This window comes from Saccharopolyspora dendranthemae (assembly GCF_007829955.1).
GTDB lineage: Bacteria > Actinomycetota > Actinomycetes > Mycobacteriales > Pseudonocardiaceae > Saccharopolyspora > Saccharopolyspora dendranthemae.
On sequence record NZ_VIWX01000002.1, the window covers coordinates 1 to 230686 of the forward strand.

The following is a 230686-nucleotide window of genomic DNA, read 5'->3' on the forward strand; positions in this document are numbered from 1 at the left end:
CAGGGTTGGTCGAGGGGGCGGGATGGAGTTCACGCTCGGGGAGACGCAGCAGGCAGTGAGGGATCTGGCGGCTGAAGTTCTGGCCAAGGAGACCGAGCGAGCCGCCGCCTCAACTGGAATCGGTTTCGATGAGTCGGTGTGGAAGGCGCTGGGGGAGTCGGGCTTGCTCTCGCTGCCGGTCCCCGAGCGCCTGGGCGGGGCCGGACTCGGCCCGCTCGAGGTCGGTCTGGTGCTCGCCGAGGTGGGCAAGGCCGGGGTCGGCGTCCCGGCGCTGGCGACGCTGGCCTTCGGCGTCCTGCCGATCGCGCGGCACGCCGACGAGTCCCAGCAGGAGCGGTTGCTCGCCGAGCCCGGACGCGTGTTCAGCGCGGCGCTCAACGAGGCCTCCGCCCCGCTGCCGACGAAACCCCGCACGGTGTCGGAGAAATCACGCGTCACCGGGCGCAAGACCGGCGTGCTGCACGCCGACACCGCGCACCGCCTGCTGGTGTCCGCCAGCACCGAGCAGGGGCCCGCGATCCTGCTGGTCGACCCGCACGCCGACGGCGTGACGCTGCGCTCGGTGCGCTCCTCGGTCGGCGTGGAGTGGGTCGTGGACCTCGACGACGTCGAAGGCGAAGTCCTCGGCTCGCCGAGCGAAGCGGTCCTCGACGACGTGCACTCCTGCGCTCTCGCGGGGATGTGCGCGCTGGGAGACGGAGCAGTGGCCGCGGCGCTGGAGCTCACCGCCGAGCACCTGCGCACGCGGCACCAGTTCGGCAAGCCGCTGGCGGCCTTCCAGGCCGTCGCGCAGCAGATCGCCGACGTCTACGTCGTCAACCGGACCCTGCACCTGGCGGCGCTGTCGGCGTCCTGGCGTTTGGGCACCGGGCGCGACGCGGGTGAAGACCTCGACGTCGCCGCCTTCTGGCTCACCGACCAGGCACCTGCCGCGATGCACACCTGCCACCACCTGCACGGCGGGCTCGGCGTGGACATCACCTACCCCATGCACCGCTACTACTCGCAGGTCAAGGACCTGGCGCGGCTCTGCGGGCGGCGCCGCGCACCGCGTCGACGTCCTCGCCCGACACGCCTGAGGAGAAGCCGTGTTCATCGAACTCACCGAGGAGCAGCGGGCGCTGCAGGCCGAGCTGCGCGAGTACTTCAGCAACCTCGTCACCCCCGAAGAGCGCGAAGCGCTCGCCTGGACCGGCACGACGAGGCCCACCGCGCGGTGGTCCGCCGGATGGGCCGCGACGGCTGGATGGGCGTGGGCTGGCCCGAGGAGTACGGCGGGCGCGGTTTCGGCGACGTCGAGAACTTACATCTTCGCCAACGAGGCGTCGAGGGCCGACGTGCAGCTGCCGTCGGTGACGCTGCAGACCGTCGGGCCGACGCTGCAGACCTACGGCACGGAAGAGCAGAAGGCCTTCTTCCTGCCCAAGATCCTCGCCGGGGACGTGCACTTCGCTATCGGCTACACCGAACCGGACGCGGGCACCGACCTCGCCTCGTTGCGCACCACCGCGGTGCGCGACGGCGACGACTACGTCGTCAACGGCCAGAAGATCTTCACCACCGGGGGGCACGACGCGGACTACATCTGGCTGGCCTGCCGCACGAATCCCGATGCGCCCAAGCACAAGGGCATCTCGATCCTGATCGTCGACACCCGCGATGAGGGCTACTCGTGGACGCCGATCATCACCGCCGACGGGTCACACCACGTCAACGCGACCTACTTCAACGACGTGCGGGTTCCGGCCTCGATGCTGGTGGGGGAGCAGGACCGCGGCTGGAAGCTGATCACGACCCAGCTCAACCACGAGCGCGTCATGCTCGGCCCGTCGGGCCGCACCGGTGGGTTGCGCGAGCGGGTGCGTGATTGGGCGGCCGAGCGCGATCTGCCTCGAACTCCCCGACGTGAAGCGGGTTCTCGCGCGGGTGCGGGCCTTCGAGCGGGTCAACGAGCTGCTGAACTGGCAGGTCGCCGCGTCGGCGTCGCTCGGCCCGGTGGAGGTCGCCGACGCCTCGGCGACCAAGGTGTTTCTCCTCCGAGACCGTGCAGACGCTGGGTCGCGAGCTGGAGGAGATCGTCGGCAGGCACGGCGATCCGTCCGAAGAGGACACCGCGGAACTGCTGCACTGGCTGGACGTTTCAGGCCAAGGCGGAAACATCGTGCTGACCTTCGGCGGAGGGGTCAGCGAGGTCCAGCGCGAGCTGATCGCCACCGCCGGGCTGGGACTGCCGCGGGTGCCGCGCTGAGGAATGGAGCATCATGACCAGTACGACCACTGAGGCAGAGGAGATCCGCGCGGCGGCCAACCGGATCGCCGAGCGCGGTTCCAGCGCACCGAGGCCGGCCCGCGATCCGGTGAACCTGCCGATGATCAACAACTGGGTCGAGGCGATGGGCGACGCCAACCCGGTCTACACCTCGGCTGAGGTCGCCGAGAAGTCCGTCCACGGCGGGCTCGTCGCCCCGCCGGCGATGGCGCAGGTGTGGACCATGGGCGGGCTCAACCCCGAGCGCGATCCCGACGACCCGCTCTACTCGATGATGGGTGCGCTCGACGAAGCCGGGTACACCTCGGTGGTCGCGACCAACTGCGAGCAGACCTACCACCGCTACCTCCGGCACGGCGAGCAGCTCGCGGTCACCACCAAGCTCGACTCGGTGGTCGGGCCGAAGACCACCGGCCTCGGCGAGGGCTGGTTCGTCACCACCCGCAACACCTGGTACGTCGGCGATGAGCCGGTGGCCGAGATGATGTTCCGCGTCCTGAAGTTCAAGCCTGCGGAAGCGAAGACCGCTGAGCCCCAGTCGGAACCGGAGCCGCCGGCCGAGGTCATCCGGCCCGCGATCAACCAGGACACCGCCTACTTCTGGGAGGGCACGGCCGCAGGCGAGCTGCGCATCCAGCGCTGCGGCGGCTGCGGACTGCTGCGGCACCCGCCGGGGCCGATGTGCCCGGAGTGCGGTGCCACCCAGCGCACCCACCTGGTGTCCGAAGGGCTCGGCGAGGTCTACAGCTACGTCGTGCACCACCGTCCCGCGATCCCGGGCAAGAAGCTGCCGCTGGTGATCGCGCTGGTCGCGCTCGACGAGGGCGTCCGGATCCTCGGGGAACTGCACGACGTCGACCCGGAAGAGGTGACCATCGGGCAGCGCGTCCAGGTCGCCTACCAGCGCGTCGACGACGAACTCACGCTGCCGTACTGGAAACCGTCGGAGGACGCATGAGCGACGATTTCGGCTCGCGCGCTCATGCGTCCGACCGGGTGCGGGTGTCCCGCAGAACAGGGGAGGACGCATGACACTGGCGCGCACACGTTCGGCGGGTGAGGTCGCGATCGGCGACGCCCTGCCGGAGGAACGCATCAACGCCACTCCGACCTTCATCGTGAGCACGGCCATCGCGACCCGCGACTTCCAGGACGTGCACCACGACCGGGACCTGGCGCAGGCCAAGGGTTCCGACGACATCTTCCTCAACATCCTGACCTCGACCGGTCTGGTGCAGCGCTACGTCACCGACTGGGCGGGTCCGGAAGCGCTGGTGCGCGGGGTGTCGATCAAGCTCGGCGTGCCCTGCTACGCCTACGACACGCTGACCATGCACGGCCAGGTCCTGGAGCAGGGCGAGGGAGTGTTCGTCGTCGAGGTGCTGGGCCGCAACCAGCTCGGCACCCACGTGACCGGCCGGGTTCGGCTGGAGCTGCCGGAGGTGGCCCGATGATCTCAGGGAAGACCGCGATCGCGGGGATCGGTGCGACCGAGTTCTCCAAGGACTCCGGGCGCAGCGAACTGCAGCTGGCCGCCGAGTGCGTGCGCGGCGCGATCACCGACGCGGGGCTCGAACCGTCCGATGTGGATGGTCTGGTCACCTTCACGATGGACACCAACACCGAGGTCGCGGTGGCCCGCGAGGTCGGCATCCCGAACCTGAGCTACTTCAGCCGCATCCACTACGGGGGCGGCGCGGCCTGCGCCACGGTGCAGCAGGCGGCGATGGCGGTGGCGACCGGGATGGCCGAGGTCGTGGTCTGCTACCGCGCCTTCAACGAGCGCTCCGGGCAGCGGTTCGGTCAGTTCAACGCCGGGTTGTCGGGTCAGGCCACCTCCACCGGCGTGGACAACAGCTGGTCCTACCCGATGGGCCTGGGCACTCCGGGTGCGCAGGTGGCCATGTTCGCCCGCCGCTACATGCACGCCTACGGCGCGACGAGCGAGGATTTCGGGCGCATCGCGGTCGCCGACCGCAAGCACGCCGCGGCGAATCCGAACGCGTGGTTCTACGAGCGTCCGATCACCCTGGAGGACCACCAGAACTCCCGGTGGATCACCGAGCCGCTGCGGCTGCTGGACTGCTGCCAGGAGAGCGACGGCGGGGTGGCGCTGGTGATCACCAGCCTGGATCGCGCCCGCGACCTGCCGAACCCGCCCGCGGTGGTGGCCGGAGCCGCCCAGGGCAGCGGGCCGGACCAGTTCACCATGACCAGCTACTACCGGGACGACATCACCGGCCTGCCTGAGATGGGCCTGGTGGCGCGCCAGCTGTGGGAGCAGTCCGGGATCGGCCCGCAGGACGTGCAGGTCGGCATCCTCTACGACCACTTCACGCCGTTCGTGCTGGTCCAGCTCGAAGAGCTCGGATTCTGCGGCCGGGGTGAGGCCAAGGACTTCATCGCCGACGGAGCCATCGAGCACGGTGGTCGGCTCCCGCTCAACACCCACGGCGGCCAGCTGGGCGAGGCCTACATCCACGGGATGAACGGCATCGCCGAAGGGGTGCGGCAGATCCGCGGGACGGCGGTCAACCAGGTCGATGCTGTCGGCAACGTCCTGGTGACGGCGGGCACCGGGGTCCCCACCAGCGGACTGGTGCTCGCAGCAAACTGAAACATGTTATAGATTTTGGCGCTGTTGGCGCTATGATGTAGCCGGAACAGCACGTGAAAGGGGTTCCGCATCGTTCGGAACCTGTTCCAGTCACCAGGGGTGCCGGGGAGGACGAATGCTCAGTGCCGAGACCCGCGAAGGGCTCGCCGAGCGGTTGTGGCGGGCCGAGCGCGAACGGGAGCCGATCCCGCCGCTGATCGAATCGCACCCGGACATCGACGTGGTCGACGCCTACGAGATCCAGCTGATCAACATCCGCCGCCGGGACGTCCCGACCGCCGGGCACAAGGTCGGGCTGTCCTCGCCGGCGATGCAGCAGATGATGGGCGTCGACGAACCGGATTACGGGCACCTGCTCAGCGACATGCAGCTGTCCGAGGACGTTCCGCTCGACGCCCGTGCCTACTGCTACCCGCGCGTGGAGGTCGAGGTCGGCTTCCTGCTGTCCGAGGACATCCCGCCGGACTGCGACGAGCAGGGCGTGCTCGACCGCACCGAAGCGCTGATCCCCTCGATCGAGCTGATCGACAGCCGCATCCGCGACTGGCGGATCGGCATCGCCGACACCATCGCCGACAACGCCTCCTCGGCCGGCTACGTGCTGGGAGCGCAGCGAGTGGCACCGGGGGCGCTCGACCCGCGCGGCATCGACGCCGTGCTGCACCGCAACGGCGAGGTCGTCGCGGAGGGCCGCTCCGACGCGGTGCTGGGCAACCCCGCCACCGCCGTGGCCTGGCTGGCGAAGAAGGTCGCCGGGTTCGGGGTCCGGTTGCGGGCCGGGAACGTCGTGCTGCCCGGTTCCTGCACCCGCGCCATCGACGTGCGGCCAGGGGATGTCTTCCGGGCCGAGTTCACCGGTCTCGGCACGGTCGGCCTCACCGCGAAACCCTAGAGACCTCAACACACCTCAGGAGGGGCGCCATGACGGCCAAGGCGGCCATCGTCGGGTCGGGCAACATCGGTACCGACCTGCTCTACAAGCTCAGCCGGGCGAAGCACGTCGAGCCCGCCTGGATGATCGGCATCGACGCCGACAGCGACGGCCTCCGCCGCGCTGCGGACCTCGGCGTGGCCACCAGCGCCGGGGGCGTGGACTGGCTGCTGGAGAACGAGAGCCCGGACATCGTCTTCGAGGCGACCTCGGCCTACGTGCACCGGGCCAACGCCCCGCGCTACGCCGAGCGCGGCATCCGGGCGATCGACCTCACCCCGGCCGCCGTCGGACCCTACGTCGTCCCGCCCGTCAACATCGACGAGCACCTCGGCGCCCCGAACATCAACCTCATCACCTGCGGCGGTCAGGCCACCATCCCGATGGTGCACGCGGTGTCCCGGGTCGTTCCGGTGGCCTACGCCGAGATCGTCGCCTCGGTCGCCTCCGTGTCGGCGGGACCCGGAACGCGGTCGAACATCGACGAGTTCACCCGCACCACCTCCAAGGGGATCGAGGTCATCGGGGGAGCCGAGCGCGGCAAGGCGATCATCGTGCTCAACCCGGCCGACCCGCCGATGATCATGCGCGACACCATCTTCTGCGCCATCCCGGCCGACGCCGACACCGACGCCATCGGCGAGTCGATCACCCGCATGGCCGCCGACATCGCCGAGTACGTCCCCGGCTACCGGCTGCTGTCCGAGCCGCAGTTCGACCCGCCGTCGGCGCTCACCGGCGGGCAGGCGCGCGTCGCGGTGTTCGTCGAAGTCGAAGGCGCGGGCGACTTCCTGCCGAACTACTCCGGCAATCTCGACATCATGACCGCCGCCGCGGTGCGGGTCGGCGAAGAGCTCGCCGGCACCGGGGCGTTGCAGAAGGAGGCCGCGCGGTGACCGGACTGCCCAAGACCCATCTGCCCAAGACTTACAGCGACGAGCTGGACCTGCGCATCACCGACACCTCGCTGCGCGACGGCTCGCACCACAAGCGGCACCAGTTCACCGCCGACGAGGTGCGCGACATCGTCACCGCGCTCGACGGGTCCGGGGTGCCGGTGATCGAGGTGACCCACGGCGACGGCCTGGGCGGATCCTCGTTCAACTACGGGTTCTCGCGCACTCCCGAGCAGGAGCTCATCACGCTGGCCGCGGAGACCGCGCGCAACGCCAAGATCGCCGTGCTGATGCTGCCCGGGGTGGGCGTCACCGACGACATCCTCATCTCGCGCGACAACGGTGCCTCGGTGTGCCGGATCGCCACCCACTGCACCGAGGCCGACGTGTCGGTGCAGCACTTCGGGCTCGCGCGCGAGCAGGGCATGGAAACCGTCGGGTTCCTCATGATGGCCCACTCCCAGCCACCGGAGGTGCTGGCCAAGCAGGCCCGGATCATGGTCGACGCCGGATGCCAGTGCGTCTACGTCGTCGACTCCGCCGGTGGGTTGGTGCTGGAGCAGGTCGCCGAGCGCGTCTCGGCTCTGGACGCCGAGATCGGCGGCGACGCGCAGATCGGCTTCCACGGGCACGAGAACCTCGGTGTCGCGGTGGCGAACTCGGTCGCCGCGGCCCGTGCCGGTGCCGTCCAGATCGACGGCAGCACGCGGCGATTCGGTGCCGGCGCGGGCAACACGCCGGTCGAAGCGTTCGTCGGCGTGTGCGACAAGCTCGGATTCCGGACCGGCGTGGACTTCTTCGCCATCGCCGACGCCGCCGAGGACGTGGTGCGCCCGGCGATGCCGGAGGAATGCCTGCTGGACCGCTCCGCGCTGATGATGGGTTACGCCGGGGTGTACTCCAGCTTCCTCAAGCACGCCGCCAACCAGGCTGAGCGCTACGGCGTCAGCCAGGCGCAGCTCCTGGTTCGCGCCGGTGAGCGCAAGCTCGTCGGCGGCCAGGAGGACCAGCTGATCGACATCGCGCTGGAACTGCAGCGCGAACAGGCCAAGTGACCACACCGGAACTTTCGAACGGAGCACTGCATGAGTGACCGGGACAGCACAGAAGTTCTCGAAGCGGTGCGCAAGCTGCTTCCTTCGCTGCGGGATCGCGCCCAGCAGGCCGAGGACGGCCGCAAGATCCCGGCGGAATCCATCGGCGAGCTGCAGGACGCGGGATTCTTCAAGCTGCTGCAGCCCCAGCGCTACGGCGGCTACGAGGCCGACCCGGTGGAGTTCTACACCGCGGTGAAGCTCATCGCCAGCGCGTGCGGCTCGACCGGCTGGGTCGCCTCCATCCTCGGCGTCCACCCGTGGCACCTGGCCCTGTTCCCGCAGCAGGCCCAGGAGGACGTCTGGGGCAAGGACCAGAACACGCGGATCTCGTCCTCCTACGCGCCGATGGGCAAGGCGAAGGTCGTCGAGGGCGGCTACCGGCTGACGGGTAAGTGGAGCTTCTCCTCCGGCTGCGATCACGCGAGCTGGGTGTTCGTCGGCGGCCCCGCGCTGGACGGCGAGGGCAACATGGTCGACTTCTGCACCTACCTCCTGCCGCTCGACGACTACACGATCAACGACGTGTGGGACACCGTCGGGCTGCGCGGCACCGGCAGCAACGACATCGTCGTCGAGGACGTGTTCATCCCCGAGCACCGGGCGCTGAGCTTCATGTCCATGTCGAAGACCCAGTGCCCCGGCCACGAGGTCAACACGGCGCCGCTGTACCGGCTTCCGTGGGGCACCGTGCACCCCTCGACGATCACCGCGCCGATCATCGGCATGGCGCAGGGTGCCTACGACGCGCACGTCGAGCACCAGGCCAAGCGGGTTCGCGCCGCCTACGCCGGTGAGCAGGCCAAGGACGACCCGTTCGCCAAGGTCCGCATCGCCGAGGCCGCCAGCGAGATCGACGCCGCGTGGCTGCAGCTGTCGACCAACATCGCCGACGAGCTGGCTCTGCTGCAGGCGGGCGAGGAAGTGCCGATGTCGTTGCGGCTCAAGGCACGTCGTGACCAGGTGCGCGGTACCGCGCGGGCGATCTCCGCGGTCGACCGGCTCTTCGAGAACTCCGGTGGGCGGGCGCTGCAGGCGGGCACCCCGATCCAGCGGTTCTGGCGGGACGCGCACGCCGGCCGGGTGCACGCGGCCAATGACGCCGAGCGCGCCTACACGATGTTCGGCAGCGGAGAATTCGGTCTACCGGTGAAGGATTCGATGGTCTGATGGTGGAGATCAAGAGCCAGGACGCGACACTGCCCTCCGGGCTGACGCTGCACTACCACGAAGCCGGCGTCGGCAACGACAACACCGTGGTCATGCTGCACGGCGGCGGGCCAGGGGCGTCGGCGTGGAGCAACTTCAGCCGCAACATCGAGGCGTTCGCCGATGACTTCCACGTCATCGCCGTGGACCAGCCCGGATTCGGCAAGTCCTCGAAACCGACCGAGCACGGCCAGTACTTCACCCACAGCGCGGGCGCTCTGCACGAGCTGTTCGACGTCCTGGGCGTCGACAAGGCGCACCTGCTCGGCAACTCGCTCGGTGGCGGGACGGCGGTGCGCTTCGCGCTGAACTTCCCCGAGCGCGCGGGTCGGCTGGTGCTGATGGGGCCGGGCGGCTTGAGCCTCAACGTGTTCGCGCCGGACCCGACCGAAGGGGTCCAGAAGCTGGGCCAGTTCGGAGCGCCGCCCGGCCCGACCAAGGAGAAGCTCGAAGCCTTCCTGCGGACGATGGTCTACGACCAGTCGCTGATCACCGAGGAGCTGCTCGAGGAGCGCTTCGCGGCGGCCAGCGCGCCGGAGTCGATGGCCGCCATGAAGGCGATGGGCAAGTCCTTCTCCCAGCCCGAGAGCTTCGAAGAGGGCCTGCTGTGGCGGGAGGCCTACAAGCTGCGGCAGCGGGTGCTGCTGATCTGGGGCCGCGAGGACCGGGTCAACCCGCTGGACGGGGCGCTGGTGGCGCTGAAGCTGATCCCGCGCGCGCAGCTGCACGTCTTCGGTCGTTGCGGGCACTGGGCGCAGCTGGAGAAGTTCGAGGAGTTCAACAGCATCACCAAGGACTTCCTGGACGGCTAGTGCCGATCTGCCGGCGGCGGAACCGCTGTCGCCGGGCCCGCCGCGACACGACCACAGCACGCTCCACAAGGCGAAGGAGAGGTAGTCCCATGGGTATTCGCTCGCTCGGGTACCTGCGCATCGAGGCCACCGACATCGAGGCGTGGCGGGTGTACGGCTTGAAGGTCCTCGGCATGGTCGAGGGCAGCGGGAACGATCCGGACGCGCTGTACCTGCGCATGGACGACTTCCCGGCCCGGCTGGTCATCGTGCCCGGTTCGCAGGACCGGCTGCTGCAGGCCGGATGGGAAGCCGAGCACGCGGCGGGCCTGCAGGAGATCCGGGACTCGTTGAGCGCCAACGGGGTTCCGTTCAAGGAGGGCACGGCCGAGGAGCTCGCGGACCGGCGGGTGATGGAGCTGATCCGCTTCAGCGACCCGTCGGGCAACGAGCTGGAGGTCTTCCACGGTGCCGCGCTGCAGCACCGGCGGGTGGTGAGCCCGTACGGGCACACGTTCGTCACCGAGGAGCAAGGGCTCGGGCACGTGGTGCTGTCCACCCACGACGACGAGGCGGCGCTGCGGTTCTACCGCGACGTGCTCGGGTTCAAGCTGCGCGACTCGATGCGCATGGCGCCCGAGCTGGTCGGCAGGCCCTCCGACGGGGAACCGGCGTGGCTGCGGTTCTTCGGCTGCAACCCGCGGCACCACAGCCTGGCGTTCCTGCCGATGCCCACGCCCAGCGGCATCGTGCACCTGATGGTCGAGGTAGCCGACGTCGACGACGTCGGGCTGACCCTGGACCGCGCCTACCGGCGCAAGGTGCCGATGTCGGCGACCCTGGGGAGGCACGTCAACGACCTGATGCTGTCGTTCTACATGAAGACCCCTGGTGGCTTCGACGTCGAATTCGGCTGCGAGGGAAGGCAGGTCGACGACGACGACTGGATCGCGCGCGAGAGCACGGCGGTCAGCCTGTGGGGCCACGACTTCAGCCTCGGCAACAGGCCTCAGTGATGGGAGGGGCGATGGAAGCGGTGGTCTCGGAGATCGACGGTGCGACGTTCCGGCGCACGCTCGGGCACTTCTGCACCGGTGTGACGGTGGTGACCGGCAGCTGCGACGGTCAGCCGGTGGGTTTCGCGTGCCAGTCGTTCTCGGCGCTGTCCCTCGACCCGGCCCTGGTGCTGTTCTGCCCGGGGAAGAACTCCCGGGCGTGGCCGCTGATCGAGCGTTCCGGGCACTTCTGCGTCAACGTGCTGGCGGCCGGTCAGCGCGACGTCTCGTCGGTCTTCGGGCGCAAGGGCGAGGACAAGTTCGCCGGCCTGAGCTGGAGCCCGGCTCCGTCGGGATCTCCGCTCCTGGACGGCACGCTCACCTGGCTCGACTGCGCGGTCGAATCGGTGCTCGACGGCGGTGATCACCACATCGTCATCGGCCGGGTGCAGACGCTCGGCGAGACGACGGAGGAAGACCCGCTGCTGTTCTACAAGGGCGCCTACACGGGCATCACCCGTCCGACGACCCCCGCCCAGTACTGGCCGGAGGACTTCCTGACGGGCACGCCGGACGACTGGCTCTGACGTCCGCCTCACCACCTGGTGGGGTGCGAGTGCGAAACGTCGCGCGAACTCCGGGTCTGGAACTCCGGGCTCGAAGTTCGCGCGACGTTCGTTCGCGGGCCAGGGGGTCGGGAATGGGAAACGCGCGCCGCCCCGGAGTGCTGGGGCGGCGCGCGTCGTCTTGGGAGCGGCGGATCAGAGCCGTTCGATGATGGTGCCCGTGGACAGCGCGCCACCGGCGCACATGGTGACCAGGGCCGTGCTGCCGTCGCGGCGTTCGAGTTCGTGCAGCGCCGAGGTGAGCAGGCGGGCGCCGGTGCTGCCGACCGGGTGGCCGAGGGCGATGGCGCCGCCGTTGACGTTGACCCGGTCCAGGTCGGGGCCGTGGACGTCGGCCCAGGACAGCACGACCGAGGCGAAGGCCTCGTTGACCTCGAAGACGTCGATGTCGCCGATCTTCATCCCGCTGCGCGCGAGCACCCGCTCGGTGGCCTGCACCGGCCCGTCCAAGTGGTAGTAGGGCTCGGCGCCCACCAGGCACTGGGAGACGATCCGGGCGCGCGGACGCAGTCCCAGGGCCTGGGCGCGGTCGGAGTCCATCAGCAGGAGGGCCGCCGCGCCGTCGGAGATCTGCGAGGAGCTGCCCGCGGTGTGCAGCCCGTCGGGGAGGACCGGCTTGAGCCCGCCGAGGGTCTCCACGCTCGTCTCGCGCAGTCCCTGGTCGCGGGTGACCTCGCCGTCGGCGGTGCTGACCGGGACGATCTCGCGGTCGAAGCGGCCTTCGTCCCACGCCAGCTGCGCGCGTTCCTGCGAACGCACCCCGAAGCGGTCGAGGTCCTCGCGGGTGATGCCCCGGCGGCCCGCGATGCGGTCCGCGGCCAGGAACTGGTTGGGCATGTCGATGTCCCAGGAATCGGGCTTGGGCCGGCCCACGTCGGTGCCGATGTTGCTGCCCAGCGGCACCCGGGTCATGGCCTCGACGCCGCAGGAGATGCCGACCTCGATGGCGTCGGTCGCGATGAGACCGGCGATGAGGTGGGTGGCCTGTTGCGCCGATCCGCACTGGGCGTCGATCGAAGTGCTGCCCGTCTCCTCGGGGAGCCCGGAGTGCAGCCACGCGGTGCGGGCGACGTTGCCGGACTGCTCGCCGGCCTGGGTGACGCAGCCGCCGATGACCTGTTCCACCACTGCGGGGTCGATGCCCGCGCGTTCCACCAGGCCGCGCTGCGCCGCGCCGAGGATCTCCGAGGCGTGCAGCCCGGACAGCCAGCCCTTGCGCTTGCCGATCGGCGTCCGCACCGCCTCCACGATCACCGGAGTGCCCACCTGAATCTCCTCTCACCGCAATCGCTACCGCCACGAATCTAGAACATGTTATCCCCATGCGCCATGACCGGAGGGGAGGCGGAACGATCTTTGCCTTGGCTTGCACGATTCATCTGTAGTTAAAGGGGTTTACCGAACGCGCTCCATGTGGTTCGCTTCACATAGAACTCGTTTCAGTTCGTGCAGCGCAGGAGGTAAGCCGTGGTAGCACCGAGCCTTCCGGAAGGCTTCGACTTCACCGACCCCGACCTCTACTCCGAGCGGGTGCCGCTGGAGGAATTCGCGGAGCTTCGGCGTACCGCGCCCATCTGGTGGAACAAGCAACCGTTCCGGAAGTCGGGTTTCGAGGACGAGGGGTACTGGGTCGTCACGCGGCACGCGGACGTCAAGGAGATCTCCCGGCGCAGCGACGTGTTCTCCAGCCACGAGAACACCGCGATCATCCGGTTCAACGAGGAGATGACCCGCGAGCAGATCGAGATGCAGCGGTTCATCATGCTCAACATCGACCCGCCGGAGCACACGAAGGTCCGTCGGCTGGTGGCGCGCGGTTTCACGCCGCGCGCGATCAAGAGCCTCGAAGCGGCCTTGCACGAGCGGGCCGAGGCGATCGCCACCGGCGCGCTGAGCTCCGGTACCGGGGACTTCGTCACCGACATCGCCTGCGAGCTCCCGCTGCAGGCGATCGCGGAGCTCCTGGGCGTGCCCCAGGAGCACCGCAAGGACATCTTCGACTGGTCGAACCAGATGGTCGCCTACGACGACCCCGAGTACGACATCGATCCGTCGACCGCGGCCGCGGAGATCCTCGGCTACTTCATGAACGTGGCCGACCAGAAGCGCAAGTGCCCGATGGACGACATCGTCACCAAGCTCGTCGAGGCGGACGTCGACGGCAGCGCTCTGAGCGATGACGAGTTCGGCTTCTTCACGATCCTCCTGGCGGTCGCGGGCAACGAGACCACGCGCAACGCGATCAGCCACGGCATGCACGCCTTCATGCAGAACCCCGACCAGTGGGAGCTGTACAAGAAGGAGCGGCCGCAGACCACGGCCGACGAGATCGTCCGCTGGGCCACCCCGGTGGTGTCCTTCCAGCGCACGGCGATGGCCGACACCGAGCTCTCCGGCGTGCAGATCAAGAAGGGCGAGCGGGTCGGGATGTTCTACAGCTCGGCCAACTTCGACGCCGACGTCTTCGACGAGCCCGAGCGCTTCGACATCACCCGCGACCCGAACCCGCACGTCGGCTTCGGCGGCACCGGCGCGCACTACTGCTTGGGCGCGAGCCTGGCGCGCCTGGAGATCGACCTGATCTTCAACGCCATCGCCGACCACATGCCCGACATCCGTCAGCTCGAGGAGCCGCGCCGGCTGCGATCCGGCTGGCTCAACGGCATCAAGGAGTACAAGGTCCAGTACCGCTGATCTCCAGATGGCGCTCCCGGTTGTGAGTCCCGGGGGCGCCATCGGGCGGTTCTGGTCCGAACTGACCGGGCGAAACGGGCATCGCCCCCGGGCGGTTCGGACCACAACCGCCCCCGCGCACCACGATGGCGCCGCTCCCGCCAGGGGAACGGCGCCATCGTCGTGGGGGAGGGCTGCTAGGACTGCCGGAGCGTCGCGACGGCGCGGTCGAACTCCCAGAACGCCCGCAGCGCGACGATCTTGCCCGCATCGTTGACGCGGTAGGAGAACACGCCCTCGGCGTCCATCACCGAACCGTCGGGCATGGTCGTGGTGATCGTGCCGGTGTTGGCGACCTCGTTGCCGCACGCGAACGAGTCCTCGATGAAGAACTCGATCCGCTCGGACTTCGCGATCGCGATGTCCCAGAACCCCAGCACGCCCTCGATCCCGCGGTGTCCCTTGCCCTCAGGGTCGAACAGCGAGGGACCCACCGGGTCCTCCAGCACGGCGTCCTCGGCGAACAGCGCGAGCCACTCGTCCTTCTCGCGCCGGGCCACGGCGCTGATCGACGCCAGCGCCGCGTCGCGGGCCGGGTGCGGCTCCCGGCTGGCCTTCCAGTGCACTCCAGTGTCGCTCATGCGGCCTCCTGACGAGTTCTGCTCGGTACGACAGCGGTGGCGGGCCGCGAAGACCCGCCACCGCACAACCGAAAACGGGTGTTCCTAGACCTTCTCGATGACATCGGCGGCGAACTTGCGGATCGAGTCCTTCTTGGCCTCCAGCGGCGCGTCGAAGCCGTGGCCGTCGAAGAGCCACGGCACCACGATCGCGTCGGTGACGCCCACCTCGGCCTGCTCGCGGTAGCCGTCGGCGCCGAACCGGTCGACGCACACGGCCTGGATCTCGAACGGCTCGTCCGCGCGGTCGTAGGAGGCGCGCAGCTCGCCGAGCTTGTCGATGGTCTCGCGCAGCTCGGAGAGCTTCATCATCGCCGACGCCCAGCCGTCGCCCACCCGCGCGGCGCGCTTGAGCGCCGGCTCCGTGTGCCCGCCGACGTAGATCGGCATCCGCTCGGTCGGGGCGGGGGAGATCTGCAACTTGTCGAAGTCGAAGAACTTCCCGTGGTACTCGACCATGCCGCCGCCGAGGATCAGCCGGATGATCTCGATCATCTCGTCGACCCGCGCTCCGCGCTTGGCGTACGGGGCCCCGCACCACTCGAACTCCTCCGGCGCCCAGCCCAGCCCGAGTCCGAGCCCGAAGCGGTTGCCGGTCAGCGACGCGACCGAGGCCAGCTGCCGGGACAGCAGGACCGGGTTGCGCGGGCCCAGCTTGAGCACCGAGGTGTAGAACCGCAGCCGCGAGGTCGCCGCGCCCATCGCGGCGGTGGCGATCAGCGGGTCCACCCAAGGCGTGTCGGCGTCCCACATCCGGGATCCGTCCTGGGTGTAGGGGTACTCGGCGGAGACCTTCTCCGAGTAGAACAGCGAATCCGGCAGCGCGACCGAGGAGTACCCGCACTCCTCGGCGGTGCGCGCGAGCTCGGTGAGCTGGTCGAGCGGCGTCATGGCCACCGACATCGTGAACTTCATGTCAGGCTCCAGGTTTGTTCGATCCGACGACCCACATGGAGAAGTACTGCGAGCCACCGCCGTAGGCGTGACCGAGGGCGACCTGCGCGCCGTCGACCTGGTTCTCGCCGGAGTCCCCGGTGACCTGCCGCGCGGCCTCGGCGAAGCGCAGCAGTCCGGAAGCCCCGATCGGGTTCGACGAGAGCACGCCGCCCGAGGGGTTGACCGGGATGCGGCCACCGATCGCGGTCTCGCCGGACTCGGTGAGCTTCCAGCCCTCGCCTTCCGCGGCGAACCCGAGGTTCTCCAGCCACATCGGCTCGAACCACGAGAACGGCACGTAGATCTCGGCGACGTCCACTTCGGACAGCGGGTCGGTGATCCCGGCCTGCTTCCACAGCGCGGCCGCCGCGTCCTTGCCCGCCTGCGGGCTGACCTGGTCGCGGCCGGCGAACGTCGTCGGCTCGGTGCGCATCGCGGTCGCGTGGATCCACGCCGCCTTGCGGCCGTTCGCGCTGGCCTCGTCGCCGATGACGACCGCGCACGCGCCGTCGGACGAAGGGCAGGTCTCGTCGTAGCGGATCGGGTCCCACAGCATCTGCGAGGCCATCACCGAGTCGACGGTGATCTCCGACTGCTTGAGGTGCGCGTAGGGGTTGCGCGATCCGTTGCGGCGGTCCTTGGCCGCCACCATCGCCCCGGTGTGCGTCGGGGCGCCGGAGCGGCGGATGTAGGAGCGCACGTGCGGCGCGAAGTAACCGCCCGCGCCCGCGCCGACCGGCATGCTGAACGGCGGGACGATCGACAGCGCCCACATCGCGTTGGACTCGGACTGCTTCTCGAACGCCACCGCCAGCACGCGCTTGTGCACGCCGCCCTGGACCAGGCTGGCCGCCACGTTGCCGGTGGAACCGCCCACCGAGCCCGCGGTGTGCACCCGAAGCAGGGGCTTCCCGGTCGCGCCCAGCGCGTCGGCCAGGTGCAGCTCGGGCATCATCACGCCCTCGAACAGGTCCGGCGCCTTGCCGACCACGACCGCGTCGATGTCCGGCCAGTCCACCCCGGCGTCGGCCATCGCGCGGTCCACCGCCTCGCGGCACAACCCGGCCATCGAGACGTCCAGCCGCTTGCTGGTGTGGTGGGTCTGGCCGGTGCCCAGCACGGCCGCCAACTGCTTGCCCATCAGTCTCGTCCCTCCATCACGCACACCAGGTTCTGTTGCAGCGCGGGGCCGCTGGTCGCGTGCGCCAGCACCTTCCCGGCGCGGCCCTCGAAGACCTGCGTGGCCGCCTCACCGATGCGCGACAGACCGGCCGCGAACATCGGGTTGCCGCACAGCGCGCCGCCCGACGGGTTGACCGCGACCGACTCGTCCAGCCCGAGAGCCCGCCGCAGCACGATCTCCTGGTGCGTGAAAGGTGCGTGCAGCTCGGCGATCTCGACGCCGTCGGTGCCCAGTGCCGTTCCCGCCGCGGCGGTGGATTCCGAGCGGCGCAGGTCGCGAGCGCCCAGGCTGCCGGATTCGATGCGGTGCTGGATGCCCCCGATGTAGGCGGGTCGTTCGCGGATCTCGCGAGCGCGTTCGGCCGAGGCGAGCACGATCACCGACGCCCCGTCGGTGATCGGCGCGCAGTCGTGGGCGCGCAGCGGATCGGCGACGTAGGGCTCGGCCAGCAGTTCCTGCGGGTCGAACGCGCCGGAGATCTGCGCGCTGGGATTTCCCTTGGCGGACGCGCGGTTCCGGGCCGCGACCTCGGCCATCTCCTGCTCGGTGTAGTCCCCGGCGTCCAGGCCCATGCGGGCCTGCAGGCCGGCGATGCTCACCGAGTCGGGCCACAGCGGTGCCACCGAGTAGGGGTCCAGCTGCAGCGCCAGCGTGCGGCGCAGGTCGCCGGCGGAGGACTTGCCGAATCCGTAGACCAGGGCGGTGTCCACCTCGCCGGTCTGGATCTTCACCCACGCCTCGAAGAGCGCCCAGGCGGCGTCCATCTCGACGTGCGATTCGTTGATCGGCGGGAACGCGCCGATCGCGTCCACCGCTGCGATGAACGAGAAGGCCCGCCCGGCCAGGTAGTCCGACGATCCCGAGCACCAGAAACCGATGTCGGTCTTGGACAGCCCGGTCTGGGCGAAGACCTCCTGGAAGATGGGGACCAGCATCTCGACACCGTTCGTGGTGCCGTTGGTGGCGCGCACGTTCGGTGCCTGTGCGAAGCCGACGACGGCGACGTCAGTCATGGCAGCTCCTTCACAGGTGGTGGGCGTAGGTTTCGAACGCCGCGTCCGGTTCGCCGGTCGGTTCGAAGTGGTCGATGTTCTCCAGCGTGGGGCCCCACTCGTCGCGCGGTTTCCACGACGCCTTGACCCGCATGCCCATCCGCACCTCGTCGGCCTCGCAGCCGAGCACCAGGTGCAGGAACGGGATGTCGGCGCCGTCGAGCAGCACGTAGGCGCCGACGTACGGCGGCTTGATGCGCTGGCCCAGGAACGGCACGTTGACGATGCAGAACGTGGTCACGGTGCCGGTATCGGGCAGCTCCACCTCCTCCACCGTGGGAACGCCGTCGGTGGGGCAGGCGCCGCGCGGGGGGATGTAGACCTTCGAGCACGCGGGGCAGCGCTGACCGAGCAACCTGCCCTCGGCGAGCCCTTCCAGGTAGCGGCTCTCCTCGGGTGAGGCGGAGTGGGTGTAGTTGAGCTGCACCGGTGAGGTCAGCATCGTCACCGGATCACCGCCGGCCGGTTCCGGCGCGGTGGTGGGGGTGCCCGCGGGTTCGAAGCAGGCGATGTCGCGAATCCCGTTGCCGCGCTCGGCGGCCCAGCGGACCTGCACGCGCATCCCGGTGGAGATCGCCTCCGGTCCGGGCACGTCCACGGCGTGCAGCAGCGGGGTGTCCGCGCCGTCCAGGCGCACCAGCGCCCAGGCGAACGGCCGCTCCAGCGGCTGGCCGGGCAGCGGATCGGGCATCCAGGTCCAGCTGATCACCGCGCCCTGGCTGCCGACTTCGACGAAGTCGTCCAGCGGGGCCGCGGTGTCCGGGTCGTATTCGATGGGTGGCACGTGCACCCGGCCGTCGCTGCCGCGCACCCCGACGATGCCGCCATCGCGCAGCGAGGTGGCGAATCGGCTGTGGACGGTCCCGAGCGAACGGGTGTAGTCGAAGCCGATGTTGAGCGGGGCGCTGAGCGGTTCGGAGATCCCAGTCACAACCCGAAGTGAAACATGTTCTCGCCATCGCGGCAATATCCGGTGCAGTATGGGCGGGGTCCGCGGACGGTCGGGAAAGGGAGGTTCACAAGTGAAAGTAGGACTGCAGCTCGGGTACTGGGGTGCCGCGCCACCGCAGAACTCCCAAGAACTCGTTCTCGAAGCCGACCGCGCTGGATTCGACGCCGTCTTCGCGGCCGAGTCGTGGGGCTCGGACGCCTTCACGCCGCTCGCCTGGTGGGGGTCGGAGACCCGCAACGTGCGGTTGGGGACCTCCGTAGCGCAGATGTCGGCGCGCTCGCCGGCGTCCTGCGCGATGCACGCGCTGACCCTCGACCACCTCTCCGGTGGCCGCGCGGTCCTGGGGCTCGGCGTGTCCGGTCCGCAGGTCGTGGAGGGCTGGTACGGCCAGCCGTTCGCCAAGCCGCTGGCCCGGACCAGGGAGTACGTCTCGATCGTGCGGCAGGTGCTGGCGCGCGAGGACAAGGTGCGCAACGACGGCCCGCACTACCGGATGCCCTACGACGGACCGGGTTCGATCGGGCTCGGCAAACCGCTCAAGCCGATCACCCACCCGCTGCGAGCGGACCTGCCGATCTGGCTGGGTGCGGAGGGGCCGAAGAACGTCGCGCAGACCGCCGAGATCGCCGACGGCTGGATCGCGGTCTACTACTCACCCCGGGTCGGCCCGATGTACGAGGAATGGCTGGCCGAGGGTTTCGCCCGCGAGGGAGCGCGCCGCACCCGCGAGGAGTTCGAGGTCGCCGCGACCTGCCAGGTCGTGGTCACCGACGACCCCGCGGCCGAGCGCGCCAAGCTCAAGCCCTCGGTGGCCCTCTACCTCGGCGGGATGGGCGCGCCGGGCATGAACTTCCACGCCGAGCTGTTCCGCCGGATGGGCTACGACGAGGCGGTCTCCGACATCGAGCGGCTCTTCGCCGCCGGTCGGCGGGAGGAGGCGGTCGCCGCGGTCCCGGACGAGGCCATCGACGACGTGGCGATCATCGGCGACCGCGACCACGTCCGGGAGCGGATCGCGGTGTGGGAGAAGGCCGGGGTGACCTCGCTGCTGGTCGGCTGCCGCGACGCGGAGCACGTCCGGTCGGTCGCCGACGTGGTTCAGAGCTGAAATACGTTCTCGTGTGAATCGGGGCGCGGGTCGGATTGCTCGCAACGGGTTCGGCCCGCGACCTTGCTCCACAACTGCAACACGTTCTAGGTTTGTTCGGCTGGGGAACGCTTTCGTCGTCGACAGGAGTCCGCCGTGGCCGACATAGGACTGTGGAACATCGCCCACCAGCAGCCGGACCGAACGGCCGTGGTCTCGCCCGACGGGAGTTCGGTCACCTACGCCGAGCTCGCCGCGGCGGCCGACCGGTACGGCCGCGGTCTGCAGAGCATGGGGTTGGAGCCGGGCGACAGCATCGTGCTGATGCTGCCCAACGGCGCGGACCTGCTGGCCGCGTACTTCGCCGCCGTGCAGACCGGGCTGTACGTGGTGACCGTGAACTGGCACCTCGTCGGGCCCGAGGTCGCCTACATCGTCGAGGACAGCGGAGCCAAGGCGTTCCTCGCGCACGAGCGGTTCGCCGACGCCGCCTCCGACGCCGCCGCGCGCAGCGGCCTGCCCAGCCAAGCGCGCTTCGCCGTCGGGAACGTGCCGGGATTCCAGCCGCTGGCCAACCTCGGTGCGGATGAGCCGGTCGGGCGCCCTGACGTGCGCACCACGGGCTCGCCGATGCTCTACACCTCCGGCACCACGGGCCGTCCCAAGGGCGTGCGCAGGCCGTTGTCGGGTGCGGACCCGGACGACGTCCCGCGCGCCAACGAGTGGTTCTTCGGGGTCTTCGGGCTCAAGCCCTTCGACGACCACGTGCACCTGTGCGGCTCGCCGCTGTACCACACCGCCGTGCTGAACTTCGTGAGCATCTCGATCCAGTTCGGGCACACCGCGGTCCTGATGGATCGCTGGGGCGCCGAGGAGATGCTCCGGCTGATCGAGAAGCACCGCGTCACGCACAGCCACATGGTTCCCACCCAGTTCCACCGGCTGCTGGCGCTGCCGGAGGAGACCCGGGCCCGCTACGACGTGTCCTCGCTGCGCACGATGATCCACGGCGCCGCTCCGTGCCCGCAGGAGGTCAAGCGCGCGATGCTGGACTGGTGGGGCCCGGTCGTCGTCGAGTACTACGCGGCGACCGAGGGCGGCGGCACGACGATCATGGCCGATGAGTGGCTGCGCAAGCCCGGTTCGGTCGGCAAGCCCTGGCCGGGCTCGGTGGTGCGGATCCTCGGTGACGATGGCGGCGAGCTGCCCGCCGACGAGATCGGCACGGTCTACATGCAGATGGGCGGCTCGTCCTTCGAGTACCACAACGACAAGAAGAAGACCCAGGAAGCGCGTGTGGGCGACCTGTTCACCCTCGGCGATGTCGGCTACCTGGACTCCGACGGCTACCTCTACCTGTGCGACCGGCGCAACGACATGATCATCTCGGGCGGCGTGAACATCTACCCGGCCGAGATCGAGAACTCGCTGTCGGTGCACGCCAAGGTCGCCGACGTGGCCGTGTTCGGCGTGCCGCACGACGACTGGGGCGAGGAGGTCAAGGCCGTCGTCCAGCCGGCCGAGGGTGTTGCCGCCGGCGACGAGCTGTCCGAGGAGCTGCTGGCCTACGCGCGGGAGCGGTTGGCCAAGTTCAAGGTTCCGCGCAGCATCGACTACGTCGACGAACTGCCGCGGGATCCCAACGGCAAGCTCTACAAGCGCAAGCTGCGCGATCCGTACTGGGAAGGCCGAGAAAAGGCCATCTGAGCTGCGATGATCGGTGCGCGTCCGCGCGCGGCGGGGGAAGGGCCCGCTGCGCGCGACGTCGTGCTGCCCGCAGCACCGCGCGACGGCGGATCGCCCATTTCGCGGTAGACCTCTTCAGCCCTTGTCTTCAGCGATAACACGTTCTACTTTTTTCGAGTGGCACTCAACATCGCAGATCTCTTCGAGCACGCAGTCGACATGGTCCCTGAGCGCGTCGCAGTGGTCTGCGGCGAGCGCCAGGTGACGTTCGCCGAACTGGAGCAGCGGTCCAACCAGCTGGCGCACCACCTCGCCGAGCGGGGAGTCGGGCCGGGCGCGCACATCGGTGTGTACTCCAGGAACTCGATCGAAGCGCTGGAGGCGATGCTCGCGGCGTACAAGCTGCGCGCGGTCGCCATCAACGTGAACTACCGCTACGTGCCCGCGGAGCTGCAGTACATCTTCTCCAACGCGGACATGGTCGCGCTCGTTCACGAACGGCGGTACAGCGATCACGTCGCCGAGGTGCTGCCGCAGGTTCCGAACCTGAATCACGTTCTAGTCATCGAGGACGGTTCGGACGCCGACCACTCCCGGTACGACGCCGCGGAGTACGAGGCCGCGCTGGCCGCCCAGCGCGCCGACCGCGACTTCGCCGAGCGCAGCGCCGACGACCTCTACCTGCTCTACACCGGTGGTACCACCGGCATGCCCAAGGGCGTCATGTGGCGCCAGGAGGACGTCTGGCGCGTCCTCGGCGGCGGCATCGACTTCATGACCGGCGAGTACGTCAAGGACGAGTGGGAACTGGCGCGCACGGGCGCGGAAACCGGTGGCCTGGTGCGGCTTCCGGCGGCCCCGTTCATCCACGGCGCCGCGCAGTGGGCAACCTTCGGTAACCTGTTCGCCTGCGCCACAACGGTGTTCGTCCCCGAGTTCGACCCGCACGAGGTGTGGCGGGCGGTGGAGAAGAACAAGGTCAACGTGCTGGCCATCGTCGGTGACGCGATGGCGCGGCCGATGATCGAGGCCTACCACGAGGGCGAGTACGACGCGTCGTCCGTGGTGGCGATCTCCTCGACGGCCGCGCTGTTCTCGACCTCGGTCAAGCACCAGTACCTCGAAGAGCTGCCCAACGTCGTGATCACCGACGCGATCGGCTCCTCGGAGACCGGCTTCGGTGGCATCGGCATCGTCACCAAGGACGGCGTCCAGACCGAGGGCCCCCGTGTCACGGCGGACAAGAAGCTCATCGTCATCGACGACGAGAACCGGCCGCTGGAGCCGGGAACCGGGCAGGTCGGCTGGCTGGCCAAGACCGGACACGTGCCCCTGGGCTACTACAAGGACCCGGAGAAGTCCGCCTCCGTGTTCGTCGAGGTCGACGGCACGCGCTACGTGGTCCCCGGCGACTACGCCCGGCTGGAGGCCGACGGGACGGTCACGCTGCTCGGCCGCGGCAACATGTCCATCAACACCGGCGGGGAGAAGGTCTTCCCCGAGGAGGTCGAGAGCGCGCTGAAGTCGCACCCCGACGTCTTCGACGTCCTGGTGGTCGGCGTGCCCGACGAGCGCATGGGGCAGCGGGTCGCCGCGCTGGTGCAGCCGCGCGAGGGAGCGGCGCCGAAGCTGGCCGAGCTCGACGCCCACGCCCGCGAGGTGATCGCCGGGTACAAGGTGCCGCGCAGCCTCTGGCTGGTGGACCAGATCACCCGCTCTCCCAGCGGAAAGCCCGACTACCCGTGGGCTCGCAAGCACACCGAGGCCCACGAGCCCACCGAGGTGAACGAGCCTTCGCGGAAGTCCGCCGCGCGCTGAGAGCCCGTTCCGCCGCCCGCACCGCTGCGGAAGACGTTCACACCGAACACGTTCGTGAGAGGAACCAGATGCGAACTTCGCTTTGCGACACGCTCGGGATCGAGCACCCGATCGTCGCGTTCACCCCGTCGGAGCACGTCGCCGCGGCGGTGAGCAAGGCGGGTGGGCTCGGCGTGCTGGGGTGCGTGCGGTTCAATGACCCCGAGGAGCTCGACCGGGTCCTGGACTGGATGGACCAGAACACCGGCGGCAAGCCCTACGGCGTCGACATCGTCATGCCCGCCAAGGTGCCCACCGAGGGCACCCAGATCGACCTGGACTCGCTGATCCCGCCCGAGCACCGCTCGTTCGTCGAGCGCACGCTCAGCCAGCTCGGCGTCCCGGAACTGCCCGAGGACGAGCAGGAGCGCGGCGGTGTGCTGGGCTGGCTGCACTCGGTGGCCCGCTCGCACGTGGACGTGGCGCTGCGGCACCCGATCTCGCTGATCGCCAACGCCCTGGGTTCGCCGCCGGTGGACATCATCGAGCAGGCCCACTCGCACGACGTCCTGGTCGCGGCGCTGGCGGGCAAGGCCGAGCACGCGAAGCGGCACGTCGACAACGGCGTGGACATCGTCGTCGCGCAGGGCCACGAGGCCGGCGGCCACACCGGTGAGATCGCCACCATGGTGCTCGTGCCGGAGATCGTCGACGCCCTGGCCGGACGCGCTCCGGTGCTGGCCGCGGGCGGCATCGGCACGGGGCGGCAGATCGCGGCCTCGCTCGCGCTGGGCGCCTCGGGCGCCTGGATGGGCTCCTACTGGCTCACCACGGCCGAGTACGGCATGACGATGGGCGACTCGGTGACGCAGGAGGCGCTGCTCGCGGCCGATTCCAGCGACACCGTCCGCTCCCGCATCTACACCGGCAAGCCCGCCCGGCTGCTGAAGACGAAGTGGACCGAGGCGTGGGCCTCCCCGGACGCCCCGGAGCCGCTGCCGATGCCGCTGCAGAACATCCTCGTCAGCGAAGCCCACCAGCGCATGATGCGCGCCACCGATCCGCAGGCCGTGTCCATGCCGGTGGGGCAGATCGTCGGGCGGATGAACGAGATCCGCCCCGTCGCCGAGGTCTTCGCCGATCTCCTCAAGGAGGTCGAGGAGACCTTCGCCAACCTCGACAAGCTCCGCTGACCGAACCCCACCGGTCCGCACCGCAGAAGGCCCTCCCGCACTTCTTCCGGGAGGGCCTTCTGCCGTGCTGCCGCTGTCGACCCGCGCGATGCCGACACGCCGGAGCTCCTCACCAGATCCCAGTTTTAGTCCAAACTGAGCCGACATTTCGGACATGATCATGGCTCGGTTTGGACTAAAACTGGGAAATGCCCCGATCGTGGGGTCGGGAGGAAGCGGGTCGGGCGGGAGCGGGTTAGGCCTGGGTGGGGGTGGTTTCTGCTTGGGCCTTGGCCCAGCGGTAATCGGCCTTGCCGCTGGGGGAGCGCTGGATCTGGGCGACGCGAACGATCGCCTTGGGCAGCTTGTAGCGGGCGATGTGCCGGGCCGCCTCGGTGATGAGGTCGTCGTCCGACGCCTCGTGGTCCTCCAGCAGCTCGACGATCGCGACCACTTCGCTGCCCCAGCGGTCGGAGGGGCGCCCGGTGACGATCACGTCGGCGATCGCGGGGTGAGCGGCCAAGGCGCGCTCGACCTCCTCGACGAAGATCTTCTCGCCGCCGGAGTTGATGGTGATGCTCTGCCGCCCCAGCAGCTGGATCTGGTCCTGGCTCAACCGGATCGCGCGGTCGCCGGGGATGCTGTAGCGCTTGCCGTCGACGACCGGGAACGTCCGGGCGGTCTTGCCGGCATCGCCGAGGTAGCCGAGCGGGACCCGGCCGTGTCGGGCCAGCCAACCCTGCTCACCGGTGCCGAGCTCGCGGGTGAGGTCGTCGTCGAGGACCGTGGTGTCGCCGTCCGGGGTGAAAACGCCTGCCTCAGCGCTGCTCCCGTCCGAGACCTGGCTCATCTGGATGCCGGTCTCCGACGATCCGACCGTGTCGACGAACAGCACGTTCGGCAGCTGCGCCTGCAACCGGCCGCGGACCGTCGGGGTCAGCGGAGCGCCGCCGTTCTGCACCGCGAACACGCCGGAGAGGTCGTAGTCGCCGCGTTCCAGCTCGGCGACCATGGGCCGGGCCATCGCGTCGCCGACCACCGGGATGCTCACGACCCGCTCGCGTTCCACGGTGCGCAGGACCTCCGCCCAGTCCAGGCGTTTCGGATCGGCGGGCAGGATCATGGCGCCGCCCTGGGTGATCATGTGGAACGCCGACCACTGCGCCGCGCCGTGCATGAACGGCGCGGTCATGATCATCCGCATCCCACCGCCGCCCTGCCTGGCGGTTTCGGAGATCTGGTCGTAGGAGCTGTAGGGCTCGGAGCTGCCGAACGGGGTTCCGCCCATGGCGCTGACGTAGGCGTCGTGCTGCCGCCACATCACGCCCTTGGGCATCCCGGTGGTGCCACCGGTGTAGAGCAGGTAGAGGTCGTCGCCGGCCGGTTCCGGCGGCGCGTCGGGTGGCGGGGTGTCCACGATGGACTCGTAGGCGACGGCGCCGGGCAGCAGCGGGTTTCCGCTGTCGTCGTCGACCTGGATCAGCGTGCGCAGGTCCGGTAGCCGGTCGCGGATCTCGGCCACCTGCGGCGCGAACGCGGAGTGGAACACCAGCGCCTCGGTCCTGGCGTCGGTGAACAGGTACACCAGTTCCTCCGCCACGTACCGGTAGTTCACGTTGAACGGCACCGCGCGCGCCCGCAACGCGCCCACCATGGCTTCCAGGTACTCGTTGCCGTTGTGCAGGTAGAGGCCGACGTGGTGCTGCCCGGACTCGTGCCCGGCCAGGTGCTCGCGAGACGTGTGGCAGCCGAATCCCCGGCTCGTGAAGTAGTGGGCGACGCCGTCGACGCGGGCGTTGAGCGCGGAGTAGGTGAACCGGCGATCGCCCCAGACCAGCACCTCCTGGTCGGGAACCGCGTTCGCGACGGTCTGGAAGACCGCGGACAGGTTGAAGGTCGTGCCCGTCATGGGGTTCTCCTCACCGAACTGGCGTGATCGGGATGGACTTCCGGGGCTGGAAGACGAAGTTCGCGCCGGAGCTGATCCGGGTCACCGCCACCTCGTCGAACTCGCTCGCGGGCTGCTCGGCGGAGATGACGCGGGCCGTCCAGGAATCGGACGAGCCGTCGACCACGACGTCCAGCCGCGGATCGACCGCGCGCACCACGGCCTGCAGCGGCGCGGGGGAATCGGGTCCGCACAACGAGATCCACGCCCCGTCGTCGTGGGCGGGACCGGGCCGCACGGTGATCGAAGCGGAATCCCGCGACGCCACGACGTAGTTGGCCGGGTTGAGCAGCGGATGCAGCTCCAGCGTCCGCAACGCGCCCTCCACGCCGTCCGGCAGGCCCAGCGCCCGGTGGATGCGCTCGGCGGCGAGACCGGCGATGCCCACCAGCTGCTTGGTGCAGATCTCCCGCGGATCGGCGGTCCGCCGCGCCACCGCTCGCACGAACCCGAGGTTGAGCAGGTGCATCTGCACGCACACCTCGTCGGCCATGCGCACCAGGGCCGAGGAGCTGAAGTCGGCGAAGTCCAGGTCGCTGAGCAGCGGTCCGGCGTAGTCGCCGCGCCCGTCGTCGGACGGGTCGATGGCCGACAGCTCCAGCGTCGCGGCACGGGAGTCGCGCAGCGCCACGCAGTCGTCGCTGGGGGAGACCGGCGGGTGCGCGTCGTCGATGATCACCGTCCACGCGCAGTGGGGCCGGCGGTCGGCGGGCACGCGCGGAGGCCGGTGCACCGGCCGGACCTGCGCCTTCGGGTTGGTGGCCACCGCCGTGGCGTCGAAGGTGGGGTCCTCGATGTCGTGGCACATCGCGCGGACGTAGCGCTCGCCCATCGGCTCGACGTCCATCAGCGCGCCGCAGTGGTCGAGGTGGAACTCGCCGGAGCGCGGGTCGTGCACGGTGTAGCGGAAGTCCATGAACTGCGGCGGGGCGCCGATGTCGAGCTGCAGCCCCTTGAAGATGGTGACCACGTCGTCGCCGCGGTAGTCCAGCGCGTGCTGCATGCGCCGGGTGTAGAGGGGGCTGGCCGCCATCCACTCCTCGATGGCGATCCGGGTCATCTCCTCGCGGCCGAACGACGAGATGCACCAGGCCATCGCCGACCGGTCGATCAACTGCCCGACCAGCAGCAGTTCCGGGAGCAGCGTGGCCAGGCGGTCTCGGGGCAGTGTTGCGTAGCGGCTCTGCATACGTGCACCTCGCGACAGTGCGGGGACGTTCGACTTTGCAACGACGGACGTCGGTGTCCCGGTGCTGCTGGACCGATCAGGAGGGGCGTCCCGGCCGGGACGCCCCTCGCGGGTTCACTTGCCCTGGAAGTCGGGCTTGCGCTTCTCGGCGAAGGCCTTCGGGCCCTCCTTGGCGTCGGCGCTCATGAAGACCTTGATGCCGTGCTCCGCCTCGATGGCGAAGGCCTCCTCCTCCGGGATCGCCTCGGTCTCCCGGATGGTGCGCAGGATCGCCTGCACGGCCAGAGGGCCGTTGGCGGCGATCATCTCGCCCAGCTCCATCGCCTTGTCCAACGCCGTCCCGTCCGGCACGACGTGGCCGATCAGGCCGAGGTCCTTGGCTTCGGGAGCCTTGATGTGCCGTCCGGTCAGCAGCAGGTCGGCGGCCACCGTGTAGGGGATCTGCCGGGTCAGCCGAACCGCGGAACCGCCCAGCGGGAACAGGCCCCACCGCGGTTCGGAGACGCCGAAGCGCGCGCTCTCGCCGGCCACCCGGATGTCCGTGGCCTGCAGGATCTCGGTGCCGCCCGCGATGGCGGGGCCCTCGACCGCGGCGATCAGCGGCTTGGTCAGCCGCCTGCCCTTGAGCAGGCCCTCGATCTTGGCCGGGTTGAACGAGCCCTGCTGGTGCTGGTCACCGGGGTGGTTGTTGCTCATGCTCTTGAGGTCGGCGCCGGCGCAGAAGGAGCCGCCCGCCCCGGTGAGCACGCAGGCCCGGATCTCGGGGTCGTTGTCGACCCTGTCCCAGGCCTCGATCATGATCTTGATCATCTCGCCGGACAGCGCGTTCTTGGCGTCCGGGCGGTTCATCGTCACCACCAGCACGCCGCCGCGCTGCTCGACCAGGCAATGCGGCTGCTCTGTCTCCGTCGTCGAGGTCATCCCGCCTCCAGTTCGCGTCTTCTGGTTCTCGTGTCCGGTGGGTGTCACCGCTGCGCCTCGGCGGCGATGTCCAGGGCGGCGATGTAGCCGAAGGTCATGGCAGGGCCGATCGTCGCGCCGGCCCCCGCGTAGGTGGACCCCATGACCGCCGCGCTGGCGTTGCCCGCGGCGTAGAGACCGGGGATAGCCGATCCGTCCTCCCGCAGGACCCGGGCGCGGGCGTCGGTGCGCAGCCCTCCCTTGGTGCCGAGGTCGCCGGGCACGATCTTGACCGCGTGGAACGGCGCGACCTCCAGCGGAGCCAGGCTCGGGTTGGGCAGTCGCGGGTCGCCGTAGTACTGGTCGTAGGCGCTCTCGCCGCGGTGGAAGTCCTCGTCGGTGCCGTTCTGGGCGAAGCCGTTGAACCGCTGGACGGTCGCGCGCAGCTCCTCGGCGGGAACCTCGATCTTGGCCGCCAGCTCCTCGATGGTGCCTGCGGTGTGCACGATGCCCGCCTTGTACCAGCGTCCGGGGAACCGCTGGCGCGGCGGCAGACCGGCGAAGGTGTAGTTGTTGCGGTAGCGCTGGTCGGCGATCAGCCACGACGGGATGTGCGAGACACCGGTCTCGTGACCTCGGTACATCGCGTGCACCGCGTCGACGTACGGGGTCGCCTCGTTGACGTAGCGCTCGCCCGCGGCGTTGACCATGATGCTGCCGGGCAGGTTGCGCTCGGACAGGCAGAAGTACGGACCGCGGGGGAGCGGGATCGACGGCCCCCACCACGCGTCGTCCATCAGGCCCACGTCGGCGCCGAGGCGCTGACCGGCCTCGATGCCGTCGCCGGTGTTGCCCTCGGCGCCGACGGTCCAGTCGGTGCCGATCGGTTCGCGCTGGAACTGCTTGCGCATCCGCTCGTTCTTCTCGAACCCGCCGGCGGCCATGATCACGCCGTGCCGCGCTCGGACGAGCACGTCCTGTTCGCCGCGCTGCAGGCGCACGCCGGCGACGACGCCGTCCTCGACGTGCAGCTCGGCCAGCGGGCTGTTGAGCCACACCGGTACGTCGGCGCGCAGCAGTCCCGCGCGCAAACCGGCGGCCAGCGCCTGTCCCAGGGCGAGCAGCGGGCGCTTGGTCGCGAGCGAGATGACCCTGCGGAAGCCGACTTTGGCGGAGGTGAACACGCCGCGCGGGTGGCGGGCGATGAGGTTCATCCACTTGTACTCGGCCGCTGTGACCGTGATCCCGGCCGGTGCGGGCAGGTACGGGGGCTGCAGGTTGGCCAGCTCGTCTCCGAGCAGTTTGCCGTTGAACGGCTTGGGTTCCAGCGTGCGGCCCCGGGGGATTCCGCCGGGCGTCTCGGGGTAGTAGTCGGAGTAGCCGGGAATCCACTTGAGCTTGAGCGGCGTGCGGCGCAGCACCAGCGACACCATGTCGGGCCCGTGCGAGAGCAGCGTCTCGCGGCGGTCGGCGGCGATCTCGTCGCCGATCAGGTGCCGGAGGTAGGTCGCGGCCTTCTCCGGGCTGTCGCCGGACTTCGCCTTCCGCAGCACTTCGTTGTACGGGGCCCAGACTGCTCCGCCGGATCGCGCGGTGGAGCCGCCGAAGTAGCGGTCCTTCTCCACGACCAGCACCGACAAGCCGCGGTCCGTCGCCGCGAGCGCGGCGGTCATTCCGGCGGCGCCGGAGCCGACCACGACGACATCGAAGGTCGCTTCTGTCATGGCACCTCCAGGTGGCCCTCACGATACTGAAACAGGTTATAGTTTTGATCCGCAAGACGCTACGGTTCTGCCGGATTTGGGCAGTCAGCGAGCTCGTCTATGCCTAAGAACGTGTTGCACATGGCCGTCTAGGGGCACCACCGGCGGTCGAACGGAACAGCGGAACAGCGGCGGTCGCAGCGCCTCCGGGCGTCAGTCGTAGTCGACCTTGACCTTGGGGGTCTTGGGCAGCGACTGGCACGCCAGCACGTAGCCCTCGTCGAGGTCTTCCTGCTCGAGGACCTGGTTGTTGACCATCGTGACCTCGCCCTCGGTCACCCGACACTCGCACGCGGCGCAGATGCCCTCGGAGCAGGACGACGGAGCTGGTAGCCCCTTCTCCTTGAGCAGGTCGAGCAGGCGCTTGTCGGCGGGCCAGTTGAACGTGTGGTTCTCGCCGTCGAGCGTCACGTCGACGACCGACTCCTCCGGTTCGGCCTGCTCGGCGCCCTCCTCCTGCTCGGCGCCCGCCTCCTGCTCGTCGGGCGCAGCCGCCGTCGCGGGTTCGGCCTGCGTCGCGTTGTCGAACGGGTTGCCCGCCAGCGAGGCGAAGCGCTCCAGGTGGATGGCCGATTTCGGGAATCCGGCTTCGCGCAGCGCCTTCCTGGTGGCGTCCATGAACGGTTTCGGCCCGCAGATGAACGCGTCGTGCTCCGGGAACGCCGCGGACAAGGACTGCAGCGAGTCCTGGGCGGGCAGGCCCTGCACGGACTCCAGCCAGTGAAGGACCACCAGTCGTCCCGGGTGCGCCGCGGCCAGCTCGGTGAGCTCGCGCGCGAAGATGACGGACTTCTCGTCGCGGTTGGCGTAGACGAGCACGACCTGGCCGGATCCGGTGGCCAGCGCGGACTTCAGGATCGACATGATCGGCGTGATCCCGCTGCCCGCGGCGAACAGCAGCAGGTCGTCCTCCAGCGCCTTCGGCGTGAACACCCCTGCCGGTTCCAGCACGTCCAGCTCGGTTCCCGCGGCGACGTTGTCGCAGATCCAGTTCGAGGCGTAGCCGTCTGCGGTCCGCTTGACCGTGACCGCCAGCCGCCCGTCGGTCACCGGCGAGCTCGACAGCGAGTACGCGCGAGCGACCGATCCGCAGCGGTCGCTGGGGATCCGCAGCGTCAGGAACTGGCCCGGCCGGTAGGGCAAGCGGGTGATGTCGACGTCGAAGACCACTGAGCGGGCGTCGGCCGTCTCCTCGACGACCTCGGCCACCCGCAGTCGGTGGAACTCAGGCATCGCAGAACTCCTCGATGGTCAGTAGGTCACCAGGATCGCGCTGGCCTGCGCGGTGGTTTCCCCGTCGGCGACGATCTCGCCGGTGGCGAAGACCTTCCGGCCTTCCTTGCCGGTGAAGCGGGCGTTGATGGTCAGGGGCACGCCGTGCGGCGTGCCGCGTCGGTAGTCCACGGTCAGCGACACCGTCATCGCGGGGTGACCGGCCACCGCGGTGGCCCTGCCCAGCGCGTGGTCGAGCAGCGAGGCGACCCAGCCGCCGTGCACGCGCCCGGGCGGCCCCTCGTAGGCCGGTCCGAGCAGCGCCGAGGAGGAGGTCGCTCCGGACTCGTCGATCTCGACGCCGACCATGGGTGGTGAGAGGGGGTTGCCGGGGCCCTCCACCGGGTTGTTCACGCTGACCTGGTGTCCGTCGACGTAGGACATCAGCAGCGGTTCGTCCCGGGTGCGCTCGCGCAGCAGCGCGGTGGCGGCGGAGACGTGCTCGGCGGCCGCGCGCAGGTCCTCGGCCGCGACGTCGGTGTGCACGCCGGCCTCGATGAGCTCGCGGATGCGGCCTGCCAGCAGCGTCGTCTCGGCTGGGATCTCCGGGATGACCGGTGCGGCCACCGCCGCTGGCAGTGAGGTCGTGCCTGGCTTCTCGTCGGTCATCCGGTGTTCCCCTCGTGCGCCGAACTTCTAGAACATGTTCTACGCCTCGATTATGCTGTGTCAACGGCGGCTTCGCGGAGAGGGGGTAACTCGTTCTATTGAGATCGGACCTTGTGGTCGGGAAACATGGACTTTAGTCTTGACATGTGTCTAGAAACCGGATGTGGTGCCGATGAGCGTCTGGACAACCAAGGCGTCGAACCTGCTGATCGACGGTGAATCGGTCCCCGGATCAGGGGGGAGGTTCGAAACCGCCAATCCCGCCACGGAAGAGGTCCTGGGCACGGCGGCCAACGCCACCGCCGCCGACATGGACAGCGCGATCGCGGCGGCCCGGCGCGCCTTCGACGAAACCGACTGGTCCCGCGACCTCGACCTGCGCGTGCGCTGCCTGAAGCAGCTGAGCCGGGCGCTGCAGGATCACGCCGAGGAGCTGCGGGAGCTGACCATCGCCGAGGTCGGTGCGCCTCGCTTCCTCACCCACGGCGCCCAGCTGGACGCGCCGATCGCCGACGTGGCCCACTTCGCCCAGCTCGCAGCGGGTTACGAGTGGACCCGCGATCTCGGGGTCGCCGAGCCCATGGGGATGCCCAGCAGGCGCTGGACCCGGCGCGAAGCGGTGGGCGTCGTCGGGGCGATCACGCCGTGGAACTTCCCGCACCAGATCAACCTCGCCAAGCTCGGTCCCGCGCTGGCGGCGGGCAACACCGTCGTCCTCAAGCCCGCGCCCGACACGCCGTGGTGCGCCGCAGCGGTCGGCGAGATCCTGCTGGCCGAGACCGACATCCCGCCGGGCGTGGTCAACATCGTCACCTCCGACGACCACGCGCTCGGGGCGCAGCTGTCCTCCGACGAGCGGGTGGACCTGGTCTCGTTCACCGGATCCACCGACACCGGGCGCGCCGTGATGGCCTCCGGTGCTCCCTCGATCAAGCGGACGTTCCTGGAGCTGGGTGGGAAATCGGCGTTCGTCGTCCTCGACGACGCCGACCTCGGCGCGGCCTGCGGGCTCGCGGCCTTCACCGTGTGCACCCACGCGGGCCAGGGCTGCGCGCTGACCACCCGGTTGCTGGTGCCCCGCGCCCGCTACGACGAAGCCGTGCAGCTGACGGCGAAGGCGCTCAGCGGCATCCCCGCCGGTGACCCCGACGATCCCGGAACCGTGTGCGGTCCGGTCATCTCCGCGCGCCAGCGCGACCGGGTGGAGAGCTACCTGGCGCTCGCCGAGGAAGAAGGCGGGAAGTTCGCCTGCGGCGGCGCTCGGGCCGAGCGCGATCGCGGGTTCTTCGTCGAACCCACCCTGATCACCGGGCTGACCAACGACTCGCGCGTGGCGCGCGAGGAGATCTTCGGGCCGGTGCTGGTGATCCTTCCGCACGACGGTGATGACGACGCCGTGCGCATCGCCAACGACTCGCCCTACGGGCTCTCGGGTGCGGTGCACGGCCAGGACCTGGAGCGGGCGCGGGCGGTCGCCGCGCGCATCCGCACCGGGACGATCGGCATCAACGGCGGGGTCTGGTACGGCGCCGACGCCCCGTTCGGCGGGTACAAGCAGTCGGGCATCGGCCGGGAGATGGGACTGGCCGGCTTCGAGGAATACCTGGAGACCAAGCTCATCGCCGAACCGGCGTAGCGAGGCGGGAGGACGCAATGGGGCGTTTCGAAGGCAAGGTCGCGGTGGTCACCGGGGCGGCGCAGGGCATCGGTGAGGCGTACGCGCGAGCGCTCGCCGCCGAGGGCGCGAGCGTGGTCGTCGCCGACCTCAACACGGCCGACGGCGAGAAGGTCGCCAAGGAGATCACCGCGGACGGCGGCACCGCCGCGTTCGTCGAGGTCGACGTCTCCTCGCCGGAATCCACCGCTGCGATGGCCGATGTCGCCGTCGAGCGCTTCGGCGGGATCGACCACCTGGTGAACAACGCCGCCATCTACGGCGGCATGAAGCTGGACCTGCTCTACACCGTCGACTGGGACTACTACAAGAAGTTCCTCAGCGTGAACATGGACGGCGCGCTGCTGTGCACGCGGGCGTGCGTGCCGCACATGCAGGCCCGCGGAGGCGGGTCCATCGTCAACCAGTCCTCCACCGCCGCCTGGGTCTACTCCGGCTTCTACGGGCTGGCCAAGGTCGCGGTCAACGGGCTCACCCAGCAGCTCGCCCACGAGATCGGGGGCATGGGCGTGCGGATCAACGCGATCGCGCCCGGTCCGATCGACACCGAGGCCACCCGCGAGACCACGCCGCCGGAGATGGTCAAGGCGATCGTCAAGGGGATGGCGCTCAAGCGCATGGGCCAGCCCGAAGACCTGGTGGGGATGTGCCTGTTCCTGCTGTCGCAGGAAGCGGGCTGGGTGACCGGTCAGATCTTCAACGTCGACGGCGGGCAGGTGATCCGCTCGTGAGCGCTGTCGGTTTCGTGGGGCTCGGCCAGATCGGGGCACCGATGGCCCGCAAGCTCGTGGACTGGCCGGACGGTCTCGTCGTGCACGACGTCAGGCCCGAGGTCGTCGCCAGGTTCGCCGACGGCGGTGCGCGGGCGGCGTCCTCCCCGCGCGAGGTCGCGAAGCACGCCGAGGTCATCTCGGTGATGGTCCGCGACGACGCGCAGGTCGAGGAGGTCGTCTGCGGGCCGGACGGGCTGCTCGCCGGGGCGTCCGAAGGCGCCGTCGTGGCGATTCACTCCACCATCGGCGAGAACACCGCGCCCCGGCTCGCCGAACTGGCCGCGCTGCGCGGTGTTTCGGTGGTCGACGCGCCGGTGAGCGGTGGTGCGGTCGGTGCGGACCAGGCGAACCTCGCCGTGATGGTCGGCGGTACCGAGGAGGCCTTCACCCGCTGCAAGGCGGCCTTCGAGCGGTGGGCCGGGCTCGTCGTGCACGCCGGCGAGGTGGGTGCGGGCACGCGCTGCAAGCTCGCCCGGAACCTGCTGCACTTCGTGGCCTTCACCGCTGCGGGCGAGGCTCAGCGGCTCGCCGAAGCGGCCGGGCTCGACCTGCGCGAGCTGGGCGAGATCGTGCGGCACACCGACGCCATCACCGGCGGACCCGGTGCGATCATGCTGCGCGGCGAGACCGAGCAACTGTCCACATCGGACAACTGGTACCCGATCTTCAGCAACGTCCGCGACCTCGGGGAGAAGGACCTCGCGCTGGCCCTGCAGCTCGGCGAGCGGCTCGGCGTCGAGCTGCCGCTGGGGGAGCGGGCGCTGCGCGACCTGGCCGCCGCCCTCGGCGTCGCCCGGGAGGGATCATGAACGACGAGCAGCGACAGCGCGGCCTGGCCAAGATGGGCGAGGTCTACGGCTGGGACGTTTCCGACGGGCCTGGCGACTTCTTCGGCGTCACCGTCGACCACCTCTTCGCCGAGATCTGGTCGCGCCCCGGGCTGACCCTGCGCGACCGGCGGCTGCTGCTGCTCGGCGCGCTCGCCGCTCAGGGGCTCGACGACGTCGCCGACATCCAGGTGCGGGCCGCGCTGGGCAACGACGAGCTCGACGCCGAGCAGCTGCGCGAGATAGGGCTGTTCATGACGCACTACGTCGGCTGGCCGCTGGGCACCAAGTTCACCATGCGCATCGAGAAGATCCTCGGCGAAAAGGACCAGACATGAAGTACGGCATCGTGCAGTTCACCAGCGACCGCGGACTTCCGCCCGCGGTCGCGGCGAAGGCCGCCGAAGAGGCGGGTTTCGACTCCTACTGGGTGCCCGAGCACACCCACATCCCGGTCAAGCGGGAGGCCGCGCACCCCGGCACCGGCTCGGAGGAGCTGCCCGACGACCGCTACCTGCGGACGCTGGACCCGTGGGTGGCGCTGTCGATGATCGCCGCGGTGACCTCGCGCATCCGGCTCGCGACCGCGGTCGCGCTGCCCGTCGAGCACGACCCGATCACGCTCGCCAAGACCATCGCCACCCTCGACCACCTCTCCGGCGGGCGGGTGAGCCTGGGCGCCGGGTTCGGGTGGAACATCGACGAGCTCACCCACCACGGGGTGCCCAAGGCCAAGCGGCGCACCGTGCTCCGCGAGTACCTGGAGGCCATGGAGCAGCTGTGGTCCCGGGAAGAGGCCGAGTACCACGGGGACCACGTCGATTTCGGTCCGAGTTGGGCGTGGCCGAAACCGATCCAGCAGCCCCGGGTTCCGGTGCTCGTCGGCGCCGGCGGGACGGAGAAGACGTTCAACTGGATCGCCCGCTCCGCGGACGGCTGGATCACCACGCCCACCGAGGGCGAGATCGACGACAAGGTCGCGCTCCTCAAGCGCACCTGGAAGGAAGCGGGCCGGGAGGGCGATCCGCAGATCGTGGCCCTGTCCGGCAAGCCCGACTTCGACGCCCTGGCCCGCTGGGAGCAGCTCGGCGTCACCGAAGTCCTCTTCGGCTTCCCGGAGAAGGGCGAGCAGTGGGTCACGGAGTACTTCCACCGCCTCGCCGGCAAGCTCGGCATCACCGGCTAGCGTTCTGATCTGGTGATTCGCCGGCAGCCTGCGGCGAGGGCTCCGTGGATCCGGTGGGCGGTAGAGGGCGTCGTTCACGCGCGCTGGACCGCCCACGAACTGACAACGCCGGCGCTAACTCCGGGCGTGCAACGCCTGCGAGAGCGCGTTCACGCTGACGTCGACGATCGTGTGGAGCTGCTCCTGACTTGACCCAGACCTGCTCATCACGGCCAGCGACTGATTGACCGCCGCGAGGTGAACGGCGAACTCATCGGCGTCGCCGTCGGCCCACTCGACGGTGTTGAGGGCGGTCCGCAGCCGCGCGTGCTGGGAGCCCAGGACCTCGATCGCGCGCGCGGCGACGGCAGGGCTCAGCACCGGGATCACCATCGCGGTCTGGGCGACGAGGCACCCGTCCGGCAGATCGGGGTCGGCGATGCGCGTCAGCGTGACTTCGAAGAACTCCCGTATCGCTCGTAGCGGCTCCTCGGAGGCGCTGGAGAGGGCTTGGTCGTACCTGTCCCCGTAGCGCGCCGCGTAGCGGTCCAAGCAGCGCAGGTAGAGCGAGTCCTTGTCGCCGAAGGAGGAGTAGAGGGAACTGCGGTTCAACCCGGTCGCGCTGGAGAGGTCGTCGAGAGAGGTGTCGGCGTACCCGGCGCGCCAGAATTGGACCATCGCCGCGTCGAGCGCGTTCTCCACGTCGAACTGCTTCTTCCCGGCCATCACCCGTGCACCTCGTTGTTGAGCCAAGTCGTCGTGCCCTGCCCATAGTATCTTGAACCAACCAGTTCAAGATGGGGGTAGGGTTCGAGCCATGACCGACGCATCGACCGAGCACCGCTCGTGCGACCAGAACTCGATCTCCGGATTGCCGCTCCACGACCTGGCGGGGTTCACCCACCGCTGGGTCGATGCGGGAGGAATCCGGATCCATGCCGTGGAAGGCGGTCGGCCGACCGGCCCTGCCGTCGTCCTGCTCGCCGGATTTCCGCAGACCTGGTGGGCCTGGCGCGCAGCGATGCCGGGCCTCGCCGAGCGATTCCACGTGATCGCACTCGACCTGCCAGGGCAAGGCCACTCCGACCGCCCTCACGGCAGCTACGACACGCACACCGTCGCCTCACGCGTCCACTCCGCGGTGACCGCGCTCAACGCGTCGGAGTACTGGCTCGTCGCCCACGACATCGGGGCCTGGGTCGCCTTCTCGCTCGCCTTGCAGCACGAAGAACACCTGCGCGGTGTCGCTCTGCTCGACGCCGGCATTCCCGGGATCAGCCTCCCGGACTCCATCCCCACGGATCCCGACCGGGCCTGGAAGACCTGGCACTTCGCGTTCCACCTGGTGCCCGATCTGCCCGAAGCACTGCTCGCCGGTCGCGAGCGTGCCTACGTCGACTGGTTCTTGAAGGTCAAAGCACTGTCGGCGAACACGTTCGACGGAGCCGAGATCGACCACTACGCTGCCGCTGTCGCCGCTGAGGGCGGTCTCCGAGCCTCTCTCGCCTACTACCGCGATGCCGCGGAATCGGCGCGCAGGAACCACGACGCTCTTGAACGACAGCACTTGACCGTCCCGGTTTTGGGGATCTCCAGCGCCCACGGCTCGATCCCCGACATGGCCGCTTCCCTCAGCCCCTGGGCGGAGAACGTGACGGGCGTCGTCATCCCCGATGCCGGGCACTTCATCCCCGACGAGCAACCCGACGCGGTGGTGGACGCGGTGACCGCGTTCATCGACCGCGAACGGGCCGGGTAGTCGTCAGGCCGGTTCGCAGATGACCACCGGGATCTCCCGGTCGGTCCAGGACTGGTAGTCGTCGAAGTCGGCGTAGAGGTCGAGGAGCCGGGGCCAGAGGTCGGCCCGCTCCTGCGGGCTCGCGGTGCGGGCCCGCATGCGGCGGACGTCGCGCCTGAGCTGGACCGTGACCTCGGGATGCTCCCCGATGTTGTGGTACCAGGCCGGGTGCTTGGGCAGCCCGCCCTGGGACGCGACGAGGATGACGCGGTCGCCGTCGGGCATGTGCAGCAGCGGGGCCGTGCGCGGACGGCCGCTGCGGCGGCCCGTGGTGGTCAGCAGGCAGATCGGGACGGACTTGCGGAACCCGGCGCCGATGCGCCAGTTCCCGCCGATCCGCCCGCCGGTGGCGCGGTACAACCGGATGTTGAGCCGCGAGGCCACCTTGATGACCTTGGCCACCACCGGCGAGTCGAGCTGCGGTGGGCGCTCTTTCGGCATGCGCTCAGTCCTTCAGCGACAGCGCGGCCTTCGGGCAGGAATGCACCGCCTGCTCGATCGAATCCCGCAGCTCCGGCGTGGGTTCCGCGATGATGTTCAGGTTGTCGTCCTCGTCGATCTCGAAGACGTCGGGTGCGACCGCCTCGCACATGCCGTTCGCCTCGCACAGGTCGAAGTCGACCACGATCTCCATCGGTCCTCCAGTTTCTGCTCAGGTCACCACAACTCGACGGGTGCCGTGCCCTTGCGGTAGTGCCCGGGTTGCGGCACGCCGGACGCGGCGACCTCCATGCGCTTCTTCATCCCGGGCGAGAGCACGTCGGCCTTGATCATCTCCAGGAACAGGTGCGCGGCGTTGCCGAAGTCGAAGAAGTCGCGCTGCCACGACCACTGCATGTTCCCGCCGTAGCGGAACCAGCTGCCGCCGATGCCGGCGACCTGGTACGGAGTGCCATCGGGTCGCTTCGCGTGCGCGATCTGCTTCCACAACCCGATCACCTCGCCCTGCTGGTCGTCGATGAGCACCCGCTTGTACGGGTAGTTCCAGCCGTCCAAGCCCTCCATCTCCACGCCCAGCGCGATGTCGCGGATCTCGTCGCGGCCCACCGCCATGAAGTCCTCGTTGGGCCCGGTGTTCCAGCCGTAGGTGGCGTCTTCGGTGTAGAGCTGCGCCAGGTCTTTCCAGTCGCCGAGCGACTCGCAGCGCTCGTTCTCATCCAGCCAGTGCTGGACCATCCGTTCCAGTTCTTCCCGAGGGTATGCGGGCATGTCAAGCCTCCTCGATGCTCAAAGCCTGCGTGGGGCACTCCCGCACAGCGCGTTCCACTTCGCCGCGCAGATCTGGGGGCGGCTCGCTGACCAGCAGTTCGACCTTGCCGCGCCGGGGGACCGAGAACACGTCCGGCGCCTCCAGCTCGCACATCGCGTGGCCCTGGCACAGGTCGAGATCGCACACGATGCGCATCAGGACTCCTTCCTGCGCCGGTAGCGGACCCGGCACGGCTGGGCGAGTTGGACGACCATCTTCGAGTGGTCGTTGCGGTAGGACTCCGGCGGTTGGGCGAGCTCGAAGCTGAAGTCGCGCAACAGCACTGAGAAGATCGCCTTGAGCTGCATCATCGCGAACGCGGCACCCACGCAGCGATGCCGTCCCGCCCCGAACGGGATCCACGTCCAGCGGTTGACCAGGTCCTCCTGGCGCGGTTCGGCGTAGCGCTCGGGCCGGAACTCGTCGGGTTCCGGGAAGTCCTCCGCGATCCGGTTGGAGATCGCCGGGGTGGCCGCCACGAAGTCGCCGCGCTCGATGCGCCGGCCCCGCACGTCGAACTCGTCCTGGGCGACCCGGAGCAGCAGGATCAGCGGTGGGTGCAGCCGCAGCGCCTCCTTGATCGCGCTCTCCAGCTGCGGGATCGCGCGCAACGAGCGGAAGCTCACCTCGGACCCGTCGGAGTAGAGCTCGTCGAGCTCGGCGACCACGCCGCCCAGCACGTCGGGATTGCGCAGCAGCTCGATGAGCGTCCACGCGGCGGTCCCGGAGCTCGTGTGGTGCCCGGCGAACATCATCGAGATGAACATGCCGGTGATCTCGTCGGCGCTGAACCGCAGCCGCCCGTCGTCGTCCTTGACCGACATCAGCACGTCGAGCATGTCCCGCTCGTCGCGCGGTGGCTTCTCGGCCGCGGCCCGGCCGTCCATGATCTCCTGCACGAGCTGCACCAGGCCGGTCCGAGCTTCGTCGCGACGGCGGAAGCTCTCGATCGGCGCGTGCGGGTCGACGTAGGCCAGCGCGTCGGTCCCGCGCTCCAGGTCGTGGTAGAGCTCGGCGAAGCGGTGATCGAGCTGGTCGCGGAACCGCTTGCCGATCAGGCAGGCCGAGGAGGTGTAGATCGTCAGCTCGGCGAAGAAGTCGAGGAGGTCGATCTCGCCCTCATCGCCCCATTCCGCGACCATGCGCGCGATCTCGGTGTCGATGGTCTGGGCGTGCCCGCGCATCTGCTCGCCGCGCAGCGCCTGGTTGTGCAGCATCTCCTTGCGCCGTTCCGGCGGGGCGTCGAAGACCACGCCCTGCCCGAAGATCGGCGTCATGAACGGGTACGCGGCGGCCTGGTCCAGGTCGTCGTCGGAGGCCCGGAAGAAGAACTCGTTGGCCTCGGCGCCCGAGAGCATCACGACCCGGCGCCCGGCCAGGTCGAACGTCCCCACGTCGCCGCACTCGTCGCGGACCCGGCGCATCAGCGCGATCGGGTCGGTGCGCAGCTCTTCGAGGTGGCCGTGCTCGTCGTGGCCTCCGGAGACCTGTTTCGGTGCGAGCAGCGTCATTTCTCCTCCAGCGGGGCTTCGGGCTCGACCTCGATCAAGCTCAGGTGCACGCCGCGCGGCGCCGAGACCACGTGGTGCACGGCGTCGGCGATGTCGGAGGCGCGCAGGAAGTACGGGTGCCTGGCCAGGCCCCACTTCACCCAGTCGTTGAGCACTGCCTCGGTGGTCTTGTCGTCCCACTGCATGCCCATCGAGGTGAAGGTGGGGCCGGGGCGCACGATGCTGGCGCGCACGCCGGTGCCCTCCAGCTCCATGCGCATCGTGCGCGCCATCGCCTCCAGCCCCGCCTTGGCGGGCACGTACGCGCCCATCCGGGGCCGGGGCTTGGGAACCACGTCGGAACCGATCAGCACGACGTCACCGCGCCGCCGCCGCACCATGCCGGGCACGATGCGGGAGACGAGCCGGTGCGCGCCGCCGAGGTGCACGTCCAGCTGGTCGCCGAAGCGGGCGTCGTCCATCTCGTGCACCAGGTCGGCGTCGAGGTCGCCGGCGCCGTAGACGAGGATCTCGATGTCGCCGAGCTCTTCGGTGGTCCTGGCGACGAACTCGGTCACCGAGCTCTCGTCGGTGACGTCCAGCTGGACCGCGATGGCCTCGCCGCCGTCAGCCCGAATCTTGGCGGCCAGCTCCTCGCACTTGTCGGCGCGGCGGGCGCCGAGGGCCACCGGATGTCCCGCGGCGGCCAGGGCCTGGGCGGTGGCCGCGCCGATCCCGGCCGACGCGCCGGCTATCGCGGTCGGGCGGCGGACCGGGTTCGGTTCGAATCTGGGCATGGCTACCTGCTTTCCACGCGAACGGGCAGGGTCGCGAAGCCGCGCACGTTGCTGGAGTGCACGCGCTGCGCGCGGTCGGTGTCGACGTCGTAGGACTTGACCAGCTCGACGAACTCGGTGAGCGCGATCCGCGCCTCCAGGCGCGCCAGGTGGGCGCCGAGGCAGAAGTGGGTCCCGCCGCCGAAGCTGACGATCGGGGTCTCGGTGCGGCGGTCGATGTCGTAGTCGTCGGCGGCGTCGAAGGCGCGCGGGTCGCGGTTGGCCGATCCGACCAGCAGCAGCACGCGGGCACCTGCGGGAATCGTGGTGCCGTGCAGCGCGATGTCCTCGGTCGCGGTGCGCGCGACCATCTGGCTGGAGGTGTCGTAGCGCAGGGTCTCCTCGATCCAGTCGGTCACCCGGGCCGGATCGGTGAAGGGCTTGGCCTGCTCCCCGGGATTGCGGTGCGCCCAGTAGGCGGCGTTGGCCAGCAGCTTGGTGGTGGTCTCGTTGCCCGCGACGACCATCAGGAACAGGAACGCGATGATCTCGTCGTCGCTGAGCCGGTCGCCGTCGATCTCGGCGTCCATCAGCGCGGACGTGAGGTCGTCGGTGCGCTTCTTGCGGCGTTCGGCGAGCATGTCGGCGTAGTAGGCCACCAGGTTCAGCGAGGCCTCCATCGCCGCCTGCGGGACGTCGAAGACGCCCTCGTCGCGGTGCATCACGGTGTCGGCGAGCTCCCGCAGCCGGTCGCGGTCGGCCTCCGGGACGCCCATGAGCTCCGAGATCACGTCCATCGGGAACTTGCCGGCGAAGTCCGCCACGAAGTCGAACTCGCCGGACTCCAGCGCCGGGTGCAGGTGGTGCCGGGCGAGTTCGAGGATGCGCGGCTGCAGGTCGCGCACCCTGCGCGGGGTGAACCCCCGGGAGACCAGCGAGCGGAGCCGGTTGTGGCGGGGGTCGTCGAGCGCGAGGAACGACATCGTCTTGTGCGCGTAGGGGCCCCAGGCGGCCGGGTCCAGCGAGACACCGTTGGCGTTGGACAGCCGGGTGTTGTCCCGGAACAGCGCGGCGACGTCCGAATGCCTCGACAGCGCCCAGAAGTCGAGCTCGTCGTTGCGGTAGACCGGCGCCTCGTCGCGCAGCCGCGCGTAGGTCGGGTACGGGTCGGTGTGCACGGCGTAGTCGTACGGGCTGAACACAACACCACTGGACATGTGTCCAGACGCTAGTACGGCTCGGCTTCCTCCGGCAAGTCTCCCTGGGGGAAGAATCGAGAACAAGTTCATCCGCCTATGCCGCAGAGCTGCGCGGAGGGTTCCCAATTACCGAGAACGTGTTCTAGTCTCGTGAGCGAAGAGGTTCGGTTCGGCAGGGAGGGCGGCGAATGGGACGGCTCGCGGGAAAGGTCGCGCTGGTCACCGGCGCGGCACGAGGGCAGGGCGCAGCCATCGCGCGCGGCTTCGTCACCGAAGGCGCTTCGGTGGTCATCGGCGACATCCTCGACGCTCCGGGCAAGGAACTCGCCGAGGAGCTCGGCGATTCCGCGAGCTACGTGCACCTCGACGTCTCCGACGAGGAGGACTGGAGCGCGGCGGTCGACCACGCCACCGAGCGCTTCGGTCAGCTCGACATCCTGGTCAACAACGCGGGCGTGCTGATGTTCTCCGCGCTGGAGGAGACCTCGCTGGCCGACTACGAGCGCATCGTGCGGGTCAACCAGTTCGGCACCTTCCTCGGGATGCGCGCCGCCGCACCGGCGCTCGCCGCTGCCGGCGAAGGCTCGATCGTCAACTTCTCCTCGGTGGAAGGCCTGGGCGGGATGCCGCAGCTGGTCGCCTACACCGCCAGCAAGTTCGCCATCCGCGGCATGACCAAGGCCGCCGCCATGGAGCTCGGGCCGCGCAACATCCGCGTCAACTCCGTGCACCCCGGCATGTTCGACACCGGCATGACCCGGGAGTTCACCGGCGAGGACACCGACCTCAGCCCGATCGGCGACATGGTCCCGCTCGGCCGCATCGGTCAGCCCGAGGACATCGTCGGTCTCGTCGTGTTCCTCGCGGGCGAGGAGAGCCGCTACTGCACCGGAGCCGAGTTCGTGGCCGACGGCGGAGCCACGGCCACGCACGCCTACTACCGCCGCTGACAACGCTCTTCGGCGATCTCGGCACGACCCGGTGCGCCCGTCCCGCGTGGAGTGCGCGCGCACCGCTGCGACAGCGACGTCGACGTGAGGAGCGCGGTGTGGGAGCTGAAATCGTGATCGAGGGGCTGAGCAAGTCCTTCGGACCGCAGACCATCTGGCGGGACGTGGGTTTCACGCTCCCGCCGGGTGAGGTCTCGGCGCTGCTGGGGCCTTCGGGAACCGGCAAGTCCGTCTTCCTGAAGTCGATGATCGGGCTGCTCAAGCCGGAGAACGGGCGATGCCTGGTCAACGGCGTGGACATCTGCACCTGCAGCGAGAGCGAGCTCTACGAGATCCGCAAGCTCTTCGGCGTGCTGTTCCAGGACGGGGCGCTGTTCGGGTCGATGGACCTGTTCGACAACGTCGCCTTCCCGCTGCGCGAGCACACCCGCAAGACCGAGGCGGAGATCCGCCGGATCGTGCTCGAGCGCATGGAGATGGTCGGCCTGTCCGGGGCCGAGGACAAGCTGCCGGGGGAGATCTCCGGCGGGATGCGCAAGCGGGCGGGCCTGGCCCGCGCCCTGGTGCTGGACCCGCAGGTCATCCTCTGCGACGAGCCGGACTCGGGGCTGGACCCCGTGCGCACGGCCTTCCTCTCGCAGCTGCTCATCGACATCAACGCGCACCTGGACGCGACGATCCTGATCGTCACCCACAACATCAACCTGGCGCGCACGGTGCCGGACAACCTCGGGATGCTCTTCCGCCGCGAGCTCGTCCTGTTCGGGCCCCGGGAAGTGCTGCTCACCAGCGAGGACCCGGTGGTCGCGCAGTTCCTCAGCGGCGACAAGACCGGCCCGATCGGCATGAGCGAGGAGAAGGACCAGGCGAGCCTCGACCGCGAGCGGGAAGGGCTCGCCAGCGGCCGGATCGCCGCCGAGGACCGCGTGGTCGGCGTGCCGCCCCAGCTGCCCGCGACCGCAGGGCTGCCGGAACGTCAGGCCGTGCAGCGCCGGAAGAACCGGGTCATGGGCATGATCGACCAGCTGCCGACCGCGGCCCGCACCAGCGTGCTGCGCAGCCTCAACGATCAGCCTGCGGCAGCACGCGATCGGTGATCCCCGCCAGGTGCGAGGCCATCTGATCCATCGGCAGGTAACCGCTGCCCGCCAGCACCAGTGAGCCGACGAACGCGGTCATCACCGCTTCCCGCGCCGACGGATCTGCCTCGCCGACCGCGTCGGTCAGTCGCCGGTAGACCTCCTGGCCGATCTCGTCGCGCAGGCGCTTGACCTCCTGCTGGTCGGCCAGCAGCGCCGTGGTGCAGGCCTGCACCAGCGCTGGTTCGGCGGCCAGCATCCGCGCGATCGTGTCCACCACCTGCGCGACGTCCGCGCCGGGCTTGCCGGTCCGCGTCTCGCCGCTGGGCGGAAGGGCTTGGATCCGCTTCCAGAACACCGCTGTGACCAGGTGCTCCTTGGAGGAGAAGTAGGAGTAGGCGGTGGCGCGGGAGACCTCGGCCCGCTCGGCGACCGACCGCACGGTCATCGACCCGAAACCGCGGAACGCCAGCTCCTCGACCGTCGCGTCCAGCAGGCGGCGAACGGTTTCGGCGCGCCTGCCCTCGACGAACTGGCGAACGGGTTCGGTCATGCGCCGAGCCTAACGTCTGGAGGCCCAACGCGACCGCGCGGTGGATTCGCGTGCCGGTGGGAGGCGCGGAACTGTTCTGCGCGGCCCACCGATCCCTCGTCCGCGAACGTGATCGAGCAAGAAGAAAGGATAACGTGTTCTACGCCGGGTGAATTCATCGGACGAGTAGCCGGACCGTCAATTCAAGACGATTGGAGACATCGGTCGCCGAGGCTCGCCTGGTCACCCAGGCAACCAGGTTGGACAGCCAGACGTCACCGATCACCCGGGCCACCGCGACCTGCTCCTCGCTGGGGTCGCCCTCGCTCATGACCGCGATGAACATGGCCTCCATCATGCGGTTGGCGGTGTCGACCTCGGTCGCGGCCGAGGCGTCCGCCGACATCAGCGCGCGGGTGACGGCTTCCGAGAGGTTGGGGTTGCGCTGGAACGCCCGGGTGAGCCGGCTGAGCACGAACAGCAGCCGCTCGTAGGGGGAGTCTCCGCGAACCGGAGCGCGATCCAAGCGTTCCTGGATGCGTTCCAGCTCGCGGACCAGGCTCGAGACCAGCAGGTGGATCTTGGACGGGAAGTAGCGGTAGAGCGTGCCCAGCGCGACGTCGGCCCGCTCCGCCACGGCGCGCATCTGCACCGCGTCGAAACCGCCCTTGTCGGCCAGCGCCACCGTCGAGTCGAGGATCCGCTTGCGGCGGTCGCGCTGGGCCGTGGCCGTGAGCTCGTCGTCCGCCATCGCGTTGAGCGCGTTTCCACCATGGCCGTTTCGGTTGGCCGCAGAACCCATCGACGCAACGCCCCCTAGCGCATTCGCGGAAAGCGGATCACCGCCACCCGCAAGATCACATTAACACGGTGGATTCAAAAACCTGTTCCACCTTGTTTCGCTGAATCACCTGTCGCTGTCGGGGACTTCGATGAGGCCTTCGCTGATGGCGTGCTCGATGGTCGCTCGGAGCCGGGGGCAGGTGTCCACCAGCGCCGGGTGCTGGCCCTCGGCGATGCGCGCGGAGATCTCCGGGCACTCGTCGGTCGAGGTCGCCCACTGGATGCTGGTCTGCTCCGGGCTGTGCTTCTTGACCAGCACCCGGGCCCCGCACGTGGCGCAGGGCAGCGGGCGCAGGCCCCCCTCCAGGTAGCGCTGCTGATCGGCGGCGGTGCCGGCGGGGACGTCGGTGCGGGTGGCCGTCATGACTTGCCGACTTCCTCTGCTTCGCGACGTGCCAGGTTGTCCGCGACCTCCGCTTCCCAGGCCGCCACGGCGCGGGTGGTGTCCACTTCGAACTCGAAGCGGGCGGTGGTCTCCTCGCTGACGTCGGCGGCGTCCACGTAGAACTGGTCGTACCAGCGGCGGAGCTGGTAGACCGGACCGTCCTCCTCGACCAGCAGCGGGTTGTCGATCCGCGTCTTGTTCCGCCAGATCTCGACGTCCTGGAGGAACCCGACGCCGAAGGACTTGGCGAACTTGGCGGCCACCATGTCGGCCTGCTCGTCGTTGAGGCCGGGCAGCTTCTTGACCGAAACGCCCCACTGCAGAACGAAGCTCGTGGGGGAGACCGGGTAGTGGCAGTTGATCAGGATCGCGTCGATCGGCGTGCCCTTGTACTCGGTCCACAGGTGGTTGATCATGTACGACGGTCCGAAGTAGCTGGCCTCGGAGCGCAGGGCGGTTTCCTCGCCCGCGTAGTTGCCCTGCGAGCCGCCCACGTCGGGGCGCCCGCGCGAGCGCAGGTACTGGGTCGCGATGTGGCCTTCGAAGATGTTCTTGAAGTACGTCGGGAAGGCGAAGTGCACGTAGAAGAAGTGCGCCATGTCCACGACGTTGTCGATGATCTCGCGGCAGTTGGCGTTCGCGATCGTCTCGCGGTCCCAGGTCCAGTTCGACCACTCGTCGGTGAAGACCTCGTCGATCCGCGGGATCGTGACCTCCGGCGGAGGCGGGTTGCCTTCCGGGTCGTGGTAGATGAACAGCTGCTTGTTCTCCACCAGCGTGAGCCAGGACCTGGTCCGCGCGCGGCCGGGAACCCGCTTGGCGTAGGGGATCGAGGTGCAGCGGCCGTTGCCGCCCCAGCGCCAGTCGTGGAAGGGGCAGGCCACCGAGTCGCCCTTGACCTCGCCCTGGGTCAGGTCGCCGCCCATGTGCCTGCAGTAGCCGTCGAGCACGTGCAGGTCGCCCTTGCTGTCGGCGAAGACCACCAGCTTGGTGTCGAACGCGTGCACCGCGTGCGGCTTGCCGTCCTGGAACTCCTCGACGGGGCCCAGGCAGTGCCACCCTCGGGCGAACCGCTGTGGCGGGGCACCGGCATCGATCGTGCGCACCCCGTGCTCACGTTCCGTCCCGCTCATCGTGTCCCTCCATAGGTCAAGTTATGTATGTGAAACAGGTTATAGGAATCGGGTGTGCAAACGCCATCGCGCAGCGTCGCCCGATCGGGAAAAATTAGAACAAGTTATAGATCGATCAGTTGGTAGGACTCGTCCCCGCGGCGCCAGACCGGGTCGGGTGTCCGGATCCCGCCGGCGGCCAGTTCGCGCTTGAGCACCTTGTGAGTGGAGGTGCGGGGCAGCTCGGAGACCAGCCGGACGTAGCTCGGCCACTGCTTGGGTCCCAGATCCGCTTGCGCCACGAGGAAGTTCCCGAGTGAAGCGGGCTCGAAGTCCGCGGTGGTGGTGATCGCGGCCATCACCGCGTCGCCGACCTCCGCGGGCACCGCGTAGACCGCCGCCTCGTGGATGTGCGGGTGACGCAGCAGGATTCGCTCGATCGGCGCGGTTCCCAGGTTCTCGCCGCCGACCCGGAGCCAGTCGCTCGAACGTCCCGCGAAGTAGCAGAACCCGTCGGCGTCGAGGTAACCGAGGTCGCCGCTCCAGTACATGCCCTCGCGCATCCGCTCGGCGTCGGCTTCGGGAGCGCCGTAGTAGCCGGCGAACCAGCCGGGACCGGTGGTGTTGACCAGCTCGCCGATCGCGGCGTCCCCGTTGAGCAGCCGCCCTGACTCGTCGAACTCCGCGGTCGCGCAGGGCTTCCCGGTGTCCGGGTCGAGCACCGCGACGCCGTCGGCGACCTTGCCGAGCGCGCCCGCCGGCGTGTCCGGCGTGCGGGTGACCGCGATACCGCCCTCGGAGGAGCCGAAGCCGTCGACGACGTGGCAGCCGAAGCGCTCGGCGAAGCGGGTGATGTCGCGCTGGTTGCCCTCGTTGCCGTAGACGATGCGCAGCGGGTTGTCCGCGTCATCGGGCTCCGGAGGCGTGGCCAGCACGTAGGAGAGCGGTGTTCCCACGTAGTTGGCGTAGGTCGCGCCGAATCGCCGCACGTCGGGCAGGAAGCCGGAGGCCGAGAACTTCGGACGCAGGGCCAGTGCCGCCCCCGCCGCCAGTCCGACCGACCACCCCGCCATCAGCGCGTTGGAGTGGAACATCGGCATCGAGATGTAGGCGACGTCCTGCCCGCCGAGCCCGAAGCGCTCGGCCAGCATCCGGCCGGGGAAGGCGATCTTGGCGTGCGTGCAGCGCACGGCCTTCGGATCGCCCCCGGTGCCCGAGGTGAACACCAGGACGAGCAGGTCGTCGCCGCTGGTGGGCGCCGGGTCCGGGGCCGCGCCCGCGTGCCGCCCGAGCTCCCGTTGCCAGGTCTCCGGTGTGAACACCTGGATCCCGTCGAGGTCCAGCTCCGCCAGCAGGTGGGCGTAGGAGGCGTCGGCGAGCACGATCCGGCAATCGGCCAGCCGGATGTCGCGCTCCAAGGCCGCGCCCCGCCGGGTCGGGTTGAGCCCGACCACCACCGAGCCCGACAGCGCGGCGCCGCCGAGCAGGAACGAGAACTCCGGAACGTTGTCCAGCAGCACGCCGATGTGCGGCGGCTCGCCTTCCGGCAGCAGCTCGCGCAGCAGCGCGGCGTGCTCCGCGCTGTGGCGCACGTGCTCGGCCCAGGTCCACTCGCGACCGTCTGCGCGCAGGCCGGGCCTATCGTCATCGGCCCTGGCCAGAAGCAGTTCGGTGACCGTCGGCATCACCTCGGGTCGTGACATCGCGGAGCTCATCGCGCGGCCAGCCCGGCGCCGATCCGACGCAGCTGGGCGCTCGCGCCTCCCAGCGCGAACTCGCCGCGCTTGGCCGCGACGAAGTAGCGGTGCAGCTCGTGGTCGACGTCGATGCCGACGCCGCCGTGCACGTGAACCGCGGTGTGCGCCAAGCGGTGCCCGGCTTCGGCGGCCCAGAACTTCGCGGTCGCGGCCTCTTCCGCGCAGGGGATGCCTTCGGAGGCCATCCAGGCGGCCTGCCACAGGGTCAGCCGGGCGGCCTCGACGTCGATGAAACCGTCCGCGAGACGCTGCGCGACGGCCTGGAAGGTGCCGATCGGGCGGCCGAACTGCACGCGTTCCCCGGCGTAGGCGCTGGTCCGCTCCAGGGCGCCGGAGAGCACTCCGACCTGCACCGCGCACACGCCGATGGTCGCCCGGACGACGAGCTGCTGCAGGGCGTCCGCGCCGAGAACGTCGGCATCGCTGACGCGCGCACCGGAGAGGGTCAGCCATCCCTCGCTGTCGCCGTCGACGATCTCCTGCCGCTGCATCTCCGCGCCTGCGGCGCCGGGCTCGACCAGGAAGATCCGGGGACCGTCCGGGGTGGCTGCCGGGACGAGCACGAGGTCGGCGAGGGGACCGGCGGGCACGGTGGCCTTCGTCCCGGTGAGCACCCACTGGTCGCCGTCGCGCTCCGCGCGCGTGGCGGGGGCCTCGGGCGCCGCTCCGCCGTCCTCGGCGAGCGCCGCGGTCAGCACGACGTCTCCGCGCGCGGCGGGTTCGACCCAGCGCCGCCGGTGCTCGTCGCTGCCGAACTCGGCCAGCGTGGTGGCTCCCATGGTGATGGAGGGCAGGTACGGCACCGGAGCCACCGCGCGGCCGATCTCCATCAGCACGCTGCACTGCTCGAGCAGTCCGAAACCGCCCTCGGGCAGGGCCGCGGTGAGCACATCGGCCTTGGCCAGCTCGTTCCACAGCGCTCGGTCGAAGCGGTCGTCCTGCGCGTCGATTTCGCGCAGTCGCTCGTTGGTGACCTTGTCACCGAGAATCCGCCCGACCAGACCGGCCAGATCCTGCTGGGCCTCGGTCAAGGTGAAGTCCATGTCGCCTCCTGGGAGGTGGTGGGGTGTGGGCGGTTCTGGTCCGAACTGACCGGGCACAACGGGCATCGATCATGGACGGTCGGACCAGGACCGCCCGGGATCAACGCTTCGCGGGGGGAAGTCCGAGGCCGACGGCGGCGATGATGTCGCGCTGCACCTCGTTGGTGCCGCCGCCGAAGGTGAGGATCAGCGCGGAGCGGTGCATCCGCTCGATCCGCCCGGCCAGCACCGAACCCCGGGAGCCGGAGCGGACGTAGGCGGCGGTGCCGAGCACCTCCATGAGCAGCCGGTAGGCCTCGGTGGCGAACTCGGTGCCGAAGACCTTCGTCGCCGACGCCGCGGCAGGCGCGGGGTGCTTCTCGGCCGTGGTGGCGATCTTCCAGTTCATCAGCTTCAGGAACTCGGCGCCCGCGTGCACCCGCGCGAGGTGCTGCTGCACCCACTCCTGGTCGATGACGCGCCGGCCATCGGACAGCCGGGTCTGCGCGGCCCAGTCCCGGACCTCCGACAGGGCCAGCTGCAGCGGAGCGGCGGAGGTCAGCGCGACGCGCTCGTGGTTGAGCTGGTTGGTCACCAGCGGCCAGCCCTCGTTCTCGGTCCCCACCAGCGACGACGTCGGAACCCGCACGTCGGAGTAGTAGGTGGCGCTGGTCGTCGGTCCGGACACGGTGTGCACGGGTGTCCAGGAGAAGCCGGGGGAGGAGGTCGGCACGACCAGCACGCTGAGCCCGCGGTGCTTGCGCGCCTCCAGATCGGTGCGGCAGGCCAGCCACACGTAGTCGGCGTACTGGATCAGGCTGGTCCACATCTTCTGGCCGTTGATCACGTAGTCGTCGCCGTCGCGCATCGCAGTGGTGCGCAGCGAGGCCAGGTCGGTGCCGGCTTCGGGCTCGGAGTAGCCGATCGAGAAGTGGATCTCGCCTGCGGCGATCTTGGGCAGGAAGTGGGACTTCTGCTCGTCGGTGCCGAACCGCATGATGGTCGGCGCGATGCTGTTGAGCGTCAGGAACGGGACCGGGGCACCGGCGATGGCCGCCTCGTCGGTGAAGATGAGCTGCTCGAGCATGCTGCGGTTCTGCCCGCCGTACTCCTCGGGCCAGCCCAGCGCCAACCAGCCGTCGGCGCCCATCTGCCGCACCAGGTGCTTGTAGGCGCCACCGTCGCCGTAGTCGCCCTGCGAGAGCTCTTCGCGCAGCTCGGGCGTCATCAGGCCGGCGAAGTAGGCGCGCAGCTCCTCCCGCAGTTTCTCGTGCTCGGGCGTGTAGGCGATGCGCATGCATCCTCCCCGGGGTGGCGTACGCGCTTGTGAAACAAGTTTCTAAAATCATAGCCCGCGGGGCGTGATTTGGTCGAGAGCATCAGGTCGTGCCGGGTCCGCGTAACGTGTAACACGTTCTAACATTGAGACCCTGCGGCTCGGCCTGCGTCCGAATGGAGCAGTGACCGGGGTCCGCGCTGTCTCGTTGAGACCGTGTGGTGCGCCATACGAGTGGCGCCAGTAACACGAAGAGGGTCGACCTGTCCGTTCAAGTAGAACGAGTTTTATCTACTCGTGTCCTGCTCCCCACCCGGTTTTCCTGCGATGTCGGCATATGCCGGGGCGGCACTTGATACTTATCGAGAACACATTCTAGTGTGTGGTGGCTAACATCCCCCGCATGGACGCGGGGCAGATCCGGTGAGGAGCGAGCCGGTGAAGGCAGCGGTGCTCAAGCAGATCGGCGACGCCGAGCTCGAAGTGCGCTCTGACGTCGCCACCACCGAGGTGGGCCCCGACGAGGTGCGCGTGCGCGTGAAGGCCTCGGGGATCTGCCACACGGATCTGTCCGCGATGAACGGCGGTTTGCCCGCGCTCGCTCCCGGGATCATGGGCCACGAAGGCGCAGGTGAGGTGGTCACCACCGGTGAGCGCGTCACTCATCTGCAGGCCGGGGATCGCGTCGTGCTCTCCTTCGTCCCGCCGTGCAGCCGCTGCGCGGCCTGCCTGGGCGGGCAGCCGTACCTGTGCGAGGTGCACGTGGTCGACTCCTTCGTCTCGCCGCGCTTCGCGGTCGCGGACGAACCGGCCTTCGGCTTCGCAGGCTGCGGCACCTTCGCCGAGGAGATGGTGGTCCCCGCCGAGGCCGCGGTGAAGGTCGACGACGACGTTCCCCACGAGATCGCCGCGCTGATCGCCTGCGGTGTGCTCACCGGGGTCGGCTCGGTGCTCAACACCGCGAAGGTCGAGCCCGGGTCCACCGTGGCCGTCATCGGCTGCGGGGGAGTGGGCATCTCGGTCATCCAGGGCGCCCGGATCGCCGGAGCCTCGCAGATCGTGGCGGTCGACCCGGTCGTCGCCAAGCACGACGCGGCTCTGCGCTTCGGCGCGACCCGCGCCACCACTCCTGACGGGCTGGCCGAGGTCAGCCGGGAAGTCACCGGTGGGCGCGGATTCGACTACGCCTTCGAGGTGGTCGGCCGGGCGGCGACCATCCGGGCGGCCTACGACGCCGCCCGCCGAGGTGGCACCGCTGTGATCGTCGGCGCGGGCAGCCAGGAGGAGAAGGTCGAGTTCTCCGCCCAGGAGCTGTTCGTCAACGAGCGGAACATCGTCCCCTCCTTCTACGGCTCCGCCGATCCGCGCCGGGACACCGGCCGGATGGTCGCGCTGTGGCGGGCGGGATTGCTGGATCTGGAAGGCATGATCAGCCGGCGGTTGCCGCTGGCGGACATCAACGACGGACTGGCCGCACTGCGCAGCGGGGACAACGCTGTGGTGCGCCAGATCGTCACTTTCGACCAAGAGTGAGGCGCGCGTGTCGAGTGTGGACGGAAAGGTAGCGATCGTCACCGGAGCCGGTGCCGGACTGGGGCGGGCCGAAGCGCTCGCGCTGGCGCAGGCGGGGGCGAACGTCGTGGTCAACGACGTCAGCGATGCGGCGCACGACGTGGTCTCCGAGATCGAGTCGATCGGCACCAAGGCGGTCGCGGTCGTCGGCGACGTCTCGGACTCGGGTGTGTCCGCGGAGATGATGGCGGCCGCCACCGAACGTCTCGGCGGGCTGGACGTCGTGGTCAACAACGCCGGGCTGCTGCGCGACCGGATGCTGTTCAAGATGACCGACCAGGAGTGGGACGACGTGCTGCGGGTGCACCTGCGCGGCCACTTCCTGCTCTCGCGCAACGCGACCGCGCACTGGCGCCAGGAGCACAAGGACACCGGCAAGACCTACGGCAGCATCATCAACACCGCGTCGGAGGCCTTCCTGCTCGGTTCGGCGGGCCAGCCGAACTACGCGGCGGCCAAGGGCGGTATCGCCGCGCTCACCGTCTCCACCGCGCGCGCCATGTCGCGAATCGGCGTGCGCGCCAACGCGATCTGCCCGCGCGCCCGCACCGCGATGACCGAGCAGACCTTCGGCGATGCGCCGAGCGAGGGCGTCGACCCGATGTCGGTCGAGCACGTCGCGCCGCTGGTGGCCTACCTCGCCGGGCCGTCCGCGAAGGACATCAGCGGCCAGGTGTTCGTGGTGCACAGCGGCACCGTGGCGCTGCTGGCGCCGCCCACGATCGAGCAGAAGTTCGCTGCCAGCGGCGAACTCTGGACGCAGGAGGACCTGGAGAACGGCCTCGGCGCCTACTTCGCCGACCGCGATCCGGAGCGCTCCTTCGCCGCGAACGACGTGCTCTCGATTCCGTAACGCGCTGCGCTCTCCGCCACGCCGCGGGGAGGGCACGCGGTAGGCAGAACTTTCTCGTCAACGAGGCCGGGAGGAAAGATGGGTATCGAGGAGCGGCGGTCATGACCGCGCCGGTTGCCGGAATCTCGACGGCCCTCGGCCACGTGGGCAAGATCGCCACGTTGTCGTGGGACGTCGTGCGCCTCACCCCGCGTCGGCCCTTCGCGGTGCGCGAGTGGATCCAGCAGGCCTGGTTCTTCGCCAGCGTCACGATCTTGCCGACCGCCATGGTGGCGATCCCGTTCGGCGCGGTGATCGCCATGCAGCTGGGGTCGCTGACCCAGCAGATCGGCGCCCAGTCGTTCACCGGCGCGGCCAGCGCGCTGGCGATCCTGCAGCAGGCCAGCCCGCTGATCACCGCGCTGCTGGTGGCCGGCGCGGGCGGTTCGGCGGTGTGCGCCGACATCGGAGCCCGGTCCATCCGCGAGGAGATCGACGCGATGGAGGTCCTGGGGATCTCGCCGATCCACCGGCTGATCGTCCCCAGGGTCCTCGGCGCGGTTCTGGTCTCGCTCCTGCTCAACGGACTGGTCAGCGTCGTCGGGGTGCTCGGCGGCTACTTCTTCAACGTGGTCCTGCAGGGCGGGACGCCGGGCGCCTACCTGGCCAGCTTCAACGCGCTGGCCTCGCTGCCCGACATCTGGGTCAGCGAGGTCAAGGCCGCCATCTACGGTTTCGTCGCCGGAGTCGTCGCGGCGTACCGGGGACTCAACCCCACGGGCGGCCCGAAGGGCGTCGGTGACGCGGTCAACCAGGCCGTGGTGATCACCTTCCTGCTGCTGTTCATGATCAACCTGCTGGTCACCGGCATCTACCTGCAGCTCGTGCCGCCGAAGGGGTTGTGAGATGGCAGTTCTGGAAACGACGCCCCCGCCCACGCCCACGCCGGTCCAGCGCCGCATCGCCAAGGCGGCCTCCGCGCCCGGCGACGTGCTGGCCAACCTGGGCTGGCAGCTGTCTTTCTACGCACGCGCCCTCGCGCTGGTGCCGGTCACGGTGACCAAGTATCGCAAGGAGACGATGCGGTTGCTCACCGAGGTCGTCTTCGGCAGCGGTGCGCTGGCCATCATCGGCGGCACGCTGGGGGTCATGGTCGGCATGACCATGGCCACCGGTGCGGTCGTCGGCCTCCAGGGCTACTCCTCGCTGAACCAGCTCGGCACGGCCGCGCTGACCGGCTTCGTCGCCGCGTACTTCGACACCCGCGAGGTCGCGCCGCTGTCGGCCGGTCTCGCGCTGTCGGCCACCGTCGGCTGCGGGTTCACCGCGCAGCTGGGCGCGATGCGCATCTCGGACGAGATCGACGCGCTGGAAGTCATGGGCGTGCGGAGCGTTCCGTACCTGGTGACCAGCCGGGTGCTGGCCGGAGTTCTGGCCGTCATCCCGCTCTACGTGGTCGGGCTGCTGGGTTCCTACCTGGCGTCGCGGCAGATCACGGTGTGGGTCTACGGGCAGTCGGCGGGAACCTACGACCACTACTTCCACCTGTTCCTGCCACCGGAGGACGTGCTCTGGTCCTTCGGCAAGGTCATGGTGTTCAGCGTGGCGGTGATCCTGACCCACTGCTACTACGGCTACACCGCCAGCGGCGGACCGGCCGGGGTGGGCATCGCCGTCGGACGCGCGGTGCGGACCTCGATCGTGCTGGTCACCGTGCTCGACTTCTTCTGCAGCCTGGCGATCTGGGGATCGACCACGACCGTTCGGATCGCAGGATGATCGCAGCGCGCAGCAGACGCCGCTACCAGGCGATGGGAGTCGCGTTCCTGGTCGTCGCCGGGTTGTTCCTGGCGGGCACCATCGGGATGTACAACAAGGCGTTCACCCGCTTCGTCGCGGTGACGGTGCGCGCCGACACCGCGGGCAACCAGATGATGCCGGGCGCGGACGTGAAGGTGCGCGGTGTCGTCGTCGGCGAGGTCCGGGCGATCGACCCGGGCAACGGTCACGCCGATCTGCGGCTGGCGCTGAAACCGGAGAAGGCGGGCATGATCCCGGCCAACTCCTCGGCCCGGCTGCTGCCGAAGACGCTGTTCGGCGAGCGCTACGTGGCGCTCGACATCCCGAAGCAGTCCACTTCGGAGACGTTGGCCGCCGGGGACGTCATCCCGCAGGACCGCAGCGCTTCGGCGATGGAGATCGAGAAGGTGCTCGGCGACCTGATGCCGGTGCTCCAGGCGGTGCAGCCGCAGCAGGTCTCCACCACGCTCAACGCCGTCTCCCAGGCCCTGGCAGGCCGAGGTGATCAGCTCGGCGAGACGCTGGTGCAGCTCGACCGGTACCTGCAGGACTTCGACCCGTCGCTGCCGAAGATGGAGTCGGTGATCAGCCGGGTGGACGACGTCGCCGAGAACTACGCCGACGCGGCGCCCGACCTGATGCAAGCCGTCAACGACCTGACGACCACCAGCCGCACCGTGGTCGAGCAGCGCGGTCAGCTCCAGCAGATGACCGGTGCGCTGACCAGCGCCAGCGGCGAGATGGACAGGTTCTTGTCGGCCAACAGCAACAACTTCATCCGGCTCGCGGGCACCTCGCGGTCCACTTTGGAGCTGCTGGCGAAGTACTCGCCCCAGTACCCCTGCATGCTGCAGCAGTTCCAGGCGGGTCAGAAGAACGCCGACCTGACCTTCGGCAAGGGGACCGACACGCCGAACATGGCGCGGATGACGCTGGAGATCACCGGCAGCCGCGGCAAGTACCTGCCGGGCCGGGATGATCCGAAGAACCTCGAGGCCCGCGGCCCGCGCTGCTACCCGTTCGTCGAGCCGCCGGACTCGTTCCCGCAGTACCCGCCGGGCGGCCCGCTCGACGACGGCTCGTTCAAGCCCGAGCCGCCGCTGGACCGGGACGCGGTGTTCCCGTGGAAGAAGACGACCGGGAGCGCGCCGGCGTCGACCTCGCCGCAGGCGGCGAGCTCGTCGGTGGCCAACTCCCAGCCCGAGCGCGATCTGCTCGCCGCCCTGATGGCTCCGCGCCTGGAGGTCGAGCCCAAGGCCGTGCCCGACTGGACGAGCCTGCTCGTCGGACCGCTGTTCCGGAACGCGGAGGTGACCGTGCGATGAGGTCCATCACCGCACCGCTGATCAAGCTGATCGTCTTCGTAGCGGTCACCTTGACCTTGACCGGGATCCTGGTGTCCACGATCGCCGCCAACTCCTCCGGCGACGCCCACGAGTACACCGCGCGCTTCGCCGACGCCTCCGGTCTCGGGGAAGGTGACGACGTGCGCATCGCCGGGGTGAAGGTCGGCAGGGTGACCGAGCTGGAGGTCGTCGACGGTGAGCGCGCGCTGGTGCGCTTCGACGTCGAAAGCGCCCGCAAGCTCCCGCGCGATGCCCAGGCGACCGTCAAGTTCCGCAACATCGCGGGACAGCGCTACCTCGCGCTGGACGCGCCGCTGCGCGATCCGCGCAACGTGCTGCCCGCCGGTGGTGAGATCCCGCTGGAGCGGACCCACCCGGCGCTGAACCTCACCGCGCTGTTCAACGGTTTTCAACCGCTGTTCCAGGCGCTCAACCCCGAGGACGTCAATCAGCTCTCAGGAGAGCTGGTGAAGGTGCTGCAGGGGGAGGGGAGCACCGTCGAGAGCCTGCTGGCGCACACCGCGTCGCTGACCGGGACGCTGGCGCAGAAGGACGAGGTCATCGGTCAGGTCATCGACAACCTCAACGCCGTGCTGGGCAACGTCAACGAACGCGGCCCCCAGCTGGGCGAGCTGATCGACGCGCTGCAGCGCCTGACCACCGGCCTCTCCGAGCAGCGCAAGCCCGTCGGGGAGGCGATCGGTGCCCTGGACGAGCTGACCAACACCACGTCCGGACTCGTCGAGCAGGCGAGACCGCCGCTGCAGAAGGACATCGCCGCCCTGCGCGACGTCACGGGGCTGCTCAACAACGAGCTGCCGCTGCTCGAGCACACGTTGCAGACCATGCCCACCCGGCTGGAGCGGCTGACCCGGACGGTCAGCTACGGCGGTTGGTTCAACTACTACTCGTGCCAGGTCACGGGCAACATCCGCATCGACCAGCTCAAGATCAACGTCCCGATCCTGCCCGTGCCGACGACCCAGTTGCCGGAGAGGTGCCGATGAAACCACTACGGGCCCGCAACCAGGTCACCGTCGGCCTGGTCACCATCGCGCTGCTGGTGCTCGGGACGCTGACGGCGTTCTCCGCGAAGGACCTGCCGCTGATCGGCTCCGGCAACTCCTACTCGGCCTACGTCGCCGAATCCGCCGGGCTGGACGCGGGGAACGAGGTGCAGATCGCCGGCGTCAAGGTCGGCGAGGTCGACGAGGTGTCGCTGGACGGCAACCGGGTGCTGGTGAAGTTCACGGTGGACGGTCGCGAGATCGGCGACCGCACCCGCGCCGACATCCAGATCAAGACGCTGCTGGGCGAGAAGTTCCTCGGCCTGCGCCCCGCGGGTGACGAGGAGCTCTCCGAGCCGATCCCGGTGAGCAGCACGACCTCTCCGTTCGACATCCCCGACGCGATCGACCAGCTGACCAAGACCACCGGCCAGCTCGACAGCACCAAGCTCGCCGAGAGCTTCCGGGTCATGTCCGACACCATGAGCGGCGCCCCGCAGCACATGGACAAGGCGGTCAACGGGCTTTCCCAGCTGTCTCAGACCATCGCGTCGCGAGACCAGCAGCTCGCCGATCTGGTGCACAACGCGAGCAACGTCTCGGGGATCGTCGCCGACCGCGATCAGCAGGTGAGCAAGCTCGTCTCCGACGGCAACCTGCTGCTCTCCGAGGTGCAGACCCGCAAGAAGGCCATCAGCGGACTGCTCGTGGGCACCGAGAACCTCTCGAACCAGCTGCGCGGCCTGGTCGCCGACAACCAGGAGCAGATGAGGCCCGCGCTGGAACAGCTCGACCAGCTCACCGCGATGCTCCAGCGCAACCAGGACAACCTGAACAAGGCCATCGGCGCGCTCCAGCCCTACGTGCGCGGCTTCAACAACACCATCAGCAACGGCCGCTGGTTCGAGGGCTACTTCTGCGGTCTGCTGCCGCCGCCGATCCACGCCGGGCCGATCCAGACCAACACCCCCGAATGCGAGATCCCGGTGGACGACGGAGGTGGCCGATGAGCAGGCTCACCCGCATGATCGCCGCGCTGTGCGCGCTGGCCCTGGTCACCGCCGGAGTGCTGTGGTGGACGCTGTCGGCCAGCGGCACCACGGTCACCGCCTACTTCGACAAGGCCGTCGGGCTCTACGCCGGGTCCAGCGTGCGCGTGCTCGGGGTCAAGGTCGGGCAGATCGACACCGTGACCCCGGAAGGACCCGTCGTCCGCGTCGACATGCACGTCGACGACGGCGTGCGCATCCCCGCCGACGCCAACGCCGTGGTCGTCGCCCCCAGCCTGGTCAGCGACCGCTACGTGCAGCTCACGCCCGCCTACACCCAGGGCGAGGTGATGGCCTCCGGTGCGGTCCTCGACCGCAAGCGCACCGCCACCCCCGCGGAGCTCGACGAGCTCTACAAGAGCGTCAACGCGCTGTCCACCGCGCTCGGCCCGGACGGGGCCAACCGCGATGGTGCGCTCAACGACCTGCTCAACACCACGGCGGCCACTGTGGACGGAAACGGGCAGGGCCTCAACACGACCATCAAGCGCCTCGGCGAACTCTCGGCGACCCTGTCGGACAACCAGGACGACCTGTTCGCCACGGTGGACAACCTCAACCAGTTCACCGGAACGCTCGCCCAGAGCGACAAGCAGATCCGCGAGCTCTACGGGCGGATGGCCGACACCACCGGGTACCTCGCCTCCGAACGCGAGCAGCTGGGCACCTCGCTGCACTCGCTGGCCTTCGCTCTCGACGACGTGCAGCGGTTCGTGCACGACAACCGCGACCACCTGTCCTCCAACGTCCAGAACCTCACCGGGGTCACCCAGGCGCTGGTCGATCAGCGGCAGGCGCTGGGCGAGGTGCTGGACCTGATGCCGCTCGCCAGCACCAACTTCATCAACGCCTACGACTCCGCATCAGGGTCGGTGGCGTCCCGCTGGAACCCGCAGGAGCTCGCGCAACCGCCGATCCTGATGGTGTGCAGGCTGATCGCCAACGTCACACCCCTGCCCGAGCCCATCCCGCAGTCGCTGCGCGACACCTGCGAGAAGCTCAACCCCGTGATCCAGGGCTTGGCGCCGCTGCCCTCGGTCGGCGACCTGCTGGGCAAGGTTCAGACGGGCGCCGGCGACGTCACCGACCAGATCGGGAAGGGGCCCAATCCCGTGCCGCTGCCGTTGGTGGACGCGATGAAACGAGGGGCGGGGACACCATGACCGCCAAACGGTGCGCGGTGCTGGCCGGATCGCTGTCGCTGCTGCTCGTGTCCGGTTGCGGCACAGCCGGTTTCACCGGTCTCTACAACACGCCGCTGCCCGGTGGAGCCGAGCTCGGCGAGCACCCCTACACGGTGATGGTGCACTTCCAGGACGTGCTGGACCTGGTGCCGCAGGCGAGCGTGAAGGTCAACGACGTGGCCGTGGGGCGCATCGACCGCATCGAGCTCAGCGACGACAACACGACCGCGCTGGTGACCATGCGGGTCAATGGCGACGTGCGGCTGCCCGCCAACGCTTTCGCTCGGCTGCGTCAGTCCAGCCTGCTGGGGGAGAAGTTCGTCGAACTCGCGCCGCCACCCGAGAACGCCTCCGGGCGGCTCGCCGAAGGCGCGCAGATCCCGCTGGAGCGCACCAACCGCAACCCGCAGATCGAAGAGGTGCTGGGCGCGGTGTCGTTGTTGCTCAACGGCGGTGGCATCGAGCAGATGCAGACCATCGTGAAGGAGCTCAACAAGGCGTTCACCGGCAACGAGGAGGAGATCCGCTCGCTGCTGGGCAACGTCAACAACGTCGTCAGCAGGCTCGACCGGCAGCGCGGCGAGATCACCAAGGCGCTCGACGGGCTCAACCGGCTTTCGGCGAACATGCGCGCGCAGACCGGGAACATCAACAACGCGCTGGACGGGCTGGCCCCGGGCCTGCGCGAGATCGAAGCGCAGCGAGGCCAGCTGGTCGGGATGCTGCAGTCGCTGGACAAGCTCTCGGGCACCGCCACCCACACCGTGGAGGCCAGCCGCGAGGACCTCGTCGCCGACCTGCACGCGCTCGCGCCGACGCTGCAGCAGCTCGCCAAGACCGGCACCGACCTGCCCAAGGCGATGGCGTTCCTGTCGACCTACCCGTTCCCGGAGTACGCGATGGTCCCGCTCAAGGGCGACTTCGTGAACACCAACGTGATGATCGACCTGAACCTGTCGGACCTCTACGAGAACTTCGTGCGGTCCTCCGGCCCGCCCATCCCGATCCCCGGCCTGTCGGACTCCGGCCAGTCCGGTGCCAACATCCCGCTCCCGCCCGGCGGGCCGCAGCTGCCGCCCCTGCCGATCCCCGGGACCCAGCCCGACGGCGGGCTGCTTCCAGGACTGCCCGGAGGAGGTTCCCGATGATGGCGCGCAAGGTGAAGGTGCAGCTGGCGCTGTTCCTGGTGATCGCGGTGGTCGGTGTCGGTTACGTCGGTGGCCAGTACGCCGGCCTGGACAGGTACTTCGGCTCCAACGGCTACCCGGTGACGGTGAAGTTGCCCGAATCCGGCGGGCTGTTCGCCAACTCCGAGGTCAGCTACCGCGGCGTCGCCGTCGGCCGGGTGACGGAGCTGCGGCTGGCCCACGAGGGCATTACCGCCGAACTGCACATCAACGACGACGCACCGGAGATCCCCGCCGACGCCCGCGCCGTGGTCGCCAACCGCTCGGCGGTCGGCGAGCAGTACATCGACCTGCAGCCGCAACACCGCGACGGGCCCTACCTCGAGGCGGGCTCGGTCATCCCCATCGAGCACACCGCGATCCCGCCGGCACCGGAGTCGCTGCTGGTGAACGTGGACAGGCTGGTCGCGGGCGTGCCGACGGACAAGCTGCAGACGGTCGTCAGCGAGGTCGGCACCGCGTTCGACGGCACCGGCCCGCACCTGCAGAAGCTGCTCGACACCACCAGCTCCTTCACCGCCGCCGCGCAGCAGAACCTGCCGCAGACCACCGGGCTGCTGGACAACAGCGACGTCGTCCTGCGCACGCAGCAGGAGCAGGCCCAGAACCTCACCGAGTTCAGCAGCGGGCTGCGGCAGATCTCCGGACAGCTCAAGCAGTCCGACCCGGACCTGCGCAAGACCATCCAGGAAGCGCCGGGGGCGGCCACCGAGGTCCAGGAGCTCACGCGTTCGATCGGCAGCGACTTCGGCCTCGTGTCCGCCAACCTGCTCACCACCATGCAGCTGACCAGCGTGCGCGGACCCGCCCTGGAGCAGACCCTGGTCGCGCTGCCGATGATCTCGGCTTTCACCCACACCCTGTCGCCGGACGGGACCGGTCACCTCGGGCTGGTGCTCAACCTGTTCAACCCGCCCGCGTGCACAGCGGGTTACGAGGGCACGCCTCGCAAGCACGGCTCAGACACCAGCGACGGCCCCACCAACTACGACATCGGCTGCACCGAGCCCAAGGGCAGCCCCACCGGTGTGCGCGGCTCGCAGCACGCCATCCGGTACCCGGTTCCGGCACCGGTCTCCCCGCCCGGGCCCTGAGCGAGGTGGACGCGACTCCCTCCCGTTCGCATACTTGAGGTGTTTCCGCCTCGAATATCCGCAGGTAGCGGCCGGGAGGTGTGCGCACATGGGGCGCGCTGTCGGGATCGACCTGGGCACGACCAACTCCGTGGTCGCCGTCCTCGAGGGCGGCGAGGCCACGGTCATCGCCAACTCGGAGGGCACGCGAACCACGCCCTCGGTGGTGGCCTTCGCGAAGAACGGCGAGCTGCTGACCGGTCAGCCCGCGAAGAACCAGGCGGTCACCAACGTCGGCCGCACGATCCGGTCGGTCAAGCGCCACATGGGCACCGACTGGAAGGTCGGCATCGACGAGAAGGACTACACGCCGCAGGAGATCTCCGCGCGCGTGCTGATGAAGCTCAAGCGCGATGCCGAGGCCTACCTGGGCGAGGAAGTGACCGACGCGGTCATCACCGTCCCCGCCTACTTCGACGACGCGCAGCGGCAGACCACCAAGGAAGCCGGCCAGATCGCCGGGCTGGACGTGCTGCGCATCATCAACGAGCCCACCGCGGCGGCGCTCGCCTACGGCCTGGAGAAGGGTGAGAAGGAGCAGACCATCCTGGTGTTCGACCTGGGCGGTGGCACCTTCGACGTGTCGCTCCTCGACGTCGGCGAAGGGCTGGTGGAGGTCAAGGCGACCTCCGGCGACACCCATCTCGGTGGCGACGACTGGGACGAGCGCATCGTCGAATGGCTGGTGGAGAAGTTCCGTTCCAGCGCAGGCGTGGACCTCAGCCGCGACCCGATGGCCATGCAGCGGATCAAGGAATCCGCGGAGAAGGCCAAGATCGAGCTGTCCTCCTCGTCGCAGACGAACATCAACCTGCCCTACATCACCGTCGACGCGGACCGGAACCCGCTGTTCCTGGACGAGACGCTGTCCCGCGCCGAGTTCCAGCGGATCACCTCCGACCTGCTCGAGCGCTGCCGCAAGCCCTTCAGCAACGCGATCAAGGACGCCGGGGTCGAGGTCGGCGACATCGACCACGTGGTGCTGGTCGGAGGCTCGACGCGGATGCCGTCGGTGGCCGACCTGGTGCGCGAGCTCACCGGTGGGAAGGAGCCGAACAAGGGCGTCAACCCGGACGAGGTCGTCGCGGTCGGCGCCAGCCTGCAGGCAGGTGTGCTGCGCGGTGAGGTCAAGGACGTCCTGCTGCTCGACGTCACGCCGCTGTCCCTGGGCATCGAGACCAAGGGCGGCATCATGACGAAGCTGATCGAGCGCAACACCACGATTCCGACCAAGCGCTCCGAGACCTTCACGACCGCGGACGACAGCCAGCCGTCGGTGATGGTCCAGGTCTTCCAGGGCGAGCGGGAGATGGCCGCGCACAACAAGAAGCTCGGCATGTTCGAGCTGACCGGGCTGCCGCCGGCACCGCGCGGTGTGCCGCAGATCGAGGTCACCTTCGACATCGACGCCAACGGCATCGTGCACGTCTTCGCCAAGGACCTCGGGACCGGGCGCGAGCAGTCCATCAAGATCAGCGGTGGGTCCGCGCTGCCGAAGGACGACATCGAGCGGATGGTCTCCGACGCCGAGACCCACGCCGACGAGGACCGCAAGCGTCGCGAGGAGGCCGAAACCCGCAACCAGGCCGAGACGCTGGTCTACCAGACCGAGAAGGTCCTCACCGACAACTCGGAGAAGGTCCCGGAGGACACCAGGACGCAGGTGCGGGACGCGATCGGCGAGGTCAACGAGGCGCTCAAGGGCGACGACGTCGACCGGATGCGCACCGCCACGGACGCCCTCGCATCCCGGGCCCAAGCCCTCGGTCAAGCGATCTACGGCCAACCCGGCGCGGGTCAGGACACGGCCGCGGGCGCCCAGGGCGACTCCACCGGCACGTCCTCGACGTCGTCCTCGTCGCAGGCCGACGACGACATCGTCGACGCAGAGGTCGTCGACGACGACAACGACAAGAACACCTCCTGACCCCGGCCCGACCAGGGCCTGGAGGTGCGTGCGGACCCGAGTGCGACGCGGCCGGTCCCAGTTTTAGTCCAAACCGAGCCATGATCATGTCCGTTTTGTCGGCTCAGTTTGGACTAAAACTGGGAAATGCCGAGCCCGTCCCACCTAGCTCCCGTTGCCGGACTCGCGCGGGCGCTCCTGCCTCTTCGGTGCCACCGGTTTCGGCGACGGGACGTGATGTCCACCGATCGAATTACCTGATCAACGAGTGTCGGGCTTGCAGTCGACGCCGTGTAGTTGCTAGTGGGTCGTCGCTCACTTCAATCCACACGAAGGGACGTTCCTCCGCACGTCCTAGGTTTGCGCTGGTCAACACAAAACTCGATCGAACCCGTGGATCGTCCACTTCGCGCTGCTTGATCGTGTTGAGAACCCCGCCCACCGCACGGACAGTTACTGATTACCAATGAGACGGTGCAGGGTTTTTGGGGAGGCCGGTATGCGGGGGGTTGTTGCGTGCCAACTAGTCATCGCGAGCCTGGTCGCGTGCGCGTTGACGGCGTGCGGCGGACCGGATCCATCCGAGGCGTCGGTGACGCCTTCCGTTCCAGACAGGACGAACGCGCTGGCACCGAGTGACCCGCTGGTGCTCACCGCCCACCGCGGCGTCCTCACATCGGTCAACGTGACGGCCAACGGTGCTCCCGTTCCCGGCGAGATCGCCCGAGACGGTCACAAGTGGACCATCAACGCCCCGATGGCCTTCGGCACGACCTACCACGTGCAGGCGGTGGCCCACGACCAGGAAGGTCGACCGTCGATCCCGCTGAACTCGACGTTCACCACCGCCGCGCCCACCGACATCGTCAACGTCGACCGAACCCGGCCCAGCGACGGCGACACCGTCGGCATCGCGATGCCGGTCTCGATCTACTTCGACAAGCCCGTCAAGGACCGCGCCGCCGTCGAACGCCGCCTGCAGATCGAGACCTCCGTGCCCACCGAGGGCGCGTTCAACTGGTACTCCGACGACCAGGTCAACTGGCGCCCCAAGGAGTACTGGAAGCCAGGGACGCAGGTGACGGTCCGGGCCAACCTCTACGGCGTCGACACCGGCGAAGGCGTGATGGGCGACAAGAACTTCGAGTCCCACTTCACCGTCGGCCGCGACCAGCGCACCGTCGGTGACGTCAACGAACACAACCTCGTCGTCTACCAGGACGGCCAGGAGATCCGGAGGATGGACGCCTCCTACGGGCAGTCGGCGTACCCGACGCAGTCCGGCATCCACGTCGCCACCGAGCGCCACGACTCCGTGCGGATGAACTCCTGGAGCTGGGGCGGACCGGCCAAGGGATCCGCGGGTGCCTACGACGAGGTCCTGCCCAACGCCGTGCGGATCTCCAACAACGGCGAGTACGTGCACACCAACACCTCCAGCACCTGGGCGCAGGGGTCGTCGAACGTCTCCCACGGTTGCGTCAACCTCTCCAGCGAGGACGGCCGGTGGTTCCTGGAGTTCACGCAGATCGGCGACCCGGTGGAGATCGTCGGCTCGGACAAACCGCTGACGCCCGACGACGGAGACATCTGGGACTGGACGGTGCCCTGGGAGGAATACGTCAAGGGCAGCGCCCTGTTCCACTCACCCTGATCCCGTCGGTCACGAGGCCCGGAGCGCCATCGCGTTCCGGGCCTTGTGCTTGGATCGGTGGTGTGGACCTGCTGCGCCATCTCCGGTTCTTCGTCGCGGTAGCCGAGGAAGGCCACTTCGGACACGCCGCCGACCGCCTCGGCATGACCCAGCCGCCGCTCTCGCAAGGCGTGCAGCGGCTCGAGGGGCATCTCGGCGTCACCTTGCTGATCAGGGGAACCCGCGGAGTCCGGCTGACGACCGCGGGCGCCGACCTGCTGCCCCGGGCGCGGTCGCTGCTGGCGGGCGCGGGCGATTTCACCGAAGCCGCCCGCAGGCAGCGGGAGCGCAGGGGAGCGGTGCGCATCGGCGTCATCGCCGCGCTCGGCGACCGTCAGGTCGCAGGCCTGGTCGCCGCGCTGCGCGCCGCGGCGCCGGATCCGGCCGCCCGCAGCGTCATCGTCACCACCGCCCCCACCGTCGACCTGGTCGACGCCGTTGCGGGAGGGCGGCTGGACTGCGCCGTCGTGCACCACCCGGCGCTGCTCGGCGACCTGCGGACATCGCAGGTGGTGAAGATCCCGAGGTGGTTGCTGGTACCCGCCGACCACCCCGCGGCCGCGAAGCCCACGATCCGCGCCGTGCGCGGGCTGGACTGCGCCACCGCGCCGCGCGCCGACGGCACCGCCGCCTTCGACCTGCTGGTGGACACCTTGCGGGAGCGCGGTCTCGACCCCGGGTTCCTGCCCGCACCTGGCGACCGCGAGGCCCTCAGCGCTGTCGCCGCCGGGCGCGCCTTCGCGCTCAGCGCCGATCCCCGAGTCCGCGCACCAGGCGTGGTGGCCGCCCCCGCGGGCGACGCGCTGGCGTTGCGGGTGCGGGTGATCTGGCCTGATCCGGCGCCGCAGCCCGACGTGTGCGAGGCGCTGGAAAGCGCGCTGCGGGAGCAGTCGTGAGCGCCGAGCAGCGCATGCGCGACGTGCTCGCCGACGCCGGCGCCCAGGGTTGGGTGCACGCGGTCCGGCTCGGCGGCGGTGGCCACCAGCTCGGCATCGGCGCCGACGAACTCGTGGTCACCGCGTCGGTGTACAAGCTGCCCCTGCTCGTCGCCCTGGCGCGGGCGTTCGACTCCGGGGTTCTCGACCCGCGCGAACCGATCCGGTTGGAGCCGACCTCGTGCACGCCCGGCCCGACCGGGGTGTCGATCTTCCAGGACCCCGTGCGGATGTCGTGGCGGGACCTCGCGGCGTCGATGATCGCGGTGTCGGACAACGCCGCCGCGGACGTCATCCTGGGGGCGGTCGGTCTCGAGGCCGTGACGGCCGCGCTCGCCGATCTCGGCCTGGAGCGCACCCGGGTGGTCGGCGGCACGGCCGAATCGCACGCCGCCCTGGCCCGCGAGATGGGCACGACCAGCGCGTCGGAGGCCTTCGCGCTGCTCGCCGACAACGACGAGGCCCGCACCGTCCGCGCCTACGACCCGTCCTACGCCAGCGCGACCACGCCCCACGAGATGACCCGGCTGATGGAGTTGATCTGGTCGGACGAGGCCGCGTCCCCGCACCAGTGCGAGTTCGTCCGCGGGCTGCTCGGTCAGCAGGCCTGGATGCACCGGGTCCGGGCGGGATTCCCGTTCCAGGGGGTTCGCGTCGCGGGCAAGACCGGGACCATCGGGGCGGTCCGCAACGAGGTGTCCGTGGTGGAGTTCGACGGGGAAGCCCCGGTGGCGGTGGCCGTGTTCACCCTCGCGGCTCGTGCCGACCCGGCCCTTCCCCGGGTGGACGCCGCGATCGCCGAGTGCGCCCGCATCGCGGTCACAGACCTCCGCTCAGGCCGCCTCTGAGGCACTCGGTTTTAGGAGTCATTGCAGTATCACCTTGCGTGGCGGTGCGGGTGGCGGAACCTCACACGCCGCCTGGACTCCGTGCGCCACTCCTGATGTATGCCAATACACGGCGTCGCGGCGTACTCGCCAGACGACGTGTGAGAACCCGCGGCGGTGCGGGCTGAGTCCCACACTTGAAGTAACGGCCTCCGCCGCACCGGATCCCAGTTTTAGTCATAACTGAGCCGACATTTCGGACATGATCATGGCTCGGTTTGGGCTAGAACTGGGCCGCTCCCGGTGGGGTTCTCCCGGGGGTGAGGCATTTCCGGGTGATTTTTTCGGGGTGGGGTTGGGGGGTTGGTGGGGTGCAGCTGGGGTGATATTCGACGGCTATCGCGGTGGGGTTCTGTGCTTATTGGCGCTATCGGTTCGTGGGTGGTTGGTTGGGGGTGTTGGTCCTAGCGAAGGGAAAGCAGTTGCAGCACAATGAATTCCGAGTGGGTCGCCGTGCCGTTCTGGCGGCGCTGCTGGCCGCGCCGGTGGCGGCGTGCGCGCCGAGCGCGCAGTCCACGGCCCCTGCTCCGGTCGCCGGTCCCGACCCGGCGCTGGTCGAGCTCGAACGGCGCTACGACGCTCGCCTGGGCCTCTTCGCGCGCAACACCGCCACCGGGCGGACTCTCGCGCACCGGGCCGATGAGCGCGTCGCGATGTGCTCGACGTTCAAGGTCTACGCCTCGGCCGCGCTGCTGCGCGCTCACGGCCTCGCCGGCGGCTACTTCGAGCGCGTCCTCCGCTACGACGCCGGTCAGCTCGTGGAGAACTCACCGGTCACCGAGACCCGGGTGGGCGTCGGGATGACCATCGGGGAGCTGTGCGCGGCGGCGCTGCAGCACTCCGACAACACCGCGGCGAACCTCCTGCTGCGCGAACTCGGTGGCCCGCGAGGCATCACGGACTTTGCCCGCGCGATCGGCGACCCGGTGACCCGGCTGGACCGCTGGGAGGTGGAGCTCAACTCCGCCATCCCCGGCGACGAGCGGGACACCTCCACGCCGCGGGCGCTGGCCGACGGCCTGCAAGAACTGCTGCTCGGCGACGTGCTGGGAGCCCCCGAACGCGAGCGGCTGACCGGCTGGATGCTCGGCAACACCACCGGTGACACCCGGATCCGCGCCGGCGTCCCGCGCGAGTGGCGCACGGCCGACAAGACGGGCGGCGGCAGCGCCTACGGCGTCGCCAACGACATCGGCGTGACGTGGACCGGCACCGGGACGCCGATCGTCATCTCGCTGCTCACCGGTCGGCCGGGGGAGCACGACGAGGCCGACAGCGCGCTCCTGGCGGACGCCGCCCGGCTCATCGCCACGCGGCTGGCCTGACCAGAGGGCACGATTCGTGGGCGCTCCGCCCGAAGCGGAGCGCACGCGGGAACGCCCACCTGCGCGGAGCCGTGCCCGGAGGTGGGCAGGAATTCCCGCGGGGGCGACCCGGATCGGAGCGCTATCTGTCGAAGCGACCTGTTTTGATCGCTCTGACGAAATAGCGCCACTGAGCGAAGTTGGTGGTTAACAGGCCCCCAGCGCGGTCCTTGGTGTCGCGCACGGCGGCACCGCCGATGATGCGACCGACCTCGACGCAGTTGGTCTCCTGGCTGCTCCGGCTGGACTTGCGCCAACCTACCGGCGACTGCAGCAACGTCACGGTGTTGTCTCCTCTCGGTGGATGATCTCGTCGACGAGGCGAACCGAGTCGTCGCTGCTCATCGCGAATTGCCCCAGGTCCTTCCTGGCCTTGACGAATGCCGTCACATCACCGGGGTCCCGCAGGAATGCGCTGGACCTGTGGTGTTCGAGGTGGACGACGGGAGAGGCCTTCGCGAACTCGAGGAGCACGAAAGACCCTGCGTGCGCGGGGGTCCATCCGGCGGACAGCGGGATGATCCGGATGTCGATGTTGTCGCGGCCGCTCATCTGGCGGACGTGCCGCAACTGGTCGATGAGCACGGCGCGACCGCCGATGGGTTGGTGGAGCACCGATTCGAGCAGGAACGCCGTGTACTGCACCGGTTCCTGGTGGCGGGTGATGACCTCGCGCCGGCCGAGCCGCACCGCCACGCGGGTGGAGACCTCGTGCTCGGGGATGCCGGTGCCCATGATCGCCCGGGCGTAGTCGGTGGTCTGCAGCAGGCCGGGGATGAGGATCGGGGAGACGTCGGTGATCGCCGTGGCGATCCGTTCGAACTCCAGCAGCGCGGTGAGCTGATCGGCCTCACCGACTGATCCGACCGATACCGAATTGGGTGGTTCGGCTTGCGCCTCACGGGTGAGTCGCAGCAGCCGATCGCGGGCGGGGCTGGAGAGCCCCAGCACGGCGCACACGGCGGACACGGATTCGGTCGAAGGCACTCGTTCGCCGCGTTCCCAGCGGACCACGACGGAGTGCGAAACGTCGAGACGTCCTGCTAATTGGCGCAGCCCGAGACCGGAACGCGATCTCGCGTCCCGGATTTCCGCACCGAGAACGTACGCCCGCGGTGCCGGAGTGGTCTCGCTCATGCACCACAGCCTATTTCAGGTGCGAAATCGCACGGCACGGTGGGTCAAGTTGCGGGAAAGACGTTGGTTACGCACTGATGTGTGCGCCGAATGGCGTCATTCGTTCGGGGAATTGCCGGAGTGGTCTCGAGACCATGAGCATTGGTCTCGCGAAGATCGAGATCGCTGCGGAGCCGGGAGGGGTTCCGCGCGCGATCTGCGTTCCGCCTCGCGGCATCGCGGGGTGGTGACGACAAGAGGGGGTGGATCGCCATGTACCCGTTCCACTGGGTGCCTGCGGACGGTTGGAGACACGCGAGCCTGGACAAGCGGCCGTGGGGCAACGCCTACCCGAGCGGCATGCTCGTCAGCACCTTGTGCAGTCAGGAGGTGGTGGCGGACGCGACCCGGGAGGCGTGGCTGTGGAAGACCTGCGGCGACTGCCATTCCGAGGCGCGCCGGGTCGCCGCGGCCGTGGTCGACGTGCCGCGCATGTCGGTGTAGCGAGATCAGCTGCAAGGAAACGAGTTCCGGATCAGGTGCGCTTGGCCCGGCTGGGAGCCACCCGGGGCGGTTCGTTGGGCTGCTTGGGGTAGACCGGCGGCCAGGGAGCGTCCTGCAACCCATCGGCGATGTCCCGGTCGTAGCGTTCCAGCAGCGGCTGGATCGATTGCGGCCGGGTGTCGGCCCACGGGTCACCGCGTTCGGCGAGCCGGCCGGGCACGGTGGCGATGGTCAGCTGATCGGGGTCGATGCCCTCCAGCTCGTCCCAGCCGATCGGCGTGGACACCTGGCCGCCGACCCGCGGCCGGGCGCACCACGCGCCGAAAACGGTCTTGTGGGGCGCGTTCTGGTTGAAGTCCACGAACACGCGGCGACCCCGCTCCTCCTTCCACCACTGGGCGGTGATCAGGTCGGGGTGGCGGCGTTCGAGCTCGCGCGCCAGCGCCACGGCCGCCGCCCGCACCCGGTAGCTGTCCCACTCGGGCCGCAGCGGGACGTAGAGGTGCAGACCCCGCGATCCCGAGGTCTTCAGCCGCACGTCGATGCCGTCCTCCGCCAGGAACTCGCGCGTTCGCACCGCGGTGTCGCACACCTCCGCGAAGCCGACACCGGGTGAGGGGTCGAGGTCGATGCGCAGCTCGTCGATGATCTCCGGGTGCCCGGCCTGGTAGGGCCACACGTGGAAGCCCAGACAACCCATGTTCACCGCCCAGACGATGTGCGCGAGGTCGGCGGCGACCAGGGCGTCGCTCGTGGTGCCGTTGGGCGTTTCGACCACGGTGGTGCGCAACCACTCCGGCGCCGAGGCGGGCACCCTCTTCTGGAAGAACGACTTCCCGCTCGCCCCGTCCGGATGCCGTTCCATCAGCAGCGGACGGCCACCCAGCGTGCTCAGCAGGGGGCCGGCGACCGCTCGGTAGTAGTGCACGAGGTCGAGCTTGGTCTCACCGCGGCTCTTGAAGAAGACCTTGTCCGGGTGCGACACGGGCACCTCGGTGCCCTCGACGTCCAGCTTCACGGCCTCGCCCACGACGACCTCCGGTGCTCAACCCCTCGGTGACCAGCGTAGACGGGCGCACCGACGGGCGCAGGCGGCTCGCGTGCCGGGTGGGGGAAGCTCAGGGGAACTTCCCCCACGACCGTTCACCAGCCGCGTTCGCGCCACTCGGGGAGCTGGGCGCGCTGGGCCCCGAGGGTGGAGTCGTCGCCGTGGCCCGGGTAGAACCACGTGTCGTCCGGCAGCTCGGCGAAGACCCGGTTCTCCACGTCGTCGACCAGCGACCGGAAGTCCTCCGGCGAGGTCGTGCGGCCCACGCCTCCCGGGAACAGCGAGTCGCCGGTGAACAGGTGCGGGTGGCCCTTCGGGTCCCGGTAGACCAGCGCGATCGAACCGGGGGTGTGTCCGCGCAGGTGGATCACCGACAGCTCGGAGTCGCCGACCGCGACGGTGTCGCCGTGCTCGACCAGGTGGTCGGGCGGCACCGGCAGTTCGTCGGCGTCGGCCGGGTGCGCCACGGTGAAGCAGCCGGTCGAGCCGGCCACCGCGCCCAGCGCCTGCCAGTGGTCGCCGTGCTGGTGGGTGGTGACGATGGTCCGCAGCCGGGGGCGCCGCTCGTCGTGGCCGAGCAGGTCGCTCAGCCGTTCTGGGTCGTTGGCCGCGTCCACCAGCAACGCGTCCCCGGTGCTCTTGCACACCAGAAGGTAGGCGTTGTTGTCCATCGGGCCGACCGAGATCTTGGTGATCGTCAGCGCGTCCAGGTCCCGGCGCGCTGCCGCGCCGCCGGGCTCCACGTGTCCGGTGTACTCAGCTTGAAGCTCCACGCGCAGAGCCTAACGTCCGCGGCCGCGTCGCGGTCGCAAGATCGGGCTCACGACCACCCGGGCAGTTCGGGCGCGTCGCCGCGCAGCTCCCCGGGCCCGGTGCGGCCGAGCAACCAGCCCAGCATCGGAGCGGGCTCGCCGGAGACCTCCTCGGGCCGCGACGTGGTGCCGCGCAGCTCCCACTGGCGGCGGTGATCGCCGAAGTCGACCTCCAGCGACACGGCGGGCACGTCCGGCCGTCCGCCGAAGAGCTGCACGACGTCCTCCAGCACCTGTTCGGCATCGGCGGAGGGGATGTCGGCGAAGTCCACGTCGTGGTCGAGGTCGACCAGGTGGACCCACACCTCCAGCAACCGCATCCGCGGGATGTGGTGCGCGGGCATGTCCCCGGTGGTCCCGGTGACCTCGGCGGTCCAGTCGGAGCCGGGCAGGTCGCGCGCGGCCGCGGCGAAGCGGTCGCTGGAGGCGACCAGGTCCTCCATCAGCAGCTGGTGGCTGCGCGGAGCGCCTTCCTGGATGGCCTCGTCCCGGTCGTCGGCGCTGGCGTACATCGGGTGCTCGATGCCGGTGCGGGCCCACAGCAGCAGGTTGCAGCAGGCGTCGGCGTTGCGGGCCAGGTGGGTGATCACGTGGGCTCTGCTCCATCCGGGCAGCAGGCTGGGCTGGCGCACGGAGAGCTCGTCGAGCCCCGAAGCGGAGCGCACCAGGACTTCGGTGGCGTGCTGGACGGCGGCCAGCCGGCGGGCGACCTCGTCTGCCAGGGATTCAGCAGACCAACGGCCGGTACCGAGAACGATGTCAGCCATGGCTCTACCTCACGTGGGGGGAGGGCGGGCGGACTTGCGGGCACAACGTGAAGTCCTGAGCGTAAAGGCGCAGGACACATCCCCGACAGTGCTCAATTCGGGCGACCTTGCGTATCGTCGTGAGGGGGCAGCCACCGCCGGATCGCGCCACATCTCACACGTTGGGGTGATGGCGGAGGGAGGTGCTCGGCACCTGGAGCCGTCGGTCCGAGACTGTCGGAGGCCCCGAATAGCATGGACGTCGCAACGTCGCGACCGGATGCCGCGCCGGCGGACCGCTGCCTGGAGCAGGCGGCCGCCCGACAAGACGGCGCGCGCTCGCGCAACACCAGAACTTCTCGAAGGGATCACCGTGGCTGACCGCCTCGTCGTTCGCGGCGCCCGTGAGCACAACCTGCGCGGGATCGACATCGACCTGCCCCGGGACAGCCTGATCGTGTTCACCGGGCTGTCCGGTTCGGGCAAGTCGAGCTTGGCGTTCGACACCATCTTCGCCGAGGGGCAGCGCCGCTACGTCGAGTCGCTGTCCGCCTACGCCCGGCAGTTCCTCGGTCAGATGGACAAGCCGGACGTGGACTTCATCGAGGGACTGTCCCCGGCGGTGTCGATCGACCAGAAGTCCACCAGCCGCAACCCGCGGTCCACGGTGGGCACCATCACCGAGGTCTACGACTACCTGCGGCTGCTCTACGCCCGCGCGGGCAAGGCGCACTGCCCGACCTGCGGTGAGCCGATCAGCAAGCAGACCCCGCAGCAGATCGTCGACCAGGTGCTGGAGATGCCCGAGCGGGCGAAGTTCCAGGTCCTGGCCCCGGTCGTGCGCGGCCGCAAGGGCGAGTACGTCGACCTGTTCGAGCAGCTGCGCTCCTCCGGCTACGCCCGCGCCCGTGTCGACGGCGTGGTGCACCCGCTCGACGAGCCGCCGAAGCTCAAGAAGCAGGAGAAGCACGACATCGCGGTCGTCATCGACCGGCTCACCGTCAAGTCCAGCGCGAAGCAGCGGCTTACCGACTCGGTCGAGACCGCGCTGCGGCTGGCCGACGGCCTGGTGCTGATCGAGTTCATCGACCTCGAGGAGTCCGATCCGGCTCGCGAGCGCAAGTTCTCCGAGAACCTGGCCTGCCCGAACGGGCACGCCCTGGGCGTTGACGAGCTCGAGCCGCGGTCCTTCTCCTTCAACTCGCCTTACGGCGCCTGCCCCGAGTGCGCGGGCCTGGGCATCCGCAAGGAGGTCGACCCCGAGCTGGTCGTCCCCGACGAGGACCTCTCGCTGGGCGACGGCGCGATCGCGCCGTGGGCCGGCGGGCACACCGCCGAGTACTTCTCCCGCCTGCTGACCTCGCTGTCGGAGGCGGTCGGCTTCCGGATGGACACCCCGTGGGGGCAGCTGCCCACCAAGGTTAAGAAGGCGGTGCTGCACGGCACCGACGACCAGGTGCACGTGCGCTACCGCAACCGCTACGGCCGCACCCGCTCCTACTACGCCAGCTACGAGGGCGTCATCCCGTTCCTGGAGCGGCGGCTGGAGCAGACCGAGTCGGACTACGCGCGCGAGAAGTACGAGGGCTACATGCGCGACGTGCCGTGCCCGGCGTGCGACGGCACCCGCCTCAAGCCCGAGATCCTCGCCGTGACCATGGAGGACGAGACCGACGAGCGCTCCATCGCCGACGTCAGCGCGCTGAGCGTCCAGGAGTGCGCCGAGTTCCTCAACGCCCTGGTCCTGGGGCCGCGCGAGCAGATGATCGCCGGTGCCGTGCTCAAGGAGATCCAGGCCCGTCTGGGCTTCCTGCTCGACGTCGGGCTGGACTACCTGTCCTTGGACCGCGCGGCGGGCACGCTCTCCGGTGGTGAGGCCCAGCGCATCCGGCTGGCCACGCAGATCGGTTCCGGTCTGGTCGGTGTGCTCTACGTCCTCGACGAGCCGTCGATCGGGCTGCACCAGCGCGACAACCACCGGTTGCTGGAGACGCTGAGCCGGCTGCGGGACCTGGGCAACACGCTCATCGTCGTCGAGCACGACGAGGACACCGTGCGCAGCGCCGACTGGGTGGTCGACATCGGCCCCGGCGCCGGCGAGCACGGTGGTGAGGTCGTCCACAGCGGCCCGTACAAGGAGCTGCTGAAGAACAAGAAGTCGCTGACCGGCGACTACTTGGCGCGGCGCAAGGAGATCCCGGTTCCCACCGAGCGCCGGGTCGCCGATCGCAAGCGGCAGCTGACGGTGGTGGGAGCGCGCGAGCACAACCTGCGCAAGATCGACGTGTCGTTCCCGCTGGGGCTGATGACCGCGGTCACCGGTGTCTCCGGTTCCGGCAAGTCGACGTTGGTCAACGACATCCTCGCGTCGGTGCTGGCCAACAAGCTCAACGGTGCGCGGCAGGTTCCCGGGCGGCACACGCGGGTCAAGGGGCTGGAGCACGTCGACAAGCTGGTGCAGGTCGACCAGTCGCCGATCGGCCGCACCCCGCGGTCGAACCCGGCCACCTACACCGGCGTCTTCGACCACATCCGCAAGTTGTTCGCGGCCACCACCGAGGCGAAGGTGCGCGGCTACCAGCCGGGCCGGTTCTCGTTCAACATCAAGGGCGGCCGGTGCGAGTCGTGCGCCGGTGACGGCACGCTGAAGATCGAGATGAACTTCCTGCCCGACGTCTACGTCCCGTGCGAGGTGTGCAAGGGCGCCCGGTACAACCGGGAGACCCTGGAGGTGCACTACAAGGGCAAGACGATCGCCGAGGTCCTCGACATGCCGATCGAGGAGGCCGCGGAGTTCTTCGAGCCGATCAACGCGATCCACCGCCACCTCAGGACTCTGGTCGACGTCGGGCTGGGCTACGTGCGGCTCGGTCAGCCCGCGCCGACCCTGTCGGGCGGGGAGGCGCAGCGCGTCAAGCTGGCCAGCGAGCTGCAGAAGCGCTCGACCGGCAAGACGGTCTACATCCTCGACGAGCCGACCACGGGCCTGCACTTCGAGGACATCCGCAAGCTGCTCGGCGTGATCAACGGTCTGGTGGACAAGGGCAACACCGTGATCGTCATCGAGCACAACTTCGACGTCATCAAGACCGCCGACTGGATCCTGGACATGGGTCCGGAGGGCGGCAACGGCGGCGGCCTGCTGCTGGCCGAGGGGATGCCGGAGGACGTCGCGGAGGTCGAGGACAGCCACACCGGCCGCTACCTCGCCGAGCTGTTGGGCTGAATGCCAGCCGGGCACCCGCCGGGAGCCCGATTCCCGATCGTTTGTACCCTTTCCGCCAATGCGCGGGTCACCGGAACGGGGTGACCCGCGCTCGGACTGCCCGCGGTGAACGTCATCGGGTGCCGCACTTCCGGGGCCGCTGACGCGAGAGTTCCCGCGCCACATGCGGAAAGGGTGTACCGGTGGACGCGCTCAACGACGCGATCGTCGCGCTGAACGACACGTTCTGGCTTTACCTCATCATCCCCGTGCTCGCGGTGCTGAGCCTGTACTTCACCGTGCGCTCGAAAGCCGTGCAGATCCGGATGATCCCGGAGATGGTCCGCGCGATGGGCGGCAAGGCCGAGATCGCCGAGGACGGCGGGAAGGCGATCTCGTCGTTCCAGGCGTTCGCGATCTCCGCGGCCGCCCGCATCGGCACCGGCAACATCGCCGGCGTGGCCACGGCCATCGCGCTGGGCGGTCCCGGTGCGGTGTTCTGGATGTGGACGATGGGTCTGGTCGTGGGCGCGGCCAGCTTCGTGGAGTCCACCCTCGCGCAGCTCTACAAGGTGCGGGACAAGTCCGGCTTCCGCGGCGGCCCCGCCTACTACATGTTGCACGGCCTGCGGGCGCGCTGGATGGGCGTGCTGTTCGCCGTGGTCATCACGGTGACCTTCGGCTTCGTGTTCACCGCCGTGCAGGCCAACACGATCGTCGACGCCGTCGTCACCTCGGCCGAGGCCACCGGCATGAGCTCGACCGGCTGGATGCAGCCGGTCCTGGGCGTGGCGCTGGTCGCGCTGACCGCGCTGATCATCTTCGGCGGCGTGCGCCGGATCGCGCAGACCGCCGAGCTGCTGGTGCCGTTCATGGCCGGGCTCTACATGCTGCTCGGCCTGATCATCGTGGTGCTCAACATCGACGCGCTTCCGGGCATCATCGCGCAGATCTTCTCGCACGCCTTCGGTTTCGAGGCGGTCGCGGGTGGCGGCATCGGTGCGGCGATCGTGCAGGGCGTGCGGCGCGGCATGTTCTCCAACGAGGCGGGTCTGGGTTCGGCGCCGAACGCCGGTGCCACCGCCTCGGTGAGCCACCCGGTCAAGCAGGGCCTGGTGCAGACCCTCGGCGTCTACGTGGACACCCTGCTGGTGTGCTCGACCACGGCGTTCATCGTGCTGCTGTCCAACCCGACCTTCGGTGACGAGGACCGCGGCGCCTCGATGACCCAGACGGCGCTGCAGGCCAACCTCGGTGACTGGTCGCTGCACCTGATGACGCTGATCATCCTGCTGGTCGCGTTCACCTCGGTGCTGGGCAACTACTACTACGGCGAGTCCAACGTCGGCTTCCTGACCGGCAACCGGGCGATGCAGACCGGCTACAAGTGGGGCGTGCTGCTCGTGGTGTTCCTGGGTGCGATCGGCTCCTCGGACCTGATCTGGAACCTCGCCGACACCACGATGGGCGTCATGGCCCTGGTCAACCTCGCCGCGATCGCTCCGCTGAGCGCGGTCGCCCTCAAGCTCCTGCGCGACTACAACGACCAGCGCAAGGAGGGGCTCGACCCGGTCTTCACCCGGGACCGGCTCCCGGAGCTCACCGGAGTCGAGTGCTGGGAGCCCAAGGAACCGGTCAAGGCCGAGGCCTGAGGGCTGCTGGGTGCATGTCGGGTGGGTGGTGTGGGGAAGTTTTCATGAAAACTTCCCCACACCACCCACCTACACCCGCTGCACGGCGTCCAGGTGTGCTCGCCACGAGGGCGCTCGGAATCCGCGGCGGCGGTGACGGAGCGCGAGAATCGTTGTGCCGCTGGGGGAACCGCTCAGCGGGGTCTGCCCTCGATGCCGGGTCGCAGTTGCCAGGGGTGCGGGCCGTCGAGCGGCCGGTAGTCGACTCCGAAGGCGTCCAGGCGCGGCAGGTGGTGGTGGGCGAGCCTGTGGCGGAACTCCGCGGGGTCGCGTTCGCTGCTCCACGCGATCTCGGCGACGGCGCACAGCCTGGGGAACGCGGCGTAGTCGATGCGGGCGGGGGAGTCGAGCTGCTCGGTCCACACCTGCGCCTGCAGGCCGAGGACGTCCTCGGTCGGCGGCTCGTAGTCGTAGACGTTCTCCAGGGTGTTGAGGTAGCCGACCGGAACGGGTTCGGCGGGATCGTCGGACTGCCGGTGGTCGAGGTAGAAGTGCGTCTCCGGGCACAGCAGCACGTCGTTGCCCTGCTCGCCGGCGCGGGTCACGGCCTGCGCGTCCTGCCAGGTCAGCACGATCGTCTGCTGCGGGAGCGAGACGAGTTGCATCGCGTCGTCCCACGCCGAGGTGCGGCGGCCGTGGTTGTGCACGTGCTCGATCAGTCGCCGCAGCAGCGCGCCGTGCGCCGGGGTGGCACCGGGCACCTCGTCGCCGCCCAGGCAGATCACCGGCGACGGGAAGACCGACATCACGTGGTCCAGCACGTCGCGGAAGAAGTCCACAGTGGCCCTGCGGGGCGCCAGGATCCGCTCGCTGACGCCCCACGAGTCCCACACCCCCACCGGTTCCCCGGTGCCCAGATCGGGATAGGCGGCGATGGCGGCCTGGCTGTGCCCGGGGACGTCGATCTCGGGCACCACGGTGATGTGGTGCTCGGCGGCGTAGGCGACGATCTCGAGCAGGTCCTCGGTCGTGTAGTAACCGCCGTGCGGCTGGTGGTCGAACTCCGGGACCTCGCCGCGACCGATCATGGAGCGTGGGCGCCACGAACCGGTGCGGGTCAGCTCCGGGCTCTGCGGGACCTCGATGCGCCAGCCCTGGTCGTCGGTGAGGTGCAGGTGCAGCACGTTGAGCTTGTGCATCGCCAGCAGCTCGATGAACCGCAGGACCTCCCGCTTGGCCACGAAGTGACGGGCCACGTCGAGGTGGCAACCGCGCCAGCCGAACCTCGGGTGGTCCTCGATCACCCCGCACGGCAACGAGATCGGGTCGCGGTGGACGGGCGCGCGGCGGAACGCGTCCGGGGGCAGCAGCTGGCGCAGGGTCTGCGCGGCGTGGTGCGCGGCCGCGGTGTGCTGCGCGGTCACCAGCGCCTGCTCGGGGGTGATCTCCAGCCGGTGGCCGCGGACACCGGGGTCGATGCGGAACTCGATGGTCGGCTTGGCCGCCAGCGGGAGCGGGAGCCCCGTCGCGGCACCGACGTGCTTGCGGAACCAGCGCGCCACGCCCGGCTCGCCGCCAACGCTGGTGCGGACGTCCAGCGGCAGCTGACCGGGGGCGTACTCGACCTGGCGGGGACGCGGCAGCAGCGAGTGGAAGCTCATCCCTTCACCGCACCGGCGAGTCCGGACACGAGGTTGCGCTGGACGAGCACGAAGAAGATCAGGACCGGGATCGTCATCAGCGTGGAACCGGCCATGATCGCGCCCCAATCGTTTCCCTGCGGGCTGAAGAACACCAGGATCGCCATCGGCAGCGTCTGGTTCTCGGTGGCCGAGATGATGAAGGTCTTGGCGAACAGGAAGTCGTTCCAGGCGTGGATGAACGACAGCACGCTGGTGGCGACGAGTCCCGGTGCCACCAGCGGGAAGAGCACCTGCCAGACGAAGCGGGTGCGGCTCGCCCCGTCGAGGGTGGCGGCTTCCTCCAACTCCAGCGGTACGGCGGCGACGAACCCGCGCAGCATCCAGATCGCCAGCGGCAGGCTGAACGCGAGGTGCACCAGCACCAGCGAGCCGAGGTGGTTGAGCCCGAAAGCCGGTACTGCCGAACCGACTTGGCGCATCAGGAAGAACAGCGGGATGGTCAGCGCTTCCACCGGGACCATCTGCGCCACGAGCAGCATCAGCAGCAGCACCGCCCGGCCCCTGATCCGGAACCGGGTCAGCGCCACCGCGGCCAGGAACGACATCAGCAACGACAGCAGGACCACCGCGCCCGCGACGAGCAGGCTGTTGAGGAAGTAGCCGCCCAGTCCGTCCACTGTGAACACCCGCCGGAACCCGTCCAGGGTCGGCGCGGTGGTCCAGGGGCGCGGATCGGCGGACTGCAGCTCGGCCTCCGGTTTGAAGGCCGACAGCACCATCCAGTAGAGCGGGAACGCCACCAGGACCGCGATCACGATCGCCGCGGTGTTGGCCGCCATCCGGGAACGCTTCATGACAGGACCTCGTTCCCGCGCTGCGCGCGCAGGTAGAGCAGGGTGATCAACAGCAGGAGCACGGTCATCACCACGCCGATCGCCGAGCCCAGGCCGTAGTTCGAGGCGGCGAAGGCCTCCTGGTAGGCGTAGACGTTGAGCACCATGTTCTGCCCGGCCACCCCGCCGCCGTTGGTCATCACGTAGATCTGCGTGAAGACCTTGAAGTCCCAGATGATCGACTGGACGGTCGCGACGACCAGCACCGGGCGCAGCATCGGCAGCAGCACGCTGCGCGCGGTCCGCCACGCCGAAGCACCGTCCAGCGCCGCCGCCTCCACCACATCGCCCGGGATCCCGACCAGGCCCGCGTAGGTGGTGACCAGGACGAACGGGAACGAGCACCAGATCACCTCGGCGGCCACCAGGCCGAAGGCGAGGTACTTGTCGTAGGTCCAGGACATCCCCTCGGCGCCGCTGATGCCGACGCCGGTCAGCGCTTCGTTGATCAGCCCGAAGTCCTGGTCGAACAGGAACAGCCACACCGTCGACCCGGCCACGGCGGGCGTCGCCCAGGCGCCGATGGCGGCCAGGAACAGCAGCATCCGGGGCAGCGGCGCCACCCTGGTGGCCAGCACCGCCAGCCCGATGCCGACGGCGAGACTGCCCAGCACGCAGAGCGCGGCGAACGCGCAGGTCTGCAGCAGGATCGTCCAGAACTCGGCGTCGCCGAGCAGCGCCAGGTAGTTGCCCGCGCCCAGGAACTCCAGCGGCGCACCGCCGGAGGCCTGCGACTGGCCGTACTCGTAGAGGGAGATCTGCACCAGCTGGTACAGCGGGTAGCCCATCATGCCGATGAGCAGCAGCGCCGCCGGTGCCAGGTAGAGCAGCGCCATCATCGGCCTTCGAACGCGGCGTTCATCTGCGCCGCAGCCTGCTTCGTCGCCTCGCTGACGGGCGTGCCGTTCACGATCTGCTGCACCATGGTCGGCAGCAGGCCCTGCGCGTCGATCTTCGACCACGCCTCGGTGACGGGGACGAAGTGGGTGCCGCCGCGCAGCGTCATCACGAACGGTGCGGCCGCCGGGTCGTGCTCGGCGACCTCGCCCTGGACGTCGATGAACGTGGGCAGGTTGCCCATCGCGCCGTACATTTTGCGCTGGTACTCCTTGCCCGCCAGCAGCTGGACGAACTCGCGCGCCAACGTCGAGCGCTGCGAGGAGTCCAGCACCGACAGCAGGTTTCCGCCGGCGAAGGCCGGGGCCGTCGAGCCGGCCTGGTCACCGGGCAGCGGCACGACTCCGTACTTGCCGGGCACGCCCGCCTCGACGGCCTTGCGGTTGAAGTCGCCGCCGATGGTCATCGCCGCCTTGCCGGAGGCGAAGGCCTGGACGCTCTGGCTGCCGGTCATGTCGGCGCACTGCTCGGGCGGGCACGCTCCGCTGGTGATGAACTTCGCGTAGGTCTCGATCCCGCGTCGCGCTTCGGGGGTGTCCACCGTGGACACCCACCGCGAACCCTCCTGGCGCGCCAGGTCTCCGCCCGCCGCCCAGATGAAGGGCATCAGCGCGTAGTGGTACTTGCCGCCGGTAGCGATGCCGTAGAGGTCGGGGCGCTCGGCGCGGATGCGCTGCGCGGTCTCCAGCAGCTCGCCGGTGGTGCGCGGCGGCTGCAGTCCGAGCTCGTCGAAGACGTCGGTGCGGTAGTACAGCGCGCGCACCCCGGTGTACCAGGGAACGCCGAAGACCTTGCCCTCCACTCGCGCGGTGTCCAGCGCGGACGGCGAGAGGTCGGCGGATTCGGGCCACTGCGGCAGCTTCTCGGTGAGGTCGCTGAGCCCGCCCGCCGCGACGTAGCCCGCGAGGTCGGTGTTGCCGACCTCGGCGACGTCGGGCGCGCTGGCGGGGTCGTTGAACGCGCCGGTGAAGCGCTCGGACCTCGTCTCCACCGCGATGTACTGGACGTCGACGTCGACACCGGGGTGCTCGCGCTCGAACCGCGCGACCGCCTCGTCCACGGTGGCCTGCTTCGGCGCGCGGTTGGCCTCGTCGAACAGCCAGACGCGCAGCGTTCCGGCGCGCTCGTCGACCGCGGGTCCCGCCTGCTGGACCTGGGGCGGACCGCAGGCCGTGAGCAGCGCGGTGACGGCGGCGACTAAGACGGCTTTTCCTGCGCGCATGGCTGGTCTCCGGTGTGCGGCGATCCGAGGTGTGTGGAATCGACTGATATCACTGGCGAATCGGTGGTGAGTCCGGTGTGGACGGTCGATGGGTGGACCGCGCGGACCCGGGGAGCGGGCTCAGCCGTGGAAGGTGATGACCGCGACCGAGGGGCACGCGTAGCTGTCCGGGGTCGGGGTCAGCGCGCCCGTGTTGGTGTCGCGCGCCAGGCGGGTGACGGTGCCCGCGCGCTGGTTGGCCACGAACAGCGAGGTCTCCTCGGGGTCCAGCGCGAAGTGCCGCGGCCAGTTCCCGCCGGTGGGCGTGACGGCCTGGAACACGAGCGAACCGTTCTCCACGCCGAACGTGGCGATGGTGTCGTCACCCCGGTTGGAGGCGTAGACGAACTGGCCGTCGCGAGAGATCGCGATCTCGGCCGGCGCGTTCTCCCCGCCTGCCTCCGGCGCGCGGCTGCTGATGACCTGCCCGGCGGTGAGGTTGCCGGTCTTCGGGTCCCACGCGAGGACGGTGATCGTGGAGTTCAGCTCGGCCAGCAGGTACGCCGTGGTGCCCTTGAACACGAGGTGGCGCGGCCCGGTGCCCGCCGGGAGCGTGAGCTGCTGGTGCTGGGTGAGCTTCCCGGCGTCGAAGGCGTAGACGAACACCGACTCGGCTCCGAGATCGACCGCCACGACCCACTTCCCGCTGGGATCGACGACGACCTGGTGCGCGTGCGGCTCGGTGCCGGGGTGCTTCACCAGCGCGGTGTTCTCGCCGATGCTCCCGTCTGGGTTGCGGCGGTGCGCCGTCACGGTCCCGTCCCCGTAGTTCGCGGTGAACAGGAACTCCCCGCTCGGGTGCACCGACAGGTGGGTCGGCGAGTTCCCGCCGCTCGGGGCGGTGTTGATCACCCGTGGTTCGTGGGTGCTCACGTCGATCGCGGTGATCGTGCCCTGTTCCTGCTCGTTGGTCGCGTACAGGAACTTGTGGTCCGGCGACCAGGCGAAGAACGACGCGTCGGCGACCCCGTCCAGTGTCCCGGAGGGGGCGAGCAGGCCGTTCATGTCCCGCATCGCGATGTCCACGCCCCGGCCGGCGGGCTGCGAACTGGTGTAACTGCCGATGAAGGTCATCAGGCCATCGTGCACCTGGTGCGGTGCGGCGACGCTCTGCCGCCCGGCGGCGGTGGCACAGCCTGCGGTCGCCCCGGCGACGCCCATCGCCCCGAGTGCGCTCAAGAAACCACGACGCGAAAACGAGCTACCAACCACGGCGTTCTCCCAGGTGGACGACAGAGCAGAAGCGAAGTCTGTCGCAGCGCCCTCAGGTGGACTAGACCAAAATGGCCTAACCGGTCCGCGACCAATGGTGCTAAACCCGGAAATGGTTCAAATGCGGTGGCGATTTCGCGAAATCGCCTCTCCGCGTGACCGACTCGGCGTCGTCAGGTGAGGATGAGCGAGAGGCCGGCGGCCATTGCGAACGCCACCAGCGACAGCAAGGTCTCCAGCACGGTCCAGGTCTTGAGCATGTCGCTGACCGGGATCCCGAAGTAGCGCGAGATGATCCAGAAGCCGCCGTCGTTGACGTGCGAGGCGATGATCGACCCGGCCGCGATCGCGACCGCGATCAGCGCGAGCTGGGCCTGCGAGAGCCCGGCCGACCCCACCAGCGGAGCCACGATCCCGCCCGTGGTCACGATCGCCACCGTCGCCGACCCCTGCGCGATCCGGAGACCGCTGCTGATCACGTAGGCCGACACGATCATCGGTAAGCCCACGCCCTGCAGCGAACCGGCCAGCGCGTCCCCGACGCCCGTCTCGGCGAGCACCTTGCCGAAGAACCCGCCCGCCCCGACGACCAGCAGCAACATCCCCAGCGGCCGCAGCGCTCCGCTGGTCAGCTCGGACAGGTCCCGCCCGGTCATGCCGCGCCGGGTCCCCAGCAGCCAGAACGACAGCAGCACGGCGATCGTCAGCGCCACGGTCGGGTTCCCGAGGAAGGTCAGCACCGACAGCAGGCCGCTGCCGTCCGGCAGCGTGATGCTGCCGAAGGTGGCGCCGAGGATCAGCACCATCGGCAACCCGATGATGAGCGCGACGATCCCGAGCGAGGGGTCGTCGCGGCCCTCGCGCTTGGCGGCGAGCTCGTCGGCGGTGGCGAGCATGTCGGCGGGAACGGGCAGGTGGATCCGCTTGCCGATCCACACCGGGTAGAGCAGGCCGGCCACGGCGAACGCCGGGAGACCGCAGGCGAGCCCCATCAGGATGATCCAGCCGAGGTCGACGCCGAGCAGTCCCGCGGCGACCACGGGCCCGGGGTGCGGCGGCAGGAACGCGTGGGTCATCGACAGACCGGCGACCAGGGGGAGGCAGTAGAGCAGGATCGACCGCTTGCCCTGCCGCGCCACCACGTAGACCAGCGGCGCGAGCACGAAGATCCCGATGTCGAAGAACACCGGGATGCCGAAGATCAAGCCCGAGAGCCCCATGGCGAGCGGCGCCCGGTTCTCACCGAAGGCCGCGAGCAGCTTGCGGGTCAGCAGCTGCGCACCGCCCGAGGCCTCCAGCATCGAGCCGAGGATGGTGCCGAGCCCGATGATGGCCGTGATGTGGCCGAGGATGCTGGCGAAACCGCCCTCCAGGAGCGAATCGCTGCTCTTCTGCGCGGTGCCGACGATGTCCTCGACGGGCAGCCCGGCGGCGAGCGCGATGAGCAGTCCGGTGACCAGCAGCGCGATGAACGGTTCGATCCGGAACCGGATGATCATCACCAGCAGCACCGCGATCCCGGCGGCGCACAACGTGAGCAGGCCGGACGTGTCGTGCTGCAACCAGTTCAGGAACACGGGGACTCCTAGCTGTTCTTGCGCAGCGCGCGTCCGGGCAGGGCATCGGTCCGGCGACCGTCCTCGATCACCGGCACGCCGTTGACCAGGACGTGGGGGATGCCGACGGCCTGCTGCCGGGGTTCGTCGAAGGTGGCGGTGTCGCGGACGGTGTCGGGGTCGAACAGGACGAGGTCGGCGACCTGCCCTTCCCGGACGCGCCCGCGGTCGGTGAGGCCGAGCCGGCCGGCCGGCCGGGACGTCATGTTGCGCACGCACTCCTCGAGGCCGAGCACGCCGAGTTCGCGCACGTAGTGGCCGAGGTAGCGGGGGAAGGTGCCCCACGCGCGCGGGTGCGGCCGCGCGCCCGTCAGCAGACCGTCGCTGCCCGCGGTGTGGGTGCGGTGGCGCATGATCGCGCGGACGTTGTCCTCGTGGCCGACGTGCATCAGGCAGGACGCGCCGAGCTGCTCGGCGATGAGCACGTCCAGGTAGAACTCGGTGGGCTGAGCCCCGGCCGCCTGCGCCGATGCGGAGACGCTGCGGCCCACGAGGTGGGCGTTGCCGGGTTCGCGGACGCCGTTGATCTCGATGGTCTCCCAGTCGACCGGAACGCCGTGGCACCCGTCGGAACCGTCGACCTCCAGCACCTGGCGGATCCGCTGCCGCTGCGCGGGATCCCGCAACCGGTCGAGGGTCGCCGCGACACCACCGGCCATCGCCCAGCTCGGCAGCAGTGCGTGCAGCGAGGTGCTGCCCGGCAGGTACGGGTAGGTGTCGAGGGTGATGTCGCCGCCGTCGTCCAGCGCCTCGTCGAGCATGGCCAGCAGCTCACCGGCCCGCCCGGCGTTGACCCCGAAGTTCATCGTCGCGTGCGCCAGGTGCAGCGGGCAGCCGGAGGTGCGGCTGACCTCGATCATCTCGGCGTAGGCCGCGAGCGCGCCGGCGCCGTAGCTGCGGTGGTGCGGGCTGTAGTAACCGCCGCGGGCTGCCACGACCTCGCACAGCGCGGTCAGTTCGGCCGTGTCGGCGTACATCCCGGGTGTGTAGGTGAGGCCCGAGGACATGCCGAAGGCGCCTTGGGCGAGCGATGCGTCGAGGACCTCGCGCATCCGGTCGAGCTCGTCGCCGGTGACCGGCCGGTCCTCGTAGCCCGCGCACAGGAGTCGCAACGTGCCCTGCGGGACGAGGTAGGCGGCGTTGGTGGCGATGCCGGTGTCGAGCCGGTCGAGGTATTCGGCCACGCTGCGCCAGTTCCAGTCGAAACCGGGCGGGTCGTCGTTCCAGCCGGCCAGTTGCGCGCGCAGGGTGGTCAGGGTGGAGTCGTCGACCGGGGCGTAGGAGAGCCCGTCCTGGCCGATGACCTCCAACGTCACGCCTTGCGAGACCTTCGCGGTGTGATCGGGCTCGGTCAGCAGCCGCAGGTCCGAATGCGCGTGCATGTCCACGAATCCCGGTGCCAGCACGAGCCCGTCGGCATCGACGCGGCGGCGGCCGGTCAGCGTTCCGGCCTCGGCGATCTCGGCGATGCGCCCGTCCGCGAGGCCGACGTCGGCGAGGAATGCCGGCCCGCCGTCGCCGTCGACGACTCGCGCGCCGCGAAAGACCATGTCCACAGTGGATCTGTTCCTCCGGTCACACGCCGGGCACTTGGTCTGCACCGGGTGGTCGAATGGTAAGTACCATTCCCGGGGAACGCAATGAAGATCGACCCCGGCCGAATCTTCGCTTCATGACGCCGAATTCCGTGGAAGGACACCGACATGAGCAGGACCGTGGTGAGCACTGACGCCGCACCGAAGCCGCCGTCGCACATCCCGCTGTCGCAGGGCGTGCGCAAGGGCAACATCCTGCAGGTCTCCGGTCAGACCGCGGTCGACCCGGCGACCGGGAAGGTCGTCGAGGGCGGTGTCTCCGAGCAGACCGAGCAGTGCCTGCGCAACGTCATCGCGATCATCGAGGCCGAGGGAGGATCGCTGCAGGACGTGCTGATGCTGCGCGTGTACCTCACCGACACCTCGCAGTTCGCCGAGATGAACGAGGTCTACGCCCGAGTCGTCGGCGAGCCCTTCCCGGCCCGCACGACCGTCTACGTCGGCCTCCCGGCAGGCCTGCTCTGCGAGATCGATGCGCTGGCAGTCCTGGACTGACCGCGTCCTTTCGCGCGTGGGTGGCGGCGTCGTTGACATCGCCACCCACGCGCGAAAGCTCAGAAGTAGGTGCGCACCAGGTCGGTGATCTCGTCGCCGTCGACGACCGGGATCAGCGTCCACTTGTCCAGCACCGTGCACGGGTGCGACAGGCCGAAGCCGATCCAGTCGCCGACGCGGACCTCGGTGTCGGTGAACCTGAGGAACGCGTGCTGGTCCGCCAGCCCCGACAGGTGGCAGTCGCCCTCCGGGAGCTCCAGGAGAGCGCCGCTCGCGCGTCGGACGACCTGCGGCTCCGGCAGTCCCTGGTCGAAGGAGACGTCGCGGCGTCCCATCGTCAGCAGCGCCAGACCCGCCTCCGGCTGCGACACCACCTGCGCCCAGATGCGCATCGCCGGCCGGAACGGGGACTCGGCGCCGGAGAGCCGGTGCTCCCGGCCGAACGGTGAGCGCACCCGGTAGAAACCGTCGTCGTGCAGCAGGTAACCGCCGCTGCGCAGCACCGGCACCACCGGCAGGTCCTCGGGCCACGGCCGGGTCAGCGCCTCGGCGACCTGGTCGAAGTAAGCGCTGCCGCCCGCGCTGACGATCACCTCGTCGAGCCCGTCGAAGTAGCCCGAATCGGCGAATTCCGCCACCAGGCCCCGGAATTCGTTCAGGTAGTCGTCGATCGCCGACAGCGAGGACGCCTCGACGTCGTGCGCGACCTCGCCCTCGTAACCGGACACGCCGACCAGGCGGAGCCGGGGCTCCGCGGCCACCGCCGCGGCGACCGCGCGGGCCTGCGACACCGTGCGCGCACCGGTCCGCCCTCCGGAGACGCCGAACTCCACCAGCACGTCCACCGGCCGGGTCCCGCCGCGCGCGGCCAGCGCCGAGGCCATCAGCTCGACCCCGCGCAGCGAATCCGCGTAGCAGCAGAAGGAGAAGTCCGGATCGGAGTCGAGCTCACCGGACAGCCACTCCAGGCCGTGCGGGTCGACGAGTTCGTTGGCGAACAGGATCCGCTGCACGCCGAAGGCCCGGTACACCCGCAACTGGCTGATGTTGGCCGCGGTGATGCCCCACGCGCCGTGCTCCAGCTGCCGCTCGAAGAGCCGGGGTGCCATCGTCGTCTTGCCGTGCGGTGCGATCTTCAGCCCGTGCTCGTCGGACCAGGCGGCCATGGTGCGCAGGTTGTGCTCCATCGCCGGGTCGTCGAGGGTCAGCAGCGGACCGGTGAACCCGGCCTCCCGCAGCGTCGGCCGACCGGACAGGAACTCGCCGACGGTCTCGCCGGACGCGCTCGCCGGCATCCCCTTGAACCGCCAATCGATGGTCTCGTCGCGCAGCGCGCGGACCGCCTCGGTGTTGATCCCTGCTCCGGGCACGGACAGCCTCCTATTGCACATGTTGCAACGAATGTTGCGCAACGAACGACTCTGGTGTGTAGCATTGCCCGCTTCGTCGAGTCAACGATGATGGGAGGCCCCGGTGAGTCAGAGCCTGGAACGCGGGCTTGCCGCGCTCACCGCGCTGGCGGAGGGACCGCAGACCCTGGACGGGCTCGCTCAGCGGCTCGGCGTCCACAAGACGACGGCGATGCGCCTGCTGCGCACGCTGGAGACCGGCCGCTTCGTCCGCCGCGAGGACGTGCACCGGTACCGGTTGGGGAGTGCGGTGTTCGCGCTGGCTCACCAGGCGCTCGACGATCTCGACGCGCGCGACGTCGCCCGGCCTTTCCTGACGGCGCTCGGGGAGCGCAGCGGGCACACCGTCCACCTGGCGACCCTCGACGACGATCAGGTCGTCTACGTCGACAAGGTGGACAGCATCCACCCGGTGCGGATGTACTCGCGCATCGGTCGCCGCGCGCCGCTGCACTGCACGGCCGTCGGCAAGGTCCTGGTCGCCGACCTCCCGCAGCAGCGGCGGGAGCGCCTGGCGCAGCGGATCACCTACCCGAAGCTCACCCCGAGCACGATCGACTCGTCAGAGCGCTACCTGGCGGAGCTGGAGCGGGTGCGCGCGCAGGGCTATTCCACCGACCGCAGCGAGCACGAGGAGTTCACGCACTGCATCGCGGCTCCGGTCCGCAACCACCGGGGAGAGGCGGTCGCCGCGATGTCGCTCTCGGTGCCGAAGGTCCTGCTCTCGTGGGAGGACCTGCTCGGCTGGTTGGGAGATCTCCGCAGCACCGCGGCGGAGATCTCCCGGGAGCTGGGGAACCGTCAGTAGACGGGGCCGGTGTACTTCTCGCCCGGTCCCTGGCCCGGGGCGTCCGGGTGCGTGGAGCTCTCGCGGAAGGCGCGCTGCAAGGACTGCAGGCCCTCGCGCAGCGGACCGGCGTGCGGTCCCAGGTACTCCACCGAGGCGGTGATCAGACCGGCCAGGCCGGTGATCAAGCGGCGGGCCTCGTCGAGGTCGCGCACCGGGGCGGAGTCGGGGTCCTCGTCGGCCAGCCCGAGCTTCTCGGCGGCAGCGGACATGAGCATCACCGCAGCGCGGCTGATCACCTCGACGCTGGGAACATCGGAGAGGTCGCGTACGTTGAAGTCGACATCCGCGTCGTGTGCCGGTTCACCGGCACCGGTCGTGGTGTTCGGGGGAGTGGTTGGCTGCGGTTCGGTCACGCCTGCTACCCTGACACGCACGACCAGCCCCCGCTGCGGCGGGGGCGGCAAAGTGGAGCCCCGCTCCCACCCGAGCAGCCGCTGAGGCCGCCGGGTTCCGGTCCTGTCGATGTCCGTGCGGCATCGGTGGTGCGAACGGTATCGCTGATACCGGTTCGATCGGTTTGGAGTCAGGGTCCCGCGGTGTCCGCGCAATGCGGAAGCCGACGGGACCTTTGCATTCCGGGGTGAGCTCTACACGCCGTGGTGTGCAGTACACACAGCCATCGAACCGAGGAGGCCCCATCAGCTCCGAGACGCGCATCAATGACCGCATCCGGGTTCCGGAAGTCCGCCTGGTCGGACCCAACGGTGAGCAGGTCGGGATCGTCCGCATCGAGGACGCCCTGCGCCTGGCCCAGGAAGCGGATCTGGACCTTGTCGAGGTCGCCCCGCAGGCGCGCCCGCCGGTCTGCAAGCTCATGGACTACGGCAAGTTCAAGTACGAGAGCGCGCAGAAGGCTCGCGAATCGCGTCGCAACCAGCAGCAGACCGTCATCAAGGAGCAGAAGCTCCGGCCGAAGATCGACCCGCACGACTACGAGACGAAGAAGGGCCACGTGTCCCGCTTCCTCGGTCAGGGTCACAAGGTCAAGGTGACGATCATGTTCCGCGGTCGTGAGCAGTCGCGGCCAGAGCTGGGCTTCCGCCTGTTGCAGCGACTCGCCGACGACGTCGCCGAGCTCGGGTTCATCGAGGCGAACCCGAAGCAGGACGGTCGGAATATGATCATGGTTCTGGCGCCGCACAAGACCAACAAGACCAAGCCCAAGGCCAACGCGTAACCACGCGGCCGCCAGGGCTCGTCATGTGAGGCCGGGTCGGGACGCTGTCCGCGCCCCCTCCCGGCTCCCGTACGAAACGAGGACGGAAGATGCCGAAGAACAAGACCCACAAGGGCACCTCGAAGCGCTTCAAGGTGACTGGTTCGGGCAAGCTGCGGCGCGAGCAGGCCGGTCGCCGGCACATCCTGGAGAAGAAGTCCAGCCGTGTCACCCGTCGCCTCGAAGGCACCGAAGCGGTCGCCAAGGCCGACGTCAAGCGCATCAACAAGCTGCTGGGTCGCTGACGCCGAAGTCCCCGCTGCACCCCGCAGGGGAGCAGTCGTCCGGCATCACGCACCACTCAGCCACCCGCATTGGGCGGTCAATCCGCCGCCCCCGATGAGATAACAGGACGGACCCCGTGGCACGCGTCAAGCGGGCGGTCAACGCCCAGAAGAAGCGCCGCACAGTTCTCGAGTCGGCCCGTGGTTACCGCGGTCAGCGCTCTCGGCTGTACCGCAAGGCCAAGGAGCAGATGCTCCACTCGATGACCTACTCCTACCGGGACCGCCGCGCCCGCAAGGGCGAGTTCCGGAAGCTGTGGATCACCCGCATCAACGCGGCGACCCGCCAGCACGGCCTCAGCTACAACAAGTTCGTGCAGGGCCTGAAGGCCGCCGAGGTCGAGGTCGACCGCAAGATCCTGGCGGAGCTCGCCGTCAACGACCCGCAGGCCTTCGAGGCGCTGGTCGACGTGGCGCGCAAGAACCTGCCGGAGAGTGCGGCCTGATCGCCGAAAGCACTTCCGATCCGCGACCCGGGACCGCGCTCACCGAGCGATCGTCCCGGGTCGCGGTCGCTCGTAAGCTCACCCGCCGCGCAGGCCGGGAGAAGGCCGGTGCGTTCCTCGCCGAGGGCGCGCAGGCCGTGGGCGAGGCGCTGACGGCGCACGCCGGCGACCGGCTGCGGGTGCGCGACCTGTTCGTCACCGAGCAGCCGCGACACGCCGAGCTCGCCGAACGGGCGGTCCTGGCCGGGATCCCGGTGCACGAGGTGACCGACAAGGCGGCGGCATCGCTGTCGGAGACGGTCACCCCGCAGGGCGTGGTGGCGGTCTGCGACCTGCCGCGCACCGAACCGGTGGTGGCGCTGGCGCAGCGCCCGAAGCTGGTCGCGGTGCTCGTGGACATCGCCGACCCGGGCAACGCCGGGACGGTGGTGCGCGTGTCGGACGCGGCCGGAGCCGGTGCCGTGCTCTTCGCCGGAGACGCCGTCGACGCCTACAACGGCAAAGCGGTTCGAGCCTCGACGGGCAGCCTGTTCCACCTGCCGGTGGCTCGGGACCGCGACGTCAGCGCGGTGCTCACCGCCTGCCGGGACGCCGGGTTGCGCCTGGTCGGCGCCGACGGCTACGCCACCGGAAGCCTCGACACCGCGGACCAGACCGGGGAGCTCGCCGAGCCGACCGCGTGGGTGTTCGGCAGCGAGGCGCACGGACTGTCCGACGAGATCAAGGCGCAGCTGGACACGACGCTGCGAGTGCCGCTCTACGGTCAGGCGGAAAGCCTCAACCTGGCCACGGCCGCCGCCGTGTGCCTCTACGCTTCGGCGCGTGCGCAGCACCGCTGAGCTCGGGCGGGACGGATCACCGCGAAACGCCGTGGACGCCGTCGCATAGAATTGCCCACGTCAGCTTGCGGCTTCGCACCGAAGAGTCGTATGCAACCTCAGCAGGTTCGCGAGCCCGGCCACCTGGCAGAACAGGGAACTGGGCGATGATGCCTGTGGGATCAACGGGAGTCACGCACTAACGATGTCTGGAGCCAACGACTCGTACGACCCGAAAGAGGTCGCCGCGCTGTCGCCGGAGACGCTGGACGCCGCGGTCGAGGAGGCCAAGAAGGCCTTCGCCGCCGCAGGTGACCTGGACGAACTGGCGTCGGTCAAGCCTGCCCACCTCGGTGACCGCTCGCCGCTGCTGACCGCTCGCCGCGAGATCGGGGCGCTGCCGCCCAAGGCCCGCTCCGAAGCGGGCAAGCGCGTCAACCAGGCCCGTGAGGGCATCCAGGGCGCGTTCGACGAGCGCCTCGGCGCGTTGCAGGCCGAGCGGGACGAGCGCGTGCTGCGCGAGGAGTCCGTCGACGTCACGCTGCCCTGGGACCGCGTTCCCACCGGTGCCCGGCACCCGATCACCCAGCTCGCCGAGCAGATCGAGGACACCTTCGTGGCCATGGGCTGGGAGGTCGCCGAAGGCCCCGAGCTGGAGGCCGAGTGGTTCAACTTCGACGCGTTGAACTTCGGCAAGGACCACCCGGCGCGGACCATGCAGGACACCTTCTACGTGGCCCCCGAGGACTCCGGCCTGGTGCTGCGCACGCACACCTCGCCGTCGCAGATCCGCGCGCTGCTCACCCGCGACCTGCCGGTGTACGTGGTGTGCCCCGGGCGCACCTTCCGCACCGACGAGCTCGACGCGACCCACACGCCGGTGTTCAGCCAGGTCGAGGGCCTGGCGGTGGACAAGGGCCTGACCATGGCGCACCTGAAGGGCACCCTGGACGCCTTCGCCCGCTCGATGTTCGGCCCGGAGTCCGAGACCCGGTTGCGGCCGTCGTACTTCCCGTTCACCGAGCCGTCGGCCGAGATGGACATCTGGTTCCCCGAGAAGAAGGGCGGAGCCGGCTGGGTCGAGTGGGGCGGTTGCGGCATGGTCAACCCCAACGTGCTGCGCGCCTGCGGCGTCGACCCCGAGGTCTACACGGGCTTCGCCTTCGGCATGGGGATCGAGCGGACCCTGATGTTCCGCAACGGCATCCCGGACATGCGCGACATGGTCGAGGGCGACATCCGCTTCACCCGGCCGTTCGGCATCTAGCAGAGCCTGCTGCGGTCGGACTGCGCAGCGGCGCGAGCACGACCGTCCCCGACATCAACTACCTGTACGAGAGAAGGGCCTGACCAAGTGCGGATTCCGGTTTCCTGGCTGGCCGAGCACCTCGAGCTGCCCGAGGAGACGACTGCGGAGACGCTGGCAGAGGCGTTCATCCGGATCGGGTTGGAGGTCGAGGAGGTCGAGCACCTGACGCAGGTGCGCGGCCCGCTCGTGGCCGGTCGCGTCGCCGAGATCGAAGAGCTCACCGAGTTCAAGAAGCCGATCCGGTACTGCAAGGTCGAGATCGGCGCCTCCGATGAGGGCGAGCAGAAGCTGCAGAACATCATCTGCGGTGCCCGCAACTTCTCCGAGGGCGACCTGGTCGTCGTCGCGCTGCCCGGCACGGTGCTGCCCGGCGACTTCGAGATCAGCTCGCGCAAGACCTACGGGAAGCTCAGCGAGGGCATGATCTGCTCCGCCAAGGAGCTGGGTCTCGGCGAGGACCACGACGGCATCCTGGTGCTGCCGCCCGGTTCTGCCGACCCCGGTGACGACGCGGTGGAGCTCGTCGGCCTCGACGACTCGATCATCGAGCTGGCCATCACGCCCGACCGCGGCTACTGCTTCTCGGTGCGCGGTCTCGCCCGCGAGCTGTCCAACGCGCTCGACGTGCCGTTCGGCGACCCGGGCACGCGCCCGGTCCCCGAGGACGACAAGCCCTCGCGCGGCGTGGAGCTGCGCGACGAGCAGGCCTGCTCGCGGTTCGTGCTGCGCCGGGTCACCGGCGTGGACCCGACGGCGCCGAGCCCGTGGTGGATCCGCCGGCGCCTGGGGCTGGCGGGAATCCGCTCGATCTCGCTGTCGGTGGACGTCACCAACTACGTGATGCTGGAGCTGGGTCAGCCGCTGCACGCCTTCGACGCGACGAAGGTGGCCGGTGACCTGGTGGTCCGCCACGCCGAGAGCGGCGAGAAGCTGACCACGCTGGACGGTCAGGTCCGCGAGCTCGACGCCGACGACATCGTGATCGCCGACGACTCGGGCGTGGTGTCGCTGGCCGGAGTCATGGGCGGCGAGAGCACCGAGATCGGCGACGGCACGCACGACGTCCTGATCGAGGCCGCGAACTGGGATCCGGCGAACATCGCCCGCACGATCCGCCGCCACAAGCTGCCGAGCGAGGCGGGCAAGCGCTTCGAGCGCACGGTCGACCCGGCGGTGGCGCCGGTCGCCGCCGAGCTGGCCGCGCAGCTGCTCGTCCGCTACGGCGACGGCACGATCGCGCCGGGCCGCACCGACGTGGGCGAGCCGACGGCCCCGGCAGCGGTGACGATGCCGCTGGCGCTGCCGGACAAGGTCGCCGGTGTCCTCTACGAGCGCGGTGTCACGGCACGACGCCTGACCCAGATCGGCTGCAAGATCGACCTGAGCACGTCCGACGACGGCGTGGGGCTGATCACCGCGACGCCACCGTCCTGGCGCCCGGACCTGACGCAGCCGTTCGCCCTGGTCGAGGAGGTGCTGCGGCTGGAGGGGTATCACACGATCCCGTCGGAGCTGCCCGCTGCGCCACCCGGGCACGGCCTGTCGGCGGCCCAACGCCGCAAGCGGGCGGTGTCCCGCGCCCTGGCCGGCGTCGGCTACGTCGAGGTGCTGCCGTTCCCGTTCACCGGCGAGGAGACGCTGGACGCCTTCGGTCTCGCCGCCGACGACGAGCGACGGCGCACGATGACCGTGCTCAACGCGTTGGAGAGCGACAAGTCGCAGCTCACCACGACGTTGCTGACGGGCCTGCTGGACACCGTGCAGCGCAACGTGTCCCGAGGTCACCGCGACGTCGCGCTGTTCCACATCGGCCAGGTCTTCCAGCCAGTTGCGGACCAGCCGGCGGTGCCGGAGGTCGGCGTCGACGGTCGTCCGACCGATGAGCAGATCAGCGCGCTGCTGGCCGCGCTCCCCGAGCAGCCCACGCAGGTCGCGACGGTGCTGGCCGGTCAGCGCGAGCAGGCGGGCTGGTGGGGCAAGGGCCGTGCCGCCGGCTGGGCGGACGCGATCGAGGCGGCTCGCGTGGTGGCCTCGGCGGCCGGTGTCGAACTCGCGGTCCGCAACGCTGAGCACGCCCCGTGGCACCCCGGCCGCTGCGCCGAGCTCCTGGTCGGCGACGTGGTGGTCGGCCACGCCGGTGAGCTGCACCCGAAGGTCGTCGAGTCGCTGGGCCTGCCCAAGCGGACGAGCGCCATGGAGCTCAACCTCGACGCGCTGCCGCTGGTCGAGCGTCGTACGGCCCCGGACATCTCGGCCTACCCGCCGGTGCTGATGGACGTGGCGCTCGTCGTCGACGAGGCGGTCGCCGCTTCCGACGTCGTCGAAGCGGTCCGGACGGGCGGCGGCGAACTGCTGGAGGACGTCCGGCTCTTCGACGTCTACGCCGGTGAGCAGCTCGGCGAGGGCAAGAAGTCGCTGGCCCTGGCCCTGCGCTTCCGCGCCCCCGACCGCACCCTCAAGCAGGAGGAGGCCACCGAGGCCAGGGACGCGGCGGTCGCCTCCGCCGCCGACCAGCTCGGAGCCACCCTCCGCGCCTGACGCGACAGGAGAACGGCCCCGCTCGGAATCGTCCGGGCGGGGCCGTTCTTTCGCGTTCAGTTGCTGCGGGGGAGGTGCTGGGTGGTGAAGTCCGCTGCGGTGAGACCCATGATGACCAGGTGGAGCATGCCGTCGGAGAGCGAGTCGGGTTCGCTGGTGCGGCCCTCTTCGCGGAAGCCGAGCTTGGAGTGCAGCGCGAGCGAGGCGACGTTCTCCTGGTAGATGCCGACCTGGCACTTGCGGAACGCACGGCGGCCGAACATGACGGCGAGCAGCGTGATGATCGCGTCGTCGGCGTAGCCGTGGCGGCGGTGCATCGGGCCGATGCCGACGCCGTAGCTGAAAACGCCCGGTTCGTCGGCTTGACTGGTGCACATCGAGCCGACGAGGACCTGGTCCCGGCGGGTTTCGATGGCCAGCTGGAAGTCGTCCGGCGAATCCGGGTGGAACGCGCGGTGCGCGGCCCAGTGCCGGTAGCCGTCGGTCTGCACGTACGGAGCGCGGGTCGGGTCCTGGTCGAATCCGGCCAGGGTGCGCCTGTCGGCGGCGGCGACGCGACGTAACAGCACCTGCCGCCCGACCCAGGACGACGTTGTGATCGGCGCCGGGCCGTTGCGGGCCCCCAGATTCGGGTGCGGCGGGATCATCGTCATCGATCCTGATGATGCCCTCCTGGACCGGCCGAATCCACAGGGGGGTCCACGTCTTGTGACGTTGTGCAAGCGCTGTGAAACCTGGACGACCCAGGAGTTACCGAGCGTCAGCGCGGCAGCACGAAATGCGCCCGCCCAGGGTGATTCGCCGACGGCGGCCGGAGCGGGTGATCGACAACCGTGAACTTCGGTGGTCAGCGGTCGATGTTGCGCAATGCTTCGCGTCGGGAAAGCGGGGACAGGTCGTGGTTCTCGGTGAACTCGCGGACCCACCCGGGATCGGTCTTCGCGTGCTCGCGCAGCGCCCAGCCGATCGCCTTGCGGAGGAAGAAGTCCTGATCGGTGAGGTTGGCCTCGATGCTCCGGCGCAGGAGCTCGACGTCCGTGCGGTCCTTGGCCCGCAGCTGGGCGATGATCGCCGTCCGCCGTCGCCACCGGTCCTCGTCGGTCGACCAGCGCAGCAGAAGCGGGCGGACCTGGTCGGGATGGCTCAGCAGCAGCGGTCCGACGCGGTGGGAGGCCGTCTCGTCGACCAGGTCCCACCAGGCGCCGGTGACCACGAACTCCTCGTAGGGCCCGAGCATCCCCGGATCCTGGAAGGCGCGTTGCGTCCGGTGCCCGGTCACCGACAACGCGACGTACCGCTCCTCCCGGTAGGTCGCGTTCCGCCACAGGGCGCGGGTCGTGTCGATGAGGTCGTCGCGCTCGGGGAACGCGAAGCGCCTGCACAGCTCGTTGACGATCTGGACCCGCGGCGGTTTGCGAACGCCGACGAAGGGCATCTCCGACTTCATGTACCGCTGCATCGCGGGCGCGTCCGCCGGCACGGCCTGCTCGTCGAGCAGCCGCAACGCCTCCGCGCAGAACCCCGGTACCTCGCTCACCCCGATGATGCTGCCACCGGGCCCGGACAGCGCGCCGCCCGAGGCCGGATCAGGTCGGGCGAACGGCTCTGAGCGCGAGCTGGGTCCGGTTCTCGCATCCGAGAGCGGTCATGAGGCGCGAGACGTGGCCCTTGACCGTGCCCTCGCTGAGGTAGAGGCGGGCCGCGATGTCGGCGTTGGACAGGCCCTCGGCGACCAGCGCGAGCACCTGGCGCTCGCGCTCCGGCAGCGCCTGGATCTCCGGGTCCGGGACGCGCTCCGGCTCGGCGGGACGCTGATCCCGCAACCGCTGCAACGCCTGCTCGGACAGCACCGATGCCCCCGTCGCGGCAGCCACGACCAGCGGTACCAGCTGATTCGGCGGTGTCGTCTTGAGCAGGAAGCCCGACGCTCCCGCGTCCAGCGCGTCGCGCACGTGCTGGTCGGTGTCGAGGGTCGTCATCGCCACGACGACCGGCGGGTCGGGAAGCGCTCGGATCCGCGCGGTCGCGGTGATCCCGTCGACGTGGGGCATGCGCAGGTCCATCAGCACCAGGTCGGGCCGGTGCTGTTGGGTGGCCGCCAGCCCCTCCGCGCCGTCGTGCGCGACCGCATCGACGGTGACCTGGCCGGAGGAGGTGAGGATGACCCGCAGGAAGTCGCAGACCATCGGCTCGTCGTCGACGACCACGACGCGCACCGGCTCGCTCAACGCTCGCTCATCTCGCTCCACTGGCCGGTCCGCTTCTCCTGGATGTCCCCTGCGGGCAGGGTCGCTCGCAGAGCGTAGCCGCCGTCGTCGGTGGGTGCGTGCGTGCATTCCCCGCCCAGCAACGCGATTCGGCGCTGGAGCCCCTGCAGCCCGAAACCGCCTCCAGCCGAGGGCGTTCGTGCGCTGGGCCCGTTGGAGACCACCACCTCCACCGGGTTCGCGGCGGAGATCCGCACCAGCACCTCGGCGTCGGGGGAGTGCTTGCGGGCGTTGGTGAGGCCTTCGCGCACGACCTGCCGGACCGTGCGCTCCGCGGTGGGCGGCAGCGCACCTCCGTCGCTGTCCAGCCGGACGGTCTGGCCCGCTGCGCCGGCCTGCTCGACGAGCTCGGCGACGGTCGGCGGTGGTGCGTGGTCGGAGCTGCCGAGCAGTTCCAGCAGTTGCCGGAGTTCGATCAGCCCGTTGCTGCCGAGACCGCTCATCTGCTCGGCCGCGCGCTTGACCTCCGGGTCGGTGGTCGTGACGCCGAGCGCGTTGGCGTGCAGGACGAGCAGGGTGAGGACGTGCCCGAGCGTGTCGTGGACCTCGGCGGCGAGCAGCTGCCGTTCCTGCTCGCGGGCCTCGCGCATCTCGGTGGCGCGCTCCCGCTCCACGGCCGCGACCCGGTCCCGGCGGGCCTGGGCGAGCCTTCGCGCGAACAGCACCGTGACGCCGCCGAGCGTCGGCGCGGCGGCGTTGATGAGTGCTCCGACGACCGGCTGTCCCAGCAGCGCGGCGCCTCCGCAGACCGTCGCCCAGTAGCTGAGCAGGATCGCCGCGCCGACGTGGATCTGACGCGGGGTCCGGGCGATCTCCAGCACCTGCACCGGCGCCCAGGACAGCACGAACGGGATCCACAGGACCGCCTGCGACGCGGTGAGGTCCCGCCAGGGGGAAGCGGTCAGCTGCAGCATCGCGCTGACCACGACCACCATCAGCAGGCCCAGATGCGGGTGTGCGGTCATGCGGGTGAGCAGCGCCGTCGCGATGAGCTGCGCGGCGAGGCCGAGCAGGACCGCGGGCACCAGGACCGGCATCGGGGTGTCGAGGACCACGAAGGCCAGCGCGGTGCCCAGCAGCGCCAGCCCGGTCGCCGTCCACGGCAACCACCTCGGGGTCTTCGTCGGCCACTCCGCCCGGAAGTCGGTCATGGCCGAATCGTATGGCCGAATCTGGGCTCCGGGGCCGCGAGCCGCCCGGCTCACGACTTTCGATCCGCGCTTCACGACTTTCGTCGCAACATCACAGGTGGGGCGGGGGGAGAGCCGTGGGACACTGAGCGCGAGCCCGAAAGCCGTTTGATTGATTTTGCATAGCAGTGCATAATCATCCGTATGACGGTGAGGGTTGCTGTAGCGGGTGCCAGTGGATACGCGGGTGGAGAGCTGCTCCGCCTGCTCCTGGCGCATCCCGAGGTCGAGATCGGAGCGCTGACGGCGGGAGGCAACGCGGGCAGCGCGCTCGGTCAGCACCACCCCAACCTGCTGCCCCTGGCCGACCGCGAGCTCACCGAGACCACCGCCGAGCGGCTGCGCGGCCACGACGTGGTCTTCCTCGCCCTGCCGCACGGCCACTCCGCGGCGATCGCCGCCGAACTCGGCGAGGACGTCGTGGTCGTCGACTGCGGCGCCGACCACCGGCTCAACGACGCCGAGGACTGGACCCGCTGGTACGGCGGCGACCACCCCGGCACCTGGCCCTACGGCGTGCCGGAGCTCCCCGGAGCGCGCGAGCGCCTGCGCGGCAGCAAGCGGATTGCCGTGGCCGGGTGCTTCCCGACCGTGTCCTCGCTGGCCGTCGTGCCGGCGCTGGCCGCGGGGATCGTGGAACCCGAAGCGGTCATCACCGCGATCACCGGAACCTCCGGCGCGGGCCGCGCGCTCAAGCCGCACCTACTGTCCGCCGAGGTCATGGGCTCGGCGAGCGTGTACGGCGTCGGCGGCGCCCACCGGCACACCCCGGAGATGATCCAGAACCTGAGCGCCGCGGCGGGGGAGCCGGTCAAGGTCTCCTTCACCCCGGTGCTGGCGCCGATGGCGAGGGGGATCCTCGCGACCTGCTCCGTGCCGCTGCGGGGCGACGTCGACGTCGCCGCCGCGCGGAAGGTCTACCTCGACGCCTACGGCGACGAACCGTTCGTGCACGTCCTGCCGGAGGGCGCGTGGCCGCAGACGTCGGCGACGCTCGGTGCCAACACCGTCCACCTGCAGGTCACCATCGATCCCGACGCTGGACGGCTGGTCGTGGTCGGCGCCGAGGACAACCTCACCAAGGGCACCGCCGGCGGCGCCGTGCAGTGCATGAACCTCGCCCTCGGCTTGTCCGAAACCATCGGACTGCCCACCGCCGGCATCGCGCCGTGAGTCCCGCCACCAGAACCGAGGAGAAGACATGAGCGTGACCGGTCCCGCCGGTTTCCGGGCGGCCGGCGTCGCCGCAGGCATCAAGGCAGCGGGCGCGCGCGACCTCGCACTCGTGGTCAACGACGGACCGCAGCAGTCCGCGGCCGGTGTGTTCACGACCAACAAGGTCAAGGCCGCACCGGTGCTCTGGTCGCAGCAGGTGCTGCAGGAGCACAAGCTGCGCGCGATCGTGCTCAACTCCGGCTGCGCGAACGCCTGCACCGGTCCCGAGGGCTTCCAGGACACCCACGCCACGGCGGAGAAGGTCGCCGACGTCCTCGGCGTCGGGGCGATCGAGGTCGCGGTCTGCTCGACCGGGCTGATCGGCGAGCGCCTGCCGATGGACGCCCTGCTGCCCGGTGTCGACTCGGCCGCCGGAGCCCTCGACGCCGGTGAGCAGTCCGGCCTGGACGCGGCCACCGCGGTGCTCACCACCGACAGCAAGGCGAAGCAGGCCCATCGCGCCCACGGCAACGGCTGGTCGGTCGGCGGTTTCGCCAAGGGCGCGGGGATGCTCGCGCCGAACATGGCCACCATGCTCAGCGTGATCACCACCGACGTGGTGATCAGCGGCGCCGACTTGGACGCGGCGTTGCGGTCCGCGACCGGGGTGACCTTCGACCGGCTCGACGTCGACGGCGGCACCTCCACCAACGACACCGTCCTGGTGATGGCCTCCGGAGCTTCCGGGGTCGAAGCCTCCTCCGAGGAGTTCACCGAGCTGCTCACCGGAGTCTGCCAAGACCTGGTGCGGCAGCTGCAGGACGACGCCGAGGGCGCGACCAAGACCATCGACATCACCGTGCGCGGCGCGGTCAGCGAGGCCGACGCGGTGGCGATCGGCCGGATCGTCGCCGAGGACAACCTGGTCAAGACCGCGATGTTCGGTTCGGACCCGAACTGGGGCCGGATCGCCATGGCGCTGGGCCGGGCACAGGCCGAGATCGACGTGGACGAGGTCGAGATCGCCACCAACGGCGTCACGCTCTACGCCGACGGCGCCACCGCTCGCGACCGCAGCGAGGCCGACCTCTCCGGGCGGCAGATCGAGATCGTCATCGACCTGCACCTCGGCGAGCACGCCGCCACGATCCTGTCGACCGACCTGTCCCACGACTACGTCGAAGAGAACAGCGCGTACTCCTCATGACCAGTGACACCAGCGATCGGCTGGCCACCGCGGCCGAGAAGGCCAGCGTTCTCGTCGAAGCGCTCCCGTGGTTGCAGCGGTTCAACGGCGCCACCGTGGTGATCAAGTACGGCGGCAACGCCATGATCGACGACGACCTCAAGGCCGCGTTCGCGCAGGACATGGTGTTCCTGCGGCTCGCGGGCCTGCGTCCCGTCGTGGTGCACGGCGGCGGGCCCCAGATCACCTCGATGCTCGACAAGCTCGGCATGGAGGGCGAATTCCGCGGCGGTCTGCGGGTGACCTCGCCGGACACCATGGACGTCGTGCGGATGGTGCTGGTCGGTCAGGTCGGGCGCGAGCTCGTCGGCCTGATCAACCAGCACGGTCCCTACGCGGTCGGCATGTCCGGCGAGGACGCGCGGCTGTTCACCGCGGCCCGCCGCACCGCGACGGTCGACGGCGAGGCGGTCGACGTCGGCCTGGTCGGCGACGTCGTCGGGGTCAACCCGGAAGCCGTCCTGGACCTGATCAACGCCGGTCGCATCCCGGTGGTCTCCACCGTGGCCCCGGACGCCGACGGCGTGGTGCACAACGTCAACGCCGACACCGCCGCCGGTGCGCTGGCCGTCGCCCTCGGCGCGGAGAAGCTCGTGGTGCTCACCGACGTCGAGGGTCTCTACACCGACTGGCCCGACAAGTCGTCGCTGATCAGCAGGCTGAAGGTGGGGCAGCTCGCGGAGCTCCTGCCGACCCTGGCCTCGGGAATGGTGCCGAAGATGGAGGCCTGCCTGCGAGCGGTGCGCGGCGGTGTCCCGCGCGCGCACGTCATCGACGGCAGGCTCGCGCACTCGGTCCTGCTCGAGGTCTTCACCAGTGCCGGAGTGGGAACCATGGTGTTCCCCGATGAGACGGAGGACGCATGAGTGAGAATCCGGCATCGCCCGCTCATGCCGGCCGACCGGGTGCGGGTGTCCCGCACGAACACGGAGGACGCATGAGTGAGAACGCCCTCGGGATGCAGCGCTGGCAAGCGTCCATGATGGACAACTACGGCACCCCGAAGCTGACGTTCGTCAGCGGTTCCGGTGCCGAGCTGACCGACGCCGACGGCACGACGTACCTGGACTTCGTCAGCGGCATCGCCGTGAACGCGCTCGGTCACGCCCACCCCGCGATCGTGCGGGCGGTGTCCGACCAGGTCGCCAAGCTCGGCCACGTGTCGAACCTCTACGTGCACGAGCTCGGTCTGACGCTGGCGGAGCGGCTGCTGGAGCTGGCCGGCGCGACCGGTCAGGGCCGTGTGCTGTTCTGCAACTCGGGTGCCGAGGCCAACGAGGCGGCGTTCAAGATCGCCCGGCTCACCGGCCGCCCCAAGATCGTCGCCGCGCAGGGCGGATTCCACGGCCGCACCATGGGCGCGCTCGCGCTGACCGGTCAGCCCGGCAAGCAGGAGCCGTTCGCCCCCATGCCCGCCGGTGTCGTGCACGTGCCCTACGGCGACGAGGCCGCGCTGGAGTCCGAAGTGGACGACAACACCGCCGCGGTGTTCCTGGAACCGATCCAGGGGGAGAGCGGCGTCGTCGTCCCGCCCGAGGGCTACCTGCGCGCCGCCCGCGAGATCGCCTCCCGCAACGGCGCGCTGCTGGTGCTCGACGAGGTGCAGACCGGGATCGGCCGCACCGGTTCGTGGTTCGCCTTCCAGCGCGAGGGCGTCACGCCCGACGTGGTCACCCTGGCCAAGGGCCTCGGCGGCGGACTCCCGATCGGCGCGTGCATCGGCATCGGCGCGGCAGCGGATCTGCTGCACCCGGGTCAGCACGGCACGACCTTCGGCGGAAATCCGATCGTGTGCGCCGCGGCGCTGGCGGTGCTCGACACCATCGTCTCCGAGGACCTCCTCGGCCACGTCGAGAAGACCGGCGCACAACTCGTCGACGGCGTGCGCGGATTCGAGCACCCGCTGGTGCGCGAGGTCCGCGGCGCCGGGCTGCTGGTCGCCATCGGCCTCACCGAGCCGGTCGCGGCCAAGGTCGCCGCCGCTGCTCAGGAGCGTGGCTACCTGGTCAACCCGATCCAGCCGGACACCGTCCGCCTGTGCCCGCCGCTGGTCGTCAACGGGGAGCAGGTGCAGCGACTGCTCACCGACCTGCCCGCACTGCTCGACACCGCTTCGGAGAACCGATGAGCACCGCAGGCCCTGCGCGCTCGTCCGTTCGACCGGGCGCTGGTGCCCCGCACGATTTGGAGAACTGATGTCCCGGCACTTCCTCCGCGACGACGACCTGACGCCTGAAGAGCAGGTCGAGGTCCTGGACCTGGCCGACGAGCTCAAGGCGGACCCGCTCGGGTCCGACGTGCTCGCGGGCAAGTCGATCGCGGTGCTCTTCGAGAAGAACTCCACCCGCACCCGGCTCTCCTTCGAGGTCGGCATCCAGCAGCTCGGCGGACAGCCGATCGTGGTCGACGGGCGGATGATGCAGCTCGGCCGCGAGGAGACCATCGAGGACACCTCGCGCGTGCTGTCCCGCTACGTCGACGCGGTGGTGTGGCGGACCTTCGCCCAGGCGCGCATCGACGCCATGGCTTCGGCCTCCAGCGGCCCGGTGGTCAACGCGCTCACCGACGAGTTCCACCCCTGCCAGGTGCTCGCCGACCTGCAGACCGTCCGCGAACGCCACGGCGATCTCGCCGGGCTGACCTTGACCTACCTCGGCGACGGGGCCAACAACATGGCTCACTCGTTGCTGGTGGGTGGCGCGACCGCGGGCATGCACGTGCGCATCGGCGCGCCGGAGGGCTTCCGCCCGGTGGAGTGGGTGCTTGAAGCGGCTCGCAAGCGCGCGGCCGAGACCGGCGGCTCCGTCGAGCTGCACACCACGCCGCAGAGCTCCGTCGAAGGGGCCGACGTGCTGGTCACCGACTCGTGGACCTCGATGGGCCAGGAGAACGACGGCAAGGACCGGGTCAGCCCGTTCCGCCCGTACCAGGTCAACGCCGAGCTGCTGGCGGCCACCGGCAAGCCCGGAACCAGCGTGCTGCACTGCCTTCCCGCGCACCGCGGGCTGGAGATCACCGACGAGGTGATCGACGGCCCGGCGAGCGCGGTGTTCGACGAGGCCGAGAACCGGTTGCACGCGCAGAAGGCGCTGCTCGCCTGGCTGGTGCGACGAGGATGAGCACGACCCGGGTCGCGCGGCAGGCGCGCATCGTCGAACTCGTGTCCTCGATGGACATCCGCAGCCAGACCGAGCTCGCCAAGCTGCTCGGCGACGCGGGCATCGAGGTCACCCAGGCAACTCTGTCCAGGGACCTCGACGAGCTCGGCGCCGTCAAGCTGCGCGGCCCGGACGGAGGGGCAGCGGTCTACGTCATCCCGGAGGACGGCAGCCCGGTCCGCGGGGTCCAGGGCGGGACCTCGCGGCTGAGCCGCTTGCTCGGCGAGCTGCTCGCCGGCGCCGACGGCGCGGGGAACCTGACGGTCCTGCGCACTCCACCGGGCGCGGCGCAGTTCCTGGCCAGCGCCATCGACCGCGCGGCGCTGACCGAGGTCGTCGGCTCGATCGCGGGCGACGACACGGTCATGATCGTCGCCCGGGAGCCGCTGACCGGGCACGAGCTCGCCGAGCGCTTCCTCGCGATGGCAGCGGGCGGCCTCCAGGCCGACGATGATGCTCTCCCCGTCCGCGATTGACCCACCTGACACGAACGACATCGAGCCCGCGCGGTTGGCCACCACGACCGCGCGGCACCCGACCGAGAGAGCACCGAGGAACCGAACGTGACGCAGCAAGGCAGTGAGTCCACCAAGCTCTGGGGCGGCCGGTTCGCCTCCGGCCCGGCCGAGGCGATGGCCGCGCTGAGCCTGTCGACCCACTTCGACTGGCGGCTCGCCCCCTACGACATCGCCGGGTCGCGCGCCCACGCCCGCGTGCTGCACCGGGCCGGGCTGCTGACCGAGGAGGAGCTCGACGGCATGCTCGCCGGGCTCGACACGCTCGCCGCCGACGTCGAATCGGGTGCCTTCACCCCGGTCATCGACGACGAGGACGTGCACACCGCCCTCGAACGGGGTCTGCTGGAGCGCGTCGGCGCCGACCTCGGCGGCAAGCTGCGCGCCGGTCGATCCCGCAACGACCAGGTCGCCACCCTGTTCCGGATGTGGTTGCGCGACGCCTGCCGGCGCATCGCCGCCGGCGTCCTCGACGTCGTCGACGCGCTCGTCGCGCAGGCGGCCGCGCACCCGGACGCCGTGCTGCCCGGGCGCACCCACCTCCAGCACGCCCAGCCGGTGCTGCTCGGCCACCACCTGCTGGCGCACTGCCAGGCGCTGCTGCGCGACGTCTCGCGCATTCGGGACTGGGACGCCCGGACGGCCTACTCGCCCTACGGGTCCGGTGCCCTCGCCGGTTCCTCGCTGAGCCTGGACCCGGAAGCCATCGCCGCCGACCTCGGCTTCCGCGGTGCGACCGACAACTCCATCGACGGCACCGCGTCCCGCGACTTCGCCGCCGAAGCCGCGTTCTGCCTCGCGATGATCGGGATCAACCTCTCGCGGATCGCCGAAGAGGTCATCATCTGGAACACCGCCGAGTTCGGCTACATCACGCTCGACGACGCCTGGGCGACGGGCAGCTCGATCATGCCGCAGAAGAAGAACCCGGACGTCGCCGAGCTCGCCCGCGGCAAGTCCGGCCGGTTCATCGGCAACCTCTCCGGGCTGCTGAGCACCCTCAAGGCGCTGCCGCTGGCCTACAACCGCGACCTGCAGGAGGACAAGGAGCCGGTCTTCGACTCCGTCGAGCACCTGGACCTGCTGCTGCCCGCGATGAGCGGAATGCTGGGCACGCTCACCTTCCACACCGAGCGGATGGCCGAACTCGCCCCGGCCGGGTTCACCCTCGCCACCGACATCGCGGAATGGCTGGTGCGCCAGGGCGTTCCGTTCCGCGTCGCCCACGAGGCGTCGGGGGAGTGCGTGCGCATCGCCGAGCAGCGCGGTGCGGGCCTGGACGAGCTCACCGACGAGGAACTGGCGGCCGTTCACCCCGCCCTGACCGCGCAGGTCCGCGAGGTGCTGACCGTCGCCGGCTCCATCGAGTCCCGCGATTCGCACGGCGGCACCGCTCCGGCGCGCGTCGCCGAGCAGCGCGAGCGGGTCGTCGCCGCCGCGGACGAGCACCGCGCGTGGTTGTCGGATTGATCAACGCCGCACGCCCGGTAGGGTGCTGAGCGTGGACTTGGTGACGCGCGACGAGCTGGCCCGCGACCCGCTGTGGGTCGCGGGCAGGCTGTTGGGCTGCGAGCTGAGGTCCAGCAGCCCCGAGGGCGAGGTGGGAGCGCGCATCGTCGAGGTCGAGGCCTACCGGGGCACCGACGATCCCGCGTCGCACTGCTACCGGGGCCGGACCGAGCGCAACTCGGTGATGTTCGGCCCCGCAGGGCACCTCTACGTCTACTTCGTCTACGGGATGCACTTCTGCATCAACGTGGTGTGCCTGACCGACGGCGTACCCGGAGCGGTCCTGCTGCGCGCAGGCGAGATCACCACCGGACATGACCTGGCGCGCAGCCGCAGGCCCGCGTCCCGCAAGGACACCCTGCTGGCCAGCGGACCCGCGCGGCTGGCCGGGGCGCTGGGGATCACCCGCGAGCACAACGGCGTCGACCTGACCTCGCCGGATTCGCCCGTTCGCCTCCTGGGCGGGACACCGGTCGCCGAGGACGACATCCGCAGCGGTCCCCGCGTCGGCGTCGCGGCCGCGATGGACCTGCCGTGGCGGTCCTGGGTCGACGGGTCGGAGGCCGTCAGCGCCTACCGGCGTGGCGGACGTCGCCGCATCAGAGCCCGGGCGTAAACCCGCTTGCGGTGATGCGCGAAACTGAACCTCGTGAGTGAGCACATCCTTGACGAGCTGGCCTGGCGCGGACTGATCGCGCAATCCACCGACCTCGATGCCCTGCGCCGAGACCTCGACGCGGGCCCGCTCACTCTCTATGCCGGGTTCGACCCGACCGCGCCGAGCCTGCACGCGGGAAACCTCGTCCAGCTGCTGACGCTCGCGCGGTTCCAGCGCGCCGGGCACCGGCCGATCGTGCTGGCTGGCGGCGCCACCGGCCAGATCGGTGACCCCCGTGACGTGGGGGAGCGGACGTTGGTGACCCGGGAGGTCATCACCGAACGGCTGCGGTCGATCGGAGTGCAGCTGGAGAAGTTCGTGGTCTTCGACGACTCGCCGACCGGTGCGATCGCGGAGAACAACCTGAACTGGTTCGACGACGTCTCCGCGCTCGACTTCCTGCGCGACGTCGGCAAGCACTTCTCGATCAACATGATGGTCGGCCGGGAGACGGTCAAGCGGCGACTCGCCACCGACGGGATCTCCTACACCGAGTTCAGCTACATGCTGCTGCAGTCCTACGACTACCTGCAGCTCAACCGCAAGTACGGTGCGAAGCTGCAGATCGGCGGCTCCGACCAGTGGGGCAACATCGTCGGCGGCGTCGACTACATCCGCAAGGTCGATGGAGGGAGCGCGCACGCGCTCACCACACCGCTGGTCACCGATGCCGAGGGGCGCAAGTTCGGCAAGTCCACCGGCGGCGGGAACGTCTGGCTGGACCCGTCCATGACCACGCCTTACGCCTGGTACCAGTACTTCGTCAACGCGGCCGACGAGGACGTCGCCAGGTACTTGCGGCTGTTCACCTTCCTCGATCGCGAGGAGATCGAGGAGCTGGAGCGGACGACGGCGGAACGCCCGCAGCTGCGAGCGGGGCAGAAGCGACTCGCGGAGGAGCTGACCACGCTGGTGCACGGCGAGGACCAGACCCGCCGGGTGATCGCCGCCAGCCAGGCGCTCTTCGGGCGCGGAGAGCTCGCCGAGCTCGACGAAGCGACCTTGGACGCGGCCATGGCCGCCGTGCCGACCGCGGAGCTCCGGCTCGCCGACGGTCCGACGATCGTCGACCTGCTCGTCGAAACCGGCTTGGTCAACGGCAAGGGCGCAGCGCGACGGACCATCAAGGAGGGCGGCGCGTACGTCAACAACACCAAGATCGCCGGTGAGGACTGGACGCCCGCGAGCGAGGACCTGTTGCACGGCAGCTGGTTGGTGCTCCGGCGCGGCAAGCGCAACACCGCTGGCGTGAAGGTCATGCGCTGAGGCCCGATGTCCGCACCGAACGGGGCGCTGACCTGCGGGTCTGCGCCCCGTTTCGATTGAAGGACCCCCCGGTTTCAAGGCCCCTCAACCGACCGTGTAACTTATATCGAGTCAGCGCGACACGGGCCGGGAAACCGGGCCGGGCCTGATGCGGGGTTGCGAACCAAGCTCCTGTCTCCGGATGGTAGAGTGGGCGCCCCGAACGGGAAATCGAAGAAGTGAAATCAAGTCGATTCGACTTGGGCGGCGGACTCGGTTTTCCACCCTGAACTTTCATTGAAAATAGCGCTTGGTAACCTGCCGGGCGGAATAGCGAGCCGAGATTCGGCGGCACTGGAAAAGGGTTAACCCCCCCGGTGAGACCGAAAAAATGGCCTGCTAGTCTGAACGCAGCGAAAAGCGAACGAGGAAATGACTCCCCGGAGTTGGTGGGCCTTGGGTCCATTGCGATGGTGTGGGTGTGTTCTTTGAGAACTCAACAGCGGATCATTTTGGTTAGTGTTCTTTTATGCCCCTGACCAGCATCTTTTGGTGGTGGTTGGTGGTTTCTTTGAGTATCACGCTCCAACCTGTTGTGGGTTGTTGAGTGTGTGCTGGGATTGTTTCAACAAAGCATTGTTGGAGAGTTTGATCCTGGCTCAGGACGAACGCTGGCGGCGTGCTTAACACATGCAAGTCGAACGATGAAGCCGCTTCGGTGGTGGATTAGTGGCGAACGGGTGAGTAACACGTGGGTAATCTGCCCTGCACTCTGGGATAAGCCTTGGAAACGAGGTCTAATACCGGATATGACACACGGCCGCATGGTCTGTGTGTGGAAAGTTCCGGCGGTGCAGGATGAACCCGCGGCCTATCAGCTTGTTGGTGGGGTAGTGGCCTACCAAGGCGACGACGGGTAGCCGGCCTGAGAGGGTGACCGGCCACACTGGGACTGAGACACGGCCCAGACTCCTACGGGAGGCAGCAGTGGGGAATCTTGCGCAATGGGCGAAAGCCTGACGCAGCAACGCCGCGTGGGGGATGACGGCCTTCGGGTTGTAAACCTCTTTCGACAGGGACGAAGCTTTCGGGTGACGGTACCTGTAGAAGAAGCACCGGCTAACTACGTGCCAGCAGCCGCGGTAATACGTAGGGTGCGAGCGTTGTCCGGATTTATTGGGCGTAAAGAGCTCGTAGGCGGTTTGTCGCGTCGGCCGTGAAAACCTGCAGCTTAACTGTGGGCGTGCGGTCGATACGGGCAGACTTGAGTTCGGCAGGGGAGACTGGAATTCCTGGTGTAGCGGTGAAATGCGCAGATATCAGGAGGAACACCGGTGGCGAAGGCGGGTCTCTGGGCCGATACTGACGCTGAGGAGCGAAAGCATGGGGAGCGAACAGGATTAGATACCCTGGTAGTCCATGCCGTAAACGTTGGGCGCTAGGTGTGGGGATGGGTTCCACCGTTTCCGTGCCGTAGCTAACGCATTAAGCGCCCCGCCTGGGGAGTACGGCCGCAAGGCTAAAACTCAAAGGAATTGACGGGGGCCCGCACAAGCGGCGGAGCATGTGGATTAATTCGATGCAACGCGAAGAACCTTACCTGGGTTTGACATGCACTAGACAGCCGTAGAGATACGGTTTCCCTTGTGGTTGGTGTACAGGTGGTGCATGGCTGTCGTCAGCTCGTGTCGTGAGATGTTGGGTTAAGTCCCGCAACGAGCGCAACCCTTACCCTACGTTGCCAGCGGGTTATGCCGGGGACTCGTGGGGGACTGCCGGGGTCAACTCGGAGGAAGGTGGGGATGACGTCAAGTCATCATGCCCCTTATGCCCAGGGCTTCACACATGCTACAATGGCTGGTACAGAGGGCTGCGATACCGTGAGGTGGAGCGAATCCCTTAAAGCCGGTCTCAGTTCGGATCGGGGTCTGCAACTCGACCCCGTGAAGTCGGAGTCGCTAGTAATCGCAGATCAGCATTGCTGCGGTGAATACGTTCCCGGGCCTTGTACACACCGCCCGTCACGTCATGAAAGTCGGTAACACCCGAAGCCCATGGCCTAACCCTTTGGGAGGGAGTGGTCGAAGGTGGGACTGGCGATTGGGACGAAGTCGTAACAAGGTAGCCGTACCGGAAGGTGCGGCTGGATCACCTCCTTTCTAAGGAGCAAGATAAACCCAGCGTTGTCGCTGGAGTTTCCGAGTGGAGTGGCCGCATGTGTCACTGCTCGGGTGCTCGATGGATTGTGGAACACACTAACTTTCGCCGGCTGTGTGCTGGTGCTTTATGGTCCGCTGTTGGGTGTCTGAGAGAGCACACCGCCTCCACGTTGTGTGGGGGTGTGTTGTGGTCTCGGGTTGTTGTTTGAGAATTGTATAGTGGGTGCGAGCATCTTTGTGGCCAAGTTTTTTAGGGCACATGGTGGATGCCTTGGTACCAGGGGCCGATGAAGGACGTGGTAGGCCGCGATAGTCCTCGGGGAGTTGTCAAACGAGCTGTGATCCGAGGGTGTCCGAATGGGGAAACCCAGCCCGAGTGATGTCGGGTTACTCATGCCTGAATGTATAGGGTGTGAGGGGGAACGCGGGGAAGTGAAACATCTTAGTACCCGTAGGAAGAGAAAACACTGGTGATTCCGTGAGTAGTGGCGAGCGAAAGCGGAAGAGGCTAAACCGTGCGCGTGGGATACCTGGTAGGGGTTGCGTGTGCGGGGTTGTGGGACACTGTTGGGCGGATCTACCAGTCCGCCAGCATTAGATTGCGTGTTAGTTGAACAGGTTGGGAAACCTGACCGTAGACGGTGAGAGTCCGGTAGGCGAAAATGCGTGGTCTGTGTGTGGTGGTGTTCCCGAGTAGCAGCGCTTTCGTGGAGGGTGCTGTGAATCTGGCGGGACCACTCGCTAAGCCTAAATACTTCCTGGTGACCGATAGTGGATAGTACCGTGAGGGAATGGTGAAAAGTACCCCGGGAGGGGAGTGAAATAGTTCCTGAAACCATGTGCCTGCAATCCGTCAGAGCGGTCTTTGCAACCGTGATGGCGTGCCTTTTGAAGAATGAGCCTGCGAGTTACTGCTGCGTGGCGAGGTTAACCCGTTGGGGGTAGCCGGAGCGAAAGCGAGTCTGAATAGGGCGCTTTAGTCGCGTGGTGTAGACCCGAAGCGGAGTGATCTACCCATGGCCAGGGTGAAGCGCGGGTAAGACCGTGTGGAGGCCCGAACCCACCAGGGTTGAAAACCTGGGGGATGAGCTGTGGGTAGGGGTGAAAGGCCAATCAAACTCCGTGATAGCTGGTTCTCCCCGAAATGCATTTAGGTGCAGCGTCATATGTTGCTTGGGTGGGGTAGAGCACTGGTTGGTTGATGGGCCTTCACGGGTTACTGAGATCAGCCAAACTCCGAATACGCCTGAGTTGAGTGTGGCAGTGAGACGGCGGGGGAGAAGCTTCGTCGTCGAGAGGGAAACAGCCCAGAGCATCGGCTAAGGCCCCCAAGTGTGCGCTTAGTGGGAAAGGATGTGGGATCGCTTAGACAACCAGGAGGTTGGCTTAGAAGCAGCCATCCTTGAAAGAGTGCGTAATAGCTCACTGGTCAAGTGGTCCTGCGCCGACAATGTAGCGGGGCTGAAGCGCACCGCCGAAGCCATGCCAATTCAACTTTTGTTGGGTTGGGTAGGGGAGCGTCCTGCACGAGGTGAAGCGTCCGCGTAAGCGTGGTGTGGATTGTGTGGGAGTGAGAATGCAGGCATGAGTAGCGAGTGAAGAGTGAGAATCTCTTCCGCCGGATGACCAAGGGTTCCTGGGGAAGGTTCGTCCGCCCAGGGTGAGTCGGGGCCTAAGGCGAGGCCGACAGGCGTAGTCGATGGATAACGGGTTGATATTCCCGTACCCGTGCATGCGCGTCCATGATGAATTCTTTGATGCTAACCATCCGCGATATGTGGATCCTTCGGGTGAAGCGTGGAGTGCATGGGACCCGATGGGATAGTAGTCAAGTGATGGGGTGACGCAGGAGGGTAGCTCTGCCAGTGAATGGTTGTACTGGTGTAAGCCTGTAGCCCGGTGTGTAGGTAAATCCGCACATCTTGTGGGTGAGAGGTGATGCGTAGCCGTTGTGGTGAAGTGAGTGATCCCACGCTGCCGAGAAAAGCCTCTAGCGAGTGTGTGCACGGCCCGTACCCGAAACCGACACAGGTGGTCAGGTAGAGAATACCGAGGCGGTCGGGTGAACTGTGGTTAAGGAATTCGGCAAATTGCCCCCGTAACTTTGGGAGAAGGGGGGCCACTGCTGGTGAACGCCCTTGCGGTGGGAGCTGGTGGTGGTCGCAGAGGCCAGGGAGAAGCGACTGTTTACTAAAAACACAGGTCCATGCGAAGCTGTAAGGCGATGTATATGGACTGACGCCTGCCCGGTGCTGGAACGTTAAGAGGACCCGTAAAGCCATTTCGGTGGTGTAGCGGAGAATTTAAGCGCCAGTAAACGGCGGTGGTAACTATAACCATCCTAAGGTAGCGAAATTCCTTGTCGGGTAAGTTCCGACCTGCACGAATGGCGTAACGACTTCTCCGCTGTCTCGACCACAGGCCCGGTGAAATTGCAGTACGAGTAAAGATGCTCGTTTCGCGCGGCAGGACGGAAAGACCCCGGGACCTTTACTATAGCTTGGTATTGGTGTTTGGTTCGGCTTGTGTAGGATAGGTGGGAGACTGGGAAGCTATCACGCTAGTGGTGGTGGAGTCGTTGGTGAAATACCACTCTGGTCGTTCCGGGCATCTAACTCGGGTCCGTGATCCGGATCGGGGACAGTGCCTGGTGGGTAGTTTAACTGGGGCGGTTGCCTCCCAAAGGGTAACGGAGGCGCCCAAAGGTTCCCTCAGCCTGGTTGGCAATCAGGTGTTGAGTGTAAGTGTATAAGGGAGCTTGACTGTGAGACTGACGGGTCGAGCAGGTGCGAAAGCAGGGACTAGTGATCCGGCACTGGCTGGTGGAAGCGGTGTCGCTCAACGGATAAAAGGTACCCCGGGGATAACAGGCTGATCTTGCCCAAGAGTCCATATCGACGGCATGGTTTGGCACCTCGATGTCGGCTCGTCGCATCCTGGGGCTGGAGTTGGTCCCAAGGGTTGGGCTGTTCGCCCATTAAAGCGGCACGCGAGCTGGGTTTAGAACGTCGTGAGACAGTTCGGTCCCTATCCGCCGCGCGCGTAGGAGACTTGCGGAAGGCTGTCCCTAGTACGAGAGGACCGGGACGGACGAACCTCTGGTGTGCCAGTTGTTCTGCCAAGAGCACGGCTGGTTGGCTATGTTCGGGAGGGATAACCGCTGAAAGCATCTAAGCGGGAAGCCTGTTCCTAGATGAGGTCTCCCACCCCTTTGTGGGTTAAGGCCCCCGGTAGATGACCGGGTTGACAGGCCGGATGTGGAAGCACAGTAATGTGTGGAGCTGACCGGTGCTGATAGGCCGAGGACTTGCTCACAAAGATGTTACGCACCCACTATACGATATCTGAGACAACAACCCACGGTTGTGTGTTGATGAATTGAATATGTGTCAACGTTGTTGGCGCCCCATGGTTTTCCCGTTTTCGGACGGGGCTGAGGGTTGTCGGTGGCGATGGCGGGGAGGGTCCGCCCGGTCCCATTCCGAACCCGGTAGCTAAGCTCCCCAGCGCTGATGGTACTGCACTCGCTAGGGTGTGGGAGAGTAAGACACCGCCGACACATTCCTTGAAAAGAGGGGTGGGGTGGACAGAGTGATCTGTCCACCCCACCCCTCTTTGCATTTCCAGAAAAGCCGAGCGCGTCGACTCCTGCCATGAGGCCGACAGAATTGCTCGCACAATTCCCGTAGTTCGTGCGCCACGAGTGCCCGTTTTCGCGGGCTTTGCGCCTGCGTTCGTCGAGGTTCCAGTCCTGTGGTTTTCGTTGGTGTGATGGCCGGCGTGGGTGGTCCCGGGGCGTTGGCTCGGGCTGGTGAGCTGTAGGATTTGTGGGAGGCGTCCCGGTCGTGACTGTTCAGCCCTGATCGAGGGCTTGGACGACAGCACGAGCGCAGGTGGTCGATCAAGACTCCGCGCGGCGCGGGTGCGCTGGCCGAGGCCATGACCTTGGTAAGATCTTTTGGCTTTTCTTCCTCAGGAGGTTCGGTGTCCGGTTCCGACGACAAGCGCGGCGGCCCTCGTCGCGGGGCCGGTGCCGGCCGCGGCGGCCAGGGCGGTCGTGGCAACTACGACCGAAAGCCGGGCGGCAACTCCCAGGGCCGCGGTTCCCAAGGGGGCCCGCGCAGAGACAACGACGGTGGTCAGCGTCGCTTCAACGACCGCGACAATCGCGGCGGGGATCGCGGTGGCTTCCGCAACGACCGCAACCGCGATGACCGGGGCGGCGACCGCGGTGGCTTCCGACGCGATGACCGAGGGGGCAACCGCAACGATCGCGGCGGCTTCCGCGGGGACCGGGACAACCGGGGACCGCGCGACGACCGGGGCGGCTTCCGCGGGGATCGCGACAACCGGGGACCGCGCGATGACCGCGGTGGGTTCCGCGGGGACCGGGACAACCGCGGTTCGCGGGACGACCGAGGTGGCTTCCGCAACGACCGGAACCGGGATGACCGCGGTGGTTACCGGGGTAATCGCGACGACCGCGGTGGGTTCAACCGTGACGACCGTCCGCGTCGTGATGACCGCGGGCGCGACGACCGGCGCGATTTCAAGCGTGATGACCGCCGCGATGACCGGGGTGGTGGCTTCAAGCGGGACGATCGCGGCCGGGATGACCGTGGTGGTTACCGGGGCAATCGCGACGACCGCGGCGGCTTCCGCCGTGACGACCGGCGCGATGATCGCAATCGTGATGACCGGGGCCGCAACTTCCGCCGGGACGACCGTCCCCGGGATGACCGGACCCGTGACGACCGCAATCGCGACGACCGGGGTGGTGGCTTCAAGCGGGATGACCGCGGTCGGGACAACCGGGGCGGCTACCGCGGGGACAGGCGGGATGACCGCGGCGGGTTCAACCGCGATGATCGCCCGCGTCGCGATGACCGCGGCGGCCCGAAGCGCGACGACCGTCCGCGCCGCGACGACCGCGACAACCGCGGCGGTTACAACCGCGACGACCGCCCCCGCCGCGATGACCGCGGTCGGGACGACCGGAACAACCGCAACCGCGACGACCGGCGCAGGGACGACCGCGGCGGCCGCGAGGGGTTCAAGAAGGACGGCGGCTTCAAGAAGGACGAGGGCTTCAAGAAGGACGGCGGCTTCAAGCGCGACGGCGATCGCAAGCCCGAGCGCAAGAACGAGGACGACGCGCCGAAGGCCGTCGAGCCGGAGCTTCCCGAGGAGGGCGTCGAACCGTCCGATCTGGACCCCGAGGTCCGTCGCGAACTCCTGTCCTTGCCGAAGGGCGCAGCCGACAAGGTCGCGCAGCACCTGGTCGCCGCTGGACAGCTGATCGACGATGAGCCGGAGCGCGCGCTGGCGCACGCCCGTTTCGCGCGGCAGAAGGCTTCGCGGATCCCGTCGGTGCGCGAGGCCAACGGGCTCACCGCGTACCTGACCGGTGAGTGGAACGAAGCGCTGTCCGAGCTGCGCGCCGCGCGTCGTATGGGCGGTGGGCCCGGACACCTGGCGATCATGGCCGACTGCGAGCGCGCTCTGGGTCGTCCGGAGCGGGCGATCGAGCTGGTGCGCAGCGAAGAGGCGCTGCAGCTCGACAAGGAGGACGAGATCGAGCTGCGCATCGTCGCGGCCGGTGCGCGTCGGGACCTCGACGAGATCGACGCGTCCGTCGTCAGCCTGCAGATCCCGGAGCTGGACCCGAAGCGCCAGGAACCCTGGAGCGCCCGGCTGTTCTACGCCTACGCCGACAACCTGCTGGCCGCCGGCCGTGAGCGGGACGCCTTCACCTGGTTCGTCCACGCGGCGCACGCCGACGACGAGGAGGAGACCGACGCTCCCGAGCGGCTCGAGGAGCTCGCGGTCCAGCTCGGTGGCCCGGACGTCATCGAGGAACTGGTCAACGAGGCCGAAGCCGCCGCGGAGATCGACGAGGACGAACTCGACGACGCTGATGCGGACGCCGACGCTGACGACGCCGATGCAGACGACGCCGGCGCGGACGACACGGCTGACGCCGACGACGACGCCGTCGAGCCGGACGACGTGAAGGCCGATGCTGACGGCGAGATCGCGGACGCGTCGTCTGAAGGGGGTTCGCGGACCCAGTGAGCGGCGCGCTGCTCGACGACCACGACGTGGTGCTGTTCGACCTGGACGGCACGGTGTACCGGGGCGGAGAGCTGGTTCCCGGTGCGCTGGAGGCGATCCAGCAGGTGCACAGCCGCGGCGTTCCGGTCCGCTACGTCACCAACAATGCCTCCAAGCCCGATCAGGCGGTCGTCGATCACCTGGTCGGGCTCGGGCTGCAGGCCGAGCGGAGCGAGGTGAGCACGAGCGCCCAGGCGGGCGCTGCGATGCTCGCCGAGAAGCTGCCCGTCGGGGCCCGCGTGCTGGTCGTCGGCTCTCCCGCTCTGAAGTCCGAGGTGGAGGGACTGGGCCTGGTTCCGGTCAGCGAGTTCGCCGACGAACCGGTCGCGGTGGTGCAGGGTCTGTTCACCGAGCTGGCGTACCGCGACTTCGCGGAGGCGTGCCTGGCGATTCGCGGAGGCGCGTTGTGGGTGGCGTGCAACGCCGACCGCACGTTGCCGACCGAGCGCGGGCTGATGCCCGGCAACGGAGCTCTGGTCGAGCTGCTGCGCGCGGCGACCGACCAGGAACCGCTGGTCGCGGGCAAGCCGGAGCGTCCGCTGCTCGACCGGGCCGTGTCGTCCTCCTGCGCCAGCAGGCCGCTGATGGTCGGTGATCGGTTGGACACCGACATCGCCGGCGCGGTCAAGGCGGACATGCCGTCGCTGATGGTGCTCACCGGCGTCAACACGCCGCGCCACCTGCTGGAAGCCCGACCCGGTGAGCGGCCGACCAGCGTCGCCGCCGATCTGCGCGGCGTGCACTCGCCGAAGTCCGTGGTCGACGTCGCCGAACAGCCGGCCTGGTCGGTGTCGGTCGGTGAGCGTCTCGAACTGTCCGCGCGCGGTGAGGGCGACGAGCTCGGGGCGCTGCGCGCGCTGTGCGCCGCCTGGTGGTCCGCGGGTGCCGGTCCTGTGCCGGTGGAGGGCACCGACGACGCGGCGCGGCGAGCGCTGCGCGAGCTGGACATCGACTGACCTGACGGGAACGCGGCGGACGATTCGGCTAGCGTGAACGCGGTGTCGCGCACCGGCCGGGTGCTGCACCGCGAACGAGGGGAGTACCTGCCCATGACCTCTCCGGGCCAGCCGCAGGCGCCGAACCCGGCGATGCTGGCGCGCCAGGCCGACGACGGTCAGTCGGCGATCGATGCGATCTCCGAGGCGATGACCGAGCTCGACGAGGTGCGCGATCAGCCCGTCGCCGAGCACGTCCAGCGCTTCGAGAACGTGCACGGCGCGTTGACCGAGGCGCTGTCGAAGGCCGATCACCTGCAGTCCCAGAACACCCCTCGGAGTTGACGAAGTGCCTCGCAAGGCGCGCCTGGACGCCGAACTGGTTCGGCGCGGGCTGGCGCGGTCCCGGGAACACGCTGGAGAGCTGGTCGCCGCCGGCCGGGTGACCGTGCGCGGCATGCCCGCGCGCAAAGCCGCCACGGCGGTGGAGATCGACGCGCCCGTGCTGGTCGCCGAGGACGTCGACGATCCGGGATGGGCGTCGCGAGGTGCGCACAAGCTCCTCGGTGCCCTCGAGGCATTCGAGCCCGGCGGGCTGACCGTGGCGGGCAAGCGGTGCCTGGACGCGGGCGCGTCCACCGGTGGGTTCACCGACGTGCTGCTGCGCCGGGAGGCGAGCGAGGTCGTGGCCGTCGACGTCGGCTACGGACAACTGGTGTGGAACCTGCAGACCCACGAACGGGTTCGCATCCACGACCGCACCAACGTGCGCGCGCTGACACCGGAGGACATCGGCGGCCAGGTGGATCTGGTGGTCGCCGACCTGTCGTTCATCTCGCTCAAGCTCGTGCTGCCGGCGCTGGCCGCGTGCGCCACCGGTACCGCCGATCTGGTACCGATGATCAAACCGCAGTTCGAGGTGGGCAAACAACGGCTAGGCTCGGGAGGCGTGGTCCGGGATCCGCAGCTGCGCGCTGAAGCGGTGCTGGAAGTGGTCGACTTCGCCGCCGAGCTCGGGCTGGGACTGCGTGACGTGGTGGCAAGCCCGCTACCTGGCCCGTCCGGCAACGTCGAGTTCTTCATCTGGCTCCGGCCGGGCGTCGAGACCGACCGCGAGCGTGCGAGCCGCTTGGTGGCGGACGCGGTCGAAGGAGGACCGCAGACCTCATCCAAGAATTCACCCCGGCAAGGGAGTGGCAGTTGACCCGACGGGTGCTGCTGGTGGTGCACACCGGCAGGGAGCAGAACCTGCGCACGGCGGAGAAGGTCGCAGGTCGTCTGCTCGACGCGGGAATTTCGGTCCGGGCGCTCGCCGGCGAAGCAGATGATCTGCGCGAATCCGCCTGCGAGGTCGCGAGACCGGACGAGAACCCGGCGGCAGGTACCGAGTTGGTGCTGGTTCTCGGCGGTGACGGCACGCTGCTGCGGGCCGCTGAACTCGCCAGACCGGCTGGTGTTCCGCTGTTCGGGGTCAACCTCGGCCGGGTCGGGTTCCTGGCCGGTGCCGACTCCGACGACCTGGACGAGGCGATCGCCGCGGTCGTGGAATCGCGCTACCACGTCGAGGAGCGGATGACCCTCGAGGTCACCGCGACGCTCAACGGCGAGCAGGTCGCCGCCACGTGGGCGCTCAACGAAGCGAGCGTGGAGAAGAGCAGCCGGGAGCGGATCCTGGACGTTGTCGTCGAGGTCGACGGGCATCCCGTCTCGGCGTTCGGTTGCGACGGCGTGCTGTGCTCGACGCCGACCGGCTCCACGGCCTACGCGTTCTCCGCCGGTGGACCCGTGGTGTGGCCCGACGTGCACGCGCTGCTGGTCGTCCCCAGCAACGCGCACGCGCTGTTCGCGGGACCGCTGGTCGTGTCGCGGGAATCGCTGGTGGCGATGGAGATCGACCAGCACGGCCACCACGCCGTGCTGTGCTGCGACGGCCAGCGGCAGTTCGACCTGCCGCCCGGTGCGCGCGTCGAGGTCGTCGGCGGGTCGACGCCGATCCGCTTGGTGCGCCTGCAGGACACGTCCTTCACCGATCGCCTGGTGCGCAAGTTCGAGCTGCCCGTCCAGGGCTGGCGCGGTCCTGCCGAGTAGCCGCCCGGCCTGCGCGGCTCCCGCCGTCCGCTCGGGGCGGATCGAACACAATGTCTAACGATTTCGGTGGCGATCACCGCAGTGGGGCGCTCCTGAGCCTTCGGTGCCGATAGGGTGCTGAGTGTGTTGGCGGAGATGCGTATCCAGGGACTGGGCGTCATCGACGACGCCACGCTCGCACTGCACGCCGGCCTGACCGTGGTCACGGGTGAGACGGGCGCGGGCAAGACGATGGTGGTCACCGGGCTCCATCTGCTCAGCGGCGGCCGGGCCGACGCCTCGCGAGTCCGGGCGGGTGCGCAGCGAGCTGTCGTCGAGGGCCGTTTCGCGACCACCCCGGACTCACCGGCGGCGAAGGTCGCAGGCGACGCGGGTGCCGAACCTGACGACGACGGAAGTCTGATCGCGCTGCGCACGGTGACGTCCGACGGCCGCTCGCGGGCGCACCTGGGCGGACGTTCGGTGCCCAACGGCGTGCTCGCGGAGCTGTCCGAGCAGGTGCTGGCGGTGCACGGGCAGAACGACCAGCTGCGGCTGCTGCGGCCCGGCGAGCAGCGGGCCGTGCTCGACCGGTTCGCCGGTGAGCCGGTCCTGCACGTTCTGGCCGACTACCAGCGGGTTCGCGCCGAGTGGGCCGAGGCGGTGCGCGAACTCGTCGAACGCACCGAGCGCTCGCGCGAGCTGTCCCGGGAAGCGGACCTGCTGCGCCACGGCCTCGCCGAGATCGAAGCCGTCAACCCCGAGGCGGGGGAGGACGTTTCGCTGGTCGACGAGGCGCGACGGCTCGCCGACGTGGACCAGCTGCGCGAGATCGCCGCCGGAGCCCAGCACGCGCTGTCCGGTTCCGCCGATGCCGATCCGGAGGCTCCGGGAGCCATCGGGCTGATCGGGGAGGCGTCCCGGCGGCTGTCGTCATCCGAGGACCCGGCGCTGCGAGAGCTGGAACCTCGCGTGGCCGAGGCGGTCGCCGTGCTCTCCGACGTGGGCGGTGAGCTGGGCGCGTACCTGGACAAGCTCGACGCCGACCCGGCCCGCTTGGAGCAGGTGCTGGCGCGGCAAGCGGAGCTCAAGCAGCTCACGAAGAAGTACGCGGCCGACGTCGACGGCGTGCTGGCCTGGGCGGAGGACGCCCGCACCCGACTGTCCGGAATGGACACCTCGGAGGAGGCGCTGGCGGCGCTGGCCGCCCGCCGCGACGAATTCGCGGTGGAACTCGCCGAGCACGCGAAAGCCCTCAGCGCAGCGCGCGGTGAGGCAGCGGTGCGGTTGGCCGAGGCGGTCTCGCAGGAGTTGTCCGGGCTGGCGATGGCGCAGGCGAAGCTCCAGGTCCTGGTCCACGCCAAGGACGCCGACGACGGTGACCCCAACGGGCTGCCGGTGGACGGTCGCACGCTGCACGCGGGGCCGGACGGAGTCGACGAGGTCGAGCTCCAGCTGATCGCGCACTCGGGTGCGCCCGCGCTGCCGATCCACAAGGGTGCGTCGGGTGGTGAGCTCTCCCGCGTGATGCTGGCGCTGGAGGTCGTTCTCGCCGGCGCCGACACCGTGCCCACCCTGGTCTTCGATGAGGTCGACGCCGGAGTCGGCGGTCGTGCGGCCGTGGAGATCGGGCGTCGGCTGGCCAGGCTCGCCCGCACCCACCAGGTCGTCGTGGTCACTCACCTCCCGCAGGTCGCGGCGTTCGCCGACCGGCACATGGTGGTCGACAAGGGCCAAGCGGACGGAGGTCTCACCAAGAGCGACGTCCGCATGGTCGCCGACGAACGACGCGTGGTGGAGCTGGCGCGAATGCTGGCCGGCATGGAGTCCACCGAGACCGGGCGCGCGCACGCCGAGGAACTGCTGGAGACGGCGAACACCTACAAGCTCACCCAGGAGAAGTTCGGCCGGAAGGGCAAGGGCTCCAAGAAGAAGCCTTAGAGGCTGGTGGTCGTGCTGCCCGGCGGTGCGGGTAGCGGAACCTCAGACGCCTCCTGGCTCCGGGATCCGAGACTTGAGTATTAGGGGATACGCGGCGCTTCGGCTGTCCTCCCCAGGAGGCGTCTGAGAACCCGCGGCGGTGCCGGTTGCTTTGGTGGGGTACCGCGAAAGCACCTTCGGCGCTTGCCTGACGGTGAACGGGTGCTGGGCCGTTTCGCTCATCGGGTGTTGCGGCATATGACGTAGTGCGTTCGGCGTGGCGCAGGCACGATCGGTGATTGGTTTGTCACCATCGGCGCATGAAAATCAGCGGACTGCTGACTCGACAGCAGGAGGACCTGCCCGGGCTCGCCGGGGTCGCGAGGGTGGAACGCCGCTCCGGTGATCTGCCGCGCCGGGTCCGCACCGGTGACATCGCGGTCATCGACCACGCCGACCTGGACCGGCGCAGCGCCGAAGCCTTGGTGGCCGCCGGGGTGATCGGCGTGGTCAACACCGCGCCGTCGATCTCCGGGCGCTACCCGAACCTCGGGCCGGAAGTGCTGCTGGCTGCCGGTGTCGCGCTCGTCGACGGTGTTGGCGCCGACATCCTCAACCAGGTCAAGGACGGCTCGAAGATCCGCCTGTTCGAAGGCGGGATCTACGCCGGGGACCGCGAGATCGGCCGGGGCGTCGAGCAGGACACCAACTCGATCGCCGACCAGCTCATCGAGGCCAAGGCCGGGATGGCCACCCAGCTCGAGGCGTTCTCGGCCAACACGATCGAGTTCCTGCGCACCGAGCGCACGCTGATCCTCGACGGCATCGGGGTGCCCGAGCTGGCCGGCTCGATGGAGGGCAGGCAGGTGCTCGTGGTCGCGCCCGGCTACGGCCACGCCGACGACCTGCGCAGCCTCAAGCGCTACATCCGCGAGTACAAGCCGGTGCTGATCGGCGTCGAGGGCGGCGCCGACGCCCTGCAGCGGGCCGGGTACAAGCCGAACGTCATCGTCGGCGCGCCGGACACCATCAGCACCGAGACGCTGCGCTGCGGTGCCGAGCTGGTCATCCCCGCGCACCTCGACGGGCACGCTCCCGGGCTGGAGCGCATCCAGGACCTGGGCGTGGGCGCGATGACGTTCCCGGCTTCCGGCAACCCGGAGGACTTGGCGCTGCTGCTGGCCGACGCGCACAAGGCGAGCCTCGTGGTGACCGTCGGGTTCCAGGCCACGCTCAGCGAATTCCTCGACCGGGGCCGTTCCGGTTCCAACCCGTCGACGTTCCTGACCCGCTTGCGGCTCGGCAGCAAGGTCATCGACGGCCCGGCGGTGGCCAACCTGCAGCGCAGCCGGACGCCGATGTCCGCTGTGGTGCTGCTGGTGGTGGCGGTGCTGCTGGTGGTCGCCGTGGCCCTGCTGGTGTCCGGGCTCGGTTCCGCCGCAGTCGATCAGATGGTCGACACCACGGGTGTCGTGTCGGCCTACTTCAAGGGGCTGTTCTCGTGATCACGGTGCGCTACCACATCATCTCGATCGCCGCGGTCTTCCTCGCGCTGGCAGTGGGCGTGGTGCTGGGCACCAGCACGGTCAGCCAAGGCCTGCTGAACGCTGTGGGCGGCGAGAAGGAGGAGCTGCAGGCTCAGGTCGACCAGCTCGGCGCCGAGCGCGCGCAGCTCAAGGCGCAGACCGAATCCGCCGACCGGTTCAACACGACCGTCGCGCCGATGGCCGTGCAGGGGCAGCTCTCCGGTCGCAGCGTGGTGCTGATCAGCGCCGCCGACACCGACGACGGCCAGCGCCAGGCGATGACCAAGCTGCTGCGGGATTCCGGTGCCGACATCTCCGGTGACGTCCGCCTCGGCCAGGCCCTCACCGACCCGGATCGGACAGACCAGCTGCGCGGCGTGGTCACGCAGCTGCTGCCCGCCGGGGTCCAGCTGCCCACGGCCGCGGACCCCGGGACCCTCGCCGGTGGCCTGCTCGGCCCGTTGACGCTGGTCAACCCGCAGACCGGGCAGCCGCAGGCGGCGGACGACGCTCGCGCGGCGGCGCTGTCGGGCCTGTCCGGTGGTGGGTTCGCGACCGCTTCGGAAGGCCTGCGGCCCGCGCAGCTGGCGGTGGTGCTCACCGGCGGTCGCCTGGAGGGCGACAACGCGGCGGACAGGGCGACGGCTCTGGCGCGGCTGGCCACCCAGATCGACCGCTCAGGGCAGGGTGCCGTCCTGGCGGGCACCAGCGGCTCGGCCGACGGGCGCGGAGCCGTCGGCGTGGCGCGAGCCGACCCTGCGATGTCGTCGAACCTGTCCACCGTGGACAACGCCGACACCGGCGCCGGACGTGTGGCGGTCGTCATGGCCGCCCGCGAGCAGGCGGACCGGCAGGCCGGGCACTACGGTGTGGCCAGCAGCGCGCAGGGACCGGTGCCGGGAACCCGCGGCGCTTCGTGATCCGCGGGTTCGTCGCAGGTCGTGCGGGGTTCACCAAGACGTCACGGTCGACCGGCCGGGAGGCCGCCGGATGGCGGTTGACCCGGCCGGTTCTCCGTTTCCGGATAGGGCGGGTCTCGGTGCGGGCCGCGGTGGTCGTGCGTTAGGCTGGAATTCCGTGGGAGCGACGGATCCAGCCGTCCTGCCAGCGCAGAAATTCCAGCCAGGCGACGGCTTGACCACGGGGAGCTTTTGTTGGTGCCGCAAGCACGCACGATCAAGCACGTTTTCGTCACGGGGGGCGTTGCCTCCTCGTTGGGGAAGGGGCTCACGGCGTCCAGCCTGGGCGAACTGCTCACCTCCCGCGGCCTGCGGGTGACCATGCAGAAGCTCGACCCCTACCTGAACGTCGATCCGGGGACGATGAACCCCTTCCAGCACGGCGAGGTGTTCGTCACCGAGGACGGTGCTGAGACCGACCTGGACATCGGTCACTACGAGCGGTTCCTGGACCGCGATCTGACCCGCAACGCCAACGTCACCACCGGCCAGGTGTACTCCGCAGTCATCGCCAAGGAGCGCCGCGGCGAGTACCTGGGCGACACGGTGCAGGTCATCCCGCACATCACCGACCAGATCAAGGCCCGCATCCGGGCCATGGCCGAGCCCGACGAGAACGGCGTCACGCCTGACGTGGTGATCACCGAGGTCGGTGGCACCGTCGGCGACATCGAGTCGCTGCCGTTCCTGGAGGCCTGCCGCCAGGTCCGCCACGACGTGGGCCGGGACAACTGCTTCTTCCTGCACGTCTCGCTGGTGCCGTACCTGGCGCCGTCGGGCGAGCTCAAGACCAAGCCGACCCAGCACTCGGTGGCCGCGCTGCGCAACATCGGCATCCAGCCCGACGCGCTGGTCTGCCGCGCGGATCGCGAACTGCCCGCCGACCTCAAGCGCAAGATCGCGCTGATGTGCGACGTCGACACCGACGGCGTGGTGGCCTGCCCGGACGCGCCGTCCATCTACGACATCCCGAAGGTGCTGCACAGCGAGGGTCTGGACGCCTACATGGTGCGCAGGCTCGGACTGCCATTCCGCGACGTCGACTGGTCGGTGTGGGGCGATCTGCTGGACCGCGTGCACAACCCGTCCGAGCGGGTGCGCATCGCGCTGGTCGGCAAGTACGTCGACCTGCCCGACGCGTACCTGTCGGTGACCGAGGCCCTGCGCGCCGGTGGGTTCGCCCACCACGCCAAGGTGGAGATCTCCTGGGTCGGGTCGGACACGTGCGAGACCGAATCGGGCGCGGCGCAGGCGCTGGCCGGAGTGGACGGCGTGCTGATCCCGGGAGGGTTCGGCGTGCGCGGCATCGAGGGCAAGCTCGGTGCCATCCGCTACGCCCGCACCAACAACATCCCGATCCTCGGGTTGTGCCTCGGCTTGCAGTGCATGGTGATCGAGACGGCCCGGGCGCTGGGCGGGCTGGAGCGGGCGAACTCCACCGAGTTCGAGGAGCCCTGCCAGCACCCGGTGATCAGCACCATGGCCGACCAGCACGACGTGCTCTCCGGTGACCGGGACATGGGCGGCACCATGCGACTGGGGTCCTACCCGGCGAAGCTCGCCGAGGGCTCGATCGTCGCCGAGGCCTACGGTTCCACCGAGGTCCACGAGCGGCACCGGCACCGCTACGAGGTCAACAACGCTTACCGGGACGAGCTGAGCAAGGCAGGCGTGGTCTTCTCCGGCACCTCGCCGGACGATCGCCTGGTCGAGTTCGTCGAGCTGGACCGCGAGATCCACCCGTTCTTCGTGGGCACCCAGGCGCACCCGGAGCTCAAGAGCCGTCCGACCCGCCCGCACCCGCTGTTCGCGGCGTTCGCGAAGGCGGCGATCGACTACCGCGCGGCCGAGCGGCTTCCGGTCGAGCTGGAGCGGACCGTCTCCGAGGCGGAGTCCGAACCCGCTGCGAGGTAATTCATCCCAGGTGAGCGGCCCGCACGACCGGTGACGGTGGTGCGGGCCGACTCATCGTGCCGCGATCGGCTCTAGGGTGGTGCTCGTGGAGACCACGGGTAGCGGTGTCGCGCGCACCAACGGAGAGCACGAGTTCACCACTCTGGCCAGCGAGGACGTCTACGTCGGGCGCATCCTGGCGCTGCGGGCCGACGAAGTGGGCATGCCCGGCGGCGGTCAGGCCCGCAGAGAGGTCGTCGAGCACTACGGCGCCGTGGCGATCGCCGCGATCGACGAGCAGGACCGGGTCGTGCTGGTCCACCAGTACCGCTATCCGCTCGGTCGCAGGCTGTGGGAACTGCCCGCCGGCTTGATGGACGTCTCCGGTGAGCACCCGGTGCGAACCGCGCAGCGGGAGCTCGCGGAGGAGGCCGGACTGGCCGCCGAGAACTGGTCCGTGCTCGTCGACATCGCGACCTCGCCGGGCTTCACCGACGAGGTCGTGCGGGTCTTCCTCGCCACCGGGTTGTCGGACGTCGCGCTTCCCGACGCCGCGGGCGATGAGGAAGCGGACCTGGTCATCGAGCGGTTCCCGCTGGAAGAGGCGGTGCGGATGGCGTTGGCGGGAGAGGTCGTCAACGGCCCGGCGGTGGCAGGTCTGCTGGCGGCCAAGGCGATCCGCGACGGTGACGCCGAACCGCGCTCGGCCGAAGCGGAATGGCGCGACCGGCCGCTGCGCTTCGCCGCCCGGTGAAGGGTTTCGAGTCGCTGCCGGCCGAACTGCGCGCTGCCGTCGGCGAATACCTCGACCACCTGGCCGTCGAGCGCGGAACCGCGCGCAGCACGCTGGACTCGTACACCCGCGACCTGCGCAGGTACGCCGAGTTCCTCGTCGCCCGAGGTGTGTCCGGTCTGGGTGAGGTGCGCACCGAGCACCTCGCGGAGTTCCTGGCGCAACTGCGCGAAGGCGTCGAAGGCCGTCCGCCGCTGGCCTCGTCCTCCGCCGCCAGGGCGCTGGTGGCCGCGCGCGGGTTGCACAAGTTCGCCCACGCCGAAGGCAGGATCGCCGTCGACGTCGCGCGCGAGGTGACCCCGCCGAGCCCGCCGAAGCGGTTGCCGAAGGCGCTCTCGGTGAACGACGTGGGACGGCTGCTGGAGCACGCGGGTGGTGACGATCCGCGCGGATTGCGGGACCGGGCGCTGCTGGAACTGCTGTACTCGACCGGAGCTCGCATCTCGGAAGCGGTCGGCCTGAGCATCGACGACGTCGACCGCACCGACCGAACCGTTCTGCTGGACGGCAAGGGCGGCAGGCAGCGGATCGTGCCGGTCGGGCGTCCCGCGCTGGCGATGCTGGAGGCCTACCTGGTGCGGGCGCGACCCGTGCTGGTGGCGCGAGGAAGGGGCAGTTCGGCGGTTTTCCTGAATTCGCGCGGGACCGGGCTTTCCCGGCAAAGCGCGTGGAACGCGTTGAAAACCGCCGCGCAACGGGCCGGAATCGCTGAAACCGTTTCGCCTCACGTGCTCCGCCACTCCTTCGCCACGCACCTGGTGGAAGGCGGTGCGGACGTTCGCGTCGTGCAGGAACTCCTCGGGCACGCCTCGGTGGCGACGACGCAGGTGTACACGCTGGTCACGGTCAACACGCTTCGGGAGGTCTACGCCACGGCACATCCGCGAGCACACCTTTCGGGGTGAGATCACCGTTTGCGCATGCGCGTGATCAAGGAAAGCGGTAGATCTTCATCACGGCAAAATCACGAACATCCGCCGATCCAATTGCCGACACCACGGCGAGGCACGTTGCCGCAGGTCGTTTGAGCGACTTAGGCTGCGATCGATCGCCACCGGTACCGAAGGAGTCAGTTCGCCATGTCGATGCCGCATCCTTCCGCCGCCCGGCGGCCTCGGGGCGCGGTCGACCTGAGCATCGCACCCGAGACCACGGGCACTGAGGCGAACGCCGATCAGAACCAGGACGCCCGCGGACTCGGCCCGACCGGTCGGCCGCTACGGCACATCCCCGAACCGCCGCTGCTGGACGAACACGGCCCGGCGTCGGTGCTGGCCATGTGCAACCAGAAGGGCGGCGTCGGGAAGACCACCTCGACGATCAACCTCGGTGCCGCGCTCGCCGAACACGGGCGCCGGGTGCTGCTGGTGGACTTCGATCCGCAGGGCGCGCTCTCGGTCGGTCTCGGTGTTCAGCCGCACCAGCTCGAGCAGACCATCTACAACGTCATCATGGAGCGCGGCGTCAGCGTCGAGGACGTGGCGCGGCGCACCACGGTCGAGGGCATGGACCTGCTGCCCAGCAACATCGATCTCTCGGCCGCCGAGGTCCAGCTGGTCACCGAGGTGGGTCGCGAGCAGACGCTGCACCGGGTGCTGCGCCAGTCGATGGAGGAGTACGACTACATCCTGGTCGACTGCCAGCCGTCGCTGGGCCTGCTCACGGTCAACGCCCTGGCCGCCGCCGACGGCGTCATCATCCCGCTGGAGTGCGAGTTCTTCAGCTTGCGCGGGGTGGCGCTGCTGATCGACACCATCGAGAAGGTGCGCGAGCGGCTGAACCCGAAGCTGGAGATCAGCGGCATCCTGGCGACGATGTTCGACCCCCGCACCCTGCACTCCCGCGAGGTCATGCAGCGCGTGGTGGAGGCCTTCGGCGACGTCGTGTACGACTCGGTGATCAACCGGACCGTTCGTTTCCCGGAGACCACGGTCGCGGGTGAGCCGATCACCAGGTGGGCCCCTCGGTCGGCCGGGGCCCAGGCGTACCGCGCGCTGGCCCGCGAGGTGATCGCTCGATGACGCGTCGGGTCGCCCTGCCCGGAGCCGCCGAACTGTTCCGTACTACTGTTTCTCGGACGGATCAGGCCTCGGCGCCGAGGGAGGACCCGGAGCCGGTCGCCCCGCCCGAGGAGAAGGGGCGTGCCCGGTCTGCGGGTACAGGTCGGCGCAAGCACGATTCGAAGATCACCGTGTACGTCTCCGACGAGGAGTTGCTGGGTTTGGAGCAGGCTCGGCTCGCGTTGCGGGCGGATCACGGCATCGCCGTGGACCGCGGCCGCGTCGTGCGCGAGGCGATCGCGGTGCTGCTGACCGACTTCGCACAGCACGGTTCGGACTCGGTGCTGGTCCGGAGCCTGCGGGAGCCCGGCGAGTGACCGCTGTCCCACGAGCCGATGCCGAACTCGCACCGTCCGACGCAGGGATCGACGCAGCACGACCGGATTCCTCGTTAGCGGACACCGAAGAGCAGACCGGTGACGGGAAGTTCACCGTCCGGCTGGAGAACTTCGAGGGACCCTTCGACCTGCTGCTCCAGCTGATCTCCGCGCACGAGCTGGATGTCACCGAGGTGGCGCTGCACAAGGTCACCGACGAGTTCATCGCCTACACGCGTGCGATGGGCGAGCAGTGGGACCTGGACGAGACCACCGAGTTCCTCGTCGTAGCCGCGACGCTGCTGGACCTCAAGGCAGCCCGGCTGCTGCCTGCCGCCGAGGTCGAGGACGAGTCCGACCTCGCGCTGCTGGAGGCCCGCGACCTGCTGTTCGCACGCCTGCTGCAGTACCGCGCCTACAAGCAGGTCGCCGCGTTGTTCGGCGAGCTGGAAGCCGGTGCGCTGCGCCGCTACCCGCGCTCGGTGTCGGTGGAGGAGCGCTACGAGAACCTGCTGCCGGAGGTGGTGATCGGCGTTGACCCGCAGCGGTTCGCCGAGATCGCCGCTTCGGTCTTCCGGCCCAAGCCGCCGCCGACGGTGTCGCTGGATCACATCCACCAGCACGGCGTCTCGGTGCGCGAGCACGCCGCCCTGATGCGGGTGCGGCTGGCCGAGAAGGGCACCTTGACCTTCACCGAGCTGGTGTCGGACTGCGGGGACACCGTCGAGGTCGTGGCCAGGTTCCTGGCGTTGCTGGAGCTGTACCGGGAGCAGGTGCTGCAGTTCGAGCAGGAGAGCCCGCTGGGTGAGCTGCAGGTGAACTGGGTCGGTGGCACCCTCGCCCAGGCGCAGGCCGAGGCCGATGAGCAGCGCGCCAACCAGGAAGAAGAGGAGTACGGCTGATGGCCGCCGAACCGGAACCCGAGGTCGAGACGACCTCTGCCGCGTCGCCGGAGGACCACTCCGCTGCGACCTCGGTGCCCGCGGAACCGGACCAGGTGGCGGAGGCGACGGGTGTCGACAGCGGTGAGGAACGCTCCCCCGAGCCTGTCTCCGGTGAACCGTCGGTCCCCGACGAGACGCCTGATCCCGGTGAACCGTCCGTCCCCGACGAGGCGTCCGAATCCGGTGAAGCGTCGTCGGATGGCGAGGCGCAGGCCTCCGGCGGGATCGCGGGTGACGACGAGGCGACCGAAACGCAGGGCGCTCCGGACCTGACCTCCGACACCGAGCTGGACGCGGCCCTGGAGGCGTTGCTGCTGGTCGTCGACGTGCCTGCGGGCGACGAGCTCATCGCCGAGACGCTGGGGCAGCCCGTCGGGCGGATCCGCTCCGCGCTGCGACGGTTGTCCGAGCACTACGCCGAGAACGAGCGCGGCATCGACCTGCGCTACGTCGGCGACGGCTGGCGGTTCTACTCGCGCGAGAAGTACGCGCCGTACGTCGAGCGCTACCTGCTCGACGGTCAGCGCACCAAGCTGACCCGCGCTGCGCTGGAGACCCTCGCGGTGATCGCCTACCGGCAGCCGGTGACGCGCTCGCGGGTCGCAGCGGTACGGGGTGTGAACGTCGACGGCGTCATCCGTACCCTTGTGGGGCGCGGCCTGATTGGCGAGGCTGGCACCGACCCGGAGACGGGCGGCATCCTGTACTGCACGACCGAGCTGTTCCTGGAACGGCTGGGGCTGTCGTCGCTCAAGGATCTGCCGCCGCTCGCACCCCTGTTGCCCGAAGTGGATTCGATCGATGACGTCTGAACGCCGTTCCCCCTCCAGCGCCGCGAAGGACCCCAACGAGGAGGGAGTCCGCCTGCAGAAGGTGCTGTCGCAGGCCGGTGTCGCGTCTCGGCGGGCCGCTGAGGAGATGATCGTCGAGGGCCGCGTCGAGGTCGATGGCGACGTCGTCATGGAGCTGGGACGTCGCGTGGACCCGGACAACTCCGTGATCCACGTCGACGGCAGCCGCGTGGTGACCAACGCCAGCACGACCCACCTCCTGCTGAACAAGCCCTCAGGGATCCTGTGCACCATGTCGGACGACAAGGGCCGTCCGTGCATCGGTGACTACCTGCGCGAGCGCCAGGGCAAGCTGTTCCACGTGGGCCGGCTGGACGTGGACACCGAGGGCCTGTTGCTGATCACCAACGACGGAGAGCTCGCCAACCGGCTGATGCACCCGTCCTACAAGGTGCGCAAGACCTACATGGCCGAGGTGCTCGGACCCATCCCGAAGGACCTCGGGCAGCGGTTGCGCGCGGGCGTGGAGCTCGACGACGGCCCGGTGAAGGTCGACCGGTTCAAGCTGGTCGACCAGAACCAGAACCGCGCGCTGGTGGAGGTCGTTCTGCACGAGGGCCGCAACCGCATCGTGCGCCGCCTGCTCAAGCACGTCGGCCACCCGGTGCAGCGGCTGGTGCGCACCCGCATCGGCGACGTGCAGCTCACGTCCGAGCGCCCGGGTGCCATCCGGCCCCTGAACCGCCAGGAGGTCGGTTCCCTCTACAAGATCGTGGGCATGTGACGTCTCGCGGTGGCCGCGGCAGGTGAACGCGCCGCGGCCCGTCCCAGTTTTAGTCATAACTGAGCCATGATCATGTCCGAAATGTCGGCTCAGTTTGGACTAAAACTGGGAGTTCACACGGCCTGGGGCTTGCGCTTGCGGAGCAGGACCGCGCGGGCCAGCGGCTCCACGACGCGGGCGGCGACCGGGCCGATGATGGCCATCAGCAGGACGTAGGCCGTGGCCAGGGCGGCGAGCCCGCCGTCGACCGAGCCGGAGGCCACGGCCAGGCCGGCGATGACGATCGAGAACTCGCCGCGCGCCACCAGGGCCGCACCCGCGCGCATCCGACCCATCCGCGCCACGCCTTGCATGCGGGCAGCGATCCAGCCGGTGATGATCTTCGTGACGCAGGTCAGGGCGGCCAGCCCGAGCGCGATCGGCAGCACCGGCGGGATCAGCGAGGGATCGGTGTTGAGGCCGAAGACCACGAAGAACACCGCGGCGAACAGGTCGCGCAGCGGCTCCAGCATCCGGGTCGCGTTCTGCGCGGTGGAGCCGGAGATCGCGATGCCGAGCAGGAACGAGCCGACCGCGGCCGAGACCTGTAGCTCCGAGGCGAGTCCGGCGACCAGGAGCGCCGCGCCGAGCAGGCGCAGCAGGAAGACCTCGGGGTCGGGGCTGTCGACGATCGCCGAGACGTACTTGCCGAAGCGGAGCGCGATCAGCAGCACCACGGTGATCACCAGCAGCGAGATGCCGACTGCGGTCAGACCGCCGAGGAAGCTCACCCCGGCCAGCAGCGCGGTGAGGATCGGCAGGTACACGGCCATCGCGAGGTCTTCGAAGACCAGGATCGAGAGGATCACGGGTGTCTCGCGGTTACCGAGCCTGCCCAGATCGCCGAGGACCTTGGCCACGATCCCCGAGGACGAGATGTAGGTGACGCCGGCCATCGCCAGCGCGCCGATCGGACCCCATCCCAGGAGCAGCGCCACGATCGCGCCGGGGGCGGCGTTGAGCACGATGTCGATCAATCCTGCGACCCAGGACCGGCGCAGGCCGGTGACGAGTTCACCCGCGGAGTACTCCAGCCCGAGTAACAGCAGCAGGAGCACGACGCCGATCTCGGAGGCGATGTGGGTGAAGGGCTGAATGCCGTGCAGCGGAATCAGGCCGCCGGTGCCGAACGCGATTCCACCCAGCAGGTACAGCGGGATCGGTGATATGCCGATCTTCCACGCGAGCCTCCCCAGAATGCCGAGACCGAAGAACACCGCTCCCAGCTCGATAAGGGAGATCGCCGTGTCGTGCACCGTGTTTCCTCTCGCGTTTTCCCTGCGTATGGAGTTGTGACGGCCGGTCGGCGTTGACCTCCGCGAACCGGGCGCTGCGTGGCTCAGCCCTGGGTCAGGATCTCTCCCGCCGCTCGCAGCCCGTCAGCGGTACCGACCACGACCACCAGGTCACCTGCGGCGAACACGAAGTCCGGCCGCGGGGACGGGTGGACGACGTTGTCCCGCACCACGGCGACGATCGACACCGACGTCCGGGTGCGCATCTCGGTATCACCGAGCTCACGTCCCGCGTAGGGCGAACCGGCGGGCACCGGCAGCTGCCAGGTGGTCACGCCGGCGACCTCCCGCTGCTGCTCGGCGAGCTTCGAGACCAGCTGCGGAGCCCCCAGCAGGCCGGCCAACGTGCTGGTCTCGGTGCTGGTCAGCTCCACCGAGGCGGCGACCTTGTCCGGGTCCTCGTGGTCGGAGACGATCAGCTCGAACCGACCGTCCCGATAGGTGATCACCCCGACGCGGTGTCCAGATCCAGTGGTGAAGTCCTGGCGCGTGCCGAGCCCCGGCAGCGGAGTCACAGTTACGTCCACTCTCGCAACTCTAAAGGTCGTCTCATCTATTCCTTGATCCGGCCGGTTTCGGTCCGATTCCGATCACCAAGCGGACGCGATTGGGATTCACGGGTGCGGGCCAGGCAGAATGGTTGGCTGGTTCCGGCGGTCAGCCGGGGCGGCTTCGTGATGCGGGGAGGAACGGCGACGTGGCGCAGGCCAGGCTTCGTGGGGTAGTGGCTCTCGACGGTCCGTCGGGTACCGGCAAGTCCACGGTGTCGAAGAGGTTGGCCGCGGTGCTCGGCGCGACTTACCTCGACACCGGCGCCATGTACCGGGCGGTGACGCTCGCGGTGCTGCGCGCCGGAGTCGACCCCGCCGACTCCGCAGAGGTGACCCGGATCGCCCGCGCGGCCGATCTGGGCATGGGCACCGATCCGCTCGCGCCCGCCGTGCGGCTCGACGGTGCCGACGCGGAGCCGGAGATCCGCGGTCCGGAGGTCACCGGAGCGGTCTCGGCCGTGTCGGCGGTGCCCGAAGTCCGCGAGCTGCTGGTGGCGATGCAACGCGAGCTGATCGGCCGCGCGATGACCGAACCGGGCGGCATGGTCGTCGAGGGCCGCGACATCGGCACGGTCGTGGTGCCCGACGCGGGCCTGAAGGTGTACCTGACGGCCTCCGCGGACGCGCGGGCCCAGCGCAGGACCGCGCAGGACGCCTCGGACGGCCGTCGGAGCGACCTGAGCAGCACGCACGCCGACGTGCAGCGACGCGACTCCCTGGACTCCGGGCGCAAGGTGGCGCCGCTGCGCCAGGCCGACGACGCGGTCGAGCTCGACAGCACCGACCTCGACATCGCCGGGGTCCTGGAGCAGCTCTCCAAGCTCGTGGAGTCGCGCGGACTGCTGGTCGGCGCGCGATGAGCGCCGATCTTCCCGAGGGCACCTGGCCGAGGCTGTACCGCGCAGGCAGGTGGATCTCGCGCTGGCCGCTGCGGGTGCCGTTCCGCGTGAAGGTGCACGGCGCCGAGCGCATCCCGCGCACAGGGCCGGTCGTGCTGGTGGCCAACCACAGCTCCCTGCTGGACGGGCCGCTGCTGATCGGAATGCTGCCGCGCCCCGTGACGTTCCTGATCAAGCAGGAGCTGTTCAGCGGTGCGCTGGGCTGGTTCCTGGCCCGCATCGGGCAGATCGGGATCCGGCGCGGTGAACCCGACCGCACCCCGCTGCTGGCCGCGGTCCGCGTGCTCAAGGGCGGTGGGATGGTCGGCGTCTTCCCGGAGGGCACGCGCAACTCCGGCGAGGTCGACAACGCCCAGCACGGAGCGGCTTGGCTCGCGCGCGCCTCGGGCGCGCAGGTCCTGCCGGTGGCCTGCCGGGGCACCCGACGTCCCGAAGGGTCGGGCCGTAGGCTGTTACCCAGGATCGACATGCTGTTCGGGGAGCCGATCTCGCCAGCGGGCGGCAAGGGCCGCGCCGGGCTGACGGCGGCGACCGAATCCGTGCGCACCGAACTGGTCGAGCTGATCGCCGAGTTGGATCGGCTGGTCGCCGACCGGACCAATGACGATGTGAGAGGTAAACGAGCGTGACCGACGAGTCGCTGGAGGACCTGGACGGCACGTGGTCCGACGAGTCCGAGTGGGCGGAGTTCGACGAGGCAGCCGCGCAGGGTGACGAGGCGCCACCGAAGCCGCAGCCGGTCCTGGCCGTGGTCGGCCGGCCCAACGTGGGCAAGTCCACCCTGGTCAACCGCCTTCTGGGGCGTCGTGAGGCCGTCGTGCAGGACACCCCGGGCGTGACCCGGGACCGCGTCGCCTACGACGCGTTGTGGAGCGGCCGGCGCTTCACGGTGGTCGACACCGGGGGCTGGGAGCCCGACGCCAAGGGATTGCAGAGCTCCGTGGCGTCGCAGGCCGAGATGGCCATGCACACCGCCGATGCCATCGTGCTGGTCGTCGACGCCAAGGTCGGTGCCACCACCACCGAGGAAGCCGTGGCCCGCGTGCTGCGCCGTTCGAAGCGGCCGGTGATCGTCGTGGCCAACAAGGTCGACGACGAGCGCAGCGTCTCCGACGTGCACTCGCTGTGGTCGCTGGGTCTGGGCGAGCCGATGCCGGTGAGCGGTCTGCACGGGCGCGGTTCGGGCGACCTGCTCGACAAGGTGCTCGAGTCGCTGCCGGAAACCCCGCGCGAGGTCTTCGGCGCCACCGGAGGCCCGCGCCGGGTGGCCCTGGTCGGCAAGCCCAACGTCGGCAAGTCCAGCCTGCTCAACAAGCTCACCGGTGAAGACCGCTCCGTCGTGCACGACGTCGCGGGCACCACCGTGGACCCGGTCGACTCGATGGTCGAGCTCGACGACCAGGTGTGGCGCTTCGTCGACACCGCCGGTCTGCGCAAGCGGGTCAAGACCGCCAGCGGCACCGAGTACTACGCGTCGCTGCGCACCAAGGCGGCCATCGAGGCGGCCGAGGTCGCGATCGTGCTCGTCGACGGCTCCGAACCGATCAGCGAGCAGGACCTGCGGGTCATCACCATGGTGGTCGAGGCGGGCAGGGCGCTGGTCCTGGCCTACAACAAGTGGGACAAGGTCGACGAGGACCGTCGCCACCAGCTGGAGAAGGAGATCGACCGCGAGCTGGTGCGGGTGCGCTGGGCGGAGCGCGTCAACGTCTCCGCGCTGACCGGCCGCTCGGTCGCCAAGCTCGCGCCGGTCCTGCGCACCGCGCTCGACTCCTGGGACACCCGCGTCTCCACCGGTCGCCTCAACGGCTGGCTCAACGAGCTGGTCGCGGCCAGCCCGCCGCCCGCGCGCAGCGGCCGGCAGCCGAAGATCCTCTTCGCCACGCAGGCGCAGACCCGGCCGCCGACGATCGTGCTGTTCACCACGGGCTTCCTGGAAGCCGGCTACCGCCGGTTCCTGGAGCGCAAGTTCCGCGAGACCTTCGGTTTCGTCGGCAGCCCGGTGCGCATCTCCGTGCGGGTCCGCGAGCGCAAGGCCAAGGGCAAGGGCAAGCGGTGACGCGCACGGGTGGTGCGTGCGCTGGAGGCATCTGCTCCCGTTAGTCTGCTGGCGACCCTCGGGAACAGCGGAGGTGAACCGAGAGGTGGCGGCAATCGACGGCGGTGGGCCGATCCGCGTCGCGCTGGCCGACGACGAGCCGATGCTGCGTCGTGGGTTGAAGGTCCTGCTGGAAAGCGGCGGCACCATCGAGGTGGTGGCCGAGGCCGATGACGGCCACGGGCTGCTGTCGGTGGTGCGCGAGCACCGCCCGGACGTCGCTCTGATCGACGTGCAGATGCCCGGCAAGGACGGACTCGCCGCGCTGCAGGAGCTCGTGCGACTGCCCGAGCCGCCGGTGTGCGCCATGCTCACCACCTTCGACCTCGACGACTACGTCACCGGCGCGCTGCACTCCGGCGCGCAGGGCTTCCTGCTCAAGGACGCCGAGCCGGAGGTGCTGGTGCGCGCGGTGCAGGACCTGGCCGCGGGTGGAGCGGTGCTGGATCCCCGGATCACCGCGAGGCTGCTGCCGCGGCTGCGGGCCGCCAGCGACAACGTCCGCGAGCTCGACCTGGTCAAGGCCCTATCGGCACGGGAGCGGCAGGTGCTGCAGCTGCTCGCCGACGGCCGCTCCAACGCCGACATCGGTACGCGGCTGGGCCTGACCGAGGCGACCGTGAAGAGCTACGTCTCCACGGTCCTGACCAAGCTCGGCGCGCAGAACCGGGTGCAGGCCGCGCTGATCGCGCAGCGGGTCGCCGGCGTCGGTGGTGCGCGGTGAGCGGCGTCAACTGGCGGTTCTGGGGGATCGAGGCCCTCGCTGTCGGTCTGCCCGTCGCCGCGGTCATCGCGATGCCCGATCCGCTCGGCTACGGGGTCATCTCCGGGCTCGCCGCGGGTCTGCTGCTACCGCTGCGGCACCGCTGGCCGCGGATCACGGTGCTGCTGTGCATGCCCGCGATGGCAGGTGGCCTGGGCTGGGCGGCGATCCTGGTGGCGATGTTCCGGCTCGGCCGGGTGCGGCCGAAGCTGCTCGAACTGGCTGGGTGGGTGCTGCTGACCTGCGTGGTCGCCCTCGCTCCGGTGCTGATCACGCAGTCGCTGGCGGTGGGCTCGATGCTGCTGACCGTCGCGTTCGTGATCCTGTCGGCGGCCGCGCCTGCCGCGCTGGGCACGTTGGTGGCGTTGCGCGAGCAGCTGGCCGAGAGTGTGCGGCGGCTCGCCGTCGCCAGCGAGGTGGCGGCGAGGGCCAAGGCCGAGATGGCCAAGGCCGACGAACGCGCCCGCATCGCGCGGGAGATTCACGACGCCGTCGGCCACCACGTCACTTTGATCGCCGTCGAGGCCGCCGCCCTCGGTGCGAGCACCGACGATCCCGCTGTGCGCGAGACGGCCACGCGGACGCGAGGCCTCGCCAAGCAGGCGCTGGAGGAGATGCGCTCGACCCTCGGGCTCGGATCGGCGTCAGCCAGGGACGAGACGACCACGATCTCGGACCTGGTGGGGCAGGCGCGCGCCTCCGGTGTGGAGGTGGAGCTGACCGGCGACCTGGAGCACCACGAGACGCCGGGCGCCGTCGAACGGGCCGCCTACCGCGTGGTGCAGGAAGCGCTGACCAATGCCTCCAAGCACGCGCCTGGTGCCGGGATCCGGGTGGACCTGCGCACCATGGCCGATGCGCTGCGCATCGTGGTCACCAACGACGCGCCGGACCACGGGCGCGAGCCGATCACCGAGCTCTCGGGCGGCGCCGGTCTGGAGGGCCTGTCCGAGCGGATCCGCATGGCAGGCGGCGAGCTGGACGCGGGCCCGTCGGAAGACGGCGGTTTCCAGCTCGTCGCGGTCCTCCCGCAGCACTCCTAGCGACTCCGCGCCCGGGGTCAGAGGCAGAGCTGCGGTCCGAGTCGTTCGAGGTAGTTCGTGATCAGCGTCCGCGCTTCGGGTTCGGAGAGCTGTCCTGTCATCAGCAGTGTCCCGAGTCCGTGCGCCAGTCCCATCACTTCCCAGGCGAGCAGGCGTGCGGCCGGCGCGCTGCGGTCGTCTGACTGCAGGAGGCCGGTGAGGTGGTCGGCGAGCTCTTTCAGGTGCTTCTGGTAGGCCCGCCCGGCCACGTCGGGGTCGGTGATCGCCAGACCTTCCAGGGAGACCCCGACGCGGTGGAAACCTCGGCTCTCCCGGTCGGTGGGGAGCGCCTCGTCGAAGAACGACTCGACGATGTCGCGCGGTGATGCGCATTCCCGCTGTCGTCGGGTGCGGGCCTGCCACCGTTCGACGCTCTTGTCGGCGAGGCGGTCGAGCGTGGCGCCGAGGAGCTGGTCCTTGGTGCTGCCGTAGTACTGGACCAGTCGGAGGGACACGTCCGCTTCGGCGGCTACGGCTCTCATGGTGACGGCGTTGACTCCACCGCGTGCCAGGAGACGCTCGACGGCGTCCATGATCTCGGTCCTGCGCTCGGACTCCGCAGTCACAGGTGATCCCTCCCTCGCCGCGATGATACATTCGTATCAACTGATACAGGCGTATCAAGGAGCGACATGTCCTCTCCGTCGCCACGGCTCGGGCTGTGGATCTCCTGTCTGGCTCAGCTGATCGTGGTGCTGGACATCTCGGTGGTGAACGTCGCGCTGCCTTCGATCCAGGACGACCTGGGGCTCGGAAGGGTTTCCGCGTCGTGGGTGGCGATGGCCTACAGCCTCGGCTTCGCCGGTGTGCTCCTGGTCGGCGCGCGGTTGGCCGACGTCGTGGGCGTCGCGAGGCTGCTCGCCTGGAGCCTGGGGGCGTTCACCTTGGCGAGCCTCGTCGGGGGGCTCGCGACGACGGGCTGGGTGCGCATCGCCGCCCGTGCCGCGCAGGGGATCTCGGCAGCCGCGGTGTCTCCGGCGACGTTCACGTTGCTGACGACCACCCATGCCGAGGGCCCGGATCGAACACGAGCGATCGCTGTCTGGACCGCGGTGAGCTTGGCAGGGGGCGGACTGGGCAACATCGCCAGCGGGGTGCTCACCGGCCTGCTCTCGTGGCGAGCCACGTTGCTGATCAACCTGCCGATCGGGGTCGGCGTCGTCGTCGCGGCACTCGTCCTCCACCGGCGGAGCACCGACCAGCGCGGTGCGGGGCGCATCGACTTGATCGGAGCAGCGCTGGCAACAGCCGCGTGCACGTGTGCCGCCTACGGGCTGTCCGTCGTCGGTGAGCTCGCCACGAGCGGTCTTCCAGCCGCGGTGTGTTCGGTCGCGGTCGCGCTGGTCGTCCTGCTTTTCGTGCACGAGCGCCGCACGCCCCACGCGCTCGTACCGGCCGAACTCGCCCGGGATCGGCTGATAGTCCTGGGCAACATCGCAACCGCGCTGACGGGCGCGTGCTTCCAAGTCGGCCTGTGGTACTTCCTGACCTACCGGATGCAGGCTCAGCTCGGCTATTCACCGGTCGAGGCCGGTCTGGCCTTCCTCCCGCTCACCGTCAGCACGCTGGTCGTGAACCTCTGGCTCACGCCCCGGCTGATGAGGACGACGGAGGCCCGGTCGCTCATCGTGGCAGGTGTGGTGATCGCCGTTCCCGGGCTGCTCTGGCTCGCGGTCGTCGACCGCGGACCGTTCGCTCTCGCGGTCCTGGTGCCCACCGTCGTGATCGGGATCGGTGGTGGCCTGTTGAACACGCCGCTGGCCACGCTCGTCACCGCGGGCGTCCGCCCCGAGCACGCTGGTGCGGCGTCCGGCCTGATGAACACCGCGAAGCAGTTCGGCGGCGCGATCGGCCTCGCAACCGCGACCACCACCGCCGCCATCACCGGCACCGACAGCGCAGCGTTCGTCCTCATGGCCGCCGCGCTCCTCGCCGTCATCGCCGCGGCGGCTGCGATCCCCGCCCACCGCCGGTCAGCGCAGCACGCCGCGTCATGATCTCCGACTCGGTGTCGAGGGCTCCGCCGAGCGGGAGGGCCCGTTTCTCGACTCCGCCGAAGGTCAGCGCGCCAGGGACTTGCGCAAGAAGTCGACCTGCATGACCAGCAGGTTCTCGCTGGTCGTCTCGTCGGTGGGCATGTGGCTGACCCCTGCCAGCGGCAGCACCGTGTGGGGACGGGCGGCTGCCGTCAGGGCGGCCGACAAGCGCAGCCCGTGGGCGAGCACGACGTTGTCGTCGACCGTTCCGTGCACGATCAGCATCGGGCGTTCCAGCTTCGCGGCGTCCCGCAGCAGCGAGTTCGCCTCGTAGACCTCGGGAGACGTGTTCGGATCGCCGAGGTATCGCTCGGTGTAGTGGGTGTCGTAGAGCCGCCAGTCCACCACCCCCGCGCCCACGATCGCGGCGTGGAAGACGTCCGGGCGGCGCAGCGCGGCGAGTCCCGCGAGGTACCCGCCGAACGACCAGCCGCGGATCGCGACCCGGTCCAGGTCCAGCTCGGGGTGCTCGGCAGCGGCGGCGTGCAGGGCGTCGACCTGGTCCTGCAGCGGGGGCCCTGCGAGATCGCCTGCGATGGCCCGGTCCCAGTCCGGTCCGCGCCCGGCCATCCCGCGACCATCGATCACCAGGACCGCGAAGCCCTGGTCGGCGAACCACTGCGAGGTCAGGTAGCCCTGCTGGCGCGCCAGCACGCGCTGGGCGTGCGGACCGCCGTAGGGATCCAGCAGCACCGGTAGCGGGCCGTCGGCCTCGGTGTACCCGCTCGGCAGCAGCAGGGCGCTGCGCAACCGGCGCTCGCCGAGGGTCAGCAGGCGGACGTTGAGGTTCAGGCCGTGCTCTTCGGCGTGGTTGTCGATCTCGGCGATCGTCGCGTCACCGCGACGCACGACGACACCGGTCCGCGGGCGGTCGAGGCCGCTCGTGGCCACGACCAGAACGTCGCCGCCGCGAGTGCCGATGTGCACACCGGAACCGCTGGTCAGCCGTTCGTGCCCGGCGGAGGTGACGCGGTAGAGGTGGACCTCGGCCGGGTCCTCCTCGGAGCCGGAGACCAGCACGTCGTCGGTGCCGATGTCGACGATGCCGCGCACCTGCAGCGGCGCGGACGTCCACGGCCGGTCGCCGACGAGCAGGCGGTAAGCACCCTCGGCCGCGTCGATGCGCACGAGCTCACCACCCGGCGTCCAGGACGGCCAGCCCGGCTTGATGTCGATCCACTGCGGGTCGGTGTCGCGGTGGACCTCGCGAGTGGTGCCCGTCTCGGTGTCCACCGCGAGCACCAGCTGGGTCCGCTGGTCCCGGGTCTGCACCGCGATCAGCGGACTGCCGTGCCGCGACCAGTGCGCGGTCACGAGGTACGGGTAGGTGCTCCGGTCCCACTCGACGGCGACGCGTTCGCCGTCGAGACCGATCGCGGACAGCGTGACCTCGGCGTTGGCGGTGCCCGCTGCCGGGTACCGGGTGGCCACCGGCTCGCGGTCGGGATGTGCCGGATCGCCCAGGTACCAGTGCCCGACAGGGGATTCGTCGACGCGCGCGACCAGCAGCGCGTTCCCGGTGGGTGCCCACCAGTAGCCGCGGTGGCGGTCCATCTCCTCGGCCGCGATGAATTCGGCCGCTCCCCAGGTGACGGCGTCGCCGTCCGGTTCGGCCAGGGCGCGGTCCCCGGAGCCGTCCGCAGCGATGATCCGCAGCTGGCCGCGGGACAGGTAGGCGATGTGCCTGCCGTCGGGGGAGGGGCGCGGGTCGGCGACGGGCTGCTGGACCGGGAGCTCGCGCGCCTCACCGGTCGCGACCGCCACGGCGAACAGTCGGCCGGACAGGGTGAACACGACCAGTTCGCCCTCGCGGTCGGTGCTGTAACCGGTGATCCCGGTCGCCCGCTCGCGCGCGCGTTCGCGACGCGCCTGCTCCTCGGCGGTCACCTGGTCGTCGGCCTGCAGCTTCGCCGGATCCACCAGCAGCCGCTCGGTTCCGCTGGCGGTGTCCAGCACCCACAGCGCGGTCGTGCGGTCGGTGCCGCTGGTCGAGCGCAGGAACAGCACCCGCGCACCGTCGCCGACGACGGTGAAGTTGCGAGGTGCACCGAGGCTGAAGCCCTGGGTGCGCGCGCTCCGGCGAGGAAACGATGCGGACGACATGCGAACCAGCCTGCCATTGCGCGCGCGGTCACGCCGCACCAGGGCCGCCGCGCATCGGAGCGGTGGCGATGGGCGTTGGCCGCGACCGGTTTTGGTGCGCGCAGCCGTGAGCGGGCGCGGAGGATTCGTCTCCGGGTGGGGGATTCGCCGGTGTGTTGGCAGGGGGTCGGGAGGGGGTCGCCGGGCAGGGTCCGGGGTGATCCAGCAAGGCCCGCAGCGACTTCCGAATTTCGGGCGTGCGGGCCGTCGACCCAGAGACGGATGAGAACTGCGCCATGTACCTGTCGATGGTGGTGCCGTGCTTCAACGAGGAGCACGGATTGCAACGGCTGCGCGATGCGCTGGTGGAAGCGCTGGCCGGTCACGTCCGGGAGTACGAGGTGATCCTCGTCGACGACGGCAGCACCGATCGGACGCTGTCCGAGGCCCGGCGCCTGAGCGAGCAGGACCCGCGGTTCCGGTACGTGTCGTTGAGCCGGAACTTCGGCAAGGAACCCGCGATGCTGTGCGGACTGCGGCACGCCCGCGGGAGCAGGGTGGCGGTGCTCGACGCCGATCTGCAGCATCCGCCGGGCCTGCTGCCCAGGATGTTGGTGCTGCTCGACACCGGCTACGACCAGGTCGTCGCGCGGCGTGGCCGCTCCGGTGAAGGGGCCTGGAGAACGGCGTTGTCCCGCATCTACTACCGGCTGGCGCGGCGCGCGTTGGACGTGCGGCTGCACGACGGAGCCGGCGACTTCCGGGTGCTGTCGCGGAGGGCGGTCGACGCGCTGCTGTCGTTGCCCGAGCACCACCGGTTCTCCAAGGGCCTGTTCGCCTGGATCGGTTTCGAGACCGGCCAGATCACCTACCGCAACGTGCCTCGCGAGACGGGGGAGTCGAGGTGGCGGCTGTCGGCCCTGGTCGATCACGGCTTCGACGGGCTGATCTCCTTCAACGACACACCGTTGCGCCCGGCGATCTACCTCGGTCCGGTGATCGCCGGTCTCGCCGGCTCCCTCGCGTGCAGGCGGCAGCCTGGGATGGCGGGGCTCCTGGCCCTGGGTGGTGTCCAGGTGTTCCTGCTCGGCGTGCTGGGCGAGTACCTGGGGCGCAGCTGCGCCGAGTCCCGGCGACGGCCGCACTACCTGGTCAAGGAGTGCGGGCCGATCCGGGCGCAGCTGCCCGACGGGCACCGGTCGCAGACCGCGGAACTGGTGTCGTGATGCGGCGGTTGGTCAGCTCCACCCAGTTCGGCAGGTTCGCGCTGGTCGGCGGGGCGAACACGGCCGTGCACTGGGCGGTGTACCTGTCGTTGTGGCTGGTGCTGCCGTACTTGCTGGCGCACGTGCTGGCCACCGGCGCGGCGATGCTGTGCTCCTACGCGCTCAACTGCCGGTTCACCTTCCGGGTACCGGCGCGCGGACGATCCTTGCTGCTGTTCCTGCTGGCGAACCTCGTGCTGCTGGGCGTGAGCACTTCCGCGGTGGCGCTGGCCGTCGCCGTGCTCGGGGCCGATCCGAGGCTCGCGCCGCTGGTGGGGGTCGCGCTCGTACCGGTGACGTTCATGGCTACCCGCGCGACGCTCGCCCGTCGGGTTCGAGTCGAGTGGCGCGGTGCGGCCGGGGTGGGCGCGCTGGTGGCGGGGCTCGGCGCGTTGCCGCTGATGGTGAACTCCTCGTTCTACTTCGCCGATGACAGCGCCGCGCAGTTCCTGCCGATGTGGCATCGACTCGGCGAGCGGCTCCTGGCGGGGGAGTGGGCGTTCGGGCTGGAACCTGACTCGTGGATGGGCGGGAACCTGGCGGCCGAGTCGCTGTTCGGCATCTGGAATCCCGTGCACCTGCTGGACTTCGTCCTGGTCGCGCTGATCGGCGACCTCGCGGTCGCCGCAGCGGTGGTGAAGATCCAGTTCCTGGTGCTGCTGGGTGTCGGCAGCTACCTGCTGTGCCGGAGCTACAGCGCGAAACCCGCTGCGGCGTCGGCGGTGTCGGTGGCCCTGCCGGTCTCAGGCTTCGTGCTGCACTTCCAGGCGGCGAGCTGGGCGGGTGGGCTGATGGGCTTCGCGTGGCTGCCCTGGTCGTGGTGGGCGCTGCGGCGGTACGTGGCGGGAGACGCGCCTGCCCTGATGCCGTTCGTGTTCTGCTACCTGTGCGTCTCCGCCGGTGATCCCTACGGGCTCCTGGCGCTGTGCCTGGTCTTCGCGGCACTGGCCGTCGAACCCGGCCGCTGCCGGTTGATCGGGATCGGCGCGTCGGTTGCCGCGTGCCTGCCCTTGGTGTTCTGGCCGGTGCTGGCGACCTCCGCGGTGGGATGGCGGTCCGGGCGCGAACTGTTCAACTCCGGTCTGCTGGTGCCGGGCATCGGCGACTTGCTCAACGCGAGCACGCCTGCGTTCCTGCCGCAGATCCTCTCCTTCGGCGACTACCGGATGACGGTTCCCAGCACCTTCCTCGCGTGGTTCGCGGTTCCGCTGCTGCCGTGGGTGGCGTGGCGGGAGATGCCGTGGCGGCGTTGCGCCGCAGTCGTTCTCGTCGCGGCTTGCTATGCCCTGCTCTGCCTGGGTCCGTCGAACGTGTGGATGTTCCGCTGGCCGCTGCGGCACATCGCCGTCCTGCACCTCGCGATCGCGGTGCTGCTGGCGGTGGCCCTCTCCGCCGGTCTGCGCAGCGATCGGGCGCGGAGGCGAGCGGTCGCTTCGGCGGCGCTGCTGCTGGCGGGCGGCTACCTGGCGTTCGCGGCCTGGCCGGCGCAGGCGCCGAAGCACCTCGTCGGGCTGGTGCTGGTCACCGGGCTGCTGGTGTGGGCGCTGCGCTCCGCGCTGTTCCCGGTCCTGCACCTGGGCACCGCGCTGGTGCTGGCCGCGCAACTGCTGTGGTTCCCGGTCAACCGCGATGTCGCCGACTACCACTTCCCGGTCGACGTCGCCGAGCTGCGCCGGCAGCACGCGCCGCTGCGCGACGGCACGGTGGTGCAGATCGCGGCCCGCGAGCTGATCCCGCAGGAGCGGATCGACGATCGCAGCATCTGGTCGGACCTGCTGCTGGGCAACATGCACGCGGCCGCTGGTGTGGCGAGCCTGGTGTCCTACACCGGAATCGGGCACGACGCCCTGCACGAGGCGTTGTGCCTCAACTACTTCGGCGGCACCTGCTCGCGAGCCTACGACCGCTTGTGGGGTCCTGACCGCTTGGCCGACCAGCTCAAGGCCACCCACGTCGTGGTGCAGCGCAGGCTGCGGGAGGTCACTGAACCACCACCGGGCTGGCACCTCTCCGAGCGCACCCCCGAGGTCGTGGTGCTCACCCGGATCGCGCCCGTCCCGTGGCCGCACGGACGGTTGAGCGCTGCGCGCGGTCCGCGGGTGGTGGCGGACGTCCAGCGCAGTGCTCGCGTCGAGACCGTCCGCTTCACCGGGAGCGGGGAGCTCGTCTTCGCCCGGCTGTTCTGGCCCGGTTACCGGGCGTCGGTGGACGGCGTCCCAGTGCCGCTCACCGCGACCGGATCCGGGCTGCTCACCGCACGAATCCCGCGAGGGATCGGGGGTGGTGAGCTGACGCTCTCGTGGACTCCACCGGGTGCCGAGGCCGGGGTGCTGCTGGTCGCGGTGGGAGCGCTGGGAGCCCTGCTGATGTCGCGGCGGCGACCGTGCTGAGGGCGGGCGTCTTGCTGCTGGTGGTCGCGCTGTCGCTGGCGGCACCCGGGGTCGCAGCAGCGGGTTCGCCGAGGCCGTCGCACCTGCAGGTGGTGGCGCACCCGGACGACGACATGCTGTTCATGAGCCCGGACGTGCCCTTGGCGATCCGCGCGGGCGCGCGGGTGACCACGGTGTTCCTCACCGCGGGGGAGAGCGACGTGCAGCCGCAGGCCGAGTACGCGGCGAGCCGGCAGGCCGGAGCGCGCGCCGCGTTCGCTGCGATGGCCGGAGTGGCCGACGAGTGGACGCGCTCGGTGCTGGAACTGCCCGGACACCGGCTGGTGGAGTGGTATCGGCTCCGGCAGCGGCCTTCCGTGGGCCTGGTCTTCCTCGGGTTGCCCGACGACAACAACCCGCGTTCGCGGCACGCGCTGAGCAGGTTGTGGCACGAGCCCGGCCACCGCGAGCGCACCATCACCGCGGCCGGCTCGATCGTGCCCCCGACCAGCCACGACCGGGCTTCGGTGATCGAGTGCCTGATCAGGTTGCGGGAGACGTTCGCGCCGACGCTCATCCGCGCGCAGGACCCTCGACCGGATCCGCGCTACCAGCAGCAGTGGGGCAGCGCGCACGACCACCCAGACCACGTCGCAGCCGCCCGGTTCACCGAAACCGCGCTGCGCGCAACAGGTCTGCCGCTGCTGAACTACCGCGACTACAACGTGGCCGATGCGCCACCGAACCTCCCGGAACGCGTCGTCGCCGACAAGCGCGCGGTCTTCGCCCGCTACGCAGAGCACGACTCGCAGGTGAGCCTCGGCGAGCCCTACGACGCCTGGATCGCTTCGATGCGCCTGCGCCGACCGCCGGGAACGCGTTGGGCGAGCGCCGACGGCCACGTCCAGGTGCGCCGGAACGAGCTGGTGCTCAGCAGATCCGGCGTAGAGTCCGTTGTGGACACACCGGGGTTCGTGCCGCGCGACGGTTCCGCGTCGTTCGCCGGGCCCGGCACGATCGTCGCGCAGGAACGCGATTCCGGAGCGGTGTGGCTCAAGGAGGGGCCTCGGTCGTGGCGACCGCTGGGCCTGCCACCGCCGCGAAACCCGGGGGTGGACCTCGGCCCGCCCTCGGCCGTGCCGGTGCGGGACGGCGTGGTCGTCGCCCTCCGGGACGCGGGAGGCGGAGTGAGCGTTCGCACCGCAGGAGGGTGGTGCCGTCTCGGTGGGAACGACGTCGGTGACGAGGTCTCCGCAGTGGTCGGATCCGGTGGAGCGGTCCACGTGCTGGCCGCCTCCCGCAGCGGGATGCTCCACTGGCGCCTCACCGCGGCCGGGTGCGGTCAACAGGTGACCTCCGGCGAACGGCCCGTCGGCGCCATCGCCACGACCAGCGGATACGCCACGTACCGGGACGTGCGGGGAGATCTCGTGGTGCTGGCCGAGGCCGCCGGGTGGACGCGCGTGCGGACGATCGACGCGCGAGCCATCTCCGATCCGGCGATCGCGCCCGGGCCCGTGCTCGCCGCCCGCAACGCTGACGGTCTCCTGGTGATCTACGAGCCGGAGGGCGAGACCACACTCGGCCCCATCGAGTCCCAGCCGGCGCTGTCCCCGGACGGCGACCAGGCCGCCGCCCTCACGGGCGACGGCCTGGTCCGGACCTTTCGCGTGCCCTAGGCCGACGCGCCTGCGGCCTCCGGTGCACCGGTGCGCGGCACGCGGTGCTCGCCGGGGTCGCTGTCGTCCTTCATGCGCAGCGACAGCACGCCCACCGCCAGGTACATCAGGCAGAACACGATCGTCGCGCCCCCGCCGCCGACCAGCGGGTACAGCACCGTGACCACGACCGGGCCGACGAAAGCCGCGCCACCGGCACCGAAGTTCAGCACCGCCAGCGCCGAACCCTTGTCCTTGGTGGCCACCATCGAAGGCATCAGCGCCGACAGCGGCACGAAACCGGCCAGCACCAGCCCGTAGACCACGCCCAGCACGGCGGCCACGGCGAAGCTCTGCGTGGCGATCGAGCTGAAGTACCAGAGCGGGGTGGCGATCGCGCAGCCCACGCAACCGAACCAGGTCACCGTGCGACGCCAGCCGAAGCGGTCGCCGAACACGCCGAAGAACAGGTTCGCCAGGATGTTCGCGCCGTAGGCGATCGACGCCAGCGACGCGACCTGGGCGGCGGTGAGGAACCCGCCGTCCGGAGCCGCCGGCCCGAAGGTGAACGGGAACATGGCGAAGAACCCGTACTGCGGTGCGGTGTTCACGATCCGGATCAGGCCGCCAGCCAGCACGCGGCGGTCGCGCCACAGGATGTCCACGCCCTCCGCCAGCCGCTTCAGGCTGCGCGGGTTCTCGACCGTTTCGTCCGCGATCGGCTTCAGCCCGTGCTCCTCGCGCACCGCGAACGAACCGAGCAGCACACCGCAGGTCACCACGACCAGCGACAACACCAGGGTCTGGTAGTCGGTCAGCCCGAACACGCCGATCGACAGCGCGGCCAGCGCGGCGCCCAGCGTCGGCAGGCCACCGGTGAAGGCGAACCAGAACCAGCCGGCGACCGAACCCCGCATCTTCGTCGGGCTCGCGACCTGCGCCCACGCCAGGAACGAGAACGCGAACAGCGGGTAGGCCAGCCCGCGGATGCCGTAGGTGGCGACGATGAACACCGCGTTGTGCGAAGGCAGCGCCGCGAACAGGAACAGGCACTCGAACCCGACCCACCAGGCGCCGCCCAGCCACATCACGCGGCGCGGACCCCAGATCGCCGAGAGCGTTCCGGAGAACCAGGCCGCGATCATGGCCGCGACCCCGTAGAGCGTCACCGTGGCGAACGAGGCGGTCGCGCCCGGGAGCGAACCGCCCTCGGGGCGCTGCAGGTAATCGGACAGGAACGTGGTCTCCACGCCGTCGCCGATCATGAAGATCAGCACGGCGACGAAGCCCCAGAAGAGCTGGCGCGGGATGCCTATGCGGTCGAGGAGACCAGGCGAGCCGGCTGCGGAAGTTTGGGACATCACTGTCTCCAACAGGGTCGGATGTTCGGCGCTCGATGCGCCAGCCAACGAATGCCGGACATCATGCACCCTGTTGAAGTTAACGCACAAGATGTTAATTCTTTTGTGACTGCTTTGGTGGGCCTTCTCGTGGGGTGGTTCAGGCCTGCATGTTTCTTCCGCCGCTCTGGGTTTGGGCCTTACTGACAACTACTCAGTGGTCTTTTTGCGTGGCGGTGCGGGTAGCGGAACCTCAGACGCCTTCTGGCTCCGGGATCCGAGGCTTATGAAGCGACTTCGTCGCTTGCCTGACGTGGGTTGCTTGGTCCTGGTCCTGGTCCTGCTTGGTCTCAGCTGGTCTTGGCGAGGTGGACTTCTGCTTCTTCTCGCATTTCCTCGACCAGGTCCTCGTTGAGGTCTCCTGCCAGGAGGACGTGGTCGAAGGCGCTGACCGGGGCGAGTTGGTGGAGGGCCGAGCGGGCCACCTTGCTGGCGTCCATCATCAGGACCTTCGTCGTGGCGCTGCCCATCATCGCGCGCTTGACCAGCACGATCTCCTGCTCCTGGTGGTAGGTCAGCCGGGAGTTCATCGCCGAGGTGGACAGGAACACGATGTCCACCGAGAAGGTCGAGATCATCTCCTGGCACGGCAGGCCCAGGTAGGAGTCGTGGGTGCGGGAGTACTCGCCGCCGAGGCCGATCAGCCGGATGTCCGGCACGTCGCGCAGCGCTTCCTGCACCTGCCGGTAGTTGCTGACCACCGTCAGCGGTCCGATGTCCGGCAGCAGCCTGGCGAGCGCGAGCGCGGTCGTGGAGTCGTCGAGCATCACCGACATGCCCGGGTTGATGAACCGCAGGGCGTCGGCGGCCAGCGCCTCCTTCTCGGCCGTGTGGGTGTGCAGCCGGAAGTCCGAACTGGACTCGAACACCGTGGACGGCTGCGCCGAGACGCCTCCGTGGTACTTGCGCAGCAGGCCTCGCGTGGCCAGGTCGTCGAGATCCCGGTGCACGGTCATCAGGCTGACCCCGGTCAACGAGGACAGCTCCGCGGCGCTGGCGAACCCCTGCGAGAGCACGTGATCGACGATCTGCTGCTGCCGCTGGAGGCGAGGGGACTGCTTCTTCGGTGCTGACGCCATGCGCTCATCTTGCCTCGCCGGGTCGGCGGTGCGGCGCAGACCTGCCGATCTATCACTCAAGTAGTGACAGTTAACGTTAGTAGTGTTAATTTAAGTCCATCAGTGATTGGCGGGAGGTACGTATGACCCAGCCGGATCGACCGAACGAGGCGCACCGAGCGGTCGTGTTCGACATGGACGGCGTCCTGGTCGAGAGCGAGCACCTGTGGGAGCGGATGTGGACCCGCTTCGCGGCGGCTCGCGGCCGCACCTGGACCGGGCAGGAGACCCGGCAGGTCCAGGGCATGAGCGCGCCGGAGTGGGCTGCGTTCCTCGCGGAGTTCAGCGAGGCCGCCGAATCCGCGGTCGAGACGGAGCGAATCGTGGTCGACGACATGATCACCGCGCTCGACGACGGCGAGATCGAGCTGCTTGTCGGTGCGGAGAAGATGGTCACCGACGTCGCCGCCCGAGCACCCATCGCGCTGGCCTCCTCGGCGCCGCGACGGCTCATCGACGCGGTGCTCGACCGCCACGGCCTGACCCCGCACTTCAGCGCGACGGTTTCCAGCGCCGAGGTGCCGCGCGGCAAGCCGAGCCCCGACGTGTACCTGGCGGCGGCCGAGAAGCTGGGCCATGACCCCGCGCACTGCCTGGCGGTCGAGGACTCCAGCAACGGGTTGCGCGCGGCCGCCCGGGCGGGCATGACGGTGATCGCGATCCCCAACGGCGACTACCCGCCGGCGGAGGACGCGCTCGCCGGGGCCACCCACATCGCCACCGACCTCGACGACGTGCGGCTGAAGCTGGTGGGATCGCTGCCGCAGGCACGCTGAACCCGCACCACCTCGCGACAAAGGAGTCCAGGAGATGACAAGCGTTCTGGCTGCCGGAGACCACTTCGTGCATCCCGAGGTGTTCGTCGACGCCCTACGCCGCGCCACGCAGCGCGAGCTGCGCTTCGACACGCTGAAGCTGCCGTGGCCGGTGGAGCCGTTCGGGCCGGTCGGCACCGTGCAGGAGGCCAGCGGGACCGAGCAGCAGCTGCTCGACGCGCTCGGCGACAACGAGATCGTCGCCACCCAGATGGCACCGTTCACCGGCGACGTCCTGGGGGCCGCCGAGAAGCTGAAGTTCGTCGGCGTCTGCCGGGGCGGCCCGGTCAACGTCGACCTGCAGGCGGCCACCGACAACGGGGTCATCGTCAGCTACGCCCCGGGCCGCAACGCGGCCGCGGCAGCGGAGTTCGCGGTGGGCCTCATGCTCGCCGCGCTGCGCCGGATCCCGGGCTCGGACGCCGAGCTCAAGGACGGGAACTGGCGGGGTGACTACTACGCCTACGAGAACGCCGGGATCGAGCTCGAAGGCTCGACCGCGGGGCTCGTCGGCTACGGCGCGATCGGTCGCATCGTCGCGCGGGTGCTGCGTGCTTTCGGCGCGAACGTGCTGGTCGCCGATCCCTTCGTGGACGCAGCGCAGATCGCCGGCGAGGGCGTGGAGCTCGTCGAGCTCGAAGAGCTGCTGCGGCGCAGCTCGGTGGTGAGCCTGCACGCGCGGCTGACCCCGGAAACCCGCAACCTGCTCAACGCCGACAACCTCAAGCTGCTGCCCGAGGGCGCGGTGCTGGTCAACTCGGCGCGCGGCGGTCTGCTGGACTACGCGCCGCTGCCCGGGCTGCTGCGCTCCGGCAAGCTGGGCGCGCTGGCGGTCGACGTCTACGACATCGAGCCGCCGCCGCGCGACTGGCCGCTGTTCGACGCGCCGAACGTGATCACCACTCCGCACCTGGCGGGTGCCACCCGCCAGACCGCGCACCGGGCCGCCGAGATCGTCGCTGGTGAGGCCGCCAGGTTCCTCGACGGGCGGAAACCGCGCTTCGTGGCGAACCCGGACGTGCTGGCCCAGTTCGGGGACCTGCGGCCATGATCATCGGAGTCGACGTCGGCACTTCGGTGACCAAGGCATCGCTGCTCGGCCGCGACGGGTCGGCGAGGCTGACCCGCAGCGTGCGCTCCACCCTCCGGCGACCGGCGCCCGGTCTGGTGGAGCAGGACCTCGACGAGGTCGTCGATTCGGTCGTTCAGGTCGTCCGCCAGGTCGCCGCCGCGGCCACCGAACCCGTGCAGGCGCTGGCCATCACCGGTCAAGGGGACGGCCTGTGGCTGCGGGACGAGCAGGGGCGCGGCGTCGGCGCCGCGATCTCCTGGCTGGACGCGCGGGCCGCCGGGGTGCTGCGGGACTGGGAGACCAGCGGTGCGCAGCGGAAGGTGCACGCGCTGACCGGTTCCGGGATGTTCCCCGGCTCGGCCGGTCCGCTGCTGGCCCACCTCGCCGAGCACGAGCCGGAACGCCTCGAACGCGCGGCCGTCGCCGGGTACTGCGTGGACGCGATCGTGCAGCGCTTCACCGGTGCGATCACCGTGGACGCCTCCGACGCCTCGCTGCCGTTCCTGGACGTCCCGACGCGCGAGTACTCGACCGCGGCGCTGGAAGCCTGCGGCATCGCCGAGCACCGGCGCCTGCTGGCCGACACCACACCGGTGGGCGGGTTGTTCGAGCTCTCCGGCAAGGCGGCGGCCGAACTCGGCCTGCGCGCAGGGCTCCCGGTCTCCGCAGGCCCGTTCGACCTGCCCGCCTGCGCCTTCGGGTCCGGGGTCGGCGAGATCGGCGACGGCAGCCTGGTGATCGGCACGACGCTCGGTTGTCAGGTGCTCCGCGACGAGGTCGTGATCGACCCGAAGGGCGAACCCGCCGGGATGTGGCTGGCGACGCCGATGCCGCAGCGCTACCTGCGGGTGATGCCCGCGATGGTCGGCACCGCGAACCTGGACTGGGTGCTGGCGATGACCGGCTCCAGCGTCGACCAGCTGGAATCCCTCCTGGAGCGGAGCGCCCCCGGGGCCGGCGGTGTCTCCGCGCTGTCGTTCCTGTCCTCCTCCGGTGAGCGCGCGCCGTTCGTGGACTCGCGTGCGCGCGGTCAGTTCACCGGGCTGTCGCTGGAGACCACGCCCGCGGACCTGGTGCGCGGGATGTGCGAGGCGGTCGCCTACGCCGCCCGGCACAACCTGGAGAGCGCCGGGCTCAGCGGCGAGGTCGCGGCCTGCGGTGGCGGTGCCCGCTCGCAGGCGTGGAGCCAGATCTTCGCCGACGTCCTCGGCCGCCCGCTGCACGTTCCGCACGAAGAGGGCGTCGGTGCGCGAGGCGCTGCGATGACCGCGTGGGACTCGCTGGGCGACCCGGTCGACCGCGAGAAGTGGGCCGCCGACCGGCGCGTCGTGCGGCCCGATCCGGAGGCCGTGGAGTTCTACGACCGCGGCTACCGCGACTACCTGACCGCCATCGAACGCGCCCGGCCGCACTGGGCGCCCGTCGAGGAGGCCTGACGTGACGCGTTTGTACGACGACCCGGCCACTTTCACCGAGGACATGGTCACCGGCTTCGTTGCCGCGCACCCGCAGCACGTGCGCCGGGTTCCCGGCGGTGTGGTGCGCTCCCGACCGGCCCGCGCGGGCAAGGTCGCGGTGGTCACCGGCGGCGGCTCCGGGCACTACCCGGCGTTCTGCGGAGTCGTCGGTCCCGGTTTCGCCGACGGCGCGGTGATCGGCAACATCTTCACCTCCCCGTCGGCCGCCGACGCCCACTCGGTGGCGCGCGCGGCGGATCGCGGAGCGGGAGTGGTGTTCTCCTTCGGCAACTACGCCGGGGACAACATGAACTTCGGCCTGGCCGTGGAACGCCTTGCGCGAGAAGGAGTGCGCGCGCACAACGTGGTCGTCACCGACGACGTCGCCAGCGCTCCCGCCGAGGAGCAGGCCAAGCGGCGGGGTGTGGTGGGCGACTTCGTGGTGTTCAAGGTCGCCTCGGCGGCGGCCGAGGAGGGCTACGACTTCGACGAGGTCGTGCGGGTCGCCGAGCACGCCAACGCGCGCACCCGCAGTCTCGGGGTCGCCTTCGACGGCTGCACGTTGCCGGGCCAGGACCACGCGCTGTTCGAGGTGCCGGAGGGCCGGATGGGACTCGGCCTGGGCATCCACGGCGAACCCGGCGTGTCCGAGACGCCCATGCCCTCGGCATCCGAACTGGCGAAGACGCTGGTGGACGGCGTGCTGGCCGAGGCCCCGGCCGAAGGCGGGCGCGTGACGGCGATCCTCAACGGGCTCGGTGCCACGAAGTACGAGGAGCTGTTCGTGGTGTGGGGCACCGCGGCCCGGCTGCTGGCCGAGGCCGGGGTCGAGGTCGTCGCGCCGGAGGTCGGGGAGTTGGTGACGAGCCTGGACATGGCCGGGTGCTCGCTGACGCTGACGTGGTTGGACGACGAGCTGGAACGGCTCTGGCTCGCTCCCGCCGACACCCCCGCCTACCGCAGGGGCACCATCGAATCGTCCACATCGGACGTCGAGGTCGAGGACGTGGTTCCCGTCGAGCAGGAGGTCGTGGTCGCGCCGGAGGCGGGCCAGGCCACGTCGGGGGTGGTGGCCGGAGCGCTGCGCGCGGTCGCAGACCTGTTGCGGGACAACGAGGACGAGTTCGGCCGACTCGACGCCATCGCGGGTGACGGTGACCACGGTCGCGGCATGACGCGAGGCAGCGCAGCGGGTGCCGAGGCCGCCGAGACGGCCGCGGGGCAGGGCGTCGGCCCCTCCGCGGTGCTGCTCGAGGCGGGTGACGCGTGGGCGTCGAAGGCCGGCGGGACGTCCGGGGTGCTGTGGGGAGCCGCGCTGCGCTCCTTCGGCGACCTGCTGCCCGACGACCGCGAAGCCCGCGCCGCCGACCTCGTCGCGGGCGCCGATGCCGCGCTCGCCTCCGTGCAGCGGCTCGGACGGGCGGAACTCGGTGACAAGACCCTGGTCGACGCCCTGGTTCCGTTCGTCGACGAGCTGCGAGCCGCCGTCGGCGAGGGCGTCGGGGGCGTCGCGGCCTGGCGCCGCGCGGCGACCGCGTCGACCAAGGCCGCTGCGGCCACCGCGCAACTGCGGCCCCGCACCGGTCGGGCCAGGCCGCTGGCCGAACGCAGCGTGGGAACGCCGGACCCGGGAGCCACGTCGCTCGCGCTCGTGCTCACCCGGGTCGGAGAACTGATCGAACGAGGGGGAGAGGACCAGTGAGCCAGGAGCAGTTGCGCATCGTCGTGGGATCCGACGACGCAGGCCTCGAGTACAAGAACGCGTTCAAGCAGGACCTGGAGCAGGACTCGCGGGTCGCTTCCGTCGTGGACGTCGGGGTCGGCAGTGACGAGCACACCGCCTACCCGCACGTCGCGGTCCAGGCCGCCCGGTTGGTCGCCGAGGGGTCGGCCGACCGGGCGCTGCTGGTGTGCGGGACCGGGCTCGGCGTGGCCATCAGCGCCAACAAGGTGCCCGGCATCCGCGCCGTCACCGCGCACGACAGCTACTCGGTCGAGCGGTCGGTGCTGAGCAACAACGCGCAGGTGCTGTGCTTCGGGCAGCGCGTGATCGGGCTCGAACTGGCCCGCAAGCTCGCGGGGGAGTGGCTCGACTACCGTTTCGACGAGAACTCCTCCTCGGCGGGCAAGGTCGCGGCGATCGACGGCTACGAGGGCCCCGGGGTGGCCTGTTGAAGGGGAAGGGATGAGCGCAGTGCGTCTGGCCGAGCAGCGCGGCGAGGTCATCGACATCGCCCGGCGGATGACCTCCGACCGGCTGGTGGTCGGCACGTCGGGGAACGTGTCGGTGCGCAGCGGCGACCTGGTCGCCGTCACGCCCTCGGGCGTGGAGTACGAGGAGCTGCGGCCGGTCGACGTCCCGCTGGTGGACCTGCGCGGCGAGCTGGTCGAGGGCGAGCTCAAGCCGACCTCAGAGCTGCCGATGCACCTCGCGGCCTACACCGCGCACGACGCGGGCGCGGTCGTGCACACCCACTCGCTGCACGCGACCGCGCTGTCGCTGCTGCGCGACGAGGTCCCGGCGGTGCACTACCAGCTGGCCGACTACGGCGGTCCGGTTCGGGTCGCCGACTACGCGACCTTCGGGACCGACGCCCTCGCGGACTCGGTGTCCGAAGCGCTGCGCGACCGCACCGGCTGCATCCTCCGCAACCACGGCACGGTCACCATCGGCGCCACCCTCACCAAGGCCTACAACCGGGCCAGGCAGCTCGAATGGCTCTGCGAGCTCTGGCTCACCGCGGCGAGGCTCGGCGATCCGGCACTGCTCCCCGATGACGAAATCGACCGCTGCGCCACGCTCTTCGGCGGCTACGGCCAGAGCGTCCGCTGAAAGGGCATCCCGCGGGGCGAATCGATCGCACGGGTGTGATGTCGGGCCGTTAACATCGGTGTGACGCGGATTCGTCCGGAGGAAACCTGGGTCCTGAAGCCTGGCTGCATGACTCCTAGCGAGCACCGCCGGGCCCACCCGGACTGGAACCGCGAGCTCGTCGAGCTCGCCGCGCTGTTGCTGGTGGTCGGCGCGACGAACCTCGCCCTCGCCGGGGTGGCCGGCCACCCCGCAGCGACGTTCACGCTGATGGCCACCGGGATGGCCCTGCTGGTGGTGGCTCTCGTGCGGTGGTGGTCGCACCGCGACGCCGCGATCGCGGAGGTGCCGGAACCGGAGCCCGCCTTCGTCCCGCAGAACCTGTGGCGGCTGCGAGCGCGCGTCACCGATGTCCCAGGTCGTCTCGCCGAGCTGGCGGGAGCGCTGGCGGCGCTCGGTGGTGACATCCGGACCATGCAAGTGCACCCGGTGGCCGGTGGTGCGGTCGACGAAGTGCTGCTGCACCTTCCCACCCGCGTCCGGCAGGTGGACCTGGTCGCTGCCGTCGAGACCGCGGGCGGCTACGACGTGAGCGCTTCACGCGCCGACGTGCGCGAACTCGACGACGTGCCGACCCGCACCGCCGTGCTCGCCAACGACCTCGTCAACGGCAGGACCGACTTGGTGCGCGGGTTGCGCTCGCTGCTCGGCCACGTGGAAGCGCAGTGGCAGGACGACTCGGACGTGCACCCGGTGGCCGAGACCGTCACCGAGACCGCGATGCGCCTGGCCGAACCCGGCGGTGGAGTGCTCGTGCTGACCCGCCCCGGAGGTGCGTTCACCCCCGCCGAGTTCGCGCGTGCTCGCGCGCTGGCGGACCTGGCCACCAGTTGCCGCGCTCGCGTCCGCTCCGTGGAACGGGCCGTGACGACGTACCGCGGCATCGAGCTGATGCTGCGCTCGGCGGACCGCACCGACGTCGACCTGGTCGTCGAGTTCCACGAGCGCTGCTCGAGCGCTGCGCGCTTCCGCCGCTACTTCAGTGCCGGGCCGGCGCAGGGTGAGCGAGGTCTGCGGCGGCTGCTGACCCCGGCGCTGGGTCGTTCGCTGCTGGCGCTCGGGCCGGACGGGCAGGTGGTGGGCATGGGAAACCTGATGTACGACGGCGATTCCGGTGAGCTCGCGCTGCTGGTGCGCGACGACTGGCAGCGCCGGGGTGTCGGTGCGGCGCTCGCCGAGGACCTCGTCGAGCAGGCGGCGCGCATGGGGATCACGACACTCACGGCCGAGAGCCACGTCGACAACACCGCGATCGCCCGCACTCTGCGACGTGCCGGGATGAAGCTCGTCGGGGCACCCGAACCGGGGGAGTGGAGCTGGACGCGGGACCTCGCTCCGCTCGCCCGAACCGAGTGACGCGGGACGGCCCCCGGAAACCGTGCTTCCGGGGGCCGTCTGCTGTCGTGAGATCAGGCCACGCGTGCGGCGGGCGGCAGGCTCGTCGGGGTGCCGATGGGCCACTGTGCCGGTTCCGGGCCCAGCTCGGTGAGCTCGCGGACCTGCAGCGCGCACCAGGGCGACACGTCCGCGTCGCCGGAGAGGACGCCGGTGCTGAACTCCTTCCACTGCACCCAGCGCGTGCCGGCGACCTCGTCCTGGTTGGGGTCCGGGGTGTTGTCGGTGAAAGCCACGAAGACCGGGCACATCTCGTTCTCCGCGACGCCGTTGTCCATCGTGGCGCGGTACCGGAACGCCGGTAGCGCGAGCTCCATCCCGCGCACGGTCAGGCCGAGCTCCTCGCGAAGACGCCTGGTGATGGCGGTCTTCATGTCCTCCTCCGGTGCCGGGTGGCCGCAGCACGTGTTGGTCCACACGCCCGGGAAGGTCCGCTTGTGGTGGGCTCGTTGGGTGAGCAGGAATTCGCCGTGGTCGTTGAACACGTAGCAGGAGAACGCCAGGTGCAGCGGCGTCTCCTGGTGGTGCACGGTCGCCTTGTCTTCGACGCCTATCGCCTGACCGGTCTCGTCGAGCAGGACCACCTGTTCCACGTGCGGTGCCTCCCTGAGGTGTAGGAACTGGATCTTCGTCGCGCAGCCGGGCCCTCGTCCGGTCCTGGCCGCGCCTGCCGTGCGGTCTTGATCACCAGGACGCCGGCTGCGGAGCCGTGACCAGGTGTCTCCAGCTTGCCTCAGCGCCGCTGCGAGAACAACGCGAGCCGATCGCGCACTGCTCCTGCACGGCCCGATCTCCGGCCTCGGCGGTTCTGGGTGGCGTGAGACCTCGTCGCGAATACGGGAAAAACGCGTTGTTGAGGCGAGTTTTGGTCAAATCGGTCTTCGCCGCGGACCCCGCGGATACGTTCCCCTCGCGAATCGAGATCGACGCCGACATCTACGAAGGGGATCGCGGGATGCCGAACCGACCGATGCTCGCCACCGCTGCCGGACTGGCCGCAGCCGCCGCGCTGGTGCTGCCCACCGCGGCGGTCGCCGACAACGGCGCGCGCGCCGACGTCATGGCCGTGCAGGACCACCTCCAGGAGCTGCAGAACATCGCCGGGGCCAATGGCGGGAACCGAGCTGCGGGCACGCCCGGGTACAAGGCCTCGCTGGACTACATCAAGGGCAAGCTCGACGAGGCCGGGTTCGCCACCACGGTCCAGGAGTTTCCGTCCATGGGCGGTCCGACGTACAACCTGATCGCTGACACGCCTGGTGGTGACGCGAACAAGGTCGTGATGTTCGGCGCTCACCTGGACAGCGTGGGCGACGGGCCGGGGATCAACGACAACGGGACCGGCTCCGCCGCGATCCTGCAGGCCGCGCTGGACTACGCGGGCGGCGGCGAAACCCCCACCAACAAGCTCCGCTTCGCCTTCTGGGGTGCGGAGGAAGAAGGCCTCGTCGGCTCCACCCACTACGTGGAGACCTTGCCGGAGGCCGATCGCGGAAAGATCGCCGCCTACCTGAACTTCGACATGGTCGGTTCGCCCAACGCCGGGTACTTCACCTACGACGGTGACGACTCCGACGGTGTCGGCGCAGGTCCGGGGCCTGAAGGCTCGGCGCAGATCGAGAAGCTGCTCAACGACTCCTTGGGTGCGGCGGGTGCGCCCGCCGAGGGCACCGACTTCGACGGTCGTTCCGACTACGGCCCGTTCATCGAGGTCGGCATCCCGGCTGGTGGGACGTTCACCGGCGCCGAGGAGTCCAAGACCCCCGAGCAGGCCGAGAAGTGGGGCGGCCAGGCAGGTGAGGCCTTCGACGCCTGCTACCACCAGTCCTGCGACACGATCGAGAACGTCGACGCGCAAGCCCTCGAGCGCAACTTCGCGGCCATCGCCAACGCCGTGAAGACCTACGCGGCGCAGTTCCCGCAGCCGTAGACCTCAAGCCATCGGGAGAGGGAAAGAGCCGTCCCCGGCAGCACCGCAGCGCAGGCGGAGCTGCCGGGGACGGCTGCACTCCCGTCTCAGTCCCCTGTCTGACGGACCTACGCCGATGGATTGATGCGCGATCTGTTCTGGGGCAGTTCAATTTCTCCTGCCGGTTCGAACGGGAACCGGACTCGCCGGGTACGCCTGAACAGGCCCGACGGGTGCAGCTACAGGAGGTGGCGGCAGTTGACCGGACCGTATCTGCTGCCCGCCCACCTGGACCCCGCGCAACCCCGCTACCAGACGAGCTTCTCCGTCGAGGTCGACGGCCGCCGGGTCACCGCGCGCGCAGGGCAGACGGTGGCCGCGGTGCTGATGTCGCTGGGCCTGACCTCGTGGCGCGAGTCCGGCGGCCGCGGGCGGAGACGCGGCCTGTTCTGCGGCATCGGCGTGTGCGCCGAGTGCGCGCTGGTGGTCAACGGAACGCCGAACGTGCGCGCCTGCCTGCGGACCGTCGAACCCGGTGACGTGATCAGCACTCGCGGTCCCGGGGAGTCGTCGTGAGCGTTGTGGTCGTGGGTGCGGGCCCCGCCGGCATGGCAGCCGCGCGGCACGCCGCTCGCGCGGGTGCCGACGTGCTGCTCGTCGACTCCTCGGGCGACCTCGGTGGCCGGTACCACCAGATCCCGCCGGCGCAGTTCGGCGTCACCAGGCCGCAGCGGAGCGGATCGGGGCAGCGGGATGTCGAGGCCCTGGCCGACGAGATCCGAGCCGATCCGCGCATCCGGCACTTCGCGGGCAGCGTGCGGTCGATCGACGGGCACACCCTCCACGTGCGCAGCAGAGGCGGCGACGCGGAGGAGTCGTTGCACGCCGAGGCGGTGGTGCTGGCCACCGGTGCGCACGACCGGGTGCTGCCGTTCCCCGGCTGGGAACTGCCGGGCGTGTTCACCGCGGGTGGTGCCCACGCGCTGGCCAGAGGTCAGCGGGTCGCGGTCGGCAGCCGGGTGGTGGTCGCGGGCACCGGCCCGTTCCTGCTGCCGGTCGCCGAATCGTTGCTGGACGTCGGCGCCGAGGTGGTCGCCGTGCTCGACGCGGGAAGCACGACCTCCTGGCTGCGACGGGCGCCGACACTGGCGGGGCAGTGGGACAAGCTCGCGGGGTTCGCGGGCTACCTGCGCAGGCTCGTCGGTGCCACTCGCTTCCGCACCCGGGCCGGTGTGGTGGAAGCGATCGGCGATGAGCGGGTTCGGGAGGCCGTGGTCGCCAAGCTCGACGCCCGGTGGCGGCCCATCCCGGGCACGCACCGGAGGATTCCGGTGGACGCGATCTGCGTCGCCCACGGCTTCGAACCTCGCCTCGAGCTGGCCAGAGCCGCGGGTTGCGACATCGTCGACGGGTTCGTGCGCGTCGACGACGAGCAGCGCAGCTCGACGCCGTGGGTGTTCGCGGCGGGGGAGACCACCGGCATCGCCGGGGCCAGGGCCGCAGCCGCCGAAGGCGCCGTCGCCGGCCTCGCGGCCGCGGTGCAGGTGCGGGCCACAACGTGGCGAGCGGTCGAGAAGCCCGCGCGGCGAGCGAGACTCATGGTCCGCTGTGGACAGAGGTTCGGGCGGGCGATGGCTTCCGCGACCCGCATCGGTGAGGGCTGGAACGAGTGGCTCACCCCGCAGACGGTCGTCTGCCGGTGCGAGGAGGTTCCCTACCAGGCCCTGCGGGACAACGCTCCCGTCCAGCGCGATGCGAGTGCGCTGAACCGGTCGTGTCGTGTCGGGCTCGGGTCCTGCCAGGGACGCATGTGCGGCCGCAGCGCCGACGAGCTCGCCGAGAACCTCCTCCGGCCTCCTGCGAACGAGCCTCCCCTCGCCTGATTGCTGCCATCATGTGCCGCATGACCGAAATCCGGACCGCGCACACGGCAGATCTCGACGAGGTGAGCCTGGGCGCGGCGCGCAGGCTGCTGTGGGACGTCTTCCCCGAGGACGACGCCATGACCGAAGCGGACTGGGAGCACTGCCTCGGCGGGATGCACGTGCTGGCCTGGGACGACGACGAGCTGATCGGGCACGCAGCGCTCGTGATGCGGCGCTTGCTGGTCGGCGAGCGCGCCCTGCGCACCGGGTACGTGGAGGGCGTCGCGGTGCACCGCGACCGCCGGCGCCGGGGCATCGGTGCAGCGCTCATGGCCGAGGTGGAGCGGATGATCCGCGCCGCCTACGACCTGGGAGCGCTCGGCGCCAGCGAGGAGGGCCGGCCCTTCTACGAGTCGCGGGGCTGGAAGCCCTGGCCCGCTCCGACCCGGCAGCTGACCACCGCCGGGATCCAGCCGACCCCGGACGAGGACGGCTGGATCTACTACTACCCGGTCGGGGCGTCCCTCGACACGACGGCACCGATCACCTGCGATCTGCGTCCCGGCGAGTCCTGGTAGCTGCCGGGCCGATCGGGCTCACGACGAACGCGCAATCGCGCCTAGGCGGGGTTTCCCGTTTCGTTCGTGCCGTGATCAGGTCTGCGGATAGCGTTGGTAACCCGGGAAGTTCCCGTAGAGCTGCTCGCCCGGAGGGCCCTGGGTGACCGCGTGCACCAGGTGCTGGCCGCCGACGAACGCGCCCTTCCACGACGCGCCCCGGCCGCCGAACGCCTCGTCCCGGTCACCGCGCGAGCGCGGCTTGTTGATGCCGACCTTGAACGCCTGGACGCTCTCCGAGAGCTCGGCGGCGAACCCCTCGTCGTCGCAGGCGATGGTGGCGACCAGGGCACCGTTGGACGCGTTCATCTGGGCCAGCAGCTCGGCCTCGGTGTCGACCACGACGATGGTGTCCACCGGTCCGAACGGTTCCTCGTGCATCAGCCGGCTGGCACCCGGCGGTGCCAGCAGTGTCACCGGTGCCGCGTAGGCCGAGACGTCCTGGCCTTCGAGGAAGTGGCCGTGCGAGCGGTCCCCGTGGTGCAGCGGCACGGCGCCGTGGCGCAGGGCCTCGGCGACCCGCCCCTCCAGCTCGGTGGCCTTGGCGGCTGAGATCAGCGGGCCGAAGTCCAGTGCGGGCGGCTCATCGTCCTCGCTGGCCAGCGGGTGGCCGAAGCGGACCGATTGGACCACCGGGAGGTAGGTGGCGAGGAACTTGTCCACGAGCTTGCGCTGCACCACGAAGCGCGGGTAAGCCGTGCACCGCTGCTTGGCGTACTCGAACCCCTTGCGCAGGTGCGCGCTCAGCCCGTCCCAGTCCGAGAACTCCCACAGGCCCCAGGTGTTGAGCCCCTCCTGCTCCAGCATGTGGCGTTTGCCGGTGTCGACCAGCTGCGCGGCGATCTTGCCTCCGTTGGAGCGACCGCCGACGAACGCGAGCGCGCCGACCTCCGGTGAGCGCACCAGCGGATCAGACAGCGCCGAACCGTCCCCGGACAGCAGGCTGGCCGGGAGCCCGGCGCGGTTCATCAGGGCATGCGCGACGGTCAGCGTCACCGCTCCGCCCTGGGTCGGCGTCTTGGCGATCACGGCGTTGCCCGCGAGCAACTGCACCAGCTCGGCGTGCACCAGGACGCTCATGGGGTAGTTCCAGCTGGCGATGTTGCTGACCGGACCCGGCAGCGGCTGCCGCTTGTGCGGTGCGCCCTCCACGTCCTGGTTGAGCATCTGCTCGGTGTGGTCGGCGTACCAGCGGGCGCCGTCGAGGCACCGGTCGACGTCGGCGCAGGCGAGCTTCCAGGGCTTGCCGATCTCCCAGGCGAGCAGCAGCGCGAGGTCGTCGCGGACCTGCGCCATCGCGTCCACCGCGCTGAGCACCGCTTCGCGGCGCTGCTCGTAGCTGGTCTGCGCCCAGGACTGGTGGGCTCTGGCAGCGGCGTGCACGGCCTCCTGCGCGGTGGCGGCGTCGATCTTGGGCAGCTGGGTGAACACGGTGCCGTCCACCGGTGTGATCTGCGGGGCCTGCTCGCCGACGGAGAGCCAGCGGCGGTCGATGAGATTGCGGGGCACGCCGTCGTCGAAGGCTTCCGGTGCCGCGGCGTTGGCCCGGGAGAGCACGGCCGAAGCGGTGCGGTGCTCAGGAACCCGGAGTGTCATACGCCCTCCTCAAACAGTGGGATGGGGTGCCGGGAGGCATAGAACTATGCCATTTCGAGTGGTGCCACGCCTGCTGCAATCGTGCGAATTCGAACAAAACGTACGTGCGTCTTGCGAACTCGTTCTGTCGTCCCGCTGCCCGTCGGATTGGGAAAACCGGCGAAATCAACTCGCGCGAGTGCCCCGATGGCGGATTCCGCAGCGGCGTTCGAGGTGCAGGAAAAGGCGGTTACTGGCGGGTATTCGCCAATTTCTCCGAAATGGGGCGCGGACTTCTTTGAATGAAAGGGCTTTTCGCGCTCCGAACGGAGGAAAACATGCTTCACGCAAGGTACCTCATCGGTGCGGTGGCCGTGTGCGCGGTCACCACGGGCACGGCCGTCACCCCGGCCTTCGCAGCGGATTCCGGGTCCGCTGCCGAGAACTACGTCGCTCTCGGCGACTCCTACGCCTCGGGAACCGGAACCCGGGACTACTTCGAGGACAGCGGCAGCTGTCTGCGCAGTCCCAAAGCCTATCCGCAGCTGTGGGCGGACTCCCACGGAGCGGCCAACTTCGACTTCGCCGCCTGCTCCGGCGCGGTCACCGACGACGTCAACTCCGGCCAGCTCGACGGTTTGAGCGCCGACACCACACTGGTCACGATCTCCATCGGTGGCAACGACATCGGATTCGTCGACGTCATCACGCGGTGCCTCACCGGAACCGACGAGGGTTGCGACGGCGCCGTCGACGAGGCCGCCGAGAAGGCCCGGAGCGAACTCCCCGACAAGCTCGACACCACCTACGCCAACATCCGTTCCGCAGCGCCCAACGCGAAGGTCGTGGTGGTCGGGTACCCGCGGATCAACGAGATGGGCGACTGCGGGATCCCGTTCTACTCCGAGCACAAGCGTCAGCGGATCAACGAGGGCGCCGACGAGCTCGCCTCGGTGACCTCCGAACGGGCCTCGGCCGCCGGATTCTCCTTCGCCGACCCCAGGACCGCCTTCGAGGGGCACGGCGTGTGCTCCTCCGACGAGTGGATCAACGGTCCCAGCGACCCGATCCAGGAGTCCTTCCACCCCGACGTCGACGGACACGCCAACGCGTACCTGCCGACCCTGAACTCCGTCACCGGCTGACGATCCCGGGGCGGACGGGGCGTGTCGCGCGGAGAACCTCCCGTCGTTCCGCGCGGCACGCCTTCCTCGTCGGCGCGAGCAGGCGGTGCGGTCCGCCTGCTGTGTTCGGCGTCAGAGGGTCGGGACGAGACCTCCGTCGCAGCGAACCGCGGTCCCGGTGATGTACGAGGCGTGCGCGCTGCACAGGAACGCAGCTGTGGCACCGAATTCCGCGGGTTCGCCGTAGCGCTTGGCCGGGATCACGGACTCGCCGCGGGCGCGGACCTCCTCGATCGGCAGCCGCTCCCGCTCGGCAGTGGCGCGGTCCAACGACGACAACCGATCGGTGGCGATGCGGCCCGGCAGCAGCAGGTTGGCGGTGACGCCCTCGTCGGCGACGTCGATCGACAGGCTTTTCAGGTAGGCGGCCAGCGCGCTGCGTCCGATGTTGGACAGCGCGAGGTTCGGGATCGGTGCTTCCACACCGCTGGAGGCGATGGCCAGCAGCCGGCCCCACCCGCGCTCGCGCATGCCCGGCAGCACTCCGCCCACCAACTTCTGGTGCACCAGGAGCAGGTTCTGCACCGCTTCGGCGGTGTCCTCCGGGCCGACCTCGGACGCGCTGGCCGGACGCGGTCCGGGACCGTTGAGCACCAGGATGTCGATCTGCCCCAGAGCGTCGTGGGCAGCGGTCAGCAAGCTCTCGGCGCCGCCCTGCGCGGTCAGGTCGACCTCCACGCCGGTGGCGCCGGGCAGTTCGGCGGCGATCGCCTCGGCGCGGTCGCCTCGGCGGCCGGAGACCACCACGGCGACGCCTTCTGCGGCCAGAGCCCGCGCGGTCGCCTCGCCCAGACCACCCGTCGAGGCGCACACCAGCGCGGTGCGGCCGGCGATTCCCAGATCCATCAGCTCTCCATGTTCTCCACGGCCGCCAAGTGCCGGTCCAGTTGCTTGTCCAGGGTTTCCGGCATGCTCGCCGCGGGCGCCCGCACGCCGGAGTCGGTGATGAGGCCCCGGCGGCGCAGCGCCTCCTTGCGGATCGCCAGTCCGATGCGGGCCTGCGCCTCGAAGTTCACCAGCGGCAGGTAGCGCAGGTAGGCCTCCAGCGCCGCCTGGTAGCCGCCTTCCCACCACGCGTCGACGCACGCCTTGAGGCCCTCGGGGAACGAGAAACCCGTCATCGCACCGGACGCACCCGCTGCCAATTCGTCCAGCAGGCCGACGCCGCCGAGGCCTCCGAAGACCGGGATGGCAGAGCGTGAGGTCAGCGTGGCGATCGCCGGTGGCGTGGGTGGTGCTTCGGCCTTGACGGCGACCACCGATTCGACCTGTTCGACCACTGCGGCGAGATCGGCCGCGCTGATCGACACGCCGCTGACCAGCGGGTAGTCCTGCACCACGAGCCCGGCACCGGTCGCCGCGTGCACCACGCGGAGCTGGTGCACCAGGGCGTCGGGATCCGCGGTGTTGACCTGCACCATCGCGCCCGCGAGCCGGTCGCCGACCGCGTCGGCGGCGAGCTCGATCTCTTCGATCACCGGCGCCGACGAGGTGCTGGAAGCGCCCACGACCACGGGCAGGTCCGCGGAGTCCACCACGACTTCGAGCACGGCGCGCTTCTCGGCGGTGGACAGCCGCGCTGCTTCGCCGAAGACGCCCAGCACGGTCAGCCCGGTGACGCCGATCCGGCGGTAGTGGGCGACGAGCTTCGACAACGAGCCGAGGTCGAGATCTCCCTCGGACTCCGTGAACGGTGTGGCGACCACGCCCCAGACGCCGGGAGCGAGCGGATCGGTGGCCATCTGCACCCCTTCACCCAGCGGCTCGACCGGCGATCTTATGCACGTCGAATCCGATCACGTCAAGGTCGCTGCAGGCCCCACGCCAAGGCGGTCAAGGGCCGCGGTCCGAATCCTCACGTTCGATCAGGACCGCCACCGCGCCGCGGCGGGATTGTGCCCCACAACGTCGTGGCGATCGGCTATTGTGAACAGCGATGCCGGTGGGATTCACCTGCCGGGCATCCACCAGGACTTGCGCGGTGTGCACCGCGCGCAGCAGGCCGAGCCGGTCCCAGGCGCCATCCAGGACCGAGCCCGGCTCCCGGGTGGCCAAAAGGGAGGGGCGGCGGAGCGCCGCCCCGGTCATCCGCGTGGAAGAGCCCGCTGGCCAAGCAGCCAGCGGGTTTTTTCGTGCCCACGTGGCGCCCGGCCGGCGACGTGAAGAGCCTCGGCCGGCGACGAGGTTGATCAGCACCTGACCAGTGCCGGTGGATGCCGATCCGCAGGCGGACTCGTGCGCTGCGGGTTCAGCAGGGGCTGCAGGGATCATCTGCCCTGCTGTTGCCCTGGGGCGCCTCACCTCGAACGTCGGGCCTTCCTTGCTGCGGGGATGCCGGCCAGGGCGGTGGTGGGGGTGAAATCTTGCCAGTCGGTTGATCTTGATCTCGGATCGCGTCCTATCATTGCCGGGCGTTGTCATTGCAGCTCGTTTTTGCCGCGCGGTCCGGGAGGCGGGGAGGGTAGTGCGCGGGGTCGACTACTACGAACTCCTCGGCGTGGGGAGCGATGCGACATCGGTCGAGATCAAATCGGCCTACCGCACCCTCGCTCGCAGCATGCACCCCGACGTCGGCGGCAGCGACGGCTCGTTCCGGCTCCTGCGCGAGGCCTACGAGACCCTCAACGATCCGGTCCGCCGCGCCTCCTACGACAGCTCGCGGCGTCGACCGCTGGAGACCGGAACCGCGGCGACGCGGCAGCGGCGTCCGGGATCCACCAAGCGGGCGGGCCGCGACTTCGGCGAGGATCCCGACTACGTACCTCGGATGCCCAGGGTGAGGCTCGACGACCTCACCTGGTGGGACAGCGTCGACCCGACCGCCCGGGTGCAGTACGTGCCGGTGCTCGGCCCGGACCGGATGCCGACGATGGCACTGGTCGGCGCGTGGTCGTTGCTGCTGCTGGCCGGTGTGGCGGTGGAGCTCAACGCGTTGTTGATGGCGACGTGGCTGGGTCTGCTGATCAGCTCGGGCGTCGTGATCGTGGTACTGCTGCGCCGCCACATCGGCGCTCACCGGGAGCACCGGATGTTCACCGCCGAGTTCGGCACCCAGCGCATCTTCGGGCTGCCCGACATCCAGCACGAGCGGGGTCAGCTGCTCACCGCGGAGATGTGCGCCAAGTACCTCATCCGGCTACCCGGAGTCCGGGTCTTCCACGGTCTCGCCCAGCCGGACTCGATGTTCGAGGACGTCCACCACGCGGTCCTGTGCGGTCGCCGGCTCGTGCTCGTGGAATCCAAGAGCTGGCTCCCCGGCCACTACACGACCGACGAGCACGGTTCGCTGTGGCGCAACGGGCATCCCTTCCGCGGCGGTGTGACGCGGTTGAACGAGGGCGTAGCCAGCTTCCAAGCCCTCCTGCCCGAGGTCGAGGTGCGCGGAGCCGTGCTGATCTACCCCAGCCGGGCCGGTGAGGTGACCACCGTCGAGCATCGCGACGAGCAGGTCGTCCCCATGACTCCCGCCCAGTTCGTCAAGGACATCGGTGAGTGGCTGGCGCAGGACCCGGTCACCGTGGACCGCGACGTCTTCACCGCCGTGCTCGACCAGCTCGTGGACTGACACTCGCCGTCCCCGCTCGCGACCGATGAGTTTCCGGCGCGCGACGAGTCGATACCTCCGATCGAACCTCAACGGTGCGACGGAAGGGTGCGGGCGACATGACCACCATTGCGAAAGGCCAGGCGGCTCAGCCGAGGCGGGGCGTCAACATCGGGCTCTGGGTGCTGCAGGTGCTGCTGGCGGCGTTCTTCGTGTTCGCTTCGATGCCGAAGCTGCTCGGCGATCCGACCGCCGTGCAGATGTTCGACCTGATCGGTTTCGGCCAGTGGTTCCGGTACTTCACCGGTGGGGTCGAACTGCTCGGTGCGATCGGGCTGCTGATCCCGAGGTTGTGCGGGCTGGCGGCGTTCGGTCTGGCGCTGGTGATGGTCGGAGCGACGCTGGCCCAGATCTTCCCGCTCGGAGCCCCCGCGGTGGCCCTGTCACCGCTCGTGCTGTGCCTCGTCTTCCTGGCGCTCGCCTGGGCTCGGCGCGGCAGCATCCCGGTTCTTGCCCGATCCTGATGATTCAGACCGATGCGAAGTGGAGCGACCGCCATGTCCATGAAGACCTTCGTGAACCTGCCCGTCGGTGATCTGCGGCGATCGGTGGACTTCTTCACCGCACTCGGGTTCTCCTTCGACGAGGAGTTCACCGACGAGAACGCCACCTGCATGGTGATCAGCGAAGAGGCTTACGTGATGCTGCTGGTCGAGCCGTTCTTCAAGTCCTTCATCCCCAAGGACGTGGCCGACGCGACCAAGGCCACCGAGGTCATCACGGCTCTGACCGCGGAGTCCCGCGAGCAGGTGGACGACATCGTGGAGAAGGCCCGAGCGGCGGGAGCGCCGCGCATCGGCGAGGTCGTGGAAGAAGGGCCGATGTACAGCCGGAGCTTCGACGACCCGGACGGCCACATCTGGGAAATCATCCACATGGCACTCGGCTGAGGGCTGCGATCCGGCGTGCGCGGCGCGATCATGGTGCGGGCTCGAACGGCCTGCGAACGGTCATCCTCGACGAAGGAGCACGAGCGTGACGAACCCGCACCAGAACGTCAGCTTCGCCAGCAACGGACGGACTGCCCACGGTTACCTGGCGACCCCGGAAAGACCGGGACCCGGCGTGGTGGTGATCCAGGAGTGGTGGGGCCTGACCGACCACGTGGCCGACGTCGCGAACCGCTTCGCAGCCGAGGGCTTCGTGGCCCTCGCGCCTGACCTCTACGGGGGGCGCACCACGCACGACGCGCAGGAGGCCTCCCGCATGATGCAGGAGCTGCCGGTCGACCAGGCCGCCCGCGACCTGGCGGGCGCGGTCGACCACCTGTTGGACCACGAGCTGGTGACCGGGTCGGCCGTCGGCGCCGTCGGCTTCTGCATGGGTGGCAAGTTCGCGCTGGTGCTGGCCGCGCAGCAGGGCGACCGCATCGGCGCCGTCATCCCGTTCTACGGGATTCCGCCGGTGGAGACGGACTTCTCGGCGATGACGGCACCGATGCTCGGCCACTTCGGCGAGTACGACCGCGGCGTCACGGTGGACGCCGTCGGCGAGGTGGCGGACAAGATCAAGAAGGAGACCGAGGTCCACCCCCAGATCCACGTGTACGCGGCGGGCCACGCGTTCTTCAACGACCAGAACCCCGCGTCCTACTACGAGGAATCGGCCCGAATCGCCTGGCCGCGCACCCTGGACTTCTTGCGCCGCCACCTGGGATGAGCTTTTCCCACTGTGCAGTTGTCAAACAGCAATGGTGCTTTCAAGGCGTGCGAGGCTGTCGGCGACACGAAGGGGCGCCGGTGGGTCATCGGGTCGCCGACTCGCGCTCATGCGGTGGGTGCGCGGATCGAGATCGTGCAGAGGGGCGTCGGTGGTCGCGCCCGGAGTCCAGGTGAACCGAGTGGTGCGGCCCGACGAGTGATCGCCGTCGGATACCTGATCGACTCGGGAACGGTCGCGTGGACGGCCTCTTCCGTAGCGTGATTCAGCACTGTCGAACTCATGTGCTAAGTGTGCCGTCGGCCGTTCGAAAAAGCGAGCGAGTGACGATCGCTGGATGGGGTGATCTGCAGGCCGTTCCTCGGAAAGGGTGGTGTGCAGAACGTGTCGGCGCACCGCCGTCGCAGCTGGTCGAAGACGTGCTCAGTCACCTTGGGCGACAACGGGTCTCGCCGGGACGTGACGCGTGCCCGGCGCCGGGTCAGCGCAGCACCGCCAGGCAGTCCACGGCGACGACGCCACGATCGTCGACCAGGAGCGGGTTGACGTCCAGTTCCTCGAGTTCGTCCGCGAGGTCGTGGGCCAGCCAGGACACGCGCGCCACCGCGTCGGCGGCCGCGTCGAGGTCACGCGGGGCCTGGCCCCGGATCCCGGCGAAGATCCCGCTGCCGCGCAGGGACGTCAGCAGTCGCTTGGCGGAGGCCGCGTCCAGCGGGACGACCCCCGCCCGGCTGTCGGCGAGCACCTCCACGAGGACCCCGCCGAGGCCGACCACCACGACCGGCCCGAACGCGGGATCCCGCTTGATGCCCACGATCAACTCGGTGCCGGTGGACATCCGCTGCACCAGCAGCCTGACGTCGGGTTCGAGATCCATCAGGTCTTCGGCCGCCGACCGGACCTCGGCGTCGGTGCGCAGCCCCAGCCGCACGCCGCCGACGTCGGACTTGTGCCCGATGCTGCGCGAGAGGACCTTCACCGCGACCGGTGCGCCCAGTTCGCGGGCGGCGGCGACCGCGCCGTGCGGGTCCTTCGCAGTGAAGGCGCCCGCGCACGGCACGCCGTAGGCGGCGATGAGCCTGCTGGACTCGTGCTCGTCGAGGTGCCTGCGCCCGTGGTCGCGGGCTTCGCACAGGATCGCGCGCACGACCTTGTGGTCGACGTCGGGCGGCCGCTGCGGGCTCGGTGGGGCGGGTCGCAGGCTGTAGCCGGCCAGCGCTCCCAGCGCCGCGGCCGCTCGTCCGGGGTCGGTGAAGCACGGGATCCCCAGCTCCCGCAATCGTTCCCGGGGTCGTCCGCTGCCTCCCGTCCACACCACGACCAGCGGCCGGTCGGTCGAGCGGTAGGCGTGCTCGATGGCGCCGATGAGTTCGTCGGCGGCGTGGTCGGCGTTGCCGAGCAACACCGCGATCAGGTCGGATCCCGGGTGTTCGACCGCGATCTGCAACGCTCGGCGCAGCATCCCGGGGTCGCTGATGAGGTTCGCGGTCAGGTCGACCGGATTGCGCGGCGACCCGAACGCCGGGATCACCTCGGCCATCCGGTGCTGCCACTCGGGTTCCCATGCGGCGACGTCCAAGCCGTGGCGGCTGGCCGCGTCGGCCATCAGCACCCCCGCGCCACCGGACAGCGACAACGTGGTCAGCTGCTCGCCCCGGGCGCGGCGACCGCCGGCGAAGATCATCGCGGCGCCGAGCAGCTGGTCCATGCCGTCCGCTCGCACCACGCCGAACTGCCGCACGACGCCGTCGAACACCGCGTCCTCGCCCGCCAGCGAAGCGGTGTGCGATGCCGCCGCCCGGGCGCCGGCGTCGGATCGCCCGACCTTCACGGCGAGGATCGGTTTGTCGAGTTCGTGGGCCCGCCGGGCGACGGCCAGCAGTTCCGGTCCGTCGTGCACCCCTTCCAGGTAGGCCATCAGCGCGTGGACCTCGTCGAGCTCGACGAGCCCGCCCAGCAGTTCGGCCACCGACAGATCGGCCTCGTTTCCGGTGTTGAGGAAGTGCGAGATGCCGATCCCGGCGTGCTGCGCGGCGGAGAAGATGAAGGTGCCGAACGCGCCGCTCTGGCTGACGAACGCCAGCGGGCCTTCGCGCGGTGTGAAGTCGCCGTCCATGGCCGAGGTGAACGTGGCCATCGCCTTGTCCCGCAGGCTGAACATGCCCAAGCAGTTCGGCCCGAGCAGGCGGGTTCCGGTCTCCGCCGCGACGTCGACCAGCTGCTGCTGGAGCAGCGCTCCCTGCTCGTCGAGCTCGGCGAAACCGGCCGCGCCCACGATCGCCGCCGGAACACCCCGTTGGGCGCAGTCCCGGACCGCCTCGACGACCTGGTCGGCCGGCAGCGTGATCATCGCGAGGTCGATCTCGCCGTCGACCTCGGCCAGCCGGGGGTGGGCGGGGAGTCCCTGCACCTGCTCGCGCGCCGGGTTGATCGGCAGCAGCCTGCCGGTGTAGCCGAAGCGCTTCATCAGCGCGATCGCGCGACCGGAGAGTTTGAGCGGGTCGTTCGAGGCGCCCAGGATCGCGATCGACCTCGGGTGCAGCATGCGGTGGATCGCCGGATCCGGGGCGGTGTTGCCTTCCATCGCGCTCCATCCCACCTCGCGCGTTGGTGCGCCGGTGTTTTCGATGCGTGGGTGACCGCAGCGCTGCGGGCACAGGCCCCGAGGCTAGGTGAGCGTCGCTCCTGGGCCAAGACTCGGATCCTCGTTCGTCCACAGTGGAGCATGTGGTGCAGTCCACTCGTGGAATCGCTAACTCAGGTGCTTCGCGAAACGAAGTACTAGGTGAGCAAGAGGGACAGTGCGTTGTTGACGTTGAGAACACGGGAGGGCATTCGTGGCTGCCGACCGACCGGAGAGTCGGGCATGGTGGATCTGGAGCGTGGCGGTGGTCGCCTACCTCGCCGCGGTGTTTCACAGGGGCAGCCTGGGGGTTGCCGGGACGCAGGCACTCGATCGGTTCGACGTCGGGCCTGCCGCGCTCAGCGCGTTCACGGTCCTGCAGGTCGGGATCTACGCGAGCATGCAGATCCCCACGGGATTGATGGTGGACCGGTTCGGCGCTCGCCGGGTGATCACCACGGCGGTGTTGTTGCTGGGGACGGGTCAGACGTTGTTCGCGCTGGCCGACACCTACGCCATGGGGCTGGCCGCGCGCGGCGTGCTCGGCCTGGGCGACGCGTTGATGTGGGTGAGCATCTTGCGCCTGGTGGCGGCGTACTTCTCGGCGCGTCGGTACGCGCTGGTGGCCACCATTTCCAGCGCGCTGGGGGCGCTGGGCGGTGTCGCGGCGACGTTCCCGCTCGCCGCAGCACTGCGCACGATCGGCTGGACGGGCACGTTCTTGCTGGTGGGTGCGTTGACGATGGCCTACGCGGCGGTGACGGTCTCGGTCGTGCGGGACACCACGCCGAAGGCGTCGGCGCCCAAGAGCGGGGGAGCGGTGCTGGCGCAGGTGCGCACCGCGTGGTCGGTGCCCGGGACGAGGCTGGCGTTCTGGACGCACTTCTGCACGATGTTCGTCTCGGGTGCGCTGACCCTGCTGTGGGGTTTCCCGTACCTCGTCGACGGACTCGGTGTCGCCGCGTCCACGGCGAGCGTGCTGCTGAGCCTGCTGATCATCGGCCAGGTCGTCGGGGGTCCGATGATCGGCGCGCTGATCGGCAAGCGGCCGGAATGCCGGATGTGGCTGGTCATGGGCTATCTCGGCCTGAACGTGCTGGCGTGGGTGGCGCTGCTGACCTGGCCGCAGGGACGGCCGCCGCTGGCGGTGATCGCGGTCGCGTTCCTGATCTTCGCCCTCGGTGGTCCGGTGTCGTCGGTGGCCTTCGCCCTGGTGCGCGACTACAACTCGCTGCGCCACGTCGGCACGGCCACAGGTGTGGCCAACGCGGGCGGGCACTCGGCGACGGCGCTGGGCGTGCTGTGCGTGGGTCTGGTGCTGGACGCGTTCGAGTTCATGCCCGGCGGTTCGGAGTACCGGGTGGCGATGCTGGCCCTGGTCGCGATGCTGCTCTTCGGCGCCTGGCGCACCTGGGTGTGGTGGCGTCGAGCCCGCGCCGAGGTCTTCGCCGCCGCGCAGCGCGGTGAGCAGGTGCCGGTGCTGCTGCACCGCCACCGCTGGGACCTGGAGGTCCCGCGGCGCGAGGTCCTCGCGGCCTGATGATGGGGGAAGCAGGGCGGTTCCGGCGACCTGGGGTGCCGGGACCGCCCTTCGCTCCTTCACAGCACGGTGGACAGGTGCCAGGGGACGAATTCCTCCTCGCCGTAGCCGAGTTCCTCGCTCTTGGTCTCCTCACCCGAGGCGACGCGCAGGACGTGCTGGAAGACCTGCTCGCCCATCTCGGCCACGGTCAGCCCGCCGTCGGCGATGACCCCGCAGTTGATGTCCATGTCGTCGGTCATCCGCTCGTACAGCGGTGTGTTGGTGGCGAGTTTGATGCTCGGCGCCGGCTTGCAGCCGAACGCCGACCCGCGGCCGGTCGTGAAGCACATCAGCTGAGCGCCCCCGGCGATCAGGCCGGTCGCGTTGACCGGGTCGTAGCCGGGCGTGTCCATGAACATGAGCCCGTGATCGGTGATCGGCTCCGCGTACTGCAGGACGTCGACGAGGTTGGTGGTCCCGCCCTTGGCCGCGGCGCCCAGCGACTTCTCCAGGATCGTGGTCAGCCCGCCCGCCTTGTTGCCGGGTGAGGGGTTGTTGTTGATCGAACTGCCGTCGGCCTGGACGTGCTCCTCCCACCACTCGATCCGGCTCACCAGCTTCTCGCCGACCTCGCGGCTCACCGCGCGACGGGTGAGGAGGTGTTCGGCGCCGTAGATCTCGGTGGTCTCGCCGAACACCGCGGTGCCGCCGTGGCGGATCAGCAGGTCGGCAGCCGCGCCGAGCGCCGGGTTGGCGGTGATCCCCGAGTAGGCGTCCGACCCGCCGCACTCCATGGCCAGGACGAGCTTGTCCGCGCCGACGGTCTCCCGCTGGTGGGAGTTGGCCACGGGCAGCATCTCCTCGATGCGCCGGACGCCTTCGGCGACGGTCTTCTTGGTCCCGCCGAACTCCTGGATCGTCATCGCGTGCACGGGCGTGCCTTCGGCCAGCTTGAGGTCGTCGGTCAGCGCTCGAACCTGGTTGACCTCGCACCCCAGACCCAGCACCAGCACTCCGGCGATGTTGGGGTGGCCCGCGTAGCCCTGGAGAGCTCGACGCAGCACCTCGAAGCCCTCGTTGCCGCTCCCGCTGTGCCCGCAGCCGAGGGTGTGGGTGAGCGGGCAGATGCCGTCGACGTTGGGGTAGTCGTCGAGGATGCCGGAGGCCTCCACCTTGCGGGCGATCATCTTCGCCGCCGTCGCGGAGCAGTTCACCGAGGTCAGCACCGCCAGGTAGTTGCGGGTGCCGACCCGGCCGTCCGGTCGGACGAATCCCTGGAAGGTCGCTCGTTGCTGCTCGGGCACGTAGTCGGTGGGCGTGGCGTCAGCACCGAAGGCGTGCTCTCGCTGGAATTCCTGGTAATCGACGTTGTGGGTGTGGACGTGCTCGCCGGCGGCGATGTCGCGGGAGGCGAAGCCGATGATCTGGCCGTACTTGCGCACGGCCGCGCCCTCGGCGATGTCCGCCGTGGCGACCTTGTGCCCGCTCGGCACGGTGTTCGTGATCTCGAGCCCGGAGTACGTGCCGGGTTCGATGTCCTGACGGGCGATGAGGACGGAGTCCTCGTCGTGCAGGCGGAAACCCAACTGGTCCAAGGTCGGCGACGACAACCGGATCACCCTCGCTTCAGAAATGTGAAGTCACTTCGTCGTGGTGAACCGGATGCTAGAGGTGCGAACGCCCGGTGTCACCGCTCGACGCGATGACCCGATTCTCACTCCCCGAACGCGGCGGCGACACCTTCCGGCCGCCCTGCCCTCAGCGAGGGGCGATCGTCTCCCGCGCCCTGGTGGTCGCCATGATCGTCGCGGTGAGGAACTGGCGGACGGTTTCCCGCTGCTCGTCGCTGAAGTGGTCCCACACTCCGCTGAGCTCGCGCAGCAGCGGCTGGTAGAACTCGCTGCCGATCTGCCTGGCCGTGTCGTGGATGTAGAGGTCGACCCTGCGGCGGTCGGTCTTGCTGTGCTCCCGGGTGATGTGCCCGAGGGATTCCAGCCGCTCCAGCAGAGTCGTGGTGGCCGATGCGCTCAGGTCCAGAGCGGCGGCGAGCCTGCTCGGAGTCATCGGGTCCTCGCGGCGGGCCGCTTCGAGGATCGCGACGAGCGCGTTGAGGTCCGTGCGGTAGAGGCCGTGGGCATTCCCGAAAAGGATGTTGAACCGGTCGAGCTCGACGTTGAGCGCTCTCAGCAGCACGCCCAGAGCGGCATCTCCGGCGGGACCGTGCGTGCTGCCGCGGCCCTGGGCCTCTTCGAGATCGTTCACGGCATCAGCATCGTGCATCGCTTAGCGCTGCGTTCGGCGGCCCCCTCCGTCCGCATGCTTCGATTGTCGAAAGAGCCTGCCGCTGAGTCCGAAACAGCGGTCACCGGCCCCGGCGAATCGGCGCTCGTGGGGCGGGAAAGCGAACCCCACGAGCGCCGACGAGCGTTCTTCAGCGGCAGCGTCCCGTCAGATCAGCGAAGCGCACATCTCGCCGATCATGTACGAGGGCGCGTTGGTGTTGCCGCCGGTGATGCTGGGCATGATGGACGCGTCGGCGACCCACAACCCGTCCACGCCGCGCACCTGCAGGTTCGGGTCGACGACCGCGCGTTCGTCCACGCCCATCCGGCAGGAGCCCACCGGGTGGTAGACGGAGTGGACGCGGGTCGGCAGCTCGCGGCGCAGCTCGGTCTCGTCGAAGTACTTCGGGCCGGGGCTGAGCTCCTCGGTCACGTCCTTGGCGATGGTCTTGTTCGCCATGATCTCCCGGATCATGCCCATCGCCTCGATCAGGAACTCGGTGTCGGCCGATTCGCTGAGGTAACCCGGGTCGATCACCGGCGAGGCCGTCGGATCGGTCGAGGCCAGGCGGACCTCGCCGCGGCTCTCCGGGTAGATCAGCGTCGGGAAGACCGTGAGCGCCGGTCGGGTGTCGGTCCGGTAGAGCTTGTCCTCGTCCTGGTTGGGAGTCGGGTAGCTCCACGGGATCGTGTGGATCTGCATGTCCGGCACGTCGCCCTTGGCGCGCGAGGTCTTGACGAACCCGACCGTCTCGAAGAGCGTTCTGCCCAGCCAGGACTCGCCGCTCTTGCCGAAGGTCTCCTTGAGCATCCCGGAAGCCATGTAGGCCGGGGTGGAGCGGTGCAGGGCCTTCTTGGTCACGAAGGTCATCGGCACGAACAGGTGGTCGTGCAGGTTCTGGCCCACCGGCAGGTCGGCCTTGACGTCGATGTCCATCTCCTTGAGGTGACCGGCGGGGCCGACACCGGAGAGCATGAGGATCTGCGGCGAACCGATGACACCGGCCGAGACGACGACCCCGTTGGCCGACCGCAGGGTCTCCTTCCGCCCGCTCTTGGTGTCGATGATCTCCACACCGGTGGCGCGGCCGTTCTCGATGATCACCCGGGAGACGTGCACGTGGGTGCGCACCTGCAGCGACGGCAGGTCCCGGTTGGTCAGGTACCCGCGAGAGGAGCTGAAGCGCTTCCCCTTCTTGGCGCTCTGCTGGAAGATGCTGACACCTTCCTGCGATTCGCCGTTGTAGTCCTCCACTCTCGGCACGCCGAGGGTCTCCTGCGTCGCGGCCATGAACTGCTCACCGGCGGGGGTGATGTCCTTCTGCCGCGTGACCTCGATCGGACCGCCCTCGCCGCGCAGGTCGTTGGGGCCGTCCTCCCAGTTCTCCAGGCGCTTGAAGGCGGGCAGGACGTCGTCGTAGCTCCAGCCCTCGCAGCCCTCGGCGGCCCAGGAGTCGTAGTTGGCCTTGTTGCCGCGCACGAAGAGCATGCCGTTGACCGAGCTCGACCCGCCGAGGACCTTGCCCCGGGTCATCGGGATCTCGCGCTCGTGGGCGTGCTTCTGCGGGGTCGAGTACTGCTTCCAGGCCACCTGCTTCTTCAGCTGCGGCACGACGTGCAGCACGGAGATCATGCCGGGAACGGTGACGGTGGGCAGGGTGTCCTTGCGGCCGGCTTCCAGCAGGAGCACCTTCGCGCCTCGTTCGGCCAGCCTGCTGGCCACGACGGATCCGGCGCTGCCAGCGCCCACGACGATGTAATCGGCATCGCTCATCTTCTTCAACTACTCCAGTGGTCGCCGTTGACTGCTCCGGTCCGCGTGATCACGAACGGCTGGAAATCCTCATCGCGTCGGCGAACTGCATCTTCAGATCGCCGATGTGGTTGGTGAACAGTGCTTTTCGGGGAAATCCGAGTCGTCGCAGGTCGTTGCTGATCGGATGGTCGCCGAGTTCGATCCGCGCACCGCCGGGACGCATCCGCGTGCCGCCGGCGCGCATCGTCCACGGGGTTCGCCGCAGGACGTCGTCGCGGTGGGTGTAGGCGTCGAGGGTCATCGCGCCCATCGCCGAGGGGGCGGGGACGCCGCGCGCGAAGTCCAGCGCGACGACCTCCCGCTCGTCGAGCCGGACCTCGCAGCGGGTGCGGTTCCCGCTGGTGCTGACGTCGATGGCGGCCATCTCCTTGGGGAATCCCCAGATGGTCTGGCCGGCTTCGCAGGTGAAGGTCTGGTCGACCGGCAGCCAGTGGATGAACACGCCGGTGGAGCCGCGCACTCCGGGCTGCCTGCACATCAGCGCGACCAGGAACTCGTGGTACTGACCGAGATCGCAGTCGAGGTAGTGGATGAAGCCCAGCGTCGCGGGAACGCGGCCGGGCAGCGGTGTCACCGGCTCCAGCCCGACGGCGGCGAGGGTGTCGCGCGCGGGCCCGGCGGGCACCAGGAACTGGGCGGTGATGCCGGTCGCCGAGCGCACCTCGACGGGCATCCGCACCTGTTCGCCCTGCACCTCGTGCACGGAGTTCGTGAGGGGCCTGTCCTGCACCGCTCACCTGCCCTTCATCCCGTGCCGGTACGTCCTCGGGCGACCATCGCCGAGACGACAGTCATACAGATAATGGTTTTGTGTATGTCCACAAGTCAAGGGCTTGATTCCGCGGCTCAACTCCGCGAGGCGGCCTCGCGTGCGCGGATGCGGTGCAGCATGCGCCCGTCGGCGAACCCGGCGGCCCGCGCGGCGGACTCGGCGGTGGCACCTCTGCCGATCAGGTGATCAGCGCGTTCGAGGCGGAGAACCTGCTGGTAGCGCAGCGGTGTCAAGCCGGTGGCCTTGCTGAAGGAGCGGGTGAGGGTGCGTTCGCTGACGCCCGCGCCGGTGGCGAGCTCGCTGAGCAGCAGCGGCTCGGTGAAGCGGGCGTCGATGACGTCCTGAACCCGGTGCACGGCGTCGTCGAGATGCGCCCGGTGCCGCAACATGGCGCTGGCCTGCTGCTCGTCGCCGTTCCGGCGTGCGTAGACCACCATCTCCCTGGCCACGCGCGCCGCTTCGCCGGGTCCGCACTCCTCGGCCAGCAGGTGCAGGGCCAGGTCGATGCCGCTGGCGATGCCCGCCGAGGTCACCACCCCGCCGTCGGACACGAACAGCACGTCGCGCACCACCGACGCGGCGGGGTGGCGGCGAGCCAGCTCGTCCTGGAGCTCGTGGTGGGTGGTGCAGCGACGGCCATCGAGCAGTGTCGCCTGGCCCAGGACGTCCGCGCCCGAGCACACGCTCGCGATCGTCCCGCCGGAACCGTGGTGCTCCCGCAGCTTCTGCGCGGTCGCCGAGTGCAGCCGGGGCCAGCGGGGCGGGTCGGGCACCCGCGAACCCGGGACCAGCACGAGGTCGTCGGCGGTGAGGTCGGGCCAGTCGCGCTCAGCGCGCAGGGGCAGTCCCTGCGCGCTGAGCACCTCGCCGTGCTGGGAGACGTAGTCGAGCTCGTAGTCGTGCCCGAGATCGGCAGCCGTCGAGAACACCTGCGCCGGGCCGGCGAGGTCCAGCAGGTGCAGTCCCGGCATCAGCAGGAAGACAACACGGCTCACGATCCGGTCAGCCTACTCCGGTGACCTCCGCGACCGTGCGGATCGACGCGAACCGGCCGGACAGGGCGTACTCGGTGCGCGCGATGATCTCCGCCGGGTGCAGCGTCAGCGGATCGGCCAGCACGTCGGCCACGCTGCGATCGGCGGGGGCGTCGCGGTGCGCGACGGGGTTGGTCGCGGTCGCCTCGGTGATGAACGAGACGTCGTAGCCCAGGTCCGAGGCGACGCGGGCGGTCGTCTCGCAGCACTGCTCGGTGCGGATCCCGCACACGGCGAGTTCGCGCACACCCCGCCGCGTCAAGGTCTGATCGAGGTTCGTGCTGGTGAAGGCGTTGTGCGAGGTCTTGACCACGGTCGGTTCGCCCTCGGCGGGGGCGAGGCCGTCCAGCAGTCGCAGGTGTCCGTTGACCGGATCGAATGCGCCGCCCGAACCGGGCTCGCTGTGCAGCATCCACACCACGAGGTCCCCTTCGGCTCGGGCGTGCTCGACGAGACGGGAAACAGGTTCTGCGACATCGGGATCGGACATGGCCGACCACATCGGCAGCTGACGGAAGGACTCTTGGACGTCGATGACGAGAAGTGCTCTGCTCACACCGCAATCCTCGGACAGGTCGGCCCCGGCGAGAAGGCACGATCAGGCCTTGCTCCCGCACGATCCGGTCAGCGACCGCGGGTGCTGTGGCGGTCCTTGAGGATCTGGTGGCACTCCGGGCAGGTGGGGAAGCAGATCCAGTCCACCTCGGACGGTTCGGCCATGGGGGTTTCGATTCCGCAGACCGCTGTTTCGGACGGCGTGCCGAGCCATCGGGCGCCGGGGAAGGCGTGGCGGACGCCGCCGCGGCCGGAGGCTTCGGGGATCGGCAGCCAGTAGTGGCGCGCGATTCGGGCATCGGAGGACACCGGGTGGTCCCTTCTCGTCGGGTGAGTGGGCTCGGTCGGCGGCAGCGGGACGGGGAAGGGGGTGCCGCCGACCGAGTTGCCGAGAACATCGGCAGAAGGGCCGGTGAATGTAGGAGTCCTAACGTAGTTTCGCTCGAAAGGGGGCTCTTCTCCGAGGCGGCGGCGATCGATACTGATCACGAACCGCTCGCATCCCGGAGGCACCGTCCCGATGGTCATGACCCCGACCGTTCGCCGACTCCTGCTGTCCAACGAGCTCACGCGATTGCGCGAGCGAGCGGGCGTCGATCCGGAGAAGGCCGCCCAGCACCTCGGATGCCGGACCAGCAAGATCAGCCGGATCGAGCTCGCGCAGAGCAGCATCCAGGCCGGTGACGTCAAGCTCCTCGGCGAGCTCTACGGAGCCGATGCCGACCACGCGGAAGTCCTGCTCGACCTGGCGCGCGGCCAGAACCAGCGCGGCAGGTGGACCGGCTACCGCGCCGTCTACCCGGACTGGTTCCGCCTGTTCGTCGAGCTGGAACGCGATGCCGCAGCGCTCAAGTCGGTCGAGGTCGAAGTCATCCCCGGACTCCTCCAGACGGAGAACTACATCCAGGCTCTGCTGGAGGGGAGTCAGCCCGGTGGTCGTGAGGACAACCTCGAAAGCCGCGTGTTGGCGCGCAAGGAACGTCAGAGCGTGTTCACCAGGCAGGACCGGCCGCAACTCTCGTTCGTGCTCTCCGAATCGTGCGTGCGCAGGAACATCGGTGGACCCGAGGTGATGCGCGAGCAGCTGAGTCACCTCGCGGACATGGCGCGACGTCGCAACGTGCAGATTCAGATCCTGCCGTTCAACGCCCGGACCTATGCCGGTCAAGTCGCGTATCGATTCACCCTGCTCAACATCCCGGCCTCAGGCGTCACCGCGCCGCTCGACTTCGTCTACGTCGAATCGCATGACGACGCTCAATACCTCGACGCCCACGATGCTGTGACTTCCTACGGGAGCTTGTGGGGTCGACTGCAGGCTGCCGCGCTCGGGCCGGTGGAGTCACGCGAGTTCATCGCCGAGGTGGCGGAACAGATGAGGTGAGGACACGAGAGGGGCATCGATGGGAAACCACGCCGGTCAACATGCGTCCGTGCGGTGGGTCAAGAGCAGCTACAGCTCCGGTGACGCGCAGTGCGTCGAGACCGCTGTCGTCGCGGGCGGACGTCTTGTGCGGGACAGCAAGCTCGGCGACGCCAGCCCGGTGCTGGCGGTGAGCGCCGGTGAGTGGTCGTCGTTCACCGCGAAGCTCAAGTCGGGCGGCTTAGACCAGGCCTGACCTCGGCGGCGAGTGCCCCTCCACCTGCGAGGAGGGGCACTCGTCCTCGTCGGGGAAGTTTTCATGAAAACTTCCCCGACCCACGAGGGTCAGGCCATCGGCGGGGTCGCCACCGCGGTCACGGTGCAGTAGCCGAAGGGCCCCTCAGGGTCGTGGAACGTCGTGGATCCCGTCGCCACGCCGGTGTGGCTGAGGTGGCCGGTGGCCTCCATCCCGATCTCCGGTGTGGTGGGCATCCGGCTGAGCGTGAGGGTGTAGTCGGCGTTGATGAAGCCCAGGGACCCGCTTTCGGGCATGTTGGCCAGCGGACTCGCGAAGTCGGCCGCGGTGGCGGTCCGGACGAAGGGCGTCATGGGTTCGCCCGCGACCAGCTCGTGGGTGTCGCGCACCCAGGCGCGGCGGGCTCCCGCCTGGGACCAGTCGGTGGTGGCCCCGGCCTCGTCGAGCATCCAGATGTCGAACGGCGGTTCCCACTGGCCCGACGAGACCGGCGGCGGACCGAGCTCGGCGACCACCGGCATCGACCACGACGGGGTCGTCGGGACCTCGCCCGCGGGCTGATCGCCCTTGCGGAGCAGGACCGCGCTGGCGCGGGCGACGGCCTTGTCCCCGGCGTAGACCGTGGCGTCGGCGACCCGGATGCGTCGCCCGTCGCGAACCCGGTGGGTTTCCACGCGGACCGGGTCGAGCTGGGCGCTGCGGAACAAGTCCACCGTCAGCCGGGCGAACTGGAGGTCCTCCGCGCCGTGCTCCAGCTCCAGCGACCTGGCCAGCAGGCCGCCGAACAGCCGTCCGTGCATCATCTGCGGTGACCACGGACTGCTCGCGTGCTTGGCCGGGACCAGCAGGTTCCCGTCGGGGTGGAAGAACGGCTCACCGGGGATGTCGACCATGCGCGGAGTCTAGAACGCCGGACGACCGCGCTCAGCCGCGCGGTTTGGCGAAGGTGGACGCGCAGGTCCAGGACTCCGCCGCGTCCGCCCAGGCCCGCTCGCTGCTCAGCAGCGCCACCGCCGAGGTCTTGAGCTCCACGGATTCGCCGGTCAGCAGGTGGACCAGGTCTTCCAGGCCGGGGTTGTGCCCGACGATCGCGGCAGTCATCGCCGTCACCGGCAGTTCGCGCACGAGGGAGAGCAGCTCGTGCGCCGTGGCGTCGTAGACGCGCTCGTCGAGGCTGACCTGCGGGCCCGCCGGGATGTTCGCGCCCGCCAGCTCCCAGGTCTCGCGGGTGCGCAGGGCAGGTGAGCAGCGCACGACCTCGATCGCGTAGGCGTTGTCGCGCAGCCAGCGGCCCACGGCCGGGGCATCGCGACGCCCGCGCTCGGTCAGCGGCCGGTCGAAGTCCTCGACACCGTCCGGGTGCGCCGACTTCGCGTGCCGGACCAAGATCAGCTTCCGCCGCGCGTTCGTCATGTCACGTCCTACGAGCTCGCCGTTGAATCGGCACCACAGTACCCAACGCGCACGTGCTTCCGCCCCGTGGAAGGCGCTCGATGTTCGCAGGTAGCAGGTCTTCACCGTGCGTTGGCCGCGTGTTCGGACCGGGCCGGCCCGCTCTACTGTGGACCGATCCGTGGTGCCCCGGCGAGACCGGGGCACCACGGTCGTCATCCTTCGACCAGCCCCGGCCGGCCGGCCCGGATGGTGAAGGTGGCGCGGTCGGAGAGGCCCGCGCCGGGAGTGGTGACCTGGTCGACGACCCGGAAATCGGCCTTCCAGGCATCGTGGGTGATGGTGTTGCGGACGTAGCCGCGCTGCCGGTTGACGAACTTGATGTGCGGGTTCTCCTGCAGCTGGACCGCGTCGCCCGGGTTCTGGTCGGTGCCGTTGCCGCCCGAGGCGATGGAGGTGCCCACCAGCTCCACGCCGACCGTGGCCGAATCCGCCCGCTCGAAGTCGGCCTTGATGTCCGCGGCGTAGTTGGCGTGCACGTCGCCGGTGATGACCACCGGGTTCGAGACACCGGCCAGGCGGTCGCGCACCAGGTTCCGCTCCGCCGGGTAGTTGTCCCACGCGTCGTCGCTGAACGAGTCCGCATCGCCCGAGGTGAAGTCGCGCTGGCTGAAGAAGACCTGCTGCGCCAGGACGTTCCAGCGGGCGGTGCGGCCCGCGAGGTTGTCCAGCAACCACTTCCGCTGCTCGGCGCCGAGGATGGTGCGCTCCGGGTCGTCGACCTGCTCCGGCGGAACCTCCTGGTCGTCGCGGTACTGGCGGGTGTCCAGCAGGTGCACGTCGACCAGGTCGCCGAAGGTCAGGCGGCGGTGGATGCGGATGTCCGGTCCGCTCGGGCGCTGCGCGCGGCGCAGCGGCATGTGCTCGTAGTAGGCCTGGAACGCCTGCGCCCTGCGCTCGCGGAACACCGCCGGGTCCTGGTCCGGCTCGGAGTCGGGCTGCGAGAGGTCACCGGCCCAGTTGTTCTCCACCTCGTGGTCGTCGAAGACGACGGCCCACGGGAACGCGGCGTGCGCGGCCTGCAGGAACTCGTCCGACTTGTACTGGCCGAGCCGGGTCCGGTAGTCGGCGAGGTCCATGATCTCGTGCGCGGGCACGTGCGGACGCCCGATCGCACCGGGATCGCCGCCCTCGTAGATGTAGTCGCCGAGGAACGCGACCAGGTCCAGGTCTTCCTCGGCCATGTGCTGGTAGGCCGTGTAGTGACCGGCCGGGTAGTTCTGGCAGCTGGCGAAGGCGAAGGAGAACTTGTCCAGCTTCGCGCCGGGCGCCGGGGCGGTCTTGGTGCGGCCGATCGGGCTGAGTTGGTCGCCCGCGCGGAACCGGTAGAAGTACTCCGCGCCTGAGCGCAACCCCGTGACCTCGGCGTGCACCGAGTGCGCCGAGGCGCGCACGGCTTGCTCGGTGCCCTCGGCGACGACGTCGGAGAAGCGCTCGTCGGTGGCGACCTGCCACTGCACCGGCACGATCTGGTCGGGCATGCCGCCGAAGCCGTCCTCGGTCAGCGGTTCAGGGGCTAATCGGGTCCACAGCACGACGCCGTCCGGCAGCGGATCACCGGAGGCGATCCCGAGCTGGAACGGCTCGCGGACCCGGTTGGTCCCGGCGTAGGCGGGACCGGTCGTGCCCAAGGCCGCCGCACCGAGGGCGGCAGAACCTGCCAGCAGCACCTGGCGCCGGGTAGGGCGGTAGGAGTTCTCGTTCATGCTCCACCTTTTCGGTCGGTTCGGGAAAACCGGACCGACACTATGGAGCACAGATGACGCCTCGGCGAACCGGAGGCGGCTTCGGAACGGACTCTTGCGGCCGACGCAGAGGCGCGCGGTCAGCCCCGGTCGAGCTGGTCGAAGCCCGCGAGCAGGTCGTTGAAGTTCATCGCGGGGTAGACCTCGACCTTCGCCTCCAGGTGGGAGAAGAAGGGGTCGAGCGAGGACACGATCTGGGACTCGTCGGCGAGGTCGCAGAAGAAGTACGCGGTCCGCTGCCCGTTCTCCGGCAGGAAGTACGAGGCTTCGGGCTTGAGCTGCTCGTGCGCCTGTTGGAGCGCTTTCTGCATCGACCCGTCCTTGAGCGCCTGGTTCGCCGCTTCCAGGCCCGGCTTGATCCTGATGAGCATTCGCATGGTTCTCGCCCCCTGGCATCTCCTGCGGAGCGCCGGACGGGCACCCCGCGCCAACAGGGGCAGTCTCGTCCTCGGCCGGTCGTGGCGGACCGGCCGAAAGTCCTGCCGTCAGCCGCGGAAGTCGCGCACGTAGCGGCGCTGCCACGGTGTTTCGACCGCCCGGGGGTGGTAGTGGGCGCGCACGTAGGAGACGGCTTCGCCGGGCGGCACGCCGTCGATCACGGCGAGGCAGGCCAGCGCCGTCCCGGTGCGGCCCCGGCCGCCGCCGCACGCCAGCTCGACGCGCTCATCGCCCGCCCGTCCCCACGCCTCGCGGAACGCGTCGGCGGCATCGGCCCGGTCGCGGGGGAGCAGGAAGTCCGGCCACCGCACCCAGCGCGAATCCCACTCGACCCGGCTGGGCCGGCGTCCGACCAGGTGCAGCGCGAAGTCCGGGACCGGTCCCTCCGGCAGCGCGGCGCGCAGACCTCGCCCCCGCACCAACCGCCCCGACGGCAGGGCCATCACCCCCGGCGCACCGGCATCCCAACCAGCCATGAGGCAGTTCTACCAAGCTCGGCTGACGAGTGCGGGGTGCTGAGTGGGCGGTTTTGGTCCGAACCGTCCAGATCGAAGTCCGGTATGCCCGGTCAATTCGGACCAAAACTGCCTACGGGCGAGGTCCACCCACCTCGAACGCGTCGAGGCCACGGTGGTCGGGGTCAGGGGGTGGGGTGGAGGTGGGATTCGGCGTGGGTCCAGGGGGTGGTGGTCGTGGTGGGGGTGTAGTGGCGGAGGGGATGGGAGCGGGCGACGAGGTGGCGGATCTCGGTGAGGTCTGCGACCTGGCCTGCGGCTCTGGCTTGGATGAGGAGGTTGCCGGTCGCCGTGGCCTCGACCGGGCCCGCGACGACCGGGACGCCCAGGGCGTCGGCCGTGAACTGGCAGAGGAGCTCGTTGCGGGCGCCGCCACCCACCAGGTGGACGACCTCGACGTTTCGGCCGGCCAGCTCAGCCGCCTCGCGGAGGGCGCGGCGGTGTGCCAGGGCGAGGCTTTCGAGGATGCAGCGGACCATCGCGCCGCGGGTCCCCGGCACCGGCTGGTCTGTTTCGCGGCAGGCTTGCGCGATGCGCAAGGGCATGTCGCCGGGAGCGAGGAAGCGGTGGTCCTCGGCGTCGACGACCGCCGTCAGCGGTGCGGCCCGGGCCGCCTCCGCCAGCAGGGCCGGCAGGTCGCCGGAGGTGAGCCCCCAGGTGCGGAGACTCTCCTGGAGCAGCCAGAGTCCCATGATGTTGCGCAGGAAGCGGACCGTTCCGTCGACGCCCAGCTCGTTGGTGAAGTTGGCCCGGCGGGCTCGATCGGTGAGCACGGGGCCGGGCAGTTCCAAGCCCGCCAGCGACCAGGTTCCGGTGCACACGTAGGCGAAATCGGACTCCTGCGCGGGGATTCCGACCACGGCGGAGGCGGTGTCGTGCGAGCCGACGGCGATCACCGAGGTGTCGGTCAGTCCCGTCTCCTCGGCGATCGCCGGTCGCAGCGATCCCACGGTGTCGCCGGGTTCGCGCAGTGCGGGAAGCACCGAGACGTCCATACCGGCGGCCCGCGCCAGCTCGGGTGACCACCGGTGGCTGCGAGCGTCCAGCAGACCCGTCGTGGAGGCGTTGGTCAGTTCCGCTCCGATCTCGCCCGTCAACCAGTACCCGATCAGGTCCGGCATCAGGAGCAGGGTGTCGGCGGCTCCCAGCGCTGCGCGGTTCTCGGCCACGAGCTGGAAGAGGGTGTTGAACGGGAGGAATTGCAACCCGTTGCGCGCGAACAGCTCCGGCGCTCCGAAGGAGTCCACGAAGGACTGTGCGACGTGGTCGGTGCGCGAATCCCGGTAGTGGAAGGGGTCTCCCAGCAGTTCTCCCGAGCCGTCGACCAACCCGTAGTCGACCCCCCACGAATCGATGCCGACCGACACCGGCGCACCTGTCTGGCGGAGGCCGACGAGGACCTGCCGGAACAGCTCCCCGACGTCCCAGTGCGCTCCGTCCGGTCGCGTGGCGGGGCCGTTGGGGAAGCGGTGGACCTCGGTGGTCTCCAGCAGGCCGCCGGAGATCCGGCCGACGACCACCCGGCCGTTGGAAGCGCCCAGATCCACCGCCGCGAAGGTCGGGGAGTCCGTCGTCATCCGGCACCTCCTCAGCGCAGGAACGCCGCGGCCACGCCGGCGTCCACCGGCACGTGCAAACCCGTGGTGTGCGTGAGATCGCCGCCCGCCAGCGCGAACACCGCGGCTGCGACGTGTTCCGGCAGCACCTCGCGCTTGAGAATGGTGCGCTGGGCGTAGAACTTGCCCAGGTCCTCCTCGGCGACGCCGTAGACCTTCGCCCGCTGCGCGCCCCAGCCGCCCGCGAAGATGCCCGACCCGCGGACCACGCCGTCCGGGTTGACGCCGTTGACGCGGATCCCGTGCTCGCCCAGCTCGGCCGCCAGCAGCCGGACCTGGTGCGCCTGGTCGGCCTTCGTCGCGCCGTAGGCGACGTTGTTCGGACCCGCGAACACCGAGTTCTTGCTGGCGATGTAGACGATGTCGCCGCCCATCCGCTGCGCCACCATCAGCCGCGCCGCCTCACGCGAGACCAGGAACGAGCCGCGCGCCATCACGTCGTGCTGGAGGTCCCAGTCGGCGACCGTGGTGTCCAGCAGCGGCTTCGAGATCGACAGCCCGGCGTTGTTGACCACCAGGTCGACCCCGCCGAAAGTCAGTGCCGCTTCCCGGAAAGCTCCCGCGACCTGCTCCTCGTCGGTGACGTCGACCCGCACTGCCACCGCCGCGTCCGGACCGCCGAGCTCGGCGGCCAGCTCCTGGGCCCTGCCGAGGTCGAGATCGGCCAGCACCACGCACGCGCCCTCGGCGGAAAGCCTTTGCGCAGTGGACCTTCCGATCCCGGAAGCGGCTCCGGTGACCAGCGCGACCCGGGTCGCCAGCGGCTTGGGTTCCGGCATCCGAGCGAGCTTGGCCTCTTCCAGCGCCCAGTACTCGATGCGGAACTTCTCGGACTCGTCGATCGGCTGGTAGGTGGAGATCGCTTCGGCACCGCGCATCACGTTGATCGCGTTGCGGTAGAACTCGGCCGCCACCCGAGCGGTCTGCTCGTCCTTGCCGAAGGAGAACAGGCCGATGCCCGGCACCAGCACGATCGCCGGGTCCGCGCCGCGCATCGCGGGGGAGTCGGCGTCGGCGTAGCGGTCGTAGTAGGACCGGTAGTCCTCCCGGTAGCGCTCGTGGAGCTCCCCGAGACGCGCCACCACCTCGTCGAGGTCGGCGTCGGGGCTGAGATCGAGCAGCAGCGGGCGGACCTTGGTGCGCAGGAAGTGGTCCGGGCACGACGTGCCCAGGGCCGCCAGGCGCGGGTGGTTCTCGCGCGCGAGGAACTCCAGCACCTCCGGCGCGTCGTCGAAGTGCCCGACCTGCGGGCGGTCCGTCGACGCGAGCCCCCGGATCACCGGCGCCAGCTCGGCCGCGCGGGCTCTGCGCTGCTCCTCGGGGAGCGGCTGGAAACCCTCGATCACCGGTCCGAACGGCTCGGCGTTGCCGCGTTCGTCGATGAACCGCTCGGCGGTGCGGATGATGTGCAGCGAGTTGCGCCGGCACTCCTCGCTCGTGGCACCCCAGGCCGTGATCCCGTGCCCGCCCAGGACCACGCCGATGGCCTGCGGGTTCGCCTCCTTGATCGCGGCGATGTCCAGCCCCAGCTGAAAACCGGGACGCCGCCACGGAACCCACGCGACCTGGTCGCCGAAGCACTCCTCCGTCAGCGCCTCGCCGTCGACGGCGGTGGCCAGCGCGATCCCGGCATCCGGGTGCAGGTGATCGAGGTGGGGGGCTTCGACGAGACCGTGCATCGCGGTGTCGATGGACGGCGCCGCGCCGCCCTTGCCGTGCAGGCAGTAGTCGAAAGCGCCGACCATCTCGTCCTCCCGGTCCGCACCGGGGTAGACGTCGACCAGCGCGCGCAGCCGGTCCAGCCGCAGGACCGCCAGGCCCGCTTCGGTCAGGGTTCCGAGATCGCCACCGGACCCCTTGACCCACATCAGCGGCACCGGCCCGCCGGTCACCGGGTCGGTCTGCTCGCCCTTGGCCGAAGCGTTGCCCCCGGCGTAGTTGGTGTTGCGGGGATCCGCGCCCAGCTCGTGCGAGCGCGCCAGCAGCGCAGCCACGTCGGGATGCGTCGAGCTCATGGTGAACCTCTCGGTACGTCGGGAAGTTTTCATGAAAACTTCCCTCACCCCAGAAATCGGAAAATTCTCACGAATACCAACGTCTTTCGAGGTGAGGGAGGTGTACACGAACACTCTCGTTCTCAGGGAGAGAGACGTTTTCATGAAAACTGTCATTTTTCGGGGGACGGGAGGTTCTCATGAAAACTGTCGTTCCCCTCCGGGGGAGGGTGTCGGTCAGGCGCCCCAGCCCGCGGGGGTGCCGTCCTTGCGGGAGGCGATGATCTTCTCGGCGTACCCGGAGCGGTGGTAGGCGGCGATCGGGTCGGGGGCGATGCCCGCGTCCTCGCGGACCTCGGCCAGCAGCGGCCGGACGTCGGTGTTGTAGGCGTCCATCAGGACCGCGTTGGAGCCCAGGACGTCACCGTCGCGCTGCGCCCTGGCGAGGGCATCACCGTCCACCAGCAGTGCCTTCGCGGTGGCCTCCTGGACGTTGAGGACCGAGCGGATCAGGGCCGGGATCTTGGGCTCCAGGTTGTGGCACTGGTCGAGCATGAACGCCACGTTCGCCGAGTCCTGCAACGCTCCGGCCCGCACGATCTCGTGCATGATCCGGAACAGCTGGAACGGGTCGGCGGCACCGACCATCAGGTCGTCGTCGGCGTAGAAGCGGCTGTTGAAGTGGAAACCGCCGAGCCGTCCGCGCCCGAGCAGGAACGCCACGATGAACTCGATATTGGTGCCCGGAGCGTGATGACCCGTGTCGACCAGCACCTGCGCCCGCTCGCCGAGGTCCGCGCAGTGGGCGTAGGAGGTGCCCCAGTCCGGGACGTCGGTGGCGTAGAAGGCGGGTTCGAAGAACTTGTACTCCAGCAGCATCCGCTGGTGCTCGCCGAGCCGGCCGTAGGTGGCCCGCAACGCTTCCGACAAGCGCTGCTGGCGCTCGGCGATGCAGTCCTGGCCTGGGTAGTTGAGGCCGTCGGCGAACCACAGGCTCAGCGCGTCGGATCCGGTGGTGTCCATGATGTCGACGCACTCCAGCAGGTGCGCCAGCGCCTTGGCGCGCACCGCAGGATCGGGGTTGCAGATGCTGCCGAGCCGGTACTCCTCCTCCTGGAACGTGTTCGGGTTGATCGCGCCCAGCCGCAATCCGAGCGATCGGGCGTGCTCGCCCAGCGCGCTGTAGTCGTCGACGCGGTCCCAGGGGATGTGCAGGGCGACGCTGGGGGCCGCCCCGGTGAACCTGTGCACCTGCGCGGCGTCGTCGAGCTTCTCGAACGGATCGCGCGGAATGCCCTCCTGCGCGAAGGTCTTGAAGCGCGTCCCGGAGTTCCCGTAGGCCCAGGAGGGTGTTTCGATCCGCTGCTCGGTCAGCGCCGCCTTGACGGTGTTGCGGTCGGGCATCGTGGGCTCCAGTGCGCATCGCAGGGTTCGTGGCGTCGCGTCGACCAAGGGCTATGAAACGTTTAAAAGCCTCTGAACGGTATTCCGACGAGGAAGCTGTGGTCAATGATCGATCCGAGTTGCCGGGATGTTCGCTCGACCGTTCGGCCGATTGACGGCCCGGTGGCCGCTCTCTAGTGTGCTCGCCACATAAAACGTTTCAAGCGTCGTGCGCGGTTCCGGTGCGGCGACGTCCGAACTCGACGAGCCGCATGAAGGACGACGATGACTTCATCCGCCGCAGGGGTTTCGCAGAGCGAGCACGCCTCGCCGGGACAGCACTGGAAGTGGACGTTCGTCGCGGCGATGGCCAGCTACATCGACGCGGGATCCATCGTCGCCGGCTCGGTCGCGCTGAGCGTGTGGGTCTCCGCCTACGGCCTGACCGACAGCACCGTCGGACTGCTGGGCGCGTTGAGCTCCAACGCCATCTCGGCCGGAGTGGGCGCACTGATCGGCGGCTACATCTGCGACCGCTACGGGCGCAAGAAGATCTACGCCTACGACCTGCTGCTGTACATGTTCGGCACGCTGTGGCTGATCTTCGCCGTCGACACCTGGATGCTGTTCGTCGGCTACATCCTGGTCGGGCTCGCCGTCGGCGCCGACATCCCGGCCTCGTGGAGCCTGATCACCGAGTTCTCCCCGGCTCGCAAGCGCGGCAAGCTGGGTGGCCTGTCGCAGGTCCTGTGGTCGCTCGGCCCGATCGTGACGCTGGCATTGGGACTCATGCTGCAGCCGCTCGGGATGCTCGGCATGCGGCTGCTGTTCGCGAGCCTGTTCGTCGCGGCGCTGACCACCTGGTGGATGCGGCACGGCATCGGCGAATCCGAGCGCTGGGAGCGGGAGAACACCGACACCGCTCCGGTGAAGTGGAGCGCCGCGCTGCGCCCGCTGCTGACCGGCAAGGGCCTGAAGCTGACGCTGATGCTCATCGGCATGTACGGGATCTGGAACCTCTTCGCGGGCACCAACGGCTTCTACACCCCGTACCTGCTGAAGGCCTTCGGAAGCCAGAGCGATGCCGCCAGCGTCGGCCTGCAATGCCTGTACTTCCTGCTGGTCGCGGTGTTCACGGTCCTGGTGTTCATGCCGTTCAACGACCGGTTCAACCGGCGCCTGATGCTCGCGCTGTCCACCGTGATCCAGGCGGGCGGGATGCTCCTGCTCGCGGTGCTGCCGTTGAACTTCGGGTCCGCGCTGGGCTACATCGTGGCCATCGGCATCGGCGGCGGCTTCGGAGCGCAGCACTTCTTCCAGATCTGGTCCGGTGAGCTGTTCCCGACCAAGTTCCGCAGCACCGCTCAGGGCTTGATGTTCGCCGTGGTGCGCATCGGACTGGGGTTCTGGAGCTTCTTCGTCCCGATCATCACCGCCACCGGCTTCCAGACCCTGGCCTACATCCTGACGGCGTTCATCGTGATCAGCGGTGTGATCGGGGTGATCTGGGGCCCCAAGACCGAGGGGCTGACGCTGGAGGAGATCGAGCAGGAGCAGGGGCTGGCGAGGTGACCGGTTAGATGGTGAAGGCGAGGTGGGTGGCGATCCGCTCGCCCAGCAGCGCGTCGCCGTCGTAGGACACCGCGCTCAGCACCGTCGCGGGATCCACCCGGCCGCCGCAGAGCCTGGTGAACACGCCCAGCGGCAGCGCGATCCGCACCGTCGGCTCGCCCGGCAGCTCGTCGACGACCTTCGCCCGCCCGTCCACCGCGACGTGAACGGTGCGGAAGCCGTTGAGCTCGAAGGTGATCGCGGACCCGTCCGGTGCGCCACCGCGCTTGCCGACCACGAAGCCCAGCGCGGTGGTGATCTCGTCGACGGACAGCTCCGCGGACGCGCCGTCCTCGCCACCGGGCAGACCGACGGTGTCGCGGATGTCCTGCTCGTGCATCCAGCAGTCGAACACCCGGATCCGCATGAACCGGGCGTAGGTGGCCTCGCCCGCCGGGGTCGTGGCCGGAGCGTGGAACTCCTCGTCGGACATCGCCCGCAACGACACCAGCCGCGCGGCGGTGACGTCCCGGAAACGAGTCAGCAAGACCTCGTGCGGCTGAGCGCGGAAGTGCTGCACGTAGTGCTCGTTGCGCGCGCCGATGGCGTTGTGCACGTGAGGGTAGGAGCTGACGTCCTGGCCGGTGTCGGGAGTCGGCTCACCGCTGAGCATCAGCTCGGTGCCCACGAGGTGCGCGACGACGTCGTGCACCCGCCATCCCGGCAGTGGTGTGTCCTTCTCCCACTGGGCGTCGGTGAGCCCGGTGAGCAGGTTCTCCAGCGCGTCCCACTCGGCCGCGAGGGTTTCGACGATGCGTTCCTTGTCCAGCACGAACCGACACAAGCACTCCGGCGGCCTTGAGGTCAACTACCGGTGGTGGGGCAGACTGCCGGGCATGCGTTCGGGTGTGCAGCGCGGTGCCATCGCCGTCGTCCAGGTGTTCGGGCTCGCCGTGTGGTTCTCCGTGTCCGCCGTGGTCCCCACGCTCCGCCAGGAGTGGGGGATCAGCGCCGCAGCGGCGGTGTGGCTGACCGGATCGGTGCAGATCGGGTTCGTGGCGGGCGCTGTCGGATCGTCGCTGCTCAACCTCGCCGACCGGATCCGCCCGCACCTGCTGCTGGCCGCCAGCGCGGCCCTGGCCGCCGGGTGGACGCTGCTGCTCGCGGGCGTCGTCGACGGGATGGCCGCCGCGCTCCCGCTGCGATTCCTGACCGGCATGTGCCTGGCCGGGGTGTACCCGATCGGGATGAAGCTGATGGCCTCGTGGGCGCCGAGCCGGGGGCGCGGACTGGCGATGGGACTGCTCATCGCGGCGCTGACCCTCGGTTCGACGCTGCCGCACCTCATCGGCGGGTTCGGCGCGCTGCCGTGGCGCGCGGTGCTCGTCGCCGCCGCCGGAACGGGCCTGCTCGGGGCGCTGGTGGCGGTGCTGGTGGTCCGTCCCGGACCGCACCTGGCCGCGTCGGCCGCCGTGCACAACCCGCGCTACGCGCTGGCCATGTTCGCCGAGCGCGGGCCGCGCCTGGCCAACCTCGGCTACTTCGGGCACATGTGGGAGCTCTACGCGCTGTGGACGTGGATCCCGACGTTCCTGCTGGCCAGCGACGCGGGTCGAGACCTCCCCGCCTCCACCGGGATCACCGTGTTCGTCACCATCGGCGTCGCCGGGGCTCTCGGCTGCCTGCTCGGGGGATGGGGCGCCGATCGCTTCGGACGCTCGCCGGCCGCGGTGGCCGCGCTGGTCACCAGCGGCGCGTGCTGCGCGCTCTCACCGCTGGCCTTCGACGCCGGACCCGCCGTGCTGGTGGTGTTCTGCGTGGTGTGGGGCGCGTCGGTGATCGCCGACTCGGGGGTGTTCTCCACGTCGCTGAGCGAGGCCGCCGACCCGCGCTTCATCGGCACCGCGCTCACCGCGCAGACCGCGATCGGCTTCGCCTTGACGGTGGTGAGCATCCAGCTGGTCCCGCTGCTGGCCGCGGCCGCGGGCTGGCGCTTCGCGTTCCTGCTGCTGGCGCCCGGGCCGATCATCGGGGCGATCGCGATGAGCAGGCTGGGAGCCCGACGGGCGCGGTGAGTGGAATCGCGCCGCCCGCGCTGGTACTCACGGGGGAGTCCAGCAGCACGACGGAGGCGTTGATGAGTGACGTGTGGCCGAACGGCAAACCCGAGGTCGGCGACATCGCCGAGCTCTCCCGCACGATCGGACCGACCGACATCCGGTTGTTCACGCAGATCAGCGGTGACCGCAACCCGCTGCACTACGACACCGATGCGGCGGAGTCCTCGCAGTTCGGCGAGATCGTGGTGCAGGGCGGGGTGACCAGCGCGGTGCTCAACGCCGTCGTCGCCGAGAAGCTGCCGGGCCCGGGCACGGTCTTCCTCAACGTCAACTGGAACTTCACCGCTCCGGTCCGGCCGGGCGACACCATCACCGGGCGGGTGCACGTCGACGAGGTTCGCGACGACAAGCCGATCACCAAGATCACCACGACCGTCACGCGGGACGACGGCACCACAGCGCTGGAGGGCACGGCCGTCTGCTACACCATGGCCATGCCGGGTTCGACGAGTTAGCGTGGCCGGCGGATCACCGAAATCGCCTGCGCAGCAGGCAGATGAGGAGACCGCATGCTGGACGTCATCGTCATCGGTGCCGGGTTCTCAGGGCTCTGCGCGCTGCACCGGCTGCGCGGACTCGGCATGTCCGCCCTGGTCCTCGAGGCCGGCGACGGAGTGGGTGGCACCTGGTACTGGAACCGCTATCCCGGCGCCCGGTGCGACTCCGAGAGCTACTACTACTCGTTCTCCTTCGACGAAGACCTGCAGCAGGAGTGGCGCTGGAGCGAGCGCTACCCGGCGCAGCCCGAGGTCCTGGCCTACCTCGACCACGTCGCCGACCGGTTCGACCTGCGTCGCGACATCCGGCTGGGAACCACGGTGGTCTCGGCGACCTTCGACGAGGGCTGGACGGTGCTCACCGCGACCGGCGAGCGACTGCGCGCGCGGTTCCTGATCAGCGCCGTGGGATGCCTGTCGTCGGCGAACGTCCCGGAACTGCCCGGGCTCGACTCGTTCGCCGGGGACTGGTACCACACGGGCCGCTGGCCGCACGAGGATGTCGACTTCACCGGCCGGAGGGTCGGCGTCATCGGCACGGGATCGACCGGGATCCAGGCGATCCCGGTCATCGCTGAGCAGGCCGCGCACCTGGCGGTCTTCCAGCGGACGCCGAACTTCAGCGTTCCGGCGCGAAATGCCCCGCTGGACGAGGAGTTCCAGGCCCAGGTGCGCGCCGAGTACGGCGAGATCCGTGCGCTGCAACGGGAAACGAGCAACGGGCACCCGTTCCGCATCTCGCCGCGCAACGCCGTGGAGTGCACGGCGGAGGAGCGGAGGGAGGCGTACGAAGCGGCGTGGGAGCGGGGCGGTCTGCGCTTCCGCGCGGCCTTCAACGACCTGCTCAGCAGTGAGGACGCCAACGACACCGCCGCGGAGTTCATCCGCGGGAAGATCCGGGAGACGGTGCGCGACCCCGAGGTCGCCGAACGGCTGCTGCCGCGCGACCACCCGTTCGCGGCCAAGCGCCCGCCCATCGACACCGGCTACTTCGAGACCTACAACCGGGACGACGTGACGCTCGTCGACCTCCGGGAGACGCCGATCGTCGAGGTGACGCGGGACGGCCTGCGCACCACCGGAGGCGAGCACCCGCTGGACGCGCTGGTGTTCGCGACCGGGTTCGACGCCATGACGGGGCCGCTGCTGGGCATCGACGTCCGCGGACCCGGCGGCACCCTCGCCGAGAAGTGGCGGGACGGTCCGCGCAGCTACCTGGGCCTGCAGGTGGCGGGGTTCCCGAACCTGTTCACCATCACCGGGCCGGGGAGCCCGTCGGTGCTGACGAACATGCCCACGTCCATCGAGCAGCACGTCGACTGGATCGCCCGCTGCCTGGAACACATGCGGCAGAACGGATTCCACCGCATCGAGGCGACCGAGGAAGCCGAGCGGGACTGGGGGCGCGAGGTCCGGGAAGCCGCCGATCGCACCCTTCTCCCGAAGGCGGAGAGCTCCTGGTACCTAGGTGCCAACGTGCCGGGCAAGCCCCGAGTCTTCATGCCCTACGCAGGAGGTCTCGCCCACTACGCCACCCTCTGCGACCGAGCGGCCCACAACGACTACGAGGGCTTCCACCTCACCTGAGCCCGACACGCGGACCGCCAGTTCGCCCGATGGAGGCAATTCCCAGTTTTAGTCCAAACCGAGCCATGATCATGCCCGAAATGTCGGCTCAGTTAGGACTAAAACTGGGAGATGTGGCGGCGGGTCAGTCCTCGACGGTGATGGCCAGGGCGGGGCAGACCGCGGCGGCGTGGTGGACGTCGTCGGCGAGCTCGGGACTGGGGGAGTCGGTGAGCAGGACGGCGATGCCGTCCTCGTCGCGCTGGTCGAAGACGTCCTCGGCGGCCATTACGCACTGGCCCGAGGCGACGCACTTGTCCTGGTCGATGGTGATCTTCATGAGCTGCTTTCCGTTTCGTGGTGGGATTTTCGGGACTACCAGGTGACCGGGAGCTCGTAGACCCCGTAGACGGACCCGTTGTGCTTGAACGGGACCTCGTCGAGCCCGATCGCCGCGCGCAGGGTCGGGATCCGCTTGTACAGCGTGCTGTAGACGACCTGCAACTCCATCCGGGCCAGCGGCTGACCCAGGCACTGGTGAACGCCGAAGCCGAACGCGACGTGCTTGCGCGCGTCCCGGGAGAGGTCGAGCCGGTCGGGGTCGTCGAAGGCCTCGGGGTCCCGGTTGCCGATGTCGTTGGGCATGATCACGCCGTCGCCGGCCTGGATCAGCTGCCCGCCGACCTCGATGTCCTCCAGGGCGACCCGGCGGCGGCCGTTGTGCGTGATGTGCAGGTAGCGCAGCATCTCCTCGACCGCGCCCGCCACGACCTTGGGGTCCTCGGTCTCGCGCAGCAGGTCCAGCTGCTCCGGGTGCTCCAGCAGCGCCAGCGTTCCCAGGGCGATCATGTTCGCCGTGGTCTCGTGGCCCGCGATGAGCAGCAGCACGCCCATCTGCGAGACGTCGGAGCGCTCCAGCTCGCCGGCCTTGATCCGCTCGCAGAGCCCGGAGAGCAGGTCCTCGCCGGGGTTCTCGAGCTTCTGGCCCACGAGGTCGTCGAGGTAGGTGTTCAGGTTGTTCATCGCCGCGCCGCGTTCCTCCGGCGTGGCGTCGCGGCGGATGATGACCTTGCTGTTGTCCTGGAAGAAGTCGTGGTCCGAGTAGGGCACACCGAGCAGCTCGCAGATCACCAGCGAGGGCACGGGGAGCGCGAAGGCCTCCACCAGGTCCACCGGTTTCGGTCCGGCGAGCAGGGTTTCGATCTGGTCGTCGACGATCTTCTGCACGGCCGGGCGCATCGCCTCGATGCGCTTGACGGTGAAGGGCGCGGTCACCATCCGGCGCAGCCGCGCGTGCTCCGGGTCGTCCATCAGGATGAAGCTGATCTTCGAGCCGCCGGGCTGGGCGGGCACGCCGCGCGGGTAGCCGGGCCGGTCGGCGTCGGAGCTGATGCGCGGGTCGGCGAGGACCGCGCGCTGGTCGGCGTACCGGGTCACCAGCCACGGCGTCGTGCCGTCGGCGAGCCGCACCCGGTGGATCGGTGTCTCCACCTGCAGGGCTTTGAGCTCCGGCGGCGGGTCGAAGGGGCAACCCGAGGCGCGGGGCATCGGGTACTCGGGAACGTCCGCCTCGTCGGCTGGGTGCAGCGTGTGGGTCATGCCGACCTTCCTTGTGATGTTGGTCGTGCCGATCCGAAAGTAGCGCCGCCGACTGGATTAAGTCAACTGACTGAATTAGGGTGTTCGGGACGTCCGATGCAGTGCGAGAACGAGAGGCCCCCCGAGCATGCGAGCAACTCCCACCAAGGCGGACGAACCCGCTGCTCCGGGGGAAGAACGATCGAACCTCGTGGTCCTGGTGCTGGCCTTCGCCGGCATCTCGGTCGCGATGACCCAGACCACGGTGATCCCGCTGGTCCCGATGCTGCCCGGACTGCTGCACGCCTCCGCCGCCGACACGGCCTGGGCGGTCACGGCGACACTGCTGGCGGGGGCGGTCGCGACCCCGGTCGTCGGACGCCTCGGCGACATGTACGGCAAGCGGCGGATGCTGCTGGTCAGCCTCGTGATGCTCATCGTCGGTTCGGTCGTCTGCGGGCTCAGCGGCTCGCTGCCGGTGATCGTCGTCGGCCGCATCTTGCAGGGCCTGTCGTCCGGCGTGATCGCGCTGGGCATCAGCATCATGCGCGATGAGCTGCCCACCGATCGGCTCGGTTCGGCGACCTCGCTGATGAGCGCCTCCCTCGGGGTCGGCGGTGCCCTCGGACTGCCGGCGGCCGCCTTCCTCGCCGAGCGCACGGACTGGCACGTGCTGTTCTGGAGCTCGGCCGCGCTCGGTGCGCTGGCCGTGGTGCTCGTGGTGACCTTCGTGCCCGAATCGCCGGTGCGCTCCGGCGGGCGGTTCGACCCGCTCGGCGCGCTGGGTCTGTCCGCGGGGTTGATCTGCCTGCTGCTGGTCGTGTCCAAGGGCGCGGCCTGGGGCTGGGGGAGCTCGACCACGCTGGTGCTCGCCACGTCGGCCGCGGTGGTCTTCGGCGTGTGGGGGTGGTGGGAGCTGCGCATCGCCGAACCGCTGGTGGACCTGCGCACCATCACCCGCAGGCAGGTGCTGCTGACCAACATCGCCTCGGCGGTGTTCGGATTCGCCATGTTCGCGCAATCGCTGGTGTTCCCGCAGGTCCTGCAGCTGCCGACCGGAACCAGCTACGGCCTGGGTCAGACCATGCTCGCGGTCGGCATCGTGATGGCTCCGTCCGGCCTCGTGATGATGGCGATGTCGCCGGTCTCGGCCCGCATCTCGAAGGCCAAGGGGCCGAAGGTGACGTTGATGATCGGAGCCGTGGTCGTCGCCGCCGGCTACGGGCTCGGCGTGGTGTTCATGGCGAGCCTGTGGCAGCTGATCATCGTCTCCAGCATCATCGGTGCGGGCATCGGGCTCGCTTACGGCGCGATGCCCGCGCTCATCATGGCCGCCGTCCCGGTGTCGGAGACCGCTGCGGCCAACAGCCTCAACACGCTGATGCGCTCGATCGGGACCTCGGTCTCCAGCGCGGTGGCAGGTGCGGTTCTGGCGCAGCTGACCATCGATTTCGGTTCGGCGACCGTCCCCTCGCAGACCGGATTCCAGGTGATCATGGGCATCGGCTGCCTGGCCGCTCTCGCGGCGCTGAGCGTCGCCGCGTTCCTGCCCGCCAAGGACAAGCCGGTCGGAGCCGTGCTGGTCGCCGCGCGGGCGTCGCGCTGAAATCGGTTGCGGGCGGTGGTTGGATCGGTGAGGAGCTCGGCGTGATCGGCCGCGCTCTGACACGTGTGCCGCGCGCTGCGCGAGTGAGGAATGTGAGATGAGCGAGGCCCTGCCGCCGGTTCCGTTCGACCCGGAGCTGGAGGTCTTCCTGAAGGCGATGCCCGACACCGGGATGGGTTTCGCGGTGGAGGACGTTCCGAAGCTGCGCGAGATGTCCCGCCAGTTCACCACCGATGACCAGCTCGAGGCGAACGGGTTCACCGTCGAGCACCGCGAGGTGCCCGGACCGCAGGGCGCGCCCGAGGTGTCGCTGGTGATCGTCCGCCCGGCCGAGCTCGACGGACCGCTGCCGGTCGTCTACTCCATCCACGGCGGCGGCATGATCATGGGCGATCACCGGCAGTCCCTCGACGTCATGGCTGCCGAGTGGGGACGCGAGATCGGCTGCGCGATCGTGTCGGTGGACTACCGGCTGGCGCCGGAGAACCCGCACCCCGCGCCCGTGCAGGACTGCTACGCAGGGCTGAGCTGGATCGCCGAGCACGGGGCAGGGCACGGCCTCGACCCGGAGCGCGTCGTGATCGTCGGAGGCAGCGCGGGTGGCGGTCTGGGCGCCGCGGTCGCGCTGATGTGCCGGGACTTCGACGGACCGGAGCTCCTGGGGCTTCTGCTGATGGCCCCGATGCTCGACGACCGCAACGACACCCCGTCGGCGAACCAGATGCGAGGACTGGGCATCTGGGACCAGCACGCCAACGGGGTCGGCTGGACCGCGCTGCTGGGGGACGCGCGCGGCGGTGCGGACGTGTCTCCCTACGCCGCGCCGGGGCGCGCGGAGGATCTGTCCGGCCTGCCCCCGACGTTCATCGAGGTCGGCTCCGCGGAGACCTTCCGCGACGAGGACGTGGCCTACGCGACCCGCATCTGGCAGGCAGGCGGGATCGCCGAGCTGCACGTCTGGCCCGGCGGCTTCCACAGCTTCCGCATGGTCCCCGACGCCCAGCTCAGCAAGTCCGCCGCACAGGCCAGGAACACCTGGCTCACCCGAATCCTCACCCCCTGACCCCACCACCCACACCGGACGTCCGGCCCCGAGCCGCTCGGCGCTGAGCACGGGGTGTGGGGTGTGGGGTGTGGTGGTCCTTTCGGGTGGATGTGCCGGGCATTTCCCAGTTTTAGTCCAAACCGAGGACGTTTCGTGCCCGAAATGTCCGCTCAGTTTGGACTAAAACTGGGATCCGGGTGAGGTTTCCCTCGCGGAGTGCGCTTCAGCGGGTCGAGGGGAGGGGGTCGCCTCGGGGTGGGATCTGATCGGCTCGGGTGGGGTCGACGTCGTTGACCGAGCCGTCGGCGGTGGTGTTGGCGATGGCGTGCATCGACGCCAGCGCCGAGGAGATCTGGAACTGCTCGTGCTCCGGTCCCATGTCGCTGAGCTCGATCAGCACGCTGCCGCTGCCCAGCAGCCCGTAGGCGTTCCGGGCGATTCCCCGGTAGTCGCCACCCGGGTACTGGGAGACGTTGGCCCCGCCGGAATCCATCGCCGTCCGCGCCACGACCGAGACCTGCTTCGCCAGCTCCAGCGGCTCCGCGGCCACGCCCGGGGTCGTCGGCCACATCAGCGAAGCGGTGATCTCGCGACCGTCGCCGCCGACGTAGCGGCCCTGCATGTGGTAGTCCACCGCCACCTGCGGCGCGAACTCCGCGTAGTGCCGCTGGATCAGCCCCGCTTCGGTCGCCGGGTTGTCCTCCGGAGCCACGTCCGGATCGTGGTAGCGGTTGATGTCGTAGCCCTTGCCCCGCTCGCCGTGCTCCGGGTCGGCTTCGGGCGCGTAGTTGTAGCGCCAGCCGTGCTCGTGTCCGTCGGGGTTGGCCCGCACCACCACGTCGACGGTCAGCTGATCGCGCAGCCAACGCTGGTGCGGAGCATCGCCGATCCCCGCATCGCGCAGGAACTCCACGGCCGCCGGTGTGCCCAGCGGTTCGTCACCGTGCTGCTGGGTGACGTAGAGGATGCGCGTCGGGCCGTGACCGACTCGGGCGCTCCACACCGGCCGCCCCTGGTTGCTGGCGCCGATCGGAGCGACCCTGACCTCGCCGCGGCTGCGCACCTGCAGCTCGCCCAGCTGTCGCGCGAGCTCCTCGGTGCTGGGACGTGGATCGATCTCGCGCTCAGCGGCCGCCGGCACCACCAGGCCCAGTGCGGTCACGAGCGCGACCAGCGCCGACAACAGGGCGCAACGCATGGCTTTCGACATAACGACGCAGTCTGCAGCCCCGGACCCGTGCCCACAAGGTCAGCCCTCGTGCGGGGGATCCGGGCTGAGGAGCTCGCGGCGCATGCAGGCGCGCGGCCAGGCGTCCAGGCCGGCACGCGCCTCGGCGGCGCGGATCTCCCGCAGCCCGGGGGTGATCTCGGAGTCCCGCAGGTAGCGGAATCCGCAGCGCAGGTAGTACGGACCGTTCCAGGGGACCTCGGTGAAGGTGGTCAGCGTCAGCGCCGGAAGACCGCGGGCCCGAGCCCACGTCGCGAGGTGCTCGATGAGCCCGAACCCGATGCGCCGACCGGCGTGCTCGGGGTGCACGGTGACCTGCTCGACGTGCGCGCAACCGTCGACGACGTCGGCGATGAGGTAGGCGACCGGCGTCGTCCCGACAACATGCACCCACGCCCTCCCAGCCGCCAGGAAGCTCCGCAGCCTCGCCGATGACGGCGGCTCGTCCTCGGCCACGAGATCCATTCCCAGCGGGGTGAACGCCTTCCCGGCCTCCCGCTCCAGCTGCCGCAGCAGCGGAACGTCCGCACCTTCCGCCGCCAGGATCATCCCTCGGCCCTCCTGCGCGCCGCTTCGCCGCACCCCGGGAGATGCGACGTCCAGGGGAAATCCGCCGCGAACCGGTTCGGTTCGGCGGGGGTTCGTTGTAGCTTGCGTGGCGATGTCTTGGCAACAGCGTTTTGGGGCGTGGATGGTGGATGTTCCCGGGGTGGACTGCACGACGCCGAACGCCGCGCGGATCTACGACTACGACTTGGGCGGGGAGCACAACTTCGAGGCCGATCGGGCCGCGTCGGAGGAGATCCGCCGCACCGTCGCGCCGACGGGGCCGTTCATCGCGCGGGCCAATCGGGCCTTCCTGCAACGCGCGGTGCGGTTCTGCCTCGACCAGGGGATCGACCAGTTCCTGGACCTGGGATCGGGAATCCCGACGGTCGGCAACGTGCACGAGATCGCGCAGGCGCGGAACCCGCGGGCCCGGGTGCTCTACGCCGATGTCGAACCGGTTGCCGTTGCCCACACCCGGCACCTGCTGGAGGGCAACGCCCACGCCGGCATCGTGCAGGCCGACGTCCGCGATCCGGAGGCAGTGCTGGGATCGCCGGAAGCCGCACGCCTGCTGGACTTCTCGCGTCCGGTCGCGCTGCTGGAGGTGGCGGTCCTGCACTACATCACCCGGCAGGAGCAGGCCGGGATGCGGCGCTACCGGGACGTGCTGGCGCCGGGCAGCGCGGTGGTGGTCTCCACGCTGACCGCCGACCAGCGCGAGGAGGAGGCCGCGCGGGTCGAGCGGTTCTTCGCCGAGAAGACCGCCGCGCCGGTCACCTGCCGCACGGCGGACGAGGTGCGGGAGCTGTTCGACGGCACCGAGCTGGTGCCGCCGGGGATCGTGTGGACCCCGCAGTGGCGGCCCGACCCGGCCGACCCGAACGGCTGGGAGCCGAACCGCGCCGGTTGCTGGGCGGGTGTCGGACTCCTCTAGCGCGCCAGGAACTCGTCGAGTTCGGCGCGCGCGGGTGCGGTTGCCGGGCCCTTCTTCAGCACGGACAGGGCCGCGGCCGCGTTGGCGCGGCGTGCGGCTTCAGCCAGGTCGGCGCCCTCCAGCAGCGCGGCCGCGAGGACGCCGCAGTGGCTGTCCCCGGCACCGTTGGTGTCGACCGGGGTGACGGGAAACCCCGCCACGCGGCGGGTGTCACCCTTCGCGGCGAGCAGGCAACCGGAGTCGCCGTCGCGCACCACGACCGCGGCCGAGGGGCCGAGACGCCCGGCCAGCTCCGGTGCCGCCGAGGTGGTCTCGGGCACCCCGGCGAGGGTGCGGGCCTCCTGGGCGTTGCAGCTGAGCACGTCGACGTTCGGGAGCACCGCGTCGAGCACCTCGCCGGGGATGTCGGCGACCAGCGGACAAGGATCCAGCAGCACCCGCGAGGAGACCCCGGGAAGCCAGGCCAGCAGCGCCTGCCGGTTGGAGGGGTGCAGCAGGCTGTAACCGCTGAGGTAGACGATGTCCTCGGCTTCGGTCCGCACCTCCGCCAGCTGCTCCGGCAGCAGCAGGCCCTCGGCCCCCACGCCGGTGATGAACGTGCGCTCACCGCTGGGTTCCACCAGCGCCACGCAGATCCCGTTGTCGGCATCGGGTTGTTGCGGCTGGGCGACCTCGATCCCCTCGTCCCGCAAGGACTCCCGAGCCTGGTTGGCGAAGCGGCCGGTGCCGTGCGCGCCCGCGTAGACCACCCGCGCACCGGACCGGGCTGCGGCGGCCATCACGTTGAACCCACCGCCGGCGAGCAGTTCGGTGCCCTCCGCCAGGACGTCACCGCCCACGGGCGGCAGCGACGGCACCCGCATCACCAGGTCGAGCACGACCTGCCCGGTGTGCACCAGGCGCCCGGTCATGCGGCGACCTTCCGGCTGCCGCCCAGCAGCGCGTACACCCCGGCGGAGATCACGAAGGTGATCACCCAGCCCAGGCCGTTCTCGCCGAACCAGGTCTCGGCGAGCAGGCCGGTGAAGAAGTCGTTGCTGCTGAAGAGGTAGCCGACCACGATGGCCAGCGCCCACGCGAAGAACGCGCGCGGTTCGACCCCGCCCCGGTACCAGTAGGAGCTGCTGCTGCGCATGTCCATCAGCCCCACCGGGTCGTAGGACTTGCGGTGCAGCATGTCGGTGAGGAACACGCCCAGCCACGCGGTGATCGGGATCGCCAGCAGGCTGATGAAGGTGACGAACGGGTCGTAGAAGCTGTCGGCCACGAGCATGAAGTAGATCGATCCGAGGAAGGTCACGACGACGTCCACGGCGACCGCGTAGACCCGCTTGATGTTGATGCCCATGGTCAGCGTCGTCAGACCCGCCGAGTACACCGACAGGTGGTTGGACAGCAGCAGTCCGCCGACGGCGGCGATCAGGTATGGGACCGCCATCCAGGCGGGCAGCATCGCGCGGATCGCGGCGACCGGGTCGCCCGCTTCGGCCAGCGCCGGATCTCCCGCTGCGAGAAGGCTTCCCAGCGAGATCAGCAGGATCAGCGGGATGCCCGCCCCGACCGAGGCCGAGGCGATCAGCGAACCGGCCTTGACGGCGGGGGACTGGTACCGCGACATGTCAGCCGCGGCGTTGGCCCAGCCGATGCCGGTGCCGGCGGCGATCGTGCCGATGCCGGCGATCACCACGCCGACGGGGGCGGGGGAGGCCGAACCGACCGCGTGCCAGTCGATGGTGGTCACGAGGCTGATCGCCACCACGATGTTCAGCGCCCCGAAGATCCAGGTGGCCCAGCGCTGCACGGCGACCAGCACCTTGTGGCCCAGGCCGGAGACGACCATCGTCAGCAGCTCGAAGATCGCGATGCACACGATCGTCAGCACCGGTGTGGCCTTGGCCTCGCCGACGGTGCCGAACAGGATCGTGAACAGCGACAGCAGCGCGAACGCGGCGGTGGTGGTGTTCACCGTTTCCCAGCCGAGCCGCGAGATCAGCGACACGAGCGTCGGTCCGGCGTTGCCGTGCACGCCGAAGACCGCGCGGGAGAGCGTCAAACCCGGTGCGCCGCCACGACGTCCGGCGATCGAGACCACGCCGACGATGGCGAACGACCCCACCGAACCGATCACGGCGACGATCGCGGCTTGCCAGAAGGCGAGTCCTTCGGCGACGAGCGTCGCGCCGAGGGGTAATCCGAGGATCGAGATGTTGGCGGCGAACCAGACCCAGAACAGCTGCATCGGATGGCCGGTGCGCTCGCCCTCCGGGACCGGTTCGATCCCGCGAATTTCCAGGGCGCTCTCCACGGTCTCGGTCGTGGTCTCGCGGACCATGCGCTCTCCTTCAGCTGCCGGAGTTCCTCAGTTCGAGCAAGCCGTCCACGGCGGGTCCCAGGTCGAGCTCGTTGACCTCGCGCACCTTGGCCAGCAGATCCACCGGGAAACCGGAAAGACCGTGCTGCGCACCGAGGATCGCGCCGAGGACGGCGGCGATCGTGTCGGTGTCACCACCGAGTCCGGCGGCCGTGGTCAGCGCTTCGACCGGGGTGTCACCCAGCGCCTCGGCGAGGGCGAAAGCGGCGACCATCGACTCCTGCACGGCGACGGACGTTCCGATGACCTTGGAAACAGCGTAGGACAGCGTGGTCCGGTCCATCCCGCGCACCCAGCGCCGCGCCCACCTGATCCGGCAGGCGATGTCGCCGCCCGCGCACCACCAGCCTTTGCGGGCGCCGAGCGCGGCGGCGTGCTCGGCCTGGTCGAGCGCGGTGGACAGGTCTGCGCCGTCGATCCCGGCCGACACGGCGGCGGCCACGGCCGAGGCTCCCGCGATCCCCACGTTGGTGTTGTGCGTCAGCTTGCTGGTCGCGACGACCGCCTCCACCAGCCGGGGCAGCTCGGGCGGGGTGGCGATGGCGACCGGGGTGATGCGCATGGCCGCGCCGTTGGTGGTGCCCCCGCGACCCGTTTCCTCCGGATCGGCCCCGGACTCCAGCAGCTTCAGGGCGCGCTTGGTGGACGGGCCGAGCAGGTCGGCCAGCCCGCGCGCGACCATGTCGGCTTCCCAGTCCAGCAGCGCCTTGCCGAAGACCATCGGATCGATCGTGCCGGAACCGCCGACGAGCAGGTCGGCGACCAGGACCGCCTGCTCGGTGTCATCGGTGACGGTGCCCGCGGGCAGGTTCGGTGAGATCGGTTGCTCGGCGACGGCGTCGCGCAGCGACCGGATGAAGCCGTAGTGGGTGACGATGTCCTCGCGGGACATCGATTGCGTCGGCATGCCCAGGGCATCGCCGATCGCCAGTCCGTAGAAAGCGCCGAGCGCGCGTTCGCGAGTGCTCATGGGCGGCCAAACGTCAGGTGGAACTGGAACCGGTCCGGATCGAGCAGGCTGGTGACCTGCTCGACGAGCTCGCCCTCGGCCGAGACGCTGGTGCGCACCGCCTGCAGGAACAGCTCGCCCTCGGTGCGTTCGAGCAGCGCCGCCATCTCAGCGGACAGCGGGTGGGTGCCGATGCGCTGGTCACCGGCACCTGCGATCAGCCCGGCCGAGAGCAGAGTGGCCGTGATGGAGTCGTCGAGCAGCCCCCGCTCGGGCAGCTCGCTCAGCTCTCCGAAGGCCGGGATCAGCGATGTCTCCACCGACACCGGCCCGACCGCCCGGTCCCGGCGAAGCCGCCGGATCGCGACGAACTCCGCGAGCCCGAAGCGCTCGGTGAGCTCGGCATCCGCGGTGCGCTCGATGCTCAGCAGTTCGGTGCTGACGTCGAAGCCGGAATCGGCCAGCGCGGTGGCCCAGCCGACGGTCTGATCGAGCGTGACGCCGTCGAAGGCGACGAAGGACCCGACACCGCTGCGGGTGGCGATGAGCTCCTGGCGCTGCAGCTCGGAGAGAGCACTGCGCACGGTGCCGCGGCTGACCTGGTACTTCTCCGCGATCTGGTTCTCGCCCGGCAACTGCTCGCCGCGCGCGAGCCTGCCCGAGCGGATCTGCTCGGTGAGCTCGGCGATCAACCGGTCACGTTTCCCGAAGGGAACCTGTCCAGTCCTGTTCATTCCTGTACATTAAGACCACCGCGGAGCGCGCACAACGCAAGACACGCTGACGGAGTAGTGGGGCCCGTTGCGCGCCTCTCGCGCGGAAGGCCGCGCCGGAGGGGCTTGCCCACCGCCGCGGCTTCCCTCGCCCCCGGTCAGATCGATTCGATCGAGTTCGGGTACAGCTCCTCGATGGCGTGGCCGTGGTTGTCGGCGACCGCCTTCCGCTTGATCTTCAGGCTCGGCGTGACCTCGTTGTTCTCGATGGACAGCTCGCGGGGCAGGATCGAGAACCGCTTGATCGTCTCGTGCCTGTTCAGCGTCGCGTTGAGATCCTCGACCGCCGCGGCCACCATCTCGTGCGCCTTCGGGTGCGCGGCCAGCTCCTGGTAGGAGAGCCCGGCGAGGTCGTTGGCCCGCGCCCACTCGACGATCGCCTCCTCGTCGAGGGTCACCAGCGCCGTGCAGTAGGGCCGCTTGTCGCCGAACACCACCACGTTGCTGACGTAGGGGCACAGCGCCTTGAACTTGCCCTCCACCGACTGCGGTGCCACGTACTTGCCGCCGGAGGTCTTGATCAGGTCCTTCTTGCGGTCGGTGATGCGCAGCCGTCCGGCTTCGTCGAGCTCGCCGATGTCGCCGGTGTGGAACCAGCCCTCGGCGGTGATCACCTCGGCGGTCGCCTCGGGCATCCCGTGGTACCCGCGCATCACACCGCCACCGCGCAGCAGCACCTCGCCGTCCTCGGCGATGCGGACCTCCATGCCGGGCAGCGGCTGGCCGACGGTACCGATGCGGAAGTCGTCGGTGCGGTTGACGAAGCTGGCGGCCGTGGTCTCGGTGAGCCCGTAGCCTTCGGCGACCAGCACACCCGCCGCGTGGAAGAAGCGGGCGATGTCGGGGGCCAGCGCCGCGCTACCGGAGATGAAGAACCGCAGCCTGCCGCCGAACTTCTGGCGCAGCTTGGCGAACACGAGCTTGTCGGCCACCGCGTACTGGATCTTCAGCCCCAGGCCGGGCCGCTGTCCGGCCTGCTCCAGCCGGGAGATCTCCAGGCCGACGGTGCAAGCCCAGCGGAAGATCGTGTACTTGAGCTCGCCGCCCTCCTTGGCCTGCATGACGACCTTGTTGTAGATCTTCTCGAAGATCCGGGGCGCGCCGGCCACGAACGTCGGCCGCACCACGGCGAGGTTGTCCACGATCTTGTCGACCCGGCCGTCCACCGCCGTCAGATAGCCGGTTCGGATCTGGCCGACCTGCAGGACCTTGCCGAACACGTGCGACAGCGGCAGCCACAGGTACTGCACGTCCTCGGCGGTCATCTCGCGGATGGCGTGCATCGCCTCGGCGACGTACACCCAGTTCGACTGGGCGAGTCGCACGCCCTTGGGGTTCCCGGTGGTCCCCGAGGTGTAGATGAGCGTCGCGAGGTCATCGACGCCGACGGATCCGACCAGCTCGTCGAACAGCTCCGGTCTCTCCGCGTGCAGCCTGCGGCCCCGCGCCTCCAGGTCCTCCAGGCTCAGCACCCAGTCGCCGTCGGCGGTGCCGTCGAAGGTGATGACCCGGGTGAGGCCGGGCATGGTCGCGCGCTGTTCGCGGAGCTTGGCGATCTGCTCGTCGTCCTCGGCGAACACGATGGTCGAACCGGAGTCGGCGACGATGTAGGCGCAGCCCTCGGCCGTGGTGGTCGGGTAGATCGTGGTGGTGGCTCCGCCCGCGCACATCACCCCCATGTCGGCGAGGATCCAGTCCATCCGCGTGCCGGCCAGGATCCCGCACCGCTGCTGCGATTCCAGGCCGATCGAGTGCAGGCCCAGCGCGATCGAACGGGCCCGCTCCCAGGTCTGCGACCAGGTCAGCGAGCGCCACTGCTCGCCGTCGGGGTAGCGGAAGGCCTCGCTGTCTCCCGACCGCTGGACGCGATCGCGCAGCATGTCGGGGACGGAGCGGAATTCGGAGGAGATCGCGGCAGGCATGGGCGGGAAACTAATCGAGCTCATGCGGCCGCGCAATGAAAAGCGGACAAAACGGTCTTAGGTCTGTTGTCGCCGGCCCGGTGCCTCGGTGAAGGCGCAGGTCGGCCCCCGATCGCACCGGGGGCGGACCCGGGGTTGGCGGGTCCACCCGGTGCGGATCGGGTGGGAGGTCATGGACTGGCCCCCGCGTTCCCGGCGAGCAGGATCAGGGCGAGGACCGACAGGACGGTGAACACGGCCGCGGGCGGGCCGAGCACCGATCGGACGATGCCGGCCAGGCCGGACATGGCCCGGGCGAGCACGACCGCCGCCGCGAACATCGCGACCAGGACGCCGAACAGCATTCCTTGCAGTGCGGTGGAAACGGTGTCGGGGGTGACGACCTGTGGGTCGCTTGCCGCCAGCACCTCCGGGAGTATCGTGAACATGCGAGCTCCCTTCACGGGTGTTGTCCCGTTGTGAGGGTGATCGTGAGTGCGCGTGGCGCCCCCGGTCGTGGCCAAACGAGCTCCGGGGGCGTTCGCGTGTCCGGCCGGCGATCTGCCGGCCGCGCCTCTGGGGTGGTCGAGGCGCCCTGCGTCCCTGGGCGGTGAAATTTCACTTCTTCGTTGAAGTTCATCGTTCCCGCCGGTGAAACGCTGCACGGTCAGTATGCGATTGCTTCAACAGAGCGTCAATGTGTTTGTGGGGCAACGACTTGCCGTTAAGGTGCCGAAGTGCGAGTATCTGCTGGTCTTCAGCGCTTCAGTGAAGTTTGGTGAAATTCTCCGGCCAGAGTGAAGGAGAGGACGGGATGGCTCGTCCAGGGAGCCATGGCGGAAGCGGGGAGCTCGGCTCGCGACTTCGTGAGCTGCGCGAATCCCGTGGTATGACGCAACTTCGGCTCGGGCGGGCGCTCGGCGTCGCGGTCTCGAGCATCTCCTCCTGGGAGAGCGGAGCCAAACTCCCGCCGCTCACCCGGTTGGCCGATTACGCCACGTTCTTCGTCTCCGGCGCGAGCTCGGGCGGAGTTCCGCCGGAGAACGCGCTGACCGGCGAACAGCGCGAAGAACGCCTGCGCCTCAAGCAGGAGCTCGACCGGCTGCGAGCGACGGGAGAGGATGTGAGCCCTTCGGTGGAACCCGGCGCGTCGCAGGACTTCTGGCACTTCCCGGACGACGGTCCGATCCTCATCGTCACCGGCGGCCTGACCGAGAAGCACTGGTCGCCGCTCGGCACGCCCAGCGAGCCGAACTTCCTGTCGCTGGCGCGCTGCGCCGATCTGGACGCCGCCGTGGAGCTGTTCGGGACCGTGCGAGCGGCCAACCCGCGCTCCGAGGTCGAGATCCGGCTCGAATACCTGGGTGACGACGACCTGCGGGCGCACCTGGTGTTCCTCGGCAGCGGAGCGATCAACCCGTGGGTGGAGTGGCTGACCGCGGAGTGGCCGGTCCGGCAGGTCCCCGACGAGGAGGTCGACGACGGCTCGGTGTTCGAGATCGACGGGGAGCGCAGGCTGAAGCCGAGCTTCCGCGGCGACCAGCTGATCGAGGACGTCGGCATGCTCGCCAGGATCCCGAACCCGAACAACATCCGGCGGACCCTGACCTTCTGCAGCGGAGTGTTCAGCCGCGGCGGCTTCGGCGCGGTGCGCTGCCTGACCGATCCGCAGGTGAAGGACCGCAACCTCGCCTACCTCAACGACAACGTCGACGACCTGGACCACTTCGGGATGTTGATGCGGGTGCCGGTGATGCGGCACGTGACCGGCACCCCGGACCTGCAGAACCCGGCGAACCGGCTGTACGAGTGGCGACCCAAGGGCTGACCGAGGGGAGGCGGAAGGCGATGGTGAGTGCGCTCCGGCCGGGACTCGGCGCGCGGTTGCGGGAGTTGCGCCAGGCGCAGGGCCTGACCCAGGGCAAGCTCGCCCGGGTGCTGGGCGTGGCGGTCTCCAGCGTCTCGCAGTGGGAGAGCGGTGTGAAGGTTCCGCCGCCCGCGAGGATCGGAGATGTCGCGACGTTCTTCGCGGCGGAAAGCACTGCGCGCAACGGGAAGTTGCCCTCGCTCGCCTCGCTGACCGAGGAGGAGCGCCGGAACCGCGCGGTCCTCAAGGACGAGCTCGACTCGTTGCGCTCCCGCGGCGAGAAGTCCGCTGGGGATCAAGGGTTCTCGGACTTCTGGCGGTTCGCCGACGGCGGGCCGGTGCGCATCCTCACCGGGCGGGTGCCCGCCAGGAACCTCTCGCCGCTGGCCTCGCCCGAGCGGCGCAACTACATCGGCATGTCCTCCTACGCCGACGGCGACTCGCTGATCGAGCTCTACGGCCACGTCCGGGCGCTCAACCCCGACTCCGACGTGCGGTTCGACATCGCCCGCCGGATCGATCCCCACGACCTGCAGGCGCACCTGGTCCTGCTCGGCAGCCCGGCTATGAACCCGATGCGGCGGCAGGTGCGCTTCGGCCTGCCGGTGCGCCAGGTCGAGGTCGACGACCTCGGGCACGGCGAGATCTTCGAGGTCGACGACGAGTCCCGGCAGTACCGGCCGACGCTGCACGACGACCGGTTGATCGAGGACGTGGGGATGCTGGCGCGGTTCCCGAACCCCTACAACGTCCGCCGCTCCCTGACCGTGTGCAGCGGCGTGTTCACCCGAGGCGGATTCGGCGCGGTCCGCTGCCTGACCGACCCCGAGCTGCGCGATCGCAACCACGACGTCCTCGGGCGCCGGATCGCCGATCAGGACAACTTCGGAATGCTCATGCGGGTGCCCGTCGTGCGCGACGCGACCGCCACGCCCGACCTCAGCAACCCCGACACGTGGCTGCGCGCCTGGTCCCCGATCAAGTCCTGAGCTTCGAGGGGCGATGTGTCAGGCCCGGTGGTTACCGTCTTGGCATCACGTCCGAGGAGGAATCATGGCGGAACTGGATGCGAACCAGCCCAACGGGACACCGACGTGGATCGACCTGGGTGTGCCGGACCTCGAACGCGCGATGGAGTTCTACGGCGCGGTCTTCGGGTGGGAGTTCGACGTGGGGCCCGAGTCGATGGGCCGCTACACGATGTGCCTGGTCCGGGGGAGGGAGGTCGCCGCGATCATGCCCAACCACGACGAGGCGGCGACCGAGTTCTGGTGGAACGTCTACTTCGCCACCGACGACGTCGCAGGCACCACCTCCAAGGCCGAAGCCGCAGGCGGCCACGTGATCACCCCGCCGATGGACGTGATGGACAAGGGCAGGATGGCGATCCTCGCGGACCCCGTCGGCGGGCAGTTCGGGCTCTGGCACGGCAACCAGCACATCGGAGCGCGACTGGTCAACGAGCCGAACGCGTGGCTGCGCAACGACCTCGTGACACCGGACCCGGGGCCCGCGCGGAAGTTCTACACCCAGGTGTTCGGCTTCAGCCTGGACGCCGAGGGCTACGTCGGCGAAGGCGACTTCACGTTCCTCCGCCGCCCGGACGGCCACGAGATCGGCGGCGTCCTCGGCGACCCGAAAGCCGTCACCTCTTCGTGGGGCACGCTGTTCATGGTCGACGACGCCGACGCGGCCGCTCAGCGCGCTGCCGAAGCCGGCGGCACGGCCGAGTCCCCCTACGACATGCCGTACGGACGGGTCGCCGAGCTCAAAGATCCCTTCGGCGCCCCCTTCTCGGTGGGCGCCGCCAAGGCGTAGGTCGGCCCGTGCTTCGGAGGCCCGAGGCCGCACCAAGGGACGGAGAATGGGGTCACCGTCCGAACCACCTCGACAGGTGCTGGCGAAGGTCCTGTTGCTCGTCGCCGACCCACGCCACGTGGCCGTCCGGACGCAGCAGCACGGCGGGCGCGTCCAGCTCCTCGCTGACGTCGACGACGTGGTCGACCCGATCCGCCCAGCTCTCGGCCGACAGCCGGCCGGTCTGGTCGAGCAGCAGGCCACGTCCCCCGCGCATCAGCTCGTAGAGGCGACCGCGCTCGAGGGTGAGGTCGGCGGATGCGCCTGCCGACCAGCTCGTGCTCCCCGTCGAAGTCGTAGCGCACGTCGAGCGCGATGATCTTCTCGGTGAGGTGCCGGTTGACCTCCTCGAAATCCATCAGCTCCGACACCAGCCGCCGCACGGCCCGCGAGCCGGGCTCGGTGGACATCAGCTGCATCTGCGCGCGCGTGTTGTCCAGGACGGCCGCCGCCACCGGGTGGCGTTCGTCCTGGTAGCTGTCGAGCAGGGCATCGGGTGCCCATCCGGCGACCGTCGCGGCCAGCTTCCAGCCGAGGTTGAACGCGTCCTGGAGGCCGAGGTTGAGCCCTTGGCCGCCGACCGGTGGGTGGACGTGCGCGGCATCGCCGGCGAGCAGCACCCGGCCCGAGCGGTAGCGTTCGGCTTGCCGCGTCGCGTCGCCGAAGCGGGCCAGGCGGCGCGGGGAGTGCGCGCCGAAATCGGTGCCCGCGATCGCCTCCAGCTGGCCGGCGAGTTCTTCGAGGGTTGGCGGCACCGCGCGGTCCTCGGCAACGCCGGCGGCGGGCACGACGACGCGGCACCACTCACCGTCGAGGGGGCCGATGCCGAAGCGCTTCTGGGTCGTGCGCACCTCGCCGGTCACGGCAGCCATCGTGTCCGGTGACGCGGTCACCTTCAGCTCGCCGAGCAGGGTGTCCACTCTGGACGGTTCGCCGGGGAATCCGATGGCGCACAGCGTGCGCACGGTGCTGCGACCGCCGTCGCAGCCGACGAGGTAGCGGGAACGCAGCTTCGTGCCGTCGGCGAGCTCGGCGGTGATGCCCTGCTCGTCCTGTTCGAGCCCGACCAGCCCGCAGCCTCGCCTGACCTCGACTCCGAGCTCGGCCGCGCGCTCGGCCAGCAGGCGCTCGGTCGTGGGCTGCGGGATGCCCAGCACGTAACCGTGCGCGGTGTCCAGGTGCTCGGGTGCGGGCTTGGAGATGGCGGCGAAGAAGCCTCCGAGCGGGTGCTTCGTCCCTTCGGCCAGGAACCGCTCCAGCAGCCCTCGCTGGTCCAGCACCTCGATGCTGCGCACGTGCAGCCCGAGCGACCGCACGAAGTCGGTCGGTTCGTCCGCCTCGTCCAGCGCCAGCACTCGCACCCCGCGCAGCCGCAGTTCAGCGGCCAGCATCAACCCGGTCGGCCCTGCACCGGCGATGATCACGTCAATCATGAATCCCCCGTCCAGCCGTCATGCGAATGCTCGTCATCGCAGGTCACGGCATGTGTGCAGAGGATTGTGCGCCACACCCCGGCTCTTGCCACAAGCCCCGGTCTGCGCTATACGTTGAGAGTGGCGGAGATGAGGTCTCCACCCTCCGCCAGGACGCCGCTCCGGACCTTCCGATTTCGGGTGCTGACGTGTTGCGATCTCCGAGGCTTGCGAATCCGATCGTGTGATTCGGGTGCGGCCGGGAGCTGTCCAGTTCGGCGAACGACGGGCTGCGCTTCCTCCAGCGCGCGGACTCATTCGCGCTAGAACGCTTCGCGTCGAATTCGCTCGGCGGTTTCGTTCAGCGTGGACCGCTGGGTGATGCGGCGTTCGGCGACGGTCCCGAGTCGATCGGCATCGTCGAACCAGCTGCGCATCTCGTCAGCGCCGAACTCGGCGGACTGCGGACGAGTCGCGTGCCGGCGCAGCGTCTCGAGCCAGCCGACGTCGAGGTAGTAGTAGAAGCTCAGGCCGGCGTGGTCGTCCTCGAGCCGCGCCAACATCTCCCCGTACCGGCTCGCGGCCATGATCCCTTCGAGGATCACGTGGTATCCCTGGTCGAGGGCGAACCGCGTGGTCCGCGAGATCAGCTCGATGTTGGCAGCGCCAGGTCGATCGCGTTCGCGGAGCAGGATCCGCCGCAGGTAGTCCTGCTCGACCAACGCCACACCCCGTCCGAGTCGTTCGCGCAGTTCGCGCGCCACCGAGGACTTGCCCGCCCCGGAAGGGCCGCGCAGGACCACGAGTCGCGTGTCTTCGGTGCCGGTCTTCATGACTTCGAGGCTGCTGCTACGCAGAATTCGTTGTCCTCGGGGTCGGCCATGACCACGTGGTGATCGGCCGCGGTCACGAGGAGCCGCGCTCCCGCCGCCGCGAGCCGATCGGCTTCGGCCAGGACACGTGCCCATCGCTCGGCATCCGTGCCGTGCCCGGGCACCCGGATGTCGATGTGGAGGCGGTTCTTCGCCGTCTTCGGTTCCGGGACCTTCAAGATCGCGAGGCGAGGGCCCGTCCCGTCGCGGGGGCGGAGCCAGGCGCCGTCCTCCGCGGAGTCCTCGGGATTCCCGTGGTGAGCCAGCCATGCAGCCCGGCTCGTGAACGGGGGTGGCGGTGGTTCGTCGACGTATCCCAGCGCGGTCTTCCAGAACTCGGCGAGGACAGCTGCGTCGTCGCAGTCGAGGGTCAGGTCGATTCCAACGTCCATGCCCGCACCGTAGGCGAGGTGTAAGACACTCCGGCTGGTTCGGGGTTCGTCCGGAGCCCGGAATTCAGTGGAAATCCGTGTTCTGATTTCCCTTGAAATCCGAAGTTTCGCCCGGTCGGGTGTCGTTGGGTGGGGTGATCGTGGTTCATCGGACGGTTGTTGACGCGCACGTGGTTCTGGTGCGGGAGGGTTCTGTGCTGCTGAGCCGTCGGCGGGGGAGTTACGGCGATGGGTCGTGGCACCTGCCGTCCCGGGAAGCTCGATGTGGGGGAGTCGTTGGCGGAAGCGGCGATTCGTGTGCGTGTGGGGGTGGGTGTGGTGTGGGGCGAGGGGGAAGTTCTCATGAAAACTTCCCCCACCCCCACACCACGTTGGTGACGCGGGGCGAAGGGATCAGAAGACGGTTCCGGCGTCGTGGGTGAGGAGTTCGTCGGTGGCTCGTTCGGCGACCGCTGCGATGGTCATCGACGGGTTGCAGGCGGCGGTGTTGCCGGGCATGAGGGCGCCGTCGAGGACGTAGAGGCCTTGGTGGCCCTTGACGCGGCCGGCGAGGTCGCAGACCACGTTCATCGAGGCGCCGCCCAGCGGGTGCCAGGTGTTGGGGACCAGCGAGGTGGTGTCGAGGCGGACCGAACCGTTGCCCGCGACCGCGGCAACGCGCTCGTCGATGCGCCGGGCCAGCAACGAATCCGCCTGTGACGGCCAGTTCAGCACCGCGTCGTCCTTGCTGGCGTCGTAGACGAACCGTCCGCGCCCGGAGCTGACGCCGTAACCGACGAGCATCGTGGTGCGCAGGTTCGGCATGGGCGGCAACGATGCCTGGATGACCGTGTTGGCCATCGTCGGGTCGCCCCACTCCTTGCTGCCGAAGACCACCGGGCCGCCCTGCGGTGAGCCGAAGTCGTCGGCGAAGTTCGTCCAGGTGTAGATGCGGTCGCCGTTGGAACCCCAGTTGGAGCCGAGGCCGTCGGGCATGTCCGGGATCTGGTCCTTGGCCGCGGCGCGCATCAGCAACCGGGTGGTGCCCGCGGTACCCGCCGCCATCACCAGCGCACCGGTGGTGATGATCTTCTGCTCCAGCACGGTGCCGTCGGAGGCGATGCGGTCGACGTGGACCTGCCAGCGGCCGTCGCGGGTCTTGGCCACGTCGGTGACGTTGTGCTGCTCGGCCACGGTGACCTTGCCGGTGGACTCGGCCTGGGCGATGTAGGTGACGTCGACGGAGTGCTTGCCGCCGTTGTTCACGCCGAACGCGCAATCACCGTTGGTGTAGGAGGGTTTCATCTCGCCGCGGAGCTCGCGCAGCGCGTAGTCCCAGTCGATCGGCATCGGGATCTTCTCCACCGAGTAGCCGGCCTTCTCGACGTTGCGGGCGAAGATCCGCGATGCGGTGTAGCTCTCGCTGTTGATCAGCTCGTCCGGGGCGGTGGCGATCTTCAGCATCTCGGCCACCCGCCGGTAGTAGACGCGGTCCATCCGGGCGTAGTCGAGCCGCTCGGGCATGTTGGCGTTGAAGACCTCTTCGGTCGGTTGCAGCGTCATGCCCTGGTAGAGCAGCGACCCGCCGCCGACCCCGGCCGCGCACATGATGTCCATGCCGTTGCCGGACACGCGCTCCAGCAGGCCCGTGTAGCGCTCGAACGGCGGCGGGGAGATCCCGAACAGCGACGGGCCCGAGCCCAGCCAGAAGAACCGCTTGTCGGGTGAGGCCAGGGTGGGGAAGGTGTCGGCGTTCGGGCCGGTCGGCCAGCGCTTGCCCCGTTCCAGCACGAGCACTGGCACCCCGGCCTGGGCGAAACGCAGCGCCGTCACGCCACCGCCGAACCCGGAACCGATGACGACCACCCGGTGCTCCTCGCGGGTGAGGGGCACGCGACCGGCCGCGTGCGCGTACGGGCCCAGCAGGGACAGGCCTGTTGCCGCGGCGGTTCCGGCGAGCAGGGTGCGGCGGCTGAGTTCGGGCATGCGGTACCTCCACGGCGAGTCCTCGTCGACTGAGCCGCGAGCTTAGGGAGCCAAAACGAGACATTGAACTGGTCGACGATCTCACTACTGGCGAGTAAGTTGGGTGCTCGTGTGGTTGTGCGGAGGTAGTCGGTGCTGAGCTCTCGCCGTACCGACGCGCGCCGCAACCGCGAGGTCATCCTCCGAGCCGCTGACGAGGCGTTCACCGAGGACGTCGACTTCGTGCCGCTGTCGGAGATCGCCCGCCGCTCGGGTCTGGGCCGGGCCACGGTCTACCGGCACTTCTCCGACCGCTACGCGCTCGGGATCGCGGTCGCCGAGAGCAAGCTGCACATGCTGCGCGAGCTCGTCGCCGAATGCGACTTCATCGAGGTGCTGGAGGAGCTGTTCGACGAGCAGATCTCGCGGCGTCCCCTGGTGCGGCTGTTCCGCGAGCTCACGCCGGCCGACCAGCGCCGGTACGCCGGTCAACTGGTCGCGATCCTGACCCCGGGACTGCGCGAGGCGCAGGAGGCAGGGGTCATTCGCAGCGACGTCGGCCCGGACGACCTGGCCCTGATCTGCGAGATGGTCGAGGGCGCCCTCGCATCGCACCTGCCCACCGGCGGTGTCGAATCGGTCGAGAGGGTCGTGAGAACCGTCCTCGCCGGCCTGCGCACGACGAGCGGCGCGGCTCCGGAATGAGTTCTTCTTTCGTCGAAAGAACCGGGTTTCCCGTTTCCTCCTGAGAGCAGTTCTGTGTTTTCGATTGATCGCCCACTCGCAAGTCATTAGTGTGGGCCGCTCTTCGCGTGATACGGGCTTCCTGGGGGTTGGCGATCATGGCTGCAGAGCGGGGGATTCGACTTCAGGGCAGGGAGAGAACGATCTCCTTGGTCCGGGAGTTCGCGGCACGTCCGGAGAAAGGCGGTTTACCGCGCAACCGGCCGTCGCCGATCGTGGTGTTCACCGGTGGACGCGGCAACGGCAAGAGCGCTCTCCTGAAAGAGCTCGCCGACCGGATGGACCAGCAGATCCCGCACGCCAGCATCGACTGCGAACAGGCCGGCCACACGACCACGAGTGAGCTGCTGTCCGGGCTGACGTTCGAGTTGAACCTGCAGCGGGGCCGTTATCGGCGGCTCACCTTTCCTCGATTCTGGGTGGGCCACATCGCCATCTCGGAAAAGCTGAAGTCCACCGATCCCGATAGCGCGTGCCGCCAGATCGAAGGAACTCTGCGACGGCACGGCAGGAGCGACCAGCTCCGGACGTTCTTGGAGAGCAACGCTCCGGTGAACGTGCAGTTCAGCGGTGACGGCGCGAATTCCGTGCAGGCCCAGAACATCAACGGTCCCGTCATCTTCTACGGCGGGAGCCGCGGGCGGGTTCAGGACGCACGGCGCAGGCGGGAAGGGGTGCTCAAGGGCCTGTCCCGCCCGTGGCGCCGCCTCGACCTGGAAGGCGGGCGTCGTTGGTACGGCCACCAGGGGCGCGGATTGCGCCACGATTCCGGTCATGTCCTGGTGAACCTGAACCGGATCGCCGGCAGCCACGACGTCGATGATCAGCGCGAGGCCGACGTGCTGCTGTGGGAGGCGTTCCTCGCCGACCTCCGGGAGAACTTCGGCAGGTGGAAGGCGGCCTCGTGGTCGTTGAACTGCGTGATCTTGTTCGACAACGCGGATTCGCCGCGGGGACGTCGCTTCCAGGAGGGGTTGATCGAGGCGCGAAGACGGCACCCGGCGCAGCCGGACCCGCTCACCGTGGTCGCCACCAGTCGTTCGAGCGTGGACACGCCCGTGTTCGTCGAGCGGGCGAGCTACGCAGACCACCTGGAACGCGACCGCGACGTGTACCCCGTGATGCTGCCGGACCTCACCAAGCACGACGTCGTGGCCATGCTCGAAGGCCTCGACTTGACGTGGGGGAATCCGTGGAAGCTGGCCTCCGAGGTGCACACCTTCACCCGAGGGCACACCGGTTCCACCCGGATCGTGCTCGACACGCTCCAGAGCAGCCCGGAACCGGTGGACCTGCGAGCGGTGCTCGACACCGCGGCGGGTTCGGGAACCGTGGAGGACGAGTTGGTCCGGCAGTTGCTGCCCGGTCTGGACGGCGTCGTGTTCGACGACCTGGTGACCTGCTCGGCCGCCAGGGACCTCGGCCAGGCGCTCCGGATGTCGGTGGACAGCGGATTGCTGGGCAGCAACTCCCGGCAGCGTTCGAAGGAGCTGTTCGCGCCCGATCTGTGGGTGCCGACGGAGTCGGACGGACCCGTGGAGCTGCGTCCGGTGCTGCGCAGGTTGCTGCTGCGGAAGCTGGCGGACCGTCCGGAGACCCACCGGGCGAACTGGACCGGGGTGAACGAGTGGCTGCGCGACGATCGCCAAGCCGATGAGGTCAGCGAACTCCACCACCGCTTGGCCCTCGGCGAAGTCGGACCGGTGACGCGGAAGATGGCGGACTCCCTGCGCTCCAAGCCGATCCGCGAGTGGTTGGTCGTGCTCGAGGACGTCACCGGAGCGCCGAACCGCCTGAGCCACGGCTGCGACCCGATCGCAGAGGTCACCGCGCTGACCGAATGGGTGGACCCGCAGGACGTCCCGATCGCTCCGCTGGCCCGGCTGATCGCGTCGCTCTGGCTGGAGCGCGATCCGCTGGTGACTCCGCACCGGACGGCGTTGCTCGAGCAGATCGCGTGGGAGTTCCAGGAGATCGCGCCGCATTCGGGCAAGGGGCACGCGGTCCTGCGCGAGGAGGCCTTCAAGTACCAGCGCCGAGCCGAGCAGTGACGTGCCGGCCTGATCGAGGGGATTCGCCGTGACCCGAACCGATGCTCCGGAATACCCGCCCGAGTTCAAGCCGCCGAAGCCGACAGCGGCTCGCATCGCCCAGTACGGGAGCTTCCTCGTCGCCGCGGCACTTGCGGTGGGGCTGGTCCTGGTGGGCCTGCCGGTGATCGGAGGTTGGTGGACCGGCTGCGGGGGAGAACTGGTGTCGCAGCGAGGCGAGTGCGTCGGGGTCACCGATCTCACGGATCTCGACGATGATCCGAACTCCTTCCACTTCGACCGTTCGCTGGAACGCGTCGAAAAGCTCATCAGGAATGAGAACCTGCGCTTGGAGGGCGAATCGGCGGTGACCGTGGGGCTGCTCATGCCGATGAGCAAGGGCGACGGCAGCAGCCAGTCCGAGCAGCAGATCCGAGCCCACGTCGAGGGCGCCTACCTGGCGCAGCACCTGGCCAATCGCGATGAGAACGCGGCTCCGAAGATCCGTCTCGTCCTGGCGAACGAGGGCGGAACCGAGCACGCCTGGTCCAGCGTGACGTCCGATCTGATCGAGATGAAGGACGACGAACAACCGCTGGTGGCCGTGACGGGCATGGGCGTGAGCGTTCGGGAGACCGTCTGGGGCGCTCGTGCCCTCTGGGGAGACGATCCCCTCTCCGGCCCGCGCATCCCCATGATCGGTTCGGTGATCACCGCTGACGAGCTGAACAAGGTCGGTGGGCAGCCCCCGGAACCGAACGAGCGCATTCCCGGCATCCCAGGCCTGAGTCGCGTCAGCGTCAGCAACGACACCGAGGTCACCGCGCTCGCTTCGGCACCACGACTGCAGTCGATCCGGCCGCTGATCGTGCACGACACCAACGCGAACGACTTCTACACCGCCGGGTTGCGGCGCGACTTCGAGAAGCACTTCGCCCGGCAGTGGCGCGAGGCCGAGAACCCGCACGAACCCTACGACGGCCAGGGATCAGGTGTGTCCAGCCGGTTCAGCGCCATCGCGAGAACCCTGTGCGGCGTGAACCCACCGGACACCGTGCTGTACTCGGGACGCGCGGTTCTCCTGCCCGGCTTCATCGAGGAGCTGCGCAACGACACGCAGTGCAAGAACCCGATCACGGTGGTCACGGGGTCGGACGGCAGCACCCTGCAGGACACGCTGAAGCCGACGATCCCTGGGCAGCGGGAGGTCCGGGTCGTCTACGCCGCGCTCGCCGACCAGTCCGTCCTCCAGGACCCGAACTTCACGTCCGAGTTCACCCGCTCGTTCGAGAAGGACGATCTGAACAACGCCTGGGCGATCATGGCTCATGACGCCGTGAAGACCGCGATCACCGCGATTCGGGGCGCGACCGATCAATCGGGTGATCTCCCGCCGATCAGCGACGTCGTAGACCAGCTCGGCAACCTCAACTCCGGCATGAAGTGGGTCGACGGTGCGGCCGGCCGGTTCGAGATCGACGCGAAGACCGGTGACCCGGTGGGCCGGACCGTCCCGATCATGGAGATCGGCCCCTACTCGGATCCGAGCGAGCCCGGCAAGCTCCGCGCGGAGGTGATCCACCAGTACCGCCAACCCAATCCCCGCTGCCCCGACGAGGCCCCGCAGTGCTGACGTGGTCGCCTCGCTCGGCGCCGCTCAGGTGGTGAGAACGCGGAACGGCTCCCAGCGATCCGCCGGGTGATCAGGCCTCGCCGGCGAGGACCTGCTGCATGCGGGCGGTGACCAGCGGTCGGCGGGAGTCGTGGTGGGGGAGTCGGTGCGCGAGCTGGCCCAGGACCTCCAGGTCGTCGGTCGGGTGGTCGCGGAACAGCGCCCACAGCGCTGCCACGTCCCCGCGATCGAGGACGGCGTTGCGCAGCGAGGCGAACAGCTCCTCCCGCTCGTCGCGGATCGCCGGTGCCTCGCTGTCCTCCAGCAGCGGGCCTCGGTAGGTCTCCGAGGCGCTGCGGAGGTCGCCGTCGTGCAACGCCTGACGCACCGTGAGGAAGTCGGCGTCGACCGCGGCCTGCAGCCGGTAGGGCTTGGTGGCGATGACGTGCTCGCCCAGATGCGTGCGCAGCCGGTGGATCTCGGCGCGAGCGGTGACGGGGTTGCCGCGCTCGCCGTAGAGCTGGAAGGCCAGCCGGTCGGCGGTCAGCCCGGCCGGGCGCATCGCCAGCAACGTCAGGATCTCCGCGTGCCGCAGGGAGAGCGGGACCTCGCGCCCGTCGAGCACCGCGCGCGGGCCGGCGGAGTTCAGGAAGGACAGCGACAGGACCGGTCTCGGGCGTGCCGGGGTGGAGGACGAACCGGGCAGCCGCAAGAGGAAGCCCTCCGCGAGTCGTTCCAGCACGGCCTCGCGGCCATCGGCGAGCGTGACCCGGCCGTCGGCGACGTCGACGCGCTCGGGCAGCAGCGAAGCGCCCGGCTCCACCGCCAGCACCCGCCCGGTGCGGGTCAGCAGCGCGCCCGCTTCACCGCGCAACGCCCGCAGGTGCGGCATGTTCCGGGCCCGCAACTGCTCGTCGCGCGCCGCCATCCGCGCCCGCAGGTGACTTTCGGCCAGTTGAGCGGCGGCGCTGACCAGCGACACCATCGCCGGGTGCACGGTGCGCAGCGGGCCGCTGATGTCCACCGAGCCCAGCACGTCACCGGTGTCGGGGTCGTGGATGGGGCTCGCCGCGCAGGTCCAGTCGTGATAGGTGCGGACCAGGTGCTCCGCGGAGTAGATCTGCACCGGTTTCCCCACCGCCAGAGTGGTTCCCATCGCGTTGGTGCCGATGGCCTCCTCCGCCCAGCGGGTTCCCTCGCTGAGCCGCACCCGGTCGGCGCGCCGCTGCACGTCGGCGTTGCCCTCGCGCCAGAGGATCAGCCCGTCGCGGTCGGTCACGATCATCACGTGCATCGCCTCGTCGGCGACGTCGAGAACCGTTTGCCTCAGCACCGGAATCGCCGCGGCCAGGGGATGTTCGGAGCGCATGTCGCGGACTTCGGCGCGTTCGCAGACCACCGGGGCCTCGCAGGCGTTGGGATTGATCTCGGCGGCGAGCGACCGCTGCCACGATTCCGAGACCAGCGTCCGCGGCGAGTGGGACGAGCGATCGCCGCGCAGCACCGCGTCCCAGACCCGCCCGAGCAGCGATGCGTACTCCAGCGGGTCGGCGAGCATCGTCGCGGTGGGGGTTTCCTCCTCTGCCTGCACGCTGCCTCCAGTCCTCGCGTCGGCGGTGACGCGTGGGCTCATGATGACCACGAGCACCAGCGGGGACAAGGGACCGGACCGGCAACGGGCTTGAAACCGTCCGTTCGGTCAGGCATCCGATCGGTGCAACCTCGTTGCAACGTGAGGTGGGACACGCTGCTGCACGACAACGGAAGTTCTCGTGCAGGAGGCAAACGCATGACCAAGTACGCAGCGCCGGGTACGCAGGGCAGCGTCGTGGCCTACGAATCCCGCTACGACCACTACATCGGCGGTGAGTACGTGGCCCCGGCCAAGGGCGGCTACTTCGCGAACCCGACGCCGGTGACCGGTGCGGACTTCACCGAGATCGCTCGCGGCACCGCCGATGACGTCGAGCGCGCGCTGGACGCCGCGCACGGTGCGGCACCGGCCTGGGGGCGCACCTCGGTCGCCGAGCGCGCGCTGGTGCTCAATAGGATCGCCGACCGCATGGAGGCGAACCTGGAGCGGCTGGCCGTGGCCGAGAGCTGGGAGAACGGCAAGCCGGTCCGCGAGACGCTGGCGGCCGACATCCCACTGGCCATCGACCACTTCCGCTACTTCGCCGGAGCCATCCGGGCCCAGGAGGGCAGCCTCGGCGAGGTCGACGACAACACGGTGGCCTACCACTTCCACGAGCCGCTGGGCGTGGTCGGCCAGATCATCCCGTGGAACTTCCCGATCCTGATGGCCGTCTGGAAGCTGGCGCCCGCGCTGGCCGCGGGCAACGCCGTGGTGCTCAAGCCCGCCGAGCAGACCCCGGCTTCGATCCACGTGCTGCTCAGCGTCATCGGCGACCTGCTGCCGCCCGGTGTGCTCAACGTGGTCAACGGCTTCGGTGTCGAAGCCGGCAAGCCGCTGGCCTCGAGCAGCCGGATCAGCAAGATCGCCTTCACCGGTGAGACCACCACCGGTCGGCTGATCATGCAGTACGCCAGCGAGAACATCATCCCGGTGACGCTGGAGCTGGGCGGCAAGAGCCCGAACATCTTCTTCGGCGACATCGCCTCCGCCAACGACGCCTTCTACGACAAGGCTCTCGAAGGCTTCACGATGTTCGCGCTCAACCAGGGAGAGGTCTGCACCTGCCCCTCGCGGGCGCTGATCCAGAGCAACATCTACGAGAAGTTCCTCGGTGAGGCCGTGGATCGCACCAAGGCGGTCAAGCAGGGCAACCCGCTGGACACCGACACGATGATCGGTGCGCAGGCCAGCAACGACCAGCTCGAGAAGATCCTCTCCTACATCGACATCGGCAAGCAGGAGGGCGCGAAGGTCCTCACCGGTGGCGGGAAGGCGGACCTCGGGGGCGAGCTCTCCGGCGGCTACTACGTGGAGCCGACGGTGTTCGAGGGCCACAACAAGATGCGGATCTTCCAGGAGGAGATCTTCGGCCCGGTCCTGTCCGTCGCCCGCTTCGACGACTACGCCGACGCGATCAAGACCGCCAACGACACCCTCTACGGCCTGGGCGCCGGGGTCTGGTCGCGCGACACCAACACCGCCTACCGCGCGGGTCGCGAGATCCAGGCGGGCCGGGTGTGGGTGAACAACTACCACTCCTACCCGGCGCACGCGGCCTTCGGCGGCTACAAGCAGTCGGGCATCGGCAGGGAGAACCACAAGATGATGCTGGAGCACTACCAGCAGACCAAGAACCTGCTGGTCAGCTACTCGCCGGACAAGCTGGGCTTCTTCTGATGGAGCCCGCCCGGGTGGCCGTGACCCCGGAGGCGGCGGAGCTGCTCCGCCGCCTCCGGGCCGACCACGGTCCGCTGATGTTCCACCAGTCCGGCGGGTGCTGCGACGGCAGCGCCCCGATGTGCTACCCGGCGGGGGAGTTCCGCACCGGAGGCTCCGACGTCCACCTCGGCGATCTCGACGTGGACGGTGAGGCGATCCCGGTGTGGATGTCGGCCTCGCAGTTCGAGTACTGGAAGCACACGCACCTGACCATCGACGTCGTGCGCGGCCGGGGCAGCGGGTTCTCGCTGGAGGCGCCGGAGGGAGTCCGGTTCCTGATCCGCTCGCGGTTGCTCACCGACGACGAGCTCACGGCGTTCGGCCTCGTCTGATCGGCGGGTGCCGGGCGAAGGGGGGCGGCTGCGGGGTCCGCTTGATCGGGCGGGCCCCGCTCGGTCGCCTCCGGGCGCGTCAGCGATGTGGTGCGGGTCACGTATCGGGCTAGGATGGTCCTCGGCTCGGCCCGTCGACCCGACTCGCGATCGTCGAGGTCCGCGCACATCCCGCACCGGCGGCTGGAGGATGCCTGATGACAGTGCGAAGCCGGGTGCCCAGCTCGCGCGAGGTCGACGTGCCCGAGCTGGCTGGGCCGCAGATCACGTCTCCGGGCGGTGACTCATCCCGCCTGGCGAAGTTCCACGTGCCCGAGGTCGTCTTCGGGCCCAGTGCGCTGGCCGAGCTCGGTCATTGCGCGCGGCGGCTCGGTGCGCGCCGTCCGTTCCTGGTCACCGATGGTGGGCTCACCGAGGCGCGGTGGGCGGCCGAGGCCGCCGGGCACCTGAAGGCGGTCGGCCTGGAAGCGATCGTGTGGGACGCCGTCACCCCCAACCCGAAGGACCACGAGATCGAGGCCGCCCACCGGCGCTACGCCGAGTCCGGGGCGGACGTGATCATCGGGGTCGGCGGCGGTTCGGTGATCGACGCGGCCAAGGGCGTTGCGATCCTGTCCGGCAACGGCGGCCGGATCCTGGACTACGAAGGCGTCGATCAGGTGACCAACCCGATCCCGCCGCTGGTCATGGCCCCCTCGACGTCGGGAACCGGTGCCGACGTCTCGCAGTTCGCGATCATCACCGACACCGCGAACGCCACCAAGGTCACCATCCTCAGCCGCGCGCTCGTCCCCGAGATCTCGGTGGTCGACCCGAGGTTGCTGACCAGCATGCCGGACTGGCTCAACGCCGCCACCGGCCTGGACGCGCTCACCCACGCGATCGAGTCCTACGTCTCCCGTGCGCACAACACGCTCACCGAGCAGCACTCGTTGCACGCCGCGAAGCTGATCACCGGGAACCTCGCCCGCACCCTGTTCCGCCCGGCGGAGGCCGAGCCGCGGGTGGCGATGGCGCAGGGAGCGCTGGAAGCGGGGATGGCCTTCACCAACGCCATCCTCGGCGCCACCCACGCGATGAGCCACCAGGTCGGGGGACTGCTCGACGCTCCGCACGGGGTGATCAACGGAGTGCTGCTGCCGCACGTGATCCGCTTCAACGCCGAGACCGACGCCTCCCGCTACGTCCCGCTGGCCGCGGCGATCGGGATCGACGTGGTCGGCGTGCCCGCCGGGGAGGTGGCCTTCGCGCTCGCGGATCGAGTGCGGGAGCTCGCCGACGTGGTCGGCGTGCCGCAGACGCTGCGATCCCTCGGGGTGTCCGACGCCGACGTCCCGGTGCTGACCCGCAACACGCTCAAAGACGCCTGCCTGACCACCAATCCGCGCGAAGCGCGGGCCACGGACATCGCGCGGCTGTTCCGGGCGGCGCTGTGAGCGGCGGTGCCGCCGCGTCGGGCGGTGACTTCGGCGACGACCTGGGCGTGCTGACGGGGCTGCGCTCCGGAAAGCGCTCGTTCTACCCGGAGTACGTGCGATCCGCCGAGCGCCTGGAGCACGCGGTGCAAGCGCTCGACCGCATCTCCCGGGCCCTGGTGCGCACCGTCGAAGGCCCTCGCACCCTGGTCGAGGCGGTGGTGCGGGCCGCTGCCGAACACCTGCAGGCCGATCGGCTGCT

The 230686-nt window shown here is 69.5% G+C and carries 209 protein-coding genes, 3 rRNA genes and 3 pseudogenes (1 of these 215 cut by a window edge); 125 read left to right on the forward strand and 90 right to left on the reverse strand.

Going from position 1 to position 230686, the window contains the following annotated elements:
• Positions 1-22 precede the first annotated feature (22 nt).
• Both FHU35_RS08955 and FHU35_RS30385 read left to right on the forward strand, forming a co-directional pair.
• Positions 23-1243, forward strand: a pseudogene (locus tag FHU35_RS08955) (acyl-CoA dehydrogenase family protein); the annotation flags it as partial.
• A pseudogene (locus FHU35_RS30385) lies at positions 1134-1667 on the forward strand (acyl-CoA dehydrogenase family protein); the annotation flags it as partial. The pseudogenes FHU35_RS08955 and FHU35_RS30385, both read left to right, overlap by 110 nt.
• A 33-nt stretch (positions 1668-1700) precedes the next feature.
• On the opposite strand, the gene FHU35_RS30390 reads toward FHU35_RS30385, so the two are convergent.
• A complete protein-coding gene (locus tag FHU35_RS30390) occupies positions 1701-2024 on the reverse strand; it encodes a hypothetical protein (RefSeq protein WP_425474113.1) in 324 nt (107 codons plus the stop codon).
• Between the two features lie 20 nt (positions 2025-2044).
• Here FHU35_RS30390 and FHU35_RS30395 point away from each other — a divergent pair, with 20 nt between their 5' ends.
• From FHU35_RS30395 to hsaB, 11 genes are all read left to right on the forward strand, one after another.
• On the forward strand, positions 2045-2248 hold the full coding sequence (locus tag FHU35_RS30395) for a hypothetical protein (RefSeq protein ID WP_425474114.1): 204 nt from the start codon (positions 2045-2047) through the stop codon (positions 2246-2248).
• A gap of 13 nt (positions 2249-2261) precedes the next feature.
• Positions 2262-3227: a bifunctional MaoC family dehydratase N-terminal/OB-fold nucleic acid binding domain-containing protein gene (locus FHU35_RS08965; protein WP_145738059.1), complete on the forward strand. Its 966-nt coding sequence runs from the start codon at positions 2262-2264 to the stop codon at positions 3225-3227.
• A 70-nt stretch (positions 3228-3297) separates the two neighbouring features.
• Entirely contained in the window at positions 3298-3723 is a 426-nt protein-coding gene (locus FHU35_RS08970) for a MaoC family dehydratase (protein ID WP_145738060.1), read from the forward strand.
• Positions 3720-4886, forward strand: coding sequence for a lipid-transfer protein (locus tag FHU35_RS08975; protein ID WP_145738061.1), 1167 nt, complete (start codon positions 3720-3722; stop codon positions 4884-4886). The genes FHU35_RS08970 and FHU35_RS08975 overlap by 4 nt, the downstream gene beginning before the upstream one ends.
• Positions 4887-5001: 115 nt before the next feature.
• Positions 5002-5778, forward strand: coding sequence for a 2-keto-4-pentenoate hydratase (locus FHU35_RS08980; protein ID WP_145738062.1), 777 nt, complete (start codon positions 5002-5004; stop codon positions 5776-5778).
• 29 nt (positions 5779-5807) lie between these two features.
• Positions 5808-6713 (forward strand): acetaldehyde dehydrogenase (acetylating), encoded by a 906-nt coding sequence (locus tag FHU35_RS08985; protein ID WP_145738063.1) that lies wholly within the window; start codon positions 5808-5810, stop codon positions 6711-6713.
• On the forward strand, positions 6710-7768 hold the full coding sequence (gene dmpG / locus FHU35_RS08990; protein ID WP_246110186.1) for a 4-hydroxy-2-oxovalerate aldolase: 1059 nt from the start codon (positions 6710-6712) through the stop codon (positions 7766-7768). Before FHU35_RS08985 ends, dmpG begins: the two co-directional genes overlap by 4 nt.
• A 30-nt stretch (positions 7769-7798) precedes the next feature.
• Positions 7799-8977, forward strand: a complete 1179-nt coding sequence (gene hsaA, locus FHU35_RS08995; protein WP_145738064.1) for a 3-hydroxy-9,10-secoandrosta-1,3,5(10)-triene-9,17-dione monooxygenase oxygenase subunit — start codon at positions 7799-7801, stop codon at positions 8975-8977.
• On the forward strand, positions 8977-9828 hold the full coding sequence (hsaD, locus tag FHU35_RS09000) for a 4,5:9,10-diseco-3-hydroxy-5,9,17-trioxoandrosta-1(10),2-diene-4-oate hydrolase (RefSeq protein ID WP_145738065.1): 852 nt from the start codon (positions 8977-8979) through the stop codon (positions 9826-9828). Before hsaA ends, hsaD begins: the two co-directional genes overlap by 1 nt.
• Positions 9829-9917: 89 nt before the next feature.
• Positions 9918-10823 carry an iron-dependent extradiol dioxygenase HsaC gene (gene hsaC, locus FHU35_RS09005; protein ID WP_145738066.1) on the forward strand — a complete coding sequence of 302 codons (906 nt, stop codon included), beginning with the start codon at positions 9918-9920 and terminating at the stop codon, positions 10821-10823.
• A gap of 11 nt (positions 10824-10834) precedes the next feature.
• A complete protein-coding gene (gene hsaB / locus FHU35_RS09010; protein ID WP_145738067.1) occupies positions 10835-11389 on the forward strand; it encodes a 3-hydroxy-9,10-secoandrosta-1,3,5(10)-triene-9,17-dione monooxygenase reductase subunit in 555 nt (184 codons plus the stop codon).
• A gap of 174 nt (positions 11390-11563) precedes the next feature.
• Here hsaB and FHU35_RS09015 read toward each other — a convergent pair whose 3' ends face one another.
• The gene (locus FHU35_RS09015; RefSeq protein ID WP_145738068.1) at positions 11564-12694 is read right to left on the reverse strand and encodes a steroid 3-ketoacyl-CoA thiolase; all 1131 of its coding nucleotides are present in this window, start codon (positions 12692-12694) and stop codon (positions 11564-11566) included.
• Positions 12695-12895: 201 nt separating this feature from the next.
• Between FHU35_RS09015 and FHU35_RS09020 the strand changes: the two genes are divergently transcribed.
• Positions 12896-14122 carry a cytochrome P450 gene (locus FHU35_RS09020; protein ID WP_145738069.1) on the forward strand — a complete coding sequence of 409 codons (1227 nt, stop codon included), beginning with the start codon at positions 12896-12898 and terminating at the stop codon, positions 14120-14122.
• Positions 14123-14298: 176 nt separating this feature from the next.
• On the opposite strand, the gene FHU35_RS09025 is transcribed toward FHU35_RS09020, so the two are convergent.
• The 5 genes from FHU35_RS09025 to FHU35_RS09045 form a co-directional block, all read right to left on the reverse strand.
• On the reverse strand, positions 14299-14742 hold the full coding sequence (locus tag FHU35_RS09025) for a nuclear transport factor 2 family protein (RefSeq protein WP_145738070.1): 444 nt from the start codon (positions 14740-14742) through the stop codon (positions 14299-14301).
• 84 nt (positions 14743-14826) lie between these two features.
• Positions 14827-15696, reverse strand: coding sequence for a TIGR03619 family F420-dependent LLM class oxidoreductase (locus tag FHU35_RS09030; protein WP_145738071.1), 870 nt, complete (start codon positions 15694-15696; stop codon positions 14827-14829).
• Position 15697: 1 nt separating this feature from the next.
• The gene (locus tag FHU35_RS09035; RefSeq protein WP_145738072.1) at positions 15698-16858 is read right to left on the reverse strand and encodes a thiolase domain-containing protein; all 1161 of its coding nucleotides are present in this window, start codon (positions 16856-16858) and stop codon (positions 15698-15700) included.
• Positions 16858-17913, reverse strand: coding sequence for a thiolase domain-containing protein (locus FHU35_RS09040; protein WP_145738073.1), 1056 nt, complete (start codon positions 17911-17913; stop codon positions 16858-16860). The genes FHU35_RS09035 and FHU35_RS09040 overlap by 1 nt, the downstream gene beginning before the upstream one ends.
• A gap of 10 nt (positions 17914-17923) precedes the next feature.
• Complete coding sequence (locus FHU35_RS09045) at positions 17924-18883, reverse strand: Zn-ribbon domain-containing OB-fold protein (RefSeq protein ID WP_425474115.1); 960 nt, start codon at positions 18881-18883, stop codon at positions 17924-17926.
• A 91-nt stretch (positions 18884-18974) separates the two neighbouring features.
• On the opposite strand from FHU35_RS09045, the gene FHU35_RS09050 reads away from it, so the two are divergent.
• The 4 genes from FHU35_RS09050 (at position 18975) to FHU35_RS09065 (ending at position 24667) form a co-directional block, all read left to right on the forward strand.
• Positions 18975-20012 (forward strand): LLM class F420-dependent oxidoreductase, encoded by a 1038-nt coding sequence (locus tag FHU35_RS09050; RefSeq protein ID WP_145738074.1) that lies wholly within the window; start codon positions 18975-18977, stop codon positions 20010-20012.
• Between the two features lie 135 nt (positions 20013-20147).
• Positions 20148-21698 (forward strand): acyl-CoA synthetase, encoded by a 1551-nt coding sequence (locus tag FHU35_RS09055; protein ID WP_145738075.1) that lies wholly within the window; start codon positions 20148-20150, stop codon positions 21696-21698.
• Positions 21699-21854: 156 nt separating this feature from the next.
• Entirely contained in the window at positions 21855-23495 is a 1641-nt protein-coding gene (locus FHU35_RS09060) for an acyl-CoA synthetase (protein WP_186459350.1), read from the forward strand.
• A 68-nt stretch (positions 23496-23563) separates the two neighbouring features.
• On the forward strand, positions 23564-24667 hold the full coding sequence (locus tag FHU35_RS09065) for an NAD(P)H-dependent flavin oxidoreductase (protein ID WP_145738076.1): 1104 nt from the start codon (positions 23564-23566) through the stop codon (positions 24665-24667).
• Positions 24668-24902: 235 nt separating this feature from the next.
• Here FHU35_RS09065 and FHU35_RS09070 read toward each other — a convergent pair whose 3' ends face one another.
• The 6 genes from FHU35_RS09070 to FHU35_RS09095 form a co-directional block, all read right to left on the reverse strand.
• Complete coding sequence (locus tag FHU35_RS09070; RefSeq protein ID WP_145738077.1) at positions 24903-26555, reverse strand: acyl-CoA synthetase; 1653 nt, start codon at positions 26553-26555, stop codon at positions 24903-24905.
• A 10-nt stretch (positions 26556-26565) separates the two neighbouring features.
• Complete coding sequence (locus FHU35_RS09075) at positions 26566-27783, reverse strand: hypothetical protein (protein ID WP_145738078.1); 1218 nt, start codon at positions 27781-27783, stop codon at positions 26566-26568.
• Positions 27784-27897: 114 nt separating this feature from the next.
• Positions 27898-28704, reverse strand: coding sequence for a crotonase/enoyl-CoA hydratase family protein (locus FHU35_RS09080; protein WP_145738079.1), 807 nt, complete (start codon positions 28702-28704; stop codon positions 27898-27900).
• A gap of 44 nt (positions 28705-28748) precedes the next feature.
• On the reverse strand, positions 28749-30407 hold the full coding sequence (gene kstD, locus FHU35_RS09085) for a 3-oxosteroid 1-dehydrogenase (RefSeq protein WP_145738080.1): 1659 nt from the start codon (positions 30405-30407) through the stop codon (positions 28749-28751).
• A gap of 192 nt (positions 30408-30599) precedes the next feature.
• Positions 30600-31679 carry a ferredoxin--NADP reductase gene (locus FHU35_RS09090; RefSeq protein WP_145738081.1) on the reverse strand — a complete coding sequence of 360 codons (1080 nt, stop codon included), beginning with the start codon at positions 31677-31679 and terminating at the stop codon, positions 30600-30602.
• An 18-nt stretch (positions 31680-31697) separates the two neighbouring features.
• Complete coding sequence (locus tag FHU35_RS09095; protein ID WP_145738082.1) at positions 31698-32327, reverse strand: PaaI family thioesterase; 630 nt, start codon at positions 32325-32327, stop codon at positions 31698-31700.
• 172 nt (positions 32328-32499) lie between these two features.
• Here FHU35_RS09095 and FHU35_RS09100 point away from each other — a divergent pair, with 172 nt between their 5' ends.
• The 5 genes from FHU35_RS09100 to FHU35_RS09120 are packed head-to-tail and all read left to right on the forward strand — an operon-like array spanning position 32500 to position 36788.
• Positions 32500-33963 carry an aldehyde dehydrogenase gene (locus FHU35_RS09100; RefSeq protein WP_145738083.1) on the forward strand — a complete coding sequence of 488 codons (1464 nt, stop codon included), beginning with the start codon at positions 32500-32502 and terminating at the stop codon, positions 33961-33963.
• 17 nt (positions 33964-33980) lie between these two features.
• Entirely contained in the window at positions 33981-34733 is a 753-nt protein-coding gene (locus FHU35_RS09105) for an SDR family oxidoreductase (RefSeq protein ID WP_145738084.1), read from the forward strand.
• Positions 34730-35584, forward strand: coding sequence for an NAD(P)-dependent oxidoreductase (locus tag FHU35_RS09110; protein WP_145738085.1), 855 nt, complete (start codon positions 34730-34732; stop codon positions 35582-35584). The genes FHU35_RS09105 and FHU35_RS09110 overlap by 4 nt, the downstream gene beginning before the upstream one ends.
• Complete coding sequence (locus FHU35_RS09115) at positions 35581-35940, forward strand: carboxymuconolactone decarboxylase family protein (RefSeq protein ID WP_145738086.1); 360 nt, start codon at positions 35581-35583, stop codon at positions 35938-35940. Before FHU35_RS09110 ends, FHU35_RS09115 begins: the two co-directional genes overlap by 4 nt.
• Positions 35937-36788 (forward strand): LLM class F420-dependent oxidoreductase, encoded by an 852-nt coding sequence (locus FHU35_RS09120; RefSeq protein ID WP_145738087.1) that lies wholly within the window; start codon positions 35937-35939, stop codon positions 36786-36788. Before FHU35_RS09115 ends, FHU35_RS09120 begins: the two co-directional genes overlap by 4 nt.
• Positions 36789-36902: 114 nt before the next feature.
• On the opposite strand, the gene FHU35_RS09125 is transcribed toward FHU35_RS09120, so the two are convergent.
• Complete coding sequence (locus FHU35_RS09125; protein ID WP_186459351.1) at positions 36903-37493, reverse strand: TetR/AcrR family transcriptional regulator; 591 nt, start codon at positions 37491-37493, stop codon at positions 36903-36905.
• A gap of 91 nt (positions 37494-37584) precedes the next feature.
• Here FHU35_RS09125 and FHU35_RS09130 point away from each other — a divergent pair, with 91 nt between their 5' ends.
• Positions 37585-38526 (forward strand): alpha/beta fold hydrolase, encoded by a 942-nt coding sequence (locus FHU35_RS09130; protein WP_145738089.1) that lies wholly within the window; start codon positions 37585-37587, stop codon positions 38524-38526.
• 3 nt (positions 38527-38529) lie between these two features.
• Here FHU35_RS09130 and FHU35_RS09135 read toward each other — a convergent pair whose 3' ends face one another.
• From FHU35_RS09135 to FHU35_RS09165, 7 genes are read right to left on the reverse strand one after another with little or no spacing between them, the layout of a single operon-like run.
• Entirely contained in the window at positions 38530-39006 is a 477-nt protein-coding gene (locus FHU35_RS09135; RefSeq protein ID WP_145738090.1) for a nitroreductase family deazaflavin-dependent oxidoreductase, read from the reverse strand.
• Between the two features lie 4 nt (positions 39007-39010).
• Entirely contained in the window at positions 39011-39199 is a 189-nt protein-coding gene (locus FHU35_RS09140; protein WP_145738091.1) for a ferredoxin, read from the reverse strand.
• A gap of 23 nt (positions 39200-39222) precedes the next feature.
• Positions 39223-39774, reverse strand: coding sequence for a nuclear transport factor 2 family protein (locus tag FHU35_RS09145; RefSeq protein WP_145738092.1), 552 nt, complete (start codon positions 39772-39774; stop codon positions 39223-39225).
• Between the two features lies 1 nt (position 39775).
• A complete protein-coding gene (locus FHU35_RS09150) occupies positions 39776-39970 on the reverse strand; it encodes a ferredoxin (protein ID WP_145738093.1) in 195 nt (64 codons plus the stop codon).
• Positions 39970-41325 carry a cytochrome P450 gene (locus FHU35_RS09155; protein WP_145738094.1) on the reverse strand — a complete coding sequence of 452 codons (1356 nt, stop codon included), beginning with the start codon at positions 41323-41325 and terminating at the stop codon, positions 39970-39972. Before FHU35_RS09155 ends, FHU35_RS09150 begins: the two co-directional genes overlap by 1 nt.
• Positions 41322-42101 carry an SDR family oxidoreductase gene (locus tag FHU35_RS09160; RefSeq protein ID WP_145738095.1) on the reverse strand — a complete coding sequence of 260 codons (780 nt, stop codon included), beginning with the start codon at positions 42099-42101 and terminating at the stop codon, positions 41322-41324. The genes FHU35_RS09155 and FHU35_RS09160 overlap by 4 nt, the downstream gene beginning before the upstream one ends.
• Before the next feature lie 2 nt (positions 42102-42103).
• Complete coding sequence (locus FHU35_RS09165; RefSeq protein ID WP_145738096.1) at positions 42104-43297, reverse strand: cytochrome P450; 1194 nt, start codon at positions 43295-43297, stop codon at positions 42104-42106.
• A 170-nt stretch (positions 43298-43467) separates the two neighbouring features.
• Between FHU35_RS09165 and FHU35_RS09170 the strand changes: the two genes are divergently transcribed.
• Positions 43468-44229 (forward strand): glucose 1-dehydrogenase, encoded by a 762-nt coding sequence (locus tag FHU35_RS09170; protein WP_145738097.1) that lies wholly within the window; start codon positions 43468-43470, stop codon positions 44227-44229.
• A 98-nt stretch (positions 44230-44327) separates the two neighbouring features.
• Positions 44328-45326 carry an ABC transporter ATP-binding protein gene (locus FHU35_RS09175; protein ID WP_145738098.1) on the forward strand — a complete coding sequence of 333 codons (999 nt, stop codon included), beginning with the start codon at positions 44328-44330 and terminating at the stop codon, positions 45324-45326.
• On the opposite strand, the gene FHU35_RS09180 is transcribed toward FHU35_RS09175, so the two are convergent.
• The 7 genes from FHU35_RS09180 to FHU35_RS09210 all read right to left on the reverse strand — a co-directional run bounded on the left by FHU35_RS09180 (position 45292) and on the right by FHU35_RS09210 (position 52256).
• Positions 45292-45861 carry a TetR/AcrR family transcriptional regulator gene (locus FHU35_RS09180; RefSeq protein WP_145738099.1) on the reverse strand — a complete coding sequence of 190 codons (570 nt, stop codon included), beginning with the start codon at positions 45859-45861 and terminating at the stop codon, positions 45292-45294. The two genes, FHU35_RS09175 and FHU35_RS09180, sit on opposite strands and share 35 nt — an antisense overlap.
• Before the next feature lie 154 nt (positions 45862-46015).
• A complete protein-coding gene (gene kstR, locus FHU35_RS09185) occupies positions 46016-46591 on the reverse strand; it encodes a cholesterol catabolism transcriptional regulator KstR (RefSeq protein ID WP_425474117.1) in 576 nt (191 codons plus the stop codon).
• A gap of 156 nt (positions 46592-46747) precedes the next feature.
• Entirely contained in the window at positions 46748-47047 is a 300-nt protein-coding gene (locus FHU35_RS09190) for a hypothetical protein (protein ID WP_145738101.1), read from the reverse strand.
• The gene (locus FHU35_RS09195) at positions 47044-48201 is read right to left on the reverse strand and encodes a 3-ketosteroid-9-alpha-monooxygenase, oxygenase component (protein WP_145738102.1); all 1158 of its coding nucleotides are present in this window, start codon (positions 48199-48201) and stop codon (positions 47044-47046) included. The genes FHU35_RS09190 and FHU35_RS09195 overlap by 4 nt, the downstream gene beginning before the upstream one ends.
• Positions 48202-48305: 104 nt before the next feature.
• Positions 48306-49883 carry a long-chain-fatty-acid--CoA ligase gene (locus FHU35_RS09200; protein WP_145738103.1) on the reverse strand — a complete coding sequence of 526 codons (1578 nt, stop codon included), beginning with the start codon at positions 49881-49883 and terminating at the stop codon, positions 48306-48308.
• Positions 49884-49891: 8 nt separating this feature from the next.
• A complete protein-coding gene (locus FHU35_RS09205; protein WP_145738104.1) occupies positions 49892-50980 on the reverse strand; it encodes an acyl-CoA dehydrogenase family protein in 1089 nt (362 codons plus the stop codon).
• Positions 50981-51080: 100 nt separating this feature from the next.
• Entirely contained in the window at positions 51081-52256 is a 1176-nt protein-coding gene (locus tag FHU35_RS09210; protein WP_145738105.1) for an acyl-CoA dehydrogenase family protein, read from the reverse strand.
• 417 nt (positions 52257-52673) lie between these two features.
• Here FHU35_RS09210 and FHU35_RS09215 point away from each other — a divergent pair, with 417 nt between their 5' ends.
• The 15 genes from FHU35_RS09215 (at position 52674) to bla (ending at position 70091) form a co-directional block, all read left to right on the forward strand.
• Positions 52674-53768, forward strand: coding sequence for a Zn-dependent alcohol dehydrogenase (locus FHU35_RS09215; protein ID WP_145738106.1), 1095 nt, complete (start codon positions 52674-52676; stop codon positions 53766-53768).
• 7 nt (positions 53769-53775) lie between these two features.
• Entirely contained in the window at positions 53776-54660 is an 885-nt protein-coding gene (locus tag FHU35_RS09220; protein WP_145738107.1) for a 3-oxoacyl-ACP reductase, read from the forward strand.
• A 101-nt stretch (positions 54661-54761) separates the two neighbouring features.
• The gene (locus tag FHU35_RS09225; RefSeq protein ID WP_145738108.1) at positions 54762-55544 is read left to right on the forward strand and encodes an MlaE family ABC transporter permease; all 783 of its coding nucleotides are present in this window, start codon (positions 54762-54764) and stop codon (positions 55542-55544) included.
• Between the two features lies 1 nt (position 55545).
• Complete coding sequence (locus tag FHU35_RS09230) at positions 55546-56418, forward strand: MlaE family ABC transporter permease (protein ID WP_145738109.1); 873 nt, start codon at positions 55546-55548, stop codon at positions 56416-56418.
• The gene (locus FHU35_RS09235; RefSeq protein WP_145738110.1) at positions 56415-57764 is read left to right on the forward strand and encodes an MCE family protein; all 1350 of its coding nucleotides are present in this window, start codon (positions 56415-56417) and stop codon (positions 57762-57764) included. The genes FHU35_RS09230 and FHU35_RS09235 overlap by 4 nt, the downstream gene beginning before the upstream one ends.
• On the forward strand, positions 57761-58792 hold the full coding sequence (locus FHU35_RS09240; protein WP_145738111.1) for an MCE family protein: 1032 nt from the start codon (positions 57761-57763) through the stop codon (positions 58790-58792). The genes FHU35_RS09235 and FHU35_RS09240 overlap by 4 nt, the downstream gene beginning before the upstream one ends.
• Positions 58789-59802, forward strand: coding sequence for an MCE family protein (locus tag FHU35_RS09245; RefSeq protein ID WP_145738112.1), 1014 nt, complete (start codon positions 58789-58791; stop codon positions 59800-59802). Before FHU35_RS09240 ends, FHU35_RS09245 begins: the two co-directional genes overlap by 4 nt.
• A complete protein-coding gene (locus tag FHU35_RS09250) occupies positions 59799-61004 on the forward strand; it encodes an MCE family protein (protein WP_145738113.1) in 1206 nt (401 codons plus the stop codon). Before FHU35_RS09245 ends, FHU35_RS09250 begins: the two co-directional genes overlap by 4 nt.
• On the forward strand, positions 61001-62173 hold the full coding sequence (locus FHU35_RS09255) for an MCE family protein (RefSeq protein ID WP_145738114.1): 1173 nt from the start codon (positions 61001-61003) through the stop codon (positions 62171-62173). The genes FHU35_RS09250 and FHU35_RS09255 overlap by 4 nt, the downstream gene beginning before the upstream one ends.
• The gene (locus FHU35_RS09260; protein WP_145738115.1) at positions 62170-63306 is read left to right on the forward strand and encodes an MCE family protein; all 1137 of its coding nucleotides are present in this window, start codon (positions 62170-62172) and stop codon (positions 63304-63306) included. Before FHU35_RS09255 ends, FHU35_RS09260 begins: the two co-directional genes overlap by 4 nt.
• Positions 63307-63394: 88 nt before the next feature.
• Positions 63395-65272, forward strand: coding sequence for a molecular chaperone DnaK (dnaK, locus tag FHU35_RS09265; protein ID WP_145738116.1), 1878 nt, complete (start codon positions 63395-63397; stop codon positions 65270-65272).
• A gap of 478 nt (positions 65273-65750) precedes the next feature.
• Positions 65751-66905 carry a L,D-transpeptidase gene (locus FHU35_RS09270; RefSeq protein ID WP_145738117.1) on the forward strand — a complete coding sequence of 385 codons (1155 nt, stop codon included), beginning with the start codon at positions 65751-65753 and terminating at the stop codon, positions 66903-66905.
• Positions 66906-66967: 62 nt separating this feature from the next.
• Positions 66968-67840 (forward strand): LysR family transcriptional regulator, encoded by an 873-nt coding sequence (locus FHU35_RS09275; protein WP_145738118.1) that lies wholly within the window; start codon positions 66968-66970, stop codon positions 67838-67840.
• Positions 67837-68727, forward strand: coding sequence for a serine hydrolase (locus FHU35_RS09280; RefSeq protein ID WP_246110188.1), 891 nt, complete (start codon positions 67837-67839; stop codon positions 68725-68727). The genes FHU35_RS09275 and FHU35_RS09280 overlap by 4 nt, the downstream gene beginning before the upstream one ends.
• 482 nt (positions 68728-69209) lie before the next feature.
• The gene (bla, locus tag FHU35_RS09285; protein ID WP_246110189.1) at positions 69210-70091 is read left to right on the forward strand and encodes a class A beta-lactamase; all 882 of its coding nucleotides are present in this window, start codon (positions 69210-69212) and stop codon (positions 70089-70091) included.
• Between the two features lie 121 nt (positions 70092-70212).
• Here bla and FHU35_RS09290 read toward each other — a convergent pair whose 3' ends face one another.
• Both FHU35_RS09290 and FHU35_RS09295 read right to left on the reverse strand, forming a co-directional pair.
• Positions 70213-70407, reverse strand: coding sequence for a DUF397 domain-containing protein (locus FHU35_RS09290; protein ID WP_145739789.1), 195 nt, complete (start codon positions 70405-70407; stop codon positions 70213-70215).
• A gap of 2 nt (positions 70408-70409) precedes the next feature.
• Positions 70410-71267, reverse strand: coding sequence for a helix-turn-helix domain-containing protein (locus FHU35_RS09295; protein ID WP_145738120.1), 858 nt, complete (start codon positions 71265-71267; stop codon positions 70410-70412).
• A gap of 252 nt (positions 71268-71519) precedes the next feature.
• On the opposite strand from FHU35_RS09295, the gene FHU35_RS09300 reads away from it, so the two are divergent.
• Entirely contained in the window at positions 71520-71750 is a 231-nt protein-coding gene (locus FHU35_RS09300; RefSeq protein ID WP_145738121.1) for an HC3 family zinc finger protein, read from the forward strand.
• 31 nt (positions 71751-71781) lie between these two features.
• On the opposite strand, the gene ligD is transcribed toward FHU35_RS09300, so the two are convergent.
• From ligD to FHU35_RS09315, 3 genes are all read right to left on the reverse strand, one after another.
• Positions 71782-72780, reverse strand: a complete 999-nt coding sequence (ligD, locus tag FHU35_RS09305) for a non-homologous end-joining DNA ligase (protein ID WP_145738122.1) — start codon at positions 72778-72780, stop codon at positions 71782-71784.
• Between the two features lie 113 nt (positions 72781-72893).
• Positions 72894-73571 carry an MBL fold metallo-hydrolase gene (locus FHU35_RS09310; protein WP_145738123.1) on the reverse strand — a complete coding sequence of 226 codons (678 nt, stop codon included), beginning with the start codon at positions 73569-73571 and terminating at the stop codon, positions 72894-72896.
• A 47-nt stretch (positions 73572-73618) separates the two neighbouring features.
• A complete protein-coding gene (locus FHU35_RS09315) occupies positions 73619-74377 on the reverse strand; it encodes a maleylpyruvate isomerase family mycothiol-dependent enzyme (protein ID WP_145738124.1) in 759 nt (252 codons plus the stop codon).
• A 352-nt stretch (positions 74378-74729) separates the two neighbouring features.
• On the opposite strand from FHU35_RS09315, the gene uvrA reads away from it, so the two are divergent.
• Positions 74730-77582 carry an excinuclease ABC subunit UvrA gene (gene uvrA / locus FHU35_RS09320; protein ID WP_145738125.1) on the forward strand — a complete coding sequence of 951 codons (2853 nt, stop codon included), beginning with the start codon at positions 74730-74732 and terminating at the stop codon, positions 77580-77582.
• A gap of 182 nt (positions 77583-77764) precedes the next feature.
• Positions 77765-79213, forward strand: a complete 1449-nt coding sequence (locus FHU35_RS09325) for an alanine/glycine:cation symporter family protein (protein WP_145738126.1) — start codon at positions 77765-77767, stop codon at positions 79211-79213.
• A 173-nt stretch (positions 79214-79386) separates the two neighbouring features.
• On the opposite strand, the gene FHU35_RS09330 is transcribed toward FHU35_RS09325, so the two are convergent.
• From FHU35_RS09330 to FHU35_RS09360, 7 genes are all read right to left on the reverse strand, one after another.
• Positions 79387-80853, reverse strand: a complete 1467-nt coding sequence (locus FHU35_RS09330) for a beta-N-acetylhexosaminidase (protein WP_145738127.1) — start codon at positions 80851-80853, stop codon at positions 79387-79389.
• On the reverse strand, positions 80850-81689 hold the full coding sequence (locus FHU35_RS09335; protein WP_145738128.1) for a carbohydrate ABC transporter permease: 840 nt from the start codon (positions 81687-81689) through the stop codon (positions 80850-80852). The genes FHU35_RS09330 and FHU35_RS09335 overlap by 4 nt, the downstream gene beginning before the upstream one ends.
• The gene (locus FHU35_RS09340) at positions 81686-82564 is read right to left on the reverse strand and encodes a carbohydrate ABC transporter permease (protein ID WP_246110190.1); all 879 of its coding nucleotides are present in this window, start codon (positions 82562-82564) and stop codon (positions 81686-81688) included. The genes FHU35_RS09335 and FHU35_RS09340 overlap by 4 nt, the downstream gene beginning before the upstream one ends.
• Positions 82564-83847, reverse strand: a complete 1284-nt coding sequence (locus FHU35_RS09345) for an extracellular solute-binding protein (RefSeq protein ID WP_145738130.1) — start codon at positions 83845-83847, stop codon at positions 82564-82566. The genes FHU35_RS09340 and FHU35_RS09345 overlap by 1 nt, the downstream gene beginning before the upstream one ends.
• Before the next feature lie 120 nt (positions 83848-83967).
• Complete coding sequence (locus tag FHU35_RS09350) at positions 83968-85065, reverse strand: lactonase family protein (RefSeq protein ID WP_145738131.1); 1098 nt, start codon at positions 85063-85065, stop codon at positions 83968-83970.
• Between the two features lie 206 nt (positions 85066-85271).
• A complete protein-coding gene (locus FHU35_RS09355) occupies positions 85272-86675 on the reverse strand; it encodes a GntP family permease (protein WP_145738132.1) in 1404 nt (467 codons plus the stop codon).
• An 8-nt stretch (positions 86676-86683) separates the two neighbouring features.
• Positions 86684-88270 carry an N-acyl-D-amino-acid deacylase family protein gene (locus FHU35_RS09360; protein WP_145738133.1) on the reverse strand — a complete coding sequence of 529 codons (1587 nt, stop codon included), beginning with the start codon at positions 88268-88270 and terminating at the stop codon, positions 86684-86686.
• Positions 88271-88417: 147 nt separating this feature from the next.
• On the opposite strand from FHU35_RS09360, the gene FHU35_RS09365 reads away from it, so the two are divergent.
• Complete coding sequence (locus FHU35_RS09365) at positions 88418-88804, forward strand: RidA family protein (RefSeq protein WP_145738134.1); 387 nt, start codon at positions 88418-88420, stop codon at positions 88802-88804.
• A gap of 59 nt (positions 88805-88863) precedes the next feature.
• On the opposite strand, the gene FHU35_RS09370 is transcribed toward FHU35_RS09365, so the two are convergent.
• Complete coding sequence (locus FHU35_RS09370) at positions 88864-90174, reverse strand: amino acid deaminase (protein ID WP_145738135.1); 1311 nt, start codon at positions 90172-90174, stop codon at positions 88864-88866.
• A 103-nt stretch (positions 90175-90277) separates the two neighbouring features.
• Between FHU35_RS09370 and FHU35_RS09375 the strand changes: the two genes are divergently transcribed.
• A complete protein-coding gene (locus FHU35_RS09375) occupies positions 90278-91021 on the forward strand; it encodes an IclR family transcriptional regulator (RefSeq protein WP_145738136.1) in 744 nt (247 codons plus the stop codon).
• On the opposite strand, the gene FHU35_RS09380 is transcribed toward FHU35_RS09375, so the two are convergent.
• Positions 91015-91416 (reverse strand): DUF1844 domain-containing protein, encoded by a 402-nt coding sequence (locus FHU35_RS09380; protein WP_186459352.1) that lies wholly within the window; start codon positions 91414-91416, stop codon positions 91015-91017. The two genes, FHU35_RS09375 and FHU35_RS09380, sit on opposite strands and share 7 nt — an antisense overlap.
• Positions 91417-91664: 248 nt before the next feature.
• Here FHU35_RS09380 and infC point away from each other — a divergent pair, with 248 nt between their 5' ends.
• From infC to pheT, 6 genes are all read left to right on the forward strand, one after another.
• Entirely contained in the window at positions 91665-92240 is a 576-nt protein-coding gene (infC, locus tag FHU35_RS09385) for a translation initiation factor IF-3 (RefSeq protein ID WP_186459353.1), read from the forward strand.
• Positions 92241-92329: 89 nt separating this feature from the next.
• Entirely contained in the window at positions 92330-92524 is a 195-nt protein-coding gene (gene rpmI, locus FHU35_RS09390; RefSeq protein ID WP_093415814.1) for a 50S ribosomal protein L35, read from the forward strand.
• Between the two features lie 116 nt (positions 92525-92640).
• Positions 92641-93009: a 50S ribosomal protein L20 gene (gene rplT / locus FHU35_RS09395; RefSeq protein WP_093415812.1), complete on the forward strand. Its 369-nt coding sequence runs from the start codon at positions 92641-92643 to the stop codon at positions 93007-93009.
• Entirely contained in the window at positions 93009-93848 is an 840-nt protein-coding gene (locus FHU35_RS09400; protein ID WP_145739793.1) for a TrmH family RNA methyltransferase, read from the forward strand. Before rplT ends, FHU35_RS09400 begins: the two co-directional genes overlap by 1 nt.
• Positions 93849-94032: 184 nt before the next feature.
• Positions 94033-95094, forward strand: coding sequence for a phenylalanine--tRNA ligase subunit alpha (gene pheS, locus FHU35_RS09405; protein ID WP_145738138.1), 1062 nt, complete (start codon positions 94033-94035; stop codon positions 95092-95094).
• 87 nt (positions 95095-95181) lie between these two features.
• Positions 95182-97674, forward strand: a complete 2493-nt coding sequence (gene pheT, locus FHU35_RS09410; RefSeq protein WP_145738139.1) for a phenylalanine--tRNA ligase subunit beta — start codon at positions 95182-95184, stop codon at positions 97672-97674.
• 56 nt (positions 97675-97730) lie between these two features.
• On the opposite strand, the gene FHU35_RS09415 is transcribed toward pheT, so the two are convergent.
• From FHU35_RS09415 to FHU35_RS09430, 4 genes are all read right to left on the reverse strand, one after another.
• Positions 97731-98327, reverse strand: a complete 597-nt coding sequence (locus FHU35_RS09415) for a GNAT family N-acetyltransferase (RefSeq protein ID WP_246110192.1) — start codon at positions 98325-98327, stop codon at positions 97731-97733.
• 194 nt (positions 98328-98521) lie between these two features.
• Complete coding sequence (locus FHU35_RS09420; RefSeq protein WP_246110193.1) at positions 98522-99211, reverse strand: DNA alkylation repair protein; 690 nt, start codon at positions 99209-99211, stop codon at positions 98522-98524.
• A 49-nt stretch (positions 99212-99260) separates the two neighbouring features.
• Positions 99261-99902 carry a response regulator gene (locus tag FHU35_RS09425; protein ID WP_281290228.1) on the reverse strand — a complete coding sequence of 214 codons (642 nt, stop codon included), beginning with the start codon at positions 99900-99902 and terminating at the stop codon, positions 99261-99263.
• Positions 99899-101092, reverse strand: coding sequence for a sensor histidine kinase (locus FHU35_RS09430; protein WP_145738141.1), 1194 nt, complete (start codon positions 101090-101092; stop codon positions 99899-99901). Before FHU35_RS09430 ends, FHU35_RS09425 begins: the two co-directional genes overlap by 4 nt.
• Before the next feature lie 183 nt (positions 101093-101275).
• On the opposite strand from FHU35_RS09430, the gene argC reads away from it, so the two are divergent.
• From argC to rrf, 12 genes are all read left to right on the forward strand, one after another.
• A complete protein-coding gene (gene argC / locus FHU35_RS09435) occupies positions 101276-102304 on the forward strand; it encodes an N-acetyl-gamma-glutamyl-phosphate reductase (RefSeq protein WP_145738142.1) in 1029 nt (342 codons plus the stop codon).
• 28 nt (positions 102305-102332) lie between these two features.
• Positions 102333-103493 carry a bifunctional glutamate N-acetyltransferase/amino-acid acetyltransferase ArgJ gene (gene argJ / locus FHU35_RS09440; RefSeq protein WP_145738143.1) on the forward strand — a complete coding sequence of 387 codons (1161 nt, stop codon included), beginning with the start codon at positions 102333-102335 and terminating at the stop codon, positions 103491-103493.
• A complete protein-coding gene (argB, locus tag FHU35_RS09445; RefSeq protein WP_145738144.1) occupies positions 103490-104398 on the forward strand; it encodes an acetylglutamate kinase in 909 nt (302 codons plus the stop codon). The genes argJ and argB overlap by 4 nt, the downstream gene beginning before the upstream one ends.
• 71 nt (positions 104399-104469) lie before the next feature.
• Positions 104470-105660, forward strand: a complete 1191-nt coding sequence (locus FHU35_RS09450) for an acetylornithine transaminase (protein WP_145738145.1) — start codon at positions 104470-104472, stop codon at positions 105658-105660.
• A 67-nt stretch (positions 105661-105727) separates the two neighbouring features.
• Positions 105728-106651, forward strand: coding sequence for an ornithine carbamoyltransferase (argF, locus tag FHU35_RS09455; RefSeq protein ID WP_145738146.1), 924 nt, complete (start codon positions 105728-105730; stop codon positions 106649-106651).
• Complete coding sequence (locus FHU35_RS09460; protein ID WP_145738147.1) at positions 106648-107166, forward strand: arginine repressor; 519 nt, start codon at positions 106648-106650, stop codon at positions 107164-107166. The genes argF and FHU35_RS09460 overlap by 4 nt, the downstream gene beginning before the upstream one ends.
• Positions 107167-107322: 156 nt before the next feature.
• Complete coding sequence (gene argH, locus FHU35_RS09465; RefSeq protein WP_145739799.1) at positions 107323-108675, forward strand: argininosuccinate lyase; 1353 nt, start codon at positions 107323-107325, stop codon at positions 108673-108675.
• A gap of 31 nt (positions 108676-108706) precedes the next feature.
• Complete coding sequence (locus tag FHU35_RS09470) at positions 108707-109330, forward strand: DNA-3-methyladenine glycosylase (protein WP_145738148.1); 624 nt, start codon at positions 108707-108709, stop codon at positions 109328-109330.
• A 33-nt stretch (positions 109331-109363) separates the two neighbouring features.
• The gene (tyrS, locus tag FHU35_RS09475) at positions 109364-110638 is read left to right on the forward strand and encodes a tyrosine--tRNA ligase (protein WP_145738149.1); all 1275 of its coding nucleotides are present in this window, start codon (positions 109364-109366) and stop codon (positions 110636-110638) included.
• Positions 110639-111253: 615 nt separating this feature from the next.
• Positions 111254-112776: ribosomal RNA gene (locus FHU35_RS09480) — 16S ribosomal RNA — on the forward strand.
• 239 nt (positions 112777-113015) lie between these two features.
• Positions 113016-116091 (forward strand): 23S ribosomal RNA (locus tag FHU35_RS09485).
• Positions 116092-116218: 127 nt separating this feature from the next.
• Positions 116219-116335: ribosomal RNA gene (gene rrf / locus FHU35_RS09490) — 5S ribosomal RNA — on the forward strand.
• Together the 16S, 23S and 5S rRNA genes form the textbook arrangement of a ribosomal RNA operon.
• Before the next feature lie 413 nt (positions 116336-116748).
• Here the strand turns inward: rrf and FHU35_RS29550 are convergent.
• Complete coding sequence (locus tag FHU35_RS29550; protein WP_222429400.1) at positions 116749-118053, reverse strand: hypothetical protein; 1305 nt, start codon at positions 118051-118053, stop codon at positions 116749-116751.
• On the opposite strand from FHU35_RS29550, the gene FHU35_RS29555 reads away from it, so the two are divergent.
• From FHU35_RS29555 to FHU35_RS09570, 16 genes are all read left to right on the forward strand, one after another.
• The gene (locus tag FHU35_RS29555) at positions 118018-118851 is read left to right on the forward strand and encodes a tetratricopeptide repeat protein (protein ID WP_246110194.1); all 834 of its coding nucleotides are present in this window, start codon (positions 118018-118020) and stop codon (positions 118849-118851) included. The genes FHU35_RS29550 and FHU35_RS29555 overlap by 36 nt on opposite strands.
• The gene (locus FHU35_RS09500; RefSeq protein WP_145738151.1) at positions 118848-119846 is read left to right on the forward strand and encodes an HAD-IIA family hydrolase; all 999 of its coding nucleotides are present in this window, start codon (positions 118848-118850) and stop codon (positions 119844-119846) included. The genes FHU35_RS29555 and FHU35_RS09500 overlap by 4 nt, the downstream gene beginning before the upstream one ends.
• A 42-nt stretch (positions 119847-119888) precedes the next feature.
• Complete coding sequence (locus FHU35_RS09505; RefSeq protein ID WP_246110195.1) at positions 119889-120170, forward strand: hypothetical protein; 282 nt, start codon at positions 119889-119891, stop codon at positions 120168-120170.
• A gap of 4 nt (positions 120171-120174) precedes the next feature.
• Positions 120175-121029 carry a TlyA family RNA methyltransferase gene (locus tag FHU35_RS09510; RefSeq protein WP_145738152.1) on the forward strand — a complete coding sequence of 285 codons (855 nt, stop codon included), beginning with the start codon at positions 120175-120177 and terminating at the stop codon, positions 121027-121029.
• Complete coding sequence (locus FHU35_RS09515) at positions 121026-121913, forward strand: NAD kinase (RefSeq protein WP_145738153.1); 888 nt, start codon at positions 121026-121028, stop codon at positions 121911-121913. Before FHU35_RS09510 ends, FHU35_RS09515 begins: the two co-directional genes overlap by 4 nt.
• Positions 121914-122036: 123 nt before the next feature.
• Entirely contained in the window at positions 122037-123833 is a 1797-nt protein-coding gene (gene recN, locus FHU35_RS09520) for a DNA repair protein RecN (RefSeq protein WP_186459426.1), read from the forward strand.
• 299 nt (positions 123834-124132) lie between these two features.
• Positions 124133-125317 carry a putative cytokinetic ring protein SteA gene (gene steA / locus FHU35_RS09525; protein WP_145738154.1) on the forward strand — a complete coding sequence of 395 codons (1185 nt, stop codon included), beginning with the start codon at positions 124133-124135 and terminating at the stop codon, positions 125315-125317.
• Positions 125314-126258 carry a copper transporter gene (locus tag FHU35_RS09530; RefSeq protein ID WP_145738155.1) on the forward strand — a complete coding sequence of 315 codons (945 nt, stop codon included), beginning with the start codon at positions 125314-125316 and terminating at the stop codon, positions 126256-126258. The genes steA and FHU35_RS09530 overlap by 4 nt, the downstream gene beginning before the upstream one ends.
• A 237-nt stretch (positions 126259-126495) precedes the next feature.
• Positions 126496-128211, forward strand: coding sequence for a CTP synthase (locus tag FHU35_RS09535; RefSeq protein WP_425474134.1), 1716 nt, complete (start codon positions 126496-126498; stop codon positions 128209-128211).
• An 85-nt stretch (positions 128212-128296) separates the two neighbouring features.
• Positions 128297-128944, forward strand: coding sequence for an NUDIX domain-containing protein (locus FHU35_RS09540; protein ID WP_425474118.1), 648 nt, complete (start codon positions 128297-128299; stop codon positions 128942-128944).
• Positions 128941-129888, forward strand: coding sequence for a site-specific tyrosine recombinase XerD (xerD, locus tag FHU35_RS09545; RefSeq protein ID WP_145738158.1), 948 nt, complete (start codon positions 128941-128943; stop codon positions 129886-129888). Before FHU35_RS09540 ends, xerD begins: the two co-directional genes overlap by 4 nt.
• Positions 129889-130062: 174 nt before the next feature.
• Positions 130063-131004 carry a ParA family protein gene (locus FHU35_RS09550; protein WP_145738159.1) on the forward strand — a complete coding sequence of 314 codons (942 nt, stop codon included), beginning with the start codon at positions 130063-130065 and terminating at the stop codon, positions 131002-131004.
• Complete coding sequence (locus tag FHU35_RS09555) at positions 131001-131360, forward strand: hypothetical protein (protein ID WP_145738160.1); 360 nt, start codon at positions 131001-131003, stop codon at positions 131358-131360. Before FHU35_RS09550 ends, FHU35_RS09555 begins: the two co-directional genes overlap by 4 nt.
• 47 nt (positions 131361-131407) lie before the next feature.
• A complete protein-coding gene (locus FHU35_RS09560) occupies positions 131408-132262 on the forward strand; it encodes a segregation and condensation protein A (protein WP_145739805.1) in 855 nt (284 codons plus the stop codon).
• Positions 132262-133116 carry an SMC-Scp complex subunit ScpB gene (gene scpB, locus FHU35_RS09565; RefSeq protein ID WP_246110196.1) on the forward strand — a complete coding sequence of 285 codons (855 nt, stop codon included), beginning with the start codon at positions 132262-132264 and terminating at the stop codon, positions 133114-133116. The genes FHU35_RS09560 and scpB overlap by 1 nt, the downstream gene beginning before the upstream one ends.
• Positions 133106-133879: a pseudouridine synthase gene (locus FHU35_RS09570; protein WP_145738161.1), complete on the forward strand. Its 774-nt coding sequence runs from the start codon at positions 133106-133108 to the stop codon at positions 133877-133879. The genes scpB and FHU35_RS09570 overlap by 11 nt, the downstream gene beginning before the upstream one ends.
• 113 nt (positions 133880-133992) lie before the next feature.
• Here the strand turns inward: FHU35_RS09570 and FHU35_RS09575 are convergent, their stop codons facing one another.
• The gene (locus FHU35_RS09575) at positions 133993-135174 is read right to left on the reverse strand and encodes a cation:proton antiporter (RefSeq protein ID WP_145738162.1); all 1182 of its coding nucleotides are present in this window, start codon (positions 135172-135174) and stop codon (positions 133993-133995) included.
• Positions 135175-135257: 83 nt separating this feature from the next.
• On the reverse strand, positions 135258-135740 hold the full coding sequence (locus FHU35_RS09580; RefSeq protein WP_145738163.1) for a cation:proton antiporter regulatory subunit: 483 nt from the start codon (positions 135738-135740) through the stop codon (positions 135258-135260).
• Between the two features lie 170 nt (positions 135741-135910).
• Here FHU35_RS09580 and cmk point away from each other — a divergent pair, with 170 nt between their 5' ends.
• The 5 genes from cmk (at position 135911) to FHU35_RS09605 (ending at position 140567) form a co-directional block, all read left to right on the forward strand.
• Entirely contained in the window at positions 135911-136624 is a 714-nt protein-coding gene (gene cmk, locus FHU35_RS09585) for a (d)CMP kinase (protein WP_145738164.1), read from the forward strand.
• Positions 136621-137292, forward strand: coding sequence for a lysophospholipid acyltransferase family protein (locus tag FHU35_RS09590; protein WP_145738165.1), 672 nt, complete (start codon positions 136621-136623; stop codon positions 137290-137292). The genes cmk and FHU35_RS09590 overlap by 4 nt, the downstream gene beginning before the upstream one ends.
• A gap of 11 nt (positions 137293-137303) precedes the next feature.
• The gene (der, locus tag FHU35_RS09595; protein WP_186459427.1) at positions 137304-138722 is read left to right on the forward strand and encodes a ribosome biogenesis GTPase Der; all 1419 of its coding nucleotides are present in this window, start codon (positions 137304-137306) and stop codon (positions 138720-138722) included.
• Between the two features lie 85 nt (positions 138723-138807).
• Positions 138808-139485, forward strand: a complete 678-nt coding sequence (locus FHU35_RS09600; protein ID WP_145738167.1) for a response regulator — start codon at positions 138808-138810, stop codon at positions 139483-139485.
• The gene (locus tag FHU35_RS09605; protein ID WP_246110198.1) at positions 139482-140567 is read left to right on the forward strand and encodes a sensor histidine kinase; all 1086 of its coding nucleotides are present in this window, start codon (positions 139482-139484) and stop codon (positions 140565-140567) included. Before FHU35_RS09600 ends, FHU35_RS09605 begins: the two co-directional genes overlap by 4 nt.
• Before the next feature lie 17 nt (positions 140568-140584).
• Here FHU35_RS09605 and FHU35_RS09610 read toward each other — a convergent pair whose 3' ends face one another.
• On the reverse strand, positions 140585-141172 hold the full coding sequence (locus tag FHU35_RS09610; protein ID WP_246110199.1) for a TetR/AcrR family transcriptional regulator: 588 nt from the start codon (positions 141170-141172) through the stop codon (positions 140585-140587).
• A gap of 66 nt (positions 141173-141238) precedes the next feature.
• Between FHU35_RS09610 and FHU35_RS09615 the strand changes: the two genes are divergently transcribed.
• Positions 141239-142603 carry an MFS transporter gene (locus FHU35_RS09615; RefSeq protein ID WP_145738168.1) on the forward strand — a complete coding sequence of 455 codons (1365 nt, stop codon included), beginning with the start codon at positions 141239-141241 and terminating at the stop codon, positions 142601-142603.
• A gap of 63 nt (positions 142604-142666) precedes the next feature.
• On the opposite strand, the gene FHU35_RS09620 is transcribed toward FHU35_RS09615, so the two are convergent.
• Positions 142667-144745: a S9 family peptidase gene (locus FHU35_RS09620; RefSeq protein ID WP_145738169.1), complete on the reverse strand. Its 2079-nt coding sequence runs from the start codon at positions 144743-144745 to the stop codon at positions 142667-142669.
• A gap of 236 nt (positions 144746-144981) precedes the next feature.
• Here FHU35_RS09620 and FHU35_RS09625 point away from each other — a divergent pair, with 236 nt between their 5' ends.
• Genes FHU35_RS09625 through FHU35_RS09635 form a run of 3 tightly spaced genes read left to right on the forward strand, consistent with a single transcriptional unit; the run spans position 144982 to position 150037 of the window.
• Complete coding sequence (locus FHU35_RS09625; protein ID WP_246110200.1) at positions 144982-145950, forward strand: glycosyltransferase family 2 protein; 969 nt, start codon at positions 144982-144984, stop codon at positions 145948-145950.
• Positions 145950-148379, forward strand: a complete 2430-nt coding sequence (locus FHU35_RS09630) for a GtrA family protein (RefSeq protein WP_145738170.1) — start codon at positions 145950-145952, stop codon at positions 148377-148379. The genes FHU35_RS09625 and FHU35_RS09630 overlap by 1 nt, the downstream gene beginning before the upstream one ends.
• Before the next feature lie 20 nt (positions 148380-148399).
• Positions 148400-150037 (forward strand): PIG-L family deacetylase, encoded by a 1638-nt coding sequence (locus FHU35_RS09635; RefSeq protein WP_246110308.1) that lies wholly within the window; start codon positions 148400-148402, stop codon positions 150035-150037.
• On the opposite strand, the gene FHU35_RS09640 is transcribed toward FHU35_RS09635, so the two are convergent.
• Positions 150034-151377, reverse strand: coding sequence for an MFS transporter (locus tag FHU35_RS09640; RefSeq protein WP_145738172.1), 1344 nt, complete (start codon positions 151375-151377; stop codon positions 150034-150036). The genes FHU35_RS09635 and FHU35_RS09640 overlap by 4 nt on opposite strands.
• A 329-nt stretch (positions 151378-151706) precedes the next feature.
• Positions 151707-152495 (reverse strand): DeoR/GlpR family DNA-binding transcription regulator, encoded by a 789-nt coding sequence (locus tag FHU35_RS09645; RefSeq protein ID WP_145738173.1) that lies wholly within the window; start codon positions 152493-152495, stop codon positions 151707-151709.
• 122 nt (positions 152496-152617) lie between these two features.
• On the opposite strand from FHU35_RS09645, the gene FHU35_RS09650 reads away from it, so the two are divergent.
• From FHU35_RS09650 to FHU35_RS09680, 7 genes are all read left to right on the forward strand, one after another.
• Positions 152618-153310 carry an HAD family hydrolase gene (locus FHU35_RS09650; RefSeq protein ID WP_145738174.1) on the forward strand — a complete coding sequence of 231 codons (693 nt, stop codon included), beginning with the start codon at positions 152618-152620 and terminating at the stop codon, positions 153308-153310.
• A gap of 34 nt (positions 153311-153344) precedes the next feature.
• Positions 153345-154400 (forward strand): 2-hydroxyacid dehydrogenase, encoded by a 1056-nt coding sequence (locus FHU35_RS09655; RefSeq protein WP_145738175.1) that lies wholly within the window; start codon positions 153345-153347, stop codon positions 154398-154400.
• Positions 154397-155857 carry an FGGY-family carbohydrate kinase gene (locus tag FHU35_RS09660; protein ID WP_145738176.1) on the forward strand — a complete coding sequence of 487 codons (1461 nt, stop codon included), beginning with the start codon at positions 154397-154399 and terminating at the stop codon, positions 155855-155857. Before FHU35_RS09655 ends, FHU35_RS09660 begins: the two co-directional genes overlap by 4 nt.
• A 1-nt stretch (position 155858) precedes the next feature.
• Entirely contained in the window at positions 155859-157580 is a 1722-nt protein-coding gene (locus FHU35_RS09665; RefSeq protein ID WP_145738177.1) for a dihydroxyacetone kinase family protein, read from the forward strand.
• A complete protein-coding gene (locus tag FHU35_RS09670) occupies positions 157577-158053 on the forward strand; it encodes a ribose-5-phosphate isomerase (protein WP_145738178.1) in 477 nt (158 codons plus the stop codon). Before FHU35_RS09665 ends, FHU35_RS09670 begins: the two co-directional genes overlap by 4 nt.
• Before the next feature lie 10 nt (positions 158054-158063).
• Entirely contained in the window at positions 158064-158711 is a 648-nt protein-coding gene (locus FHU35_RS09675; RefSeq protein ID WP_186459355.1) for a class II aldolase/adducin family protein, read from the forward strand.
• A gap of 108 nt (positions 158712-158819) precedes the next feature.
• Entirely contained in the window at positions 158820-160106 is a 1287-nt protein-coding gene (locus tag FHU35_RS09680; RefSeq protein ID WP_145738179.1) for a GNAT family N-acetyltransferase, read from the forward strand.
• Between the two features lie 53 nt (positions 160107-160159).
• Here FHU35_RS09680 and idi read toward each other — a convergent pair whose 3' ends face one another.
• The gene (gene idi, locus FHU35_RS09685; RefSeq protein ID WP_145738180.1) at positions 160160-160738 is read right to left on the reverse strand and encodes an isopentenyl-diphosphate Delta-isomerase; all 579 of its coding nucleotides are present in this window, start codon (positions 160736-160738) and stop codon (positions 160160-160162) included.
• A gap of 362 nt (positions 160739-161100) precedes the next feature.
• On the opposite strand from idi, the gene FHU35_RS09690 reads away from it, so the two are divergent.
• The 4 genes from FHU35_RS09690 (at position 161101) to FHU35_RS09705 (ending at position 164497) form a co-directional block, all read left to right on the forward strand.
• Positions 161101-162075 carry a M28 family metallopeptidase gene (locus tag FHU35_RS09690; protein WP_246110201.1) on the forward strand — a complete coding sequence of 325 codons (975 nt, stop codon included), beginning with the start codon at positions 161101-161103 and terminating at the stop codon, positions 162073-162075.
• 237 nt (positions 162076-162312) lie between these two features.
• Complete coding sequence (locus FHU35_RS09695) at positions 162313-162630, forward strand: (2Fe-2S)-binding protein (protein WP_246110202.1); 318 nt, start codon at positions 162313-162315, stop codon at positions 162628-162630.
• On the forward strand, positions 162627-163937 hold the full coding sequence (locus FHU35_RS09700) for an FAD-dependent oxidoreductase (RefSeq protein WP_145738182.1): 1311 nt from the start codon (positions 162627-162629) through the stop codon (positions 163935-163937). Before FHU35_RS09695 ends, FHU35_RS09700 begins: the two co-directional genes overlap by 4 nt.
• An 11-nt stretch (positions 163938-163948) precedes the next feature.
• Complete coding sequence (locus tag FHU35_RS09705) at positions 163949-164497, forward strand: GNAT family N-acetyltransferase (protein WP_425474119.1); 549 nt, start codon at positions 163949-163951, stop codon at positions 164495-164497.
• A 75-nt stretch (positions 164498-164572) separates the two neighbouring features.
• Here FHU35_RS09705 and FHU35_RS09710 read toward each other — a convergent pair whose 3' ends face one another.
• Both FHU35_RS09710 and FHU35_RS09715 read right to left on the reverse strand, forming a co-directional pair.
• Complete coding sequence (locus FHU35_RS09710) at positions 164573-166132, reverse strand: aldehyde dehydrogenase family protein (protein WP_145738184.1); 1560 nt, start codon at positions 166130-166132, stop codon at positions 164573-164575.
• Positions 166133-166176: 44 nt separating this feature from the next.
• Entirely contained in the window at positions 166177-166458 is a 282-nt protein-coding gene (locus FHU35_RS09715) for a hypothetical protein (RefSeq protein ID WP_145738185.1), read from the reverse strand.
• Here FHU35_RS09715 and FHU35_RS09720 point away from each other — a divergent pair.
• Entirely contained in the window at positions 166450-167256 is an 807-nt protein-coding gene (locus FHU35_RS09720; RefSeq protein ID WP_145738186.1) for an SGNH/GDSL hydrolase family protein, read from the forward strand. The two genes, FHU35_RS09715 and FHU35_RS09720, sit on opposite strands and share 9 nt — an antisense overlap.
• A gap of 111 nt (positions 167257-167367) precedes the next feature.
• Here the strand turns inward: FHU35_RS09720 and FHU35_RS09725 are convergent, their stop codons facing one another.
• Positions 167368-168141, reverse strand: a complete 774-nt coding sequence (locus FHU35_RS09725) for an SDR family oxidoreductase (protein WP_145738187.1) — start codon at positions 168139-168141, stop codon at positions 167368-167370.
• The gene (locus FHU35_RS09730; protein WP_145738188.1) at positions 168141-169037 is read right to left on the reverse strand and encodes a dihydrodipicolinate synthase family protein; all 897 of its coding nucleotides are present in this window, start codon (positions 169035-169037) and stop codon (positions 168141-168143) included. The genes FHU35_RS09725 and FHU35_RS09730 overlap by 1 nt, the downstream gene beginning before the upstream one ends.
• A 722-nt stretch (positions 169038-169759) precedes the next feature.
• On the opposite strand from FHU35_RS09730, the gene FHU35_RS09735 reads away from it, so the two are divergent.
• From FHU35_RS09735 to FHU35_RS09750, 4 genes are all read left to right on the forward strand, one after another.
• On the forward strand, positions 169760-170860 hold the full coding sequence (locus FHU35_RS09735; protein WP_145738189.1) for a J domain-containing protein: 1101 nt from the start codon (positions 169760-169762) through the stop codon (positions 170858-170860).
• A gap of 98 nt (positions 170861-170958) precedes the next feature.
• On the forward strand, positions 170959-171363 hold the full coding sequence (locus FHU35_RS09740; protein ID WP_145738190.1) for a DoxX family protein: 405 nt from the start codon (positions 170959-170961) through the stop codon (positions 171361-171363).
• 33 nt (positions 171364-171396) lie between these two features.
• Positions 171397-171789 carry a VOC family protein gene (locus tag FHU35_RS09745; RefSeq protein ID WP_145738191.1) on the forward strand — a complete coding sequence of 131 codons (393 nt, stop codon included), beginning with the start codon at positions 171397-171399 and terminating at the stop codon, positions 171787-171789.
• A gap of 85 nt (positions 171790-171874) precedes the next feature.
• On the forward strand, positions 171875-172558 hold the full coding sequence (locus FHU35_RS09750; RefSeq protein WP_145738192.1) for a dienelactone hydrolase family protein: 684 nt from the start codon (positions 171875-171877) through the stop codon (positions 172556-172558).
• 481 nt (positions 172559-173039) lie between these two features.
• On the opposite strand, the gene FHU35_RS09755 is transcribed toward FHU35_RS09750, so the two are convergent.
• Complete coding sequence (locus FHU35_RS09755) at positions 173040-175142, reverse strand: acetate--CoA ligase family protein (protein ID WP_145738193.1); 2103 nt, start codon at positions 175140-175142, stop codon at positions 173040-173042.
• A gap of 253 nt (positions 175143-175395) precedes the next feature.
• Here FHU35_RS09755 and FHU35_RS09760 point away from each other — a divergent pair, with 253 nt between their 5' ends.
• Positions 175396-176721: an MFS transporter gene (locus tag FHU35_RS09760; protein WP_145738194.1), complete on the forward strand. Its 1326-nt coding sequence runs from the start codon at positions 175396-175398 to the stop codon at positions 176719-176721.
• A gap of 59 nt (positions 176722-176780) precedes the next feature.
• Here FHU35_RS09760 and FHU35_RS09765 read toward each other — a convergent pair whose 3' ends face one another.
• The 7 genes from FHU35_RS09765 to FHU35_RS09795 all read right to left on the reverse strand — a co-directional run bounded on the left by FHU35_RS09765 (position 176781) and on the right by FHU35_RS09795 (position 183471).
• The gene (locus FHU35_RS09765) at positions 176781-178313 is read right to left on the reverse strand and encodes a UxaA family hydrolase (protein ID WP_145738195.1); all 1533 of its coding nucleotides are present in this window, start codon (positions 178311-178313) and stop codon (positions 176781-176783) included.
• 148 nt (positions 178314-178461) lie between these two features.
• The gene (locus FHU35_RS09770) at positions 178462-178965 is read right to left on the reverse strand and encodes a MarR family winged helix-turn-helix transcriptional regulator (RefSeq protein ID WP_246110203.1); all 504 of its coding nucleotides are present in this window, start codon (positions 178963-178965) and stop codon (positions 178462-178464) included.
• A 186-nt stretch (positions 178966-179151) separates the two neighbouring features.
• On the reverse strand, positions 179152-180759 hold the full coding sequence (locus tag FHU35_RS09775; RefSeq protein ID WP_145738197.1) for a GMC family oxidoreductase: 1608 nt from the start codon (positions 180757-180759) through the stop codon (positions 179152-179154).
• Positions 180760-180808: 49 nt separating this feature from the next.
• Positions 180809-181531, reverse strand: a complete 723-nt coding sequence (locus tag FHU35_RS09780) for an acetoacetate decarboxylase family protein (RefSeq protein WP_246110204.1) — start codon at positions 181529-181531, stop codon at positions 180809-180811.
• A 116-nt stretch (positions 181532-181647) separates the two neighbouring features.
• On the reverse strand, positions 181648-182568 hold the full coding sequence (locus FHU35_RS09785; RefSeq protein WP_145738198.1) for a GlxA family transcriptional regulator: 921 nt from the start codon (positions 182566-182568) through the stop codon (positions 181648-181650).
• A gap of 7 nt (positions 182569-182575) precedes the next feature.
• Entirely contained in the window at positions 182576-183163 is a 588-nt protein-coding gene (locus FHU35_RS09790; protein ID WP_145738199.1) for a cysteine hydrolase family protein, read from the reverse strand.
• 68 nt (positions 183164-183231) lie between these two features.
• Positions 183232-183471, reverse strand: a complete 240-nt coding sequence (locus FHU35_RS09795) for a hypothetical protein (RefSeq protein ID WP_246110205.1) — start codon at positions 183469-183471, stop codon at positions 183232-183234.
• Positions 183472-183688: 217 nt separating this feature from the next.
• On the opposite strand from FHU35_RS09795, the gene FHU35_RS09800 reads away from it, so the two are divergent.
• A complete protein-coding gene (locus FHU35_RS09800; protein WP_186459356.1) occupies positions 183689-184546 on the forward strand; it encodes a helix-turn-helix domain-containing protein in 858 nt (285 codons plus the stop codon).
• A gap of 49 nt (positions 184547-184595) precedes the next feature.
• A complete protein-coding gene (locus FHU35_RS09805) occupies positions 184596-184781 on the forward strand; it encodes a DUF397 domain-containing protein (protein WP_246110206.1) in 186 nt (61 codons plus the stop codon).
• 89 nt (positions 184782-184870) lie between these two features.
• On the opposite strand, the gene FHU35_RS09810 is transcribed toward FHU35_RS09805, so the two are convergent.
• The 8 genes from FHU35_RS09810 to rhaI all read right to left on the reverse strand — a co-directional run bounded on the left by FHU35_RS09810 (position 184871) and on the right by rhaI (position 193945).
• Positions 184871-185674: an acyl-CoA thioesterase domain-containing protein gene (locus FHU35_RS09810; protein ID WP_145738202.1), complete on the reverse strand. Its 804-nt coding sequence runs from the start codon at positions 185672-185674 to the stop codon at positions 184871-184873.
• Between the two features lie 31 nt (positions 185675-185705).
• Complete coding sequence (locus FHU35_RS09815) at positions 185706-186194, reverse strand: SixA phosphatase family protein (protein WP_186459357.1); 489 nt, start codon at positions 186192-186194, stop codon at positions 185706-185708.
• Between the two features lie 194 nt (positions 186195-186388).
• Entirely contained in the window at positions 186389-187939 is a 1551-nt protein-coding gene (locus FHU35_RS09820) for an alkaline phosphatase D family protein (RefSeq protein WP_145738203.1), read from the reverse strand.
• Between the two features lie 119 nt (positions 187940-188058).
• Positions 188059-188349: a hypothetical protein gene (locus FHU35_RS09825; RefSeq protein WP_145738204.1), complete on the reverse strand. Its 291-nt coding sequence runs from the start codon at positions 188347-188349 to the stop codon at positions 188059-188061.
• Positions 188350-188463: 114 nt separating this feature from the next.
• On the reverse strand, positions 188464-188892 hold the full coding sequence (locus FHU35_RS09830; RefSeq protein WP_145738205.1) for a phosphatase domain-containing protein: 429 nt from the start codon (positions 188890-188892) through the stop codon (positions 188464-188466).
• Between the two features lie 164 nt (positions 188893-189056).
• Entirely contained in the window at positions 189057-190508 is a 1452-nt protein-coding gene (locus FHU35_RS09835; RefSeq protein ID WP_145738206.1) for a rhamnulokinase, read from the reverse strand.
• An 11-nt stretch (positions 190509-190519) separates the two neighbouring features.
• Positions 190520-192562 (reverse strand): bifunctional aldolase/short-chain dehydrogenase, encoded by a 2043-nt coding sequence (locus FHU35_RS09840; protein WP_145738207.1) that lies wholly within the window; start codon positions 192560-192562, stop codon positions 190520-190522.
• Between the two features lie 216 nt (positions 192563-192778).
• A complete protein-coding gene (gene rhaI, locus FHU35_RS09845) occupies positions 192779-193945 on the reverse strand; it encodes an L-rhamnose isomerase (protein ID WP_145738208.1) in 1167 nt (388 codons plus the stop codon).
• Positions 193946-194209: 264 nt separating this feature from the next.
• Between rhaI and FHU35_RS09850 the strand changes: the two genes are divergently transcribed.
• Positions 194210-195496, forward strand: a complete 1287-nt coding sequence (locus FHU35_RS09850; protein WP_145738209.1) for an MFS transporter — start codon at positions 194210-194212, stop codon at positions 195494-195496.
• Between the two features lie 4 nt (positions 195497-195500).
• Here the strand turns inward: FHU35_RS09850 and FHU35_RS09855 are convergent, their stop codons facing one another.
• Positions 195501-196307, reverse strand: coding sequence for a maleylpyruvate isomerase family mycothiol-dependent enzyme (locus FHU35_RS09855; RefSeq protein WP_145738210.1), 807 nt, complete (start codon positions 196305-196307; stop codon positions 195501-195503).
• On the opposite strand from FHU35_RS09855, the gene FHU35_RS09860 reads away from it, so the two are divergent.
• The 3 genes from FHU35_RS09860 (at position 196297) to FHU35_RS09870 (ending at position 199679) form a co-directional block, all read left to right on the forward strand.
• Complete coding sequence (locus tag FHU35_RS09860) at positions 196297-197550, forward strand: MFS transporter (RefSeq protein WP_246110207.1); 1254 nt, start codon at positions 196297-196299, stop codon at positions 197548-197550. The genes FHU35_RS09855 and FHU35_RS09860 overlap by 11 nt on opposite strands.
• Positions 197551-197612: 62 nt before the next feature.
• The gene (locus FHU35_RS09865) at positions 197613-198050 is read left to right on the forward strand and encodes a MaoC family dehydratase (protein WP_145738211.1); all 438 of its coding nucleotides are present in this window, start codon (positions 197613-197615) and stop codon (positions 198048-198050) included.
• Between the two features lie 54 nt (positions 198051-198104).
• Entirely contained in the window at positions 198105-199679 is a 1575-nt protein-coding gene (locus tag FHU35_RS09870; protein WP_145738212.1) for a flavin-containing monooxygenase, read from the forward strand.
• A gap of 124 nt (positions 199680-199803) precedes the next feature.
• Here FHU35_RS09870 and FHU35_RS09875 read toward each other — a convergent pair whose 3' ends face one another.
• Positions 199804-199998: a ferredoxin gene (locus FHU35_RS09875; protein ID WP_145738213.1), complete on the reverse strand. Its 195-nt coding sequence runs from the start codon at positions 199996-199998 to the stop codon at positions 199804-199806.
• Between the two features lie 35 nt (positions 199999-200033).
• The gene (locus FHU35_RS09880) at positions 200034-201257 is read right to left on the reverse strand and encodes a cytochrome P450 (RefSeq protein ID WP_145738214.1); all 1224 of its coding nucleotides are present in this window, start codon (positions 201255-201257) and stop codon (positions 200034-200036) included.
• Between the two features lie 127 nt (positions 201258-201384).
• Here FHU35_RS09880 and FHU35_RS09885 point away from each other — a divergent pair, with 127 nt between their 5' ends.
• Both FHU35_RS09885 and FHU35_RS09890 read left to right on the forward strand, forming a co-directional pair.
• Complete coding sequence (locus FHU35_RS09885; RefSeq protein ID WP_145738215.1) at positions 201385-202842, forward strand: MFS transporter; 1458 nt, start codon at positions 201385-201387, stop codon at positions 202840-202842.
• Positions 202843-202939: 97 nt separating this feature from the next.
• Positions 202940-203905, forward strand: a complete 966-nt coding sequence (locus FHU35_RS09890) for an alpha/beta hydrolase (protein ID WP_145738216.1) — start codon at positions 202940-202942, stop codon at positions 203903-203905.
• A gap of 205 nt (positions 203906-204110) precedes the next feature.
• Here FHU35_RS09890 and FHU35_RS09895 read toward each other — a convergent pair whose 3' ends face one another.
• Entirely contained in the window at positions 204111-205097 is a 987-nt protein-coding gene (locus tag FHU35_RS09895; protein ID WP_145738217.1) for a M14 family zinc carboxypeptidase, read from the reverse strand.
• Positions 205098-205136: 39 nt separating this feature from the next.
• Positions 205137-205664, reverse strand: a complete 528-nt coding sequence (locus FHU35_RS09900; protein WP_145738218.1) for a GNAT family N-acetyltransferase — start codon at positions 205662-205664, stop codon at positions 205137-205139.
• A gap of 142 nt (positions 205665-205806) precedes the next feature.
• Between FHU35_RS09900 and FHU35_RS09905 the strand changes: the two genes are divergently transcribed.
• Positions 205807-206598, forward strand: coding sequence for an SAM-dependent methyltransferase (locus FHU35_RS09905; protein ID WP_145738219.1), 792 nt, complete (start codon positions 205807-205809; stop codon positions 206596-206598).
• Here FHU35_RS09905 and FHU35_RS09910 read toward each other — a convergent pair.
• The 6 genes from FHU35_RS09910 to FHU35_RS09935 all read right to left on the reverse strand — a co-directional run bounded on the left by FHU35_RS09910 (position 206595) and on the right by FHU35_RS09935 (position 213041).
• Entirely contained in the window at positions 206595-207509 is a 915-nt protein-coding gene (locus FHU35_RS09910) for a PfkB family carbohydrate kinase (RefSeq protein WP_145738220.1), read from the reverse strand. The genes FHU35_RS09905 and FHU35_RS09910 overlap by 4 nt on opposite strands.
• On the reverse strand, positions 207506-208930 hold the full coding sequence (locus FHU35_RS09915; protein WP_145738221.1) for a purine-cytosine permease family protein: 1425 nt from the start codon (positions 208928-208930) through the stop codon (positions 207506-207508). Before FHU35_RS09915 ends, FHU35_RS09910 begins: the two co-directional genes overlap by 4 nt.
• 10 nt (positions 208931-208940) lie before the next feature.
• Positions 208941-209939 (reverse strand): ADP-ribosylglycohydrolase family protein, encoded by a 999-nt coding sequence (locus tag FHU35_RS09920; RefSeq protein WP_145738222.1) that lies wholly within the window; start codon positions 209937-209939, stop codon positions 208941-208943.
• Positions 209936-210652 (reverse strand): GntR family transcriptional regulator, encoded by a 717-nt coding sequence (locus tag FHU35_RS09925; protein ID WP_145738223.1) that lies wholly within the window; start codon positions 210650-210652, stop codon positions 209936-209938. Before FHU35_RS09925 ends, FHU35_RS09920 begins: the two co-directional genes overlap by 4 nt.
• 137 nt (positions 210653-210789) lie before the next feature.
• Complete coding sequence (locus FHU35_RS09930) at positions 210790-212613, reverse strand: AMP-dependent synthetase/ligase (protein ID WP_145738224.1); 1824 nt, start codon at positions 212611-212613, stop codon at positions 210790-210792.
• A gap of 170 nt (positions 212614-212783) precedes the next feature.
• On the reverse strand, positions 212784-213041 hold the full coding sequence (locus FHU35_RS09935; protein WP_145738225.1) for a hypothetical protein: 258 nt from the start codon (positions 213039-213041) through the stop codon (positions 212784-212786).
• Between the two features lie 365 nt (positions 213042-213406).
• Here FHU35_RS09935 and FHU35_RS09940 point away from each other — a divergent pair, with 365 nt between their 5' ends.
• The 3 genes from FHU35_RS09940 (at position 213407) to FHU35_RS09950 (ending at position 216277) form a co-directional block, all read left to right on the forward strand.
• Positions 213407-214420 carry a helix-turn-helix domain-containing protein gene (locus tag FHU35_RS09940; RefSeq protein ID WP_145738226.1) on the forward strand — a complete coding sequence of 338 codons (1014 nt, stop codon included), beginning with the start codon at positions 213407-213409 and terminating at the stop codon, positions 214418-214420.
• Between the two features lie 20 nt (positions 214421-214440).
• A complete protein-coding gene (locus FHU35_RS09945) occupies positions 214441-215448 on the forward strand; it encodes a helix-turn-helix domain-containing protein (protein WP_145738227.1) in 1008 nt (335 codons plus the stop codon).
• Between the two features lie 64 nt (positions 215449-215512).
• A complete protein-coding gene (locus tag FHU35_RS09950; RefSeq protein ID WP_145738228.1) occupies positions 215513-216277 on the forward strand; it encodes a VOC family protein in 765 nt (254 codons plus the stop codon).
• Between the two features lie 52 nt (positions 216278-216329).
• On the opposite strand, the pseudogene rox reads toward FHU35_RS09950, so the two are convergent.
• The 4 genes and pseudogenes from rox to FHU35_RS09970 form a co-directional block, all read right to left on the reverse strand.
• A pseudogene (gene rox / locus FHU35_RS09955) lies at positions 216330-217749 on the reverse strand (rifampin monooxygenase).
• Positions 217750-218051: 302 nt separating this feature from the next.
• Positions 218052-218561 carry an AAA family ATPase gene (locus tag FHU35_RS09960; RefSeq protein ID WP_145738229.1) on the reverse strand — a complete coding sequence of 170 codons (510 nt, stop codon included), beginning with the start codon at positions 218559-218561 and terminating at the stop codon, positions 218052-218054.
• Positions 218558-218992 carry a VOC family protein gene (locus FHU35_RS09965; RefSeq protein ID WP_145738230.1) on the reverse strand — a complete coding sequence of 145 codons (435 nt, stop codon included), beginning with the start codon at positions 218990-218992 and terminating at the stop codon, positions 218558-218560. The genes FHU35_RS09960 and FHU35_RS09965 overlap by 4 nt, the downstream gene beginning before the upstream one ends.
• 393 nt (positions 218993-219385) lie before the next feature.
• Positions 219386-220957, reverse strand: a complete 1572-nt coding sequence (locus tag FHU35_RS09970; protein ID WP_145738231.1) for a GMC oxidoreductase — start codon at positions 220955-220957, stop codon at positions 219386-219388.
• 132 nt (positions 220958-221089) lie between these two features.
• On the opposite strand from FHU35_RS09970, the gene FHU35_RS09975 reads away from it, so the two are divergent.
• The 3 genes from FHU35_RS09975 (at position 221090) to FHU35_RS09985 (ending at position 225343) form a co-directional block, all read left to right on the forward strand.
• Positions 221090-221641, forward strand: a complete 552-nt coding sequence (locus FHU35_RS09975; protein WP_145738232.1) for a TetR/AcrR family transcriptional regulator — start codon at positions 221090-221092, stop codon at positions 221639-221641.
• Positions 221642-221778: 137 nt separating this feature from the next.
• Positions 221779-223731, forward strand: a complete 1953-nt coding sequence (locus tag FHU35_RS09980) for a hypothetical protein (protein ID WP_145738233.1) — start codon at positions 221779-221781, stop codon at positions 223729-223731.
• A 28-nt stretch (positions 223732-223759) separates the two neighbouring features.
• On the forward strand, positions 223760-225343 hold the full coding sequence (locus FHU35_RS09985) for a type 1 periplasmic-binding domain-containing protein (protein WP_145738234.1): 1584 nt from the start codon (positions 223760-223762) through the stop codon (positions 225341-225343).
• Positions 225344-225413: 70 nt separating this feature from the next.
• On the opposite strand, the gene FHU35_RS09990 is transcribed toward FHU35_RS09985, so the two are convergent.
• Positions 225414-226913 carry a helix-turn-helix domain-containing protein gene (locus tag FHU35_RS09990; RefSeq protein WP_425474120.1) on the reverse strand — a complete coding sequence of 500 codons (1500 nt, stop codon included), beginning with the start codon at positions 226911-226913 and terminating at the stop codon, positions 225414-225416.
• 198 nt (positions 226914-227111) lie between these two features.
• Here FHU35_RS09990 and adh point away from each other — a divergent pair, with 198 nt between their 5' ends.
• From adh to FHU35_RS10010, 4 genes are all read left to right on the forward strand, one after another.
• The gene (gene adh, locus FHU35_RS09995) at positions 227112-228635 is read left to right on the forward strand and encodes an aldehyde dehydrogenase (RefSeq protein WP_145738235.1); all 1524 of its coding nucleotides are present in this window, start codon (positions 227112-227114) and stop codon (positions 228633-228635) included.
• Positions 228635-229009 (forward strand): DUF779 domain-containing protein, encoded by a 375-nt coding sequence (locus FHU35_RS10000; RefSeq protein WP_186459358.1) that lies wholly within the window; start codon positions 228635-228637, stop codon positions 229007-229009. Before adh ends, FHU35_RS10000 begins: the two co-directional genes overlap by 1 nt.
• A 197-nt stretch (positions 229010-229206) precedes the next feature.
• Entirely contained in the window at positions 229207-230445 is a 1239-nt protein-coding gene (locus FHU35_RS10005; RefSeq protein WP_145738236.1) for an iron-containing alcohol dehydrogenase, read from the forward strand.
• On the forward strand, positions 230442-230686 hold the beginning of the coding sequence (locus FHU35_RS10010; RefSeq protein WP_246110209.1) for a MadS family sensor histidine kinase. Its footprint extends 1126 nt past the window's final position; 245 of the gene's 1371 nt are visible here — the first part of the coding sequence; it begins with the start codon at positions 230442-230444; the stop codon falls past the right edge of the window. Before FHU35_RS10005 ends, FHU35_RS10010 begins: the two co-directional genes overlap by 4 nt.

Excerpts from the sequence above, each read along its gene's own strand:
- FHU35_RS08965 (WP_145738059.1), top strand. The coding sequence starts at position 2,262 with ATGACCAGTACGACCACTGAGGCAGAGGAGATCCGCGCGGCGGCCAAC.
- FHU35_RS08970 (WP_145738060.1), top strand. The coding sequence starts at position 3,298 with ATGACACTGGCGCGCACACGTTCGGCGGGTGAGGTCGCGATCGGCGAC.
- FHU35_RS08975 (WP_145738061.1), top strand. The coding sequence starts at position 3,720 with ATGATCTCAGGGAAGACCGCGATCGCGGGGATCGGTGCGACCGAGTTC.
- FHU35_RS08980 (WP_145738062.1), top strand. The coding sequence starts at position 5,002 with ATGCTCAGTGCCGAGACCCGCGAAGGGCTCGCCGAGCGGTTGTGGCGG.
- FHU35_RS08985 (WP_145738063.1), top strand. The coding sequence starts at position 5,808 with ATGACGGCCAAGGCGGCCATCGTCGGGTCGGGCAACATCGGTACCGAC.
- hsaA (WP_145738064.1), top strand. The coding sequence starts at position 7,799 with ATGAGTGACCGGGACAGCACAGAAGTTCTCGAAGCGGTGCGCAAGCTG.
- hsaD (WP_145738065.1), top strand. The coding sequence starts at position 8,977 with ATGGTGGAGATCAAGAGCCAGGACGCGACACTGCCCTCCGGGCTGACG.
- hsaC (WP_145738066.1), top strand. The coding sequence starts at position 9,918 with ATGGGTATTCGCTCGCTCGGGTACCTGCGCATCGAGGCCACCGACATC.
- hsaB (WP_145738067.1), top strand. The coding sequence starts at position 10,835 with ATGGAAGCGGTGGTCTCGGAGATCGACGGTGCGACGTTCCGGCGCACG.
- FHU35_RS09025 (WP_145738070.1), bottom strand. The coding sequence starts at position 14,742 with ATGAGCGACACTGGAGTGCACTGGAAGGCCAGCCGGGAGCCGCACCCG.
- FHU35_RS09030 (WP_145738071.1), bottom strand. The coding sequence starts at position 15,696 with ATGAAGTTCACGATGTCGGTGGCCATGACGCCGCTCGACCAGCTCACC.
- FHU35_RS09035 (WP_145738072.1), bottom strand. The coding sequence starts at position 16,858 with ATGGGCAAGCAGTTGGCGGCCGTGCTGGGCACCGGCCAGACCCACCAC.
- FHU35_RS09040 (WP_145738073.1), bottom strand. The coding sequence starts at position 17,913 with ATGACTGACGTCGCCGTCGTCGGCTTCGCACAGGCACCGAACGTGCGC.
- FHU35_RS09065 (WP_145738076.1), top strand. The coding sequence starts at position 23,564 with ATGCGAACTTCGCTTTGCGACACGCTCGGGATCGAGCACCCGATCGTC.
- FHU35_RS09070 (WP_145738077.1), bottom strand. The coding sequence starts at position 26,555 with ATGACGGGCACGACCTTCAACCTGTCCGCGGTCTTCCAGACCGTCGCG.
- FHU35_RS09075 (WP_145738078.1), bottom strand. The coding sequence starts at position 27,783 with ATGCAGAGCCGCTACGCAACACTGCCCCGAGACCGCCTGGCCACGCTG.
- FHU35_RS09080 (WP_145738079.1), bottom strand. The coding sequence starts at position 28,704 with ATGACCTCGACGACGGAGACAGAGCAGCCGCATTGCCTGGTCGAGCAG.
- kstD (WP_145738080.1), bottom strand. The coding sequence starts at position 30,407 with ATGACAGAAGCGACCTTCGATGTCGTCGTGGTCGGCTCCGGCGCCGCC.
- FHU35_RS09090 (WP_145738081.1), bottom strand. The coding sequence starts at position 31,679 with ATGCCTGAGTTCCACCGACTGCGGGTGGCCGAGGTCGTCGAGGAGACG.
- FHU35_RS09095 (WP_145738082.1), bottom strand. The coding sequence starts at position 32,327 with ATGACCGACGAGAAGCCAGGCACGACCTCACTGCCAGCGGCGGTGGCC.
- FHU35_RS09100 (WP_145738083.1), top strand. The coding sequence starts at position 32,500 with ATGAGCGTCTGGACAACCAAGGCGTCGAACCTGCTGATCGACGGTGAA.
- FHU35_RS09105 (WP_145738084.1), top strand. The coding sequence starts at position 33,981 with ATGGGGCGTTTCGAAGGCAAGGTCGCGGTGGTCACCGGGGCGGCGCAG.
- FHU35_RS09115 (WP_145738086.1), top strand. The coding sequence starts at position 35,581 with ATGAACGACGAGCAGCGACAGCGCGGCCTGGCCAAGATGGGCGAGGTC.
- FHU35_RS09120 (WP_145738087.1), top strand. The coding sequence starts at position 35,937 with ATGAAGTACGGCATCGTGCAGTTCACCAGCGACCGCGGACTTCCGCCC.
- FHU35_RS09125 (WP_186459351.1), bottom strand. The coding sequence starts at position 37,493 with ATGGCCGGGAAGAAGCAGTTCGACGTGGAGAACGCGCTCGACGCGGCG.
- FHU35_RS09130 (WP_145738089.1), top strand. The coding sequence starts at position 37,585 with ATGACCGACGCATCGACCGAGCACCGCTCGTGCGACCAGAACTCGATC.
- FHU35_RS09135 (WP_145738090.1), bottom strand. The coding sequence starts at position 39,006 with ATGCCGAAAGAGCGCCCACCGCAGCTCGACTCGCCGGTGGTGGCCAAG.
- FHU35_RS09140 (WP_145738091.1), bottom strand. The coding sequence starts at position 39,199 with ATGGAGATCGTGGTCGACTTCGACCTGTGCGAGGCGAACGGCATGTGC.
- FHU35_RS09145 (WP_145738092.1), bottom strand. The coding sequence starts at position 39,774 with ATGCCCGCATACCCTCGGGAAGAACTGGAACGGATGGTCCAGCACTGG.
- FHU35_RS09150 (WP_145738093.1), bottom strand. The coding sequence starts at position 39,970 with ATGCGCATCGTGTGCGATCTCGACCTGTGCCAGGGCCACGCGATGTGC.
- FHU35_RS09155 (WP_145738094.1), bottom strand. The coding sequence starts at position 41,325 with ATGACGCTGCTCGCACCGAAACAGGTCTCCGGAGGCCACGACGAGCAC.
- FHU35_RS09160 (WP_145738095.1), bottom strand. The coding sequence starts at position 42,101 with ATGCCCAGATTCGAACCGAACCCGGTCCGCCGCCCGACCGCGATAGCC.
- FHU35_RS09165 (WP_145738096.1), bottom strand. The coding sequence starts at position 43,297 with ATGTCCAGTGGTGTTGTGTTCAGCCCGTACGACTACGCCGTGCACACC.
- FHU35_RS09170 (WP_145738097.1), top strand. The coding sequence starts at position 43,468 with ATGGGACGGCTCGCGGGAAAGGTCGCGCTGGTCACCGGCGCGGCACGA.
- FHU35_RS09180 (WP_145738099.1), bottom strand. The coding sequence starts at position 45,861 with ATGACCGAACCCGTTCGCCAGTTCGTCGAGGGCAGGCGCGCCGAAACC.
- kstR (WP_425474117.1), bottom strand. The coding sequence starts at position 46,591 with ATGGCGGACGACGAGCTCACGGCCACGGCCCAGCGCGACCGCCGCAAG.
- FHU35_RS09190 (WP_145738101.1), bottom strand. The coding sequence starts at position 47,047 with ATGACGGCCACCCGCACCGACGTCCCCGCCGGCACCGCCGCCGATCAG.
- FHU35_RS09195 (WP_145738102.1), bottom strand. The coding sequence starts at position 48,201 with ATGAGCGGGACGGAACGTGAGCACGGGGTGCGCACGATCGATGCCGGT.
- FHU35_RS09200 (WP_145738103.1), bottom strand. The coding sequence starts at position 49,883 with ATGTCACGACCCGAGGTGATGCCGACGGTCACCGAACTGCTTCTGGCC.
- FHU35_RS09205 (WP_145738104.1), bottom strand. The coding sequence starts at position 50,980 with ATGGACTTCACCTTGACCGAGGCCCAGCAGGATCTGGCCGGTCTGGTC.
- FHU35_RS09210 (WP_145738105.1), bottom strand. The coding sequence starts at position 52,256 with ATGCGCATCGCCTACACGCCCGAGCACGAGAAACTGCGGGAGGAGCTG.
- FHU35_RS09225 (WP_145738108.1), top strand. The coding sequence starts at position 54,762 with ATGACCGCGCCGGTTGCCGGAATCTCGACGGCCCTCGGCCACGTGGGC.
- FHU35_RS09230 (WP_145738109.1), top strand. The coding sequence starts at position 55,546 with ATGGCAGTTCTGGAAACGACGCCCCCGCCCACGCCCACGCCGGTCCAG.
- FHU35_RS09235 (WP_145738110.1), top strand. The coding sequence starts at position 56,415 with ATGATCGCAGCGCGCAGCAGACGCCGCTACCAGGCGATGGGAGTCGCG.
- FHU35_RS09240 (WP_145738111.1), top strand. The coding sequence starts at position 57,761 with ATGAGGTCCATCACCGCACCGCTGATCAAGCTGATCGTCTTCGTAGCG.
- FHU35_RS09245 (WP_145738112.1), top strand. The coding sequence starts at position 58,789 with ATGAAACCACTACGGGCCCGCAACCAGGTCACCGTCGGCCTGGTCACC.
- FHU35_RS09250 (WP_145738113.1), top strand. The coding sequence starts at position 59,799 with ATGAGCAGGCTCACCCGCATGATCGCCGCGCTGTGCGCGCTGGCCCTG.
- FHU35_RS09255 (WP_145738114.1), top strand. The coding sequence starts at position 61,001 with ATGACCGCCAAACGGTGCGCGGTGCTGGCCGGATCGCTGTCGCTGCTG.
- FHU35_RS09260 (WP_145738115.1), top strand. The coding sequence starts at position 62,170 with ATGATGGCGCGCAAGGTGAAGGTGCAGCTGGCGCTGTTCCTGGTGATC.
- dnaK (WP_145738116.1), top strand. The coding sequence starts at position 63,395 with ATGGGGCGCGCTGTCGGGATCGACCTGGGCACGACCAACTCCGTGGTC.
- FHU35_RS09270 (WP_145738117.1), top strand. The coding sequence starts at position 65,751 with ATGCGGGGGGTTGTTGCGTGCCAACTAGTCATCGCGAGCCTGGTCGCG.
- FHU35_RS09295 (WP_145738120.1), bottom strand. The coding sequence starts at position 71,267 with ATGAGCGAGACCACTCCGGCACCGCGGGCGTACGTTCTCGGTGCGGAA.
- FHU35_RS09300 (WP_145738121.1), top strand. The coding sequence starts at position 71,520 with ATGTACCCGTTCCACTGGGTGCCTGCGGACGGTTGGAGACACGCGAGC.
- FHU35_RS09315 (WP_145738124.1), bottom strand. The coding sequence starts at position 74,377 with ATGGCTGACATCGTTCTCGGTACCGGCCGTTGGTCTGCTGAATCCCTG.
- FHU35_RS09330 (WP_145738127.1), bottom strand. The coding sequence starts at position 80,853 with ATGAGCTTCCACTCGCTGCTGCCGCGTCCCCGCCAGGTCGAGTACGCC.
- FHU35_RS09335 (WP_145738128.1), bottom strand. The coding sequence starts at position 81,689 with ATGAAGCGTTCCCGGATGGCGGCCAACACCGCGGCGATCGTGATCGCG.
- FHU35_RS09340 (WP_246110190.1), bottom strand. The coding sequence starts at position 82,564 with ATGGCGCTGCTCTACCTGGCACCGGCGGCGCTGCTGCTCATCGGCATG.
- FHU35_RS09345 (WP_145738130.1), bottom strand. The coding sequence starts at position 83,847 with ATGCGCGCAGGAAAAGCCGTCTTAGTCGCCGCCGTCACCGCGCTGCTC.
- FHU35_RS09365 (WP_145738134.1), top strand. The coding sequence starts at position 88,418 with ATGAGCAGGACCGTGGTGAGCACTGACGCCGCACCGAAGCCGCCGTCG.
- rpmI (WP_093415814.1), top strand. The coding sequence starts at position 92,330 with ATGCCGAAGAACAAGACCCACAAGGGCACCTCGAAGCGCTTCAAGGTG.
- pheS (WP_145738138.1), top strand. The coding sequence starts at position 94,033 with ATGTCTGGAGCCAACGACTCGTACGACCCGAAAGAGGTCGCCGCGCTG.
- FHU35_RS09415 (WP_246110192.1), bottom strand. The coding sequence starts at position 98,327 with ATGACGATGATCCCGCCGCACCCGAATCTGGGGGCCCGCAACGGCCCG.
- FHU35_RS09430 (WP_145738141.1), bottom strand. The coding sequence starts at position 101,092 with ATGACCGACTTCCGGGCGGAGTGGCCGACGAAGACCCCGAGGTGGTTG.
- argC (WP_145738142.1), top strand. The coding sequence starts at position 101,276 with ATGACGGTGAGGGTTGCTGTAGCGGGTGCCAGTGGATACGCGGGTGGA.
- argJ (WP_145738143.1), top strand. The coding sequence starts at position 102,333 with ATGAGCGTGACCGGTCCCGCCGGTTTCCGGGCGGCCGGCGTCGCCGCA.
- argB (WP_145738144.1), top strand. The coding sequence starts at position 103,490 with ATGACCAGTGACACCAGCGATCGGCTGGCCACCGCGGCCGAGAAGGCC.
- FHU35_RS09450 (WP_145738145.1), top strand. The coding sequence starts at position 104,470 with ATGAGTGAGAACGCCCTCGGGATGCAGCGCTGGCAAGCGTCCATGATG.
- argF (WP_145738146.1), top strand. The coding sequence starts at position 105,728 with ATGTCCCGGCACTTCCTCCGCGACGACGACCTGACGCCTGAAGAGCAG.
- FHU35_RS09460 (WP_145738147.1), top strand. The coding sequence starts at position 106,648 with ATGAGCACGACCCGGGTCGCGCGGCAGGCGCGCATCGTCGAACTCGTG.
- argH (WP_145739799.1), top strand. The coding sequence starts at position 107,323 with ATGGCCGCGCTGAGCCTGTCGACCCACTTCGACTGGCGGCTCGCCCCC.
- steA (WP_145738154.1), top strand. The coding sequence starts at position 124,133 with ATGAAAATCAGCGGACTGCTGACTCGACAGCAGGAGGACCTGCCCGGG.
- FHU35_RS09550 (WP_145738159.1), top strand. The coding sequence starts at position 130,063 with ATGTCGATGCCGCATCCTTCCGCCGCCCGGCGGCCTCGGGGCGCGGTC.
- FHU35_RS09555 (WP_145738160.1), top strand. The coding sequence starts at position 131,001 with ATGACGCGTCGGGTCGCCCTGCCCGGAGCCGCCGAACTGTTCCGTACT.
- scpB (WP_246110196.1), top strand. The coding sequence starts at position 132,262 with ATGGCCGCCGAACCGGAACCCGAGGTCGAGACGACCTCTGCCGCGTCG.
- FHU35_RS09570 (WP_145738161.1), top strand. The coding sequence starts at position 133,106 with ATGACGTCTGAACGCCGTTCCCCCTCCAGCGCCGCGAAGGACCCCAAC.
- FHU35_RS09590 (WP_145738165.1), top strand. The coding sequence starts at position 136,621 with ATGAGCGCCGATCTTCCCGAGGGCACCTGGCCGAGGCTGTACCGCGCA.
- FHU35_RS09615 (WP_145738168.1), top strand. The coding sequence starts at position 141,239 with ATGTCCTCTCCGTCGCCACGGCTCGGGCTGTGGATCTCCTGTCTGGCT.
- FHU35_RS09620 (WP_145738169.1), bottom strand. The coding sequence starts at position 144,745 with ATGTCGTCCGCATCGTTTCCTCGCCGGAGCGCGCGCACCCAGGGCTTC.
- FHU35_RS09630 (WP_145738170.1), top strand. The coding sequence starts at position 145,950 with ATGCGGCGGTTGGTCAGCTCCACCCAGTTCGGCAGGTTCGCGCTGGTC.
- FHU35_RS09640 (WP_145738172.1), bottom strand. The coding sequence starts at position 151,377 with ATGTCCCAAACTTCCGCAGCCGGCTCGCCTGGTCTCCTCGACCGCATA.
- FHU35_RS09645 (WP_145738173.1), bottom strand. The coding sequence starts at position 152,495 with ATGGCGTCAGCACCGAAGAAGCAGTCCCCTCGCCTCCAGCGGCAGCAG.
- FHU35_RS09650 (WP_145738174.1), top strand. The coding sequence starts at position 152,618 with ATGACCCAGCCGGATCGACCGAACGAGGCGCACCGAGCGGTCGTGTTC.
- FHU35_RS09655 (WP_145738175.1), top strand. The coding sequence starts at position 153,345 with ATGACAAGCGTTCTGGCTGCCGGAGACCACTTCGTGCATCCCGAGGTG.
- FHU35_RS09660 (WP_145738176.1), top strand. The coding sequence starts at position 154,397 with ATGATCATCGGAGTCGACGTCGGCACTTCGGTGACCAAGGCATCGCTG.
- FHU35_RS09675 (WP_186459355.1), top strand. The coding sequence starts at position 158,064 with ATGAGCGCAGTGCGTCTGGCCGAGCAGCGCGGCGAGGTCATCGACATC.
- FHU35_RS09680 (WP_145738179.1), top strand. The coding sequence starts at position 158,820 with ATGACTCCTAGCGAGCACCGCCGGGCCCACCCGGACTGGAACCGCGAG.
- FHU35_RS09690 (WP_246110201.1), top strand. The coding sequence starts at position 161,101 with ATGCCGAACCGACCGATGCTCGCCACCGCTGCCGGACTGGCCGCAGCC.
- FHU35_RS09705 (WP_425474119.1), top strand. The coding sequence starts at position 163,949 with ATGTGCCGCATGACCGAAATCCGGACCGCGCACACGGCAGATCTCGAC.
- FHU35_RS09710 (WP_145738184.1), bottom strand. The coding sequence starts at position 166,132 with ATGACACTCCGGGTTCCTGAGCACCGCACCGCTTCGGCCGTGCTCTCC.
- FHU35_RS09720 (WP_145738186.1), top strand. The coding sequence starts at position 166,450 with ATGCTTCACGCAAGGTACCTCATCGGTGCGGTGGCCGTGTGCGCGGTC.
- FHU35_RS09725 (WP_145738187.1), bottom strand. The coding sequence starts at position 168,141 with ATGGATCTGGGAATCGCCGGCCGCACCGCGCTGGTGTGCGCCTCGACG.
- FHU35_RS09730 (WP_145738188.1), bottom strand. The coding sequence starts at position 169,037 with ATGGCCACCGATCCGCTCGCTCCCGGCGTCTGGGGCGTGGTCGCCACA.
- FHU35_RS09740 (WP_145738190.1), top strand. The coding sequence starts at position 170,959 with ATGACCACCATTGCGAAAGGCCAGGCGGCTCAGCCGAGGCGGGGCGTC.
- FHU35_RS09745 (WP_145738191.1), top strand. The coding sequence starts at position 171,397 with ATGTCCATGAAGACCTTCGTGAACCTGCCCGTCGGTGATCTGCGGCGA.
- FHU35_RS09755 (WP_145738193.1), bottom strand. The coding sequence starts at position 175,142 with ATGGAAGGCAACACCGCCCCGGATCCGGCGATCCACCGCATGCTGCAC.
- FHU35_RS09775 (WP_145738197.1), bottom strand. The coding sequence starts at position 180,759 with ATGAGCGATGCCGATTACATCGTCGTGGGCGCTGGCAGCGCCGGATCC.
- FHU35_RS09800 (WP_186459356.1), top strand. The coding sequence starts at position 183,689 with ATGACCCCGACCGTTCGCCGACTCCTGCTGTCCAACGAGCTCACGCGA.
- FHU35_RS09810 (WP_145738202.1), bottom strand. The coding sequence starts at position 185,674 with ATGGTCGACATCCCCGGTGAGCCGTTCTTCCACCCCGACGGGAACCTG.
- FHU35_RS09815 (WP_186459357.1), bottom strand. The coding sequence starts at position 186,194 with ATGACGAACGCGCGGCGGAAGCTGATCTTGGTCCGGCACGCGAAGTCG.
- FHU35_RS09820 (WP_145738203.1), bottom strand. The coding sequence starts at position 187,939 with ATGAACGAGAACTCCTACCGCCCTACCCGGCGCCAGGTGCTGCTGGCA.
- FHU35_RS09825 (WP_145738204.1), bottom strand. The coding sequence starts at position 188,349 with ATGCTCATCAGGATCAAGCCGGGCCTGGAAGCGGCGAACCAGGCGCTC.
- FHU35_RS09830 (WP_145738205.1), bottom strand. The coding sequence starts at position 188,892 with ATGGCTGGTTGGGATGCCGGTGCGCCGGGGGTGATGGCCCTGCCGTCG.
- FHU35_RS09835 (WP_145738206.1), bottom strand. The coding sequence starts at position 190,508 with ATGACGACGGACTCCCCGACCTTCGCGGCGGTGGATCTGGGCGCTTCC.
- FHU35_RS09840 (WP_145738207.1), bottom strand. The coding sequence starts at position 192,562 with ATGAGCTCGACGCATCCCGACGTGGCTGCGCTGCTGGCGCGCTCGCAC.
- rhaI (WP_145738208.1), bottom strand. The coding sequence starts at position 193,945 with ATGCCCGACCGCAACACCGTCAAGGCGGCGCTGACCGAGCAGCGGATC.
- FHU35_RS09850 (WP_145738209.1), top strand. The coding sequence starts at position 194,210 with ATGACTTCATCCGCCGCAGGGGTTTCGCAGAGCGAGCACGCCTCGCCG.
- FHU35_RS09865 (WP_145738211.1), top strand. The coding sequence starts at position 197,613 with ATGAGTGACGTGTGGCCGAACGGCAAACCCGAGGTCGGCGACATCGCC.
- FHU35_RS09870 (WP_145738212.1), top strand. The coding sequence starts at position 198,105 with ATGCTGGACGTCATCGTCATCGGTGCCGGGTTCTCAGGGCTCTGCGCG.
- FHU35_RS09875 (WP_145738213.1), bottom strand. The coding sequence starts at position 199,998 with ATGAAGATCACCATCGACCAGGACAAGTGCGTCGCCTCGGGCCAGTGC.
- FHU35_RS09880 (WP_145738214.1), bottom strand. The coding sequence starts at position 201,257 with ATGACCCACACGCTGCACCCAGCCGACGAGGCGGACGTTCCCGAGTAC.
- FHU35_RS09885 (WP_145738215.1), top strand. The coding sequence starts at position 201,385 with ATGCGAGCAACTCCCACCAAGGCGGACGAACCCGCTGCTCCGGGGGAA.
- FHU35_RS09890 (WP_145738216.1), top strand. The coding sequence starts at position 202,940 with ATGAGCGAGGCCCTGCCGCCGGTTCCGTTCGACCCGGAGCTGGAGGTC.
- FHU35_RS09895 (WP_145738217.1), bottom strand. The coding sequence starts at position 205,097 with ATGTCGAAAGCCATGCGTTGCGCCCTGTTGTCGGCGCTGGTCGCGCTC.
- FHU35_RS09900 (WP_145738218.1), bottom strand. The coding sequence starts at position 205,664 with ATGATCCTGGCGGCGGAAGGTGCGGACGTTCCGCTGCTGCGGCAGCTG.
- FHU35_RS09905 (WP_145738219.1), top strand. The coding sequence starts at position 205,807 with ATGGTGGATGTTCCCGGGGTGGACTGCACGACGCCGAACGCCGCGCGG.
- FHU35_RS09910 (WP_145738220.1), bottom strand. The coding sequence starts at position 207,509 with ATGACCGGGCGCCTGGTGCACACCGGGCAGGTCGTGCTCGACCTGGTG.
- FHU35_RS09915 (WP_145738221.1), bottom strand. The coding sequence starts at position 208,930 with ATGGTCCGCGAGACCACGACCGAGACCGTGGAGAGCGCCCTGGAAATT.
- FHU35_RS09920 (WP_145738222.1), bottom strand. The coding sequence starts at position 209,939 with ATGAGCACTCGCGAACGCGCGCTCGGCGCTTTCTACGGACTGGCGATC.
- FHU35_RS09925 (WP_145738223.1), bottom strand. The coding sequence starts at position 210,652 with ATGAACAGGACTGGACAGGTTCCCTTCGGGAAACGTGACCGGTTGATC.
- FHU35_RS09930 (WP_145738224.1), bottom strand. The coding sequence starts at position 212,613 with ATGCCTGCCGCGATCTCCTCCGAATTCCGCTCCGTCCCCGACATGCTG.
- FHU35_RS09935 (WP_145738225.1), bottom strand. The coding sequence starts at position 213,041 with ATGTTCACGATACTCCCGGAGGTGCTGGCGGCAAGCGACCCACAGGTC.
- FHU35_RS09940 (WP_145738226.1), top strand. The coding sequence starts at position 213,407 with ATGGCTCGTCCAGGGAGCCATGGCGGAAGCGGGGAGCTCGGCTCGCGA.
- FHU35_RS09945 (WP_145738227.1), top strand. The coding sequence starts at position 214,441 with ATGGTGAGTGCGCTCCGGCCGGGACTCGGCGCGCGGTTGCGGGAGTTG.
- FHU35_RS09950 (WP_145738228.1), top strand. The coding sequence starts at position 215,513 with ATGGCGGAACTGGATGCGAACCAGCCCAACGGGACACCGACGTGGATC.
- FHU35_RS09960 (WP_145738229.1), bottom strand. The coding sequence starts at position 218,561 with ATGAAGACCGGCACCGAAGACACGCGACTCGTGGTCCTGCGCGGCCCT.
- FHU35_RS09965 (WP_145738230.1), bottom strand. The coding sequence starts at position 218,992 with ATGGACGTTGGAATCGACCTGACCCTCGACTGCGACGACGCAGCTGTC.
- FHU35_RS09970 (WP_145738231.1), bottom strand. The coding sequence starts at position 220,957 with ATGCCCGAACTCAGCCGCCGCACCCTGCTCGCCGGAACCGCCGCGGCA.
- FHU35_RS09980 (WP_145738233.1), top strand. The coding sequence starts at position 221,779 with ATGGCTGCAGAGCGGGGGATTCGACTTCAGGGCAGGGAGAGAACGATC.
- adh (WP_145738235.1), top strand. The coding sequence starts at position 227,112 with ATGACCAAGTACGCAGCGCCGGGTACGCAGGGCAGCGTCGTGGCCTAC.
- FHU35_RS10000 (WP_186459358.1), top strand. The coding sequence starts at position 228,635 with ATGGAGCCCGCCCGGGTGGCCGTGACCCCGGAGGCGGCGGAGCTGCTC.
- FHU35_RS10005 (WP_145738236.1), top strand. The coding sequence starts at position 229,207 with ATGACAGTGCGAAGCCGGGTGCCCAGCTCGCGCGAGGTCGACGTGCCC.